Annotated in this window: 214 protein-coding genes, 1 tRNA gene, 3 rRNA genes and 2 pseudogenes (2 of these 220 cut by a window edge); 82 read left to right on the top strand and 138 right to left on the bottom strand. The window is 65.4% G+C overall.

Translation table 11 applies throughout. The features are described 5' to 3' along the window. The 3 genes in view from KXD98_RS17280 to KXD98_RS17290 are tightly spaced (at most 32 nt apart) and all read right to left on the bottom strand, a layout consistent with a single transcriptional unit that may run on beyond the window. Positions 1–1,226: the 5' portion of a FadD3 family acyl-CoA ligase gene (locus KXD98_RS17280; RefSeq protein WP_260759583.1), read on the bottom strand. The gene continues 226 nt to the left of window position 1, outside the view; 1,226 of the gene's 1,452 nt are visible here — the first part of the coding sequence; the start codon lies at positions 1,224–1,226; its stop codon lies off the left edge, out of view. Positions 1,227–1,258: 32 nt separating this feature from the next. Then, positions 1,259–2,449, bottom strand: coding sequence for an amidohydrolase family protein (locus KXD98_RS17285; RefSeq protein WP_260759584.1), 1,191 nt, complete (start codon positions 2,447–2,449; stop codon positions 1,259–1,261). A 10-nt stretch (positions 2,450–2,459) separates the two neighbouring features. Beyond that, positions 2,460–4,073, bottom strand: a complete 1,614-nt coding sequence (locus KXD98_RS17290) for an AMP-binding protein (protein ID WP_260759586.1) — start codon at positions 4,071–4,073, stop codon at positions 2,460–2,462. A gap of 95 nt (positions 4,074–4,168) precedes the next feature. On the opposite strand from KXD98_RS17290, the gene KXD98_RS17295 reads away from it, so the two are divergent. The 3 genes from KXD98_RS17295 (at position 4,169) to KXD98_RS17305 (ending at position 6,453) form a co-directional block, all read left to right on the top strand. Continuing rightward, entirely contained in the window at positions 4,169–4,885 is a 717-nt protein-coding gene (locus tag KXD98_RS17295; protein WP_260759588.1) for an enoyl-CoA hydratase/isomerase family protein, read from the top strand. Between the two features lie 294 nt (positions 4,886–5,179). Further along, positions 5,180–5,605, top strand: a complete 426-nt coding sequence (locus KXD98_RS17300) for a helix-turn-helix domain-containing protein (protein ID WP_260759589.1) — start codon at positions 5,180–5,182, stop codon at positions 5,603–5,605. Continuing rightward, a complete protein-coding gene (locus KXD98_RS17305; RefSeq protein WP_260759590.1) occupies positions 5,602–6,453 on the top strand; it encodes an alpha/beta fold hydrolase in 852 nt (283 codons plus the stop codon). Before KXD98_RS17300 ends, KXD98_RS17305 begins: the two co-directional genes overlap by 4 nt. A 584-nt stretch (positions 6,454–7,037) precedes the next feature. On the opposite strand, the gene KXD98_RS17310 is transcribed toward KXD98_RS17305, so the two are convergent. The 13 genes from KXD98_RS17310 to KXD98_RS17370 form a co-directional block, all read right to left on the bottom strand. Next, positions 7,038–8,480: an MCE family protein gene (locus KXD98_RS17310; RefSeq protein ID WP_260759592.1), complete on the bottom strand. Its 1,443-nt coding sequence runs from the start codon at positions 8,478–8,480 to the stop codon at positions 7,038–7,040. A 1-nt stretch (position 8,481) separates the two neighbouring features. After that, positions 8,482–9,612: an MCE family protein gene (locus KXD98_RS17315; RefSeq protein WP_313901235.1), complete on the bottom strand. Its 1,131-nt coding sequence runs from the start codon at positions 9,610–9,612 to the stop codon at positions 8,482–8,484. Then, positions 9,609–10,856 carry an MCE family protein gene (locus KXD98_RS17320; RefSeq protein WP_396883227.1) on the bottom strand — a complete coding sequence of 416 codons (1,248 nt, stop codon included), beginning with the start codon at positions 10,854–10,856 and terminating at the stop codon, positions 9,609–9,611. The genes KXD98_RS17315 and KXD98_RS17320 overlap by 4 nt, the downstream gene beginning before the upstream one ends. A gap of 47 nt (positions 10,857–10,903) precedes the next feature. Next, positions 10,904–12,214 (bottom strand): MCE family protein, encoded by a 1,311-nt coding sequence (locus KXD98_RS17325; RefSeq protein WP_260759593.1) that lies wholly within the window; start codon positions 12,212–12,214, stop codon positions 10,904–10,906. Continuing rightward, positions 12,211–13,239, bottom strand: a complete 1,029-nt coding sequence (locus KXD98_RS17330) for an MCE family protein (protein WP_260759594.1) — start codon at positions 13,237–13,239, stop codon at positions 12,211–12,213. Before KXD98_RS17330 ends, KXD98_RS17325 begins: the two co-directional genes overlap by 4 nt. Positions 13,240–13,257: 18 nt before the next feature. Next, the gene (locus KXD98_RS17335) at positions 13,258–14,667 is read right to left on the bottom strand and encodes an MCE family protein (protein ID WP_260759595.1); all 1,410 of its coding nucleotides are present in this window, start codon (positions 14,665–14,667) and stop codon (positions 13,258–13,260) included. Positions 14,668–14,670: 3 nt separating this feature from the next. Beyond that, complete coding sequence (locus KXD98_RS17340) at positions 14,671–15,519, bottom strand: ABC transporter permease (RefSeq protein ID WP_260759596.1); 849 nt, start codon at positions 15,517–15,519, stop codon at positions 14,671–14,673. Further along, positions 15,516–16,286, bottom strand: a complete 771-nt coding sequence (locus KXD98_RS17345) for an ABC transporter permease (protein WP_260759597.1) — start codon at positions 16,284–16,286, stop codon at positions 15,516–15,518. The genes KXD98_RS17340 and KXD98_RS17345 overlap by 4 nt, the downstream gene beginning before the upstream one ends. A 219-nt stretch (positions 16,287–16,505) precedes the next feature. Then, positions 16,506–17,288, bottom strand: coding sequence for an SDR family oxidoreductase (locus tag KXD98_RS17350; RefSeq protein WP_260759598.1), 783 nt, complete (start codon positions 17,286–17,288; stop codon positions 16,506–16,508). Further along, on the bottom strand, positions 17,285–18,112 hold the full coding sequence (locus tag KXD98_RS17355) for an SDR family NAD(P)-dependent oxidoreductase (protein WP_260759599.1): 828 nt from the start codon (positions 18,110–18,112) through the stop codon (positions 17,285–17,287). The genes KXD98_RS17350 and KXD98_RS17355 overlap by 4 nt, the downstream gene beginning before the upstream one ends. A gap of 2 nt (positions 18,113–18,114) precedes the next feature. Next, a complete protein-coding gene (locus KXD98_RS17360; RefSeq protein WP_260759600.1) occupies positions 18,115–18,894 on the bottom strand; it encodes a crotonase/enoyl-CoA hydratase family protein in 780 nt (259 codons plus the stop codon). Beyond that, complete coding sequence (locus tag KXD98_RS17365) at positions 18,894–20,099, bottom strand: thiolase C-terminal domain-containing protein (RefSeq protein ID WP_260759601.1); 1,206 nt, start codon at positions 20,097–20,099, stop codon at positions 18,894–18,896. The genes KXD98_RS17360 and KXD98_RS17365 overlap by 1 nt, the downstream gene beginning before the upstream one ends. Positions 20,100–20,106: 7 nt before the next feature. After that, on the bottom strand, positions 20,107–21,696 hold the full coding sequence (locus KXD98_RS17370) for a class I adenylate-forming enzyme family protein (RefSeq protein ID WP_260759602.1): 1,590 nt from the start codon (positions 21,694–21,696) through the stop codon (positions 20,107–20,109). A 211-nt stretch (positions 21,697–21,907) separates the two neighbouring features. Here KXD98_RS17370 and KXD98_RS17375 point away from each other — a divergent pair, with 211 nt between their 5' ends. Beyond that, the gene (locus KXD98_RS17375) at positions 21,908–22,900 is read left to right on the top strand and encodes a helix-turn-helix domain-containing protein (RefSeq protein ID WP_260759603.1); all 993 of its coding nucleotides are present in this window, start codon (positions 21,908–21,910) and stop codon (positions 22,898–22,900) included. Here the strand turns inward: KXD98_RS17375 and KXD98_RS17380 are convergent. The 5 genes from KXD98_RS17380 to KXD98_RS17400 are packed head-to-tail and all read right to left on the bottom strand — an operon-like array spanning position 22,866 to position 30,109. Next, on the bottom strand, positions 22,866–23,681 hold the full coding sequence (locus KXD98_RS17380; protein ID WP_260759604.1) for a hypothetical protein: 816 nt from the start codon (positions 23,679–23,681) through the stop codon (positions 22,866–22,868). The genes KXD98_RS17375 and KXD98_RS17380 overlap by 35 nt on opposite strands. Continuing rightward, on the bottom strand, positions 23,648–25,774 hold the full coding sequence (locus KXD98_RS17385) for a hydantoinase B/oxoprolinase family protein (protein WP_260759605.1): 2,127 nt from the start codon (positions 25,772–25,774) through the stop codon (positions 23,648–23,650). The genes KXD98_RS17380 and KXD98_RS17385 overlap by 34 nt, the downstream gene beginning before the upstream one ends. After that, positions 25,771–27,900, bottom strand: coding sequence for a hydantoinase/oxoprolinase family protein (locus tag KXD98_RS17390; protein ID WP_260759606.1), 2,130 nt, complete (start codon positions 27,898–27,900; stop codon positions 25,771–25,773). Before KXD98_RS17390 ends, KXD98_RS17385 begins: the two co-directional genes overlap by 4 nt. An 8-nt stretch (positions 27,901–27,908) precedes the next feature. Further along, the gene (locus KXD98_RS17395) at positions 27,909–28,253 is read right to left on the bottom strand and encodes an acetone carboxylase subunit gamma (protein WP_260759607.1); all 345 of its coding nucleotides are present in this window, start codon (positions 28,251–28,253) and stop codon (positions 27,909–27,911) included. Then, a complete protein-coding gene (locus KXD98_RS17400; RefSeq protein WP_260759608.1) occupies positions 28,250–30,109 on the bottom strand; it encodes a hydantoinase/oxoprolinase family protein in 1,860 nt (619 codons plus the stop codon). Before KXD98_RS17400 ends, KXD98_RS17395 begins: the two co-directional genes overlap by 4 nt. 215 nt (positions 30,110–30,324) lie before the next feature. On the opposite strand from KXD98_RS17400, the gene KXD98_RS17405 reads away from it, so the two are divergent. Continuing rightward, positions 30,325–31,581, top strand: a complete 1,257-nt coding sequence (locus KXD98_RS17405) for a CdaR family transcriptional regulator (RefSeq protein WP_260759609.1) — start codon at positions 30,325–30,327, stop codon at positions 31,579–31,581. On the opposite strand, the gene KXD98_RS17410 is transcribed toward KXD98_RS17405, so the two are convergent. Genes KXD98_RS17410 through KXD98_RS17445 form a run of 8 tightly spaced genes read right to left on the bottom strand, consistent with a single transcriptional unit; the run spans position 31,582 to position 40,722 of the window. Further along, on the bottom strand, positions 31,582–32,847 hold the full coding sequence (locus KXD98_RS17410) for a thiolase family protein (RefSeq protein WP_260759610.1): 1,266 nt from the start codon (positions 32,845–32,847) through the stop codon (positions 31,582–31,584). After that, positions 32,844–33,629, bottom strand: coding sequence for an enoyl-CoA hydratase/isomerase family protein (locus KXD98_RS17415; protein ID WP_260759611.1), 786 nt, complete (start codon positions 33,627–33,629; stop codon positions 32,844–32,846). The genes KXD98_RS17410 and KXD98_RS17415 overlap by 4 nt, the downstream gene beginning before the upstream one ends. A gap of 13 nt (positions 33,630–33,642) precedes the next feature. Beyond that, on the bottom strand, positions 33,643–34,410 hold the full coding sequence (locus KXD98_RS17420; protein ID WP_260759612.1) for an SDR family NAD(P)-dependent oxidoreductase: 768 nt from the start codon (positions 34,408–34,410) through the stop codon (positions 33,643–33,645). Continuing rightward, a complete protein-coding gene (locus KXD98_RS17425; RefSeq protein WP_260759613.1) occupies positions 34,407–36,005 on the bottom strand; it encodes an AMP-binding protein in 1,599 nt (532 codons plus the stop codon). Before KXD98_RS17425 ends, KXD98_RS17420 begins: the two co-directional genes overlap by 4 nt. Then, a complete protein-coding gene (locus KXD98_RS17430) occupies positions 36,005–36,211 on the bottom strand; it encodes a hypothetical protein (protein ID WP_260759614.1) in 207 nt (68 codons plus the stop codon). The genes KXD98_RS17425 and KXD98_RS17430 overlap by 1 nt, the downstream gene beginning before the upstream one ends. 28 nt (positions 36,212–36,239) lie before the next feature. Beyond that, positions 36,240–38,066 carry a hydantoinase B/oxoprolinase family protein gene (locus tag KXD98_RS17435; RefSeq protein WP_260759615.1) on the bottom strand — a complete coding sequence of 609 codons (1,827 nt, stop codon included), beginning with the start codon at positions 38,064–38,066 and terminating at the stop codon, positions 36,240–36,242. Continuing rightward, complete coding sequence (locus tag KXD98_RS17440) at positions 38,063–40,105, bottom strand: hydantoinase/oxoprolinase family protein (RefSeq protein ID WP_260759616.1); 2,043 nt, start codon at positions 40,103–40,105, stop codon at positions 38,063–38,065. The genes KXD98_RS17435 and KXD98_RS17440 overlap by 4 nt, the downstream gene beginning before the upstream one ends. Beyond that, entirely contained in the window at positions 40,102–40,722 is a 621-nt protein-coding gene (locus KXD98_RS17445) for a TetR/AcrR family transcriptional regulator (protein ID WP_260759617.1), read from the bottom strand. Before KXD98_RS17445 ends, KXD98_RS17440 begins: the two co-directional genes overlap by 4 nt. Positions 40,723–41,286: 564 nt before the next feature. On the opposite strand from KXD98_RS17445, the gene KXD98_RS17455 reads away from it, so the two are divergent. Next, positions 41,287–41,721, top strand: a complete 435-nt coding sequence (locus KXD98_RS17455) for a Zn-ribbon domain-containing OB-fold protein (RefSeq protein ID WP_260765266.1) — start codon at positions 41,287–41,289, stop codon at positions 41,719–41,721. A gap of 13 nt (positions 41,722–41,734) precedes the next feature. Continuing rightward, positions 41,735–42,889 (top strand): thiolase family protein, encoded by a 1,155-nt coding sequence (locus KXD98_RS17460; RefSeq protein WP_260759618.1) that lies wholly within the window; start codon positions 41,735–41,737, stop codon positions 42,887–42,889. A gap of 40 nt (positions 42,890–42,929) precedes the next feature. On the opposite strand, the gene KXD98_RS17465 is transcribed toward KXD98_RS17460, so the two are convergent. Beyond that, positions 42,930–43,529 (bottom strand): TetR/AcrR family transcriptional regulator, encoded by a 600-nt coding sequence (locus KXD98_RS17465; protein WP_260759619.1) that lies wholly within the window; start codon positions 43,527–43,529, stop codon positions 42,930–42,932. A 178-nt stretch (positions 43,530–43,707) separates the two neighbouring features. Between KXD98_RS17465 and KXD98_RS17470 the strand changes: the two genes are divergently transcribed. Together KXD98_RS17470 and KXD98_RS17475 are read left to right on the top strand one after the other, a co-directional pair. After that, positions 43,708–44,997, top strand: a complete 1,290-nt coding sequence (locus KXD98_RS17470) for a cytochrome P450 (protein ID WP_260759620.1) — start codon at positions 43,708–43,710, stop codon at positions 44,995–44,997. 53 nt (positions 44,998–45,050) lie between these two features. Continuing rightward, complete coding sequence (locus KXD98_RS17475) at positions 45,051–45,491, top strand: hypothetical protein (protein ID WP_260759621.1); 441 nt, start codon at positions 45,051–45,053, stop codon at positions 45,489–45,491. Positions 45,492–45,503: 12 nt separating this feature from the next. Here KXD98_RS17475 and KXD98_RS17480 read toward each other — a convergent pair whose 3' ends face one another. Then, positions 45,504–45,851: a hypothetical protein gene (locus KXD98_RS17480; RefSeq protein ID WP_260765267.1), complete on the bottom strand. Its 348-nt coding sequence runs from the start codon at positions 45,849–45,851 to the stop codon at positions 45,504–45,506. Positions 45,852–45,981: 130 nt separating this feature from the next. On the opposite strand from KXD98_RS17480, the gene KXD98_RS17485 reads away from it, so the two are divergent. Further along, on the top strand, positions 45,982–46,500 hold the full coding sequence (locus tag KXD98_RS17485) for a hypothetical protein (protein WP_260759622.1): 519 nt from the start codon (positions 45,982–45,984) through the stop codon (positions 46,498–46,500). 22 nt (positions 46,501–46,522) lie between these two features. Here the strand turns inward: KXD98_RS17485 and KXD98_RS17490 are convergent, their stop codons facing one another. From KXD98_RS17490 to KXD98_RS17545, 12 genes are read right to left on the bottom strand one after another with little or no spacing between them, the layout of a single operon-like run. Beyond that, on the bottom strand, positions 46,523–48,115 hold the full coding sequence (locus KXD98_RS17490) for an MCE family protein (RefSeq protein ID WP_260759623.1): 1,593 nt from the start codon (positions 48,113–48,115) through the stop codon (positions 46,523–46,525). Then, a complete protein-coding gene (locus KXD98_RS17495) occupies positions 48,115–49,467 on the bottom strand; it encodes an MCE family protein (protein ID WP_396881532.1) in 1,353 nt (450 codons plus the stop codon). Before KXD98_RS17495 ends, KXD98_RS17490 begins: the two co-directional genes overlap by 1 nt. Beyond that, a complete protein-coding gene (locus KXD98_RS17500) occupies positions 49,464–50,942 on the bottom strand; it encodes an MCE family protein (RefSeq protein WP_260759624.1) in 1,479 nt (492 codons plus the stop codon). The genes KXD98_RS17495 and KXD98_RS17500 overlap by 4 nt, the downstream gene beginning before the upstream one ends. After that, positions 50,926–52,029, bottom strand: a complete 1,104-nt coding sequence (locus KXD98_RS17505; protein ID WP_260759625.1) for an MCE family protein — start codon at positions 52,027–52,029, stop codon at positions 50,926–50,928. The genes KXD98_RS17500 and KXD98_RS17505 overlap by 17 nt, the downstream gene beginning before the upstream one ends. Next, complete coding sequence (locus KXD98_RS17510; protein ID WP_260759626.1) at positions 52,030–53,055, bottom strand: MCE family protein; 1,026 nt, start codon at positions 53,053–53,055, stop codon at positions 52,030–52,032. Then, entirely contained in the window at positions 53,052–54,248 is a 1,197-nt protein-coding gene (locus tag KXD98_RS17515; protein ID WP_260759627.1) for an MCE family protein, read from the bottom strand. The genes KXD98_RS17510 and KXD98_RS17515 overlap by 4 nt, the downstream gene beginning before the upstream one ends. Before the next feature lie 9 nt (positions 54,249–54,257). Continuing rightward, positions 54,258–55,115, bottom strand: a complete 858-nt coding sequence (locus tag KXD98_RS17520; RefSeq protein WP_260759628.1) for an ABC transporter permease — start codon at positions 55,113–55,115, stop codon at positions 54,258–54,260. 10 nt (positions 55,116–55,125) lie between these two features. Next, positions 55,126–55,935: an ABC transporter permease gene (locus KXD98_RS17525; protein WP_260759629.1), complete on the bottom strand. Its 810-nt coding sequence runs from the start codon at positions 55,933–55,935 to the stop codon at positions 55,126–55,128. Then, positions 55,925–57,094, bottom strand: coding sequence for a thiolase C-terminal domain-containing protein (locus KXD98_RS17530; protein ID WP_260759630.1), 1,170 nt, complete (start codon positions 57,092–57,094; stop codon positions 55,925–55,927). The genes KXD98_RS17525 and KXD98_RS17530 overlap by 11 nt, the downstream gene beginning before the upstream one ends. Further along, entirely contained in the window at positions 57,091–58,266 is a 1,176-nt protein-coding gene (locus KXD98_RS17535) for an OB-fold domain-containing protein (RefSeq protein WP_260759631.1), read from the bottom strand. The genes KXD98_RS17530 and KXD98_RS17535 overlap by 4 nt, the downstream gene beginning before the upstream one ends. Before the next feature lie 36 nt (positions 58,267–58,302). Next, positions 58,303–59,511 (bottom strand): CaiB/BaiF CoA-transferase family protein, encoded by a 1,209-nt coding sequence (locus KXD98_RS17540; protein ID WP_260759632.1) that lies wholly within the window; start codon positions 59,509–59,511, stop codon positions 58,303–58,305. Beyond that, positions 59,508–61,007 carry an aldehyde dehydrogenase family protein gene (locus KXD98_RS17545; protein ID WP_260759633.1) on the bottom strand — a complete coding sequence of 500 codons (1,500 nt, stop codon included), beginning with the start codon at positions 61,005–61,007 and terminating at the stop codon, positions 59,508–59,510. The genes KXD98_RS17540 and KXD98_RS17545 overlap by 4 nt, the downstream gene beginning before the upstream one ends. A 293-nt stretch (positions 61,008–61,300) precedes the next feature. Here KXD98_RS17545 and KXD98_RS17550 point away from each other — a divergent pair, with 293 nt between their 5' ends. The 5 genes from KXD98_RS17550 to KXD98_RS17570 all read left to right on the top strand — a co-directional run bounded on the left by KXD98_RS17550 (position 61,301) and on the right by KXD98_RS17570 (position 65,105). After that, positions 61,301–62,002: an SDR family NAD(P)-dependent oxidoreductase gene (locus KXD98_RS17550; RefSeq protein WP_260759634.1), complete on the top strand. Its 702-nt coding sequence runs from the start codon at positions 61,301–61,303 to the stop codon at positions 62,000–62,002. A gap of 59 nt (positions 62,003–62,061) precedes the next feature. After that, on the top strand, positions 62,062–62,922 hold the full coding sequence (locus tag KXD98_RS17555) for a mycofactocin-coupled SDR family oxidoreductase (RefSeq protein ID WP_260759635.1): 861 nt from the start codon (positions 62,062–62,064) through the stop codon (positions 62,920–62,922). A 31-nt stretch (positions 62,923–62,953) separates the two neighbouring features. Then, on the top strand, positions 62,954–63,148 hold the full coding sequence (locus tag KXD98_RS17560; protein WP_260759636.1) for a ferredoxin: 195 nt from the start codon (positions 62,954–62,956) through the stop codon (positions 63,146–63,148). 67 nt (positions 63,149–63,215) lie between these two features. After that, the gene (locus tag KXD98_RS17565; protein ID WP_260759637.1) at positions 63,216–64,586 is read left to right on the top strand and encodes a cytochrome P450; all 1,371 of its coding nucleotides are present in this window, start codon (positions 63,216–63,218) and stop codon (positions 64,584–64,586) included. Positions 64,587–64,667: 81 nt separating this feature from the next. Next, on the top strand, positions 64,668–65,105 hold the full coding sequence (locus tag KXD98_RS17570) for a hypothetical protein (protein WP_260759638.1): 438 nt from the start codon (positions 64,668–64,670) through the stop codon (positions 65,103–65,105). 7 nt (positions 65,106–65,112) lie between these two features. Here KXD98_RS17570 and KXD98_RS17575 read toward each other — a convergent pair whose 3' ends face one another. The 6 genes from KXD98_RS17575 to KXD98_RS17600 are packed head-to-tail and all read right to left on the bottom strand — an operon-like array spanning position 65,113 to position 71,572. After that, entirely contained in the window at positions 65,113–66,324 is a 1,212-nt protein-coding gene (locus KXD98_RS17575) for a DUF1214 domain-containing protein (RefSeq protein WP_260759639.1), read from the bottom strand. Next, positions 66,311–67,099 carry a sugar phosphate isomerase/epimerase gene (locus KXD98_RS17580; protein ID WP_260759640.1) on the bottom strand — a complete coding sequence of 263 codons (789 nt, stop codon included), beginning with the start codon at positions 67,097–67,099 and terminating at the stop codon, positions 66,311–66,313. The genes KXD98_RS17575 and KXD98_RS17580 overlap by 14 nt, the downstream gene beginning before the upstream one ends. 1 nt (position 67,100) lies before the next feature. Continuing rightward, positions 67,101–68,267 carry a sulfotransferase gene (locus KXD98_RS17585; protein WP_260759641.1) on the bottom strand — a complete coding sequence of 389 codons (1,167 nt, stop codon included), beginning with the start codon at positions 68,265–68,267 and terminating at the stop codon, positions 67,101–67,103. Continuing rightward, positions 68,264–69,391 carry an LLM class flavin-dependent oxidoreductase gene (locus KXD98_RS17590; RefSeq protein WP_260759642.1) on the bottom strand — a complete coding sequence of 376 codons (1,128 nt, stop codon included), beginning with the start codon at positions 69,389–69,391 and terminating at the stop codon, positions 68,264–68,266. The genes KXD98_RS17585 and KXD98_RS17590 overlap by 4 nt, the downstream gene beginning before the upstream one ends. A 23-nt stretch (positions 69,392–69,414) precedes the next feature. Beyond that, positions 69,415–70,590, bottom strand: a complete 1,176-nt coding sequence (locus KXD98_RS17595) for an acyl-CoA dehydrogenase family protein (protein WP_260759643.1) — start codon at positions 70,588–70,590, stop codon at positions 69,415–69,417. Next, on the bottom strand, positions 70,574–71,572 hold the full coding sequence (locus KXD98_RS17600; RefSeq protein WP_260759644.1) for an acyl-CoA dehydrogenase family protein: 999 nt from the start codon (positions 71,570–71,572) through the stop codon (positions 70,574–70,576). Before KXD98_RS17600 ends, KXD98_RS17595 begins: the two co-directional genes overlap by 17 nt. 247 nt (positions 71,573–71,819) lie before the next feature. Here KXD98_RS17600 and KXD98_RS17605 point away from each other — a divergent pair, with 247 nt between their 5' ends. Genes KXD98_RS17605 through KXD98_RS17620 form a run of 4 tightly spaced genes read left to right on the top strand, consistent with a single transcriptional unit; the run spans position 71,820 to position 75,401 of the window. Continuing rightward, entirely contained in the window at positions 71,820–72,944 is a 1,125-nt protein-coding gene (locus tag KXD98_RS17605) for an amidohydrolase family protein (protein ID WP_260759645.1), read from the top strand. Positions 72,945–72,963: 19 nt separating this feature from the next. Beyond that, positions 72,964–74,106, top strand: coding sequence for an amidohydrolase family protein (locus tag KXD98_RS17610; protein WP_260759646.1), 1,143 nt, complete (start codon positions 72,964–72,966; stop codon positions 74,104–74,106). Between the two features lie 2 nt (positions 74,107–74,108). Beyond that, complete coding sequence (locus KXD98_RS17615; RefSeq protein ID WP_260759647.1) at positions 74,109–74,498, top strand: Rieske (2Fe-2S) protein; 390 nt, start codon at positions 74,109–74,111, stop codon at positions 74,496–74,498. Between the two features lie 30 nt (positions 74,499–74,528). Further along, a complete protein-coding gene (locus KXD98_RS17620; protein ID WP_260759648.1) occupies positions 74,529–75,401 on the top strand; it encodes an alpha/beta fold hydrolase in 873 nt (290 codons plus the stop codon). An 11-nt stretch (positions 75,402–75,412) separates the two neighbouring features. Here KXD98_RS17620 and KXD98_RS17625 read toward each other — a convergent pair whose 3' ends face one another. After that, a complete protein-coding gene (locus KXD98_RS17625; protein WP_260759649.1) occupies positions 75,413–75,895 on the bottom strand; it encodes a hypothetical protein in 483 nt (160 codons plus the stop codon). Positions 75,896–75,964: 69 nt separating this feature from the next. Here KXD98_RS17625 and KXD98_RS17630 point away from each other — a divergent pair, with 69 nt between their 5' ends. The 9 genes from KXD98_RS17630 to KXD98_RS17670 all read left to right on the top strand — a co-directional run bounded on the left by KXD98_RS17630 (position 75,965) and on the right by KXD98_RS17670 (position 84,413). Next, positions 75,965–77,263, top strand: coding sequence for an NADH-ubiquinone oxidoreductase-F iron-sulfur binding region domain-containing protein (locus tag KXD98_RS17630; RefSeq protein ID WP_260759650.1), 1,299 nt, complete (start codon positions 75,965–75,967; stop codon positions 77,261–77,263). A gap of 8 nt (positions 77,264–77,271) precedes the next feature. Continuing rightward, positions 77,272–77,490, top strand: coding sequence for a ferredoxin (locus KXD98_RS17635; RefSeq protein WP_260765271.1), 219 nt, complete (start codon positions 77,272–77,274; stop codon positions 77,488–77,490). Position 77,491: 1 nt separating this feature from the next. Then, the gene (locus tag KXD98_RS17640; RefSeq protein ID WP_260759651.1) at positions 77,492–79,147 is read left to right on the top strand and encodes a thiolase C-terminal domain-containing protein; all 1,656 of its coding nucleotides are present in this window, start codon (positions 77,492–77,494) and stop codon (positions 79,145–79,147) included. After that, complete coding sequence (locus KXD98_RS17645) at positions 79,144–80,037, top strand: alpha/beta hydrolase (protein ID WP_313901236.1); 894 nt, start codon at positions 79,144–79,146, stop codon at positions 80,035–80,037. The genes KXD98_RS17640 and KXD98_RS17645 overlap by 4 nt, the downstream gene beginning before the upstream one ends. After that, positions 80,037–80,855 carry an NAD(P)-dependent oxidoreductase gene (locus KXD98_RS17650; protein WP_260759652.1) on the top strand — a complete coding sequence of 273 codons (819 nt, stop codon included), beginning with the start codon at positions 80,037–80,039 and terminating at the stop codon, positions 80,853–80,855. The genes KXD98_RS17645 and KXD98_RS17650 overlap by 1 nt, the downstream gene beginning before the upstream one ends. Beyond that, positions 80,852–81,664 carry an NAD(P)-dependent oxidoreductase gene (locus KXD98_RS17655; RefSeq protein WP_260759653.1) on the top strand — a complete coding sequence of 271 codons (813 nt, stop codon included), beginning with the start codon at positions 80,852–80,854 and terminating at the stop codon, positions 81,662–81,664. Before KXD98_RS17650 ends, KXD98_RS17655 begins: the two co-directional genes overlap by 4 nt. 115 nt (positions 81,665–81,779) lie before the next feature. Then, positions 81,780–82,982 (top strand): cytochrome P450, encoded by a 1,203-nt coding sequence (locus KXD98_RS17660; protein WP_260759654.1) that lies wholly within the window; start codon positions 81,780–81,782, stop codon positions 82,980–82,982. 28 nt (positions 82,983–83,010) lie between these two features. Next, positions 83,011–83,211 (top strand): ferredoxin, encoded by a 201-nt coding sequence (locus tag KXD98_RS17665; RefSeq protein WP_260759655.1) that lies wholly within the window; start codon positions 83,011–83,013, stop codon positions 83,209–83,211. Then, a complete protein-coding gene (locus KXD98_RS17670; RefSeq protein WP_260759656.1) occupies positions 83,208–84,413 on the top strand; it encodes a cytochrome P450 in 1,206 nt (401 codons plus the stop codon). Before KXD98_RS17665 ends, KXD98_RS17670 begins: the two co-directional genes overlap by 4 nt. Before the next feature lie 8 nt (positions 84,414–84,421). Here the strand turns inward: KXD98_RS17670 and KXD98_RS17675 are convergent, their stop codons facing one another. The 7 genes from KXD98_RS17675 to KXD98_RS17710 form a co-directional block, all read right to left on the bottom strand. Next, complete coding sequence (locus KXD98_RS17675) at positions 84,422–84,706, bottom strand: DUF1330 domain-containing protein (RefSeq protein ID WP_260759657.1); 285 nt, start codon at positions 84,704–84,706, stop codon at positions 84,422–84,424. Positions 84,707–84,723: 17 nt separating this feature from the next. Then, positions 84,724–84,915: a ferredoxin gene (locus tag KXD98_RS17680; protein ID WP_260759658.1), complete on the bottom strand. Its 192-nt coding sequence runs from the start codon at positions 84,913–84,915 to the stop codon at positions 84,724–84,726. Next, the gene (locus KXD98_RS17685; RefSeq protein WP_260759659.1) at positions 84,912–86,195 is read right to left on the bottom strand and encodes a cytochrome P450; all 1,284 of its coding nucleotides are present in this window, start codon (positions 86,193–86,195) and stop codon (positions 84,912–84,914) included. The genes KXD98_RS17680 and KXD98_RS17685 overlap by 4 nt, the downstream gene beginning before the upstream one ends. A 525-nt stretch (positions 86,196–86,720) precedes the next feature. Beyond that, a complete protein-coding gene (locus KXD98_RS17695) occupies positions 86,721–87,245 on the bottom strand; it encodes a carboxymuconolactone decarboxylase family protein (protein WP_260759660.1) in 525 nt (174 codons plus the stop codon). After that, positions 87,242–88,078 carry a mycofactocin-coupled SDR family oxidoreductase gene (locus KXD98_RS17700; RefSeq protein WP_260759661.1) on the bottom strand — a complete coding sequence of 279 codons (837 nt, stop codon included), beginning with the start codon at positions 88,076–88,078 and terminating at the stop codon, positions 87,242–87,244. Before KXD98_RS17700 ends, KXD98_RS17695 begins: the two co-directional genes overlap by 4 nt. Continuing rightward, positions 88,075–89,283, bottom strand: a complete 1,209-nt coding sequence (locus tag KXD98_RS17705; protein ID WP_260759662.1) for a cytochrome P450 — start codon at positions 89,281–89,283, stop codon at positions 88,075–88,077. Before KXD98_RS17705 ends, KXD98_RS17700 begins: the two co-directional genes overlap by 4 nt. A 25-nt stretch (positions 89,284–89,308) precedes the next feature. Next, a complete protein-coding gene (locus KXD98_RS17710; RefSeq protein ID WP_260759663.1) occupies positions 89,309–89,833 on the bottom strand; it encodes a hypothetical protein in 525 nt (174 codons plus the stop codon). A gap of 174 nt (positions 89,834–90,007) precedes the next feature. Here KXD98_RS17710 and KXD98_RS17715 point away from each other — a divergent pair, with 174 nt between their 5' ends. Continuing rightward, entirely contained in the window at positions 90,008–90,610 is a 603-nt protein-coding gene (locus KXD98_RS17715) for a TetR/AcrR family transcriptional regulator (RefSeq protein WP_260759664.1), read from the top strand. On the opposite strand, the gene KXD98_RS17720 is transcribed toward KXD98_RS17715, so the two are convergent. Together KXD98_RS17720 and KXD98_RS17725 are read right to left on the bottom strand one after the other, a co-directional pair. Then, complete coding sequence (locus tag KXD98_RS17720; RefSeq protein ID WP_260759665.1) at positions 90,607–91,071, bottom strand: hypothetical protein; 465 nt, start codon at positions 91,069–91,071, stop codon at positions 90,607–90,609. The genes KXD98_RS17715 and KXD98_RS17720 overlap by 4 nt on opposite strands. After that, complete coding sequence (locus KXD98_RS17725) at positions 91,068–92,447, bottom strand: aromatic ring-hydroxylating dioxygenase subunit alpha (protein WP_260759666.1); 1,380 nt, start codon at positions 92,445–92,447, stop codon at positions 91,068–91,070. The genes KXD98_RS17720 and KXD98_RS17725 overlap by 4 nt, the downstream gene beginning before the upstream one ends. Positions 92,448–92,848: 401 nt before the next feature. Here KXD98_RS17725 and KXD98_RS17730 point away from each other — a divergent pair, with 401 nt between their 5' ends. From KXD98_RS17730 to KXD98_RS17745, 4 genes are read left to right on the top strand one after another with little or no spacing between them, the layout of a single operon-like run. Continuing rightward, on the top strand, positions 92,849–93,505 hold the full coding sequence (locus KXD98_RS17730) for a TetR/AcrR family transcriptional regulator (protein WP_260759667.1): 657 nt from the start codon (positions 92,849–92,851) through the stop codon (positions 93,503–93,505). Positions 93,506–93,547: 42 nt separating this feature from the next. After that, on the top strand, positions 93,548–94,849 hold the full coding sequence (locus KXD98_RS17735) for an acyl-CoA dehydrogenase family protein (protein ID WP_260759668.1): 1,302 nt from the start codon (positions 93,548–93,550) through the stop codon (positions 94,847–94,849). Positions 94,850–94,908: 59 nt separating this feature from the next. Further along, on the top strand, positions 94,909–95,898 hold the full coding sequence (locus KXD98_RS17740) for a phosphotransferase family protein (protein ID WP_260765273.1): 990 nt from the start codon (positions 94,909–94,911) through the stop codon (positions 95,896–95,898). After that, a complete protein-coding gene (locus tag KXD98_RS17745) occupies positions 95,898–96,866 on the top strand; it encodes an NADPH:quinone oxidoreductase family protein (protein ID WP_260759669.1) in 969 nt (322 codons plus the stop codon). The genes KXD98_RS17740 and KXD98_RS17745 overlap by 1 nt, the downstream gene beginning before the upstream one ends. A gap of 19 nt (positions 96,867–96,885) precedes the next feature. Here the strand turns inward: KXD98_RS17745 and KXD98_RS17750 are convergent, their stop codons facing one another. The 8 genes from KXD98_RS17750 to KXD98_RS17785 all read right to left on the bottom strand — a co-directional run bounded on the left by KXD98_RS17750 (position 96,886) and on the right by KXD98_RS17785 (position 105,133). Next, positions 96,886–97,389 (bottom strand): hypothetical protein, encoded by a 504-nt coding sequence (locus KXD98_RS17750; protein ID WP_260759670.1) that lies wholly within the window; start codon positions 97,387–97,389, stop codon positions 96,886–96,888. After that, positions 97,386–98,009 carry a TetR/AcrR family transcriptional regulator gene (locus KXD98_RS17755; RefSeq protein ID WP_260759671.1) on the bottom strand — a complete coding sequence of 208 codons (624 nt, stop codon included), beginning with the start codon at positions 98,007–98,009 and terminating at the stop codon, positions 97,386–97,388. The genes KXD98_RS17750 and KXD98_RS17755 overlap by 4 nt, the downstream gene beginning before the upstream one ends. A gap of 154 nt (positions 98,010–98,163) precedes the next feature. Next, positions 98,164–99,312, bottom strand: a complete 1,149-nt coding sequence (locus tag KXD98_RS17760) for an acyl-CoA dehydrogenase family protein (RefSeq protein WP_260759672.1) — start codon at positions 99,310–99,312, stop codon at positions 98,164–98,166. A gap of 13 nt (positions 99,313–99,325) precedes the next feature. Further along, positions 99,326–100,471 carry a thiolase family protein gene (locus KXD98_RS17765; protein WP_260759673.1) on the bottom strand — a complete coding sequence of 382 codons (1,146 nt, stop codon included), beginning with the start codon at positions 100,469–100,471 and terminating at the stop codon, positions 99,326–99,328. A 5-nt stretch (positions 100,472–100,476) separates the two neighbouring features. Next, positions 100,477–101,262, bottom strand: a complete 786-nt coding sequence (locus tag KXD98_RS17770) for an enoyl-CoA hydratase/isomerase family protein (RefSeq protein WP_260765274.1) — start codon at positions 101,260–101,262, stop codon at positions 100,477–100,479. 4 nt (positions 101,263–101,266) lie between these two features. Further along, positions 101,267–102,448 carry a CaiB/BaiF CoA transferase family protein gene (locus KXD98_RS17775; RefSeq protein WP_396883230.1) on the bottom strand — a complete coding sequence of 394 codons (1,182 nt, stop codon included), beginning with the start codon at positions 102,446–102,448 and terminating at the stop codon, positions 101,267–101,269. A 109-nt stretch (positions 102,449–102,557) separates the two neighbouring features. Beyond that, positions 102,558–103,736, bottom strand: coding sequence for an acyl-CoA dehydrogenase family protein (locus tag KXD98_RS17780; RefSeq protein WP_260759675.1), 1,179 nt, complete (start codon positions 103,734–103,736; stop codon positions 102,558–102,560). Between the two features lie 101 nt (positions 103,737–103,837). Continuing rightward, the gene (locus tag KXD98_RS17785; RefSeq protein ID WP_260759676.1) at positions 103,838–105,133 is read right to left on the bottom strand and encodes an amidohydrolase family protein; all 1,296 of its coding nucleotides are present in this window, start codon (positions 105,131–105,133) and stop codon (positions 103,838–103,840) included. Positions 105,134–105,395: 262 nt separating this feature from the next. On the opposite strand from KXD98_RS17785, the gene KXD98_RS17790 reads away from it, so the two are divergent. Genes KXD98_RS17790 through KXD98_RS17820 form a run of 7 tightly spaced genes read left to right on the top strand, consistent with a single transcriptional unit; the run spans position 105,396 to position 111,180 of the window. Continuing rightward, a complete protein-coding gene (locus tag KXD98_RS17790) occupies positions 105,396–105,938 on the top strand; it encodes a carboxymuconolactone decarboxylase family protein (protein ID WP_260765275.1) in 543 nt (180 codons plus the stop codon). 8 nt (positions 105,939–105,946) lie between these two features. Then, complete coding sequence (locus KXD98_RS17795) at positions 105,947–107,284, top strand: aromatic ring-hydroxylating dioxygenase subunit alpha (RefSeq protein ID WP_260759677.1); 1,338 nt, start codon at positions 105,947–105,949, stop codon at positions 107,282–107,284. Next, positions 107,277–107,606: a hypothetical protein gene (locus KXD98_RS17800; RefSeq protein WP_260759678.1), complete on the top strand. Its 330-nt coding sequence runs from the start codon at positions 107,277–107,279 to the stop codon at positions 107,604–107,606. The genes KXD98_RS17795 and KXD98_RS17800 overlap by 8 nt, the downstream gene beginning before the upstream one ends. A 2-nt stretch (positions 107,607–107,608) precedes the next feature. Continuing rightward, on the top strand, positions 107,609–108,841 hold the full coding sequence (locus KXD98_RS17805; RefSeq protein WP_396881551.1) for an amidohydrolase family protein: 1,233 nt from the start codon (positions 107,609–107,611) through the stop codon (positions 108,839–108,841). Then, complete coding sequence (locus KXD98_RS17810; protein ID WP_260759679.1) at positions 108,825–109,256, top strand: nuclear transport factor 2 family protein; 432 nt, start codon at positions 108,825–108,827, stop codon at positions 109,254–109,256. Before KXD98_RS17805 ends, KXD98_RS17810 begins: the two co-directional genes overlap by 17 nt. Further along, positions 109,253–110,374, top strand: coding sequence for an acyl-CoA dehydrogenase family protein (locus KXD98_RS17815; protein ID WP_260759680.1), 1,122 nt, complete (start codon positions 109,253–109,255; stop codon positions 110,372–110,374). Before KXD98_RS17810 ends, KXD98_RS17815 begins: the two co-directional genes overlap by 4 nt. A gap of 14 nt (positions 110,375–110,388) precedes the next feature. Beyond that, positions 110,389–111,180, top strand: coding sequence for an acyl-CoA dehydrogenase family protein (locus KXD98_RS17820; protein ID WP_260765278.1), 792 nt, complete (start codon positions 110,389–110,391; stop codon positions 111,178–111,180). 30 nt (positions 111,181–111,210) lie between these two features. On the opposite strand, the gene KXD98_RS17825 is transcribed toward KXD98_RS17820, so the two are convergent. After that, positions 111,211–111,993 (bottom strand): enoyl-CoA hydratase, encoded by a 783-nt coding sequence (locus KXD98_RS17825; protein WP_260759681.1) that lies wholly within the window; start codon positions 111,991–111,993, stop codon positions 111,211–111,213. 202 nt (positions 111,994–112,195) lie between these two features. Here KXD98_RS17825 and KXD98_RS17830 point away from each other — a divergent pair, with 202 nt between their 5' ends. The 5 genes from KXD98_RS17830 (at position 112,196) to KXD98_RS17850 (ending at position 117,884) form a co-directional block, all read left to right on the top strand. Beyond that, positions 112,196–112,918 carry a TetR/AcrR family transcriptional regulator gene (locus KXD98_RS17830; RefSeq protein WP_260759683.1) on the top strand — a complete coding sequence of 241 codons (723 nt, stop codon included), beginning with the start codon at positions 112,196–112,198 and terminating at the stop codon, positions 112,916–112,918. A 338-nt stretch (positions 112,919–113,256) separates the two neighbouring features. Beyond that, on the top strand, positions 113,257–114,381 hold the full coding sequence (locus KXD98_RS17835; RefSeq protein ID WP_396883233.1) for a cytochrome P450: 1,125 nt from the start codon (positions 113,257–113,259) through the stop codon (positions 114,379–114,381). Between the two features lie 53 nt (positions 114,382–114,434). Continuing rightward, positions 114,435–115,271, top strand: a complete 837-nt coding sequence (locus KXD98_RS17840) for a mycofactocin-coupled SDR family oxidoreductase (RefSeq protein WP_260759685.1) — start codon at positions 114,435–114,437, stop codon at positions 115,269–115,271. A 91-nt stretch (positions 115,272–115,362) separates the two neighbouring features. Further along, on the top strand, positions 115,363–116,394 hold the full coding sequence (locus KXD98_RS17845) for a phosphotransferase (RefSeq protein ID WP_260765279.1): 1,032 nt from the start codon (positions 115,363–115,365) through the stop codon (positions 116,392–116,394). Positions 116,395–116,447: 53 nt separating this feature from the next. After that, a complete protein-coding gene (locus KXD98_RS17850; RefSeq protein WP_260759686.1) occupies positions 116,448–117,884 on the top strand; it encodes a wax ester/triacylglycerol synthase family O-acyltransferase in 1,437 nt (478 codons plus the stop codon). Here KXD98_RS17850 and fadD12 read toward each other — a convergent pair. Both fadD12 and KXD98_RS17860 read right to left on the bottom strand, forming a co-directional pair. Further along, positions 117,881–119,428, bottom strand: coding sequence for an acyl-CoA ligase FadD12 (gene fadD12, locus KXD98_RS17855; protein WP_260765280.1), 1,548 nt, complete (start codon positions 119,426–119,428; stop codon positions 117,881–117,883). The genes KXD98_RS17850 and fadD12 overlap by 4 nt on opposite strands. A gap of 61 nt (positions 119,429–119,489) precedes the next feature. Beyond that, complete coding sequence (locus KXD98_RS17860; protein ID WP_260759687.1) at positions 119,490–120,287, bottom strand: lysophospholipid acyltransferase family protein; 798 nt, start codon at positions 120,285–120,287, stop codon at positions 119,490–119,492. A 60-nt stretch (positions 120,288–120,347) separates the two neighbouring features. Between KXD98_RS17860 and KXD98_RS17865 the strand changes: the two genes are divergently transcribed. Further along, on the top strand, positions 120,348–121,409 hold the full coding sequence (locus KXD98_RS17865; RefSeq protein ID WP_260759688.1) for an NAD(P)-dependent oxidoreductase: 1,062 nt from the start codon (positions 120,348–120,350) through the stop codon (positions 121,407–121,409). Here KXD98_RS17865 and KXD98_RS17870 read toward each other — a convergent pair. Genes KXD98_RS17870 through KXD98_RS17960 form a run of 19 tightly spaced genes read right to left on the bottom strand, consistent with a single transcriptional unit; the run spans position 121,406 to position 141,993 of the window. Next, entirely contained in the window at positions 121,406–122,206 is an 801-nt protein-coding gene (locus KXD98_RS17870) for an SDR family NAD(P)-dependent oxidoreductase (protein WP_260759689.1), read from the bottom strand. The genes KXD98_RS17865 and KXD98_RS17870 overlap by 4 nt on opposite strands. A 9-nt stretch (positions 122,207–122,215) precedes the next feature. Beyond that, positions 122,216–124,639, bottom strand: coding sequence for a CoA transferase (locus tag KXD98_RS17875; RefSeq protein ID WP_260759690.1), 2,424 nt, complete (start codon positions 124,637–124,639; stop codon positions 122,216–122,218). Positions 124,640–124,646: 7 nt separating this feature from the next. Further along, positions 124,647–125,627, bottom strand: coding sequence for an enoyl-CoA hydratase/isomerase family protein (locus tag KXD98_RS17880; RefSeq protein ID WP_260759691.1), 981 nt, complete (start codon positions 125,625–125,627; stop codon positions 124,647–124,649). Beyond that, positions 125,620–126,753 carry a Xaa-Pro peptidase family protein gene (locus KXD98_RS17885; RefSeq protein ID WP_260759692.1) on the bottom strand — a complete coding sequence of 378 codons (1,134 nt, stop codon included), beginning with the start codon at positions 126,751–126,753 and terminating at the stop codon, positions 125,620–125,622. Before KXD98_RS17885 ends, KXD98_RS17880 begins: the two co-directional genes overlap by 8 nt. Continuing rightward, a complete protein-coding gene (locus KXD98_RS17890) occupies positions 126,743–128,011 on the bottom strand; it encodes a Xaa-Pro peptidase family protein (RefSeq protein WP_260759693.1) in 1,269 nt (422 codons plus the stop codon). Before KXD98_RS17890 ends, KXD98_RS17885 begins: the two co-directional genes overlap by 11 nt. Beyond that, positions 128,008–129,180 carry an amidohydrolase family protein gene (locus KXD98_RS17895; protein WP_260759694.1) on the bottom strand — a complete coding sequence of 391 codons (1,173 nt, stop codon included), beginning with the start codon at positions 129,178–129,180 and terminating at the stop codon, positions 128,008–128,010. Before KXD98_RS17895 ends, KXD98_RS17890 begins: the two co-directional genes overlap by 4 nt. Before the next feature lie 34 nt (positions 129,181–129,214). Continuing rightward, a complete protein-coding gene (locus tag KXD98_RS17900) occupies positions 129,215–130,444 on the bottom strand; it encodes a cytochrome P450 (RefSeq protein ID WP_260759695.1) in 1,230 nt (409 codons plus the stop codon). Continuing rightward, positions 130,441–130,641 (bottom strand): ferredoxin, encoded by a 201-nt coding sequence (locus tag KXD98_RS17905; RefSeq protein ID WP_260759696.1) that lies wholly within the window; start codon positions 130,639–130,641, stop codon positions 130,441–130,443. The genes KXD98_RS17900 and KXD98_RS17905 overlap by 4 nt, the downstream gene beginning before the upstream one ends. A gap of 1 nt (position 130,642) precedes the next feature. Further along, the gene (locus KXD98_RS17910) at positions 130,643–131,296 is read right to left on the bottom strand and encodes a TetR/AcrR family transcriptional regulator (RefSeq protein ID WP_260759697.1); all 654 of its coding nucleotides are present in this window, start codon (positions 131,294–131,296) and stop codon (positions 130,643–130,645) included. 52 nt (positions 131,297–131,348) lie between these two features. After that, the gene (locus KXD98_RS17915) at positions 131,349–132,191 is read right to left on the bottom strand and encodes an SDR family NAD(P)-dependent oxidoreductase (RefSeq protein ID WP_260759698.1); all 843 of its coding nucleotides are present in this window, start codon (positions 132,189–132,191) and stop codon (positions 131,349–131,351) included. Beyond that, positions 132,188–133,012 (bottom strand): alpha/beta fold hydrolase, encoded by an 825-nt coding sequence (locus tag KXD98_RS17920; RefSeq protein ID WP_260759699.1) that lies wholly within the window; start codon positions 133,010–133,012, stop codon positions 132,188–132,190. Before KXD98_RS17920 ends, KXD98_RS17915 begins: the two co-directional genes overlap by 4 nt. Continuing rightward, positions 133,009–133,599 carry an NADPH-dependent FMN reductase gene (locus KXD98_RS17925; RefSeq protein ID WP_260759700.1) on the bottom strand — a complete coding sequence of 197 codons (591 nt, stop codon included), beginning with the start codon at positions 133,597–133,599 and terminating at the stop codon, positions 133,009–133,011. Before KXD98_RS17925 ends, KXD98_RS17920 begins: the two co-directional genes overlap by 4 nt. Positions 133,600–133,607: 8 nt before the next feature. Then, positions 133,608–134,606 (bottom strand): cyclase family protein, encoded by a 999-nt coding sequence (locus KXD98_RS17930; RefSeq protein WP_260759701.1) that lies wholly within the window; start codon positions 134,604–134,606, stop codon positions 133,608–133,610. 1 nt (position 134,607) lies between these two features. Continuing rightward, complete coding sequence (locus tag KXD98_RS17935) at positions 134,608–135,444, bottom strand: coniferyl-alcohol dehydrogenase (protein WP_260759702.1); 837 nt, start codon at positions 135,442–135,444, stop codon at positions 134,608–134,610. Between the two features lies 1 nt (position 135,445). Next, positions 135,446–136,765, bottom strand: coding sequence for an LLM class flavin-dependent oxidoreductase (locus KXD98_RS17940; protein ID WP_260759703.1), 1,320 nt, complete (start codon positions 136,763–136,765; stop codon positions 135,446–135,448). 6 nt (positions 136,766–136,771) lie between these two features. Then, the gene (locus KXD98_RS17945) at positions 136,772–138,562 is read right to left on the bottom strand and encodes an FAD-binding protein (protein WP_260759704.1); all 1,791 of its coding nucleotides are present in this window, start codon (positions 138,560–138,562) and stop codon (positions 136,772–136,774) included. Further along, positions 138,559–139,479, bottom strand: coding sequence for a 3-carboxyethylcatechol 2,3-dioxygenase (locus KXD98_RS17950; RefSeq protein ID WP_260759705.1), 921 nt, complete (start codon positions 139,477–139,479; stop codon positions 138,559–138,561). Before KXD98_RS17950 ends, KXD98_RS17945 begins: the two co-directional genes overlap by 4 nt. Further along, on the bottom strand, positions 139,427–141,130 hold the full coding sequence (locus KXD98_RS17955) for a bifunctional 3-(3-hydroxy-phenyl)propionate/3-hydroxycinnamic acid hydroxylase (protein WP_260759706.1): 1,704 nt from the start codon (positions 141,128–141,130) through the stop codon (positions 139,427–139,429). Before KXD98_RS17955 ends, KXD98_RS17950 begins: the two co-directional genes overlap by 53 nt. Beyond that, complete coding sequence (locus tag KXD98_RS17960) at positions 141,127–141,993, bottom strand: alpha/beta fold hydrolase (RefSeq protein WP_260759707.1); 867 nt, start codon at positions 141,991–141,993, stop codon at positions 141,127–141,129. Before KXD98_RS17960 ends, KXD98_RS17955 begins: the two co-directional genes overlap by 4 nt. Before the next feature lie 144 nt (positions 141,994–142,137). Between KXD98_RS17960 and KXD98_RS17965 the strand changes: the two genes are divergently transcribed. Both KXD98_RS17965 and KXD98_RS17970 read left to right on the top strand, forming a co-directional pair. Further along, positions 142,138–142,845: an IclR family transcriptional regulator gene (locus KXD98_RS17965; RefSeq protein ID WP_260759708.1), complete on the top strand. Its 708-nt coding sequence runs from the start codon at positions 142,138–142,140 to the stop codon at positions 142,843–142,845. A gap of 28 nt (positions 142,846–142,873) precedes the next feature. Continuing rightward, on the top strand, positions 142,874–144,490 hold the full coding sequence (locus KXD98_RS17970; RefSeq protein ID WP_260759709.1) for an FAD-dependent oxidoreductase: 1,617 nt from the start codon (positions 142,874–142,876) through the stop codon (positions 144,488–144,490). 38 nt (positions 144,491–144,528) lie between these two features. Here the strand turns inward: KXD98_RS17970 and KXD98_RS17975 are convergent, their stop codons facing one another. Further along, entirely contained in the window at positions 144,529–145,398 is an 870-nt protein-coding gene (locus tag KXD98_RS17975) for an ArgK/MeaB family GTPase (RefSeq protein WP_260759711.1), read from the bottom strand. A 108-nt stretch (positions 145,399–145,506) separates the two neighbouring features. Between KXD98_RS17975 and KXD98_RS17980 the strand changes: the two genes are divergently transcribed. Together KXD98_RS17980 and KXD98_RS17985 are read left to right on the top strand one after the other, a co-directional pair. After that, on the top strand, positions 145,507–146,271 hold the full coding sequence (locus KXD98_RS17980; protein ID WP_260759712.1) for an SDR family NAD(P)-dependent oxidoreductase: 765 nt from the start codon (positions 145,507–145,509) through the stop codon (positions 146,269–146,271). After that, the gene (locus KXD98_RS17985; RefSeq protein ID WP_260759713.1) at positions 146,268–147,029 is read left to right on the top strand and encodes an SDR family NAD(P)-dependent oxidoreductase; all 762 of its coding nucleotides are present in this window, start codon (positions 146,268–146,270) and stop codon (positions 147,027–147,029) included. The genes KXD98_RS17980 and KXD98_RS17985 overlap by 4 nt, the downstream gene beginning before the upstream one ends. Positions 147,030–147,046: 17 nt before the next feature. Here KXD98_RS17985 and KXD98_RS17990 read toward each other — a convergent pair whose 3' ends face one another. Genes KXD98_RS17990 through KXD98_RS18005 form a run of 4 tightly spaced genes read right to left on the bottom strand, consistent with a single transcriptional unit; the run spans position 147,047 to position 151,121 of the window. After that, the gene (locus KXD98_RS17990) at positions 147,047–147,811 is read right to left on the bottom strand and encodes an enoyl-CoA hydratase/isomerase family protein (protein ID WP_260765281.1); all 765 of its coding nucleotides are present in this window, start codon (positions 147,809–147,811) and stop codon (positions 147,047–147,049) included. An 8-nt stretch (positions 147,812–147,819) separates the two neighbouring features. Beyond that, positions 147,820–148,902 carry an acyl-CoA dehydrogenase family protein gene (locus tag KXD98_RS17995; RefSeq protein WP_260759714.1) on the bottom strand — a complete coding sequence of 361 codons (1,083 nt, stop codon included), beginning with the start codon at positions 148,900–148,902 and terminating at the stop codon, positions 147,820–147,822. Continuing rightward, positions 148,889–149,704 (bottom strand): acyl-CoA dehydrogenase family protein, encoded by an 816-nt coding sequence (locus KXD98_RS18000; RefSeq protein ID WP_260759715.1) that lies wholly within the window; start codon positions 149,702–149,704, stop codon positions 148,889–148,891. The genes KXD98_RS17995 and KXD98_RS18000 overlap by 14 nt, the downstream gene beginning before the upstream one ends. Further along, complete coding sequence (locus KXD98_RS18005; RefSeq protein ID WP_260759716.1) at positions 149,682–151,121, bottom strand: class I adenylate-forming enzyme family protein; 1,440 nt, start codon at positions 151,119–151,121, stop codon at positions 149,682–149,684. Before KXD98_RS18005 ends, KXD98_RS18000 begins: the two co-directional genes overlap by 23 nt. 116 nt (positions 151,122–151,237) lie before the next feature. On the opposite strand from KXD98_RS18005, the gene KXD98_RS18010 reads away from it, so the two are divergent. Next, positions 151,238–151,570: a 2Fe-2S iron-sulfur cluster-binding protein gene (locus KXD98_RS18010; protein WP_260759717.1), complete on the top strand. Its 333-nt coding sequence runs from the start codon at positions 151,238–151,240 to the stop codon at positions 151,568–151,570. Here KXD98_RS18010 and KXD98_RS18015 read toward each other — a convergent pair. The 4 genes from KXD98_RS18015 to KXD98_RS18030 form a co-directional block, all read right to left on the bottom strand. Further along, positions 151,558–152,622, bottom strand: coding sequence for a CaiB/BaiF CoA-transferase family protein (locus KXD98_RS18015; RefSeq protein WP_260759718.1), 1,065 nt, complete (start codon positions 152,620–152,622; stop codon positions 151,558–151,560). The genes KXD98_RS18010 and KXD98_RS18015 overlap by 13 nt on opposite strands. Before the next feature lie 156 nt (positions 152,623–152,778). Further along, positions 152,779–153,735: an LLM class F420-dependent oxidoreductase gene (locus KXD98_RS18020; RefSeq protein WP_260759719.1), complete on the bottom strand. Its 957-nt coding sequence runs from the start codon at positions 153,733–153,735 to the stop codon at positions 152,779–152,781. A gap of 82 nt (positions 153,736–153,817) precedes the next feature. Further along, complete coding sequence (locus KXD98_RS18025; protein WP_260759720.1) at positions 153,818–154,240, bottom strand: cobalamin B12-binding domain-containing protein; 423 nt, start codon at positions 154,238–154,240, stop codon at positions 153,818–153,820. Between the two features lie 2 nt (positions 154,241–154,242). Beyond that, positions 154,243–155,832 (bottom strand): methylmalonyl-CoA mutase family protein, encoded by a 1,590-nt coding sequence (locus tag KXD98_RS18030; RefSeq protein ID WP_260759721.1) that lies wholly within the window; start codon positions 155,830–155,832, stop codon positions 154,243–154,245. A 171-nt stretch (positions 155,833–156,003) separates the two neighbouring features. Between KXD98_RS18030 and KXD98_RS18035 the strand changes: the two genes are divergently transcribed. From KXD98_RS18035 to KXD98_RS18050, 4 genes are all read left to right on the top strand, one after another. Next, positions 156,004–156,867: an NAD(P)-dependent oxidoreductase gene (locus KXD98_RS18035; RefSeq protein WP_260759722.1), complete on the top strand. Its 864-nt coding sequence runs from the start codon at positions 156,004–156,006 to the stop codon at positions 156,865–156,867. Further along, entirely contained in the window at positions 156,864–158,372 is a 1,509-nt protein-coding gene (locus tag KXD98_RS18040; RefSeq protein WP_260759723.1) for a class I adenylate-forming enzyme family protein, read from the top strand. Before KXD98_RS18035 ends, KXD98_RS18040 begins: the two co-directional genes overlap by 4 nt. Before the next feature lie 40 nt (positions 158,373–158,412). Next, positions 158,413–158,715, top strand: a complete 303-nt coding sequence (locus tag KXD98_RS18045) for a hypothetical protein (RefSeq protein ID WP_260759724.1) — start codon at positions 158,413–158,415, stop codon at positions 158,713–158,715. Between the two features lie 64 nt (positions 158,716–158,779). Further along, entirely contained in the window at positions 158,780–160,252 is a 1,473-nt protein-coding gene (locus tag KXD98_RS18050) for an adenylate/guanylate cyclase domain-containing protein (RefSeq protein WP_260759725.1), read from the top strand. A gap of 37 nt (positions 160,253–160,289) precedes the next feature. Here KXD98_RS18050 and KXD98_RS18055 read toward each other — a convergent pair whose 3' ends face one another. From KXD98_RS18055 to KXD98_RS18070, 4 genes are read right to left on the bottom strand one after another with little or no spacing between them, the layout of a single operon-like run. Continuing rightward, positions 160,290–160,685, bottom strand: coding sequence for a Zn-ribbon domain-containing OB-fold protein (locus tag KXD98_RS18055; protein ID WP_260765282.1), 396 nt, complete (start codon positions 160,683–160,685; stop codon positions 160,290–160,292). Positions 160,686–160,714: 29 nt separating this feature from the next. Continuing rightward, positions 160,715–161,923: a thiolase family protein gene (locus tag KXD98_RS18060; protein ID WP_260765283.1), complete on the bottom strand. Its 1,209-nt coding sequence runs from the start codon at positions 161,921–161,923 to the stop codon at positions 160,715–160,717. Positions 161,924–161,979: 56 nt separating this feature from the next. Next, positions 161,980–164,202, bottom strand: coding sequence for an acyl-CoA dehydrogenase (locus tag KXD98_RS18065; RefSeq protein WP_260759726.1), 2,223 nt, complete (start codon positions 164,200–164,202; stop codon positions 161,980–161,982). Then, a complete protein-coding gene (locus KXD98_RS18070) occupies positions 164,199–165,212 on the bottom strand; it encodes an NAD-dependent epimerase/dehydratase family protein (RefSeq protein ID WP_260759727.1) in 1,014 nt (337 codons plus the stop codon). The genes KXD98_RS18065 and KXD98_RS18070 overlap by 4 nt, the downstream gene beginning before the upstream one ends. Before the next feature lie 101 nt (positions 165,213–165,313). Between KXD98_RS18070 and KXD98_RS18075 the strand changes: the two genes are divergently transcribed. Both KXD98_RS18075 and KXD98_RS18080 read left to right on the top strand, forming a co-directional pair. Beyond that, positions 165,314–165,895 (top strand): TetR/AcrR family transcriptional regulator, encoded by a 582-nt coding sequence (locus tag KXD98_RS18075; RefSeq protein WP_260759728.1) that lies wholly within the window; start codon positions 165,314–165,316, stop codon positions 165,893–165,895. Continuing rightward, complete coding sequence (locus KXD98_RS18080) at positions 165,892–167,727, top strand: sulfatase-like hydrolase/transferase (protein WP_260759729.1); 1,836 nt, start codon at positions 165,892–165,894, stop codon at positions 167,725–167,727. The genes KXD98_RS18075 and KXD98_RS18080 overlap by 4 nt, the downstream gene beginning before the upstream one ends. A 15-nt stretch (positions 167,728–167,742) precedes the next feature. Here KXD98_RS18080 and KXD98_RS18085 read toward each other — a convergent pair whose 3' ends face one another. After that, entirely contained in the window at positions 167,743–169,005 is a 1,263-nt protein-coding gene (locus KXD98_RS18085) for an amidohydrolase family protein (protein ID WP_260765284.1), read from the bottom strand. A 36-nt stretch (positions 169,006–169,041) separates the two neighbouring features. Here KXD98_RS18085 and KXD98_RS18090 point away from each other — a divergent pair, with 36 nt between their 5' ends. After that, positions 169,042–169,893 (top strand): helix-turn-helix transcriptional regulator, encoded by an 852-nt coding sequence (locus tag KXD98_RS18090; protein ID WP_260759730.1) that lies wholly within the window; start codon positions 169,042–169,044, stop codon positions 169,891–169,893. A gap of 46 nt (positions 169,894–169,939) precedes the next feature. After that, on the top strand, positions 169,940–170,176 hold the full coding sequence (locus KXD98_RS18095; protein ID WP_260759731.1) for a hypothetical protein: 237 nt from the start codon (positions 169,940–169,942) through the stop codon (positions 170,174–170,176). A 3-nt stretch (positions 170,177–170,179) separates the two neighbouring features. On the opposite strand, the gene KXD98_RS18100 is transcribed toward KXD98_RS18095, so the two are convergent. Next, positions 170,180–170,788, bottom strand: coding sequence for a TetR/AcrR family transcriptional regulator (locus KXD98_RS18100; RefSeq protein ID WP_260759732.1), 609 nt, complete (start codon positions 170,786–170,788; stop codon positions 170,180–170,182). Between the two features lie 215 nt (positions 170,789–171,003). On the opposite strand from KXD98_RS18100, the gene KXD98_RS18105 reads away from it, so the two are divergent. From KXD98_RS18105 to KXD98_RS18120, 4 genes are all read left to right on the top strand, one after another. After that, the gene (locus KXD98_RS18105) at positions 171,004–171,774 is read left to right on the top strand and encodes a hypothetical protein (protein ID WP_260759733.1); all 771 of its coding nucleotides are present in this window, start codon (positions 171,004–171,006) and stop codon (positions 171,772–171,774) included. After that, positions 171,771–172,520, top strand: a complete 750-nt coding sequence (locus tag KXD98_RS18110) for a hypothetical protein (RefSeq protein ID WP_260759734.1) — start codon at positions 171,771–171,773, stop codon at positions 172,518–172,520. The genes KXD98_RS18105 and KXD98_RS18110 overlap by 4 nt, the downstream gene beginning before the upstream one ends. Positions 172,521–172,628: 108 nt before the next feature. Beyond that, entirely contained in the window at positions 172,629–173,147 is a 519-nt protein-coding gene (locus KXD98_RS18115) for a cytochrome c oxidase subunit 3 (RefSeq protein ID WP_260759735.1), read from the top strand. Between the two features lie 2 nt (positions 173,148–173,149). Further along, positions 173,150–173,449 carry a cytochrome C oxidase subunit IV family protein gene (locus KXD98_RS18120; RefSeq protein ID WP_260759736.1) on the top strand — a complete coding sequence of 100 codons (300 nt, stop codon included), beginning with the start codon at positions 173,150–173,152 and terminating at the stop codon, positions 173,447–173,449. Positions 173,450–173,572: 123 nt separating this feature from the next. Here KXD98_RS18120 and KXD98_RS18125 read toward each other — a convergent pair. Further along, positions 173,573–173,656: transfer RNA gene (locus KXD98_RS18125), tRNA-Leu, on the bottom strand. Between the two features lie 137 nt (positions 173,657–173,793). Between KXD98_RS18125 and KXD98_RS18130 the strand changes: the two genes are divergently transcribed. From KXD98_RS18130 to KXD98_RS18140, 3 genes and pseudogenes are all read left to right on the top strand, one after another. Continuing rightward, positions 173,794–174,165, top strand: a complete 372-nt coding sequence (locus KXD98_RS18130) for a hypothetical protein (protein ID WP_260759737.1) — start codon at positions 173,794–173,796, stop codon at positions 174,163–174,165. A gap of 57 nt (positions 174,166–174,222) precedes the next feature. Further along, entirely contained in the window at positions 174,223–174,603 is a 381-nt protein-coding gene (locus KXD98_RS18135) for a DUF3817 domain-containing protein (protein WP_260759738.1), read from the top strand. Beyond that, positions 174,593–175,588, top strand: a pseudogene (locus tag KXD98_RS18140) (acyltransferase family protein); the annotation flags it as partial. The gene KXD98_RS18135 and the pseudogene KXD98_RS18140, both read left to right, overlap by 11 nt. A 74-nt stretch (positions 175,589–175,662) precedes the next feature. Here the strand turns inward: KXD98_RS18140 and rdgB are convergent. The 11 genes from rdgB to clpS form a co-directional block, all read right to left on the bottom strand. Further along, positions 175,663–176,271, bottom strand: coding sequence for an RdgB/HAM1 family non-canonical purine NTP pyrophosphatase (gene rdgB, locus KXD98_RS18145; protein ID WP_396881574.1), 609 nt, complete (start codon positions 176,269–176,271; stop codon positions 175,663–175,665). 14 nt (positions 176,272–176,285) lie between these two features. Then, positions 176,286–177,068 carry a ribonuclease PH gene (gene rph, locus KXD98_RS18150; protein WP_260759739.1) on the bottom strand — a complete coding sequence of 261 codons (783 nt, stop codon included), beginning with the start codon at positions 177,066–177,068 and terminating at the stop codon, positions 176,286–176,288. Between the two features lie 9 nt (positions 177,069–177,077). Beyond that, positions 177,078–177,872, bottom strand: a complete 795-nt coding sequence (locus tag KXD98_RS18155) for a cyclic nucleotide-degrading phosphodiesterase (protein WP_260759740.1) — start codon at positions 177,870–177,872, stop codon at positions 177,078–177,080. Between the two features lie 61 nt (positions 177,873–177,933). Beyond that, positions 177,934–178,764 carry a glutamate racemase gene (gene murI / locus KXD98_RS18160; RefSeq protein WP_260759741.1) on the bottom strand — a complete coding sequence of 277 codons (831 nt, stop codon included), beginning with the start codon at positions 178,762–178,764 and terminating at the stop codon, positions 177,934–177,936. Beyond that, the gene (locus tag KXD98_RS18165) at positions 178,761–179,438 is read right to left on the bottom strand and encodes a rhomboid family intramembrane serine protease (protein WP_260759742.1); all 678 of its coding nucleotides are present in this window, start codon (positions 179,436–179,438) and stop codon (positions 178,761–178,763) included. The genes murI and KXD98_RS18165 overlap by 4 nt, the downstream gene beginning before the upstream one ends. Continuing rightward, positions 179,435–180,397: a cysteine synthase gene (locus KXD98_RS18170; protein ID WP_260759743.1), complete on the bottom strand. Its 963-nt coding sequence runs from the start codon at positions 180,395–180,397 to the stop codon at positions 179,435–179,437. Before KXD98_RS18170 ends, KXD98_RS18165 begins: the two co-directional genes overlap by 4 nt. 9 nt (positions 180,398–180,406) lie before the next feature. Beyond that, the gene (locus KXD98_RS18175; protein ID WP_260759744.1) at positions 180,407–180,679 is read right to left on the bottom strand and encodes a MoaD/ThiS family protein; all 273 of its coding nucleotides are present in this window, start codon (positions 180,677–180,679) and stop codon (positions 180,407–180,409) included. Positions 180,680–180,701: 22 nt separating this feature from the next. Then, positions 180,702–181,082 carry a M67 family metallopeptidase gene (locus KXD98_RS18180; protein WP_260765286.1) on the bottom strand — a complete coding sequence of 127 codons (381 nt, stop codon included), beginning with the start codon at positions 181,080–181,082 and terminating at the stop codon, positions 180,702–180,704. A gap of 86 nt (positions 181,083–181,168) precedes the next feature. Then, complete coding sequence (locus KXD98_RS18185; protein WP_260759745.1) at positions 181,169–182,191, bottom strand: P1 family peptidase; 1,023 nt, start codon at positions 182,189–182,191, stop codon at positions 181,169–181,171. A gap of 13 nt (positions 182,192–182,204) precedes the next feature. Continuing rightward, a complete protein-coding gene (locus KXD98_RS18190) occupies positions 182,205–182,786 on the bottom strand; it encodes a DUF2017 domain-containing protein (RefSeq protein ID WP_260759746.1) in 582 nt (193 codons plus the stop codon). A 6-nt stretch (positions 182,787–182,792) separates the two neighbouring features. Then, positions 182,793–183,107, bottom strand: coding sequence for an ATP-dependent Clp protease adapter ClpS (clpS, locus tag KXD98_RS18195; protein ID WP_260759747.1), 315 nt, complete (start codon positions 183,105–183,107; stop codon positions 182,793–182,795). A gap of 101 nt (positions 183,108–183,208) precedes the next feature. Between clpS and KXD98_RS18200 the strand changes: the two genes are divergently transcribed. Genes KXD98_RS18200 through KXD98_RS18210 form a run of 3 tightly spaced genes read left to right on the top strand, consistent with a single transcriptional unit; the run spans position 183,209 to position 187,940 of the window. Beyond that, entirely contained in the window at positions 183,209–184,486 is a 1,278-nt protein-coding gene (locus tag KXD98_RS18200; protein ID WP_260765287.1) for a nicotinate phosphoribosyltransferase, read from the top strand. A 5-nt stretch (positions 184,487–184,491) separates the two neighbouring features. Continuing rightward, the gene (locus tag KXD98_RS18205) at positions 184,492–186,507 is read left to right on the top strand and encodes an ATP-dependent DNA helicase (protein WP_260759748.1); all 2,016 of its coding nucleotides are present in this window, start codon (positions 184,492–184,494) and stop codon (positions 186,505–186,507) included. A gap of 23 nt (positions 186,508–186,530) precedes the next feature. Next, the gene (locus KXD98_RS18210) at positions 186,531–187,940 is read left to right on the top strand and encodes a peptidase (RefSeq protein ID WP_313901237.1); all 1,410 of its coding nucleotides are present in this window, start codon (positions 186,531–186,533) and stop codon (positions 187,938–187,940) included. Here the strand turns inward: KXD98_RS18210 and KXD98_RS18215 are convergent, their stop codons facing one another. From KXD98_RS18215 to glgP, 3 genes are all read right to left on the bottom strand, one after another. Continuing rightward, positions 187,941–188,681 carry an MspA family porin gene (locus tag KXD98_RS18215; RefSeq protein ID WP_396883238.1) on the bottom strand — a complete coding sequence of 247 codons (741 nt, stop codon included), beginning with the start codon at positions 188,679–188,681 and terminating at the stop codon, positions 187,941–187,943. It abuts the gene before it with no gap. Positions 188,682–188,773: 92 nt separating this feature from the next. Then, positions 188,774–189,622, bottom strand: a complete 849-nt coding sequence (locus KXD98_RS18220; protein WP_260759751.1) for a virginiamycin B lyase — start codon at positions 189,620–189,622, stop codon at positions 188,774–188,776. After that, positions 189,619–192,258 carry an alpha-glucan family phosphorylase gene (glgP, locus tag KXD98_RS18225; protein WP_260759752.1) on the bottom strand — a complete coding sequence of 880 codons (2,640 nt, stop codon included), beginning with the start codon at positions 192,256–192,258 and terminating at the stop codon, positions 189,619–189,621. The genes KXD98_RS18220 and glgP overlap by 4 nt, the downstream gene beginning before the upstream one ends. A 221-nt stretch (positions 192,259–192,479) precedes the next feature. Between glgP and KXD98_RS18230 the strand changes: the two genes are divergently transcribed. Together KXD98_RS18230 and glgB are read left to right on the top strand one after the other, a co-directional pair. Further along, on the top strand, positions 192,480–194,570 hold the full coding sequence (locus KXD98_RS18230) for an alpha-1,4-glucan--maltose-1-phosphate maltosyltransferase (RefSeq protein WP_260759753.1): 2,091 nt from the start codon (positions 192,480–192,482) through the stop codon (positions 194,568–194,570). A gap of 3 nt (positions 194,571–194,573) precedes the next feature. Continuing rightward, on the top strand, positions 194,574–196,793 hold the full coding sequence (gene glgB / locus KXD98_RS18235) for a 1,4-alpha-glucan branching protein GlgB (RefSeq protein WP_260759754.1): 2,220 nt from the start codon (positions 194,574–194,576) through the stop codon (positions 196,791–196,793). 18 nt (positions 196,794–196,811) lie between these two features. Here glgB and KXD98_RS18240 read toward each other — a convergent pair whose 3' ends face one another. From KXD98_RS18240 to KXD98_RS18250, 3 genes are read right to left on the bottom strand one after another with little or no spacing between them, the layout of a single operon-like run. Next, positions 196,812–197,705, bottom strand: coding sequence for a tetratricopeptide repeat protein (locus tag KXD98_RS18240; protein WP_260759755.1), 894 nt, complete (start codon positions 197,703–197,705; stop codon positions 196,812–196,814). Positions 197,706–197,718: 13 nt separating this feature from the next. Beyond that, entirely contained in the window at positions 197,719–198,126 is a 408-nt protein-coding gene (locus KXD98_RS18245; RefSeq protein WP_260759756.1) for a DUF3817 domain-containing protein, read from the bottom strand. Between the two features lie 45 nt (positions 198,127–198,171). Continuing rightward, positions 198,172–199,365, bottom strand: a complete 1,194-nt coding sequence (locus tag KXD98_RS18250; RefSeq protein ID WP_260759757.1) for an acetyl-CoA C-acetyltransferase — start codon at positions 199,363–199,365, stop codon at positions 198,172–198,174. A gap of 92 nt (positions 199,366–199,457) precedes the next feature. On the opposite strand from KXD98_RS18250, the gene mce reads away from it, so the two are divergent. Continuing rightward, positions 199,458–199,934: a methylmalonyl-CoA epimerase gene (mce, locus tag KXD98_RS18255; RefSeq protein ID WP_260759758.1), complete on the top strand. Its 477-nt coding sequence runs from the start codon at positions 199,458–199,460 to the stop codon at positions 199,932–199,934. Positions 199,935–199,943: 9 nt separating this feature from the next. Here the strand turns inward: mce and KXD98_RS18260 are convergent, their stop codons facing one another. Together KXD98_RS18260 and nucS are read right to left on the bottom strand one after the other, a co-directional pair. After that, complete coding sequence (locus KXD98_RS18260; protein WP_260759759.1) at positions 199,944–200,237, bottom strand: hypothetical protein; 294 nt, start codon at positions 200,235–200,237, stop codon at positions 199,944–199,946. Then, a complete protein-coding gene (gene nucS, locus KXD98_RS18265; RefSeq protein ID WP_260759760.1) occupies positions 200,237–200,908 on the bottom strand; it encodes an endonuclease NucS in 672 nt (223 codons plus the stop codon). Before nucS ends, KXD98_RS18260 begins: the two co-directional genes overlap by 1 nt. A 47-nt stretch (positions 200,909–200,955) precedes the next feature. Between nucS and KXD98_RS18270 the strand changes: the two genes are divergently transcribed. Beyond that, on the top strand, positions 200,956–202,566 hold the full coding sequence (locus KXD98_RS18270; protein WP_260759761.1) for an adenylate/guanylate cyclase domain-containing protein: 1,611 nt from the start codon (positions 200,956–200,958) through the stop codon (positions 202,564–202,566). 100 nt (positions 202,567–202,666) lie between these two features. Next, positions 202,667–203,638 carry an IS481 family transposase gene (locus KXD98_RS18275; protein ID WP_064898557.1) on the top strand — a complete coding sequence of 324 codons (972 nt, stop codon included), beginning with the start codon at positions 202,667–202,669 and terminating at the stop codon, positions 203,636–203,638. 24 nt (positions 203,639–203,662) lie between these two features. On the opposite strand, the gene KXD98_RS18280 is transcribed toward KXD98_RS18275, so the two are convergent. Continuing rightward, entirely contained in the window at positions 203,663–204,580 is a 918-nt protein-coding gene (locus KXD98_RS18280; protein WP_260759762.1) for an acyl-ACP desaturase, read from the bottom strand. Between the two features lie 209 nt (positions 204,581–204,789). Between KXD98_RS18280 and KXD98_RS18285 the strand changes: the two genes are divergently transcribed. The 4 genes from KXD98_RS18285 to KXD98_RS18300 all read left to right on the top strand — a co-directional run bounded on the left by KXD98_RS18285 (position 204,790) and on the right by KXD98_RS18300 (position 210,442). Further along, positions 204,790–205,884, top strand: a complete 1,095-nt coding sequence (locus tag KXD98_RS18285) for an acyl-CoA dehydrogenase family protein (RefSeq protein ID WP_260759763.1) — start codon at positions 204,790–204,792, stop codon at positions 205,882–205,884. A 1-nt stretch (position 205,885) separates the two neighbouring features. Further along, positions 205,886–207,079 carry an acyl-CoA dehydrogenase family protein gene (locus KXD98_RS18290; protein WP_260759764.1) on the top strand — a complete coding sequence of 398 codons (1,194 nt, stop codon included), beginning with the start codon at positions 205,886–205,888 and terminating at the stop codon, positions 207,077–207,079. Positions 207,080–207,082: 3 nt separating this feature from the next. Continuing rightward, a complete protein-coding gene (locus KXD98_RS18295; protein ID WP_260759765.1) occupies positions 207,083–209,443 on the top strand; it encodes a CoA transferase in 2,361 nt (786 codons plus the stop codon). 66 nt (positions 209,444–209,509) lie between these two features. After that, positions 209,510–210,442 (top strand): LysR family transcriptional regulator, encoded by a 933-nt coding sequence (locus KXD98_RS18300; RefSeq protein ID WP_260765288.1) that lies wholly within the window; start codon positions 209,510–209,512, stop codon positions 210,440–210,442. A gap of 24 nt (positions 210,443–210,466) precedes the next feature. Here the strand turns inward: KXD98_RS18300 and glsA are convergent, their stop codons facing one another. Further along, the gene (gene glsA, locus KXD98_RS18305; protein WP_260759766.1) at positions 210,467–211,750 is read right to left on the bottom strand and encodes a glutaminase A; all 1,284 of its coding nucleotides are present in this window, start codon (positions 211,748–211,750) and stop codon (positions 210,467–210,469) included. A 137-nt stretch (positions 211,751–211,887) separates the two neighbouring features. Here glsA and KXD98_RS28430 point away from each other — a divergent pair. The 3 genes and pseudogenes from KXD98_RS28430 to KXD98_RS18315 form a co-directional block, all read left to right on the top strand. Continuing rightward, positions 211,888–211,974, top strand: a pseudogene (locus KXD98_RS28430) (TetR/AcrR family transcriptional regulator); the annotation flags it as partial. Positions 211,975–212,038: 64 nt separating this feature from the next. Further along, positions 212,039–213,661, top strand: a complete 1,623-nt coding sequence (locus KXD98_RS18310) for a DNA-3-methyladenine glycosylase 2 family protein (RefSeq protein ID WP_313901238.1) — start codon at positions 212,039–212,041, stop codon at positions 213,659–213,661. Further along, positions 213,552–214,034, top strand: coding sequence for a methylated-DNA--[protein]-cysteine S-methyltransferase (locus tag KXD98_RS18315; RefSeq protein ID WP_313901239.1), 483 nt, complete (start codon positions 213,552–213,554; stop codon positions 214,032–214,034). The genes KXD98_RS18310 and KXD98_RS18315 overlap by 110 nt, the downstream gene beginning before the upstream one ends. Positions 214,035–214,100: 66 nt before the next feature. Here the strand turns inward: KXD98_RS18315 and rrf are convergent. The 4 genes from rrf to murA all read right to left on the bottom strand — a co-directional run bounded on the left by rrf (position 214,101) and on the right by murA (position 220,956). Beyond that, positions 214,101–214,213, bottom strand: a 5S ribosomal RNA gene (gene rrf / locus KXD98_RS18320). Positions 214,214–214,307: 94 nt separating this feature from the next. Next, positions 214,308–217,432, bottom strand: a 23S ribosomal RNA gene (locus KXD98_RS18325). A gap of 438 nt (positions 217,433–217,870) precedes the next feature. Next, positions 217,871–219,392: ribosomal RNA gene (locus KXD98_RS18330) — 16S ribosomal RNA — on the bottom strand. Together the 16S, 23S and 5S rRNA genes form the textbook arrangement of a ribosomal RNA operon. A 310-nt stretch (positions 219,393–219,702) precedes the next feature. Further along, on the bottom strand, positions 219,703–220,956 hold the full coding sequence (murA, locus tag KXD98_RS18335) for a UDP-N-acetylglucosamine 1-carboxyvinyltransferase (RefSeq protein ID WP_260765290.1): 1,254 nt from the start codon (positions 220,954–220,956) through the stop codon (positions 219,703–219,705). A gap of 81 nt (positions 220,957–221,037) precedes the next feature. Here murA and KXD98_RS18340 point away from each other — a divergent pair, with 81 nt between their 5' ends. After that, positions 221,038–221,613 (top strand): cob(I)yrinic acid a,c-diamide adenosyltransferase, encoded by a 576-nt coding sequence (locus KXD98_RS18340; protein ID WP_260759767.1) that lies wholly within the window; start codon positions 221,038–221,040, stop codon positions 221,611–221,613. On the opposite strand, the gene KXD98_RS18345 is transcribed toward KXD98_RS18340, so the two are convergent. The 8 genes in view from KXD98_RS18345 to KXD98_RS18380 are tightly spaced (at most 54 nt apart) and all read right to left on the bottom strand, a layout consistent with a single transcriptional unit that may run on beyond the window. Further along, a complete protein-coding gene (locus tag KXD98_RS18345; RefSeq protein WP_260759768.1) occupies positions 221,607–222,053 on the bottom strand; it encodes a DUF2550 domain-containing protein in 447 nt (148 codons plus the stop codon). The two genes, KXD98_RS18340 and KXD98_RS18345, sit on opposite strands and share 7 nt — an antisense overlap. A 6-nt stretch (positions 222,054–222,059) precedes the next feature. Next, entirely contained in the window at positions 222,060–222,425 is a 366-nt protein-coding gene (locus tag KXD98_RS18350) for a F0F1 ATP synthase subunit epsilon (protein WP_260759769.1), read from the bottom strand. A gap of 39 nt (positions 222,426–222,464) precedes the next feature. After that, complete coding sequence (gene atpD, locus KXD98_RS18355) at positions 222,465–223,898, bottom strand: F0F1 ATP synthase subunit beta (protein ID WP_260759770.1); 1,434 nt, start codon at positions 223,896–223,898, stop codon at positions 222,465–222,467. Between the two features lie 39 nt (positions 223,899–223,937). Further along, positions 223,938–224,867, bottom strand: a complete 930-nt coding sequence (locus KXD98_RS18360; RefSeq protein ID WP_260759771.1) for a F0F1 ATP synthase subunit gamma — start codon at positions 224,865–224,867, stop codon at positions 223,938–223,940. 25 nt (positions 224,868–224,892) lie between these two features. Beyond that, the gene (gene atpA, locus KXD98_RS18365; protein ID WP_260759773.1) at positions 224,893–226,536 is read right to left on the bottom strand and encodes a F0F1 ATP synthase subunit alpha; all 1,644 of its coding nucleotides are present in this window, start codon (positions 226,534–226,536) and stop codon (positions 224,893–224,895) included. Positions 226,537–226,590: 54 nt separating this feature from the next. Continuing rightward, complete coding sequence (locus KXD98_RS18370) at positions 226,591–227,928, bottom strand: F0F1 ATP synthase subunit B/delta (RefSeq protein WP_260759774.1); 1,338 nt, start codon at positions 227,926–227,928, stop codon at positions 226,591–226,593. After that, positions 227,928–228,443 (bottom strand): F0F1 ATP synthase subunit B, encoded by a 516-nt coding sequence (locus tag KXD98_RS18375; RefSeq protein WP_260759775.1) that lies wholly within the window; start codon positions 228,441–228,443, stop codon positions 227,928–227,930. The genes KXD98_RS18370 and KXD98_RS18375 overlap by 1 nt, the downstream gene beginning before the upstream one ends. Positions 228,444–228,452: 9 nt before the next feature. Then, on the bottom strand, positions 228,453–228,633 hold the 3' portion of the coding sequence (locus tag KXD98_RS18380) for a F0F1 ATP synthase subunit C (RefSeq protein ID WP_126332965.1). 65 nt of this gene lie beyond the right edge of the window; 181 of the gene's 246 nt are visible here — the last part of the coding sequence; its start codon lies off the right edge, out of view; the stop codon is at positions 228,453–228,455.

The following is a 228,633-nucleotide window of genomic DNA, read 5'->3' on the forward strand; positions in this document are numbered from 1 at the left end:
TCGTCCGGCACGCCGATGACGGCGACCTGGGCGACCGCGGGGTGCTCCAGCAGAAAACCCTCGATCTCGGCGGGATAGGCGTTGAACCCACCCACGATGAACATGTCCTTCTTGCGCCCGACGATCCGGAGTCGTCCGGCGTCGTCGAGCGTCCCGAGGTCACCGGTGTGCAGCCACCCCTCGGCGTCGACAGCCTCAGCGGTGGCGGCCGGGTCGTCGAGGTAGCCCTGCATCACGGTGTAACCACGGATCAGCACCTCGCCGTCATCGGCGATGCGCAACTCGACCCCGTCACAGGCCACGCCAGCCGTCGTGGCGATGTCTTCGAAAGAGTCACCCGGCCTGGACAACGTTGCGGTGCCCGCCTCGGTCAGGCCGTAGCCGGTGGCCAGCGTCTGGAACGGCAATTCCTCGTGCACCCGGCGCACGAGTTCGACCGGAATGTCGGCCGCTCCGGTCACCCCGGCGCGCAGGGTTGCGAGTTTGGACTTGTCAGCCACGCCGAGCAACGCGTGGTACAGCGTCGGCGGACCGGGCAGCATGGTGACGCGCTCGGCGGCGATGAGGTCGACGACGCGGTCGACATCGAAGACCGCCACCGGCAGCATCGTCGCACCCCGGATGAACGATGCGATCAGACCGGCCTTGTAGCCGAAGGTGTGGAAGTACGGGTTGACCATCAGGTACCGGTCACCCGCGCGGAGATCAGCCAGGTCGCACCACTCTTCGTACAACCGCAGATTCTGCGCGTGGTGCATCATCACACCTTTGGGACGTCCGGTGGTCCCCGAGGTGAAGATGATGTCCGAGATGTCCTCGGCCGCCACGTCCGCGCTGAACGGCTGACCGCTGCCCAGAAAATCGGATTTGATGTCGATCACCGGCACACCGGTCGGCGCCTGATAGTCGACGTCAAGAAAACCTTGTTGCACGAGAACAGCTTTGGCGCCGCTGCGGGTAATGATATCGGCAGCCTCCCCGGACTTGAATCGGGTGTTGACCGGAACCAACACGGCTCCAGCGGTCAGCAGACCGAATGCCGCGACGATCCACTCGGCGCTGTTGGGCGCCCAGACCGCGGCGCGGTCACCCTTCTTCAGACCCAGCTCGGCGAAAGCCCCGGCAGCGCAGCGGATCCGCTGGACCACCTCGGCGAAGGACAAGCGCAGCGGACCGTCGACGACTGCTTCCGCGTCGCCGAAGCGGTCCGCCGCGCTGGCGACCATCTCGGGGATGGTCGCCCATCGTGGTTGATAACTCACACCGTGACGAGCCGGCTCAGATTGCCGCCCATGATCTTCGCCTGGTCTTCCACCGAAAGATGTTCCAGCGCAGTCACATAGTGCGTGGGCTCGGCCAGCCCTTCAGGATGCGGCCAGTCCGAACCGTAGAGCACCTGGTCCACGCCGATCAGGTTGATCAGATCGTCGATGCCCTCTTCGTAGAACGGGCTGACGAAGATGCGGTTCTTGATCTCCTCGATCGGGTTGCCCATGAAGGCTTCCGGCGCCTTCTTGTAGACCTCGGCCATCGAGTCCAGCAGCGGGAACATCCACTTGGAGCCGGCCTCGACGATGCCGACCTTGAGCTTCGGATGCCGGAACAGTGCACCATGGATCACCCACGAAGCCACCGCGTCCTGGATCGGGCGCCATTCGTTGAGGATCGACATCGCGTTGGTCTGGAACGGCAGCATCTCCTGCGCCTCACCGTCCCACTCCGAGGTGTAGCGCGAGTAGCCGCTGTCCGACGAGTGCATCCCGACGAACACGTCGTACTCGACGCACTTCTGCCAGAACGGATCGAACTCGGGCAGCGCGAAAGACCGCGGACCGCGGAAGCCGGGCACCGGCGCCGGCCGGACCAGGATCGCGCGGGCGCCGCGCTTGACCGCCCAGTCGAGCTCCTCGATGGCCTTCTCGACGATCGGCAGCGTGATGACCGGGGTGACGAAAATGCGGTTCTGGTAGTTGAACCCCCACACCTCGTCGAGCCACTGGTTCAACGAGTGGATGATGACGTGGATGGCGACCGGGTCGTCGCGCAGACGCTCCTCGATGAGGCTGGCCAGCGTCGGGAACATCAACGACCGGTCGACGCCGAGCTCGTTCATCAGCTCGAGGCGGGGACCGGGCTCGAAGAATGCCGGGATGGAGCGCATCGGCTCGCCGAAGAGTTCACGCTTGCTCTTGCCGTCAGGGTTGCCGAACTTGAAATACTCCTCCCACGCACCCGGTTTCGCGACGTGGGAGAACGTGGGGTTCGGGATGTAGTTGCTGATCTGGCCCTTGATGGCGATCTTGGTGCGTCCGTTGACCTCGACGTACTGGACGACGTCCTTGTACTCCTTGGGCAGGTACTTGGTCATCGCCTCCGGCGGCTCGTAGAGATGGTTGTCGGCGTCGAACAGCGGGAAGGGTATGTCGACCCGGTGAGAAAGTTGCCCCATGGAACACTCCTTATCGTCTCGGGAGAATCGTATTCTCATTTTCGGCGAGCTGCAACGGGTCCCTTGCCGGCTCAGCGCGCAGATTCTGCCGGACAAGGAATTTCTGGACCTTGCCGCTGGCCGTCCGGGGGAAGTCGTCGACCTGGTGCAGTTCCTCGGGCCACTTCTGGGTCGCGACCCCACACGCGGCGAAGTGGGCTCGCACGTCGTCCAGCGACGGCATCGAGTGCCCGTCGCGGACCCGCAGCACCGCCGCGGTGTGCTCTCCTAGTCGCGGATCGGGCGCCGCGACCACTACCGCCTCGGCGACGGCCGCCATCCCCAGCAGCACCTCCTCGACTTCGAGCGCGCTGATGTTCTCGCCGCCGCGGATGATCACGTCGGATTTGCGGTCGGTGATGGTCAGATAGCCGTCGGCATCGAGAACGCCGACATCGCCGGTGCGGTACCAACCGTCGTCGTCGAAAGCCGCCTCGGTCAGCTCGTCGTCGGTGTAGCCCAGGCACAGATCAGGGCCCCGACTGAAGATCTCTCCGTCGGGCCCGAGGCGAATCTCAACGCCGGGACGCGCATCGCCATCGGTGAACAACCGCTTCTCGGCGGGGGCTGTGGGCCGCGACCCCGTGATGGACGGATGCTCGGTACTGCCGTAGGACCGGAACACGAACATGCCCAGGTCATGCAGCCGTTGGGTGACAGCCGACGGCACCGTCGAGCCGCCCAGTCCGACGGTGCTGAACCGACGCAGGTGCTCGGGGCGGCAGTCGGGGTGGTCGAGCAGGCTGGTCACGAAGTACGGCGGACCTCCCCCGATCGAGAGCCCGTCGGACTCGATGAGCCGCAGAACCCGACCTGGATCCCATACGTCGCACAGGTCGATGGGCGCACCTTCGAGCACCGGGATCAGAAACGCGCCCAGCATGCCGATGAAGTGCCCGACAGGGGTGGCCGTCAGTTGCCGCCCGCGGTCGGGCGGGTAGTTCTCCAACAGCTGGCGCGTCTCGCAACTGAGCGTCTGGTGGCTGTGGATCACCCCCTTGGGGTCACGGGTGGTCCCCGAGGTGAACGCGATCAGCGCCGGCGCCGCGGGATCGGCAGCCACGGTCCCGACCAGCGGCTCGTCGGCCAGCAGGTCCTCGAAGCGGTGTTCCCGACAGGCGATCTCCTGCGCGCCGACCAGTCCGACGATCGGGATGTCTTCACACAGGTCGGGCAGGTAGCGCATCCGCCCGAACTCGCGGGTGGTGACGAACGCGCGCGGCGCGGCCGAGCCCAGGATGTGGGTCAGTTCCTTACGACCGTAGAAATGCACGATGGGCACGGTCACCGCACCGAGAAAAGCAGACGCCCAGAAGGTGACGGCGGCTTCGCGCCAGTTGGGCAGCTGCAGTGCCACCACATCGCCGGCTCCCACCCCCCGCGCCTTCAGCCCCGCGGCGAGCCGGCGGGCGTCGCGCTCGACGTCGGAAAAAGTGCCGTGGTACGGGCGGATGTCGGAGTGGACGCAGAAGCCGGTGCCGGGACTGTCCTTCAGCCCGCGAGCAAGCAGTTCACCGAGCGTCTCTTGGGTCCACCAGCCTTCCTGCTCATACCGCTTGACCAGCTCCGCAGGAATTGTCCGCATAGGTCGCCTACCCCGTCCTCCCGTAGCAGGTGAATGCCTTCGTGATGCTATTCTCCGCAAACGAGAATGCCAATACCGCAGAGGGAGAATCGTTGATGGTCGACCTCGAAATCGACAACGGTCTGGCGATCATCACCATCGACCGCCCGCACGCGCGCAACGCGATCTCACTGGAGACGATGGATCAGCTCGACCGGGCGCTCGACGAGGCCCAGGGAGCTGCTGCGCTGGCGCTGACCGGGGCCGGCGACCGGGCCTTCGTCTCGGGCGGTGACCTCAAAGAGCTCAGCGCGCTGCGCACGGTCGAGCAGGCCGCAGCGATGTCCTTCCGGATGAGGTCGATCTGCGATCGGGTGGCCCGTTTCCCCGGTCCGACCGTCGCCGCGCTCAATGGCCACGCCCTCGGTGGCGGAGCGGAGTTCGCGGTGGCCGCCGACATCCGGTTGGCTGCTGATGACATCAAGATCGGCTTCAATCAGGTCGCACTGGCGATCATGCCGGCTTGGGGCGGCGCCGAACGGCTGGTCGAACTGGTCGGATACAGCAAAGCGCTGTTGCTGGCCGGCACCGGACGGATTCTGGCCGCCGCCGAGGCCGAACGTGTCGGTCTCGTCGACCAGGTGATCCCGCGGGCTTCGTTCGACGAGCAGTGGCGCCTGATCGCGCGCTCGCTGGCGACCGAGCCGGCACGGCAGGTCAAACGCGTGATGGGTGGCGTTCCGACCACCGAGGCGGTGGCCGCCTTCGCCGAGCTGTGGGTCTCTGACGAGCACTGGGCCGCAGCCGACAAGGTGATGCAGCGCGGCAGATAGGTAGCGCACACAGGGGGCGCTCGAACAGCCCGATTTTCTCGACTCCCAGGTTTGTCGCCCGGCGCACACGCCGGTGAGCTCACGCCGAGGCAGCGTGGGAATACGCAGCGGCCACCAGCGCGACGTCCACGCCGACCTTCGCGAATCCGACGACGTGGGATCACTCGACATGGTGGCTGACGGCCCCGTGATCTGTGCCCACACAACGTGGACGTGGACGGCTGTAGCTTACGGATACATCCTTGTCCTTCCTTAGTATCGGAATGATAGGGATGAATACGATAGATTGCAGATATGCCCATCGCTGTCTACTCGGCTGAGCAGGTGGCCGACATGCTCGGACTGCACGTGCGAACCGTGCGCGGATACGTCCGTGACGGACGCCTACCGGCCGTGCGCATGGGCAAGCAATACCGAATCACCGAACAGGACTTGCAGGCCTTCGCCGGCGTGGCCACCGACGAGCCGGCGAGTAGGCCACACGCTCACGTCTCTACCGTCGTGCACATCGACAATGCCGACCGCCTCACGATGGATCGCATCACCCCACATCTCACTGCTGCAGCGATCAGCAACTCAGACCGACCAGGACAGCTCGACGTTCACTCGACGTATGACGAATCTGCCTGCCGTCTCACCGTCTTCGTTGTCGGAGACCCAGAATCCACGACAGCCGTCATCGGACTGATCGGCGCCTTGACACGCCAGGACGACAGGTGAAGGCCGGCATCTACCGTTCCTCGTCTGGCCAGCACGCCGTCGAGCGCAGTTACCGCGAGCACCTTCAACGCTGGGCAGTGCCGCTGCGGCAGCACACGGTCGCCACGCGCGAGGGCGGCACCTTCGTCCTGGACTGCGGACCCACCGATGCTCCACCGGTCGTACTGCTGCACGGCGCCGGGAGCAACAGCGCGATCTGGCAGGCCGACGCGTCGCGGTGGTCACTGACCCATCGGCTGTACATGGTCGACCTTGTCGGCGAGCCCGGACTGAGCGCACCATCGCGGCCGCCCCTTGACTCCGACGCATATGCGTTATGGCTCGACGACGTCCTCGACAAGCTGGGCGTCGACGCCGCTGACTTCGTGGGGGTGTCATTGGGCGGCTGGCTGGCCACCGATTACGCGATCCGCCGGCCCAGCCGCGTCACACGACTGGCGCTGCGGGCCCCGGGCGGTATCGGCCGTCAACGCTACGGAGCCGTCCTCGCAGCACTGGCCCTTATGCCATTCGGCGAACCCGGTACACGTCGTGCTCTGCGGATCGCGCTTGGGCCCGGCCGCATTCCCGACCCTGTCATCGACTACATGCTGCTGATCCACCGCAACTATCGACCCCGCCGCGAGACCCTGCCGGTCTTTTCCGACGAAGACTTGAGAGCCATCACCGCGCCACTTTTCGTCGTGCTGGGTGCGCGCGACCGCATGCTCAACTCGCACGACACCGCCGCACGGCTGACACGCCTGCAGCCTGCAGCATCGATCAATCTGCTTGCCGACGCTGGTCACGGTCTGTTCGACGATGGCGCTGACCTCCATAGCTTCCTGAACCAAGGCGCGAGACCGTGAGTCACACGCAGGATCCCTGGGTCTTCCGCGAAGAAGTACGCCGTGACCTTCGCGCCGCGCTCAAATCACGTCAGCCGGAGGTAATCTCAGTCCTACGAGCAATGATCGCCGCGATCGACAACGCCGAAGCCGTCCAACCAGAAGCACAGTCCTCGCGATCTACCGACGGTACCGTCGCCCACTCGTCTCCCGGAGTCGGGTCAACCGAGGTGCCCAGACGCGAACTGGCCATACATGACGTCCACGCGATCATTCGAGACCTCCTCCGCGAGTGCGAGACACAGGCACAGCATTACTACTCAATGCACCAACACAAGGCAGCCGACCGTCTTCGACGCCAAGCCAACGTCTTGCACTCCTACCTCCATCCATCCGGCAGGCCGACTTCTTGCTGACGCAAGCTTCGCAATAACACCGTCCGGAGGCGGTGCCGCCCTCAAAACCAGCCCGTACGAAGACGGGGACCGTATGACCCAAAGAAACGCGCCCCTGTCCGTACCGGACCCATGTGCATCGAAGTGGGTCAACAGGTTCCGTCGATACGGTGAACGACGCGGACGGAGTCCCATCGAATGCCGCGCACGTCAGCCGCCGGGTATCAACATCGACTGCCAGGTACGCTCGTCGCCACCGGCAACTGCCAGATCACTTTGCGAATAGGTCCGTCCGTCCGGCCCGACGTAACTACCGGTTGCCGGGTCGTATTCGGCGACGGCTATCGGCAACGGTGCAGGGGCGCGCGCCTCAGGGGTGGGCGGCGGCAACTGCGGAATGTCTTGTCCGGACAACGTCGCGTTCGGATCGCCCTTCCAGTTGTAGCCGTCGTTGAGCGGAACGTAGAATTCGTCGCTCTCACACATCTGCCAGGTCGGCGCCCGTTTCCCGGGCCGGGTCGCACACGGGGCGTTGCGCGCGCCGCGCACGTTCAACTCCGATTCCTGCGGCACCCGGCAATAGAGGTCCCCCGCCGGACGATCGGGCGCATCCTCGAACGTCGCCGCCCGCTGCTGACGAGCCGGCAGAAAACCAGTTGTGCAGGGTGGTGGCAGGTTCACGTTGAGATTGAAGCTCAGGAAAGCGCCCTTGTAATCCTGTTTCGTATTCCGGTTGGCCACCCCTATCGCCTGCATCGACGCCGCACCCTGCGGCAGCAATACCAACAGTTGTTCCAGACCGTCGTCGTAGGTGACCGCAACCTCGCCGACACTGACGAGGTTGGCCAGCAGCACCGGAAGTGTCGGAGATATTCGTTGGATCAGTTGCCGCGCTTCATCGGCGGCGGCCCCGCCGCGCTGCAGAACTCCACGCACGTCGCCATCGGTCTCGCGCAGCTGCTCGGTGATCGTCGCCAGATTCGCCGCCCACGCCCGCACCGAGTCCGCGGTCTCAGTCTGGGTGTCGAGCACCGGGGCGGCGTTGTCGAGCAGCGCTGTCCAGGCATCGAGCCGTTCTCGGGCGTCGATAGCGACAGCAGCGGACCCCCTTACCAGTCGCGATAATTCGGGTCCCAGTCCACCGACGGCGAGGTAGGACTCGTCGACCACCGTTTGCAGGTCGTCTTGCGGGATCGCCTGCAGCCCTTCGTTGGTCGCGTCAAGCAGGGCATTGATGTCGGGCGGTACCGATGTCCGCTCCGCCGCGATGACGGCACCGTCGGCAAGCGACGGACCCTCACCGCTGCGCGGCAGCAGTGCCACGTACTGCTCACCGACCGCGGTCTGGCTGTGCACCTCGGCGTCGACGTCGGCGGGGATCGGTGTTTTGGTGTCCATCGACAGGACGGCTTGGGCTCCGGTGTCGGTGAGGTTGACCGCCGCAACCCGCCCGACCTGGGTCCCACGGTAGGTGACGTTGGCCCGCTCGTAGAGTCCTGCGGCTTCGGGCAGGTCGACGATGACGGTGTAGCGGCCGGCGCCGAACAACAGACCGGGCAGTTTGATGTAGACCAGCATCAGCGAGCTGAAGGCCAGCGCCGACACCGCCGCGAAGATGAGTAACTGGATGCCGATCCTGCGCGTTATCCGCATGTCATCGCCCCTGATCCAGCCGGTACGGAACGACCAGCGGATTGACTGCGGTGTACGGACTGGGCATCTGCCCGATGGTGCGACCCCACTGCATCTCCAGTTCGGTGAGACCTCCCTCCCACCGGGTACCGGTGAGGAAGGAGGCATCGAGCCGACTCAAGGTCAGGTCGATGACCGCACTGAGGTTTGCGTAATCACCACGTTGCCATTTGGTGATCGTCTCCTTCGGCCACGGGAACGTGGAGTAGAAACTCAGTGACCGAGTCAGCGACGGGCCGGCATCAGCCAGCGACTGCAGCACCGGCCCCAGATCTTTGAGCTCCTTGACCAGGTTCTCCTTGGTGAGATTGACCGAATCAGCTGCCAGCGCACTGAATTCACCCAACTGGTGCACAGCTTCGGTAAGGATCTCGCGCTTTTCAGAGAGCACCGCCAGCGCGTCGGGTACCGTTTCGAGCGCGTTGTCGACAACCGCCTTCTGCTCGGCAACCTGGCCCACCAGTCCGTTGAGGCTCTCGGTAGCGGCGATGATGTCGTCCGTCTGATCGTCGAGGACACCGACGAACCGGTCCAGCTGGTTCAACAGGCTGCGCAGATCGTCTGCCCTGCCCGCGAACGCGATGCTCAACGCCTGCGTGATGTCGTAGACGTTGCCGATTCCGCCCTGATTGAGCAGCATCGACACTGCCGCCAAAGCCTGTTCGGTGGACGGGTAGCGGCCGCCCGCCGACAGCGGTATCAGCGACCCTTCCTGCAGCCGACCTGCCGGTGCTTGATCCGTCGGCGCAGCGAGTTCGATGTGCACGGAGCCAAGCAGGCTGGTCTGTCCGACTGTCGCCGTGGCGTTGGCCGGAAGGTGGACGTCGCCGTTGAGTCGCATGGTGACCAGTGCATGCCAACCCTGCAGCTCGATATTGCTGACATTGCCGACAGTGACATCGCCTACCCTTACCCGCGAGTTGCGCTCGATGTTGTCGACATCTGGCAACTGTGCCTGCACGGAGTAGGCTCCCGACCCACGGCCCTGTGTTCCCGGCAGCGGCAATGTGTTGGCTCCCTGCCAGTCGGCGCAGCCGGCCAGGGCAAGACTCAGCACTATCAACGGTACGAGGATGCTGTTGCGGTGCATCATGATCCGCTCCCGCGAGGCACCATCAACGCTTCCAGTCCGCCGTCTGGTCCCACGTGCTGCACTTCCGCGGGCAACGCGGGAGCATCCGCGCCCGGCGGGTGATCAGCTGGGCCGTTCGGCGGGATGTAGTCCGGCCGCATCCAATCCTCACTGTAAGTGACCTCGTTGGGCCGGGCGGTGGCGCCGACGAACGCGTTCTGCCCGATCGGCAGGAAGTTGTACTGGCGATTCTTCACGATCGGCGCGAGGTACTGCACGCACAGCTTTGCCGACTCCTCGGCACCCAACCTGGATGCGGCCTGGACTGCGCCGCAGAGGAATCCGATCGGGTCAGCAAAGTTGGTCACCGCCAGCGCGCTGGTCATCGTGGCTTGTGCGGGCTGATAGATGTTGACAAAGTTCTGAAACGCGTTAGGCGCCAGATGCAGTGTTTGCTTGATGTCGTCCAAGCTGTCGTCCAGCGCTTGGGTCACCGACGACAACTTGTCTGTGGTGGTGCCCAGGGTTTCGGTGTTCTCGGCGACGAACATGCGGACGTCGTCGACCACGGAGTTGACATCGCGAACCGCGTCGGCGACCTCTTGGGGATCATTGGCCAGCAGATTGGTCACCGAAGCCAGATTCTGATTCAGGTACCGCATCAGATCCGTGCTGTTGTGAAGTGCGGTGACCAGCATTGAGAGGCCTTCGACGGTCGAGAATATGTCGTCGCTGTGATCACCGAGCGCCGAGAACGTCTCCGCCAATTGAACAACGGCCTCGCGGATGTTGTCCCCTTCGCCACGCAGGTTGTCTGCGGCAGTGTTGACGAAAGAGCCCAACGTGCTGACTCCGCCCGCTTCGGTCGGTTGCAGCGACTCCGTCAGTCGCTCGAGTTGTTCGCGAAAGTCGTCCCACTCCACGGGAACCGCCGTACGATCCGCACCGATGACCGCCCCGTTCTGCAGCACCGGACCGCTGGTATAGGCGGGGGTCAGTTGAATGGTGCGGGCACTCACCAGTGACGGTGACAGGATCACCGCCTTGGCATCGGCGGGAACGTCATACCGACCGTCGTAGGAGAACCCGATCTTCACCCGGGTCGCTTCCGGCTCGATCGTGTCGATCTTGCCTACTGGAACACCCAGAATACGCACCTCGTCACCGACAAAGATGCCGTTACTGTTGGCGAAGTAGGCCACCGCGTTGACGCGGCGCGGCTGGTCTGGGGAGCGCAGCACGACGACGAGGCCCGCCACCATCATTGCAGCGAGCGCGATCGTCACACCCAACTTGATCGGCCTTGCCTTGGTCACGGTGCCGCCTCCACATCGGGCCGGACGTCATTCGGCGCCGGCACGTACACCGGGCGTGGTGTCGGTTCCGGGACCGACGCCAGTTCCGGGGCAGGTTCGGCAGGCGGACCGGGTGGTGGACCACCCGGCGGGGGGGCCGGTGGTGGCTCCCGGTAGGGATATCGCGGATCGCCGGGGTTCCCGGTGATCGCGTCGGGCAGCGTCAATCGTGGCTCGCCGCCCTGGCCGGTCCGTGGATACGGTGCCGGCAGTGCCGGGCTGGCTTGTTGGCCCACCGGAGGGTCTGACAGTTCGGACGGCAGCAGCACATTCGGGTCCAAGCCGAGGTCGGAGAACGCCGCGTCGATGAACGGCTGCAGGAACTGCCCGGGTAGCAGGTTGGCGATGTAGGCCTTGAAGAACGGACCCGACGAGACGGACTCACCGAGCGACATTGCGTACGAATTCAGCCGTTTGATCGACTCCTGCACCTCGGTTCTGCGGTTGTCCACCAGCGTGAGCACCCCGTTGAGCTTCTCCAGCGCGGGCTGCAGCGTCTCGCGGTTCTCCGAGATGAACCCCTTGATCTGCTGGGCCACTGCCGAAACGCTTCGACCCACCTGGTCCAGCGCCGCGCGCTGGGTCTGCAATTCGACCAGCAGGGCATTGCTATCGGCGATCAGATCGACTACCTGACCCGTGCGGTCGGCCAGCACAGCAGTCGCCTTGTTGGCGTTGCTCAGCAGGTTGCGGAGTTCGTCGTCCCGCTTGTTCAAGGTTGCCGTGAACCTCTCGACGCCATCGACCGCGACTCTCAGATCCGGTGGGGTATCGGAGAAAGTCTCTGCCAACACACGCAACGAGTCCGACACTTGGTTGGTGTCGAGCCCGCTGATGGCTGTGGTGAGGTCACCGAGCGCCTCGGGCAGCTGGTAGGGCGCCCGAGTGCGTTCCAGTGGGATCGGACCTTGCTGGAGGTCCTCGCCCCGCGGAGTCAGTTCCACTACCTTGGCACCAAGGATCGTTTGCGTCTTGATCGCTGCTTCGCTGCGGTCACCGAGGTGGACATCTGGCGCGAGCCGGAAGTTCACCATCACCTGCGGACCGGTCAATTCCACGCTAGTCACCCGTCCGACATGGAGGCCGGACACCTGAACATCGGAACCTGAGGTGATGCCACCGGCTTCGGCGAAGTATGCGGCGTAGTTGTTGCCCTTGTTGAGAACCGGAAGCTTGTCATACTGCAGCGCGGCTAACGTGGCCCCCGCCATCACCGCAATTCCCAACACGCCGACGGCGAGGGGGTGTCGTCGTGCCCGAGAGATCATTTCGGCGCGCACCTGCCGGTAGACTGACCCGCCATCTTGACATACACCGGTTGACCACCTTTGCCGTTGAGCTTGAGCACGATGTCGCACAGGTAAAAGCTGAAGAAGTCGCCGTACAAACCTTGCCGCCCGAGCGCCCGGTACGCGTCCGGCAGGGTCGCCAACAGTTCGTCCACGTACTCGTGGTCGGCCACGACCAGGCCCGCCGTCCGATCCGTCTCGGCCACCACCTTCGTCAACGGCGGACGTGCCGCATCCAGAAGCTCGGCGATCGATCTTGCCGCTGAATCAGCGTGTCCTACCGCCGAACTCAGGTCGTTCTTGCGCACCTGGAGGGTGCTGACGAGCTCAGCCAGGGCATCTACTCCCTTGTCCAACTGGCTACTCTGGTCGCCGAACGATCCCAAGACCGTGTTCAAGTTGGTGACGACCTGGCCGATCAACTCGTCGCGGTCGGCCAACGTGTTGGTCAGCGCGGCAGTGTGCGTCAGCAGCGAACCGATGGTCGCACCCTGTCCTTGGAATGCACGGATCAACTGCCCACTCAAGGCATTGACTTGATCGGGATCCAATGCACGGAACAGTGGGCGGAATCCGCCGATCAGCGCGTCGAGATCCAGAGCGGGCGCTGTTTGGTCCACACCGATGGTGTCCCAGGGTTCGAGGGTCTGGGTGCCGCCCGGCCCCTCCTCCAGACCGAGGTAGCGACCGCCGATCAGATCGTCATAGCGGATGGCTGCGCGACTGCCGTCGGTCAGCACCACCGAATCGTCGGCGGTGAACTCCACCACCAGGGTGGCGTCCGGTTGCAGCGAAATCGCCTTTACCTTACCGACTTCCACCCCGGCCACCCGGACGAAGTTCCCGCTTTGCAAGCCACTGACGTTGCTGAACACGGCACGGTAGGTCACCTCACGCTGGAAACGCAGTTCGGCGAAGACCGCAAACATCGCAAACAGTCCGGTAATGCACACCGCCAGGAATGCGCCCAGACGCCAGAGCACGTGGCGCAGGTCAGCTCTCATTGCAGCGCTCTTCTTTCACTAGGACGTCCCGACCGCTGGCGGCGGGGCGTGCGGTTCACTGCCGGGTGGCGGCGGACCCGGCTCCCGGGGCTGTCCGGGTGGCGGCGCGGGGGGCAGACCCGGCCACAGCGGGGTGCCATCCGGTGCGTACAGCTGCGCCCCGTACGCCGGCGCGCCCGGATACGGAACCGGGCCGGGCGCGGGCGGCCCGAGGTTGCGAATGCTCGGCGGCTCAGGCACCGCGCGTGTAGCCGGCAGATAGTTGGCGTAACCGGGGAAGCCGATACCGGGGTTGGGACGGATGTCCAGGCCGGTGCCCCACCCGGTGTTGGTGATGAGCTGCCGTTGCGGGAAGTTGTCATCGACGATGGGCAGCGACCCGCAGCCGGGCTGTCCACCAGGTCCGCCCTTGGCGCCGACGATCGGCAGATTCTGCGGGTATCGGTACTGGTCGTCGCCGAGCAGCAGTGCAACGTCGGTGGTGACCGACCTACCGTTGATGCCTCCGGTCACGTCGTAGCCACCGTTTTCCAGGAACCAGTGGCCGCCGACCAGCATGCAGGTCAGCTGCGGGTTGTACTTCATCACCAATCCCGTCGTCGGCTCCAGCACATTGACGGCGTCGACCAAGTTGTCCTTGTTCGGACCAATGAGATCGATTCCGGATCGGGCCATTCCGGTGACGCTGACCAGGAGGTCATCAAGGTGAGCGGAGTTCTCGGTAACCGTGACGGCGGTGGTAGCAGCGGCGTCGAGCACGGCGAGAATGTCTTGTGCAGCGGCACTGTAGGTGTCGCTGAAGCCCTCGATGGCGCGCCAGTCATCCCGGATGATCTCGCTACGACTGTTCAGCGCGGCGAGCACCGTGTCGGCGTCGGAGGTAGCGCGACCGATGGTCTCGCCTTCGCCGCGGACACCCTCTGCGACCGCAGACAGCACCCCGTTGAGTTTGACCGGATCGATCCGCTTGAGTACCTCGGTGAGGTTTTGGAACACCGTATTCACCTCGGTGCTGACGTTCTGTGCCGGGATCACCGCGCCAGCAGTGAGCCGCGGTTGTACCGGGGTGTCCGGCGCGATCAAGTCGACGTACTTGGCACCGAATACGGTGGTCGCCTTGATTTGTGCGGCCACATTGGCCGGGATGTACCGCACCTGCTTTGGATCGATCTCCAGATCGAGCCGTGCCGACTCTACCCCGCCCTCCACGGCGCTGACTCGGCCGATCTCCACGCCCCGCATCTTCACTTTGGCGCCGGATTCCATCACCAACCCGGACCTTTCCGAGGTAACGGTCACCCGCACGACCGGAGTGAACGACCGGGTGAACAATGCCCACGTCAGCGCAACCATGGCAGCGATGACGGCAAAGAGCACGAAAGTCCACCACCGTGGCGCCAATCTCTTGTCCTGGCGCAGCGAATCCATGTGTCACCCCGAGAGATTGAAGTTTCCGGATTGGCCGTAGATGGCCAGCGAGACGAACAACGTCACGATCGACGCGACCACCAGCGAGGCCCGCACCGCACGGCCGACGGCTTCGCCCACGCCGGCCGGACCGCCCGAGGCGGTGAACCCGTAGTAGGTGTGCACCAGCATCACCACCACGGCCATCGAAATCGCTTGCAGGAAAGACCATAAGACATCGACCGGATTGAGGAAGGTGGTGAAGTAGTGGTCGTAGACACCAGTGGACTGACCATAGAAGAACGTGGTGCCCAAGCGCGCGGCCACAAAGGCCACCTGCACCGAGATGCAGTACAGCGGAATCACCACCAGTACACCGGCCAGTACTCGAGTGGAAGCCAGGTAGGCGATGGAACGGATACCCATCACCTCCAATGCGTCGATCTCCTCGTTGATCCGCATCGCCCCTAGTTGCGCCGTGGTGCCCGCGCCGACGGTCGCCGCCAACCCGATACCGGCCACCAGCGGCGAGGTGATGCGGACGTTGAGGAATGCCGAACTGAAGCCGGCTAGTGCCTCGACCCCCACGTCGGCCAGCTGGTTGTAGACCTGGACCGCGATCCACGACCCGGCGGACAGCGTCAGGAATGCGACGATGACGAGGGTTCCGCCGATGATGGCCAACGCCCCGAGACCGAGGCTCATTTGCGCAATCAATCGTAGTAGTTCGACGTTGTATCTGGTCAGGGCATCGCCCATGCCTTTGAGCGTGTGCCCGTAGAATTGAGTCTGGCGGCCCAGCCGATCCCAGCCCTCCAGCCATCCGGTCAGTGTCCGCCGGATACGCGGCAACGTCGGCGTGCTGGGAGTCATAGCGTCACCTTGACCGCGACGGCCGTGGCGATCACGTTGATCACGAACAACGCCATGAATGAGAAGACCACCGTCTCGTTGACGGCGGTGCCGACCCCGGCCGGCCCACCCCCAACCGACAATCCCTTGTAGCAGGCGATCATTGCCGCGGCCAGACCGAAGATCGATGCCTTGACCAGGCACACGATCACCTCCGGCACCCCGATCAAAAGTGTCAGACCGGCCACGAAGGCCCCCGGCGTCACATGTTGGACGTAGACCGAAAAGAAGAACCCGCCGACTATGCCGACGATGGTCACCACAGACGCCAGCAGTAGCGAAACCACCGTTGCAGCAAGCACTCTGGGTACTACCAGCGCCTGGATCGGGTCGATACCCAGTACCCGCATTGCGTCAATTTCCTCACGGATGGTGCGAGATCCGAGGTCTGCACACATTGCGGTGGCTCCCGCGCCTGCGATCACCAGCACGGTCACAATCGGCCCGATCTGCGTGACCGCACCAAGGGCGGCACCGGTACCGGAAAAGTCGGCAGCGCCGATCTCGACGAACAAGATGTTGAGGGTGAAGACCGTCAGCACGGTGAACGGAATTGCCAACATGATGGTCGGCACGATCGACACCCGGGCCACAAACCAGGTCTGCACCAGGAACTCCCGCCAGGCGAACGGAGGCTTGAACGTCGCCGTCAGGGTGTCGAACGCCATCAGGAAGAAGTCACCGAGTGCACGCACCGGCTTGGTCGCCGCGGCATAGGCGATGGTCATTGGCGCACCGCCGACCGGATGACCACCGAGATCGTGGCCCCGAACTCACTTTCGGTGTCTCGCCGCAGCTCATCCATCCTGCATCCACCCTCCACCAGACTTTACCGGCCAGCCGGTAAAGTAGCTCGAACGTAGGCCGCGCCGGCAAAGGCTGTCAAGGGTCATCTGCCGTCTGACCGATGAGTCTGGATGTGATCCGCCGCGAGAACCGCGGCTTCATCAGGCCGCACTCGCCGCTCCGCCGTCCACCTCGAGAACGCTCCCAGTGAGGTACGCCCCGGCCCGTGACGCGAGGAACTGCACTGCGCCGACGATGTCGTCTGCCCGCCCGGTCCGCCCTAGCGGCACCGTCGAGAGCAACTCAGCCCGCGTCGTCGCGTCGTCGAGGGCGAAAGCGCTCATCCGGCTCGGAAAATAGCCAGGAGCGATGGCATTGACCGTGATGTGCTCCTTGGCGAGTCGCCCGGCAAGATGGCGGGTCAGCATGTGCACGGCGGCCTTTGTCGCGCTGTACGGGTAGTTCTCCACCGCGGTGACCCGATGGCCGGCCAGCGAACCCACGTTGACCACGCGGGCGGGGTCGTCCGCCGAGGCCGCCCGCCGCAGCGGCACCAAAAGTGTTGTCGTCAAACGGAACAGTCCGATCAGGTTCACATTGGTGAGTTTGTGCCATGCGTCGTCAGGAAAATCATCCAGCGGCGCGCCCCACGTCGCGCCGGCATTGTTGACCAGTAGGTCGAGTCGGCCGTCGAACTCGGTGGCCACCGCCTTGGCGATGGCTGCACTGCCCTCGGGCACGCCCACGTCGGCGACAATCGACACACACTGTCCGCGCGAGGACAGCTGCGCGGCCACCGCCTCCCCCGCTGCGGCGCGACGTGAGGCGATGACCACCCGCGCCCCCGCGTCGACCAGCCCGGTGGCGATCATCTCGCCGAGACCCGCCGATCCCCCGGTGACGACGGCGGTCTTACCCGTGATGGAGAAGATCCCGGCGTTCACAGCGTCACCGAGAACCCGCCGTTGACGCCGACCGTCTGCCCGGTGATCCACCCGGCGGCCTCGGACGCCAGGAAACAGATCATCGCCGATCCGTCGGCAGGCTCACCGATACGCCGGATCATGTAGTGCTCGAGCACCTTTCGGTGCACTCGCTCGTCGGCGAGCATATCGGCGGTCGCCGGTGTGTACGTCGCGCCAAGAGCCACGGAGTTCGCAGTGATCAGATGGCGCCCGCCGATCCGGGCCAGTGCCCGGGTCAGCCCGGCTGCGCCGGCCTTGGCGCCCGAGTATGCTTCCAAACCGTTGCCCTCGCCCATTCGCCCGGCATCGGAGATGACGGTGACGATGCGCCCTCCCCGGCCCGCACGCACCATCTGTTCGACGGCATGGCGCCCGCAGTTGAGGACACCGCCGAGGTTGACCCGCACTGACCGGTCCCACTGCTCAGGAGTTTGCTCCCAGAACGGCACCGACGGCGGGTGGGTGCCGCCGCCGCCCTGATTGCCGGCGTTGTTCACCAGGATCCCGACCGGGCCGAGTTCGCGTTCGACGCTCGCGAACATGGCGCCGACTTCGTCGAAGTCACCGACGTCGGCCGGTGCGGCGATAGCTGGCACCCCTGATTCGCGAATCTCCTTGGCAACGCGCGCGGCCCGGTCGGCATCGATGTCGTTGACGGCTACCCCTCCGGCACCCAGCCGGGCAAGGTCGTGCACGATTCGATATCCGACGCCTTGCCCGGCGCCGGTAACCACGGCAACTCGGCCGGCCATATCCATGCCGATGACGGCCTCCTCCGCCTGGACTGCGGCTTCCTCACTCATCCTCAGCGGCCCTTCCATATCGGTGCTCTCTTCTCGGCGAACGCCGCCAAGCCCTCCTTGAAGTCCTCGGACACCAAGACTGGTTCGATCAACGGGGTTTGCAGTTCCCAACTCTCCCGGTCGCCCCATTCCTGGGAGCGACGCACCACCGCGGCACTGGCTTGAACCGCCACCGGCCCGTTGGCCGCGACCTCCTCGGCCAGTTCGAGGGCAACCGCACGGGCCTGGCCGGGTTCGGTCAGCCGATTGACCAGGCCCAGGGTGTGGAATTGCTCAGCGCTCAAAGGTTTTCCGGTGATCGCCAGTTCCATGGCACGGTGATACGGAATGCGCCGCGGCAGGCGGAACAGGCCGCCTCCCATCGCGGGCACCGCCCGGGACGCCTCGGGTAGCCCCATTGTCGCGTCTCTGGCGGCCACGATCAGATCGCAGGCCAGACACAGTTCCAGGCCGCCGCCGAGGGCGTGTCCTTCCACCGCGGCGATCACCGGTTTCGTCGGGGGTTCGAGCATGATGCCGCATCCGCCGCGCCGTTCGGTGCGCGCGATCTCGCCGCGCGCGGCGGCCTTCAGATCCTGGCCTGCCGAGAAGGTTCCGCCCGCCCCGGTCAGAACGGCAACCCGCAAGGCGGGGTCCGCCTCGAAACTGTCGACCGCAGCTTCCATCGCACGTGCGGTTGCCAGGTCGAAGGCGTTGCGGTGGTGCGGGCGGTTGATGGTCAGCACCGCGACATGGCCGACGCGCTCGAGGAGGATCAGCTCATCGGGGCTCTGCTCGGCCATCACGCTGCTCCCCCGGCGCGTGGGCCCTGATACAGCGTCACCACGCAGGCGCTACCCAGACCGTGGTTGTGTGACAAGGCAGTACGCGCCCCGGCAACCTGACGGTCACCTGCCTCTCCGCGCAGCTGCCACACCAACTCGGCGCACTGTGCCAGCCCGGTCGCCCCGAGCGGATGCCCTTTGGAGATCAATCCGCCTGACGGGTTGACCACCCAGCGTCCGCCGTAGGTGGTGGCACCATCATCGGCGAGACGACCACCCTCGCCTTCAGCGCACAATCCCAACGCCTCGTAGAGCAACAGCTCGTTGATCGAGAAGCAGTCGTGCAGCTCGATCACATCAAGATCCACCGGGCCCAGGCCGGTTCGTTCGTAGACCTCGTTAGCAGCTCGGCGGGAGGCGTCGCGCCCCACGACGTCGAAAGCGCTTTCCGATTCAAACGTCTCCGCGGTATCGGTGGTCAGCGCCTGCCCCGCGATATGGACCGCCCGGTTCTCCATGCCGTACTTGGCGACGAAGTCCTCGGAGGCCACGATCGCGGCGGCCGAACCATCCGAGGTGGGCGAGCACTGCAGTTTGGTCAGCATGTCGCAGACCTGGGTCGAACCCATGATCTCGTCGAGCGAGTACACCGTGCGGAACTGTGCGCGTGGGTTTTTCGCCGAGTGGCGGTGGTTCTTCTCGGCCACCTTGCCGAATTGCTCGGCGGTGGTTCCGAACCTCTCCTGATGCTCCAGACCGGCGTTTCGAAACAGCTCCAACATGGGCGGTGCGCCGCTGGCCGGCCGGTGCCGGGCGGCCACCTCCAGGAAGGGCTGCACGGGACTGGCGATATCCGGATAAGCCATGTTCCCAAGTGATCCCGGCTTCATCTTCTCGAAACCCACCGCCAGCACGCAATCGGCGGCCCCGCCTTCGACGAGTTGTCGAGCGGCGAACAACGCCGAGGATCCACTGGCGCAGTTGTTGTTGACGTTGAGCACCGGGATGCCCGTCCGGCCGAGGCCGTAGAGAGCCCGCTGGCCGGCCGTCGAGTCCGCGTGCACATAGCCCACCAGAGCTTGCTCGATATGCGGGTATTCGATCCCTGCGTCTTGGAGTGCCTCACTGATCGCGGCGCCGGCCAATTCAGGGTAATCGGCGGACGACTCGCCGGGTTTGGTGAACGGCGTCATGCCGACGCCGATGACGTGAGCGGTTCTCATCGGTTCGTTATTCCTGCCCTTCGGGTGCAGTGGAGGTGGAAAACCAAGTGCCGGTGGGGTCTTCGATGTGAGCGTTGCGTATCTCGGTGCGCAGCACCTTGCCCATCGGAGAGCGAGGCAGCTGCGATCCGACCCGGAGTGCACCAAGCTTCTTGACCGGCCCGAGCTTGTCGCGGGTCCAGGCCACCAGCTGCGCACCCGAGACGGTCTTGCCCGGAGTGGGCACGATCAGTGCCAGCGGCGTCTCTCCCCACCGGTCGTGCGGGATCCCGACTACCGCGGCTTCTGCCACCGCCGGGTGCGCAGCGAGAGCCTGTTCGAGTTCGGCGGGCCAGATGTTGAATCCACCCGAGATGATCAAGTCTTCCTTGCGTCCGGTCAGAAACAGAAAGCCGGCTTCGTCGAGGTAGCCCATGTCGCGGGTGAGCACCGCACCGTCGGGCAGGAACCGCGCCTTGGTCGCTTCCCCATCACCCCACACGCCGGCGAATGCGGTGGTGGTACGCGATGCGATCTCGCCTACCTCACCACACGGCAGTTCGTTGCCATCCTGATCCACGATCAGCAGTTGCGACCCGGGAACGGCTTTGCCCGCCGACGCCAGCCAGCGGCCGTCCTCGGCGACGTGGTCGGCCGGACTGAGGAAGGACAGGGGCGCTCCCTCACTCTGCCCGTAGATCTGCATCAATACGTCACCGAACGCCGCCCGCGCGAGCCGCAAAGTCTCTGCGGTGATCGGCGATCCGCCGTAGGCGATGCAACGCACACTGCTCAGGTCGGTGGTCGCCACCGTCGGATGGGTCGCCGCGGCATGGATCATGGTGGGAACGCCGAAGCTGAACGTGCACCGTAACTCGCTGAGTTTCGTCAGATAGGCACCGGCGTCGAAGCTACGCATCAACGCAATCGATCCGCCGGTGCTGACGAACGCGGGCATCGGCATCACGCTCGCGTGGGAAAGTGGGCCCGCGGCCAGGTAGCGGTCCTGCGGGGTGAATGCGGGCAAGATTCTGGCCGTTTCGGTGCCGACGGCCGTCCATCCCGCCACGTCGTGGAAGATCGCTTTGGGCCGCCCGGTAGTGCCGGCCGAGAATCGGATGGTCTGCGGCCGGTGGGGTGCAGTGTCGACCTGCGGATCGTGTGTCGACGCGGCGCCGAGAACGTCTTCGTAATTCGATGCGCCTCCGGAGGGGCGATGCTCTGCTGGGCCGTCACAGATCAACACGTGCGACAACCCCGCGACCCGGTCCAGATGCGGTGCGATCGTCGCGTGGTGCGGTTGGCCGACGATGAGAGCCGATGCGCCGATCGCGGTCAACAACTCTGCATTGATCTCGGGCGTGTTGTGGGTGTAGAGGGAGGCGCGGACGAAACCGCCCAGTGCGATGCCGAAGATCAACTCGAGCGCCTCGGGCGAATTGTCGGTGAGCGTCGCCACCCTGTCGCCGGGCTTCAGCCCGAGGTCTGCCAGCGCCTGCGAGAGCCGACAGGCTCGCTGATAGCAGTCAGAGTATGTCTGTACGCGATCGTCACAGATGAGCAGCGGATTGTCGGCGAACCGCTCTGCTCCCCGGCGGATCAGCGTCGTCAGATCCATCACCGGCTCCTCTCGTGAGTGTTGCCGACTCGCATCTCGCGGTCGGTTTCGACGCTATGAGCAGGCGACGGGAGCGCCAATGGGATGAGAGGCCACCAGCTGGTGGGCACCGGCCACATATGTGACGGGCGTCATACCTTCGGGTCGGGGGCAGTTACCATGAGCACCGTCCCGCAGAGCCGCGGCGCTACAGGATGTGAGGTACCGGTCAATGGTCTTGAACACCGTCGAGGTCGAACGGGTGACCACCTGCGGCCTGAATCCGGCCGAGGGCCGCGAGTTGTGGACCGAGCTGCTGGTGTCGTACGAATCCGACTTCGACTGCAGCTTCGCACCGACATGGGTGACCGGATCGGCACTACGAGCACGCACCAACCGTTTTCAGTACGTGTCGTGGCGATGTGACGGTACCGGCTATCGGCGGACGTCACGCCATATCCGCAACGACGGAGACCGGAGCGCGCGTCTGCTGGTGGCCCGCAGCGGGTGCCTGACGGTCTGCTACGACGACAAGACCGTGCTGGTTCGGGCCGGTCAGGCCTATCCCGTGTCGATGGCCCGTCCCATGTCACTGAGCAACGACCCGGGATCGGAGATCCTGGTGCTGGGCCTTGATTCGGAGACGGTTGCGCGCCGGTTGTACGACCTCGGTGGGCCGGCCCAGCCCATCGACCTGCGCACCGGTCTGGGCAGTTCGGTACACGCGTTGCTGACCAGCCTGGTCCGGGAGTCCGAGGTATTGGCCGCACACGAGTTCGACGCCGTCGCCGACCGCCTGATCGATCTGTTCACACTCACCCAGGAGCGCATCACCGCCGATACCGCTCCGGGCCGGCTCGGCGAAGTGGCGCGGGCCGCCCGCCGCTACGTCCAGCAGCATCTGGGCGAGCGCAACCTTTCGGCCACCCACATCGCGACGGCCCTCGGCTGGTCGCCGCGGCAGGTGCAGCTTGCCCTCAAGCACGCCGGCACGACCACGAACAAGATGATCAAGGACGAACGGCTCAGCGCAGCGTACGCCGTTGTGGTGGCCCCGGGCGCCCACCGATCCCTCACCGAGTTGGCCGCCGAACTGGGCTTTGCGACACCGAGTGCGTTCAGCACGGCGTTTCGCCAGCGTTACGGACTCAGCCCGCGGCAGTTGCGCGACCAAACCCGGCGCGCAGCACTCAACGACGGTGAGCCGCGGCTGCCAGCAGGCTGAGATCAGCGTCGCCGGGAATCGGCCCGTCGGACAAGATCGGTCCACCGTGACCGACGGTGAGCGTCGGCCACAGCCGGTCGAACGGCACCGTCGCGAAGTCCGCGGCGGCCGCCAGCCCCCGCCCTGGGCTGGCGTGCTGGGGGTATCCGAGCCCGGCGAAATTCTCGGCACCGCACAACACCGCCGGCACGCCCGCCGTCTCGAGTCTGCGCAACATCGGGCTGTGCGCGTCGGATAGCTCTTCGACGCGCTCTTCGCAGACCCCCGGTTCGGAAGACTCCCACACCAGGATGCGGTCGGCACCGGCGGCCACATAATGACCGACCAGCACGCCGAGCAGATCGCCGACGTCGGCGAGCAGGTCCGGCAACTCCGACTTCGGCGTCGAAAATGCCTGTGCCAGAGCCTTAGTCAGAACTCCCGGGCCGCTGAGAGAGGCAGCCACCGGCTGAGCCGGATACAACCTGGCGAGCACGGTGGTCAACTCCAAGGCCGCGGAGAGAATCGGGGTCAGGGCCAAGTCGACGTCGATGACCTGTGCGGCCGAGGTCACCGAACCGGTCACCGCATCGGCCTCGGCCCGCGGATCGAAGTGGGTGACCACCCAGTCCGGTCGCACCAACGCGACCGCTTCCCGCAGGCAGTACGCCCAGCGTGTCGGGTCGGTTCGCCAGCACGGCTCGGTACCGCTGATACGCGCCGCGACTTGGTCGAGGACCGGCGCGAACGCCGGCGTGCCGTGGGCGGTCATGTGCCGGCGACCGGCTCCGACCAGTCCCACGAGCCCAGGTAGCCGAGCGGGGCCGGGGGTTGCTCGCGACGCCAGGTGGCGACGAAGTCATCGTAACTGGCACCCCGGGCGAGTCGGTCCCGGCGGGCTTGCGCCCGGGCCGCAGCGGTGCCATCGGCATCGAGTTCCCCGCGATCATCCCAGGCGGTGTGGTAGACGTCGCGAGCAACCACCTCGCTGATCAGTCCGCGGCGCAGATCCTTCATCACCTCGACCGGGTCACGCTCCAACGGGTCACCGTAGCCCGCCCCGCCACCGACTCGCTGAATCCAGATGTCTCCCTCGGCAATCGGGTCGGCAGCCTGCACCGGGTTGCTGACCTCATAGGTTCCCGGCAGCGGCTGATCGCGCAGCAGATCGCGGGCGTCGTAAGTCAATCCCGGTGCCCCACCGGCCATCCACTCGAGCACCGCGTCCACCCCGCCCTCGGGTCGCACCCGAAGCAGCGGAATGCACGGGCCGGCGTATCCGCCGAACAACCCGCCGGTCACCGGGAATTTCCCGCCCATACTGGTGATCCCGAAGCCGAACAGCTGGCTGCCGTACAGCATGTACGCCCATTCCACCGACGCCCCGCCGCGGTACTTGCCGAAGCCGTGGTTGTCCGGCGGAATGCGGCGCCACAGGCACAGCACCGGAATCTCGTTCTCCCGCCACTCGATCTCCCCCCAATCCGACACCGGCGCGAACACCGGACCGGCCGCGTGCTCACCGTCCTCATCACACCGGGCGCCGCCGCCGGCCGCATTCATCTCGGTCGACACATTCGCCGTCAGCTGCCCATGCTGGGTCAGCCCGCCGTATTGCAGCGTCGGGATCATCGCGTACCAGGGCGCCATCGGTCGAACACTGCCCGGATTCGCGAACAACGCCTTGGTGACCGCCGAATGCAGTGCGGCGTTGAAACAGAACATCGTCATCAGCGACAGCGACGTCGGCTGTTCGGCATCGGCGGTCACGATGGAACCCGGTTCCAACTCGAAGTCCAGCGCGGAAATGAACCCTGCCGTGCGGGGCAGATCGGCGAACAGGAAGTTCATGAACAGGTTACCGACCATCGCCCGAGTGAAGTGGGCCTGCGCGTTGAGTGCCCGGTCGATCGACGGCGCGGAGCCTCGGGTGCGGACGGTGAGCCGATCGCCGCGTTTTTCCAGCTCGACGCTGATTTTGAACAACCGTTCTTCCAGCAGTGTGGTGTCAGCGAACTGGATACCGCGGTAGACACCATCGGGCCATTCCGAGATACGCCGTCGCACTTCGGTTTCCGTAGATTCCAAGACTGTCCGCAAAGTAGCGATCAGCAGGTTTGCCGACCGCTCTGCCATGAAGTCGTGCATGCGCTGCTCGACCATCCGAACGGTCGCCAGCTTGGAGCGGAAGTCTGTGAGCCACAACAACGGATCACGGACCTGGTTCTGGAACAGGTTGATCAGGTCACGGCGGAACGTGTAGTTCTCGCCGACCTTCATCGGCGGGATCCGAACCCCTTCACCGTACTTGGTGGTCGCACGCAACGCGAAACCCCCGGGGTCGACCGCGGCACCGTTTTCACCCTCGTGCACGATGGCGCTGATCCACGCAATGTGTTCACCCTGCCAGTACAACGGGATCAGCAGCGTGTGGTCCGGGTTGTGGGTGCCGCCGTAGTTGGCGTCGTTGTGGTAGAAGATGTCACCCTCGGTAACGCCGACGGTGGGTTCCTCGGCCCAGTACCGGTTGATGAACTTCGGCACCGGCGATGTGGTCGCCGAGAACATGTTGACACCGCCGGAACTGGCCACCGCGAACTCGCCTTCACGGGTGTATATCCCCACGATCAGATCGCCGTATTTGGCTGCCGGCGAGGCGCAGATCTGCTCCAGCATTTCCATCGCCGACTCGAGTACCGCCTCGATCCGACTCAGCGCCACAGTGATATCGGTCGGGTCGGTGATCGACCGCATCGCCTCGTCCTCGCGCGCGGTACGCAACCGCAGCCGGTGTTCGGCGGTGATAGCACTATCAGGACCGTACATCACCGGCTGGTTGTTGATCAGGTCGGTGAGAAACTCGCGCGCGGCCGCGGCGGAATCGATCGCTGTCATCGAACGTTCTCCTGTCGCATCCGAAAGAAGCCATAAGGATCCATCTCGCCGGACCAACCGGGTTCGACGACGATGGTGGTGTCGGCGGATTCGATGACCGCCGGACCGTTGATCCGCTGGCCGGCCTCAAGCGCGGCGTAGGCGTACAGATCGGTATCCGCCGGTCCGTCACGCCACACGCACCGCCGTGATCCGGTCCAGGCCGACCCATCGGCCCCCGCAGTGCCCACTCGCTGCACCGGCTGCGCCGCCGGACGGGGAATCCACGCGCGCAACCTGATCGCATCGATCGAGATGCCCACCTCCCGGGTGAGTGCCAGATCGCCGAACCGGTCGCCGTACTCGGCGAAGTACGCCCGGATCACGGCCGCGACATCGGTCTCGCTGTTCAACCGTTTCACCGGGCTGGCGATGGTGATCACGAACAGTTGGCCGGTGGAACGCATGTCCAGTTCGACGGCGATCTCGACATCGTCGGCACCGAAGCCCTGGCCGGCGAAATCCTGGTAGGCCCTGGTCTCGAACTCCTCGACCACCGAGTTGAACACCGAGTAGTCCGACAGCACCTGCTTGATCAACGGGTTGAACAACACCTGCCAGACCGACTGCTCGTAGATGTGCAGGCGCTCGAGGCCGGCGGCACCGGTCGCGGAAAACACCTCGCTGTGCGGGGGAACCACGACCTCGCTGGCATTGAGGGAGCCCGCGTAGCCGCAGGCGTGTAGCGGTCCGCCACCGCCGAAGGAGAACACGGTGAACTCGCGGGGGTCGTAGCCCTTGACGGTGATCGATTTGAACAGCTCCGAGCCCATCGCCTCGTCGACGACGCGGCGGATCCGCAACGCTGCCTCGGAGACCGAAATACCGAGGGGCTTGGCGATCCGTCGTTCGATGGCGCGCTCGGCTCGACGCAGGTCGAGCGGCAACTCACCGCCGTGGTACCGCTTGGGATCGAGGTAACCCAGTACCAGGTCGGCATCGGTGACCGTGGGCTCGGTGCCGCCCTGCCCGTAGCAGGCCGGACCGGGGTCTGAACCCGCGGACTCGGGACCGACCACCACGCCGGCCACCGGGTCCAGACGTGCGATGGACCCGCCGCCCGCGCCGATGGCCGAGATGTCCATCATCGGCACCTGAACGCGCCAGCGGTCGATGACCGGATTGAAATCGTAGAACCGCACCGATCCGGCAACCACCATGCCGACGTCGAAGGACGTGCCACCCATGTCGGTGGTCACCACTCGGTCGAAGCCATGTGCGGCGGCGACATGGCGCGACCCGTACAGGCCGGACACCGGGCCGGCGTGCACGGTATGGATCGGGGTGGTGGCGGCCAGCGTGCCCATGCCGCCACTGTTGTGCACCAACAGCAATTCACCGCGGTAGCCGCGCCGCCGCAACTCGTCACGAAGACGGGACAACCGGTCTGCGGTGAACCGGTGCAAGTAGGCATTGATGGTCGCGGTCATGGCACGGGCGTACTCACCAGACCGCCGCGAAATCTCGTGCGTCAAGATCACCGGAAAACGGCCAAGATACGTAGTCGGATACTCACTTTCGATGACTTCGCGCACCCGCAACTCGTGTTCGGGATTGACATGCGAATTCAGCAGGGACACCACGAAGCCACGTACCCCCTGGTCCACGAGGTCCTGTACGCGGTCTGCGACTTCGTCGTCGCGCAACGGGATGAGGATCCGTCCGTATGCGTCGACGCGCTCGGTCAACACCGCGATGTGCTCCGGCTCGATCAGCGGTTCAGGTCGGCGGGCCCGCGGTAGGTCACGGGTGACCTGCGCGGGAAGACCGTCAGCCCACTGCCGGCAGCGCCCGATCGGCACGGTGTCCTCGTGACCTGCCGTCGTCAGTAGGCCCAGTCGGGGGCCGTTGCGTTCGATCAACGCATTGGTGCCCAATGTGGTTGCATACCTGATGGTCTCCGTCTCAGCCAGCAGCCCATCGGTGTCGCGGCCGACGGTCGCGGCAATGGCCTCGATCGCCCGGAAGAACCCGAGTGAGAGATCGTGATGGGTGGTGAGCGCCTTGGCGGTCCGGGGGCCTGTCGGCCAGTCGCCGGTCGCCACACAATCGGTGAAGGTGCCGCCGATGTCGACGTTGATCTCCATGTGCTCTCCTATGCCTCGGCTGCCGCGCCATGCTTGGCGACCAGCGCATCGACGTCGACGTCCATATCGCGGGTGAGGGGATGGCCCGGCGGAAGATACTCGGTTTCCACCTGGGTGGCGCAGCCCGGGCAGTAGAACTCGACGATGCGGCACCACTGTGGATCTGGACAGTAGCCCCGCTCACCGGGCAGGCCTGCCGGATAGATATCGCCGGGATCGCGGTCGTACAGCAGCAGGCCTCGCTTGTAGTCGCCGTCGGCCGAGCCCAGATCCTGCCCGCACCGCAGGCACACCCAGCGCCGAGCGCCTACATCGATGCCCAGGTACTCGGTCATCGTGACGATTCCGCTCATAGCCCGTCCTTCCCGGATCCTTCGCGGCGCAACCGGGATGCTCCGCGCTCATCGATGGTCAGGCTCCACCCCGGCGGGACGACACAGGTAGAAGCGCCACCGTCCACCAGTGCGGGTCCGACCTGCTTGAAACCCGTCGGCGCGTGCCGCTGTTCGATTATCGGGGTGGGCAGCAAACCGTAGTTCTCCCAAAAGACTTCGGTGCTTTCGGGGGCAGCTGCCGGATTGCGCCCGGTCATGCCCGCCGGGGTGGCCCGGGGCAGCTGATAGCGTCCCTCGACCGCGACGTAGCAGCGCCCATCTCGGGTGGTGAGCGACGTTCGGACCTGCACCGACTCAGCGCTGTACCCCTCGCCCCGCATGTCGCGCAGGACGGCTTCGCGCAGCACCGGCCGAGGGTCGGGTTCACCGGGTTCTGCCATCGGCGCCTCGCGACGGTGCACGATGTCGACGGTCGAGGCGCCGTAGGCGGAGAACACCGGTGCATAAGGCATCACCAGAACGTCCCGGATGCCGGCGGCTTGAGCGATCGCCGCGCAATGTGTCGGTCCGTTTCCACCGAAGGCCAGTACGGTGACTTCGGTGGGGTCGATGCCCCACGCCTGCAACTGTTCGGCCAGTTGTCGGCCTGTTTCGCGGTGCAGGGTGGCGCGCACCCGCGCGGCGGTCTGCACGACATCGAGGCCCATCGATGCGGCGAGATGCTCATATGCGCGGCGTGCCGCAGCCACATCGAGTGGCATCGACCCACCCATGAATGCCTCCGGTCGCAGGATGCCCAGCACGGTGTCGGCATCGGTGACCGTGGGCTCAGTCCCGCCCAGGCCGAAACAGGCCGGTCCGGGATAGGCGCCGGCACTGCGCGGACCGACGCGCAGGTCACCGGCGTCCATCCAGGCGATCGAACCTCCGCCCGCCCCAAACGGTTCCAGCTGTGGCAGTGGCAAGGATACTTCGACACCGGCAACCACACCGTGGTCGAGCATCCGCACCGCGCCATCGGCGACGACGCCGACGTCCAAGCTCGTTCCACCCATGTCGAGCGTCACCAGGATCTTGACGCCGTAGCTGCCGGCGATTTCACGGGCACCCAGCAGGCCCGCCATCGGACCCGAGTTGTAGGTCTTGGCCGCGATCGTGCGGGCCACGCGGGCCGCACCGCCGTCGTTGTGCACGATCAGCAGTGGCCGACGGTATCCCAGCGAACGCAGGTGATCCTCAGCGCGGTAGAGAAAGTCGGCCGCGGACGGATGGACGTAGGCGTTGAAAAGTGCGGTGGCGATACGTCGGTGCCCGTCGGAATCCGGGGCCACTGCGCCGGCGGCCAGCAGTGGGACCGCGTCGAGGCAGTGCCGGGGATAATTTTCCAGGAACACCTCGGCGATCCGGTCGGCTGAGTGATCTTCGGTGCCGGTGTCTCCGGCGGCCACCACCAGGCCACGGGCCCCACGGTGCAGCAGATCCCTGATGGGCCCCAGCACAGTGGCTGCGGTGTCGGCGGCCCTGGCTCCCGGCGGGAGGTCCAACTCGGCGACCATGTCCGGGTCGACGAAAACACCTACACCCGAGGCACTTCCGGCCGCCTGCGCGCTCAGCAGACCGAGTCGGGGCCCGGTCCGTTCGATCACCTGGTTGGTCCCGACGGTGGTGGCGTACCGCACAACCTCGGTCGTTCGCAGCAATTCCTCGGTACTTACACCGACTGCATCGGCGGCCGCCTGCAGGATCGCACGGAAACACACCAGCAGATCATGGGGAGTGGTCAGTGTCTTCACGGTGTGGACCTGGCCATCGTGGATCACGAAACCGTCGGTGAAAGTCCCGCCGGTATCGATACTTATCGTCGTCACTGTCATAGCGACCCTTTCGCCGGATCGTCGCGAAGTCTCGTCGGGATCAACCTTCGTGACGGACACAGCCAGGAACAATGTCGTACCCGGCCACAGTCCAGTGGTGTCATCGAACAACGGCCCGATATTGGCCCCGAGGTTCCGAACTCCGTGCGCCCGGGAGGCAGTTTCGTGCGCTCAGCGGGAAGCCGCGGTCCGTCGTTCTTCCTAGCATCGGCGCCATGAGCACCCCCACCCTCACCCCGGACGCGTGTCGCGACGACGCCGAGTCGCAGCCGTGGCGGTGGCTGTCCACCTGGATCGCCGGTGAACACGACACCATCCTCGACCAGCTCACCGCAGAGGTGCTGGGTGAGCTGCCCGAGCTCGCCTTCGCCCCACACCGGCCGGAAGTCCACGTGCGCGCGGCCATCGGCGCCCATGTGGGCGCCCTTCAGCAGGTGCTGGGCCAGGCCGGTGAACCAACTCAGGTGGTGATGCCTGCGGTCTTCGATGACTACACGCGTCGGCTTGCCCGGGACGAGACGCCGGCGCTGGCGGTCCTGTTGCGATCGTTCGAGAAAATGCACGGAAACCTCTGGGGTCAGTTGTTGACGGCGCTGCGCAGCCCGCTCCACCGGGTAGAACCGGAGCATCGCGCCGAGCTCCTCGAATTCGCCTCGGCGCGTTTGTTCGCCTACTTCCATTCCGTCGGAACCCAGACAGCACGGGCCTACCAGGCCGCGCGATCGCTGCATCAGATGCGCAATGCGGCCGCGCGCCATGAACTGGTCACCCGGGTGCTGGCCGGCGAACTCGAGCAGGGTGAGGCCGAACTCCTGTTGCACCACGAGTTCAACTGCACCCAGATCGCCTACGTGGCAACGTTCAACGGGCACGACCCGGCGGACCGCTTGAGCACCACGATCGCACGCCTCGTCGGACGACTCGGCGCCCGAGCGCACCTGGCGGTGCGCTCGGCGGAAGGATGTTACGGCTGGTTCAGCCCGCTGCGGGACAACTGGCGTGAAGCAGTGTGCGACCTGTCGGCGCCTGATCGGGTGCTGCTGTGCCTGGGCGCTCCGCACGAAGGATTGGCCGGTTTTCGGCAGACCCGGGCAGAGGCGCTGGAGGGTCACCGCGTCGCGGCTGCCACGTCGCGCACGGGGGTGGTGCTGTTCGAGGATGTCGCCCACCTCGCACTGGCCACCCGCGACCTCGCGGCGGCCCGAGCCCTGGTCGAGCGGGAACTGGGCCGACTCTGCGCCACGGACGAAACCACCGCGCGACTGTTGGACACCTTGCGGGTGTACCTCGACGAACTGGCCAGCCCGACCCGGACCGCGCGCCGAATGTTCGTCCACCCCAACACCGTGATCAAGCGGTTGGAGCGGATCGAGGAACAACTCGGCGGGCCGATCTGTCCGAACAGCCTCCACTTGCGCATGGCAGTCGAACTCGCGCCGCTGGTTCGGGCCCTCGCCGCCCCAGCCGGGTGACTACCGGTCCGGCCCCTCCAGGATCGTCACCGAGCACACCGCACTGTCGTTGCCGATCACCCCACCACCGTTTTCGGCCAGCCCGATCCTGGCGTTGGCGACGGCGTTGCCGCCTGCTTCCCCGCGTAGCTGAATCGCTATCTCGTTGAGCATCATCAGCCCCGTTGCGCCGATCGGATGCCCGCGCGAGACAAGGCCACCGGAGGCGTTGACCGGGAGCTCACCATCGATGGCGGTGGCACCAGCGGCGGTGTACTCACCGGCCTTGCCGCGGTCACAAAAGCCCAGATCCTCCAGCAGGTGGATCTCGGCGAACGAACTCGCGTCGTGCAACTCCACCAGGTCGATATCGCGCGGGGCAAGGCCGGCGGCCCGATAGGCGCGGCGGGCGGCCAGCACCGGCGCTCGATCGTCATCCCACGAGACATCGAAAACGCCGCAGGCTATTTCGTTGGCCCGGATACGCACTGCCCGCTCACGCACCTCGGCCGGACAACGGTCGAGGTGCTTTCGCGAACACACCAATACCGCGGCGGCCCCGTCGCCGATCGGAGCGCACATCGCCCGGGTCAACGGTTCGGAGACCACTCGGTCCTCGAGCACCTGTTGCACCGACATCGGAAACCGGTACTGGGCGCGCGGGTTGTGCACCGAGTTGGTGTGATTCTTTGCGGCCGCCATAGCGAGATGCTCGGCTGTGGTGCCGTATGCGCGCATGTGCGAATGCGCCCACAGCCCATACAGATCCATCGCCACCCCGCGTTCCGGTCCGGTATCGAACGTCGTCCCGTTCGCCGCGGCGGTGCGCCTATAGAGGTTCTGCCAGGACTCCGGATCCAGCCAGTCCAGCGCACCCTCCATGCCGCGCAGCGCCGCCCGCGGATTGTCCGGGTCGAACATCTTCTCCACTCCGATGGCCAACGCCACGTCGCTGTGCCCGGACTGCACCTCGCGCAACGCGTTGCTGAACGCCTGCGAGCCAGTGGCGCAACCACCCTCGACGTTGGTGACGGGCGCTCCCCTGGGAAACAGGCCGTCGTTGACCAACGGCACGAAGCACAGCTGGCCCTTGAGATAGGGCTGGCGCCAGTGGTCCATCAGCATGTTCGCGAACCAGGCTCCACCGATCACGTCGGGATCATCGACGAGGGCGTCGGCGAGCACCCCAAGGTAGGCATCTCGAGTCAACGCCTTCGGGTCCTTGTCGGGGAACTTGCCGACAGCCGTGGCGAAGGTGCCGAGAATGTAAGCGTCGATCGTTCTCACCGTCCCTCGAAAGTGGGCCGGCGCTTCTCGTTGAAGCTGGTGAGCCCTTCCCGGAAGTCGTGGCTGCTCATGTGGTTGCGCAGTACCAGCATTTCGTGGCGCAGCGCTGTTGCCTGATCGTTGTGCATCGCCGCATTCGCGACTTCCTTCATCGCCGACAGCACCAGCGGACTGTGCTCGGCGAGCTTCGTGGCGTATTCGGCGACCGTGGCACGCAATTGGTCATCCGGCACCACCTCACAGACCATTCCCCAGTCCCGCAACGTGGCCGCGGGCAGTGAATCACCGCTGAAAAGAAGGGATTTAGCGCGGTTCAACCCCACCCGGCGCGGCAGCACCGCAGCACCGCCGCCCCCGGGCAGCAGGCCGTACTTGGCGTGCCCGTCGCCGAAGCGCGCGCTGTCCGCAGCGAAGATCACGTCGCAGAAAAGGAGTACCTCAAAGCCGCCGGCGATGGCCGCGCCGTTGACCGCGGCGATCACGGGCTTGTGGCAGTTTCGCACTGCGGCGAATGTGTCGACGCTGGTGGCCACCCCGTCGGGCCCGTCACCGCCGTCCCCGTTCAGCTCTGAGAGCACGAATTTCAGGTCACCGCCGGCGCTGAAGGCTCGGCCGTTGCCGGTCAGCACCACCACCCGAACCTGAGGGTCGGCCGTCGCCTGCTGAAATGCGACGCGCAGTTCGTTGAGCAGGTCGCTGTTGAACGCATTTAGCACATCGGGTCGGTTGAGGCACAGCCATTGCACACGGCCATTGCGATAGCTTTCCAGGATATGTGACATGTTCGGTTGACTCCTAGTGGCGGGCCCGCAGCCCGGCGTCGAGACAGACGGTGGTGGCGTTGAAGTAGGAGTTGGTGATGATGTGCTCGACCAGGCTGCCGATCTCGGGTGGATCGCCCATCCGCTTGGGATATAGCACCGATTCTCGCAAGGACGTCAGCACGGTTTCACTCACCTCATCGGCCATCCCGGTATGGAATACACCGGGAACTATTGCAACACAACGTATTCCATCCCCAGCCAGATCACGGGCGATCGGCATCGACATGCCGATCACACCAGCCTTGCTGGCGGCATAGGCGACCGTGCCGCGGGTGCCGTCCCAGGCCGCCCCGGAGGCGATGTTGACGAGGACACCTCGCTCGGTGGTCTCCGGGTCGGGTTCATTGGTGACCATCTGCGCGGCCGTGATACGCACCACGTTAAACACCCCGGTGAGGTTGACATCTATGGTGCGCTGCCAGACCGCAAGGCTGTGTGGGACGCCTTTGGACACCGTCTTCATCATGGACGGGACTCCGGCGCAGTTCACCGCGGCATGCACGGTCCCGAACCGGTCAACGGCCAACCGGACGGCGGCCTGGACCTGGTCCGCGTCACTGACATCGGTGCGACACGCCACCGCTCCGTCCCCGAGTTCGGCGGCGGCCTTCTCCAACGGCTCCTCGGCGACGTCGAGCATGACCACGTTGGCGCCCGCCTGGTGCAGGGTTCGCGCAGTGGCCCGGCCCATGCCGGAGGCGGCGCCGGTCACGATGGCGCAGCGGCCGTCCAATTTCATCGTTGCGTTCCTTGTGGGGTGAGTTGTGGCAATTCGACCGCGTTGGTCAGGCCCTGTTGCTTGAGTTTGAACTTCTGCACCTTGGCGGTTTCGGTCTTGGGCAGCGCCTCGACGAAGCGCACATAGCGCGGCACCGCGAAACGAGGCAATGCGTCGGCACACGCCGCGGCGATGTCGTCGGCGGTGAGCGCGCGGTTGGTGACGACCGCCACGGCGATCTCGTCCTCGCCGAACTCCGACGGCACCGGGTAGGCGCCGCTTTCCACCACACCATTGACGGTGTTGATGACGTCCTCGATGATGCGTGGCGAGATGTTCTCTCCACGCCGGCGAATCATGTCCTTGAACCGATCGACGTAGTAAACGTACCCCTCTGCATCTACCCGGCCCGCATCGCCGGTGTGGAACCAGAAGTTGCGCAACACCTTCAGAGTCTCCTCGGGCTGATTCCAGTATCCGGTGGACATCGCCCAGGGTTCATCGCAGCTGATGCAGATCTCTCCGACCTCGCCCGCCGGCAACTCGCGGTCATGTTCGTCGACGATGCGGAGACGATATGGTTCGAATGGCCGGCCACATGAGCCGCGTGGCGCGGTGCCGTCGGAGGAATTCAGGATCGGGATGCTGATCTCGGTGCTGCCGTACATCTCGAAGATCGGAATCCCGAACCGCTGCGCAAACGCATCGGTCATCTCCTGCGGCGCCGGCACGATCAGCGCACGGGTGATGCCGTGGGTCCGGTCTGCGGGCGACTCTGGTTGGGCCAGAAGGAAATGCGCCATGGACACCACCATGTGAGCCACCGTCACCCGATGCTGACGCGCTTGCTCCCAGAACTTGCTGGCGCTGAACTTGCGGACCAGCGCGATCCGGGCACCGACCATCAGACAAGCACCGACGTTCATATACTTGCCGCCGCCGTGGAACAACGGCAGCACGGTGATCAGCGTGTCGTCCTCGGTCAATCGCAGCGCGCGCACGGTGCGTTCGCCGATGCGCACCGTAGCGCGATGCGGCAGCACCGCACCCTTGGGCAGGCCGGTGGTGCCGGAGGTGTACATGATCGCCGCACTGTCCGAGCCCAGCGCCGAGGTTTCGACCGACACAACGGTATTCGCGATGATGTTGTCGAGGGTGTCTAGACCCTCGGCCGGAGTACCGTGCTCGGTCATCACGTCGACGAACACCGGGCGGGCGCTATCGGGCAACGCCTCCTCAATCGCGGCTCGGCGCCCGGCTTCGATGACGGCGGCCGCCGGCGCAGCGTCGTGCAGAACGTGCCGCAGGCTGGCGCCCACCAGTCCCGGGTTGATCGGCACCTCGACAGCGCCGATCTTGTTCAACCCGAGCATCAGATAGATGGCGCGAACATCGTTGGGAACCAGCGTGATAACCCGATCTCCAGCCCGCACCCCACGGTCGCGCAACGCGGCGGCGATAGCCGACGCGCGTTGGTCGAGGTCGCGGTAACTGACATTGATGCCGTCGTCCTGCACGATGCACACCCGGTCGGGGTCATGTGCCACCCATTGTTCGACGACGGAGCTCAAGACCGAGTCAATTATGTCGAGGTCATTCTTCAGCGCAGTCTTCACTACACCTCCCCAGACAGTACCGGTGAGGTGATCCGCTGTGCCTCAACGGTGTAAAGGCACGACCGGCACTTCAGCACCCGAAGCCAGCCGCGGTAGTCGACCACCCGGTACCGGGCCAGCCGCGCGGCGCCGCAGCGCTCGCAACTGATCTCGACGTCCTCGGTCACCTCGCTGATGAACAGCTCCGTCGGCTGAGGAAATATCATTGGTCACTCCTTGCAGAGGGGTCGCGGCTCAGGACCCGGCGGATACGATCTCGTTGCGGACGTCGCGGGCTATGGCGTCGGGGTCGCGGAGGGCGGGGTCTCCGCAACCGCCCGCACCCGGCCCCTGATGGACCACGACATCACGCGCGGCAATCCGCACTCCCGCCTGCTTGCTGGACCGGAACTCGGTGCGGCCTGGCACGTCGCCGTCGACCAGCCGCCCGGACTCATCGACGATGCCGGCGAGCACGTCAGGGTCGCTGAGGCCGGTGCCGTCGGCCCAGGCATCGAGCCCACCGCGATAGATGGTGATGAAACCGCGGGTACCGCTGCTGCCGCCCAGCGCGCCCTGCGGTGCGATTCGGCACTGGTCGAGCTGGAACGAGCTCTCACAGTCGGCCAACGGCACGATCACGGTGCGGGTGGCCGGCCCACCGCGGTGCTGCCCGGGTCCTGCGGTGTCGGCGACGAACTCGCGTTCCAACAGCAATACCGGAAAGGTCTCTTCCTCGAGTTCGACCGAGGTCACCATGCAGTTGCCGCCCTCCATGAAGGTGTAGCAGCTGCCGTCACCCTGCGCGGTGCCACCGAAGGGCCCCTGGAACACGTTGATGAAAATGAACGGTGTCGGAATGCCGCCACGGGTGTCCGACCCGACGAAGCTCATGAACGGCACGTCGTCATAGTTCTCGGCCAGCGCCAAAGCCGGGTCAGCCTGTGACAACGCTCTTTTCACCAGGTTGATCGCCTTGGCGATGAACATGGTATGACCTGCGTTGGTGGACATCGGCGGCAGAGCGTGCAGACAGCAGCCGGGTGGGACCACTACGTGCACGGGACGGTAAGCGCCGGCGTTGGGGCTGATGGAGTCCGGCAACGCCACCTGCAGTCCCAAATGGGCACCCGACACTGCGTCGGACCAAGTGCACGCGAAACCACCCCACTCGTTTCGGGATGAACCGGAGAAGTCGACCTCCACCTGGTCGCCGCGTTTGCGCACTGCGCAACGGATCAACATGGGGTCGCCATCCATGTTGTTGTCCATGTAGTCCTCGGCGGTGTATTCACCGTCGGGGATCTGGTTCAGCGCCGCCCGCATCGCACGTTCGGTGTGGTCGAGGGTGTACTGGACGGCGCCGGCGTAGGCGTCGCGTCCGTAGCGGCGGATGTAGCGCAACACCATCTCGGCACCCAACGAGAGTGCCGAATGAATGACCTGCAGGTCGTTGATGCTGATCTCGGGGATACGGGTCTGCTCGGTGAACAGCTCGACGGTCTCCCGGACCAACTGCCCCTCGCGGTACAGGTGTCGTGGCGAGATGCGGATCCCCTCGGCGTACATGTCGCGCTGCAACCCCGGCCCGAACCCGGTGGGAATCGGACCGCCGATGTCCAGCCAGTGGGTGATCGCCGCCGCGAAACCGATCAGCTCACCGTCGTCGAGGAAGATCGGCATCAAGGTGCCCACGTCGTTGATGTGGCTGCCGCCGCGGTACGGGTCATTGAAGATGATCACGTCACCGGGCTTGAAGTTCTCCACGCCCCAGTGCTCGATGGCCATCCGGGCGTAGTACTGGTTGATCACGTAGTGCCCGGGGGCAGCCGTTCCCATCGCGATCGCGTCGAAGTCGAGGTCGCGCTCCGCGTCCCGCGGCGCCAACAAGCCGATACCGAAGTCGTTCACCTCACTGAGCAGCGGGCTCAGCGCGGCTGTGTTGATCTTGATCTGCATCTGCAGGCCGATGTGCTCAAGCGCATGCCGAATGACCTCGGCGGTGGTGAGATCCACGCCGTAGCGCGCTTGCACGTCGTGTGCGCCGAGAACCGACACGGGCTGCGGGGCCAGAGTTGTCACAGGCTGTCCTCCTCGATCTCGATGACCACATCGCCGAATTCGTTGACTGTCGCCACGTCCCCGGCGACGAGCACTCCGGTGTAGGTCTGTGCTTCGATCACTGCCGGGCCGTGCACCACCTGGCCCGGGGCGAAGTCGTCCGCCGTATAGATCGGCACGTCGTGATTGAGCTGACCCATCAGCGTGATGTCGCGGCGGCGCCTGGGTTGGGACGGTTGAGTGGCGGTCAGCCGGGGTGGCGACAGTCGCCGCTGGTCGGTCGAAACCGCGCGGGTACGCAGTGTCTGGACGTATATCGGGGCCGGCAGGCTGTAGCCGAATTGGCGCTGGTGCGCCGCCGCGAAAGCCTCGGTCAGATGCTCCATCGGCTGCGGATGTTGCGGGTCGATGATAGCGGCCAGTTCCCAGCGCTGTCCGAGATAGGTGGCGTCGACCCAGGCTTCGACCACGACACCTGAATTGCCGCGGCCACGTAGTTGCCCGGCGAGTGTGTCCAGACTCTGCCTGGCCCGAGCGCATATGTCCTCGGCTACCCCCGCCGAGACCGGCGCCATGATCGGGGTGACTTCCTCCTCGAAGGCCTGGGCGGTCAGCAATCCGAAAGCGGAGAACACACCCGACAGTGCAGGGGTGACCACCCGCTCCATCTGCAGCGCGCGGGCGATCTGGCTGGCCACCAGCGGACCGGCCGCGCCATAGCTCACCAGGCCGAACTCGCGCGGGTCGGCGCCGCGATACACCGTCAAGCGGCGCACAGCCTCGGCCATGTTGTGAATGGCAACTTCTACCGCGGTGCGGGCGACATCGGCGACACTCAGATTCAGGGCCGCCGCCAGTGGCGCGAACGCGGCCTCGGCGGCCGCCACGTCGGGATAGATCTCGCCACCAAGCGCCACCTCTGAATCCAGCACGCCCAGTAGCAGGAACGCATCGGTGACGGTTGGTTGGCTGCCGCCGTGGCCGTAACAGGCCGGGCCCGGATCGCTGCCCGCACTCTCCGGCCCTACCTTGAGCCCACCGCCCTCGTCGAGGGTAATCAGGCTGCCCCCGCCCGCGCCGATGCTGTGGATTTCCACCACCGGTAGGCTCACCAGCAGGTCGTGCTCGATCTCGAGTTCGCGCTTGACTGAGGCGCGGCCGTCCACCACCACGGCGACCTCGGTGCTGGTGCCGCCCATGTCGAAGCCGACCAGGTTGGGCATGGCCAATCGCTCGGCGTAGGCCTGTACACCCATCACCCCGCCGACCGGCCCACTGTTCAACGTCGCCACAGGCCGCGAGGTAACCTGCTCGGCCGTGCTCAGGCCGCCGTCGTTGGTCATGAACATCAGTGGCGCGCTGATGCCGGCCTCGCGCAGCCGCCCTTCGACTCTCGACGTGTAGCTTTCCATCAGCGGTTGTACGTAGGCGTTGAGCACACACGTGCAGAATCGGTTGTACTCACGCGGGAACGGCGCCACCTCCGCCGAGGTACTCACGCTGACGTCAGGGAAGTGCTCACGGATGAGCTCGGCGGCCCGCTGCTCGTGTTGCGGATGCTTGTACGCGTGCAGGAAACATACGGCGATCCCCCGGCAGCCCTCCGCAACCAGCCGTTCGACTTCGTCCAGCAGCTTCTGCTCGTCGAGGCATACCAGCACTTCGCCGTCGGCCATGGTCCGTTCACTGACAGTGCGGCGGCGGTACCGCTCCACGATCGGTCGCAATTCATGCGGTCGCCGCCAGCGGGGATCAACCATCGCATGCGATGGCCGCCACCCGCGCGCCATGTCGAGCAGATCGCGGTAGCCGTGGGTGGTCACCATGCCGATCTCGGCCCCACCTCGGGTCAGGATCGCGTTGAGCGCCACCGTGGTGCCGTGCACGATCTGATCGACGGCTTTGTCGCCGGGCGCAGCCTTCTCCAGCGTACGAAGCAACCCATTCGCAAGGTCGTCATAGGTCGTCAGGGCTTTCGTGCCGATGCGCACTTCATCTCCGTCGGCGAGTACCAGGTCGGTGAAGGTCCCACCGGTGTCGATGCCTATCCGCAGCGTCATGCTGGGCCTCCGTTGTCGGTCTGTGTTGTGCTCATGCCGTAGATGAGGCGGCCAGCGAACGCCTCGGCAATTTCTTCCGGGCTCAGCGGCCCGTCCGGCTGGTACCAAAAGGCCGTGAAGTTGCACGCGCCGAGGATCGCAAGCGCATCCACATATGGTGTGCCAGAACGAAACTCACCGGTTGTTACACCGTCTGCGATCACCGCTTCGAAGATCGCGCGGAATCGGTCGCGTTCGGCGGAGAGCATCGCGGCCATCTCACCGGTGAGATGGCCGTACTCGCGCAGGAAGACGATGCCCTCGGAGTGGTAGGTGGCCGCTGTCTGGACAGTTTGGCTGATCAACTGACGCAGCTTTTCGGTCGCAGTCAGGTCGGCGGCCGCAACACGTTCGGAGTAATCGCGCAACCGGCTGGCGAACCGCTCGTGCAGAGCGAACAGCAGTGCTTCCTTGCTGGCCACGTGGTAGTACAAGCCCGCCTTAGTCATGCCGGCCTCTTCGGCGATCTGACGCAACGACGCGTTGGCGAATCCCTCGCGTTCCATCACGCGAGCAGCTGCCACGAGGATACGTTCGGGTATCTGCGGCTTTTCGAATACGGTGTCGGTTTCCGCCATGGGTTCGCCCTTCGATCAACTTTACCGGCCGGCCGGTCAAGTTGACGCTAGCGCGGCCTCTCGCTGACTGTCAAGGAGCCTGTCGCCTGCTCGAACATCCCCGCTCTGGCCCGGAGAAAGCACGAGTGCCCAAGCCGCCGACGTGGAGACTTCCGGTTCGCGTGGCAACGATGTCAGGTACTTAGCAGGCCTTCATACCCGCGTGCGGTCGCGATCAGCCCTCCGGCGACGTGGGCTTATTCCTCGTGACTGCGCAGGTCCACTCGGCGGATCCTGCCGGGTATCCCTTGGGCAGGGGATAGAGCTCGACCCGACCCACTTCAGACAAGGCGCCAGGTGATCGCGTGCGTATTCCAATATCCCCCTTGCCGTTTCGGCATTCTTCTGCCAACCCCCGGCGAGTGTGACGTACCCGTCGGGCACCGCCAGACGGGTGGCGCCGGGCTGTGGCACCACTACGGCATCGACGAGCACACCGCGCTCGGGTCACAGCGCGCTCGCCACCACACCGCGGCCCTGGTATCGCACAGAGATTCTCCCTAGACGAGAACGCCATTTCCAATTATTGTCAATCCCGTGTCGACCTCTCAGCGGGCGCTGGCGCCCGAAATCTCGACCTGGCCAGCCGAGAACCCACAGCTGATCGGGAGCCGGTGCGCCAGTTGTGGCGCGACCACCTTTCCGGTGCAGGCGCGCTGCCCGCGATGCAGCTCTGCCGACATGTCGGCGGTGCTACTGCCTCGCCGGGGCACCCTGGTCGCCTGGACCACCCAAGGCTTCCCGCCCGGCCCGCCGTACAAAGGCCCGACCGGCAACGACTTCATCCCGTTCGGCGTCGGGTTGGTGCAGCTTGACGACGTGATCCGGGTCGAGGGCCGCCTCACCGAGAACGACCCGGCCAAGCTTGAGTTCGGCCAGCAGGTCGAGCTGACGATGATTCCGTTCACCACCGATGAGGACGGCAGCGAGGTCGTCACCTTCGCGTTCAGGCCGGTCTAGGGAGGCCACGAGCATGACCACCGCAGACAATTCGGTCGCGATCATCGGGGTGGGGCTGCACCCCTTCGGCCGGTTCGACAAGACCGCCATGGAGATGGGTGCCGAGGCGATCCAGGCCGCGCTCACCGACGCCAAACTGGACTGGAAGGATATTCAGTTCGGGTTCGGCGGTAGCTATGAGGTGTCCAACCCCGACGCGGTGACCCGTTTGGTCGGACTGACCGGAATCACGTTCACCAACGTCTTCAATGCGTGTGCAACCGCTGCATCGGCTATCCAGCAGACCGCCGACACCATCCGATTGGGCAAGTACGACATCGGTATCGCCATTGGACTGGACAAACACCCGCGCGGGGCATTCACCGACGACCCGGCGAAGTTGGCACTGCCGCAGTGGTACGCCAACAACGGGCAGTTCGTCACCACCAAGTTCTTCGGCATGAAAGCCAACCGCTACATCCACCAGCACGGCATCTCCGAGGAGACGCTCGCACGGGTGGCCAACAAGAACTTCCGCAACGGAGTGCTGAATCCGAATGCATTCCGACGCAAGGAAATCTCCGTCGAAGAGATCATGGCTTCGCCGGTGTTGAACTACCCGCTGCGGCAGTACATGTTCTGCGCGCCCGACGAAGGCGCGGCCGCGGTGGTGATGTGTCGTGCCGAGATCGCCCACAAGTACACCGACAAGCCGGTTTACGTGCGCGCCAGCGAGATCCGCACGCGAACCTACGGCGCCTACGAGGTGCACGCGACCTCAGCGCCGTTGGACGAGGATCCCTCGCCGACGGTGTTCGCTGCCCGGGCTGCCTACGAAGCCGCCGGCATCGGGCCCGAAGACGTCGACATCGCGCAGCTGCAGGACACCGATGCCGGAGCTGAGGTCATCCACATGGCCGAGACCGGCCTGTGCGCCGACGGCGAGCAAGAGAAGCTGCTGGCAGACGGTGCCACCGAGATCGGGGGCAGCCTCCCGGTCAATACCGACGGCGGACTGATCGCCAATGGTGAGCCGATCGGCGCGTCGGGACTGCGCCAGATGCACGAGTTGGTACGCCAGCTGCGCGGACAAGCCGGTGACCGCCAGGTACCCGGCGCACCGCGAGTGGGTCTGGCTCAGGTGTACGGCGCACCAGGAACCGCGTCGGCAACGATCCTGTCGTTGTAAACCCCGGCCCGAAATCCGTTCCGCTACAGCGTGTCGTGTGTCACGGATCCGCCGGCAGCGGTTCACCCTCGAGCCGGCGCAACCACTCCTCGCAGAAGGCGAAGGCCTCGTCGTGTCCGGTGCTGATACCCAGTGCCCGCTCCATCACGATCGCCTGGGACACCGCGGTGGCGAAGATGGTCCACACCACCGGTGGCACGCCGTCGGCGACGGCACCGTGCCGGTGCAGAGCGTCGGCGATCGCCTGGTTCTGCACCTGCCGGAATTGCTCGGCGTGGTAGACGATCTCGGCGCGCAGCGCCTTGCGATGGTTGGCCAGTCCCATGAACTCCATGGTCAGTCGAGTGGCTTCCGGAGCGGTGCTGAACCTCCACAACGCCCACAGCGGTTGTGCAGAACGCAGCGCGGACTGCAACGCGGTCATTCCTTCTTCGGCACGGCGGCGGAACACCGCCAGGAACAGGTCTTCCATCGTGCGGAAGTAGTAATGCACCAGTTGGGGTTTGAGACCCGCCCGGTCGGCGACGCGTCGCGACGTCACCGCGGCGTACCCCTCTTCGAGAAGCATCTGCTCGGCGGCGTCGAGCAGCACCACACGGTTCTTCGCGTCCGGCGCCCCGATACGTCGCGACGACGTCATGCTCAACTCCCCTCTCCGGCGGGTGGCACACACAATCCCCAGCGCCGAGGCCGGCCCGGCACCCGGATCGATCTTGACCCTAACTCTCCGGTCATGCTAAGCAGGTGCTCAGCATTTGCCAAACCCCACGCCGTTTCTGTCATCGGCTCCACAACCCGCAGCCCGGGAGGCACTGGACATGAGCAACTTCGACACGATCGACTACTTCACCGACCCGTCCCTGGTGCCTGACCCCCATCCGTACTTCGATCACCTGCGTAGCAAGTGTCCAGTAGTGAAAGAACCGCACTACGGCGTACTGGCGGTGACCGGCTACGACGAGGCAGCAACGGTCCTGAAGGACACCGACACCTTCTCGTCGTGCATCGCGGTCGCCGGCCCCTTCCCGCCCTTGCCGTTCACCCCCGAGGGCGATGACATCACCGATCAGATCACCGCGCACCGGCCCCAGATGCCGATGTTCGAGCACATGGTCACGATGGACCCGCCCGACCACACCAACGCCCGCTCGCTGCTCAACCGGCTGCTGACGCCCAGCCGGCTCAAAGAGAACGAGGATTTCATGTGGCGGCTGGCCGACGAGGTCCTCGACGACATCATCGGCGACGGGACGGTGCGCCGTTGCGAGTTCCTCACCGCTTACGCAAAGCCGTTCTCGCTGTTGGTGATCGCTGATCTTCTCGGAGTACCCGAAGCAGACCACGAGGAGTTCCGCGCCGTGCTCGGCGCCCCGCGCCCAGGCGCGAACGTGGGATCGCTGGACCATACCGACCTGGTCTCGACCAACCCCCTGGAATGGCTCGACGAAAAGTTCCTCGGCTACATCGAGGACCGCCGCGAGAACCCCCGTGACGACGTGCTCACTGCTCTCGCGACGTCGAAGTACCCGGACGGGTCGACACCGCCGGCCATCGAGGTGGTGCGCTCGGCAACCTTCCTGTTCGCTGCCGGCCAGGAGACCACTACCAAGCTGCTGTCGGCGTCGCTGCGCGTGCTCGGCGACCACCCCGACATCCAGGAGACTCTGCGTCACGACCGCAGCCGGATTCCGGTGTTCGTCGAAGAGGCGTTGCGGATGGACGCCCCGGTCAAGAGCCAGTTCCGGTTGGCCAAGAAGCCGACACGAGTGGGCGATGTCGACGTACCGGCGGGCACCACGCTGATGGTGTGTCCCGGCGCGGTCAACCGCGACCCCAGCAGGTTCGAGCACCCGCACGAGTTCGACCTGAACCGCAAGAACGTGCGCGAGCACATCGCGTTCGGTCGGGGGGTCCATTCGTGCCCGGGCGGGCCGCTAGCGCGGGTCGAAGGACGTGTCTCGATCGAACGGATATTGGACCGGATGGGTGACATCGCCATCGACGAGGAACACCACGGACGGCCCGGCGACCGACGCTACACCTACGAGCCGACCTTCATCCTGCGCGGCCTGACCGAACTCAACATCACCTTCACACCAATTCGGTGAGCGCATAAGCCGTTTCACCCACATGGAATGATTTTGCGTTCTAGTATTCGGCAATGGTGTTGACGAAAGCGCTGCCGATGGCTGCTGCCGGAATAGCCGGGCTGTGCACTGCGACCACGGTGTTCGCTGCCGGCGTGGCCGACGCACAGCCACCGTTGCGCCACGTCCGCTACACGGTGGGCGCCAGCCAGGACATCACCAACGCCGAGATCTACTACCGCGAGGTCGACCCGCCCAACTGGGCCGAATACAGCCACAATCCGTACCAGTTCACCCCGAACGTCGAGGCCGACCTGGGTCCCGGTAAGGCCTGGGTGTTCGAAACCATGCTGGCGAACCCCGACGCATGGGCCATGGTGGTCGTCGGGCTGCCCGGCCCCTCGACTCAGCCGCTACAGGAGCCGGGTTTCGTGTGTGAGTTGCGCGTCGACGACGTCGTGGTCGCCACGGATTCGGGGAGCAAGGGCGCGCTCTGCTCGTTGCGCCCCTGGTGAACCCAGCCCAGCTCAGAGGTCCCCGCGTTCCCACGCGCTCCTGTTGTCCCTGGCGACACACGTCAGGAACAATCCGTCGGGCGCCTGAGCCACATCACCGTCCAACGACGGGCACAGGTCGCCCTCGTTCTTGATGCCGTGCATCTCCGGGGAGCGGAACCACCTGGGTTCGTAGCGTCGCGGCGAGCCGCAGAACACCAGCCGACCCCAGTCGGTCACCCCGAACACGTAGTAGGTGGTGTTGTTGCAGTAAGAGCCCAACACCACATTGGGTCGGATGCCGGGCGTGCAGTTCGGGTAGTTGCATTCGGCGCCCGGTGGAGGAGGCGGCGGCTGGGCGGCCACCGGCGGTGCGGCCATCAGCCACACCGGAGCGGTCAAGGCGGCAAGTCCCGCGAAAACAAAGCGCACCAGGCCATTTTCACATAACTGAATAACGAAATTCTCCTTTTCGAAGAGCCGCGCTCGAGCCACCATTAGGCTCTGGGTCATGGGTATTGCACGGACATTCGGCGTCATGGCCGCAACGGCGGTGACCGCGGTGGCAGGCCTCGCCATAGCGCCCACCGCCACCGCCTACGACTGGGGTGTCGACATCAGCGGCACGTGGAGCGTCTTCTCCAACGGGCAATGGGCCAGAACCAACGGCGTGCTCATCAAGCAGCAGTCGGTGCAGGAGACCTGGACCGTCGACGTCAACTGTGTCAGCCCGATCGAGTGCACCGGCGAGGTCAACAGCAGCCTGGGGTGGACGGCCTCGGCCCGTCTCGACGACCTGTGGTTCATCGAACACGAGGTGCCGAATTGGTTGCCGTGTCCGGACGGAACATTCGCCACGGGACACCAGAGATTCGTCATGTGGGGTATGGATCCCACGATCGAACGTCGAGTCAACCGGTTCGCGACCACCATGGGCGGCCGGAACCTGACCAGCAGCGACAGCGGGGCCTGCGGGGTCAACATGCCCAAGGTGATCGAGCTGCCGGTGCGGGCCGAGAAACTGTCTTAGCTCGCCCACTCCACCGGCACCATCACGTCGGCAGCAGGTCTTTCCAGGATTTCGGTGTGCCGTTCTCCAGCTTCTGCAGCGAGCCGTCCGGCGAGACGAACAGGCCCGTGTTCGGGTCGTACTGCGCCGTCGCCACCGACGGACCGGCAGAGCCGTTGCCGGCGTGGGCACTTGGTGCAACAGGAATCGCTCCACCGTCAGGGTCCATGGCGTCAGCCGGCCCCCGCGGGGGGTCCGGGACCGGCGTGACACCGGGCGGCGGCGGCGCCGGACCGGGTTGCAGACCCGACGGCTCGCCTCCTAGCGGCAGCGGAGTGCCCTCGATCGGCGCATGGATCCGCTCCTCGAAGTCCACCCGGTCATCGAGCGGGATGCCTTGCTTGACCAGGTTGGGGTCGAACGGGTACGGGCCGAGGATGTGCTGACGGATGGCCTGCGGAACGAATCCTCGCGGGTCGTTGCACAACTCGACGGTGGGCGCACGCTTGCCGGGATGCGCCATGCACGGATAGTTGCGGGCGCCGCGCACGTTCAGCGGCGAATCCTGTGGCAATTTGCAGTACAGGCCGTCCGGGGTGTCGATCACCGTTTCGTCTTCGGGATTGCGCCACTGGGACGGTGGCAGGAATCCTACGGTGCACGGATTCGGGTCACTGATGGTCAGCGCGAAGTCACCGCTGGGTAGACCGGTCGGATTGTTGTGAGGTAGACCGAAGGACTGCTGCGCCGCGATGATGCTGGGGAACACCACCAACAACTGCTCGATGGACGGGTTGTAGGTCAACACGACCTGGCCGACCGTGGTGAGGTTGGCGAGCAGGACCGGCAGAGTCGGCTTGACCTGCTCGAGCAACGCGCTGACTTCCTGGGCGAATCCCGGCCCCTGCTGCAGAATTGACCGTAGCTGCGGATCGTTTTGCACCACCTGGGAGGTGATCCCGCTGAGGCTGCGTGCCCACGTGCGGATCGCCTGGGTGGTCTCGGCCTGAGAATCCAGCAGCGGCCTGATGTCGTCGACCAGGGTGCGGGTCTGGTCGGAGACGTCGTTGACCTCCTCGGTCACCTTGGCTGCAGAGTCCAGCAACGACCCGAACTCTGGGCCTGCACCGCTGAACGCCGCGTACGTCTCGTCGAGCAAGTCGGGGATGCGATCCTTCGGCAGACTCTCCACCATGGCGCTGAGTTGATCGAGCATCGGGCCGACCTGCTGCGGAATCGACGTGTTCTGCACCGGAATTCGCGATCCGTTCTCCAGATAGGGCCCGGAGTCGGTGCGAGGACGCAGATCGACGTACTGTTCGCCGACCGCGGAGACACTGCGGACCTCGGCCTGCAGATCGGCCGGTACCTGCGGCGACGTATCGAGCGACAGCGTGGCTTCCGCGCCGTTCTCGGTCAGCTCGATCGAGGTCACTTTGCCGATCTGCACTCCTCGATAGGTCACGTTGCTGAACCGGTAGAGCCCGCCGGATGCCGGCAACTCCAACTTCACCGTCAACCGGCCGACTCCGAGCAGAGTCGGCACCTGCATGTAGGTGAAAACCATCACGGCCACGCCGACGATCGACGCGATCGTGAAGATGATCAGCTGATTGCGAACGAAGCGGGTCAGCATCAGCGACCACCTTCCGGTGCCGGGACGGCGGGTACTGCCGGCTCGGGCGCCGCCTCAGCGCCGTAGGGGCCGGCGAAGATCTGCTCACCGGTGATGGGTTGAGACTGAGGCAACCACGGTGCAGCCGGGGGCGGCGGGGTCACCGGCAACATCGGCTGCGTCATCGGCGGTAAGGCTTGCGCCACCGAGGCTTCCGGTGGCGGCGGCAACGCTTGGCCAGGTGGAGGTGCGACGCCGAGCTTGAGCGGGTCGTAGGAATAATTCAAGTAGTACGGATCACCCGGGGCGGGAATCAGTTTCGCGTTCTCGTCACCCCAGCGGGTTCCGAGCAGAAGGGTCTTCTTCAACCTCGGATAGGTCAAGTCGAAGCTCGCCCAGAGGTTGATGTAGTCCCCGCGGGTGATCCGGTCGGCGAACGTCGGGCCATACGGGAAGGCCGTCGCCCACAGCAGCGCCAGACTGAGGTCGGGTCCGATGTCGGCCAACGCCCCGAGGATCGGACCCAGGTTGTCCAGGTTCTGGACCAGGTCGTCGCCGGCATCGTTGATCAACCGGGCCGTGGTGTCGCTGAACTGGCCGAGCCGGTCCAGCGCAGTGGTGAACTGCGGACGCTGCTCGATCAGGACGTCGATGGCCGGCGGAATCTCTGTCAGCGCTCGGTCGATGACCTCACGCTGCCCGGCGAAGGTTCCGGCGACCCGGCGCAGTTGCTGCATCGAGGCGACGATGTTGCCGCGCTGCTGTTCCAGCACCCCGACGAAGTCATCGAGGCGGATGAGCAGTTCCCGGATCTCGTTCTCTCGACCGGAGATCCCGGTGTTCATGCTGTGGATGATGTCGCCGATCTGTCCGAGCCCACCACCGTTGGCGACGGTGGACAGGGAGGACAGCGTCTGTTCGGTGGTCGGGTACACCGACGACTCATTGAGCGCCAGGGTGGACCCGGGTTGCAGGCGACCTCTGGGCTGCTCATCCAGCGGGGGGTTCAAGGCGAGATGCATCGAGCCAAGCAGGCTGGTCTGACCGATGGTGGCCACCGCATTGGCGGGCACCGTCACGTCCGGCTTGACCGAGATCTCGATATTGGCGTGCCAGCCGTCGACGGTCATCTTGCCCACGCTGCCGACGACGACGTCATCGATCATCACCGGGGAATTGGATTCCAGCGTGGCCACATTGGGCATCTGCACGGTATAGGTCACTGCATCGGGTCCGCGGCCCGTGGCGCCGGGCAGCGGCAGCGAGTTCACCCCTTGGAACGCGCAGCCGGTCATCGACAGCGCCACCCCCATTCCGAGGGCGCCCAGTCGTTTCGCACCGGAGATGCTCTGTCGCTTCGCTCCGAAGATCATGAGGGCGGCATCCCTTCGGCCGGCAACAGCGGCGCATCCGGCGCCGGCGTCGGCGGCAGCAGCAAACCGTCGACGGTCTGGGGCTGGGGCGGCAAATCGGACAGGACGCGCGGCGGGCCGGGGATCGGTGCGCCCGGGAACAGCGGCGGCGACGGAATGGCGGCACCGTCGTTTCCGGTCGTGTACAGCCCCGGCGGGCCGGGAGGCGCACCCCACCCCGGCGGCGGCGGAATATCACCGGCGCCGGTGTAGGCCGACACCGTCGGCGGAGGCTCGGGAGGGTCATTGGGTCCACTGCCCCCCGGAGCGATCTTGGGGTCGGTGTAGATCAATCGGTCCGGATTCACAGCGGGGCGAAGGTAGGCGTTGATCGGGAACGGCAGGTTCCCGAAGTTCAGCAGGCGCAGGGCCGGCCCCAGGTACTGAGCGCACAACTTGGCGGTCTCCGGCGCCGTGGTATTGGCGACTCCGCCGATCAGGCCGCAGAAAAACCACACCGGGTTGGAGAAGTTCGACAGCGCGAATGCCCCGGTCACCGAACCGCCGTTGGGATAAAAGATGTTGTTGAAGTTGCCAATCGCGTTGGGCATGATGTGCAGCACGTTCTCGAACGCCAGCCGATTGTCGACCAGAACTTGGGTCACGTTCGCCAACCGCTGAACCTGCTCGGTGGTCTGGTTTCTGCTGCCCGCCACGAACCGCTGAACATCACCGATGGCCAACGACAACTCGGTCAACGCAGAGTCCAGGTCGGATCTGCTGTCGTTGATCACGCTGGTCAGACTGGCCAATCGGTTCTGGAACAGCACGATCTGCTGCTTGCTGTCGCGCAGCGCGGTGACGAAAACCTGCAGGTTCGTGATGATGTCGGCAATGTTGCCGCTGCCTTCGGCGAAGATCCGTGCGGCACCGGACAGTTGGCGTAGCGTTTCGCGCAGTTTTTCGCCGTTGCCGTCACCCATGGCGTCGGCTGCGCTGTCGACGAACCGCGAGATGGATGTCCCGTCGGCACCGGCCTGCGGACCCAGTTCGGTGGCCAGGCGGGTCAGCTGCGTCTTGACTTCGTCCCACTCCACCGGCACGGCGGTGCGTTCACTGGGAATCACACCGCCGTCACCCATCGTCGGGCCGCTCCCCTCGCGGTAGGCAGGGGTGAGTTGGACATAGCGGGCGGCCACCAGATTCTGCGCCACGATCACGGCCCTGGCCTCGGCGGGCACGCCGACGCCGCGGTCGACCTTGAGGGTCATCCTGGTCTGGGTACCTTCGGGCTCGATCCGGTCGATCGAGCCGACCTTGACACCCGACACCCGTACCTCGTCACCGGGATAGATCGCGGTGGCCGTCGGAAAGTACGCCGTGATGGTGTACGGCCCGAAGAACACCTGGCGCACCAGAAATGCCGCACCGGCGACAAGCAAAGTGGCAAGCAGGATCGCCGTACCTGCCACCAACGGCTTACGGGTTGCCGTCATGGGGAAGATCTCCTGGCTGCGGGAGGCTGTTGACGGGGAACGGGAGCTCGGCCCGCGGGCCGGCATTGTCGGGCGGCTGGCCGGCGTCGACGCCGCGGCGGAATCCGAACGCGTACTCCAGGAACGGCTGCAGAAGCTGGGCGGGCTGCACGTTGGGCACCAGCGCGTTGTAATACGCGCCGTTGGAGACGATCTCACCCTGGGTCAGATAGTACTTCGCGCCACCCGGCAGCATCTTGGCCAGGTTGTCCCGGTTCTTCTCCAGCACGGCGAGCACCGTGTTGAGTTTCTCCAGCGCCGGAGCGAGCTCGGCCTCGTTGTCGGCGACCACCCCGCGAAGCTCCTGTGCCACCGCCGCGATGTTGGCCAGCAGACTGGTGATCGCATGGCGGCGGTCGTTGAGCACCGCGAGCAGATCATTGGCGTTGAGAATCAACCGGTTGACCTGCGCGCTGCGCTCGGAAAAAATTCCGGTCACCTCGCCGGCGGTGCGCAACAGTTCGGCCAGGCTCTCATTGCGGTTGTTCAACGATCTGGACAGCCGCGACAACCCGTCGAAGGTCGGACCGAGCTGCGGAGCCACCTGGTCAAGCGTCTGAGCCAGGGTGTCCAGCGACTGATTCAGCGAGGCAGTGTCGGTGTCGGCGGTGTTGGCGGTCAGCTCACTGACCGCGTCGGTCAGCGAGTAGGGTGACGAGGTCCGTGACGTCGGGATCACCTCCCGACGATCGAGGGTTCCACTGCCCGCCGACTCCAGCGCCAGCACACGCTCACCGAGCAGCGTTCCGGTGCGGATATGGGCCGTGGTGTCGGACCCGAGCGCGTACCTGCCATCGATGGAGAAACCGACCAACGCATCACCATTGTCGAGTTCGATCGACGACACCGACCCGACCTTGATTCCCGACACTGTCACATCATTGCCGACGGACAGGCCGCCGGCCTCGACGAACAGCGCCTGATACCGAAGAGCAGTGGCCCACTGCAGAATACGCTCCGGTTGCAGTCCGACAGCGATGATCAGGATCATCAGCGTGACGCCGATGAAACCAGCTCGGGCGAGGTGAGAACCGCGGTACTTGAGCATTTACTCGTGCACGCACCTTCCCGTTTCTTGGGTGATCCAGGGGAAGACCACTGTCCGTCCCTCCAGATCGCTGGCACGGAAGGTGATACCGCAGATGTAGTACGGGAACCAGGCGCCGTAGGAACCCACCCGAGCCAACTTGCGGTAGATCTCCGGGAGCCGCTGCAGCGTGGCGTCGAGCCGGTCCAGGTCGTTGCTCACCAGCGGAGCGAGTCTGTGCAATTCGTCGACCGCACCTGCCAGCGGTGCCCGGCCGCGGCTGAGGAGATCGGCCATCGACGCGGTGCCGTTGTCCAATGCCTCGATGGCGGTACCGATCGGGTCCCGGTCCGCGGACAGCCCGCTCACCAGTTGCTCGAACCTGTCGATGGCGCCGGAGAACTCCTCGCCGTCCTCGGACAGCGTGTCGAGCACGATGCGCAGATCCTCGATCACACCCTCGATCACCGCATTGTTGTCGGCCAGCGTATTGGTGAACGACGAGGACCTCGAGAACAGTGATTCCAGCGTTCCGCCCTGCCCCTGCAGGATCTGCACCAGCGACGAGGTCAGTGCGTTGACGTCCTGCGGATTGAGGCCCTGGATCACCGGTTTGAGTCCGCCCAGCAACAGGTCCAGGTCCAGCGCAGGCGCCGTGCGCGTCTGCGGGATCTGACTACCCGCCGGCAGGATGTGGGTGGAATCGGGGGTGTCGACCAGTTCGAGGTAACGATCTCCGACCAGGTTCAGGTAGCGGATCACGGCCTGGGTGCCGGTAGTCAGCACGGTGTCACGGTCGGCGTCGAATCTGACCAGTACGGATCGATCCGGCTGCAGCGAAACGCCCTTGACGGTGCCGACCCGGATGCCCGCGATGCGCACGGTGTCGCCGGTCTCCAGGCGGGACGCATCCTTGAACACCGCCGAATACTCGTTGGTGGCACCGGTTCTGGTGTCGCTGAAGACCAGGAACAGGAAGGCTGTCAGCACCACCATGACCAACCCGAAGATGCTGAACTTGATGAGGGTTCCGACAGAGCGCGTCATCCGGGCATCCCGATCTGCGCGGTGTTACGCGGCGGTCCGTCCAGCGGTCCGAACAGCCAGTTCTTCAGACCCTCGGAGTTGAGCAGAATCCCGGCGTTTCCGTACCGTGAGGGATTGGACCCGACGTCACCCATGATCTGCGGCGGCACGAACCCGGCCGGCAACTCCGGTAGACCCAGCTCGGCGCAGTAGTCGCGACCACCGCTGGTGGCCGCCACTTTCGGCAGGTCACCGGGGTAGCGGTAGCGCTCGACACCCAGGGTCAGGCCGGCATTGACGAAGACACCGGAGTACTGCGGAGCCGACTTGGCGAACGGCACCAGACCGCCGATGCCGCACCAGAGTGACTTGCGGTAGAGCCGAAGCAGATCGGTGGTGGGCACCAACACGTCGAGCACATCGGTCAGCGCCTGACGGTTAGCGCCCACGACCTCGTTGCCCAGGTCGGCCAACCCGATGGCGCTGACCAGAAAGGCATCCAGATTGGACTGCTCGTCGACGATCGAGTTGCTCAGCCGGGTGGCGCTGTCCACCGCCGACATCAGGTCGGGGCTGGCATCGGCATACGCCTGGAGCACAGGCACCGAAACCTCGATGTCGTGGGCGAGATTCGGCAGGCTCGGCTCCAGCGTGGCCAGCAACGCGTTGAAGTCACTCAAGGTCTGCCCGAACTTCTCGCCGCGCCCACTGAACGCCTGCGAGATCGCGCCCAGGGTCTGGTTCAGCTTCATCGGTTCCACCGCGTCGAGCACATTGACCAGGCGCTGGAACACGGTGTTGACCTCGACGGTGACGTGTTGGCCCTGCAGCACCTGCCCGCTCTGCAGGTGTTCGGCGTCGGGATCGGCCGGCGCCTCGAGCTGGACGAACTTGGCGCCGAACACCGTCGTGGACGCAATGTCGACGTCGACATTGCGCGGAATCAGGTGCATCTGCGACGGATCCATGTCCAGGCGCAGCTCCGCGGTGCCGTCGGGTCGGTAGTCGATGGACTTGACGGTGCCGACCTGCACACCGCGCATCTTGACCTTGGCGTCTGGATTCATCACCAGACCCGCGCGGTCGGAGATCACGGTCACCGGAACGGTTCTGGTGAACGTGCCGGCGAACAACCCGACGGAGACCAGCAGGATCGCCACCAAGGCAAGCACCAGCGCGAGTCCCGCCAGGGGTCGTGCGTAGCCGTTGTTCAACTCGCCTCCCTAACCTGCCAGGTTGAAGTTGCCGTTGGAACCGTAGATCGACAGCGACACCAGCAGGGTCACCGAGACCACGACCACCAAAGAGGTGCGTACCGCGTTGCCGACCGCAGCGCCCACCCCGGAGGGGCCGCCGGAGGCGAAGTAGCCGAAGTAGGTGTGCACCAGCAGGATCGCGATGGCCATCAGCACCGCCTGCAGGAACGACCACAACAGGTCGATCGGGTTGAGGAACGTGTCGAAGTAGTGGTTGTACAGCCCACCGGACTGCCCGAACAACACCACCGTGGTGAACTGCGACGCCAGAAACGACAGGATGACCGCGATCGAGTACAGCGGCGTGATCGCGATCATGCCGGCCACGATGCGCGTCGACACCAGATACTCGACCGGTCGGATACCCATGGATTCCAACGCGTCGATCTCTTCGTTGATCCGCATGGCACCCAGTTGCGCGGTCACCCCGGCGCCGAACGTGGCAGCCAGCCCGATCCCGGCCACCACCGGGGCCGCGATGCGCACATTGATGAATGCCGCCAGAAAGCCGGTCAGCGCCTCGATTCCGATGTCACCCAAGGAGCTGTATCCCTGGATCGCCAACGTGCCGCCGGCCGCCAGGGTCAAGAACCCGACGATCACCACGGTGCCGCCGATCATCGCCAAGGTGCCCGCGCCCATGGAGATCTCGGCGATCAGCCGGATGATCTCCTTGCGGAAGTGCACCGCTGCATGGGGCATCCCCGCCAACGCGCGACCGTAGAACAACGTGTGGTCGCCCAGGCGTGACAACCACTGCACCGGGCGGTTGGCATTTCGGACCAGTCGCGGAAACCGCGACCGCAATATCGTTGAGGTACCCATCGACGCTGTCCTACCCTGCCGTCATCCGGATGCCGATGGCTGTGACCACGACGTTGATGACGAACAACGCCATGAACGCATACACCACCGTCTCATTGACCGCGTTACCGACCGCCTTGGCGCCGCCGCCGGTGATCGTCAGGCCGCGGTAGCAGGCCACCAGACCGGCGATCAGACCGAACAACGCGGCCTTGACGCACGAAATGATCACCTCCGGCACACCGGTCAACAGCGTGATGCCCGCGGCGAACGCACCCGGGTTGACGTCCTGGACGAACACCGAGAAGAAGTAGCCGCCCAAGATCCCGATGATCACCACAAGGCTGTTGAGCAACAGCGCCACCAGCCCCGAGGCCAGCATTCTCGGGGTGACCAGGCGCTGGACCGGGTTGATGCCCAGCACCTCCATCGCGTCGATCTCCTCACGGATGGTGCGCGAGCCCAGATCGGCACACATCGCCGTCGCCCCTGCGCCTGCCACGATCAGCACCGTCACCAACGGACCCACCTGGGTGACCGCGCCGAAAGCCGCCCCCGCACCGGACAAGTCGGCCGCGCCCAACTCACGCAGCAGAATGTTCAACGTGAACGACACCAGCACGGTGAACGGGATCGCCACCAACAACGTGGGCGCCATCGCCACCCGGGCCACAAACCACGACTGCTCCAGGAACTCGCGCCACTGAAACGGTCGCACGAAGATGAAACGCACCGCATCCAGCGCCATCGAAAAGAAACCACCGACGGCCTGCATCGCGCCTGAGAGGCCGTTGGGCAGCGCGATACCCGTCGACCAGCGCTCCGGCCCCTTACCTGCCATGACTACCCGGTCCTTCTAAAATCGTCACCGCCGCAACCGCTGTCGGACCGCCGATGTTGTGTGCCAGTCCGATTCGCGCACCGTCCACCTGGTTGACAGCGTCCCCGCGCAGCTGTTCAAACAGTTCGACGCACTGTGCCACACCGGTGGCCCCCGGCGGGTGACCTTTGGCTTTCAGACCGCCACTGGTATTGACCGGCAGGGCCCCACCGACCGTCGTGACCTCGGCTTCGAGCAGTTTGTAGGCGCCGAAGCGTTCGGTGAAGCCCAGGTCTTCATAGCTCATGACTTCGATGCCGGTCAGGAAATCGTGCACCTCGGCGACATCGATGTCGGCCGGTGAGATGCCCGCCATCGCGTAGGCCTGCTTGGCCGCCCGCTCGGTCGCTGCAAAGCTGGTCATATCGGTCTTGTGCTGGTGCATCACCGAGTCCAGGCCCAGGCCCACCCCGCGAATCCACACTGGTCGATCGGTGAACCGGTCGACGACGTCCTCGGCTGCGATGACGACCGCTGCGGCACCGTCACTCTGCGGCGCGCAGTCGTACAAGCGGAACGGGGTCACCACCGTTGGTGCGTTCAGAGCCTGCTCCATCGTGATCTCAAAGCGCAGCCGCGCGTTCGGGTTGTCCACGCCGTGGCGGTGGTTCTTCACCGCCACCATGGCTAAGTGTTCTTCAGTTGCCGGAGATTCGTGGAGATATCGACGAACATGCAACGCAAACCCTGCCGGTGCGACCAATCCGAGGGGATAGTCCCAGGCCATGTCGCGCACCATGGCCTCCCATTCCCACAGCATCCCGGCCGAAGTGGTGTCACGTAGCTTGTCCGCCCCCATCACCAGCGCGACGTCATACGCGCCGGAGGCGACCGCGAACACAGCGTTGCGAATCGCGTCGTGTCCGGTGGCACAGGAATTCTCCACGCGGCTCACCGGCAACTCGGCCAGACCGAGGGTATCGGCGAGGATGCCCGACGGAAAACCGTCGGCCGTACCCATGGCACCGATCCAGGCCGCGTCCAGATCCGATTTCGTCAGACCTTTGTCGACTGTCCCGGAGCACGCTGAATAAGCCATCGGCAACAGATCTTTGATGCCGAGTGCGAAGTGCTCGCCGAACGGCGTCATCCCGGCACCCACGATCGCTGCCCGTCTCATGCCGCGGCCCGTTCGGGCTCGAACGCGTATCCGTAGTCGGGCACCCCGGATCGCACCGCAACCCGCCGCAGCACCAAGCGGCCGCGATCACCGATGTCCACTGTGCCCGGTGGCGCCCCGGTCACCTTCACCAGAGCCCGGACCGCGGCGTCGTCGAGTTCGACGAGGACGAGCGAATAGGGCGTGCGCAGACCCGGCACCGCCAGGTGCACCGTGGTCTCGGTGTAGACCGTCCCGGTCCGCGGCAGCGGCACCAGTTCGTAATCGGTGGACAGCACGCCATCGGGGCTCACCCGGTAGCGCGGCGGAAAGTCCAGCTCGCCCGTATCGGCGAATCGACCTGCCTCCCAACGCACCTTGGCCTCGAAAGCTCGCTCGTAGGCAGCCAGCGAAATGGGAATGTCGCCCTCGGCGACGAACCCGCACTCAGGGGCAGGGTGCGGCGCGAACTCGCGGCGCTGGATCTGGGCGACACCTCCGGTAACCGAGATACCGGACAGAATGGCCTGCTCCACCGCCACCAACGGCCCGCAGACACCGCGTTCGGCCAAACCGGCGAGCGCGAACAGACTGGCACTGGCACCCGAGGTCGGCAACACCGGCGGATCACCCAGGCACAACTCGGCGGCCCGCTGGTGGTCCACCCCGGCGACGGCCACTGGCGTATCCAGCCACGCCGCGGCCAGCGAGGCGATCAGGCCCCGTTCATGCAACAGTCGCGGGTCACCGTAGTCGTGGATGTCACCGGTGGCGTCGCGGGTGCGAACCGGCAGGCTGCGCGCGATGCGCGCTGCGGTGCGAACCTGCAGCCCGCGCTCAGCCGTGATGATCGCCGCGGCCCCGGCCGGCCGCAGATCGGCGCCGATGATCATGGTGCGCGGACGCGCCGAACTGACCGCGTCGACCGTCGCAGGCGCGCCGCCCAGTCTCTCGTCGACCTCCAGTTCGGGATCCAACCCGAGACCGGCAAGCAGCACCGCTGCATTGCTGCTCTCCAGCAGCGGCAGGTCCCGGCTGACCAACACCACGCGCTCGATGGCGGCCCCGCCCGTCAAGGCCGCCCGACCGGCCTCGACGGCCATCGTGACCACGTCTTCGTCGTCGCCGGCCACCCGGCGCCAGGGCGCACCCCAGCACGGCAGGTAGGTGCCGATGGACGTGACGAAGGGCATGCAGTCTTCTCCCAGCGAAGCTGTTGTGCGGTCGGGTCAGGTGACGGCGCCGGCGGTCTTGAGCTCGATGATCCGATCCCAGTCCAGTCCGAGTTCGACGAGGATGTCGTCGGTCTGCTCGGCGAAACCCGGGGCGGGCCCACAGGTGGGCGCAGTGACGTCGAACTGCACCGGGTTGGCGACCAATTCGAGCTCGCCGGCCTGGACCAGGTACTCGTTGGCGCGGATCTGGGTGTCCTCGACGGCCTGCAGCGTGTCCTGCACGGGCGCCCATGGGCCCGCCAGCGTCGCGAAGCGTTCGCTCCACTCGGCCAACGGACGTTTGCGCATCGTCTCGGTGAGGATCTCCGCGGCGGCGGCAGTATGTTCGGCAAAGGACTCGGCGGTGGCGAACCGTGGATCGTCGACCAGATCCTCGAGGTCCATGTGCTGACACACATCAGCCCAGAATTTGGTGGGCTGCATCATGACGAAGGAGATGTAGCGGTCGTCGGCGGTCGGGTACAGACCGACCAGCGGATTGATCGGCGAGCCGTGCACCCCCGGCGGGAACGCCTCCATCCGCTCGTTGAGGTGGTGAGTGAGCGCGACCGTGTGGCCGAGCGCCCACAGCCCGCTGCCCAGCAGCGACACGTCGACCGTCGAGGGCTCTCCGGTGCGTTCCCGTTTCAGCAGTGCCGCGGCGATACCACCGGCGAGGTTGGTGCCGGAGATGGTGTCGCCGTAGGCCGGCCCGGGTGGACCGACCATGCCCGGGGTCCCGGGTGGGGTGATGGTCGCGGCCGTGCCGGCGCGGCACCAGAAGGCGGTCATGTCGTAGCCGCCCTTGACCGACTCCTCGCCGCGCGGTCCCAGCGCACTTCCGCGGGCGTAGATGATGTTCGGATTGACCGCGCGGATGTTCTCGACGTCGATACCGAACTTCTGGCGGTGGCCGGGTAGGAAGCTGGTCAGAAAGACGTCGGATCGACGGGCCAGTTCCAGCAACACCTCTTTGCCCTCGGGGACCGACATGTCCAGGCCGATGCTGCGCTTGAGGCGGTTGGCGTGTTCGATGTTCGGGTTCGGATCACCCTCGACCCGCAACAGCCCAGTTTGGCGCAACCCACGCTGAGGATCGCCGGTGACGGCGTGTTCGACCTTGACGACGTCAGCTCCCCACTCCGCCAGCACTGCGCCGGCAGACGGCACGAACCCGTACATGGCGACTTCGAGAACGCGAATTCCCTCCAGCGGCTTACTCATCCCGGTACCACCGTCGCGTAGGTCTTGGACTCCAGGAATTCCTCGAGGCCGGCTCTGCCCATCTCCCGACCGATTCCGGACTGCTTGAATCCGCCGAAGGGACTGTCGGGGCTGAAGTAGTTGCCTCCGTTGATGGAGAAGGTGCCGGTCCGAACCCGGCGGGCTACTGCCAGGGCCCGTTCCTGGCTTCCGAACACTGCACCCGAGAGCCCGTAGATGGAGTTGTTGGCGATGCGAACCGCGTCGTCGTCGTCCTCATAGTCGATGACCACCAGGACCGGGCCGAACACCTCTTCCTGGGCTATCTCGCTGTCGGGATCGACGTCGGTGAGCAGTGTGGGCGTGTAGAAGAACCCGGGGTCGACCTTCTCGCCGCCGGTGACCAGTGTGGCGCCGGCGGCCACCGCGCGCTGCACCATGGCGTCGACCTTGTCGCGCTGCTTCGCGCTGATCAGCGGACCCATGTAAACGGACGGATCCGCTGGATTTCCCAGGCGCACCAGACCGAAGTTGTTCTTGATCAGCTCGACGATCTCGTCCTTGTGCTGCCGGGGTACCAACAGCCGCGAGGTCAGAGCGCAACCTTGACCAGCATGGGTGACCATGCTGAACGCCGAGAACAGCGCTGCGGTACCGAAGTCCGCGTCATCGAGCACGATCGCTGCCGACTTGCCGCCCAGCTCGAGGAACACCTTCTTGAGGGTGTCGCTCGCAGCGGCCATGATCGCCCGGCCGGTCGGGGTCGACCCGGTGAACGTGACCATATCGACGTCTGGGTTGGTGGTCAGCGCGGCGCCGACGGCCGGGTCGGCACCGGAGAGCACGTTGACCACACCGGCCGGGATATCGGTGTGCTCGGCGATCAGCTCGCCGAGCGCCAGCGTGATCAGCGGTGTGTCCGGCGCGGACTTGAGTACCAGGGTGCAGCCGGCTGCCAACGCCGGCGCCAGCTTGGCCAGCGCCAGCTGGTTCGGATAGTTGTAGGCGATGATGGCCGCGACCACGCCCGCAGCTTCCTTCTCCACCCATCGGTGGTGCTGCATGCCGCGGCTTTCGATGTTGCCGAGATCCTCGGTCATCGGGAAGCTCTGCAGTAGGTCGGCGTAGTAGCGCACGATGTCGATCGGGCTGTCGAGCTGGGCGCCCTGACACAGCGCCTCGGTCGCGCCGACCTCGGCGATGGTCAGCGCGGCCAGTTCGTCGCGATGTTCGCGCAGCGCTGCGTGCAACTGGTGCAGGCAGCGCACCCGCAGATCGATGTCCGTCGACCAGTCGGTCGTATCGAACGCCTGCCGGGCCGCGCTGACAGCAGCTCCGGCATCGGCGACGGTGGCGTCCGGCGCATCCCCGATCGGCTGACCGGTAGCGGGATTCAATGAGGGAAACGTCCGGCCGGTCGCCACCAACTCGCCGCCGATCAACAACCGACGAGAAGTTCCGACACCGGCGCTGCCGGTATCCCCACCGGTGGTCTGAACCGTAGCTGCTTCCGACATTTTCCTCCTCGCAGAGTTACGTCAACGTCCGCGTAATCTGGGCTTATGTGATGGAAACTGCATTCTCATCCACGGCGAATCATACATTCGCCCGATGAGAACTCAAGGAAGTGTCAGAGAACCGGCTCTGCCAGCAGAAAACGGTGCGACAATGGTGGCCCGAACGTCTCATCGGTGACAACATCAGGCCGGCCATGTCTTGCTATGGCACAGTATGCGAGAGTACGGTTCTCATAATCGGAAGGAAGATTCTTGATGCTCGTGCAGTGCGACGACTCTGACGGACGCCTCGCGTGAGAACCGCCGTGGTCACAGGAGGCGCCTCCGGGATCGGTGCCGCGATCGCCGAGCGGCTGCGTGCCGACGGCCTGCAGGTGGCAACGATCGACCTCAACCCTGGCGACGAGAAGTTTGCCTACGCCGCCGACGTCACCGATCGCCGCGCGATCGACACCGCGCTCGACGAGGTCCGCGCCGAGCTCGGCCCGGTCACGGTGCTGGTCAACGCGGCGGGGCTGGACAAGTTCAAGAAGTTCACCGACCTGACCTTCGAGGAGTGGCAGAAGGTCATCGACGTCAACCTCAATGGCGTGTTCCACTGCGTCCAGGCCGCGCTACCCGACATGATCGAGGCCGGCTGGGGGCGCATCGTGAACATCTCGTCGTCGAGTACACATTCCGGTCAGCCGTTCCTGGCGTCCTACGTCGCGGCAAAGTCCGGCGTCAACGGCCTGACGAAATCCCTGGCGTTGGAGTACGGTCCGCACGGCATCACCGTCAACGCGGTGCCGCCGGGCTTCATCGACACCCCGATGCTGCGCAAGGCCGAGAAGCGGGGATTCCTCGGCGACTCCGCCAAACAGATCGAGGCCACGCCGGTACGCCGGATGGGACGTCCCGAGGACATCGCCGCTGCGTGCGCGTTCTTCATTTCCGAGGAGGCCGGATACGTGACCGGCCAGATCCTCGGCGTCAACGGCGGCCGCAACACCTGAGTCGAACGGTAAACCGAAGCACTCGATCACCCCGCGGACATCGAAAGGAACACCACACTATGGGACGGGTTCAGGGCAAGGTCGCCTTCATCACCGGCGCCGCGCGCGGGCAAGGCCGCAGTCACGCGGTGCGGCTCGCCGAAGAGGGCGCCGACATCATCGCGGTGGACTTCTGCCAAGACATCGAAACCGTTGGCTATTCGATGGCCACCCCCGAGGATCTGGATGAGACGGCGGCCTTCGTCGAGAAGACGGGCCAGCGCATCGTCACCGCCAAAGCCGATGTCCGGGACGCGGCTCAACTACGGGCCGCCTTGGAGTCGGGCCTGGCCGAGTTCGGCAAGCTCGACATCGTGGTGGCCCAGGCGGGTATTGCCGCGATGAAGGGTCAACCGCCGATGCAGGCGTGGACCGACGGCATCAACACCAACTTCGTCGGCACCATCAACGCCATCCAGGAGGCGTTACCGCATCTGCAGGAGGGTGCGTCGATCATCGCGACCGCGTCGGCCGCCGCGCTGATGGACGCACACAACAAGCCCAACCCGGGCAACGACCCGGGTGGCATGGGGTACATGGTGTCCAAACGGCTGATCTCAGAGTACGTGCACTACCTCGCCACCGAACTGGCCGTGCGCGGCATCCGCGCCAACGTCATTCACCCGACCAACTGCAACACCGACATGCTGCAGAGCGAACCGATGTACCGCTCGTTCCGCCCGGATCTGGAGAAGCCCACCCGTGCCGACGCCGAGCCGGTCTTCGGCGTGCAGCAGGCCATGAGGGTCAACTACATCGAGCCCGAGGACATCAGCAACGCGGTGCTGTGGCTGGCCTCCGAGGAGGCCCGTTATGTCACCGGCATGCAGTTACGTGTCGACGCCGGTGGATATCTGAAGTGGTACGACTACCACGTGTGACGACGACAGTCGGGGTGAAGGAGGAGAGGCCGTGAAGGTTTGGGTTGACTCGGAGCGCTGCCAAGGGCACACGCTGTGCTCGATGATCGCACCGGATTCATTCGAGCTCAGCGACATCGACGGCACAGCATCACCGGTCAATGAGATCGTCCCCCACGACCAAGAGGACGCGGTTCGCGAAGCTGTGCAGTCCTGCCCGGAACAGGCCATCACGATCGAGGAGTGACCAGCCCGGAGGGTCGGCAGAGTCGGCCCGCCACAACGGACACGCGACAGTACAGGAGACAGCAGCTTTGAGTGTCGACGACGTCGTGAACGGCACCGCCGGCGACAACCGCAAGAAGAACGCGTATTACTTCGACAGGCACACCCCGGAATATCGTCTGCAGTTCGACAAGATCACCGAGGAGATGCACACCAGGTGTCCGATCGCATGGTCGGAGACTTACGGTGGTCACTGGGTGGCCGCAGGCAGCAAGGAAGTATTCGAACTGGCGCGCTGCCCGGCGGTGTCGAATCATCACGACATCTCCGGCGAGACGCCGTACCAGGGCATCACGATCCCGAAAGCCAGTCGTGCCACCGTGGTTCGCGGTGGAATTCTGGAAATGGACGAGCCGGAGCACAGTGCCTACCGCAGCGCACTGAATCCTTATCTGTCTCCAGCGGCGATCAAGCGCTGGGAGCCGTTCATCGACGAGATCACCCGGGCCGCACTCGACGAGCACATCGAGTCGGGCCGCATCGACTTCGTCGATCACCTGGCCAATGTCGTTCCGGCGGTGTTGACGTTGGCGATGATGGGCATCGAACTGACAAAGTGGAACGTCTACAGCGAGCCGACACATGCCTCGGTGTACACGCCCGAGCACGCACCCGAGCGCGAGAAGATCAACGAACAGCACCGTGAGATGGGCATCGATCTCATCAACAACATGATGCAGATCCGGGAGAACCCCCGCCCGGGTCTGGTGAATGCGCTGCTGCAGTTGCGCATCGACGGTGAGCCCGCTCCGGACATGGAGATACTGGGCAACCTCGGCCTGATCATCGGCGGAGGATTCGACACCACGACCGCGCTGACGGCCCATGCGCTGGAATGGCTCGGCGAGAATCCCGAGGAGCGCCAACGGTTGAGTCGGGAACGTGACGCCCTGCTCAACCCCGCCACCGAGGAGTTTCTGCGGTACTTCACCCCGGCCCCCGGCGATGGCCGGACGTTCCACGAAGATGTCGAGGTCGCGGGCCAACAGTTCAAGCAGTTCGAGCGGTTATGGCTGTCGTGGGCGATGGCCAACCGCGACCCCTCGGTGTTCGACCAGCCCGATAGGGTCGTCCTCGACCGGAAGGGTAACCGGCACTTCAGTTTCGGTATCGGCGTGCACCGTTGTGTGGGATCGAACGTGGCACGCACCGTCTTCAAGTCGATGCTGACCGCGGTGCTCGACCGGATGCCGGACTACGTCTGCGATCCCGAGGGGACCGTGCACTACGACAGTATCGGTGTGATCCAGGGCATGCGTAACCTGCCGGCGACATTCACCCCGGGTACGCAACTGGGTCCGGGATTGGACGAGACCCTGGACAAGCTGCAGCGCATCTGTGACGAGCAGGAGCTGGCCCGGCCGATCACCGAACGCAAGGAACGTGCGGTCATCGACTAACTGCCCCGATCCGGCCCGCGGCGACCGTGGGAAGTGGTTCGATGGGATCGGTCGGCGACTGGCAGGAAGGCAACACAGGGCATGAGGCTCCACAGGATGGCGCTGCTGATGGCCGCACTGATCGCGATGGCGACGGTGCTCGCGCCACCGTCGGCGGCGCGGATGCAGTTCGCCAACTACGACCTGTTGACCAATCGCTATGACCGCGCTTCCTGGTTCTGGTTCGTTTCCCTGTGCGTCCCGGAGCAGACGCTGGACTGCGTCAATGTCAGCGGGGCGCCCCGATTGGCGTTCTATGCGCCCTACGAAAGCAAGGCCTACCTGGTCGACGGCCGGTACTCGTTCACCGTGGACGTGCCCGACGGTCTGCGCTGCCCTGGCTACAACCTGCCGACTAGGGAGACTTACTCATGGGATGCGGTGACGCTGGCCGGCACCATCGACTCGCAATACGACGTCGGCTGCTTCAACGGCCCACCGGGAAGCCAGTTCTGGACGTTCGCGCTGCAACGCCTCTAGACCGGCATCACAGCTGCGCGTAACGTCGTCGAATCCCGTTGAACCGCAGCCACATCTGGGCAATGCGCTCATCAGGCGTGACGATCTTGCTGCCCGCGGGCATCGACTCGGTCAACTCGGCACGCTTGACCACTCGGGTCCGCAGCAGCGCGGGCTCGCCGTCGAGCATGTGCCGGTAGGTGAGGTTACCCCGCTCGAACCCCTGCGTGTCGATCCAGTTGTGGTAACCGGGGTCATCGTGGGCCAGCACCAGACGCACCGTGCCGTCGGCGTCGACGGCGGTACGACTCGGGGTGTAACTCACCGGCCGGTACAGGAAGTCCATGCTGGTGAAGAACACGCCCATGTTGGTCAGCATCCACAGCCCGTCGTGCGCGTCGAACTCGATGATCAGCGCTTCGTCGGGGGCAAGCTGCCAGTGCATGTTGACCGCCGCGCGGCCACGGTGGTCATCCTCGGCGCTCGACCCGACCGCTGGGAATCTGTTCGGGCTTGCGGCGTCGACTCCTCCATGGGTGAAGGGAAACTCGGGCCAATCGCCCATCATCCCGGTCAGAAAGTCTCCCGCCCACGTGATCGCGTCGATGACCTCGGCGACGGTGGGTAACGGCCGTGGCGTCACCATGTCGACTCGTTCGATGTGCATCTGCGCCGGCACCTCGTCCCACGCGTCGAAGCCCTGGCGAATGAACAGTTTTCGTGATGATGCAGTCGTCGGTAACCAGTTGGGTCCGCGCTGCGCACCACCGATGTAGACCTCGAACGTTGCGTCGTCTGCCGTCTCCAGACGGTCGCCGGACAGATGGGCCTGCGGGCGGTCGCCGAACGGTTCGTGCAACACTGCCGGCCCATCGGGCCGTGATCCCTGCACGGTGATGTTGAGGAAGCGCGCCGTTCCGCGCGTGCCGACCATCCGGTAGACCGAGGAACCGTCGATCCAGGCCTGCTGATAGGTGAAGTCGGCGCAATCCCCACCGAGTTTGCGTGTCGGGCCACAGAAGGCGTGCAAGCTCGGATAGCGGGTGTCCCGGGTCTCCAGCGCGAGGTCGAAGGCCTGACCGAGGTTCTGGGTGAGAAACCGCACACCGTCGACCCGATGCAGGTCAGAGCTCGCGTTGTGGTCCTTGAAGACCTGCTCCCCCGCCGTTTTGAGGCGCTCGCAGAACGCCACCCACGCGCAGTGCAGCTCCGCGTCGGCCGCGCCGTCACCGAGTGACATCGTCGCTTTCCGATATCCGTTGCAGCATTGCCGATGCCACATCGCATGCGCGTCGGGCCGCGGCCAGGCGCCCCTCCGCCTCGATGCGCGGCCCGATCAGTTCGAGGTCGAATCCGTGGGCATAGCCCTGCGCCAAGACCTGCGCGACGAGGGGTTCGATCGGGATGGCGCCGTCGCCGGGGACAGCCCGGGCCGGCAAGCAGCGGTCGCCGAGCACGTAATCGCTGAGCTGGATCATCTCCAGACGCGGCATGGCGCGCTCCAGCAGGCCGGCAAGGTCCGCCTCGACCCAGCAGTGGAAGAGGTCGATGCAGACTCCGATTCCGGCCCGCTCTGCCAGCTCGACGGTGTCGGCCAGCGTATGGGCGATGTGGATGTCGGCATACAGGCTCGAGGCGTTCTCGATGGCCAGGGCGACGCCGGCCGCTCTGGCGTGATCGATGCACGGCCTGACGGCGTCGCAGAATCGGTCCGCGGCCTGCTCCCAGGTCAGGTCACTGCGTCCGCCGGTCAGCATGTACACCACGCGCGTCCCGATGCCTGCCGCGGCGTCGATGACCCGAAACAGTCCATCCGACGAGCCGAACAGGTGGTAGACGGTCTCCACCGAGAACTGCCCGGCGTGAATCGCTCTCGCCAGCGCCGGATCGGACAGTTCGGTGTCGATGAGACTGAGCCGGCTGACGCCGAGACTCTCCCAGCATGCCGCCAGCTCAGCAGGTCCGTCCCCCAGGAACGTGACGTCGTGCACGGACAACCGCGCGTCGATGCTCATATCAACGCTTTTCGATCGGCACACCGAAACGTTCACGGAAGGGCCGGAACTCCTCGTGCAGGTCATCGAGGTCCTCACCGATGTCGGTGAGCACGCTCGTCGAGTACTCGAACTTCCCGTGCCGGTCGCCCTTGTTGTTTGCCAGGTAGTCACGCATGTGCGTTTCGGCCGCGCTGGTCAGTGTGCGCCCGCAGAATTCGTAGTAGGCGCGAACGGTCTGCACCGGGTCGGCCACGAAGTCGGTGTAGCGCACGTGCATGATCCGCGGATCGTCGACCATCGGGTTAGACATGGTGTTGGCGATGCTGGCTCGAGTCAGGTCCAGATGCAGTCGCGCCGCAGTGTTCACATCCACAGCTCCGACCATGCCTACGGCGATGTCAACCATCATCATCGTGCGTGATGCGGCGACCTGTACCGGGTCGCGGTGCAACCAGACAAGGGACGCATCAGGATAGGCGGCAAAGAACTCTCGTAGCCGAGAGCCATGAAAACCTTTGAGCACCCAGCGTTTCGGTGGACTTCGGTACTGCAACTGGGCGAGCATCGCTCGATGAATGCGGTACTGGGCATGGGCGTCAGTCGGTAGCCCGCCGACCACCGTCGGCATCGGCACCCGCCACCACGCGGTCGGCGTCATCACCCGGAAGTCGAACGCCCAGGTGCGCTCGTCCTCGGGGAGGCCGTCGCCGAGCATGTCGTTGTACGGGTGGCTGTGCAACCATTTCGGCAGTGCGGCATTGATCTCCCGCCAGTCGGCGTCGGCGCGCGCCCGACGCGCATCGGCGGGACCGGCGACGCCCGGCGGCGGGGAGGGATACATCACCTCCCAGAACCGGAGTGCCCGGTTGTCCGGGTCGACCGACATCAGCGCATGCATCAGTGTGGTGCCCGACCGCGGTTCCCCGGTGACGAACATCGGCGCCTCGATCACCTCGTCGGCGAGGGGATATCGGCTACGGTCGGCAAAGAACTCCAGCCTTGTAGTCAGCAACCATCGGCACACTTCGGCGGCGCGGTGCAGTCCGGAGTCGTCCAGGTCGAGACTGTTGAGCAGGTCGACGGCCATCGCGAACCGGCGCTCAAACGTCGGATCCGCGAAGTCGGACAGGCCGGTCGAAGCTCGGGCACCGGACAGCAACTCCGCGGCGTCGAGGTCGGCGGTCACCGCACGTCTCCGCACAGCGACAGCAGTTCGTCCTCTGCTTTGCGCACGTTCTCGGCCGACGCGGCGGCGTGGTCGAGGCCGGCCATCGCGCCGTAGTCGAGGATCTTCGGCACCCGCAGGCCCGCGTCAACGTAGTCCTTGATGGTGCGCGCCACTTGCTGCGGGGTGCCGTGAGGCGCGACCGCGAGGATCATCTCGGGTTCCACCCGGTCGAGGAAGTCGAGGATGCGTTCCCTCGTCAGTGTCGCCGGGTCGATATCGTGGAATCCCTGCCAGTCCTCCCCTATCGGGTGCTGGAAGCCCAAGGTCTGCAACATCGGTGCCGACACCTGCAACAAGAACGACTTCACCAGGGGGGCTTCGAGGATCTCGGCGAGGGCAGCCTCGTCGCGTCCCATGAAGCACACCTGGATGTAGCACGGCGTGATCGCCATCGGGTCGCGGCCCGCACGATCGGCAGAATCCCGAACCACGGCCAGCTTGTCGGCATAGTCCTGGGGCGTCCACGCGCCGGTGGGCCACCATCCGTCGGCGTAGCGGCCGGTGATCTCAAGAGACCGGGGACCGCTGGCGCCGATCCATATCGGCGGCTGCTTCCCCCCGTACGGCTCGGTATCGAGGCGAGCATGCCGGAGCGTGAAGAAGCGCCCCTCGAAGTCGACGGGACCCTCGCTGTCCCACAGCAGCCGGATCACCTGGAGCGCTTCCTCGAGGCGACTGACCGGACGACCGAAGTCGAAGCCGTACGGCTCGATATTCTCCTTCTCGCCGCTGCCCAGGCCGAGGACGAAGCGTCCTTCAGACAGGTGGTCGATGGTCAGTGCGCTTTGCGCGAGCAGCGCCGGGTGCCGGCGTACGGTGTCCACCACGCTGGTTACCAGCGGCACGTTCTGCGTGCGCACCGCCGCAGCCGCCGCCACCGCCATGGCGTCCAGATGGCGGTGCGGCGAAGGCGACGCGGCCGCCAGGTCGGTGAATTCCGGGGTCCAGATCGAGTCCGGCCAGAAGCTGACCATGTGGTCAGGCAGCCAGATCGAGTGATATCGACCGCTGTCCAGGCGATCGAGCCCAGACAGGTCCAGCGGCAGCGTGGTACGCAAGAAAGCTGCCGGCTGGACCTTCACCTGCTTGTGCTCCTGACCCGTCGTCAGCGCCGCGGCAACCCGAGTACCTGCTGGGCGACGATGTTGCGCTGGATCTCCGAAGTGCCGCCGGCGATGGTGCCGCCGAAGCTTCGGCAGTAGCGCTCGAACCAACTGGCGAAGTAGTGGTCGAGGTTCATGTGCGCGTAGGGACCCGATGTCGTCGGGTGCACCAGGCCGTCGGGTCCGGCGGCGTCGAGCGCAAGTCCCTCGATGCGCTGTTCGGCCTCGGCGCCCAGCAACTTCGGAATCGACACCGCGGCCACATCGACCTGTCCTCGCGCAGCCTGCGCGATCCCCACCGAGCCGAGCAGCCGCAGCGCGTGGTAATCGATGATCGAGGTGGCCAGTGCATCGCGCTCCAACGCATCCTTGGGCCGGAAGTCGGCGATGCAGTTGGCGATTCGATCCGCGAAACCCAGCCACATCATGGTCCGCTCATGGCCCAGTGAGCCATTGGCCACTCCCCATCCGCCGTTGAGCGGGCCGACCAGATTCTCTGCCGGGACCCGGACATCGGTGAAGAACACCTCGTTGAAGTCCAAGTTCTCGATGCCGGTCATGTCGGCGAACGGCCGGCATACCACCCCGTCGAGGTCGGTCGGGATCAGCAGCACGCTGATGCCCTTGTGCTTGGGGGCTTCCGGGTCGGTGCGCACGAACGTCAGCAGGAAATCCGCGTCGTGGGCGCCGGAGGTCCACACCTTCTGACCGTTGACCACGAAGTGATCGCCGTCGAGAACCGCTTTGGTGCGCAACGACGCCAGGTCGGACCCGGCGCTGGGTTCACTCATACCCAGGGACGCGGTGCGCTCCCCTTTGAGCACCGGAACGGCCCACTCTTGCTTCTGCTCTTCGGTGCCGAAGGTCAGCAGGGAGGCCGCGACGATGTTGACGCCCTGCGGGTTGAAGCTGTGGTAGATGCGTCGACGGCACAGTTCTTCGGCGTGCACGAAGGTTTGCAACACCGATGCGTTGCGGCCGCCGAACTCGGGCGGCTGGGCCGGCAGCAGCCAGCCGTTGTCGAACAGCAACCGCTGCCAGTCCCGGGCCCACTGCGGCATGTGCGACACCGAGCGCGGCCGCTCCAGCGTCTCGGCTGCCGACGGGGTGTGCTCGTCGAGAAACGCCGAGAACTCGGCGCGGAACTCCTCGACGTCGGCATCAAAGGTCAGCTGCATGAAATTCCTCCGCGATCGTGGCGCGATGTTCGGCAGCGCCACCCAGCATCAGTTCCCCGGCTTTGGCTCGCTTGAGCGCGAACTGCAGGTCGTTCTCCCACGTGAAACCCATGGCTCCGAAGGTCTGCAACCCGTGCTTGAACACCAGCGCCTGGCACTCGCCGGCCGCCGCTTTTGCCATGGCCGCCGCCAGCCGACGCCGGGAGTCGTCGCCGGCGATGGTCAGCGCCGAGAAATACGCCAGGGCCCGGGCCCGCTCGATCGCGATGAACATGTCGGTGGCCTTGTGCTGAATGGCCTGGAACGTTCCGATCGCCACGCCGAATTGCTGGCGGCTCTTGGCGTGCTCGACGGCCAGGTCGAGGATGCGCTGGCACGCTCCCACCATGGTGATCGACATCCCCATCAGCGCCACGTGGTGTGCCCGTTCGGTGTCGGCGGAAAGCCGTTCGGCGTCGGCCACCCGCACCCCTCCGAAGGACACCTCGGCGACATGGAGTGCCGGATCGAACGTGTCGACCCGCCGCGTGACGACCTGGTCGGCGGTGACGAGGAAAACCCCGGCTGCCGTGACCACGGCCAGCCGCTGCGCCCGATCGCCGTCGAGGACGAAGCGGTCGGTGCCGGTGAGTATCCATCCGTGCGCATCTCGCACCGCCGTGACACCGCTGTATACCGTCGCTCCGGCGCTCCGCGGATCGAATCGGTCGCCCACCAGCGGCGCGAACTGGCTGAGCGTGGCCAGAAAAGGCGTCGGGTCGGTCGCACGACCGAGTTCTTCGAGCACGATCGCCAACTCGACCGCATTTTCAGGATCCGTGAGCTCGGTCCACCCCGCATCGAGGTAGCTCTGCCACAACGGAGTCGAGTCGACGCCGTTCTCGGCGATGTCGCGAATCAACGAGGCTGGGCATTGTTTGGACACCGCGTCGCGCACGGTCTCCTGCCACAGCCGCTGATCAGCATCGAATTCGAGTAACACCCGTGCGCCTCCTCGGACCGGCAGTTCGCTGAGAATACCATTCTCGCTGACGGTGTCTGCGTTCTCCTGAGCAGCATATCCATTATCGCCAGACAGGCGCTGTGCGGCCGACCAGCACCGAGCTCTAGCAGCACAAATGTTAAGCGCTGCGCTTGAGAACAGAATTCTTGATTATGAAGAACAACGATCTACACTGGAGCTCATCGACGGTCGCGCCCTCGGCCGGGAGAAGTGAGGATCAAGCCGCGTGAAGGAATTCAGTGACGGGTCACTGGACGCGTCCGTCAGCGTCCCGGTCATCGACGCCAGCGTGCACATCTTCTGCGAGTCCAACAAGGACCTCCGGCAGAACTTCCTCCGCGAACCGTTCCGCAGCCGCGGATTCCCCGACTACGAAATGGACTGGTACGGCGCACCGGGCGGCGAATACGCCGACCGGACCGAGGGACCCGACGGTCAATACCCCGGATCCGACCCGGCTGTCGTCGCCAAGCACCTGTTCACCGACCGCGGCGTCGACATCGCCATCGTGCACCCGATGACCCGAGGGATCATGCCGGACCGGCACCTGGGCACCGCGCTGGCATCGGCGCACAACGACATGATGGTGACGCGGTGGCTGGATCACCCTGAGTTCGGTGAGAAGTTCCGCGGCACCCTGCGGGTGAACCCGGACGACGTCGCGGGCGCGCTCCGAGAGATCGAGCGCTACCGGAATCACCCGAAAATCGTCCAACTCGGCGTTCCGCTGCAATCGCGCGAACTCTACGGCAAACCCCAGTACTGGCCGTTGTGGGAAGCCGCCGTCGACGCCGGCCTGCCGGTGGCGGTGCACTTCGAGGTCGGCTCCGGGGTGATGCTTCCGCCGACCCCGAATGGCGTGACACGCACCTACGAGCAATTCGTCGGGTTCACCGCGCTGAACTTCCTCTATCACCTGATGAACATGATCGCCGAAGGGGTATTCGAAAGGATGCCCGCGCTGAAGTTCGTGTGGGCCGATGGAGCGGCCGACATGCTGACGCCGTTCATCTGGCGGATGGACTGCTTCGGCCGGCCGCACCTCGAGCAGACGCCGTGGGCACCGAGGATGCCCAGTGACTATCTGCCCGGCCACGTCTTCTTCGTGCAGGGCAGCCTGGATGGGCCGGGCGACGTCGACTTCGCCGGCGAGTGGGCCGGCTTCACCGGCAAGGACGACATGGTGATGTTCGGCTCGAGTTATCCGCACTGGCAGCTCAACGAGCTGGTGGTGCCCACGACCTACACCGACGAACAACGTGACAAGTTGTGCTGGCGCAACGCCGCACAGCTTTACGGCATCGAAGTTCCCGCAAGTCCGTCCGTGTCATCTGCGGCTGCGGCACAGTAGAGGTAACCAGGAGGCCCTCATGACCGTTACAGCCAATCCCCGGGTACCAGCCACCGAACGCATCGCCGTGCGGTGCGTGGACTCCGACGTGCATCCGACGCCCCGCCGCGGAGAGCTGACCCAGTACATCCCCGAGCCGTGGCGCAGCAAGTACTTTCTGACCCGCAAGGTCGGCGACCAGATCTACTACGACGCCCCCGACTACGCCCACTCCTACGCGATGCGGGTGGACACTTTCCCGCCGGACGGCGAGTTTGCCTGCAGCGATCCCGATCTGGCTTTCAAACAGCTGATCATGGAGGCCGGTGCGGACATCGCGATCCTCGAGCCCGCGGCCTACCCGGCCCGCATTCCCGAGGCTGAGCACGCGATGGCGTATGCGCTCAACGAGTGGCAGGCCAACCACTGGCTCGACAGCCACAACAACTGGCACGAGCGCTGGCGCGGCTCCATCTGCGTGGCCATCCAGGAACCCGAGAACGGCGTCGCCGAGATCGAGCGCTGGGCCGGCCATCCGCACATGGCGCAGATCCTGATCAAGGCCGAACCTCGCCCGTCGTGGGGCAATCCGAAGTACGACCAGATCTGGGCCGCGGCCACCAAGCACGACATCCCGGTCAGCTGTCACCTCTCGCGTAGCCATTACGACGAGCTGCCGATGCCCCCGGTGGGACTGCCGAGCTACAACCACGACTTCATGGTCACGTACTCGCTGCTGGCGGCCAACCAGGTCATGAGCCTGATTTTCGACGGGACGTTCGACCGGCACCCGAACCTGCGGATCGTGTTCGTCGAGCACGCCTTCACCTGGATCCTGCCGCTGATGTGGCGCATGGACGCGCTCTACGAGGCCCGCAAATCGTGGGTTGAGATCAAACGCAAGCCCAGCGAATACGTCAAGGACCACATCAAGTTCACTACCCAGCCGCTGGACTACCCGGAGGACAAGACCGAGTTGTCACGGGCTTTCGAGTGGATGGAGTGCGAGAAGATCCTGCTCTTCTCCAGCGACTATCCGCACTGGACCTTCGACGATCCGCGCTGGCTGGTCAAACACCTGCCCGAGCACGCGCGCGAAGCGGTGATGTTCCGAAACGGTATCCAGACCTACAAGTTGCCGGACACTGTCCCGGCGCTCGAAGGTCAGGTCCGGGTCTTCTAGGAATGGAAAAGGACAAGACGCCCCGGCTGGCGCAGGGGCGCGAACACGTTGTCGCCACCATCGACGAGATCCCGCCCGGCACACACAAACTGGTACCTATCGGACGCCACGGCGTCGGCGTGTACAACGTCAACGGAACGTTCTATGCGATCGCCAACTACTGCCCGCACGAGGGTGGTCCGCTGTGCGCGGGTCGGACCCGCGGTCTGAACATCGTCGACGACAACGTGCCGGGTGACGCGGTGATGGTGCGCGACAACGAGTACATCTTCTGCCCCTGGCATCAGTGGGGTTTCGAACTGGCCACCGGCACCACTGCGGTCAAGCCGGAATGGAGCATCCGCACCTACCCTGTGCGGGTCGTCGGCAACGACGTACTCGTGCAGGCCTAGCGTCCCGAACGCCGCAACATTGGAGAACAGTTGCCCAACAACACGATCGAGATCAACGGTGGCAAAGTTGTCTACGAGATCCTCGGCGAGGCAGGCGATTTCATCGTCCTGACCCCCGGAGGTCGGTTCAGCAAGGACATTCCAGGGCTGCGACCGCTGGCTGAGGCGCTGGTCGACGGTGGCTACCGAGTTCTGTTGTGGGACCGGCCCAACTGTGGCGCATCCGATGTGCAGTTCTACGGCCAAAGCGAATCGCACATGCGTGCCGAGACCCTTCACCAAGTGCTCACGGGTCTCGACATCGGCCCGTGCATCATTGCCGGCGGCTCGGGCGGCGCACGCGATTCGATGCTGTTCACCATGCTGTACCCCGATCTGGTCACCAAACTGGTGGTGTGGAACATCGTCGGCGGCGTGTACGGCAGCTTCGTCCTCGGCGGCCACTATGTGGTGCCCAGCATCCTCGCGGTGCGTGGCCTGGGTATCAAGGGTCTCCTCAGTGTGCCGGAGTGGCGGGATCGTATTGCGCAGAATCCCGGTAACGAACAGCGCATGCTCGACCTTGATGCCGACGAGTTTCTGAAGGTCATGCGACGCTGGCTCAACGCATTCGTCCCGAAACCCGGGCAGACAATTCCCGGCGTCGCCGACGAGATGTTCGACGACATCAGGGTGCCGACGCTGATCATCCGCGGCGGTGAGAACGACTGGGACCATCCCAAGCGCACGTCCTACGAAGTGCACTGCCTGATCAAGGGCTCCAGATTGATCGACCCGCCGTGGCCCGAGGACGCCTGGGAGCGTGCCGGCGAGAAGATGGCCGAGAGCGGCGGAAAGGACTTCTGCCTGTTCGACACCTGGGTGCAGGCCGCGCCGCCGATTCTCGACTTCCTCCGGAAATGACCGGCGTGGACTCAAATCGTGATGATCTGCACCTCGCAGTTGAGCGAGGCCTCCAGCGCGGTGTGCACCCGACTCTCCGGTACGCGCCGCAGATCGTCTTTGCTCAGCGTGACTTTGACGATGTCCCATCCGTCGTCGGTCGCGATGCGCTCGATCTTCCCCTGCAGCCCGAGACCCGCCAGGACGCCGTGGGCGTCATCGTCGGTTCCGCGGCTGACGTAGGTCAGCACACCCGGCACGGGCTCCACACCCAGGGCACCGAAAGCGCTGCGACACATCCGCATCGCCGCGGCGGTGAGCCGGTCGGGCTCGTCGCCGTCGATCAGGATCTCGACCTGGCGACGGTTGCCCGGCATCGCGGCCAGGTCGGCATCGACCACATCTGCCCCAACCGCCCGGGCCAGTTCGGAAAGCATTGCCATGCCGTCGCGTAACTGGTCGGCGGTCAGCACCGCCGTCGGGTCGACGTCGACACGCACCACCGCAGTCCTCATGAGCGCCACCTTATCGGCCGGCAGGAAGGCACCAAACATGATCGTCTCCGAGCCCGCGGGCGGTCCGCGATGAGCACCGACAACGGGCTGGCGACCCGGCTGACGGTGTCGGCGTGGCCCGGCCTGACGCCCCGCCTGCTGACCCCGTCTGAAACCGTTGTTGCCGAAGACCTTTCGACCTACACCGCGGGGGGTGGCTATCAGCAGCTCAGCGACCCCGGCGCGCTGCTCGACGACGTCGACCGCAGCGGTCTACTCGGACGCGGAGGCGCCGCCTTCCCGCTCGCGGTGAAACTGCGCACCGTCGGCGGCGCGGCACGGGCGGGCAGCGATACGGTCGTGCTGGCCAACGGCGAAGAGGGCGAACCGGCCTCGATCAAGGACCGCTGGCTGATGCGCAACCGGCCGCACCTGGTTCTCGACGGGGTCCGGCTGGCCGCCCGGATGGTCGACGCGCAGCGCGCGTACGTCTACGTGTCGGACGCCGATTCCGCGCTGGCGCTGACCTCCGCAGTGCAGGACGCACCGCTGGACGGCCTGGCCGTCGACGTCGTGACTGTCGATCCGGGCTACGTCGCCGGGGAGGAGACCGCCGCGGTGCGGGCCGTCAACGGCGGCCCGGCCAAACCCACCGACAAGCCCCCGCGGCCGTTCGAGGAAGGTATCGCGGGCCTGCCGACGCTGGTCAGCAATGTCGAGACGCTGGCGAACCTGCCCTTCATCCTGCGTGAGGGCAGCGACACTTACCGTAGCGCGGGCACGTCGGCCTCCCCCGGCACATTCCTGGCCACTGTGACCGGGGCGGGACAGCCCGCCGCCCTGTATGAACTTCCGCACGGTGTCGCGGTGAGCGCACTTCTCGAGCATCACCAGGTCGCCCTCACCGACGTCACGGGCGTGCTGATGGGCGGTTATTTCGCCGGTTTGCTGAATCGGGAGGTTCTCGACGTCACCCTCGACCACGAGTCGCTGCGCAGGCTGGGTAGCGGACTCGGCTGTGGGGCGATCGCAGTTCTCACCGGTGAGTCCCCGGTGGCGGTAGCAGCTGCGGTGATGGCCTATTTCGACCGGGAGAATGCCGGTCAGTGTGGCTCCTGTTTCAACGGCACCGCAGCAATGTCGGCGGTCACCGATGCGCTGCGCCGAGGGGTCGCCACCGAGGACGACCTCGCCCGGCTGCAACGGTGGTCGGTGGTACTGCGGGGCCGTGGCGCATGCGCCACGCTGGACGCGGCGACCAATGTCGCTGCCAGTCTGCTTCGGGCGTTCCCGGCCGACGTGGCCCGCCATCTCGCCGGCGAGTGTGACAGCAGCGGCGCTGAGCCCTTCTCGGCGTTGCGCCCCTTCGAGGTGGAGGCGAGACCATGAGCGAGCCGATGAAGATCAAACTGGACCGCACGGTGTGCGACGGATTCGGTATCTGCGCCAAACACGCGCCGGCGTACTTCTCGCTCGACGACTGGGATTACGCGTCATTGATCGGAGACGGAACGGTCGCCGAGGCCGACCGCGACGCGGTGACGCGAGCGCTGTGGGACTGCCCGGTGCACGCGATCACCGAGCTGCACGCCGCAAAGAAGCCGAGCAAGAGCTGATATGGACATCCCCGGCCGCCCCCTGCCGCAGTTGACCGCGCAGAACGAGTTCTTCTGGACCTCAGGATCCGACGGACAACTGCGTATCCAGAAGTGCAACAGCTGCGACTCGCTGATCCACCCCCCGGCGCCGGTGTGTCGGTACTGCCGCAAAACCAATCTCGGCGTGGCCGTGGTGTCGGGCAAGGCGACGCTCGCCGGCCTCAGCATCAACCACCGGTTCGGCTTTCCCGATCTTCCACCCCCGTACGTCGTGGCTGAGGTGGCGCTGATCGAAGACCCTCGAGTACGCCTGACCACCAACATCATCGAGGCTGACCCGGCCAGTCTGGCGATCGGCCAGCCCGTCGAGGTGCAGTTCCAGCAGGCCGACGACGTCTGGCTGCCGTTGTTCCGGCCGGCCACCGATCCCGATGCGCCGACGGCGCTGCCCCCCGATGCGATCCCGCCCGACCAGTTCTCGCGGCACGTCCGGCCGATGCTGACCACACAGAAGTTCGAGGACCATTCGGCGATCACCGGTATCGGCATGTCGACGATCGGGAGGCGGCAGATGGTGCCGCCGCTGGCGTTGACCATCGCCGCCTGCGAACAGGCAGTGGCTGACGCCGGACTGACCTACGACGACATCGACGGCCTGTCAACCTATCCGGGTCTGGATGTGGCGGGCATGGGTGAAGGTGGGGTCAGCGCACTCGAAGGTGCGCTCGGCTTGCGCCCCACCTGGATCAACGGTGGCATGGACACCTTCGGGCCGGGCGGCTCGGTGATCGCGGCGATGATGGCGGTCGCCACGGGGATGGCCCGCCACGTGCTGTGTTTCCGCACGTTGTGGGAAGCCACCTTCGGTCAGCTGATGAAGGAGGGCAAGATGTCACCTCCGATGGGTCGGCGTACGTCCAGTTGGCAGCACCCGTTCGGCGCCACCTCCGCGGCGCATGTGCTGGCACAGAACGCCAGTCGCCACTTCCACCGGTACGGCACCACCCGCGAGACACTCGGCTGGATCGCGCTCAATCAGCGCGCCAACGCCGCGCTGAACCCGACGGCCATCTACCGCGACCCGATGACCATGGACGACTATCTGTCGGCACGGATGATCACCACGCCGTTCGGCCTCTACGACTGCGACGTGCCCTGCGACGGGGCGGTCGCAGTCGTGGTATCGGCGATCGACGCCGCGCAGGACCTCCCCCACCGGCCCATCCGTTTCGAGGCGGTGGGCACCCAGATCATCGAGCGTCTCGACTGGGACCAGACCACACTGACCCATGAACCTCAGGTGCTCGGCCAGTCAGCGCACCTGTGGTCACGAACATCGTTGCGGGCCAAGGATGTCGACGTTGCCGAACTCTACGACGGGTTCACCTTCAACTGCCTGTCCTGGCTGGAGGGTCTCGGGTTCTGCGGAATCGGGGAAGCGAAGGAATTCCTCGACGGTGGCGCGGCGATCGCACGCGACGGAATCATCCCGGTCAACACGCACGGCGGCCAACTGTCACACGGACGCACCCACGGCATGGGGCTGGTGCACGAGGCCGTCACGCAGTTGCGCGGCGACGCCGGCGAGCGCCAGGTACCCGACGCCAAGGTTGCCGTGGTCAGCAGCGGCGGCTTGACTCCCAGCGGCGTGATGCTGCTGCGGTCCGACGCGTGAACGCCGCCGGCCCGCGCCCCCGCGTGGTCCTCGTCGACGGCGTGCCGATGTCGGGATTGGTTGCCGCTGTTCCCAATCCGCGCGCCATACTGGTCGCCGTACACGGCGGTGCGACGGCGTCGGTCTACTTCGACTGCCCGGGTCATCCCCGGTTGTCGCTGCTGCGCGCCGCCGCCGCACACGGTGTCACCGCGATCGCGCTGGATCGGCCCGGTTATGGCGCCTCGGCTCTGCACCAACAGCAGTTCGACGACCCCGATCGGCGGGTGGCATTCGCGTTCGGCGCGGTGGACATGATGCTCGCCGGCGTCGAGCGCGGGGCCGGCACGTTCCTGGTCGGCCATTCGGCCGGGTGTGAACTCGCGATCCGGATGGCTGTCGGAGAGCGCCGCGACGAGGTTCTCGGCCTCTCGATCGCCGGCACCGGGCTGCGGTACTGCGCCGAAGCGTTGGCCATCATCAAGGACGCCACTGTGACGTCGCGCCCCGCCGGCCTTCGCGACCTGCTATGGCAACCGACCGAGCTCTATCCGCCCGAGGTACTCACCGGCGCCCTGTCGGCGCCGGGGGTGCCCTACGAAGCGAAGGTCACCGCGAATTGGGCCCGGCGCGACTTCCCCGAACTGGCTGCCCGGGTCACCGCGCCGGTCCAGTTCAGCGTCGCCGAACACGAGAAAGTGTGGGAGTCCACGCCGCAGGCCAGTGCCGACATCCTTGCGCTGTTCACCGGCGCGCCGCGGGTCGACCTCAACGAAATGCCGGACAGCGGACACAATCTCAGCGTCGGACTGTCCGCCGAAACCTACCACCGGCAAGTGTTGGCACACCTCGACGAGTGCCTGAGTACTTCAGGCAGCGGGATCGACAAAAAAGAAGTGGAGGCCGGTTGATGCGGGTCGGATTCATCGGATTGGGGAGCCAGGGCGGTCCCATGGCGCGGCGGATCGCCGAGGGCGGGTTCGAGACCACGTTGTGGGCGCGACGTGCTGCCAGCCTGGAACCGTACGCCGACACCGCAGCGAAGTCGGCGTCGACTCCGGCCGAGCTCGGCGCGGCCAGCGACCTGGTCTGCCTGTGCGTGGTCGGTGACGACGACGTCCGCGAAGTTCTCTACGGCGACACCGGGGTACTGGCCGGTATGGCCGAGGGCGGGATCGTCGCCATTCACAGCACCGTCCATCCTGAAACCTGCCGTGAGATCGCCGACAAGGCGGCCGCGCAGGGAATTTCGGTCATCGATGCCCCGGTCAGCGGTGGCGGACCCGCGGTCGAGCAGGGGACGTTGCTGGTCATGGTCGGCGGAGACGAAGATGTCGCCGAGCGGTGTCGGCCGGTGTTCGCCACATACGCCGACCCGATCGTGCACCTCGGCCCGCTGGGTAGCGGACAGAACACCAAGATCCTCAACAACCTGTTGTTCAGCGCCAACCTGGGCAGCGCTGTCAGCACCCTGGAACTGGGCGAGTCCCTGGGGATCCCCCGCGACAAGCTCGTCGAAGTCCTCAACCGCGGTTCGGCCACCAGCAAGGCCGTCGGCAGCATCTCGATATTCGGCGGCACCCTCGACGGTCTTGCTCCGATAGCCGGTGCGCTGCTGCAGAAGGACGTCCGGCACGCGGCCAGTCTGGCAGCCGCGGCGGCAGCCCCGGAAGGGGCGGTGTTCACCGCCGCCGACGCCGCGCTGATCGCGATGGACCACGAGCGGTGAGCCGAGTCGGCTTCGTCGGTGCGGGCCGGATGGGCACGCCGATGGTCAGCCGCCTGGTTCACGCCGGCCACGATGTCCGCGTGCTCGGACGGAGCCAGGAAAAGCGCTCTGCCGTCGAGGAACTGGGGGCGACCGTGGTTGCCGACGTGGCCGCGGTCGCCGAGGGCGCCGATGTCGTCGTCGTCTGCGTGTTCACCGACGAGCAGGTCCGGGAAGTCTGCCTCGTTGACGGTCTGCTTGCGGCGATGTCGGCCGGTTCGGTGTTGGTGGTGCACACCACCGGTAGTCCGCGAACCGCTGAACTGCTCGCGTCAGAGGCGTCGGGAGTCGTTGTGGTGGACGCCCCGGTCAGCGGCGGACCGCATGACATCGAAGCCGGACGTATCACGCTGTTCGTCGGGGGCGACCACGACGCCGTGCAGCGCGTCCGGCCGGTGCTGGCGGCCTACGGAGAGCCGATCCTGCACACCGGCCAACTGGGCTCCGGCCAGTGGGTGAAGCTGCTCAACAACACGTTGCTGGTCGCGCAACTGGGGTTGTTGCGCGAAGCTGCCTCGTTCGGGGCGCGCGTCGGCGTCGACGAGGCCGCATTGATCAGCGCGGTCCGTCAGGGTAGCGGCGCCAGCATTGCCGCCGACCTGGTCGCGTCGCGGGAGTCGGTTCAGGACTTCATCGACTCCGTCGGCGAGTTCCTCGGCAAGGATGTCGCGGTCATCCGGGTCGTGGCCGCAGAGACGGGCAATGACCTGGGCATCCTGGAAAATCTGCTGGCGAAGGCCCTGCCTGCCGACTCTTCGGCGACCGGATGAATCGGCCAGATCACCGACCCGAATGTCGCTGTGCTGGCCCACCGAAACTGATAGCGTTACAGTTCATTCACTTCTCGTAAAGCACCGGCTGCAGCCCGCCGTGACGGAGGACATCATGACCGCGCCTGAACTCCGCTTCGATCCCGTTTCCCAGGATTACTTCGACAATCCCTACGACATCTACCGTCGGATGCGGGACGAGGCTCCCCTCTACTACGACGCGGAAGGGGACTTTTATGCGTTGACCCGGCACGCCGACGTCGCCGCGGCGCTCAAGGATCATGACGCCTTCTCGTCGTCGCGCGGCTGCGACCTGGCGATGGTGCGCTCCGAGGAAGGGCCGCAGAAGTCGATCATCTTCATGGACCCGCCCGAGCACCGACACATGCGCAGCCTGCTCAACAAGGCGTTCACACCGCGCGCCATCCAGTCGCAGCGCGAAACCGTCATCGAGCTCGTCGAGCACTACCTGTCGAAAGTGGATCCGGACAACTTCGACGTGGTGCAGGATTTTTCGGGACCGTTCCCGGTCGAGGTGATCACTCGGATGGCCGGGGTACCTGAAGAGTTCCGCCAGCAGGTGCGGCACTGGATCGACAAGGGCCTGGAACGAAAGCCCGGCCAGCTCGAGTGGTCCGAAGAGAACATGCAAGCCAACATCGACTCGGGTGTCTACTACTACGGCCTGGTGCAGGAACGGCGGCGCAACCCGCAGGACGACATGATCAGCCGGTTGATCGCCGCAGAGATCCCGACCGAGAACGGCGAGACGCGCCGACTCGATGACATCGAGATCACCGGGTTCACCTCGCTGCTGGGCGGGGCAGGCGCCGAAACCGTCACCAAACTGGTCGGCAGCGCGGTCGTGGAGTTCGCCCGCCACCCCGAGCAGTGGCAACTGCTGCTCGATGACCGCAGCCTGGTTCCCGCCGCCGTCGAGGAACTGCTGCGCTACGTCGGTCCGGTGCAGTACAACGTGCGCTACACCCTCAAAGAGGCGCACGTGCCCAGCGGCACCATCCCCGCAGGCAAACCGGTTTTCCTGCTCCAGGCGGCCGCCAACCGCGACCCGCGGGCCTTCGACGACGCCGAGACCTTCGACATCACCCGCGACCGTACACAGGCGCAGAATCTCGGACTCGGCTACGGCATTCACAGCTGTCTCGGCGCGGCACTGGCCCGGCTGGAAACCCAGATCGCGCTCGAGCACCTGCTCGACTTCATGCCCCGCTACGAGGTCGATTTCGACGGTTTGGAGAAGGTGCACATGCAGAACGTGGCGGGCTACCACCATGTGCCGGTGAAGGTGTTGCGATGATCATTCCCGTGAACGAGGAGCAGCTGCAGTGACTCAGAAGATCGTTGTCGATTTCGGGCTTTGCGAGGCCAACGGGGTGTGCATGGGCATCATCCCCGAGGTTTTCGACCTCGACGACGACGATTACCTGCACGTGCTTCAGGAGGACGTGACGCCGGAGAACGAGCAGCAGGTCCAGGAAGCTGTGCGCCAGTGCCCGCGTCAGGCGATCACGATCGAAGACGCGTGACATCAACTGAGCTCGTCTTCGACCCGTTCTCGGAAGAATTCTTCAACGGTGCGTGGGAGATCTACCGGCGGATGCGGGCAGAGGCACCGGTGTACTACAACGCCGAATACGACTTCTACGCGCTGTCGCGGCACGAGGATGTCGCGGCGGCCTACAAGGACTTCGAGACTTATTCCTCGGCTTACGGTCTTGACCTTTCCACGGTCCGGTCCGACGAGCCGGTGCCGGCGAAGATGATCATCATGATGGACCCGCCTGAGCATCGACAGATGCGCAGCCTGGTCAACAAGGTCTTTACTCCGCGAGCCATCGAGGCGTTGCGCCCCATGGTCACCGAAACCATCGACCGTTACCTTTCCCGGGTCGACCCCGACGGGTTCGACGTCGTACAGGACTTCTCCGCTCTGTTCCCGGTTCAGGTGATCACCCAGATGCTGGGCGTGCCGGAGGAGCACCGCCAACAGGTCGGTGAATGGGTGGACATCTCGCTGCGCCGCGAACCCGGTCAGATCGACATGTCCGAAGAAGGCATGCAGGCCGTCGGGGAGCTGATGGGGCTCTACTACAGCCTCATCCAGCAGCGTCGGGCCGAACCCCGCGACGACATGTTCAGTCGGCTGATCGCCGCCGAGATCACCCGGGAGGACGGCGAGAAGGAGTCACTGGACGATTTCGAGATCGCCGGCTTCGCCACCCTTCTCGGTGGCGCCGGAGCCGAGACCGTGACCAAGCTGATCGGCAACGCGGCGGTGACTTTCGCCCGCCACCCGCAGCAGTGGCAGAAGCTGCTTGATGACCGCACCAAGGTTCCCGCCGCAGTCGAGGAGTTGCTGCGTTACGAAGCGCCGAACCAGTACAACGTGCGGCGGTCGATGAAAGACGTGGAACTGCACGGGGTCACGATTCCCGCGGGCAAGCCGGTGTTCCTGCTCGCCGGTTCGGCGAACCGGGATCCCGACGCCTTCACCGATGCCGACACCTTCGACATCGAGCGCGACCGGACCCAAGCGCAGAATCTCGGATTCGGTTACGGCGTGCACAGCTGCCTGGGCGCGGCATTGGCGCGTATGGAGAGCGCGATCGCGCTCGAGCGATTGCTCGATTTCATGCCGCGCTACGAAGTGCAGTGGGACCAATGCCGGCGGGTCGCGGCGCAGAACGTCGCGGGCTGGTCACACGTCCCGGTCCGGGTACTCGGCTAGCCGGACCGTCAGAGGCCGGCGACGATGACTCCGTGGCAGTCGGCCGCAGCCTGGCGCAGCTTCGCGGCGGCCTGGTACTCGTCGGAGTAATACCACTCTTTGGCGGCTTCCACGCTCTCGAACTCGAGCAGTACCGTCTGGGTACCGTGCCACTGCCCCTCCAGGGTTTCGGCCGGCGGGCCGAACGCGAGGATCGTGGCGTTGCCCATCGTCTGGCCGGCCAGTTTGGCGTACTCGCCCATTCCGGCCGGGTCCTTGATGTCCTCGGTGATGATCACATAGCCCTTGGCCACTGGTATCTCTCCTACTCTCAATCGATTTCGCGGATCGCCCGTTCCGGACAGTTGTCGATGGCCTCACGGGCGGCATCCTCTAGTCCCGGCGGCACCGTCTCCGGGTCGGCGACGGCCCAGCCGTCGTCGGTCATCTGGAAGACCTCCGGGCACAGCGTCAGGCACATTCCGTGGCCGGCACAACGATCTTCGTCGACCAGGACCTTCATCGGATGTCGAACTCCAGATGCAGTTCGGTCAGACCGCGCAAGATGTAGGTCGGAATATACTGATACTTCCGGTTTCCCGCGGGACCATGTGCGCTCTCCGAGATGCGGATGTCGGTGGTGCGGTCCAGCAGCCGCTCGAGGCCGACGCGTGTCTCGGCGCGGGCCAGCGGCGCCCCCGGGCAGCTGTGGATGCCGCGACCGAAGGCGAGGTGCTGACGCGCATTCTTCCGTTCCGGATCGAAGGTGTCGGGATCCTCGAAACGCCGCGGATCACGGTTGGCCGCCCCGTTGATGACCATGACGGTGCAACCGGCCGGCAGCTGTTGGTCACCGACGGTGGTGGGCACCCGCGACAGCCGGAAGTCACCCTTGACCGGGCTCTCGATACGCAGGCACTCCTCGATGAAATTCGGTAGCAGACTGCGGTCTTCGCGCAGTCTGGCCTGAACCTCGGGCTGATCGCCGATGACCTTCAGCGCGGTCGAGAGCAGACGCACGGTGGTTTCCTGGCCGGCGGAGAACACGTTGGTGGCCACCCGGACGACGTCGCCCACCTCCGGCATGGTCCCGTCGGGGAACGTCGCCGTCGCCAGACCGGTCAACACGTCGTCGCGGGGTTGCGCGCGGCGCTCCTCGACGTACTCGGCGAACACGTCGTAGAGGTACTCCAGCGGCGTCTTGGTCAAGGTCTTGTCGGCATTGCCCAGACCACTGCCGTGCGTCCCGCGCGCCAGCCGATCGAGCAGGTCAGCGCGGTCTTCGTCCGGCACGCCGAGCAGATCGGCGATCACCCGCAGCGTGAACGGACCCGCAAACCCTTTGATGAACTCCCCTTTGCCCGGCGCCAGGAAGTCATCGAGGATCTCGTCGGCGAGGCCCCACATCGCGTCCTCGTTTTCTTTGAGGCGCTTGGGCGTGATCAGCCGCATCAGCAGAGCACGGTGGTTGGTATGAGTCGGCGGGTCCAGCGTGGGCAACTGGTCGCTGAACGGGATTTCATCACGGTGCTGGGTGATCAGTTCGGTGATGTCGTCGCCCTCGCGCCCCTCCAGGGAGACCGGGAAGCCCGGGAACGGACCGGTGACCGAGATGCACGACGAGAACGAGTCAGCGTCGTTGTAGACGTCGACGGCCTCTTGCCAACCGGTCACCATCGTGACGCCGTAATGGTTTTCCCGAGCAACCGGGCACTTGTCGCGTAATGCCTGGTAGAACGTGTACGGGTCATCCGTCAGGCGACTGTCCCGGAAGAAGTCGACCGTGGTGAGGTCTTCAGCCATGCGCGCTCCGTTTCACCGGTCTCTTTCAATGAGAACGTTATTCTCATCTTTGCGTATCAGGTTTTCATACTGGTCGCGTGCCGTCAACGAGGACCACGGTCAGTCGTGCTCGGGTTGCACGCGCAGCGCATCGACCGCGACAGGCGAGCGACTGGTAACACCCGACGGTGAACAGCAGGTCGAGCAGCTGCCGCCTCCGGCGCGGATGTGGTCGCGATGCGCGGCATTGAGGCCCGCGCGCTCAGCGATCGGGATGTGGTGCTCTTACAGGTAGCACAGTCGCGCAGGTGCACCCAGCGGCGGCGCGTGGCCGGCTCTCTGGAACAGGGAGTGCATGCGGGTGCGCGCATCGTGGCCTGCAACTGGCAGCCGCGATCCGCACCGGCACCTTCGACGTCCACCAGGACTACCCGATGGGTCCGTTCGCGCCGCTCGGCGGCGTCAGGCCGGCGGCTACGGCCGTGAACTGGGCGCCGAAAGCATCGATGGCTACATCGAGACGACATCGGTGGCGATAGCCGCGCATCAAGCCTCGTCTTCGATGCCGAACGTCTCGATCGCCATCGCGAGTGTCGCGTAACCCCCAGCCGTGAACACCAGATCCATCAGCTGCTGCTCGTCGAGGTATTCAGAAAGCCTGAGCCATGTGTCGTCGGTGACAACCGTGCCGGAGTGTAGTTCGTCAACGACGACGAGCACTGTCGAGTCGAGCTCGCCTGGCAGTACACCGGACCTGATGCCGCCCAACTCGTCGTCGGACAGGCCGGCCCGTTTGGCCAGTGGCACGTGGTGATTCCACAAATACTCCGAGCCGCGGCACACCGCCGTGCGCAGAACAACAGTCTCGGTGATCCGCTTCGGCAGGGTCGTCGTCATTAGCAGGTGCATGTTGAAGGTCAGGTACGCCTTCGTCAGCCGGGGATGGCGCGCGAACGTGGCGAGCATGTTGCCGACCTTGCCCGGCTGCGCCCGCTCCGGCGGCATCATCACCGAGAGCGCCCGAATCACGTCGTCATTCCACCGGTCGGCAGGCAGCGGCGTCAGCCTCATTTCAGACAGCTGCCCAGATCGATCGGCATCGAGACCCCGGTGACATACCGGGAGTCGTCGGACGCGAAGAACATCACCGCGTTGGTGATGTCCTCGACTTCGACCCACGGCCGGGGCATGCTGTGGAACATCTGGCAGATCGGCGCGATGTCGTCTGGACCCGGGTGTTCCAGATCGGGACGGAAGAGCCGGAATGTCTCATCGTTCATCACCATGGGTGAGTTGACGTGCGTCGGATGCACGCTGTTGACCCGGATCATGTGTGGTGCAAGTTCGACCGCACACGATCGCATCAGCCCTACGACGCCGTGCTTGGCCGAAACATACTGGCTCATCTGGGGATACGCCTTCATTCCTGCCACCGAGCTCGTCAGCACGATCGATCCGCCGCGCCCCCCTGCGACGATGTGCGGGATGCCGGCCTTCACCGTCTTCCACACTCCAGTGAGATTGATGTCCATCATCGTCTGCCACACGGCCTCGTCCAATGTCTCGACGGTCTGTCCGCCGTTGCCGATGCCGGCGTTGGCCAGGATGATGTCGAGCCGGCCCAGTTCGGCGACACCGCGGTCGACGACCGCCTTCATCGCGTCGAAGTCGCGGACGTCGACCTCCTCGGCGACGATGCGCCTGCCTAAGGCTTCCACGCGGTCCTTGGTCTCCAGCAGATCACCCGGCGTCGCCATCTCGAGCTGCACGTGGTCGACGTTCTTGCAGACGTCGATGGCGATGATGTCGGCGCCTTCCTCGGCGAGCCTGATTGCGTGACTCCGCCCCTGCCCCCGGGCGGCGCCCGTGACGAAAGCGACCTTGCCTTCAACCCGTCCAGTCATCTGTACACCTCCGCAGGCATGCTGTCCCATCCACGAACCGCTGACGACGACGAAAAGACCGCCGCGTCGAGGTCGACCTCCCAATCGGGGAATCGGTTCAAAATTTCCTCCAGTGCGATACGGCCTTCGAGCCGCGCCAGTGCATTGCCCAGGCAGTAGTGGGCGCCTACGCCGAAGGTCAGATGCTGTCGCGGAGATCGAGTGATGTCGAATTCTTCTGCATCGTTGCCGAATCGGCGTTCGTCGCGGTTGGCGGCACCGATCAGTGTGAGGATCGCGCTGCCCTCCGGCACCGTGGTTCCGTAGAAGTCGACATCGCGGGTCACGTAGCGCGCGGCCTGCAGTGCGGGCGGCTCATAGCGCAGGATCTCCTCGATCGCCCCCGGCAACAGTGACCTGTCGGCGGCGAGGTTGCGCCGCTGGTCGGCGTGCTCGGATAGCAGCTTGCCCGACCAGCCGATGAGCCGCGTCGTCGTCTCCGCGCCGGCCACTGCGACGACGTTCATGAACATCAGCAGCTCGTCGCGCCGTAGCCTGCGTGTCGCGCCGGTCTCGTCTTCGAATTCGGCGTTGAGCAGTTCGGTGGTCAGGTCGTCGGCGGGATGGTCGATGCGCCAGTCGATGAAGTCGGCGAACACCTGGCCGTCGGTGAGCCCGCCGTCCGGATTGTCGGTCATCTGTCCACCGCGTTCGGTGCGCACATGCCGGTCGCCGTCTTCCTGCACCCGGCGCTGATAGTCCTCCGGTATCCCGAACAGCATGCCGACCACACGCAAGGGCATCACCGCGCCGAGATCTCTCACGAAGTCGAAGCGGTTGCCGCCGGCCACCGGATCCAGACATTTCTGGGTGAACTCGCGGATCTTCGGCTCCAGCGCGTTGATCTTGCGCGGGGTGAAGGCGCGCGCCAGCAATCCGCGATGGATGTCGTGAATCGGCGGATCTTCGAAGAGGAGCAGTCCGGGCGGAATCTCCATGCCGGACTTGATGATCTCCAGAACGACCCCGCGGGCGGAGCTGAAGCCACGGTGGTCGACCAGCGTGCGGTTCACGTCGTCGAACCGGCTCAGCGCATAAAAGTCATGGGTCTCGTTGTAGTACAACGGCGCTTCGTCACGTAACCGCTTGAACATCGGATACGGATCGGAGTTGAGATCCGCGTGCCACGGGTCGTAATACAGCTCGCCGGTCGTGCTGGCCGTCATCGTTTGACCCCTCTCTCGACTGTGGTCAGAACGTGATGCTGTGCTTCTCGAAATGCCGGGCCAGCGCCTGCATGTACCCGTCGCCGTGGAACGGTCCCCTGGCACCGATCGCGGCCTCCAGGAAGGGGCCGTACTCCTCGTCGTTGACATAGGTGGACCAGTGCACGATCTGGCATTCCTCGTTGGTCTCGACGAAACTGATGGAGTAGAAGCCCATCGTCTCGCCCGTGTTCACGTTGGTGCCCTCCCAGCGGTAGCGCTGGACGAACCCGTTCTCCGCAGGCCACACCTTGAAGTCGACGGGCTTCCAGTCGGGGAACGTCACACCGTAGGCCTTCGCCTCGATCGTCGCGGCGGTGTCCCAGTGGGTTGCGACGTCCTTGAGCACCAGTTCCTGCTCGGCGACGAAGTAGGGCGAGGTGTAGACGGCGTCGTCGGTGAATTCCCATTCGTCGTAGCTCTCGCCTTCCTGCACTTTTTGCAGGACGTACTTGTCGCGGTAACTCTCGGCCATCCGGCGGTGTTTGGCGATCCGATCCACTAAATCCATTGACAGTCAATTCCTTTCACGATCAATTGGGGACCGATTGAGCGAAAAGCGATGACGGCGCCCCTACGCGCCTGCCACTTGAATATACAGTGTTGTATTCCAGATGCAATAATGAATGTTTTTCGGAGGCGGGGTGGGACACCGACCGCCGACCGGTGTTGGGAGAATGGCGAGATGGCGGAACGCTGGACGAGACAGCGACGGGTCGAGCACACCCGTTCGCTGCTGCTGGACGCCGCCGAGGAAGTCGTCGCACGGCAAGGCTTCGGCGCCGCGGCGCTGGAGGTGATCGCCGACGCGGCCGGGTACACGCGCGGCGCCATCTATTCGCATTTCGGCACCAAAGAGGAGCTGTTCCTCGCGGTGATGGAGCGCCAACTGCAGAGATTCCTGGACGGTTTCACCGACATCGTCGAGTCGTTCCAATCACTCGACGAGATGGATGTCGACAAACTCGCCGAGCGGTGGCGGGAGTTGACGATCGGGAATCCGGACCGCGCCGCGCTGGGGTACGAATTCACACTGTTTCTGGTGCGCAACCCCGAGGCGCGGGCCAGGGTCGCCGAGCAACGGCGCCAGACCGCCGATTCCCTGGCCGAGTACATCACCAGCCACGTCGAGAAGATCGGTGGCCGGATGCGCATTCCCGCATCCACCCTCGCCCGAGTTCTCATCGCGACCAACGAGGGCGTCACACTGGGCAGCTACGTCGACGGCCAGGATCTGTCCCGGCCGTTCCTGGAAATGATCCTCGCCAACGTCGAGCCGGCCGGCTAGTCCTGTGAGATGTCGACGCCCTCATAGCCTTTGAGCAGGTCTGGAGACGGAAGTTCCATCTGCAGGTAGACGTCGATGCGACGCACTTTGCCCTCCGCGGTGAACTCGTACACCGACAGCGAGTTGACCACACTGTGAAAGTCACCGACCGAGCTGCGCTCTTCGAGTTCCAGGAAGACGACGCCGTCTTTTTCGGTCACCCGCTTGAAGGTGCAGTCCCAGTCGGCGTTGGGCGCCCAGTTGGTCAGGAACGCGGCATAGCCGTCCCAGTCCATGACTTCCTTGAAGTTTCCGACACGGACGAACTCCTCCACAGCGATCAGCTCTCGCAGGGGGTTCCAGCTCTCGACGGAGAATCCCGGCCCCTTGGCGCTGTCGACGATCCGCTTGGTCGCGATCGCATACTCCAACACCGTTCTGGCGTTTCCGAGATGCTGTTCAGCGATTTCCTGCAAGCTCACGGCTCCACGCCCTGCGCGGCACCGAGGTAGCGGTCGACGACGGAGTGATAGTGGGCGATCACCACCTCTTCTTTCACCAACGACATGTGCTCGAGTTGTTTGTTCCGCAGCCCCAACTGCTGTCGCGGCATCTGCTCGTAATCCTGTTTCAGCGCGGTGAAGTACTTGTATTCGCCTGGCTCCGTCACGTCGATGCGTGGGGCGCGCAGCGCTGCTTTGTACTCCTCGGGCAGCCACATCACGCTGATGATGTGCCAGTAGCACTTATTGGGGTCGCCACTCTCGTGCGGTTGGGCGAGGATGACCGTTGCCTCGCCGGCCCGCACGGTCATGAAGAAGTTCGGGAACAGCACCCACCCGTGGTTGTCGCTCATCTGGGCATCGGTCAGCGCACTGACATCGAAGCCCATGCCGGTCAGCGTCTCCCGGGTCGCCCTCTGCAACAACGTTCTGGGGGTCACACCGTCGGGCAGCTTCAATTCGCCATCGTCATCGCGGTATTCGGCCACCAGCTCCTGGAAACGGGGCAGCACGGCCGTCACCGACGGGAACGTTTCGGGCAGACTCATGATGCCTTCGAGCTGCTCCTCCAACCCGTACGCCTTGCCCGCCACCTCGAACGGTGCGCACGAGACGCTGTGCTTGTCGAAGAACTTATAGCGGGTGGTACTCGGATCGATCATGATCACCTGCAGCAGCTGCGGGTGGATTCCGGAAATGTGGTAGCCCTCCTCAAAGGCGTCCATCACCACCTTCCAGTTGCAGTTCAGCGCTTCCCGTACATCGAGGACTGTGTCCATCTCCTCAAGGTGATACGGGGTGAGGAGGTCGACGACCTCCTGTCCCAGAAACTCCGCCAATGGCGCAGCCTGCGGGTCCGGGTTGACAAAGATGAAGCCGGCGAAGCATTCGACCGAGATCGGGAAGAGACCGAGCCCCTCCTTGTCAAGTGCGGTCAGGACGTTCTCTTTTTCCCGCAGCACACCTTTGAGGCGACCCTCGTGGTCGTAGGACCACAAGTGGTATTGGCAGAGCAAGCCGCGCTTGGCATTGCCCCTGCCGATGCACAGCTTGTTACCGCGGTGCCTGCAGGCGTTGACGAATCCGCGGATCTGACCGTCCTTGCCACGCACCAGGAGGAAGGACTGGTCAAGCAACTGATACTCCATCCAGTCGCCGACCTCCGGCAGTTCGGATGCCCGCCCCGCGACCTGCCATACGCGTAGCCAGATGCTCTCGTGCTCACGCTGGACGTAGTCCGGATCGGTGTACCGGTCCGTGGTGATGTCCATGCGGAACCGGCTGAGGTCGATGTCCTCAAGACCCATGCCGGTGTCGAACCACTCCCCGGGGCGTACTGGCTGTGTCGTGGTCATGACGCGATCACTCCCGTGTGTTTGGTGATGCCGACTACGACTATACATAGTCGTATCTCATATACAACGATGTATTTTGATGCGAGTAGGCACCCGCGAGGATGAACGTGGTTGACAACGCGCGATTTTGCGCCTGCTCGTCGGATGCGGGGGGCGATAATGAGCTGGCGCCAGCGTTCGGCGATCTCATCGGGCTCCGGCCGTCATACACGAATAAGACCGAGCCGAGCATCGCGACCTGTGCACCGTCAGAGGGCAGCCAGTCCTGGATCTGCTTGAGAACCTCGCCGCGATCGCACATCTGAAACTGGACCGGCGCGCCGACCACCTCGCCGAGGAAAGAGATAGTTAGACAAACGTCAACGATGTACTTCCTGGTATACCGTTGTTACAGTCTGACTATGGGAAAAGCCGGGCTGCATGAGCGAGTTGACAGTAGTCAGCGCCGGGCTTCATACCAGCGCGCCCGCTCGCACGAGACCAAGCGCGGTCTCGTGCAGGCAGCCATGGCCCTGTGGCGCACCAACGGCTACGCGAGGACCACAGTGGCCGACATCTGTCGGGCGGCCGGAGTCTCGCGGGCACTGTTCTACTTCTACTTCCCGGCCAAGGAGGACATCCTCTTCGAGGTGGGTTTGCTGTCGACCCGTGCGGCACGCCAGAAGGTGCACTCCCTGCTGCGCGCCGACTACGACGTCGAATCCGTCATCGGCGAGGCGCTGCGCAGCCTCGAACGGTCGATGGCACGTAATCCACCCGAGCTGGTCGTGGAGACGATCCTGCAGGGTTACCGGCACGAGCACCGAATTCTCGCCGGCGAGGCAGCGCAGAACCCCGATGCGGACATGTTCGGTGAGCTCTTCGAACAAGCCTGCCGTGACGGCAAGTTGAGCGCAAAGGTGGATGTCGCTCGATTGTCCCGGCTGGCCGGCACGCTTGTCAGCGAGGGCGTTCGGCACTGGGCCGGCGGCAGTTTCGGACGCCGATCGTTCGCCGATGTCGTCACCGCCGACATCGGCGCGCTGATCGCCGGGTTCGACAGCAGATCTCGATCATGACCGCACCAGCGCCTGTCCACTGCATCCGAGAGGAGACCCACGATGGCGTGGGATTTCGACACCGATCCCGAATACCAGCAGCTGCTCGACTGGGCTGACGAGTTCGTCCGAGAAGAAGTCGAACCACTCGACCTCGCGTTCCCGCACCAGCAGTTCGTCCCGCTGGATGCCCACCGCCGCAAAGTGATCGATCCACTCAAGGAGGCGGTCCGCCAACGCGGCCTGTGGGCCACCCATCTGAGCCCCGAGTTGGGCGGACAGGGCTACGGACAGCTCAAGTTGGCTCTGCTCAACGAGATTCTCGGCCGTTCGCAGTGGGCGCCGATCATTTTCGGGTGCCAGGCCCCCGACACGGGCAACGCCGAGATCATCGCGCACTACGGCACCGAAGATCAGCAGCAGCGTTACCTGCGCCCGCTGCTCGACGGCGAGATGTTCTCGTGTTACTCGATGACTGAGCCGCACGCCGGGGCGGATCCCACGCTGTTCACCACCACTGCCGTGCGTGAGGGCGACGAGTGGGTGATCAACGGGTGGAAGTTCTTCTCCTCCAACGCCAGAACGGCATCATTCCTGATCGTCATGGTGGTGACCAATACAGAGGTCAGTGCTTATCAGGGCATGTCGATGTTCCTGGTGCCCACGGACACACCCGGGGTCAACATCGTGCGCAACGTCGGGCTGTACGGTGAGCGCGACGACGAGGGATCTCATGCGCTGATCCACTACGACAATGTGCGAGTGCCGGCTGACGCGCTGCTCGGCGGCGAGGGTCAGGCGTTCGTGATCGCGCAGACCCGGCTCGGCGGCGGGCGTATCCACCACGCGATGCGCACCATCGGGCTCTCGAAGAGGGCGCTCGACATGATGTGTGAGCGGGCGTTGAGCCGGCAAACCCAGGGCAGCCGACTCTCTGACAAACAGTTTGTCCAGGGTTACATTGCCGACTCCTACGCCCAGCTGCTGCAGTTCCGTCTCATGGTGCTCTACACCGCGTGGGAGATCGACAAGTACAACGACTACAAGAAGGTCCGCAAGGACATCGCCGCGGTCAAGGTGGTGATGCCCACCGTGCTGCACGACATCGCGTGGCGCGCCATGCAGGTGCACGGCGCGTTGGGCGTATCCAACGAGATGCCGTTCCTCGGCATGGTCACCGGGGCGGCCGTGATGGGGTTGGCCGATGGGCCGACCGAGGTGCACAAGGCCACGGTGGCCAAACAAGTGTTGCGCGATTATGAGCCCAATCCCGACACCTGGCCCAGCGAGTGGATACCGGCCAAGCGGGACGAAGCTCGGGCCAAGTTCGCTGCGTACCTGGAAAACGAACTGGGGAATCTGTGACGCGATCACATTCTGCTCATCACGAGCGCCCCCTGGACACCGCCCGGCTGTCGGCCTGGATGGATGACGCGGGGCTGCCCGGCCGGGGTGCACCACTGCACACCCGGTACCTGTCCGGTGGAACGCAGAACGTCATCTACGAACTGCGCCGGGGTGAGCACCGGTGCGTGCTGCGGATGCCGCCACCGGAGGCTCCGCCGGATCGCGACAAGGGCATCCTGCGAGAGTGGCGCATCATCGAAGCCCTCGAGGGCACCGAGGTGCCGCACACCGAGGCCGTCGGAGTGTGCCCGGACGGGTCGGTGCTCGGCCGGCCCTTCTATCTGATGGGCTTCGTCGACGGGTGGTCGCCGATGGACACTCACGCCCGATGGCCCGAACCGTTTGACAGTGATCTGTCCGCGCGACCGGAGCTCAGTTATCAACTCGCCGAGGGCATTGCCTTGCTGTCGAGAGTCGACTGGAAAGCCCGGGGATTGCACGATCTCGGCCGACCCGAGGGATTCCACGAACGCCAGGTCGACCGGTGGACCGCGTTCTTCGAACGCATCAAAGGCCGCGAGATCGACGGTCTCCACACCGCCACCGCGTGGCTGCGCTCGCATCGTCCCTTGGACTTCGTCCCGGGTCTGATGCACGGCGACTATCAGTTCGCCAATGTGATGTACCAGCACGGCGCCCCGGCCCGGCTCGCGGCGATCGTCGACTGGGAGATGGGAACCGTCGGCGACCCGAAACTCGATCTGGGCTGGATGGTGCAGAGCTGGCCCGACGACACGGCTGCGCCGACGGAGTCGGAGATGAGCTACGTGGACATGCGGGGGATGCCATCCCGCGACGAGGTCGTCGCGCACTATGCGACGGTGTCGGGCCGTCAGGTCGACGATCTGGACTATTACCTGGTGCTGGCCAAGTGGAAGTTGGCGATCGTGCTCGAGCAGGGTTTTCAGCGCGCGGGTGACGATCAGAAACTGCTGGCGTACGGCCCGGTCATCGTCGAGTTGATGCGCTCGGCGGCCGATCTCGCCGAGTCCAGCGACTACCACTGATGCGCGCGGCCATCTGCCCTGCCTACGGGCCGCCCGAGGTGGTCGAAGTGGGGCAACTGCCGGCACCGCGCCTCGAAGACGATCAGGTCCGGGTCCGAGTAGGGGCCGCCGCGGTGAACTTTCCCGACGTGCTCCTGATCGCCGACAGATACCAGATCAGTGTGCCGCCTCCGTTTGTTCCGGGCAGCGAGTTCTCCGGCACAGTCATCGAAATCGGGTGTCGGGCAGCCGGATTCGCACTCGGTGACCGTGTCACCGGAATCGGGCTGCACGGCGCCTTCGCCGAAGAAGTTGTCCAACCGGTCACCGGACTGACCCTCGTTCCCGCCGGTATCGACGATCGCAGCGCTGCGGCCTTCGGGGTGGCCTACCGCACGGCCTATCACGCACTACGATCAGTCGTCCGGGTGCGCGCCGGCGACGACATTGTGGTGCTCGGCGCCGGCGGCGGGGTGGGGTTGGCGACAGTCGCACTCGGCTCCCTGCTTGGTGCGGCGGTCACCGCAGTGGCCTCCTCAACCGAAAAGTTGGACATGGCTTGTCGTAACGGCGCACAGCAGGTGATCAACCATCGCGACGGTGACCTTCGCCAAGCTCTCAAGCTCGCGCTACCCGACGGCGCACACGCGGTCATCGACCCGGTTGGTGGCGCACTGGCCGAACCGGCCCTACGGTCTCTGCGGCGCGGCGGCAAGTTCGTCACCGTCGGGTTCGCCTCGGGTGACATCCCGGCCATCCCGCTGAACCTGGTGCTGGTCAAGGGCGTCCAGGTGCTCGGGTTTCACATGGCCGATATTGCCCCCGACGAGTTCTCACGCAACGAGGGCGAACTTCGCGAGCTGCTGGCGAGCGGGCGCGTTCGGCCGCACATCGGTGCGGTGTACCCGCTGGAGCAGACGGCTGCCGCACTCACCCACGTCGCTGAGGGCCGGGCGATCGGCAAAGTCGTCATCGATCTACGTCGGTAGCGACAACCCGACGGCCGCCTCAGCTGGCCGGAACCAGATCGGCCGCCACCGATGCCAGCATCCCGCAACGGAAGGTCTCGGTGCGAGCCACCGAGTCGACCACAGCGCCCTGTGCCGCGGCCAGGGCGCTGGATTTGAAGGCCCGGGCCGCAGCGCTGAGGTGGTGCTGCGCCGAATCGACGCTGGGACCGATCTCTTCGGGTACGTCCTCACCCCACACGGTCACCTCGGTCGCACCCTGGTCCAGCGCCTTGCGCACATGCGCCAACACGCGGGGGTCCCGGTCGAACACGTCGGCAGCGACGGCGACGGTCTGCGGGTGGGGCCGCTCCTCCCACGCGGCGAGCACCGACTCGAGGTCGAGGGTATGGGCACCCAGAATGTGCAGCGGCCGCACATCTTCGTCGCTGCCGAGCAATACGGTGACGTCCCATCCAGCCATCACCCGGTCATAGATCCAGCCACCGGCGTACCGCACCGCGTCCAGAACTGTCGGGGCGACAACATCCAGCCGGTACCTCATGTCTGGGTCTGCGGCGCCAGTTCGCGCCCCAGCGACTCCGCGTACTCCTTGAACACCTCGGCCAACTGAATCGAGGGATCGAGTAACCATAGGGTCTCCATTCCATAGGTGAAGGCCAGTATCTCCACTGCCTTGCTGGCACCGTCGACATCGGAGCGGTACTTGCCACTGTGTTGTCCGCGCTCGATGATCGAGGTGATGATTTCGACCGCTGCCCGGTAGCGGTTGCGCAGTCGGTTGTGCAGCGGCGCGTCGGGGGCGATGTTCTCGACCAGCAGCACGGTGAACGTGCCGACCAACTCGGGAGCTCGCTCGAACCGCTCGGGGACCCGGCTCAGTTCGGTCACGAGGTCGCCGGACCGGTAATCGGCGTGCAACGCGTCGTCCGCGTCACGCGCGTCGAGAACCGCGTTGAGCAATTGTTCTTTGGACTCGAAGTGATGAAGCAGTCCGGCCGGTGTCACTCCGGCTTCTTTGGCTATCTGCGCAAGCGAGGTGTTTCGCCAGCCATTGCGGGCCAACAATCGCTCGGCCACGCCCAGGATGCGCTGTCGGCGGTCCTCTCCCTTGGCGAGGAGAGATTCGTACCGCCGGGCGACCGCCGGCTCCGGAACTGACACGTCGCTCCCTTTTCGACAGCTGAGACAACCAACCTTCTGAACACACAGTAGGTAGGTTGCTCCGGTGTGACAAGGGTCTCAGTGAGGTTTGTTTTTGACAGGCGTCTCACCTGGGCGTTCGCGGACAACCGGAACCGATCGGTTGGTGTTGCCGCTACAGCCCGAGAGACTTGGCGATGATCACTTTCATCACTTCGCTGGTGCCGGCATAGATCCGCGCCACCCGCGCATCGGTGTACAACCGGGCGATCGGATACTCCATCATGTAGCCGTAGCCGCCGAAGAGCTGCAGACAACGGTCGACAACGCGTTGCTGCATCTCGGTGCAGAACAGCTTGACCCTGGCCGCGTCTGCGCCGGAGAGTTCTTCGTCGACGTGTAGCGCGACCGCTCGGTCGAGCATCGCCTGAGCCGCCTCGACTTCGGTCGAGCAGGCGGCGAGTTCGAACTTGGTGTTCTGGAACGAGGCCACCGGCGTACCGAAAGCTTTTCGGCTTTGTGTGTAATCGATCGCGGCAGCGATGGCCGAGCGGGCCTGCGCGACCGAGCCGACCGCCACGGTCAGCCGTTCCTGCGGCAGATTGTGACCCAGATAGGCGAATGCGTCATCGACCTCACCGAGCACATTGGCGGCCGGCACCCGCACGTCGACGAACGACAACTCGGCGGTGTCCTGGACCTTGCAGCCCATCTTCTCCAGCTCCCGGCCCCGGGTGAATCCCGCCATTCCGTCTTCGACCACCAGCAGGGTCAAGCCCTTGCGGCGGTTGCCTGAATCGGTCGACGTGCGGGCGACGACGATGATGAGATCGGCCTGCATCCCCCCGGTGATGAACGTCTTCGCGCCGTTGACGATGTAATCGTCGCCGTCGCGGACCGCGGTGGTCCGCATGCCGGCCAGATCTGATCCGGTGCCTGGCTCGGTCATCGCCACGGCCGTGAGCAGCGTGCCTGCCGCAAGGCCGGGAAACCAGCGCTCGCGCTGTTCCTCGTTGGCGTAGTGCAGGAAGTAGGGCAGGATCACCTCGAGCTGGGTGCGCACCGTCGACAGCGTCACCAAGGCGCGTGCCGCCTCCTCCTGCAACACCACGTTGTAGCGGTAATCGGGCTGTCCCGCCCCGCCGTACTCCTCCGGGATGGCCATGCCGAGCATCCCGAGCTCGCCCATCCGCGCGAACACCTCGCGTGGCATCCGCCCGCCCTTCTCCCATTGCGGGTAGTGCGGCACGACCTCCTTGTCGACGAAGTCGCGGGCCAGCTCGCGGAACGCCTCGTGGTCCTCGGTGAACAGATCTCTACGCACGACTACCGCCCTTTCAGCCGACGAGCTCGACCACCGTGGCATTGGCGGTACCGCCGCCTTCGCACATGGTCTGCAGGCCGTATCGAATTCCGTTGTCGCGCATGTGATGAATCATCCGCGTCATCAGCACCGCCCCCGAAGCTCCGAGCGGGTGGCCCAGCGCGATCGCCCCGCCGAGCGGATTGAGTTTGGCTTCGTCGGCGCCGGTGTCGGCCAACCAGGCCAGCGGTACCGGCGCGAAGGCCTCGTTCACCTCGAACACGCCGACGTCGTCGAGTGTCACGCCGGCCTTGTGCAGGACCTTTTCGGTTGCCGGGATCGGGCCGGTGAGCATCAATCTGGGATCGGCACCGGTGACAGCACCGGCGCGATAGCGCACCAGCGGGGTCAGACCGAGGTTGACGGCGTTCTCGGCGGTGGTCACCAGAAGCGCCGCGGCGCCGTCAGAGATCTGCGACGAGTTGCCGGCGTGGATCACACCGTCGTCGGTGAATGCCGGCTTGAGCCCGGCCAGCTTCTCCGTTGTGGTGCCGCGCCGGATCCCCTCGTCATCGGTGACGACGCCCCCGGCGGTGAAGACCGGCGCGATCTGGTCCTGGAACGCCCCCGAATCCTGTGCGGCCGCGGCGCGTTCGTGGGACCGTGCCGAGTACTCGTCGAGCCGGGTTCGGGAGAAGCCCCACTGCTGCGAGATCATCTCCGCCGAGATGCCCTGGTTGAACGAGAAGTCGTCATAGCGGGCAAGCACTTTGGGTCCGTACGGCATACCGGTGGACCGGGCGGCACCCAGCGGGACGCGACTCATCACCTCAACACCGCCGGCCACGACCATATCCTGTTGTCCGGACATGACCGCCTGCACGGCGAAATCGAGGGCCTGTTGGCTGGACCCGCAGGCCCGGTTCACCGTGGTGCCGGGGATGTGTTCGGGCCAGCCCGCGGCCAGCACCGAGTAGCGTCCGATATTGCTCGACTGGTCCCCCACCTGGGACACACATCCCCAGACCACGTCGTCGATCACGTCGGGTTCCACCCCGGCACGCTCCACAAGTTCGTTGAGCACCAGAGCCGACAGATCTGCTGCGTGTTGGTCGGACAATCCGCCGTTGCGCTTGCCCACCGGTGTACGCACCGCCCCGACGATGACGGTCTCCCGCATGATTCTCACTCCTGATCGGTCTTGTAGGGGGCCCACGCCCCGGTGAATTCGGGATCGCGCTTGGCGGCGAACGCGGCGTAGGCCTCACCAGAGTCCGCGGTCGCGAAGTTTCCCGGCTGGGCACGGGCCTCGCCGGCCAGTGCCTCACGCAGCGTCGAGTTGGCGCCGTCGTTGAGCAACGCCTTACTCTGTGCCAGCGCGAATGGCGGGCCGGCAGCCAACCGCGCGGCGATCTCGTCGACGTACGCGTCGATCTCGTCGGCGGGCTTCACCCAGGTCACCAGTCCCAGCCGGTGGGCCTCCTCGGCGTCGATCATGTCGGCGAGCAGGACCAGCCGTTTGGCCTGCTGCAGTCCGACGATCTTGGGCAGCAGCCAGGAGCCGCCCAGGTCCACCGACAGACCGCGCTTCGAGAAGATCTGGCAGAAACGCGAGTCCGGTGTGGCGACCACCAGGTCGCACCCCAGCGCCAGATTCCATCCAGCACCCACCGCGATACCGGTGACCTTCGCGATGGTCGGTACCGCGAGCTCGTGCAGCGCCAGCGCGACGTCTGTCAGCCGGTCGAGTTTGTAGCGCGGGTGAATCTGTTCGCCGGTCCCGATGTCGGCTCCGGAGCAGAACGCGCCACCGGCTCCGGTGAGCACCAGTGCCCGGATGTCGGGCTCGCGCCTGATTGCCCGCAGCGCGTCGGCGAGTTCGACCCACAGCCGGGCATCGAGCGCGTTGCGCCGTTCGGGACGGTTCAGCGTCAGCGTACGGACACCGTCGTGGTCCGCGCTCAACAGCACCTGGTCAGTCACGGTAGGCCGGTCCGATCACGCCGTCGGCTCGCAGTTGTGCCAATTCGGCTGCGGTGACACCCAATTCGTTGAGCACCGAGTCCGTATGCTCCCCCAGCCCGGGAATCGCACCCATCGGCTGCTCGAAGCCGCTGATCACCGGGGGCGGACGCAGAGCGCGGATGTCGCCTTTCGGGGTGGACACAGTGCGCCAGCGGTCGCGTGCACTCAGCTGGGGGTGCACGACGACCTCGGAGGGTTTGTTGTACCGGGAATTGCCGATACCCGCCTCGTCGGCCGTACGCTGGATGTCGGCCAGGTCGTGCTGGGCACACCATCTGCCGATGGCGTCCTCCAGGATCGCTCGGTGCGCGCAGCGGTCGGAGTTGGTCGCGAACCGGGGGTCCTCGGCGAGGTCGGGCCGGTCGATGATCTCGCGCGCGACTCGCTGCCATTCCCGGTCGTTGGTCGTACCGAGCACCACCGTCTGCCCGTCGCGGGTCGGGAACGCTCCGTACGGGGCCACCGCCGGGGAACCGACGCCAAGCGGTTCCTGGTCTATACCCGAATGCTGGGTGTAGGTCAGGGCGTATCCCATGACGTCGGTCATCACGTCGAACAGACTCAGTTCCACAGACGGCGCGGCTGCAGTCCCGGGTCGGTGGGCCCGACCGTACAGCAGGGCCAGGATCGAGATGGCCGCGTACAGTCCGGTGCTGAAGTCGGCCATCGCCGGCCCGGGCTTGGCCGGCATCCCGGGGTAGCCGGTGATCGCGCAGGATCCCGATTCCGCCTGCACCAGAAGGTCATATGCGCGCTTGTGGGAAATCGGCCCGCCGGGACCGTAGCCGTCGATCTCGACCGGGATCACGTCGGGATGCCGCACCGCGAGGTCACCCGGCGTCAGCCCGAGCCGGGCGGTCGCGCCCGGGGCCAGGTTGGACACGAAGGCGTCGGCGCGGTCGAGCAGGCGGTGCAGCAGGTCCATCCCCGCCGGGGACTTGGTGTTCAGCGTCACCGATTCCTTGCCCCGGTTGCACCACACGAAGTGTGCGGCCAGTCCACCGGGTCCGTTGACCACATCGTCGTAGTCGCGGGCGAAGTCGCCACGATTGGGGTTCTCCACCTTGATGATTCGGGCGCCGAAGTCGGCGAGCACACGGGTGCACATGGGCGCAGCCACCGCCTGCTCCATCGCGACGACGGTGACGCCGGCCAAAGGTGCGCCGTCGGCCTGAGGAATGCTCACGTGTTCAGACAACCATGCCGCCGCCCGGCGGCGGCTGCCAGGTCGGTGCGCCCACCTAGTAGCTCCTGGGCAGCCCGAGCACGTGCTCGCCGAGGAAGTTCAGAATCATCTCCTGGCTGACCGGGGCGATCTTCATCAGCCGCGACTCCCGGAAGTAGCGAGACACGTGGTACTCCTCGGAGTAGCCCATTCCGCCGTGCAACTGCAGTGCGCGATCGGCGGCGCCGAACCCGGCGTCGGCGCACAAATACTTGGCGGTGTTCGCCTCCCGCCCGCAGGGTTTGCCGTTGTCGTAGAGCCAGGTGGCCTTGCGCAGCACCAGTTCTGCGGCATCGAGCCGTGCAAGGGAGTCCGCGAGCGGGAACTGCAGGCCCTGGTTCATCCCGATGGGCCGGTTGAACACATGGCGTTCGTTTCCGTATTTGACGGCCTTCTCCAGCGCGACCCTGCCGATACCCAGCGCCTCGGCGGCGATCAGCATGCGTTCCGGGTTCAAGCCGTCGAGAATGTATTTGAAACCCTGTCCCTCCTCACCCACGCGATCCTCGACCGGCACCATCAGGTCGTCGATGAACAACTCGTTGGAGCTGACCGCATTGCGGCCCATCTTGTTGATCGGACGAATGTCGACGCGGTCGCGGTCCAGGTCGGTGAGGAACAGCGTCATGCCGTCGGTCTTCTTGGTGACCTGGTCATAGGGGGTGGTTCTGGTCAACAACAGGATCTTCTCCGACTCCAGCGCCTTGGAGATCCAGACCTTGCGGCCATTGACCCGGTAGTGCTCACCCTCGCGCTTGGCCGAGGTGGTGATGCGCGACGTGTCCAGACCCGCCCCGGGTTCGGTGACACCGAAACACACGTGCAGCTCACCGTTGACGATCCGGGGCAACGTGCGGGCCTTGAGTTCGTCGGAGCCATGCTTGACGACAGGCTGCATGCCGAAGATCGACAGGTGGATAGCGCTGGCGCCGTTCATCGCCGCTCCTGATCGGGACACCTCTTCGAGCAGCAAGGTGGCCTCGGTGATGCCCAGACCGTGCCCGCCGTACTCCTCGGGGATGGTCATCCCGAGCCAACCTCCCTGGGCGATGGCGTCGTAGAACTCCTGCGGGAATTCGTGAGCCTGGTCCTTCTGCATCCAGTAGTGGTCGTCGAATCTGCTCGCCAACTCGGCGACCGATTTACGAATCAGCTCCTGATCCTCGGTCAGCTCGAAACTCATACCGCCGGGCATCGTCGTCTCCTCGGGATAAGCGCCGAAATCGCATTCCACACCGGCTACTGACGCCGTGGCGAGTGGAATGCGATCTCGGCTAGGGGTTGTTCAGCGGCCGCTCAGTCGGTGTTCTGGGTGACTTTTGCCATTCGGGCCTGCCAGTCTGAGGCTCCGCCGCCGCCGTGGTCGTGCTTGGAGAGGGCTTGGATGGTGACGTCGTGTCCTTCGGCGGCTTTGCGGAGGGCGCCGACGGTGGCCTTGTCTTTGGGGATGTGGGTGAACGGGTCCCAGTGATACCAGCGCATGGCGTTCTGGTAGGTCATCTTGTCGATCTCGTCATCGGGGACGTTGTTGGCGGTGAGGACTTCGTCGAGTTGTTCGGGGGCCCCGGGCCACATCGAGTCGCTGTGGGGGTAATCAGCCTCCCAGCAGATGTTGTCGACCCCGATCTGATGCCGAGTAGTGACCCCGACCGGATCAGCGATGAAACAGGTCAGGAAATGCTCCCGGAACACCTCGCTGGGCAGTTTGCCGCCGAAGTCCTGACCGGTCCAGGTCGAATGCATCTCATAGGTGCGGTCCACCCGCTCCAGGAAATACGGAATCCAACCCGTCCCACCCTCACTCAACGCGATCTTCAGATCCGGATACTCCTTGATCGGCCGCGACCACAACAAGTCCGCGGCCGCCTGCACGATATTCATCGGCTGCAACGTGATCATCACATCCATCGGCGCATCCGGGGCGGTGATCGCCAACCGCCCCGAGGACCCGATATGCACATTGAGCACCGTGTCGGTATCGACCAGCGCATCCCACATCGGCTTCCAATGCTCAAAATCGTGGAAACTGGGATAGCCCATCGCCGCCGGATTCTCGGTGAACGTCAACGAATGCACCCCACGATCGGCGTTACGCCGAATCTCGGCCGCACAGGCTTGGGGATCCCAGATCACCGGCAACGTCATCGGAATGAACCGCCCCGGATAGGCCCCGCACCACTCCTCGACATGCCAATCGTTGTAGGCCTGCACCAACGCCAACGAAAACTCCGCGTCCTCGGTGGCGAACAACCGCCCCGCGAAACCCGGAAACGACGGGAAACACATCGACCCCAAAATCCCGCCGGCATTCATATCCTTGACCCGCTCATCAACCTGCCAACACCCCGGCCGGATCTCATCGAGCCCCTGCGGCTCCAGCCCGTACTCCTCCTTCGGACGACCCGCCACCGCATTCAACGCCACATTCGGAATCACCACATCCCGAAACTGCCACGTATCCGACCCATCCGGGTTATGCACCAACCGCGGCGCCTCATCCAAATACTTCTTCGACAAATGGTTCTTGAACATATCCGGCGGCTCAACAATGTGATCATCCACACTGATCAAAATCATGTCGTCCTTATGCACGATGGCTCTCCTTCCGCCGCCGGGCTACCGCCCGCGGGTCTGGTCACATCCGACTGTTCTCCTACCAAGCAAACTAGCTTCTCCAACAGTGAGAATCAACGTATGCCCGCGTTATCCGCCCTGGCAGAGGGTACGCCGGGGCCGCCGTGAACAGTGGGCTGACCGGCAGTTTTGCGGCCTTGCGTTGACGGCGCAGCAGAAAGGTGGAAATCTACTGGCGAAATATGAGAATCTAATTCTCATGAACGAGAGGAGGCCGCCGGTGAGACTAACCCCGTTGCCCGCCGACCAGTGGGACAAGAACGTCACCAAGGCGCTCAACGGGCTGATTCCTCCGGAACGGCACAACCCGCAGGCGGCGGGAAATCTGGTCGCAACGCTGCTGCGCCACCCCAAGCTCACCAGGGCGTTCCTGCATTTCAACTTTCACCTGCTGTACGGGTCGAGCGTGCCCGCCCGCACCCGCGAACTCGCGGTTTTGCGCGTCGCACACCTGACCAAATGCGAGTACGAATGGCGCCACCACGTCGACATGGGCCGCGAGGCCGGATTGTCCGACGATGTCATCGACGCGATCACACGTGGAGAGCTCTCTGACGACTGCGACCGCGCCGTACTCACCGCGGTGGACGAACTGCACCGGGATTCGGTCGTCTCAGACGAAACATGGTCGTCACTGTCGGCGCACTTAGACGAGCAGCAGCTGATGGATCTCGTCTTCACGATCGGCTGCTATAGCTCACTGGCCATGGCCATCAACACCTTTGGCGTAGAACCCGACTCCAACATGGAAGCAGAGAGGTAGTAGCCACCGTGGCATTTTTCAAGAAGCCTGACGTCGGCAGCTGGACGGAGAACTGGCCCGAACTCGGCACGGGACCGGTCAACTACGAGGATTCGATCGACCCCGAGCACTGGAAACTGGAGCAGCAGGCTATCTTCCGCAAGACGTGGCTGCACATGGGGCGGATCGAACTCGTCCCCAAGAAGGGCCGCTACATCACCCGTGAGCTGCCGTCAGTCGGCCCCGGTGTTTCGATCATCATCGTCAACGACGGCGAGCAGATCCGCGCGTTCTACAACCTGTGCCGTCACCGCGGCAACAAGCTGGTGTGGAATGACTACCCCGGCGAGGAGACGTCGGGCACCTGCCGCCAGTTCGTCTGCAAGTACCACGCCTGGCGTTACGACCTCAAGGGTGACCTGACGTTCGTGCAGCAGGAGGATGAGTTCTTCGACCTCGACAAGGCGGACTACCCGCTCAAACCGGTGCGCTGCGAGGTGTGGGAGGGCTTCATCTTCGTCAACTTCGATGACAACGCTGTGTCCTTGGAAGAATACCTGGGTGAATTCGGCCAAGGCCTCAAGGGTTACCCCTTCCACGAGATGACCGAGCACTACAGATATCGCGCGGAAGTCAAGGCCAACTGGAAGCTGTTCATCGACGCGTTTATCGAGTTCTACCACGCTCCGATCCTGCACATGAAGCAGGCAGAGAAGGAGGAAGCCGAGAAGCTCGCCAAGTTCGGGTTCGAAGCGCTGCATTACGACATCAAGGGCGACCACTCGATGATCTCGTCCTGGGGCGGCATGAGCCCGCCGAAGGACCTCAACATGGTCAAGCCCATCGAGCGCGTCCTGCACAGCGGCCTGTTCGGGCCGTGGGATCGCCCCGACATCAAGGGCATCCTGCCCGACGAGTTGCCGCCGGCGATCAATCCGGGCCGACACAAGACCTGGGGCCAGGACTCGTTCGAATTCTTCCCGAACTTCACCATCCTCTTCTGGGTGCCAGGCTGGTACCTCACCTACAACTACTGGCCCACTGGCGTCGACAGCCACATCTTCGAGGCCGACCTGTACTTCGTGCCGCCGAAGAATTTGCGCGAGCGGTTGTCCCAGGAGTTGGCCGCGGTGACGTTCAAGGAGTACGCGTTCCAAGACGCCAACACCCTGGAGGCCACCCAGACCCAAATCGGCACCCGCGCCGTCCTCGACTTTCCGCTGTGCGACCAGGAGATCCTGCTGCGCCATCTGCATCACACCGCACACAAGTACGTCGACCGGTACAAAAAGAGCCTGGCGAACGGCAGCGGTCCGTCGAATGGCGCCGGAGCCACCGTTACCGAAGAGGATGCCGCAAATGTCTAAGCTGCCTGAAGAGTTCGCCGATTTGGAGCGGTTCAGCGACTGGTGCCTGCCCACCGAGGAGGAGCGCTACCAGAAGCGGTTGAACTCCACGATGGAGGAGATGCAGGAACTGTACGACGCCGGCCTGGCGCGGCTCGAGGACATCATGGTCTACGTCGACGCCCGATTCCCGCTCAAGAGCATGCCCGACGACGCGAAAGCGCTTGTACATCTGGGGCAATCGATCGTGATGGTCAGCTTCCCGATTGAGGTGTGGAAGCAGCCGCGAGTGCTCGACAGCGGTGCCGCCTACATCAACCTGATCAAGGAGCCGGTGGTCTGACGGTGACCCTGACCCTCAGAGCCGCGGGCCTGCTCGACGTCGATGCCGGGGAGATCGTGCGCCCCGGCATGGTCACCGTCGACGGGGACCGGATCGTCGCGTTGGGCGGCACTCCCCCGGCCGACGCAGACGTGATCGACCTCGGCGACTCGATCCTGCTGCCCGGCCTGATGGACATGGAAGTCAACCTGCTGATGGGTGGACGCGGGGAGAACCCGGGCCTGTCCCAGGTCCAGGACGATCCGCCGACCCGGGTGCTCCGCGCGGTGGGTAACGCGCGCCGCACGCTGCGGGCCGGATTCACCACCGTGCGCAACCTCGGGTTGTTCGTCAAGACAGGCGGATACCTGCTCGATGTCGCCTTGGGCAAGGCCATCGACGCCGGCTGGATCGAGGGTCCGCGGGTCATCCCGGCGGGTCATGCCATCACCCCGACCGGCGGCCACCTCGACCCGACGATGTTTGCGGCGTTCATGCCCGGCGTGCTGGAGCTGACCATCGAAGAGGGCATCGCCAACGGGGTCGACGAGATCCGCAAGGCGGTGCGTTACCAGATCAAGCACGGCGCGCAGTTGATCAAGGTCTGCTGCTCGGGGGGCGTCATGTCGCTGACCGGAGAGGCCGGCGCGCAACACTATTCCGATGAGGAACTGCGGGTGATCGTCGACGAGGCGCATCGCCGAGGCCTTCGCGTCGCTGCACATACCCACGGCGCGGAAGCGGTCAAGCACGCGGTCGACTGCGGGATCGACTGTATCGAGCACGGTTTCCTGATGGACGACGAAGCCATCCAGATGCTGGTCGACAACGACCGGTTCCTGGTCAGCACTCGCCGGCTGGCCGAGTACATGGACGTCTCGAAAGCCCCACCGGAGTTGCAGGCCAAGGCCGCCGAGATGTTCCCCAAGGCCCGAACGTCGATCAAGGCCGCATACAAGGCCGGCGTGAAGATCGCCGTCGGCACCGACGCCCCGGCCATCCCACACGGGCGCAACGCCGACGAACTGGTCACCCTGGTCGACTGGGGCATGCCGCCGGCAGCAGTGCTGCGCGCAGCCACGGTCGTGGCCGCCGATCTGATCAACCGTGCCGACTCCCTCGGTCGCCTCGCCGAGGGCTACCTCGCCGACATCATTGCGGTGCCGAGCGATCCGCTGGCGGATATCGGCGTTACACGCAATGTCAACTTTGTAATGAAGGGCGGTAAGGTCTACCGACATGAGCAACCGAACTGAGGATCTCGTCGAGATCCAGCAGCTCCTCGCGAAGTACGCGGTCACCATCACCCAAGGTGACGTCGACGGACTGATCTCGGTGTTCACCCCCGACGGTACCTACAGCGCATTCGGCTCGACCTACACCCTGGCCCGGTTTCCCGAGCTCGTCGACGCCGCGCCCAAAGGGCTTTTCATGACCGGCACCTCGCTGGTGACCCTCGACCCCGACGAGCCCGACAAGGCCAGTGGTACCCAGCCGCTGTGCTTCATCGAGCACTCCAAGCACGACATGCGCATCGGCTACTACAACGACACCTATGTGCGCACTGACGACGGCTGGCGACTGAAAACCCGTGCCATGACGTTTATTCGGCGCAATGGCGACCACGATTCCGGACGGCCGCACGCCATCGGACGGCCGGAGGCCGGATGACCTCGACCGAGACCGCGCAGTTCCGGACTGAATTGCGCGCTTGGCTAGACCAGAACGACCTGACCCCGCCGCCGGGCGAGCATTCCCTGCCGGGACACATCCGCCAGTTCGCCCGAGTGCAGCGCGCGCTCTACGACGCCGGGTGGAATCGCTACGGATGGCCCGAGCACGCCGGTGGGCTCGGCGGTCCGGCCATCCTGCGTGCCGTCGTCGGTGAGGAAGTGGTGGGGCGGCGACTGGCCGAGCCAGGGCCGTACTCGATGCTCGAGGTGCTGGCCCCTACGCTGATCGACTACGCGCCCGCGGAACTGGCCGCCGAGATGGTGCCAAAGCTGCTCAGCGGCGAAGAGCTCTGGTGCCAAGGGTTTTCGGAACCGGGCTCGGGCAGTGACCTGGCATCGCTGACCACGCGCGCCACCCCCCGTGGCGATCAGTGGGTGATCAACGGCCAGAAGGTGTGGACCAGTTTCGCCCAGTTCGCTCGACGGTGCGTGCTGCTGACCCGCACCGGGGACGCCGACACCCCCAACCACCAGGCAATCACCGCGTTCTTCGTCGACATCGACACCCCTGGCATCACCGTGCGTCCGCTACGCACCATGCACGGCGTCGACGAGTTCTGTGAGGTGTACTTCGACGACGTCGTCGTCGACGCGAGCAGGATGCTCGGCAAGCCTGGCGATGGCTGGCAACTCGCGATGGACCTGCTGCCCTATGAACGCTCCAGCTGCTTCTGGCAACGCATTGCCTATCTGTACTCACGGTTCGACGACCTGGTCGGCATCGTCAAGGGTCTCGGCACGGCATCGGACGCTGATCTGGGCGAGGTCTACCTGGCGCTGCACACTCTGCGCTGCCGGTCCCGGGCAACCCAGCACCGACTCGCCGAAGGCCAGCGCCTCGGCCCGGACACCTCGATCGACAAGGTACTGCTGGCCGGTGCCGAGCAGTTGTTCTACGACACCGCGCGCGATCTGCTGCCCAGCGTCGTCGAACTTGAGGACTCCGAATGGCGCACCGAGTTTCTGTACTCCCGGGCAGCCAGCATCTACGGCGGTACCGCCGAGGTGCAACGCAACATCATCGCCCGTCGTCTGCTCGATCTCGGGAAGGAGTGAACGTGGACCAGGACATGGACGCCAAGTCACTCGAGATGCTCGAAGACACCCTGCGCAAGACCATGCTGTCGTCGTCGGGGGCTCAACTGGACTCGGCGTTGGCCGATCTCGGATGGGCCGAGATGCTCTCCGACATGCCTGATCTCGCGATTCCGCTGGTGTTTCGGTTGCTTGGAGAAACCGGTTCGCACGCGTCGGTTCTCAACGACGTGATGCTGGAGACGATCGGTGGCCTGCCGGGCGGGACGCCACCGATGCCCTACACCGGGGGTGGCTGGGTGGTGTGGGAACGCGAGGCCGGTGACGACAACCCGACGCTGGGCGGTCTGCCGTTGCGCCGGGTGCCCGACGGTGAGCTGATGCGCATGGGCGAGGCTCGCCGTGCTGTGGGCTGGTGGCTGGTGGGTTCGGCACGGGCGATGCTCACCCTGGCCCGCCGGCACGCCCGCGACCGGGTCCAGTTCGGCCGCCCGATCTCCGGCTTCCAGGCTGTCCGTCACCGCCTTGCCGAGGCCCTGGTGGCCATCGAAGGCGCCGAGGCCACGCTCGGCCTGCCGGGTACCGAGAGCGCCGACCTGACCGCGATGCTGGCCAAGGCCGCCGCGGGCAAGGCTGCGCTGACCGCTGCGCGACACTGCCAGCAGGTGCTTGCCGGTATCGGCTTCACCGCCGAGCACGAGCTGCACGTGCACGTCGAACGCGCCCTGGTACTGGACGGATTACTGGGCAACTCAAAGGAGTTGACCCGCAAGGCCGGCGCAGGACTGCGGGCTCGCGGCTCGGTCCCCCGACTCGCCCAGCTCTGAGTTCGACCGGACGGGCACTGCCGCAGCAGGCTACTTGATGTTGGCCTTCATCTGGTCCAGATCGACCAGCACGGGCCAGCCGCCCACGCTCAACGCGTTGCCGTGCCCGGTCTGGTGCACATCGAAGACCGACTGGATCGCCGCGTAGAAGCCCTGCACGTCGAGGGTCTGATTGACCGCCCGCTTGGCCTGCCGCAGCGCAAACGGCGGCATCGTCGCGATCTGCTCGGCCAGCGCCCGCGTCTGGGCGTCCAACTCGTCGCGAGGCACGACCTTGTTCACCATCCCGGTCTGGAACACCTCTTCGGCAGTCATGGCGCGGCCGGTGAAGAGAATCTCCTTGGCTTTACGCGGCCCGAGTTCCCAGGTGTGTCCGTGGTATTCGACCCCGCCGATACCCATCAGCACCACCGGATCGGAAAACCGCGCGTCGTCGGCGGCGACGATGAGATCACACGGCCAGCACAGCAGCAGACCACCGGAAATGCACCGGCCCTGCACCGCGGCGATCGACGGCTTGGGCACATTGCGCCACCGCAGCGTGTACTCCAGATAGCGTCTGGCTTCGTGCTCGATGATGAACTCGAGAGTGATCTTGTCCGGCACCGGACCGCCGCCGCGCAGGTCATGACCGGCGGAGAAATGTTTCCCGTTGGCCCTCAGCACGATCACCGCCACCTCGGAATCCGCAGCCGCCCGGGTCCACGCTGCGTCGAGTTCGTCCAGCAGCTCCGGGTTCTGCGCGTTGGCGGCCTCGGGCCGATTGAGCGTGATCGTCGCGATCTTGTCGGCAACGTCATAGTCGATGTACATGCGGTGCGTCCTCGGGTTTCTGCGCGGCCGGCGGGGGTACTGCACAACGGTGCTGGACGACGGTGCTGGGTGACCCAGTAATCACCGGTCACCACAGCCCCGCTACCAAGACCTTCTCTTATCTCGGAAATGAGAATACTATTCTCATGATGAGGAAGTTACAATCTCTGACACGTTGGCCGAGAGGGGGTCGAGGACCGCTATGGCAAGGCGTTCTCCGGTACAGTCAGTGCATGTTCTCCCCACTCGGTCTGCTGGCGACGGGCCGCCGGTGACCACACCGAGCGAGGAGCCGGCCTGGAAACAGCGCGCTGTCGAGCGGTCCATCAAAACCGCCAAGCTGCGCGCTGCGCAACGCGTCCAGCGGTTTCTCGATGCCGCCCAGGCGATCATCATCGAGAAGGGCAGCACCGATTTCACCGTGCAAGAAGTGGTGGATCGCTCGCGCCAGTCACTTCGCAGCTTCTACCTCCAGTTCGACGGTAAGCACGAGTTGTTGCTGGCACTGTTCGAAGATGCCCTCAGCCGATCGGCTGACCAGATCCGCGCCGCGACCGCCGGCCAGCAGGATCCCCTCGAGCGGCTCAAGGTCGCCATCCAGCTCTTGTTCGAGACCTCACGCCCGGACCCGGCCGCCAAGCGACCGTTGTTCACCGACTTCGCCCCGCGCTTGCTGGTTTCCCACCCCTCAGAAGTCAAGATCGCGCATGCGCCGCTGTTGGCGCTGCTCACCGAACTGATGGAAGAGGCCGGAGCAGCCGGCAAGCTGCGCGACGGTATCAATCCAAAGCGCATGGCGGCGATGACGATGCAGACGGTGATGTTCGTCGCCCAGTCCAGTGGTGACGCCGGCGACGGGACCGCCAACCCGATCTCGGCAGACGAGGTGTGGGACTTCTGCGCGCACGGTTTTGCCGCGCGCTGAGACCAAAGAACGACACTCTTCGTTTCCCAGAGTCAGCCTCGCAGTGGCGATAACGTCATGCCCGCGTGGTGTCCGCACAGCGTCACCACAGTTCTCGGAGAGGCGTGTTCTCCTGTGGAGAGAGCATGAACTGCCGATATTGAGTCTGCCATTGACACCCTGCAGCAGCAGGTGCCACAGTTGTGAGACAGATAGCAGCCCGCTGTCTTACGACTTCTGACTTGCGAACCCGGTCCGGCGAGAGGGACACCGTGACGATCAGCGCTGAGAACTCCGACGTACAGAGCACCGCAGGGGCGGACGAGCTGCACTACGACCCCTACAGCGTCGACCTGAACATGGCTCCGTATGCACTCTTTGCCCGACTCCGCGAAGAAGCGCCTCTGTACTACAACGCCGAACACGACTTCTACGCGCTCAGCCGATTCGACGACGTCCAGAAGGGCCTGATCGACCACGAGACATTCATCTCGGGCCGCGGCGCATTGCTTGAGATCATCAAGTCGGGTATGGAGATCCCGCCCGGCACATTGATTTTCGAGGATCCACCGATCCACAACATCCACCGCAACCTGTTGTCGCGGATGTTCACCCCACGCAAGGTGCTTGCCCTGGAACCTCAGATTCGCGAGTTCACCGCCCGCTGTCTGGATCCGCTGGTGGGCAGCGGCCGATTCGACTTCGTCAATGACCTGGGCGAGCAGATGCCCATGCGGGTGATCGGAATGTTGCTCGGTATCCCCGAGGACCATCAGCGCCGGGTCACCGAACACGGCGAGGCCACCCTGCACAACGAGAGTGCCGACTTGATGGCGACCGGCGAAGTGTTCGCCGAGTTCATCGACTACCGCACCGAGCATCCGTCCGACGACATCATGACCGACCTGCTCAACGTCGAGTTCGAAGACGAGACCGGCACCGTTCGCCGGCTGCGCCGTGACGAGTTGCTGATGTACCTGACCGTGGTCGCGACCGCGGGAGCAGAGACGACGACCCGTCTGATCGGCTGGGCCGGCAAGACGCTGGCCGACTACCCCGACCAGCGCAGTGCCTTGGTGGCCGACCCCACGCTGATTCCGCAAGCCATCGAGGAAATCCTGCGTTGGGAACCGCCGGCCCTGCACGTGGGCCGCTACGTCGCCCGCGACACCGAGTACTACGGCCAGAAGGTGCCCGAGGGCAGCGCAATGCTGCTGCTGATGGGTGCCGCCAACCGCGACCGCAGGCGCTTCGCCCCCGACGGTGATGTCTTCGACATCTATCGGGAGCAGAGATCGCACTTGACCTTCGGCGCCGGGACCCACTTCTGTATGGGTAACGCGCTGGCCCGGCTGGAGGGCCGGATCGCCCTGGAGGAGATCCTCAAGCGCTTCCCCGAGTGGGAGGTCGACTGGCCCAACACGCGGCCCTCGCAGACGACGGCGGTGCGCGGCTGGGAAGCCATGCCCACGTTCATTGGCTGAACCCACAACGCAACGACGCCCACCCCACTACTGACAGAAGGATCCGAACAATCATGGCAGGACGCGTAGAAGGCAAGGTCGCTTTCGTCACCGGTGCGGCACGCGGGCAGGGACGGGCGCACGCGGTGCGGCTGGCCGAAGAGGGTGCCGATATCATCGCCGTCGACATCTGCAAGCAGATCGACAGCGTGTTGATCCCGTTGTCCAACCCCGAGGACCTGGCCGAGACCGCGGATCTGGTCAAGAACGCCGGCGGCCGGATCCACACCGCCGAGGTCGACGTACGCGACTTCGACGCACTCAAAGCCGCCGTGGACGCCGGTGTCGAGGAGTTCGGCCGCCTCGACATCATCGTCGCCAATGCCGGCATCGGCAATGGCGGTCAATTGCTGCACGACACCGGGGAACCCGACTGGGATGACATGATCGGGGTCAACCTGTCCGGGGTGTGGAAGACCGTCAAAGCCGGAGTCCCGCACATTCTCGCCGGCGAGCGTGGTGGGTCGATCATCCTGACCAGCTCGGTCGGCGGACTGAAGGCCTACCCGCACACCGGCCACTATGTGGCCGCCAAACACGGCGTGGTCGGTTTGATGCGGACCTTCGCCGTCGAGCTCGGCGCCCAGAACATCCGGGTGAACTCGGTGCATCCGACCAACGTGAACACGCCGCTGTTCATGAACGAGCCGACGATGAAGCTGTTCCGTCCGGACCTGGAGAATCCCGGCCCGGACGATATGAAGGTCGTCGGGCAACTGATGCACACGCTGCCCATCGGCTGGGTCGAGCCCGAGGACATCGCCAATGCGGTGCTGTTCCTGGCTTCCGATGAAGCGCGGTTCATCACCGGTGTCACCTTGCCGGTCGATGGCGGCAGCTGTCTGAAGTAGCCGAACCAGCGTGACGACCGCGGCCGGCCGCGAAGGGTCCTCGACAGAACTGGCGATCCCGCAGAGTTGGGACGAGATCACCCCGCAATGGATGACTTCCGTGCTTGCCCAACATTTTCCGGGAGCGGAAGTCGGTGACGTGCGGGTCGTGCTACGCGACGACGGAACCAACCGTCGAGCCCGCCTCGGCCTGAGCTACTCGGCCGGCACTGGACCGGCGACGGTATTCGCGAAGGCTGTTGATCCCGCGCACGCCGACCTCGTGGAATTGACCAGTGGGCTGTACCACGAGCCGAGGCTGTTCACCTCGGGCGCGGTGCTGCCGCTGGATCATCCCGCGGTCTACGCCGCGATCATCGACGAAGACCGTCGTGACTTCCTGATGGTCATGGAAGACGTGGTGGGACGAGGCGCCGACCCACGCGACTCCACCCGTCCCCTCACCGTCGAGCAGGCCGCCACCGGCGTGCGGGGACTGGCCCGGGTGCACGCCCGGTACTGGGGCGACCGGCTGACCGGCGACCCCGCGCTGTCCTGGGTGGAGCCGTTTGTCGCGTTCGAGGGCCTGGAGTACGCCCCGCTGCACATCGCCCACGAACGCCTCGGCGACACCGTCGCGCGCGAGGTGCTGGCATTGAGCGGTACCGAACTGTTCGTCGACATCTGGGCCCGTTACATCGGTACGCTGACCGAGTCGGCCGCCACCCTGCTGCACGGCGACCCACACATCGGCAACACGTATGTGGCGCCGGATGATTCACCGGCAGGCGAAACGGTCGGATTCCTGGACTGGCAAATGGTCCGTCGGGGCAACTTCTCGTTGGATCTCGGTTATTTCCTACAAGGCGCGTTGACCATCGAGGATCGCCGGCGCAGCGAACGCGACCTGCTCGACGCGTACCACGACGCGTTGGAGCTGCCCGCCGCCGAGATGCCCGGACGGGAGGAGATCTGGCTGCGCTACCGCGCCTCGGTGGCGCACGGCCTGGCGATCTGGATGGCAACTCTCTCCGGCGGTGATGCGTGGCAAGGCGCCGACATCTGTCTGGCTCTGGCGCAGCGCTACGGCGCGGCGTTCGTCGACTTGAAGACCGTTGAGGCTCTGAACGAGATCTGTAGCTGAACCCGTTCGCTGAAACGGTAATGATCATGGTGCCGGAGTGGTTGCATGGTGCCATGAAGCGGCTCAACGGCATGGACGCGATGCTGTTGTACAGCGAGACACCCAATGTGCACACCCATACGCTCAAAGTCGCGGTCATCGACGCCACCGGGTACGACGGCGAATACGGGTTCGACGCGTTCCGCCGCACCATCGCGCGTCGTCTGCATCTGCTCGACCCGCTGCGCTACCGGCTCATCGACATCCCCTGGCGGATGCACCACCCGATGTGGTTACCCGACTGCCCGGTGGACCTCGACTACCACCTGCGGCGCGTCGCGGTACCAGCCCCGGGCGGGCGCCGCGAACTCGACCAGGTCATCGGGGAAGTTGCCAGCACCCCGCTGGATCGCAGTAAACCGTTGTGGGAGTTCCATTTCGCAGAGGGTATGGCCGACAACCGTTTCGCGCTGATCGGCAAGGTGCACCATACTCTGGCCGATGGTGTGGCCTCGGCGAACCTGTTGGCGCGGCTGATGGACCTGGCCGGGCCGGTCCAGGACGAGCGCGAGGAAGCACCCGAGTCGTGTGAACCACCGAGCCGAGGGCAACTGCTCAGAGAGGCCCAGCTCGACCACGTCAAGAACGTCGCCGAGTTGCCGGGACTGATGGTCGACACCGTGCGCGGACTGTCTCGACTGCGGCGGCGCGCCAAAGAGCGTCGCGCCAATCCAGATCTGGCCAAACCCTTCAACGCGCCACCCACTTTCCTCAACCACGTGGTGTCTCCGGTACGCACCTTCGCCACGGCGACGCTGTCGTTGGCCGAGGTGAAGGAGACCGCCAAACACTTGGGCGTCACCTTCAACGACATCGTGCTGGCGATGGCGGCCGGTGGCCTGCGCGAACTGTTGCTTCGTTACGACGGCCGCGCTGACCGGCCGTTGTTGGCCACCGTCCCGATCAGCACGGACAGGTCCGCCGACCGGGTCACCGGCAACGAGATCGGCGGCCTGATGGTCTCGGTGCCGGTGCACGTCGACGATCCGGCGCAGCGGGTTCGGCTCACGGCGGAGGCCACCAGCCGAGCCAAGGAGAACAACGAGCTTCTCGGACCGACGCTGCAGGCCAGGTTCCTGGAGTATCTGCCACCCCCGCTGGCACCGTCGCTGTTCCGGGTTCAGGCCAAGCGCGCCGACCACAACCGCTTGATGAATGTGGCGATCTCCAACGTTCCCGGTCCACGCCAACGGGGCCATATCGGTGGCGCGCCGGTCAGCGAAATCTATTCCGTCGGTGTTCTTTCGGCCGGAAGCGCGTTCAACATGACGGTGTGGAGCTATGTCGACCAAGTCGACATAGCGGTGCTCTCCGACGACCGCACCTTCGCCGACACGCACGAGGCCACCGACGCGATGGTGCACGCCTTCGACGAACTGCGCAGCGCCTGCGGACTACCACGTGCGGCGACGGTGGCCTCCGCGATGGCACCGGCAGCCTGCCGCAGCTAGGACAGCTCGCGCAGTTCGTTGCGAAGGATCTTACCGGTGCTTCCCCGCGGCAGTTCCGGCAGAATCGTGATGTCCCGCGGCACTTTGTAATTGGCCAGGTTGTCCCGGACATGCTGTTTGAGATCATCGACAGAGGGCTGCGCGGTTTGCGATCCGGCCAGCACCACGAAAGCCGCCAGTCGTTGACCGTACTGATCGTCGTCGACACCCAGCACAGTCGCCTCGGACACGCCTGGATGGTCGATCAGGGTGTTCTCCACTTCGATCGGGTACACATTCTCGCCACCGGAGACAATCATCTCGTCATCACGCCCCACCACGAACAGGCGACCGGTCTGGTCGAGGTAACCCATGTCGCCCGACGCCATGAACCCGTCGTGGAAATCCTTGGTTTTTCCGGAGGTGTAGCCGTCGAACAGCGTGCCGCTGCGGACGAAGATCTGCCCCGTTTGCCCGGCGGGAACCTCGTTGAAGTCCGCATCGAGGATGCGGATCTCGGTGCCGTCGGCGGGCCGACCAGCAGTGTCGGGCGCCGCCCGCAGATCCTCCGGCGTAGCAGTGGCGATCATGCCGGCCTCGGTCGCGTTGTAATTGTTGTAGATGACGTCGCCGAACTGATTCATGAACGAGATGACAACGTCTGGCCGCATCCGGGAACCCGATGCCGTGGCGAATCGCAAAGACTTTCCGCTGTAACGGTTTCGGACGCTCGCGGGGAGGTCCATGATGCGGTCGAACATCACCGGGACGACGGCCAGGCCGGTGGCCCGATGCCGGTCGACCATTTCCAGCGTGGCTTCCGGATCGAATCTGCGCCGGGTGATGATCGGGCAGGCCAGCAGTGCGGCGAACAGCAGCTGCGAGAACCCCCAGGCATGGAACATCGGAGCCGCGATCACGATGGGCTCCTCCGCGCGCCATGGAACCCGGTCGAGAACGGCTTTGAGGTCACCGGCCCCACCGCTGCCCGTCGAGCGTTTGGCACCTTTGGGGGTACCGGTGGTGCCGGAGGTCAACAGGATGATGTCGCTGTTCCGGCCGCTGCGCTGCGGCCGCTGTCCGAGGTGAGCCTCGATCAGTGCGTCCACGGTGGGCGTCGCGCCACCGGGGGTGTCCACCCACGCCAGCACCCGGGTGGCGCCGGTGACATCGCGCAGCGCCCGGTCGACGGTCTCGGTGAACTCCTCGTCGTAGATGACCACGTCGGCGCCTTCGCGCTCGATCACCTCGGCCATTGCCGGACCGGCAAACGACGTGTTGAGCAACAGTACGTCGGCGCCGGTGCGGTTGGCCGCGACCAGCGCCTCGACAAAGCCGCGGTGATTGCGGCACATCACGGCCACCGTCGTGGGTTCGGACTGTTGCAGCGCCACCGCCAACGCGTCACAGCGGTCATCGAGCTGCTTCCAGGTCAAGGTGCCCCGCTCGTCGATGATGCCCGGACGATCAGGACAGCGCTGTGCGGCCGTGGCAAATCCCACCGTCGCCGTCAGACCCGCACGTCGCACCGCCAAGCCCATGCGCAGATAGCGGTCGGGCCGCATCGGAGCGATCAGCCGAGCGCGCCACAGCGTGTTCAGCAGCCCTACCTGGTCAGCCACGGCTTCACCCCACAATCGGGAATCGGCGCTGTTCCGCCAACTCGTCGAGTGCAGTTTGCATGACCGAGCGCACGTGGCGGTCCACTTCGTCGATGTCGGGGTCCTGACCGAACTCGGCGTGGACGTCGATCGGCTCGAGAACCTGGGTGACGATCTTGGCCGGCAGCGGCACGTTGGGCGGGAAGAACACCGACACCCCGAACGGGAATCCGACGCTCACCGGCAGGATCTCCGCCCGAAACAGCTTCGTCAGTCCGATCCGGCGCGCCAACGAATCGCCGCGCGTCAGGAAAATCTGCGTCTCCTGGGCACCGATCGACACCATCGGCACGATCGGCACCCCCGACTCCATCGCTGTTCGGACGTATCCGGTGCGTCCGGCGAAGTCGATTGTGTTGGCGGTCATCGTCGGCCGGTAGGAGTCGTAATCACCGCCAGGGAACACCAGCACGACCGCGCCACCGCGCAGCGCGTGCGCCGCGTTTTCTCGGCTGGCTTCGATGACCCCGGCACGGCGCAACAGGTCGCCGACGGGGCCCACGAAAATCGCTTGGTGCCCGAGCGTGTACAGCGGCCGGTCGAAACCGAAATAGCCGTAGAACTCGGGCGCGAAGATCAGCACATCGGGGGTCAGCATTCCGCCCGAATGGTTCGACACGACCAGAGCGCCGCCCGCGCCGGGCAGCGATTCGATCCCGCGCACTTCGGCGCGGAAGTATCGCCTGATCACCGGCCCCACCCAGTTGGTGATCTGCCGGGTGAAGCCGGGGTCCCACTTGGCCATCTCGGCGCGCTCGGACATGGTGAACGGATATGCTACTCTCCCCTGAAGAGAATGTCATATCCGCAGGTAGGAGACGTGATGGCGGGAACGGTGCTGGTCACCGGCGGCTTCGGCCTGGTCGGTTCCGCGACCGTGCGGCGGCTGACCGAACGCGGTCGTCGGGTTATCGTGGCCGACCTCGGCACCGAGCCCAACCGCAAGGCTGCCCAGCGGTTGCCCGCGGGAGTCACCGTGAAGTGGGTTGACCTCACCGACGCTTCCCAAACCGCGCGACTGGTGGCAGATGCCGCGCCCGAGGCGATCATCCACCTCGCGGCCATCATCCCGCCGGCGATCTACAAGAACCGAGCACTGGCCCGCCGGGTCAACGTCGAAGCCACCGCCACCCTCGTCGACGTCGCCCAAGCCCAACCCAGTCCCCCGCGATTCGTGCACGCATCCAGCAACGCCGTGTACGGCTCGCGCAATCCGCACCGGGGCATGGGGCCGGTGACCGCCGACACGCCGATGAAGCACTCCGATCTCTACAGCGCGCACAAAGCCGAGGCCGAAACGATCGTGCGGAACTCGTCGCTGGAATGGGTGGTCCTTCGCCTCGGCGGCGTACTGACCGTCGACCCGAAGGCTATGGCCCTCAACCTCGACGCGTTGTACTTCGAGAGCACCCTGCCTACAGACGGGCGGTTGCACACCGTCGACGTCCGCGATGTCGCCTGGGCCTTCGCGGCGGCGACCACGGCGGACGTGGCGCGGGAGATCCTGTTGATCGCCGGTGACGATTCGCATCGCGTGCTGCAGGGTGACGTCGGACCGGCCCTGGCAGGCTCCAGGGGCCTCAAGGGCGGGCTGCCGACCGGACGCAAGGGTGACCCCCACAGCGACGACGACTGGTTCGTCACCGACTGGATGGACACCACCCGAGCGCAGGAAGCGCTGGGTTTTCAGCACTATTCGTGGCCGGACATGCTGGCCGAGGCACACCGGCAGGCCGGGCCCTCAAGGTATGTGTTACGCCTTGCGGCTCCGCTGGTCCGGGCGATCCTGACGCGGCGTTCGGCGTACCGGAACCAGCCCGGTCAATACGCCGACCCGTGGGCCGCGATCCGCCGTGGTCTGGGTGATCCTTCGCCGGATTCCTAGGCAGGCCCCAACGTCGGCGCCCCGCTGTCGGGGTGGAAGTACCAGCCGCCGGCAGCCTCGGTGCCACCGTCGACGTGCAACGTCTGGCCGGTGATGTAGCCGGCCATGTCCGAGGCCAGGAAGACTGCGGCCGAGGCAATTTCGTCGACATGGCCGGCCCGGCCCAGCGGGATCGCAGCCCCGGCGTCGACGTCCCCGGTAGCCATGGACTGCAATCCCTCGGTCATGGTCAGATCGGGGGCCAATGCATTGACCCTGATCCGGTGCGGAGCAAGTTCGAACGATGCCGTCTTCGTGTAGTTGATCACGCCGGCTTTCGCGGCGGCGTACGCCGCGTACCCGGGTGCAGCTCGCACACCCTCGATGGAGGTGACATTGATGACGCTGCCCGGCGCATCGGCGGCCACCAGCCGCCGCGCCACCCGCTGGGTGCACAGTAGGACATGGCGAAGGTTGCTGCGGTACAGCGCATCCCAGCCGTTCTCGGTGGTTTCGAGCAGTGTGGAGCCGAAGGTACCACCGGCGTTGTTGACCAGAATGGAGACGGTGCCCAGCTCTGATTCGGTGCGCTGCAGAGCGGCGTCGACGGCAGCACTGTCGCGAACGTCGAGCACCACGCCCAGACCGCCGACCGCATCGGCGGCTGCCGCACATGTGTCGGGGTCACGTTCCCACACCGCAACCGTGGCCCCGAACGCTGCGAGCCCCTCGGCGACTCCACGGCCGATCCCCGCGCCTGCCCCGGTGACAACGGCGACGCGTCCGGTCAACAGGATGTCGGATGCAGTGATGGCCATATCGGGAGGCTATCTGACGGGCGTGGTCCCGATGACACCGTCGGCTTCAAGCCGCGCGATGTCATGTGCACTGAGCCCCAATTCACCCAACACCTCGCGGTTATGCTGGCCGAGAAGCGGAGCCGCCGCGGTGTGAATCCGATCCGGACCGCGCGAGCAGGTGAACGGTAGTGTGCTGTGGCGGGTCGCCGGGTTGACCGGATGCTGTACGGATTCGAAGAATCCCCGTGCCTGCAGTTGATCCAGTTCGGCCTGTCGATGTGGCTGCAACACTTTGGCGACCGGAACTCCGTTGCGCCAGAGCGTCTCGACGATCTCGTCGGCGCTTCGCAGGCCGCACCACCGACCGAGGTGCTCGTCGATCTGGTCGTGCTGCACCCGTCGTCCCTGTGCGTCGTCCAACTCTTGGGCCATGGCCCAGGACGGGTTGCCCAACGCGTCGCGCAGCCCGGCCCATTGGGCGTCGGTTGCGACGGCGATCGCGACCCAGCTGTCGAGGCGACCGAACTCGTCGACGTCCTTACTGAGGTAAAGGTTCTGCGGCGCCGCAGCCGGTCCGCGGTTGCCGGTTCGTTCCAGCAGCGCGCCGTAAGCCGAGAATTCGATCACCTGCTCAGCGGCGATGCTGAGCGCCGCGTCGACCATCGCCGCCTCGACCATGGCTCCTTGCCCGCTCCGTCGCCGGTGCTCCAGCGCGACCAGAATCGCGTGACACGCGTGAATTCCTGCGTTGGGGTCACCGACCGAGTACGGCTCGAACGGGTTGCGGTCGGGATACCCGGTCAGCCAGCTGATCCCGGCGGCAGCCTCGATGACGTAGGCGAATGCCGGGTTGTCGCGCCACGGGCCGTCCAGTCCGAATCCCGGCATGCGCACCATGATCACATCGGGCTTGATCGCTTGGACCGCCTCGTAGGTCAGCCCCATACTCTCCAACACGCGGGGCGTGAAGTTTTCCACGACGATGTCAGCGGTCGCGATCAGCTGCTTCAACAGCTGCCGGCCGATGTCACTCTGCAGGTCAAGCGTGATGCCCCGCTTGTTGGTGTTCAGTCCGGAGAAAATCGGTGAGCGTTCCCACCACTGTTCTTCGGTGACGGGAATCCCGGCAATGAGACGGGTGCCGTCAGGATGGCGGGTCGACTCCACGTGAATCACGTCGGCACCCAGCATGGCCAACAGATGAGTGCAACTCGGTCCGGCCCAGAACGTCGTCATGTCGACGACGCGCAGGCCCTCGAACGGCAGCCCGTCTCTCCGCGAGGGTGCGCTCACGGTAGCCGCAGTACGTGCCCGGCTACCGTCACTGCACCTTCGCGAGCGATAGTGCTCGGTGTGCTCGCCCAGGCGCGGCGCGGGCAGCGGCGGCGCCAGCATCGGCGGCGTGGTGCGGTAGGGAGGGCCGGGCTGGGTGAAACCGTCCCGCGCGTTGACGACGAAGGAGCGGCGCGCCACGAAGTGGTCAAGCCCTTCGACGTTGGCGCCGTTGGCCACCGGGGCATTGGGAATGCGGAACGCGGTGGCCAGATCGCGGATCTCGTCGACGGTCTGGTCGGCGACCCACGCGTAGAGCTCCTCGGCCTTCTCGTTGGCCTGTTCGGTGATCGACAGCGGCGACTCCTCGTCGATCCATTCGACGTGGCCGGTCATCGCGCACAGATCGAACCACTGCTGCGCGGTGCCGCAACCGATGTCGACGAGACCGTCCTTGGCTCGGGCAATACCCGGCACCGTCAGCCGCCGCGCGTCCCGCCACGGCCGGCCCAGCATCTCGAAATAGCTCACCGGGTAGTAGGTCAGACCCAGAATGGATGTTTCCAACATCGCCAGATCGACCAGCTCCCCACCGCCACGCAGCCGCGAGGCCAGGGTCGCCATGCTGGCGTAGGCGCCGGCCAGGTACTCCCCTACCTGACCGCCGACGTAGACCGGCGCCCGGTCCGGGGCGCCGCGGCCCAGCCCGACAATCCCGCCGGACCAGGCTTGCAGGGTGAACTCCGTTGCGGCACGGTTGCTCCACGGCCCGTCGAGGCCAAACGCGGTGATCGCGGTGACGGTCAGATGCGGGTGACGCTGCAGGATCGCCGCCGGCGCAAATCGGGGATCCGCAGCGATGCCGGGCCCGCGCGACCAGATCAGCGCGTCCGCATCGGCGAGCAACGCGTCGACGAAATCCCCGTCGGTACCCGGCTCGGCGACCACGCTGTGTTTCGAGCACGCCAGATACGAGAACAGTGCGCCGTCGGCGCCGTCGCTGATCGGCGCGCCCGAGGCCGACCACTGCCGCAGCGGATCACCCTGTGCAGGCTCTACTTTGACGACAGTGGCACCGGCATCGGCCAACATCTTGGTGCAGTAGTTGCCGGCGATCCCGCTGGACAGGTCGACGACGACGTAGCCGGTAATCGGGGGCTCGAGCCCGGAGTCAGACAACGCGGGGCTACTCCTTGGCCCGGTTGCGCTTGCTCAGCCGGAACTCCGGCGGGAACTTGCTGTCGTTGTCGTTGACCGCGGCCGACAGTCCGCTGTCGATGGACTCGAACATGTCGAGGTCGTCGTCGCTGTCGTTGGCCACCCCGTTGCCCATCGACTCGAAGAACGCCGATAACAGGCTGCCCATGTACTCGCCCTGCTGCTGCTTGAAGATCTCGAAGAACATCTTTTGCTGGAACACGGTGTCCACCGGTCTGTTTCGAGCGCAGGCCAGCGCGTACTTTTGGGTCTCGGCTTCCAGCCGGTCGCGGGCGACCACCTTGTTCAGAAAGTTGCAGTCGTACATCTCGGCAGCGGTGAAAGGCCGGCCGGTGAACACCATCTCCTGGAACTTGCGCAACCCCATCATCTGCACCCAGGTCCACATCCGGGGGCCCCAGCCGTGATACCGGAACGACGGGTGCCCGAACAACGCGTCGTCGGACGAAATCACCAGATCGGCGTCGGCGCACTGGTAGAAGTGCCAACCGTAGCAATAGCCCTTGGCCTCGACGATGCTGATCTTCTTGAAGTCCTGCAGGGCGCGGTTGCCGGCCTGAGAGTTGGCGTACCAGGCGCTGATGGTGGCGCCGTTGCGGAACGTCCCCTTCGGCGGATAGGTGACCTCACCGACGCCGTCATCCTCCAACCGCAGTTCGGCCAACCGGGCCGCCGGATTGTCGTTGCCCTCCATGAACTCCGGGAGGTCGGCACCGCTACCCAGGTTGTCCCCGGCGCCGCGGATGATCACGACCTTGACGTCGTTGTCGGCGTTGGCTGCGCGCAGCACGTCGGCGTAGCGCAGCCGCGCCAGCGACGTCGGTGCGTTGAGGAACTCCGGCCGGTTGAACGTGATGGTGGCGATCTTGGTCTTCGGGTCCTTCTCGTAGAGGATGATCTCCTCAGGCGTGGGGCGCTCAGCGGCCGTAGGCGCGGGCCGCTCAGCCATGGACGGCCTCACCGTAGGCCGGGGCCGCCGACATCACGTCGGCGCCATCGGCAGTGATCAACACGGCGTCGCGGGTGAACACCGCACCGACTCCTTGTTCCCACACATAGGCGCTCAATGCCAACACCATGCCTTCCTCGAGTATGTCTGCTTCGGCGGTCGCCCGCAGGGTCGGTGTCACGACCGGCGGGTCGAAACCGAGCCCGAGACCGTGCGCCACCGGCATCGCCGGCAGTCGCTCGCCGGCCCGCACGTAGGCGTCCAGCAGACCGCTCGTCGGCAAGCCAGGTCGGCAGGCCTCAAGCAGTCCGTCCCAGAGGTCATCTCGACGCCGGTACAACGCACGCACGGCGTCGGTGGGCTGGCCGACGAGCAGCGTGCGGGCCACCTCGGCAACATATCCGTCGGCCAACACCCCGGCCGACAGCGCCACCAGGTCCCCGTCGCGCAGCGCACCGTCTCCATCCACGCGCCGCCACGGGTGTTCCTTCGACGTCACCCATGCGGCGTCCTGGGTCGCCGGGGTACTCACACCACCGGCCGCCTCGGCCTCCAGGATGGTGCCGGCCAGTGCCCCCTCGGTGGCGCCAGGACCGAGTGCGGCGGCGCCCGCGGCCAAGGCCTGGTCGGCCACCACAAGTGCGCGCCGCAGCGCTTGCACTTCCTCGGGCGTCTTGACGCGGCGGGCAGCCTGCATCGCTGGTTCGGCGTCGAGAAGTTCTGCATTCGGGAACGCCATCGACAGCAGCTGGGCGAACATCGGTGTCAGCGCGTCGGTTCCGACCCGACGCATGGTGTCGGCACCCTTGATGTTCTGCAGAATCCCGACCAGTGTCATGGGGTTCCACGCGTATCCGTACAGGTTCTCGTGTGGGATCTCTTCCGGGATGCCCTCGTCCCACGTGCTGTTGAGGTGGATCTCACCGGTGGCACGCACGAACTCGCAGATCGGCCCGAACGGACGCGTGCCCACCACCCACAGTTGCGGCGCACCGGAGATGTAGCGGACGTTGGCTTGCCGGCCCAGCACCAGCATGTCGAGGTCGTGCGCTGCCATCTCAGCGAGGGCGCGCTCCCGACGGCTCACACGCAGTGCACGACCATCGGCTTCGATCTCAGTTCCCACGGGGCACCTCGTAGGGGTCGTAGGGATACTCGGTCAGCGGCATCCAGCCGTCCTCGGTGACCACCACGATCTCCTCGCCGCGATAGCCGCCGGTGCCGTCTTCCCAGACCAACGGTTCGAGCACCAGCAACATGCCGGCCGGAAAGACGAATTTGTCGTCCCAGTCCTGACCGAGATCTGTTCCGATCATCGGCATTTCAGCTGCGCTGGTACCGATCCCGTGACCCAGATAGAAGTGTGGCAGCCACGGCTTCTCACCTCCGGCAGCGGCGGTGGCGGCGCGTCCGAGGTCACCGCACGTAGCGCCGGCCTTGGTCACCGAGAGTACCGCGTCGACGATCGCGCTCCACCTCTGGAACTGCTGCTGCTGCGCGGGTGTGGGCTCCTCGCCGACGATCCAGGTGCGGCCGTGGTCGGAGCAGTATCCGTGGTAGGCGATCGACACGTCGGTCCAAAGCACATCGCCGGCAGCCAGTTCCCGTTCGGTCGTCAGCAACGGCAGAGCCAGGTCGCCGGTGGTTGTCCAGGTGCCCTCGGCCTTCGACGCCGGCATCACCTGCCAGATCGAGTCGAACATGTTGGTGGTGGCACCCAATTCGAAAGCGCGACGCACGAACTGCGCGGACAGGTCGATCTGGCGCGCTCCGGGAGCCAGTGCCTGAGCAATCTCGGCGACAGCCTCCTCGGTGATCTGACAGGCACGCCGAACGCATGCGATCTGGTCGATCGTCTTGACCAGTTTGGCTGCGCCGACCACCGGCGCCGCGTCCACCGGCGCATCAGGAAACAATGCAGTTCCGGACCGCCGCATCGCCCCGGTCAACTCGTCGGTCGCAACCTTTGCCCCGGCCGGAATCAGGCGGGCCAGGATCTCCGCGAAATCGGCGACCCCTTCGTCGAATTCGAGATAGACCGGCCCATGCAGGTGATCATCGGGCAGGTCCGTCTCCATCGCCGCTCCCTCACGGAAGGGCAGGAAAAGATGCGGGTGTGCGTCATCGGCAAGCACAACGGCCACCGGCCGCTCCACGTGCGAGAGTCCCGCATCGGCCAGCGGCCAGCTGATGCCGGTGGCGTACATGACGTTGCCGTTGCCCAGCAGCACCAGCACATCCACGCCCTGCTCGGCCATCGCGGCGCGCAGACGCGCACCGGCCTCTCGGCGCATCCGGGGTAAGTCCGGTTCAGCGGGGATGTCCAGCCATGTGTAGCCGGTCCGGGCGATCTGGGTCACGCCGGAGCGAGTGGATGTCGTCATGAGATTCCGAGGAAATTTTGCACGTTCGTGCTGACGATCTTCACCGCGGCCTCGGGACCGACGGCGTCGACGACGGTGGCCAATGACTTCTCCGAGTAGCCGAACGTGCTCTCGTTGTGCGGGTAGTCGCTCGACCACATCACGTTGTCGACGCCGATACGGTCGATGAGCTGCAGCCCGAGGGGGTCGACCATGAACGACGCACTCATGTGATGGTCCCAGTAGTACCGGATGTCCTGCTGCAGCTCGTGGTTGAACATGTGCCGGTAGGAGGCCAGCATGTGCTCGGCATCCTGCAACGCGGTGGGCACCCAGGCGATCCCACCCTCGAACCACCCGACCTTGAGCTGCGGGTGGCGGTCGAGGATGCCGGAGAACAGATACTTGGCGAACTGCTCCCGGAAAGAGTCGACGTTGACCATCATGCCGACCACGACACTGTTGTGCTGACACGGCGTCTTTGGTGGGGTCTCCCCGATGTGGTGACTGACGGGCAGGCCCGCGGCTTCGATTTCGTCCCACACCGCATCCATGTCGGTGCTGCCGTAATCGTAGATGTTGCCGTCATCGTCCTTGCCGGGGTTCAACGGCAGCAGGAACGTCTTGATGCCGTAGGACTTGAGCTCCTCAAGTGTGCTACGGGTGCCTTTCGGATCCCACCAATTGATCAGACCGACACCGTAGAAGTGCCCGCCGGACTGCTCCTGCAGACCGGCAATGTGCTCGTTGTAGATGCGGAACACGCGCTCCCGCAGGGCTTTATCGGGGTAGTGGAACAGGGCGAGCACGGCGTTGGGGAACGCGAGCTCCTTGTCGATGCCGTCCTGCTTGAGTTCCTTGATGCGGGCTGCGATGTTGTTAGACGCCGCGCCGGCCAGATCGTCGTACTGCATGAGGACCCGGCCGAAGTCACCGCCGGTCCAGGCTTTGCCCTTCATCCCGACCATGTAGGCACCGTCCTCGTACCAGATACGCGGGGCTGCGCCTTTGAGTTCCTCGGGAAAACGGTTGTAGAAGATGTCGTCGGCGACCGAGATGTGGTTGTCGGCGGAGAAGATCTCGGTGCCTTTGGGGAGGCTGGCCAGCCCGTCCTGGCTGGCATGGCCCTGTCGATACTTGGGGGCGCCGAAACCTTCGGGGGGATACAGCGAAACTGTCGGGCTGGCCATCGAGGTACTCCAATCGGGCTGTGAAAGAGGGCTGTTACCAGGTGACTGGTAGTTCGTAGACGCCGTAGGCGAGCCGGTCGTGTTTGAACGGCACGTCGTCGAACGGGATCGCCAGATTCATGGTGGGAATACGGCGCAGCAGTGTCTGGAACACGATCTGCAGTTCGGCGCGGGCAAGCTGCTGTCCGACACACTGATGACGGCCGTAACCGAACCCCAGTTGCGCACTGGCATCGCGGCTCAGATCGAGCTTCTCGGGCTCCGGATAGACCGACGCGTCCCAGTTCGCCGGGGCGAGGTCCAGGATTATGCCCTCCCCCGCCCGGATGGTTTCACCGGCGATCTCAATGTCCTCAAGAGCGACACGGCGCTGACCGTTCTGGATGATCGACAGGTAGCGCATCAGCTCTTCGACCGCATTGGCGACGAACTTCGGGTCCCCCGAATCACGCAGCGCAGCAGCCTGTTCAGGGTTCTCCAGCAACGCCAGGATGCCGATACCGATCATGTTGGCCGTCGTCTCGTGTCCGGCGATGAGCAGGCCGGTACCCAGCTGCGCGGCCTCCTTGACGCTGATCTCCCCGGCGTTGACCCGCTCGGCCAGGTCCGACACCGCGTCCTCGGCCGGCTCCTCCATCTTCTTTTTCACCAGATCGATCAGGTACTGGTGCAGGCTCATCGCGCCCTTTTGGCCGTCCTCGGCGCTGGCGTAGCGGGCCAGCCCGACATTGGCGTGATGCTGGAAGAACTCGTGGTCCTCGTAGGGCACGCCCAGCATGTCGCTGATCACCCGGGTAGGTACCGGCAGCGCCAGTTTCGCGACCATGTCGGCCGGCTGCGGTCCGGCCAGGATCGCATCGATGCACTCGTTGGTGACATCCTGGATGACCGGGCGGAGGGCTTCGACACGACGGAAGGTGAACGGCTTGCTCAACATGCGCCGGAACCGGGTGTGCTCCTCGGCATCGGAGGTGAAGACCGAGCGGGGCCGCTTGTTCACCGTGGAGAGCATGTGCTCGTTCCAATGCGGGAACCCTTCGTTGCGGTCGTCGACGCTGACCCGGGAATCGGCGAACAGCGTGCGGGCCGCTTCGTGACCGGTGACCAGCCACGGGGTGGTCCCGTTCCAGATCCGCACCCGCGATAGCGGCGCACGTTCGGTCATCTCCAGCATCTGCTGCGGAGGTGCGAAGGGGCAGCGGGGCGAACGCTCCATCGGGTACTCAGGTACCGACACCGCTTCCTGCGTCAGCGTATCTGTCATATCGTCTCCTCGATGTGGATGGCCAGGGCGGGGCAGGCGGCGGCGGCGGCGCGGACCTGTTGGGCGTGTTCGGGACCGGGTTGGGCGATCAGAAGTTCGACCACGCCGTCGTCGTCCCGCTGGTCGAAGACCTCGCCGGCGTTGAGGACGCATTGTCCCGACGAAACGCACTTGGCCTGATCGATCGTGACCACCATGTCAGGGCGTCTCCGTCACTGGGGCGTGCCAGAGGCCGATGATCGCGTCGATCAGTCCAGTCGCCGCGTCCTGCCACGACGCTCGGGCCACCGGTGAACCCTGGGCCAGCAGCCGCTCGCGATCGGCACAACTGTGCATCAACAGGTTACGGCCCATGATGTTGCGCTCGACTCGGACGTCGACAGGCAGGTCGGGCAGGCATCCGTTGATCCCGTCGAGCACCCGGACCAGAGACGACGAGGACAACGCATCCTTGACGATCATGTTGTGGTAGGCCGGGTCGGTCATCACCTGCGCGGCAAATCGCGCATACCAGGTGGGATTGCCCAGCGCAGCAAGGTGATCGGTCAGTGGGCAGACCAGCGCAGCCACCCAGTCCCGCATATCGGTGGAATCCCCGATCGCGGCCACCCGTTGCTCGCGCAACTGCTCGATCGGGCCGCGGTGCTTGTGCTCGATGGCCCGCACCAGGTCGGTCTTGGTGCCGAAGTGGTAGCCGACCGCGGCATTGTTGCCCTGTCCGGCGGCCTCACTGACCTGTCGGTTGGACACCGCGAACACCCCGTGTTCGGCGTAGAGCCGTTCGGCGGCCTGCAGGATCGCTTCCTGGGTACTGGAGGCGCGGTCGGCGCGGAGACTCCGGGCAGTGGTCACCCTGTCAGTGAACCCCGTCACACTGCATAAGTCAAGCGACTGATTTAACAGTTCACGAACCCCCGTCCGAGACCGATTTGCGAGCGATCACCTTGCCGGCAACCGTGCCGCCGTCGACCGGAAGTACGGTGCCGGTCACGTATCGCGACCGGTCGGTGGCGAAGTACAGTGCCGCTTCGGCGACGTCCTCGGCAGTACCCTCGCGTTTGAGCGGACGGTCGTCGCGCATCTGCTGTCGAATTCTGGTCTCGAACTTCTCCAGCCGTGCCCGGTCCTCGTCGGTGGCCGAGGATGCGAGAATCGGAGTCGGAATGTTGCCGGGCGCAATGCAATTCACCCGCACCTCGTAGTGTGCGAGCTCGATCGCGGCACACTTGGAGAAATGGATGATCGCCGCCTTGGACGCCCGGTAACTCGACACCCCCCCGCCGGCCTGGATGCCGCCGATCGAGCCGAGGTTGATGATCGACCCACCTCCCTGATCGGCCATGTGTCGGGCCGCGTCGCGCGTGCCGGCCATCACACCGAGCAGGTTGACCCGCATGACCCGGTCGAACTCCTCGAGGTCTTCGTGGAACAGGCCCTTCTTCAACGGGCTGGAAATCCCGGCGTTGTTGACCATGACGTGCAGACCACCGAACTCTGCGACCGCAGCGTCCACCAGCGCACCAACCTCGGCTTGCTCACCGACATCGGTGTGCCGGTATACCGTGCGGCCCCCCGCGGCGTTGAGCTCGTCGGCCAGGGCCCGGCCGAGGTCGTCACGGACGTCGGCGATCAGCACCCCGGCGCCTTCGGCCGCGAACCGCGCGGCGATGCCGCGTCCGATGCCGGACGCACCACCGGTGACGATCGCGGTTTTCCCCGACAGTTCTGCGCCCGCCGTTCCCGTCATCGTTCGATCCCTTCGAAAAAGTTCAACAACAGCGCGTTGAGTGCCTCGGGCTGCTCGATCTGTGGACAGTGACCGGCCGCGGAGACGACGGCCGAACTGGCGCCGGTGATCTGCCCGGCGATCTCGGCGGCCCATCCGGGCGGGAGCAGCTTGTCGGCGCCACCCTCGACGATCAAGGTGGGCACGCTGATGCGGTGATAGGCCCGGGCACTGCTGGGGCTGGCCGGCGGCTCCAGGCCGGGACGGCGGAACCGCGCTGCCGCCAACGACTCCCAAGCACCGGGGGCGACGCTGGACTCGTAGCGTCGCTGCACGTAGTCCTCGTCGGCCGGATAGGACGGGTCGGCGAACAACGCGGCGACGATCTTGCGCATGCCCTCGACAGTGGCGTCATAGTCGTAGAGCGCGCTGACGTGCTCGTTGCGCTGGATCTCGCCGCCACCGCAGATCGCCACCAGACTGCGGGCCGGCAGCAGGGGATTCTCGGAGGTGGCGTCGACGAGCAGGTTGATCGCACCCATCGAGTTGCCGACGAAATGCGCGTTGTCCACTCCCAACACGTCGCAGAAGCGGGCGATGTGACGGATGCGCAGGCCGCGCCCGTCGGTGAAGTCGACGACCTTGGCCGACCCGCCGAAACCGAGCATGTCCGGCGCGAGCACGTGGTAGCGCCGGGCCAGCACATCGATCGTGTGTTCCCAACCGATCTGCGCGCTGGCGCCGAACTCCCCACCATGGAGCAGCACCACCGAGTCCCCGCTACCGGCCTCCAGATAGCTGGTGGACAAACCGTCCACCGATACGCTGCGCTGGGCGCTCACGCGGAGCCCCGCGCGGTCTGCGCGAATGCCAGCAGTTGGCTTGCCAGCAGCTCCAACTGGTTGGCCACGGCTTTGCCCTGTTCGGTGTCGGCCAGCTCGCCAGAGGGGTCCCAGATCGGGTCGGCCGAGTTGATCGCCACGCCCAGCGGAGTCGGCCAAGCACGCAGCGCGTGGCCGATGCTGCGCAGCTGGGTCAGCGTGCCGACGGCGGCCTGCCAGCCGTAGGCGCAGCTGATGCAGCCCCACGGTGTGTTGTCCAGGTACACCCGCGGGTCTTCGCGAAGGTCCTCGATGTAGTCCAGCGCGTTCTTGACCAGACCCGACACCGCGCCGTGGTAGCCCGGTGATCCGACCACGACCGCGTCAGCGTCGCGCAGCGTCTTGACCAGTTCGAGCGCGCGCGGGGTGCGCTCGAGCTCATGGGGCGCGTACATCGGCAGGTCGAGGTCCTCGGCGCTGAACAGCCGGGTCCGTCCGCCGAGCCGTTGCACGGCGTCCAGGCAATAACGCAACGCCCGCTCGGTCGACGAATTGGCACGCAGCGTGCCGCCGAGGCCGACGATGAAGGGTTGGTTGCTTTCGGTCACGGACACCCTCACTTGATCGCAATGGGACTGACAGGCGCTCCGACCGCACCGACAACCTTCAACGGCGGTGCGACGAGCTGAAATTCGTAGACGCCGTCGGCCGCACAGTCCGCAGCCAGCGGTCCGAGATCCCAGTATTCGCCGAGCATCAACCCCATGTCGCGCAGACACAACATGTGCATCGGCAGGAAGGTACCGTCGACGCCGTTGGCGGGATTCGGGTCTTCGACCATCAGGTTGTCGGCAGCCACGGCGGCGACGTCGTGGTCGTGCAGCCACGCCGCGCACGTCCAGTCCAGACCGGCGCCGGGCTCGCCGCCTTCCCCGGTCGACAGGAAGCGGGTCCACCACCCGGTGTGCACGACCACGATGTCACCCGAGCGGATCTCGACGCCCTGTCGGGCGACGATCTCGTCGAGTTCGTCGGGCGTGATGGTCGTTCCGGGCTCGCAGAACACCTCGGCGCCGCGGTGGGCCACCACATCGAGGAGCACCCCGCGTGAGGTGATTCCCTTGGCGTCGACCTTCTCGATGCCGAGGTGGAAGGCGCCGAAGCTGGTCACCGAATCCGCCGGGAAGCCGTTGTAGAGCTTGTCCTCGTAGTACACGTGCGAGAGCGCGTCCCATTGCGTCGCGGCCTGCAGCGGCATCACGATCATGTCGTCGTTGAAGCGGAACGGGTTCTCGGCGAAGAACGCGCTGACGTCGGCCGCCACGGCGTTGCGCAGCCACTGCGGACCGTACTTCACCAGGGTGGCCGCGTCGCCGCCGTCGACGGTCATCGTGTGGACGGGGTTCTGCCGGAACTTGAACGCGCCCTGGGGTCCGCCGGAGCCGAAGTCCCCGCCCAGCGAGATGACCTTGCCCTTCCTCACCGTCGCAGCCGCTTCGGCGACCTTCTGCGCGGTGATGAGGTTCAGTGTGCCCAGTTCGTCGTCGTCTCCCCACCGCCCCCAGTTACGGACCCGGTCCGCCGTCCGCCGAAAATCGCTCATGCTGCCGGCCACGTCAACTCCTCTGTGTCACTTCGGGTTCACCGAGGGAGAGGGCGAACCGCTCTGCTGAGATGCCACCATCGGTCCACACCACCTGACCGGTGATATAGCCGGCCGCGCGCCCGCCGAGGAACACCAGCATCGCGGCCTGCTCCTCGGCGGTCGACACCCGGCCCAGCGGCGCGGTGAACGAATCGAGATACTGCTGGCCGTAGCGCGACCGCAGCTGATCGAGGATCGGGGTCTCGGTGACCCCCGGCGCTGTGCAGTTGATCCGGATGCCTTGGGCACCCAAGGCAGCGGCGCGGCGTATCCCGTAGAGGATGATCGCCTCTTTGGACTGCCGGTAGCCGCCGTCGGCCAACGCGCCGGGGTGGTCCGCACACCATTGCAGTCCCTCCTCCACCGAGCCGGTGTCGAGAAGACCGGCGGTGGTGCGCGCGTGGTCGCGGTACCCCGAAGCGGCCAACGAGGACACGTTGGTGATGGCCGATCCCGGCGGCATACGGTCGATCAGGCTCTCGGTGAACTGCCGCATTCCCAGGAAGTTGATCCGCATGACCAGCAGCGGATCCCCGATCCCCGAAGACACCCCGGCGACGTTAAACAGTGCGTCGACCTCACCGTCGATCGCGGCGACCGCTGCATCCACCGACATCGGATCGGCCAGATCAACGGAGACGAAATCATCTGCCCTGGTGCCGTTTTCCGGCGCTCGCCGGTCCAGACCCGTCACCCGTGCACCCAGTTGGGCGAGTTGATGGGCTACCGCGGCGCCGATGCCCGACGCACACCCGGTGACGACCGCGTGCCTGCCGTCGTAGCGGACCAGCTCATCGAGCGCGTCCACGTTAGCCCGAGGCCTCCTTGACTGCCTTGGCCTGCTTCTCCTGTTCGGCGGCCTTGACGCGGCCCTCATTGATCTCGGCCATCGCCTCGGGGATCTCGCCGGCGGTGAACTTGCCGCCCCGGCCGGTCGGCAGCCCGCCGAACGCGTAGGTCTCGTCGAACAGCGGTGCATCAGACGGCCGGCGCCGCGACTCCACTTTCTCGATCACCGGCTCGAGACGCTTGGCCTTGTCCTTGACCGCCTTCTCGTCGCGCTCGATGAACTCGGGCAGGATCTCCTTGCCCATGATCTCCAACGATTCCATGGTGCCTTCATGGCTGCGCGGGTTGAGCAGCAGGATGATCTCGTCGACACCGCTGGCCTCGTAGCCGCGCAGGAACTCCCGCACCGTGTCCGGCGAGCCGATGGCGCCGCGGCCCGGGCCGTAGGCCAGCGTCGGGTCCTCCTTCACGGCGTTCTCGTACAACTCCCACACGCCTGTGCGCCCGGGGGTATGCATACCGTTGATGTAGTAGTGCATGATGCCGAACGAGAAGAACCCGCCGCCGATACCGAGCCGCTGTAGGGCTTCCTCGTCGGTCTTGGCGACCATCATCGACAGGTCGCCGCCGATCGCCAGGATGTTGGGGTTGATGGCCGGAGTGACCGGTGCACCCTGCTCCTCGAACTCCTTGTAGTACCCGTTCACCCGGTCCCTCAGCGCTTCGGGGCCGGTGTAGGCGAAACTCAGAGCACCGATGGCCTTCTGGGCCGCCATCTGTACCGACGACGGGCGGGTGCAGGCCACCCACACCGGCGGGTGCGGGTTCTGAAGCGGCTTGGGGATGACGTTTCGGGCCGCCATCTCGACATGCTCACCTTTGAATCCGCTGAACGGTGCCTCCGTCATGCAGCGGATCGAGACTTCCAGCGCCTCTTCCCACATCGTGCGCTTGTCGGCCGGATCGATGTTGAACCCGCCGAGCTCGGCGACTGAGGAGCCCTCACCGGTGCCGAACTCGACACGTCCGTTGGACAGGTGGTCCAGCGTCGCGACACGCTCGGCGATACGTGCCGGATGGTTGATCGGCGGCGGTAGATGCATGACGCCGAAACCGAGCCGGATGTTCTCGGTGCGCTGGCTGGCCGCGGCCAGGAACATCTCCGGCGCCGTGGAGTGGCAGTACTCCTCGAGGAAGTGGTGCTCGGTGAGCCACACCGTGGAGAACCCGGCTTTGTCGGCGAGTTCGACCTCGTCGAGCCCGTGCTGAAACAGCTGGTGCTCGTCGTCCTCGGTCCAGGGCCGCGGCAGCGGGAATTCGTAGAACAGGGATATCTTCACTTTCGGTTACCTCCTTGAAGATTCAGGGCTGTCGATGACGGACGGTGGTCTGTGGTCTGGCTCGGTAGCCGCGATGTGCTGTGCGGCGATGTAGCCGAACGTCATCGCCGGCCCGATCGTGGCTCCGGCGCCGGCATAGCTGCGGCCCATCACCGCCGCCGAGGCATTGCCGACGGCGTACAGTCCGCGGATCGGGGTCTCGTCGGACCGCAGCACCCGGGCGTGTTCGTCGGTGCGCAAGCCGCCCGACGTCCCGAGGTCGCCGAGGATGATCTGGAAGGCGTAGTACGGCGGTTTGCCGAGGGGGTGCAGATTCGGGTTGGGCAAGGTCGGATCGCCGTAGTAGTTGTCGTAGGCACTGTCGCCGCGGCCGAAGTCATCGTCATGACCGCGCCGCGCGAGATCGTTGAACCGCTCTGCGGTCGCCCGCAACTGGGCCGGCGGCACCCCGATCTTGGCGGCGAGTTCCTCCCAGGTGTGCCCTTCGTGCACCACACCGGAGTCCAGCCACGCCGAGGGGATCTTCCAGCCCGTCGGCACCGGGGCAAACGGGATCTTCGGCAGCGGCAGGTGTCCGGCGACGACGTAGCGGTGAAACGATCGGATGTCGGTAATCAGCCAGCACGGGATGTGGGTGACACCGGCACGCTCGCCGTCGATCATCGCGTGGGCGAAGTCCATGTACGGGGCGGCCTCGTTGATAAAACGCTTGCCCTCGCCATTGACCACGAACTGTGACGGCATCATGCGTTCGTTGAGCATGAACTGCAGACGACCATCCGGCCAGCAGATCGCCGGGAACCACCAGGCTTCGTCGAGCAACTCGGTGGCGCCACCGACCTTCTCCCCCGCGCGTATCCCGTCGCCGGTGGCCACCGGGTTGCCGAAACTCCAGTCCGTGTCCGCACCGGCCAGGTCGGTGACTCTGCTCAGTTCAGGCAGGTGCTGGGTGCGCCACGCCATGTCGTGGTCGAACCCGCCGCTGGCCAGGATCACGCCTCGGCGCGCCGCGATGCGTTGCGCCACCCCGTCGCGCTCCACCACCGCGCCGATCACAGCGCCGTCGACATCGGTGATCAGTTCCGTCATCGGAGCCTTGAGCCACAACGGGATGTCCTGCTGGGTCATTGCCAACCGCAGCCGCGCCGCCAGCGATTGTCCGATCGCGGCCATCCGGTCGCCGAACACCCGCGCCCTGACCATTCGCCAGATCAACTTCAGCAGCACCGCCTTGCCGCGCCACGACTGTCGGACCTGGTAGAACAACCGCAAATCCTTGGGAGCGAACCAGATCCCCTTGGGGGCCAGAGCCAGCGGGGCCAGCAGATTCTCTTCCTCGTCGCCTAGGACGCGCAGGTCGATCTCCGGGACGTTGATGGTGCTGCCCAACGCCGAACCGCCGGGCAGTTCCGGGTAGTAGTCGGCATAGCCGGGCTTCCAGACGAATTCCAGCCAGGAGCTGAGGTTCTCGAGGAACTCCATCATCACTGGTGCGGTCTCGACGTAGGCACGCAGCCTGGCATCGCTGACCAGACCACCGGTGATGTGCTTGAGGTAGACGAACACGTCGTCGGGGTCGGGGACGTGCCCTTCGCGGCGCTGCGACGGCGCGCCGGGCACCCAGATGCCGCCCCCGGACAACGCGGTGGATCCGCCGAAGCGGTCCGCCTTCTCGACCACCAGCGTCTGAAGGCCCGAGTTCCGTGCAGCCAACGCCGCGGTCATGCCACCGCCTCCGGATCCGATCACCAGCACGTCGGTGACGTGATCGAAGGGCTGTGTGACTGGCGAATTCATGTTGCGGACACCGCCGTTCGGACCGCGAATCCCGCGATCAGGTCGGGAGCAGCGCGATAGTAGCGACTGCTGGTCTGGTAGGGCCCTTGTGCGCTCATCGCGGCGAAGGCCGCGACCCACGTCCGGACCTCGTGGGCGGAGTTGCCCGCCTGTCGGGCGATCCAGGTGTTGTCCCAGCCATCGACCTCAGACAGCCTGCCGGTGTCGACGAGATCCAGGAACGACTTGTCCCATTCCGGGTTCAGCGGCGCCAGCGAGCCCTCGCCGGCGGCGAACTGCCGGGCCGCTTCCATCACCGCGCTCTGGCGACTCTGGCGCTGCTCGGCGGTCATCGGCACGCCGCGCACGATCCGATCCAGGGCCGCGGGCGGAGCAGTGGCCAGTGTGGGTACCGGCGGATCATGGGACAACCCGCCCGAGCCGATCACCAGAACGCGCTTGCCGAGGGTGGCCAGATACCCACCCACGGCGGCGCCGAGCGCACGGACCCGTCGCATCGGGCCCAGCGGGGTGGCGACCGAGTTGACGAATACGGGCACGACCGGCTTGGCGGTGGCATCTCCGAACAACTTCTGCAGCGGCTGGACGGTGCCGTGGTCGACGTCCATCTCTGCCGAGATGGCCACGTCGACATCGGCATCCAGTACCGCACGGGCACAGTCGGTGGCCAGGTCGGCGGGAACATTCAGCGGCCCGGAATAGGTCCCGTAGTCCCCGACACCACGTGCCGCGGTGCCGATGCAAAATGGCGGCATAGCGCGGTAGAAGAAGCCGTTGTAGTGGTCCGGCGAGAAAATCACCACCAGTTCAGGGTCGAACGCCGCCACGACATCACGGGCTACACCGATCGCCGATTCGATGTCGTCAAGGAGTTCGGCCGACGGACCCGGAAGGTTGAGCAGAGGGCTGTGCGACATGGCGCACAGCGCGATCTGGCTTTTCATCAGAATGCGGGCCTCCTTCCTCGGTGAGATGCAGAACGCCGAACAAGGCCTGCGACACCTCAGGAGCGCGCTGGGCGATGCAGGCGCCGGCGATGCAGCGGTCCGGGCGCAGGAACAGCACCGAATCGGTGTAGCCGTCGAACCATTTCTTCAATGCGCCGGTGCGGTCGCCGATCACGACAACGTCGGTATCGTCGTGTCCCGGCCAGTGCAGCTGGGTCATCGGGCGAGCCTCGATGAATCTGGCACCCAAGGCCTTCCAGCGCGCGAATGCGCTGTCCCCGAGCACCGCCCGCAAATTGTTGCTCCAGCACAGCACCGCGAACCCGCTGCCGGCCACGTCGTCGAGCAGGACGTCCCGCCGGTCGCGGGTGTCCACCCGCGGCTGGATGAACAACGTGCCGGTCGGTGAGTCCGCACCGGGCGGCCGCTGATGATGCACCGCGCCCTGCAGATAACGGGGCATCGGCTTGAACCGCATCTCCAGCACGTAGCGCTTCAGCGTGGGCACCGCCGAGGCCGCGTGGATCACACGGTCACGCAGCGCCGCGATGCGGCGATTCGTCGGTGAGATGACCCGACCGACCATCGTGGACAAATCGATCATCGCCCGCGCGTGCTTACGACGCTCGACGTCGTAGCTGTCGAGCAACGCGTCGTGCGCCTGCCCGGTGACCACCACCGCGAGCTTCCACCCGAGGTTGGCCGCATCCCTGATGCCACTGTTGTAGCCCTGGCCCTGCCACACCGGCATCAGGTGGGCGGCGTCGCCGGCCAACAACAGCCGGCCCTGCCGGAAAGACCCGGCGATGCGCGAGTGATGGGTGTAGACCCGATGCCGGATCATGTCGACCCGATCTGGGTAGGGGACCAATCGAGCCAGCATCTGTCGGACGAATGCGGGGTCATCGGCCTGCTCGTCGGTCTCGTGGGGGTGGATCAGGAACTCGAAGCGTCGGATGCCATGGGCGATCGCGATCGACACATATGGGCGGCGGGGGTCGGCGCCCACCTCACTGTTGGGATGGCCGAGTGGGTCGTTGGCGCAGTCGACGACCAGCCATCGTGTCGATGAGGTGGTGCCGTCGAACGACACCCCCATCAGCCGCCGGGTGGCGCTGCGACCGCCGTCGCAGCCGACCACGTAGCGCGCGGTGACCGGCGGCTGGCCACCGGCGAATTCGACGGTGACGCTTTCGCCGTCGTCGGTGCAGTTCTGCATCTGGTGCGCGAACCGCACCTCGACGCACTCGAAGCGGTCGAGACCGGCGAACAACTCGGCGTCGACCATCGGCTGGACGAAACCGTTGCGTTTGGGCCAGCCGAATCGTGCGTCCGGCGGAGCCATTTCGGCCAAGAGTCTGCGGTCGGCATCGAAGAACCGCAGGATCTGGTTGGGCACGGTGTGCGGCAGTACCCGGTCGACGAGGCCGATCGACTGGAACGTGCGCAGCGCCTCGTCATCCAGACCTACCCCGCGCGGGTAATCGATGAGAGTGTCGCGCTCGTCGACAACCAGGGTGCGGACCCCGTGCAGCCCAAGAATGTTCGCCAACGTCAGACCAGACGGTCCGGCACCGACGATGAGGACGTCGACGTCGGGGTGTTGTGTGGTGGGCTTCATGCGCGCCCCAACAGAAAGTCCAGGTGCAGCCGGTCGAAGGTCTTGGCGTCCTCGTACTGGGGCCAGTGACCGCAGCCCGGCATCACCTCGAACCGGGCACCAGGGATCATGGAGGCGATACGGCGTCCCTCATCGACGTCGGCGGTGGGATCGTCACTGGTCCAGACCACTAGAGTCGGCGCAGTAATCGAGCCGTACTCGTTAGGGCCGAGAAGGTTTCGCGCCCGGATCGCTGGATCCTGCAGGGCCATGATGTTGCGCATCGCTTCGGCGAACCCGGGCTGCCGGTACACCCGCTGCCGGCTGGCCACGACGTCGTCGTAATCCTTGGTCTTGTCGGCCATCAACCACTTGATGCGCGCCTGCACGGTCTCCCACGTCGGGTTCTCCGCGGCTGCCATCGACAGTGTGATGATGCGCTGCATCACGTCGGGGTCGGCTTGGGAACCACCGGCGGTGTTGAGCACCAAGCGATCGACTCGGCCGGGGTGGTCGATCGCCATCCGTGCAGCCACCCAACCGCCCAGCGATTCCCCGCTGATGTGCGCGTGGTCGGTGCCGATGGCGTCCAGAACAGCGACGAGATGGTCGATATAGTGCGGGATCTCGAGCGGATGGCCGGGCTTGTCGGTGTAGCCGTGGCCAAGCATGTCGATCGACCAGGTGGAGAAATGCTCGGCGTGGGCTTCCAGGTTGCGCACGTAGGCCTCGGCGTGCCCGCCGGAGCCGTGCAGGAAAACCAGCGCCGGTTTGGCGGTGTCGCCGGCGTGCAGATAGCGCGTGCGCACGCCACCGGCGTCGAGATAGCCCTGGGAGAACGCGACGCCCTGCAGGTCGCTCCAGACACTCTCGAACTCCGTCACCGCACTCCACCTTCCGACGAGAACCCTTGACGGCGAGAATTGAATTCTCGTACTTTGTAAGCGTTCTGCTCATTTATCGCACGTACATGTGCACTATAGTTAGAGCATCACTCTCGTGACAGGTTTCTGTCAAGGAAGGTCCGCATGACTCGACCGCCCGCCGAATCGGTTCCCGCCGGCACCGCAGTGCCCGGATCGCAGACGTTGGCTCGCGGACTGAGTGCGCTGCAATTGGTCGCGAGCTCCCCCACCGGGCTGACCGTCGCCCAGGTGGCCGACGACATCGGCGTCCATCGCACGATCGCGTACCGATTGCTCAGCACGCTGGCGCAGTTTCGCTTCGTCGCCAAGGGCGAGGACGGCCGTTACCGGTCGGCGGCGGCGCTGGCGGTGCTGGGTGCGTCCTTCGACAACAACATCCGGCAACTCTGCGTGCCCACGTTGCGCGGCCTGGCCGACGAGTTGGGCACGACAGTGTCGCTGCTGGTGGCCGAAGGTGACCAGCAGGTCGCCGTCGCGGTCATGGTGCCGTCCAACGTCTACTACCAACTCTCGTTCCACGAGGGCAGCCGCTACCCGCTGGACCGCGGTGCAGCCGGGATCGCGCTGCTGGCGAGCATGCCGCCCCGCCCAGCGGAGCGAGACCTGGTCGGACAGGCCCGCCAGCAGGGATGGGTGATCACCCACGGCGAGATCGAACCCAATACCTATGGATTGGCCGTTCCGGTGCGCCGCCGGCCGCCGTCTCCGCCCACCTGCATCAACCTGATCTCACACCGCGAGGACGTCGTCGAACATGGCCGAGATGCGGTGATCCGGGCCGCCGCCGAGTTGTCGGCGGTGCTGTCTTGACCACCGCCCCGTCAGGAAGGAGACACCGGTGACCGACTGGGACCACGAGGTCGATGTCGTCGTGCTCGGCAGCGGGGCCGCGGGCTTGACCGCCGCGCTCACCGCCGTGGTGCACGGGGCGTCGGTAGAGGTTTACGAGAAGGCAGCCACGGTGGGCGGCACCAGCGCGGTATCGGGCGGTATCGTGTGGATCCCGGCGCACAACCGTTGCGCCGACGGCGAATTGAGCGTCGAAGACGCGATGGCCTATCTGCACGCGCAGTCGCTCGGTGTCATGGACGACCACCTGGTGGCGACGTTCGTGCGCACTGGCGCGCCGATGCTGGACTTTGTCGAAGCCCACAGCGAGCTTCAGTTCGAGGTTGCCGAGGGCTTTCCCGACTACAAGCCCGAACTGCCCGGTGGACGGCCAACCGGGGGACGGTCTCTGAACACCAAGCCGTTCGACCTGACGAAGCTCGGCGAGTGGCGGGACCGGATCACCTCGTTCCCCGCCGATTTCAGCAATGTCGGGATCGACGCCGAGACCCGCGCCCGGATCCACGCCTCCGTCGACGACGATTCCGGTGATTACTGCGTCGCCGGCACCTCGCTGATTGCGGGGCTGCTGCACGCTGTCCGTACTGCCGGGGTGACCCCGCACACCGAAGCCCGCGCAGTAGACCTCGTCGCCGATGCTCTCGGGATCACCGGGGTACGGATCGACAAGGACGGCAGGGAAATTCGTGTGCGGGCACGGCGCGCGGTGATCCTCGGCACCGGTGGCTTCGAGTGGGATGCACGGCTGGTCGAGGCATACCTGCGAGGCCCGATGCGCGGCGCGGTGTCACCGCCGAACAACACCGGCGATGGCCTGCGGATGGCGATGGCCCACGGTGCCGACCTGGCGAACATGGGCGAGGCCTGGTGGGTACCGATCGTGCAGATCCCCGGCGACACCTTCGCCGGGCACCCACGCAGTCGCAGTGTCCGGTTGGAACGCACCCGCCCCCGCAGCATCATCGTCAATAGGGCCGGCCGGCGTTTTGTCAATGAGGCCGGCGAATACAACTCGATGGCCGGCCCCTTCCACTACCTTGACCCCAGATTGGGCTACGCCAACGACCCGGCGTGGATCGTCTTCGACTCGCTGCACCTGAAGCACTACGGCTTCCTTGGCGTCGATCCCGACGGTCCGGTGCCGGAATGGTTCTGCCAGTCAAGCGATCTCGACGAGCTCGGCGAGAAGACCGGCATCGACTCCGACGGGCTGGCCCGCACGCTGGAGGCGTGGAACGCCCATGTCGCGGCTGAGCATGATCCGGACTTCGGGCGCGGATCGAGCGCCTACGACGGCTACTGGGGTGACGCCAACGCCGCCAGCACCGCCGGCAAGACGCTCGGTCCGATCGACACGGCGCCGTATTACGCGGTCCCGGTGTCGGTCGGGGCAATGGGCACGAAGGGCGGCCCCCGCACCGATGCGGACGGCCGGGTGCTGCACGTTTCGGGGACCGCGATCACCGGTCTTTTTGCTGCCGGTAACGCGATGGCCGGTGCAACCGGCAAGGCCTACGGCGGTGCCGGCGGAACGCTGGGACCCGCGATGGTCTTCGGCTACCGCGCCGGCTTCACCGCCGCGACCGGCCGGTCGGTCGAGAGCTGAACTGCCCACCGTCGGCGACCATGGCGTCGCGGCAGGGGTCAGGTCCCCCGGGCGATCAACCGGGCCGCAGCCGTGTACGGATCCGAACGCCCTTCGGCGACCGACGCGGCGACGTCGTCGAGGTCGGCGTGCTGACGTAAGAGGGTCTGGGCCAGTGACAGGATCTGCGAGCGGGCCCGCGCGGCACGGCGCTGGGGGTCATCGGACCGATGGGTGGCCTCGATGGCGTCCATCAGCTCGGTGATGCCCTCCCCCTGCGCGGCAATCAGTTTCACGATCGGCGCGGCGGTCTCTGCCCGGAGGTCACGCACCGTCTGGTCGGCGCCCTCGCGGTCGGCCTTGTTGACCGCGACGATGTCGGCGACCTCCAATAGGCCCGCCTTCGCCGCCTGAACCGCATCACCGGCGCCGGGATTGAGGATCACGACGGTGGGATCGGCGACCGCGGCAATCTCGATCTCCGACTGTCCCACGCCGACGGTCTCGAGGATGACCAGGTCGAAGCACAGAGCCGACAGCAGCGTGATCGACGCCGGGACGGCCGCCGCCAGCCCTCCGAGATGACCCCTGCTGGCCACCGACCGGATCAACACGTCCGGGTCGTTGATATGCGCGGCCATCCGGATCCGGTCGCCGAGCAGCGCCCCACCGCTGTAGGGCGAGGACGGATCGACGGCCAGCACAGCGACCCGCTTGCCGCCTGCGCGGTAGGCCCCTACCAGCGCACCCACCGTGGTCGACTTGCCGGCACCCGGCGGTCCGGTGATTCCCACGACGCGGGCCGGCACCACCTCGCCCAGCGCCTCGAGCACCGCGTCGCGCTGTCCGCCCTCCATGTAGCTGAGCAGCCGTCCGGCGGCCCGGGGCGAGCCGGCGCGGGCGGCGGCGACGAGCTCGTCGATGGTCACGCCTGGAACAGTACGCAGCCCGCTCACCTCTCTTCACCCGTTCCGCCAGTCAGCCGAGAATGATATTCTCTCCTACCGAGAGTCAGCATTTCAAGAAGGGTCGTTCACATGCAGATCGCCGGCAGTTCGGCAGTGGTGGTGGGAGGCGCGGGCGGTCTGGGTGAGGCGACCGTGCGCCGACTCAACGATGCGGGCGCCAAGGTCGTCGTCGCCGACCTGGCCGATGAAAAGGGCAAGGAACTCGAGCAGGAACTCGGGGTGCGATATGTCCGCACCGACGCCACCTCCGAGGAGTCGGTCAACGAGGCCATTGCTGCAGCACAGTCCCTTGCGCCGCTGCGCATCTCGATCGATACGCACGGCGGCCCGGCCAGCGGTGGCCGACTGATCGGCAAGGACGGGTCGCCGCTGGACCTGGAAGGTTTCCGCACCACCATCGAGTTCTACCTGACCGCGGTCTTCAACGTCATGCGACTGTCCGCAGCGGCCATCGCCACCACCGACCCGCTCGAGGAGGGCGCACGCGGCGTCATCGTCACCACCGCGTCGATCGCCGGCGTCGAAGGCCAGATCGGCCAGCTGCCGTACTCGGCGGCCAAGGGCGGGGTGTTGGGCATGACCCTTGTCGCCGCGCGCGACCTGTCGCCGCTGGGAATCCGAGTGGTGACCATTGCGCCGGGGACCATCAACACCCCGGCCTACGGGAAGGCCGCCGACCAGCTCGAGCAGTACTGGGGCCCGCAAGTGCCGTTCCCGAAGCGGATGGGCCGCTCGTCGGAGTATGCGCGCCTCGCGCAGAGCATCATCGAAAATGACTACCTCAACGGCGAGGTGATCCGGCTCGACGGGGGGCTGCGATTCCCGCCGAAGTGAGCAGGGAGGCGACCCGTCCGCTGGAGGGCCGCGTGGCATTCGTCGCCGGCGCCAGCCGCGGCATTGGTGCGACCATCGCCGTGGCACTTGCCGAGGCCGGTGCAGCGGTCGCGGTGGCCGCCCGCTCGGAGACCGAGGGCAAGCTGCCTGGCACAATCGGCGCGGTGGCACAGACGATTTCGACCGTCGGCGGTCGCGCGCTACCGGTGCGCTGCGACGTCACCAGCGAGGATTCGGTAGCGGACGCAGTCAGCGCCACCGTCGCCGAATTCGGCGGCATCGACATACTGGTGGCCAACGCCGGCGTGCTGTGGATGGATTCCATCGAGGCAACACCGCTACGGCGGTGGCAGCTGTGCCTCGACGTCAACACCACCGGCGTCTTCCTGGTCACCAAAGCCGTCATCCCGCATGTGCGCGCCCGCGGTGCCGGATCGCTGATCGCGGTGACCACCACCGGTGTCACGATGACCGACCGTGGCGCGAATGCCTACTGGGTGTCCAAGGCCGCGACCGAGCGGCTCTATCTCGGGCTGGCCAGCGACCTGCAGCCCGACAACATCGCCGTCAACTGCCTGAGTCCCTCTCGGGTGGTACTGACCGAAGGTTGGCGGGCCGCCGGCGGCGGGATCGAGATCCCGCCGGAGATGGTCGAACCGCCCGAGGCGATGGGCAGGGCCGCGGTGTGGCTCGCTCAGCAAGACGCCAGCGGCGTAACCGGAACTATCCAGCGCTCCGAATCCCATACCGCGGAATAGCATTCCGCGACGAGTGGCTACTTCTTGGAGATCAGCCCATCGACGATCTTGTTGAAGTCGGCGGTGCCGAAAGATACGTACTCGGCCAAATTCGCGTAATCCAGCGATGCCATGACCGATTTCTCCAATTGGATGTTCATCAACCGCTTGGTCGCCTCGACTGCCTGCTGGGGTAGTTCGATCATCTTCTTCGCGCAGGCCACGGCCTCACCGAGAGGATCCGCCACCACATGGTTGGCCAATCCGAGTTCTACGGCGCGCTGCGCCTTGATCCGCACGCCGGTGAGCGCGAACTCCTTGGCCTGCAACAGACTGATCTGGGAACCCCACACCAGCGGTCCACCGTCGGCGGCGACCAGACCGATCGACACGTGTGGGTCGGCGAAGAAGGCGTCCTCGGCGATGTAGACGACGTCGGACAGCGCAGCCAGGCTGCAGCCCAGACCGACGGCCGGACCGTTGACGGCAGCGATCACCGGGATGCGGCAGCGCACCATGCCGATCACCAGGTCGCGGCCGTGCTTGATCGTCTTCTGTCGCAGGGCCTCGTCGTTGCGCAGCTCGTCGAGGTAGTTGAAGTCACCGCCGGCCGAAAACGCCCGGCCCGCACCGGTGATGACGGCGGCCCGCGCACCGGTGTCCTCGTTGAGTTCCTCCCAGATCTTGGCCAGCCCGACGTGCAAATTGTCGTTGACCGCGTTGAGGTCGTCGGGCCGGTTCAGCGTGATGATGCGCAGTGCATTGTCGGCCTGAACATCGATTTCTTCTGGCATGCCGTACATCTGAAGTCTCACAATCCTAGGATTCGTTGCGCGATGATGTTCTTCTGGATCTGTGACGTGCCGCCCATGACACTCTGGGCGCGGCTGTACATATAGGCACCGAACATCTCGTCGTCTCCGGTGCCCACGGTCGTCAGGGCCGCATGCCCGACCGACTGCTCAGTCCACGTCATCAGCAGCTTGTCGAGTGACCCTCCCGGGCCGTGGGTGATGCCGTCGAGCTGCTCGGAGAGCCTGCGCCGCACGTGCAGTCGCAGCATCTCGGTCTGCACCCAGGCCCACGAGAGCTCCTCCGGCGGCGCTCCCTGCACCTGGGACGCCAACTGCCGCACGGTCTTTCCGTATCGCGCGGAGAAGCCGAGAGTAGACGGCTCGCGTTCATGGCTGACCACTGTCATCGCCAGTTTCCAACCTTCTCCCGGGGCGCCGACCATGTTCTCGGCGGGCACCCGCGCACCGTCGAAACTGACCTGGCCGAACTCCTTGGTCACGCCGCTGATCATCTTCAGCGGGCGCTGCTCGATACCGGGCTGATGCATGTTGACGATGAACGCCGAGATGCCTTTGTGTTTCGGCAAGTTCTTGTCGGTGCGCGCCAACACCAGACACCAGTCGGCGACATCGGAGTAACTGGTCCAGATCTTGTGTCCGGTGATCAGGTACTCGTCACCCTCTTGGACCGCGGTGGTGGTCAGCGACGCCAGGTCCGATCCCGCTCCAGGCTCGGAGAAGCCCTGACACCAGCGCTCAGTGCCGTTGATCATCCCGGGCAGGAACCGCTGTCGGAGCTCTTCACTGCCATGGTGGCTCAGGCCGACGACGAGATAGCCCAAGCTCGGCCGAGCGGGTGCACCGGCTTTCGCGATTTCCTCGTCGACGATGACGTCGTACACCGGGGGGAGATCCTGCCCGCCGTACGCCTTCGGCCACGAGGTGCCGAAGAAGCCGGCCTCGAACAAGGCCTGGTGCCACTCGCCGGCCTTGGCCCAGTACGCATCGCCGGAAGTCGGGAATTTACCCTTCTGCTCGGTCAGCCAGCCGCGCAACCGTTCCCGAAAAGCAGCCTCGTCGGGCGAATCACGAAAGTCCAATGGTCAGCTCCTCCAGCTTCACGGGCCAGGCCTCGGTGGCGGTCAGTACACGTCGCAGATAGACGTGGGCCAGACATTCCCAGGTGTTGCCGATACCGCCGTGCACCTGGATCGACGTTTCGCACACGGTCAACGCGGCGCGTGTGGTGTAGATCTTGGCGACCCGGCCGGCCTCGATCGCCTCGGCGACCGGCAGTTCGTCGACCGCCCATGCAGCGTGGCGCGTCACGCTGATCGCGCCCTCGATCAGGGCCAGGCTTTCGGCGAGCAGATGCGCGACAGCCTGGTAGGACCCGATGGTGGCGCCGTACTGGGCACGCACCTTCGCGTACTCGGTGGCCAGTGCGTGCGTGCCCCGGGCGGCGCCAAGGATGTCGGCGGTGGTCGCCGTCAGCGCGAGCGCATACCAGCGTCCGGCCTCCTCGTCCGCGAGTTCAGAGAGCTCAGCCGGTGATTCCGTCACGCCTTCCAAACTGTTGGTCAGATCAACGGTCGCGGTCCTGGCGGGCTGGTCGGATACCGCGCGCCCCAGGCGGGCGGCCAGGTCGTCGAGCAGCACCGGCCCCAGGAACGGCACATCGACCAGGCCCCGCCCGAACTCCTCGGCCACCAGGGCGACCTCGACCGCCGATGCGCCATCAGAACGTAGGGTGCGAAATCCGGTGGCGTCGACCGCCTTTTCCAGCCGCCCGAACCGGCTCTGGTCCTCCAGCTCGGCCACCGAGCCCGGCCCCAGATCGGCGGCCAGTTCTGCGGCGGCGTCGCGCAATTGTCTTTGTTCACTGGTCAATCGGACGTCCATTGTTTCCTCCGCTCTTCGCGCAATCGCTCATCGCCCGCTCCCGTAACACTCGGCGAAGCACCTTTCCTGACGGCAGGCGCGGGATGTCGTCGACGAGGATGACGCGGCCGGGTTTCTTGTACGAGGCCAACCGCTCGGCCACCAGGCCGGCAAGGTCGTCGGGGTCCACTGCAGTAGCAACCTTGACCGCGGCCACGATGGCCTCCCCGTCGGCGGACGGCACGCCGAACACCGCGCAGTCCTCGACGGCGGGGTGTCCGTGCAGCACGGCCTCGATTTCGGCGGGCGCGACCTGGAAGCCACGCACCTTGATCATCTCCTTGGCGCGGTCGGTGATGCGCAACCAGCCGCCGCCGTCGAGGGTTCCGACATCACCGGTGCGGTACCAGGGACCCGAAAATGCCTCGACGGTCGCTGATTCCGGCAGGTAGCCGGCCATTACCGCCGCCGACCGGACCTGGATTTCACCCTCGGTGTCCGACCCGACCGGCTCTCCCGTCTTCAGCGACGCGATGCGCACCTGCACCGTGTCGACTGCGCGCCCGACGGTGTCCAGCCGCGCGTCGTCGAGGTCATTGCAGGAGATCACCGGCAGCTCACTGGCGCCGTAGGCCGTCACCCACTTCACGCCGGTACGTGCGGTGACCGTTTCGGCCACGCTCTCGGTGACCGGCGTTGCGCACCACATGATGTAGCGCAGCGAGCTCAGGTCGTAACGTTCCAGATCCGGATGCGCCGAGAGCGCCAACGCGATGGGCGCCACGGCCATTTCGATGGTGAGGCGGTCGGACTCGATGTGCCGCAGCATCATCTCGATGTCGAAGCGTCGGTGCAGCCGAATCCAGGCGCCGGTGTCCAGCGCCATCACGATGTTGAGCAAACCCAGAATGTGTGACGGCGGCGTCATGATCTGCAACCGGTCCGCCGAGGTCAATTGCAGTGCGCCCCGCCAGTGCCGGACCGCAGCGGCCAGCGACGTGTGGGTGTGCCGGACGGCTTTCGGCATGCCGGTGGTGCCCGAACTGAACACCAACACCGCGTCGGTGTCGGGGTCGGGATCGACCCGATGTGGTGACGATTCCACTGCGGGAACCGGCTCGTCGAGGTGGCGCATCGGCATCGTGTCGGCGAGTACCGGATGGTCCCCCACCGCGTGGGTGGGTTGGGTCAGCGAGATCGCGTGGTTGACCTCGTCGTGTTTCCACGCCGGGCTCAACAACACTGCGGCTGCTCCGAGTCGCCAGATTGCTCGTAGGGCGACGACGAACTCGGGACGGTTCGACGACATCACAGCGACACGGGAACCGTTGGCCACTCCCTGCCGCTGCAACACTTCAGCCATCCCTGCCGTCAAGGCGTCGAGATCGGCCAGGCTGTACTGCCGATCCTCGAAGGCGAGCGCCATTGGCTCACTCACGTCGCGCGGGCCCCTTCCGCAGGTAGCGATGTTTTGACAAGGGTGAGAGGGGTACCGCTTGTCGGGGAGAATAGTATTCTCCTATTATCAGAATGACAATGTCGAGAGAGGGTCCGATGACCGACCCGCAGGCACCGGGAGCAGGGGCTGCAGTGACAGAGCCGGGCGATGCCCAGGGCACCATCACCATCAAGTTGGACGGCAGCACCGCGTCGGTCCCCACCCGTCCGGGCGAGACACTCTTGGAGAGCGCGCGCCGAGCCGGAATGGGCCCGCCGTTCTCCTGCGAAGCGGGCAACTGCGGCACCTGTATGGCACTGGTGACCGACGGGGCCGCGACGATGCGGGTCAACGATGCGCTGACCGAGGACGAGGTGGCCGACGGGTACGTTCTCACGTGCCAGGCCGTACCCGACTCCCCGTCGGTGTCGGTCACTTACGACGATTGAGCCGAGGGAGATGACCCCTCGCGCCGCTCATCGAGTGCGGGCGCCGGACGGTAGACCGGGGTGTAACCCTCGATCCGGATCGGGCTGCCTACCAGTCGGAAGTCGCCGGCGCTGACCAGGACGTCCGGAGTGGCGGCTAGCGCTTCGGGCAACGTACGAACCGCGGCGACCGGGATGTTGAGCGGCCGTAAACGGGCTTCCCAGCGAGCCGCGGTGTCAGCGGACAGCGCTGCGCCGACAACGGAGAGCACCTCGTCACGCCGTGCGGCACGTTCAGCCATCGTGGGAAAGCCCTCGATCCCGGCTTCGGCGGCGAAGGCAGCCCAGAAAGCGTCGTGGGTGATGAACAGCGCCAGGTAACCGTCGGCAGTCGGAAACAATTGCGCTGGAACATAGTACGAATGCGCACCGTACGGATGACGCTGAGGCGCAACGCCGTCGTTGAGGAATGCCGCGGCGCGATAGTTCAGTTGCGAGAGCATCACATCCTGCAGGGACACGTCGACTTGGCCGCCACGACCCGACACGATCTGGGCCAGCAGACCCAGCGCCGCGGTCAGGCCGGTGGAGTTGTCCGCCGACGAATAGCCCGGCAACGTCGGTGGACCGTCGGGATCACCCGTCATGGCAGCGACGCCGGTCGCGGCCTGGATCACGTAGTCGAACGCCGGGTCGTCACCCCCGTCGAGGCCGAAGCCGGTCATGGCTACGCACACGATGCGCTCGTTGTACCGCTTGAGCGTTTCGTAGGTCAGCCCCAGCCGACGGATCGCCGACGGCTTCATGTTGACCAGAAGGGCATGGGAATCCGCGACCAGCTCACCGAGACGGGCACGCCCCTCGGCCGACCTCAAGTCGAGTATCAGGCTCTGTTTGTTGCGATTGAGGCTGGCGAAATAGCTGTCGCTGACCTGGCGGGAGATCTCACCGCCAGGCGGTTCGATCTTGATGACCTCGGCTCCGAGGTCGGCCAGCATCATGGTGGCGTACGGCCCGGCCAGCATCACCCCGACCTCGAGAATGCGAATTCCGGCCAGCGGCCCCGTGCTCACCGCGGTCCTCGGCTCTTCGCGCAAGCGCTCACCGCGGTCCTCGGCTCTTCGCGCAAGCGCTCACCGCGGTCCTCGGCTCTTCGCGCAAGCGCTCATCGCGGTCCTCGGCTCTTCGCGCAAGCGCTCATCGCGGTCCTCGGCTCTTCGCGCAAGCGCTCATCGCACCACCTTCGCGAGCTCCCCGATCACCTCGCGCGTCCGGTACTTCGATGCCACCAGCTCGTCACGCGTCTCACCGATCGGCAGCAGGCGCACCGACAGGTCGGTCACGCCCGCATCGGCGAACTGCTGGAACCGACGAAGGATCGACTCTTCGTCGCCGGCGGCACACAGATCTCCGACGTTGCGCGCGTCACCGCGGTCGAGCAGCTTCTGGTAGTTCGGCGACGTCTCGGCCTCGGCCAGGATCCGATTGGCTCGCTCTTTTGCCGCGTCGATCTCGGAGTTGGCGCACAAGCACACCGGGATCCCCGCCACGATGCGGGGCGCGGGTCGGCCCGCCGCTGCCGCCGCCTGAGTGATCTTCGGTGCGATGTGCTGGCCGATCGCCTTCTCGTCGGCCATCCACAGCACGGTTCCGTCGGCGCGCTCACCGGCGATCTGCAGCATCACCGGTCCGAGCGCCGCGACGAGCACCGGAAGCGGTTGTTCGGCACCCAGAACCGTCGGGTTGTGCACAGTGAACGTGTTGTTCTCGACGTCGACGTCACCCGGTCCGCGGAGAGCGGCGTTGAGCACCTCGAGGTAGTCGCGGGTATAGGCCGCCGGCTTGTCGTAGGGCAAGCCGAGCATGTCGCGCACGATCCAGTGGTGCGACGGGCCGACCCCGAGTGCGAGCCGGCCGGCAGCCATCGCGTGCACCGAAAGCGCCTGGCGTGCAAGCGCGATCGGATGCTGGGCTTGCAACGGCACCACGGCGGTGCCCAGCTCGATACGCGAAGTGTGTGCAGCCATCAGCGCCACCATGGTCAGGCAGTCGAAGTCGTTGGGCACCTGCGGCATCCACGCGGTGTCCAACCCCGCAGATTCCGCCCACTCGATGTCGGCGATCAGCTTGGCGACCTTGCGAGCCATGTCACCGCGCTCGGCCCCGATCATCACGCCTAATCTCATCGCCCTGCCTCCTCCGAGAGTGCGGTCAGATCGCGTTGAAGGCCCCGATGGCGCTCTGAGCGCTCTCTCGCCGAACCCGTTGTCACGACTGGTCCACCTTCTCCGTCAGCGCCCGCACCTCACGCACCAGATCCTCCAACGAGGTGCCGGTCGGAAACACCGCTGCCGCACCGGCATCGAGCAACCTCTGCACGTCCCCCTGAGGGATGGTGCCGCCCACCACGACGGCGATGTCCCCGGCGTCGGCGGCGCGCAGTGCATCCACGGTTCGCGTGGTCAGCGCGATGTGTGCCCCGGACAGGATCGACAGACCCACCAGTGCCACGTCCTCCTGCAGCGCGATCGAGACGATGTCCTCGATGCGCTGCCGGATGCCGGTGTAAATGACCTCGAAGCCGGCGTCACGCAGCGTGCGCGCGACGATCTTGGCCCCGCGGTCATGACCGTCGAGCCCCGGCTTGGCGACAAGGACCCGAACCGGGCGATCCAGAGTGGATTCCGCCATGACTAGAACACCACCGGCTGGGCGAATTCGCCCCATACCGACTTCAGTGTCGAAACCATCTCTCCCACCGTGCAATAGGCGTTGGCACAATCGATCAGGTTGTGCATCAGGTTGGCGTCGCCCTCGGCCGCTCGCGCCAGCGCCGCGAGGCTCTCCTTGACCGCGACACCGTCGCGGTCGGCCTTGACCTTAGCCAGCCGCTTGAGCTGTGTGTCGCGACCCTGCGCGTCGAGCTCGTAGGTGGCCAGGTCCGGCGGCGGCTCGTCGACGACGAACTTGTTCACGCCCACGACGGGCCGGACCCCGGACTCTACCTCCTGATGGATCTTGTACGCCTCGTCGGCGATCAAACCCTGCAGGTACCCGTCCTCGATGCACCGCACCATGCCACCGTGGGTTTCGAGATCGTGCATGATCTCGATGATCTTCTCTTCGGTGGCGTCGGTCAGCGCCTCGACGAAGTAGGAACCGCCGAGCGGATCGGCCACCTTCGTGACGCCGGTCTCGTAGGCCAGAATCTGCTGGGTGCGCAGGGCCAGCGTCGCCGACTCCTCCGACGGCAGCGCGAACGGTTCGTCCCAGGCGGCGGTGAACATCGACTGCACCCCGCCCAGTACTGCGGCCATGGCCTCGTAAGCGACTCGCACCAGGTTGTTCTGCGCCTGCGGCGCGTACAGCGATGCCCCACCGGCGACACAGCCGAACCGGAACATCGACGCCTTGTCCGTGGTGGCGCCGTAGCGCTCCCGCACGATCGTCGCCCACCGGCGCCGGCCCGCGCGATACTTGGCGATCTCCTCGAAGAAATCTCCGTGGGTGTAGAAGAAGAACGAGATCTGCGCAGCGAACTTGTCGATGGTCATCCGACCGCGCTCGACGACAGTGTCGCAGTAGGTCACGCCGTCGGCCAGGGTGAACGCCATCTCCTGCACCGCGTTTGCGCCGGCGTCGCGGAAGTGCGCCCCGGCCACCGAGATCGCGTTGAACCGCGGCACCTCGGCCGCGCAGAACTCGATCGTGTCGGCGATCAGCCGCAGCGACGGCTCCGGCGGCCAGATCCAGGTGCCGCGCGACGCATACTCCTTGAGGATGTCGTTCTGAATGGTGCCGGTGAGCTTCTCCCGCGGCACCCCCTTCTTTTCCGCAGCGGCGACGTAGAACGCCAGCAGGATCGCGGCAGTACCGTTGATCGTGAAGCTGGTACTGATCGCATCCAGCGGGATGCCGTCGAAGAGGATCTCCGCATCGGCGAGCGTGTCGACCGCTACGCCGACCCGTCCGACCTCCTCGCCGTACTCGGGATCGTCGGAGTCATAGCCGCACTGGGTCGGCAGATCCAGCGCTACTGACAGACCGGTGCCACCCTGATCGAGCAGGTAGCGGTAGCGGCGATTGGACTCTTCAGCGGTCCCGAACCCCGAATATTGCCGAAATGTCCAGGTCTTGCCCCGGTACCCGGAGGCGAAATTACCGCGGGTGAAGGGGTAGGCCCCCGGCGCAGGCGGGTCTGCGGACCGATCCTCGGGTCCGTACACAGGCGCCAGCGGAATCCCGGAGGGAGTCTGCACTGGCTCGTCGGCTGGTGGGGTCATCGGTGGATAACGTACTTGCAAAAAATGAGAATGCCAATACCGTCTGAGGCAAAGGTGCACGCTGAAGTGGGTGCACGATCCCCAACGGCGCTGGCGAAGCCCCGGCAGACAGTGATTATGGGATTCGCCTAAAATGAGAACGACACTATCTGGTGCCGTATGAGGAGGCTCATGTCCAGCTTGCCGAGCGCGACCACGTTCGCCAACCGCACCATGATCGTGTCCGGCGGTAGCCGCGGCATCGGTTTGGCGATCGCGCTGGGCGCCGCCCGTCGCGGAGCCAACGTGGTACTGCTGGCCAAAACGGCCGAACCCCACCCGAAACTGCCCGGCACCGTCTTCACCGCGGTCACCGAGGTCGAAGCCGCCGGCGGCAAGGGGGTTGCCGTGGTCGGCGACGTCCGTAAAGAAGACGATGTCGCGCGCGCCGTGCAGGCCGCGGTCGAGCACTTCGGCGGTGTCGACATCGTCGTCAACAATGCCAGCGCGATCGCCACCGAACCGACCGAAACGCTGCCGGTCAAAAAGTTCGACCTCATGATGGACATCAATGTCCGCGGCACCTTCCTGCTCACCCAGGCAGCACTCCCGCATCTACGAGCGTCGGACAACCCGCACGTGCTCACCCTGGCGCCGCCGATGAACATGAACCCATACTGGCTGGGTGCGCACCCGTCTTACACGCTGTCCAAGTACGGCATGACGCTGCTGTCGCTGGGCTGGGCCGAGGAGTACCGCCAGGAGCGAAACGGCGGGGGCATCGGATTCAGCTGCCTGTGGCCCGAGACCTACATCGCCACCTCGGCGGTGACCAACCTCGCCGCCGGGTCCGACCTGGCCAAGGCCTCGCGCAGCCCGCAGATCATGGGAGACGCGGCGGCGGTGATCCTGTCCCGGCCCGCCGCCGCGGTCACCGGCAGGTGTTACATCGATTCCGAGGTCCTCGCCGAAGCGGGCGTCACCGATCTGTCCCGCTACGGCGGCGGGGACGATCCGATCCGTGACATCTTCGTCGATGCCAAGGTAAGCGCATGAGCATCTCCCTACTGCTGGAGATGGCCAGCTCCAGCGACCCCGACCGCACCGCGGTGGTCGACGACGACCTGCGCCTGACCACCGACGAACTCAGCGCGCTCGCCGATGGCGGCGCCGGCGTGATCGCCGCCTCGGGCGCACAGCACGTGGCCTACGTCGGCACCGGTGGCGCCATGCTGCCGCTGCTGTTGTTCGCCTCGGCGCGGGCCGCCGTGCCGGTCACACCGCTGAACTACCGCCTTTCGGCCGACGGTCTGCGCGCACTGCTCGACCGGCTGCCCGACCCACTCGTGGTGGTCGACGACGAGTATCGCGAGGCGGTCGGCGACGGTTACCGGACGATGTCGTCGGAGGCCTACCTCAGTGCCGCCCGCACCGCCGAGCCGGTCGTCGAGTTCGCCGACCCCGACTCCGTGGCGGTGGTGCTGTTCACCTCGGGCACCACTTCCAAGCCCAAAGCTGTTGAGCTGACCCACAACAACCTCACCAGCTACATCACCGGCACGGTTGAGTTCGCGTCGGCCGAACCCGACGACGCGGCGCTGATCTGCGTTCCGCCGTATCACATCGCCGGTGTCGGCGCTGCCTTGTCCAACCCGTACGCCGGACGAAAAATGGTGTACCTGAGGCATTTCGATGCCGAGCGTTGGGTCCAGTTGGTCCGTGCCGAGCACGTCACGTCGGCGACGGTGGTGCCGACCATGCTCGACCGGATCGTCAGTGTCCTGGAGGCTCAGGGCACAACGCTGCCAACGCTGCGCACGCTGGCCTACGGCGGGTCGAAGGTGCCACTTCCCCTGGTCCGCAAGGCGCTCTCGCTGCTACCCCAGGTCGGGTTCGTCAATGCCTACGGGCTGACCGAAACCAGCTCGACGATCGCCGTACTCACCCCTGACGACCACCGCGCCGCTCTGGCCGCCACCGACGACGCTGCCGGCCGCCGGCTGGGATCGGTCGGTCAGCCGGTCCCCGGCATCGAGGTCCAGATCCGCGCCGAGGACGGCACCGTGCTGGGTCCCGACGAGCCCGGCGAATTGTTCGTCCGTGGCGACCAGGTGTCGGGTAGGTACACCGACATCGGCTCGGTCCTCGACGGTCAGGGGTGGTTTCCCACCAAGGATGTCGCCTACCTCGACGCTGAGGGCTACCTGTTCATCGGGGGACGCTCTGATGACACCATCATCCGCGGCGGTGAGAACATCGCTCCTGCCGAAATCGAGGACGTCCTGGTCGAGCACCCGCACGTCCGTGATTGCGCGGTGGTCGGAGCCGACGACCCCCAGTGGGGCCAGATCATCGTCGCGGTGGTGGTGCCGCAGCCCGACGAACAGCCTGACATCGAGGACCTGCGCGCACATGTGCGCGCACAGCTGCGGGGATCCCGCACCCCCGATCGGGTGGTGTTCCGTGCGGAATTGCCCACCAACGCGACCGGCAAGGTGCTGCGCCGCGAACTCGTTGCCGAACTGAATCAGGACCGGTCGTCGGCCCAGCCGGCGACATAACGATCGCCGGCCCAGCCGGCGCGACACAAGGAGCCCCTGCATGATCAAGAACGGCACCCGCCTGCAGTCCCAGGTCTGTGACACCCAGGTCATCGTGGTTCGTAGCGCCGAGAGCCTCGACGACCTGCGGGCCGGCGGCGCACCGATGGTCCCCGTCGGCAGCGACGTCGACTCAAGTCTGTCGCTGGAGGATTCGCTGTCCGAGGGCAACCTGATGGGCAAGCGGTACGTCGACGACAACGGCGCCGAGGTGCTCGTCACCAAGGCCGGCAAAGGCACATTGAGTGTCGGGGCGACGCCGTTGGCGCTCAAGGAAGCCAAGCCGCTTCCGGCCAGTGACTGACGACGCTGCAAATCCGGCCCGGCAGTCGTAGGTCGGACGCCCCCCGGCTGATACCTTCGGCCCGGTGAGGCCGCCACGCCTGTTGCTCCGCTACACCGCGGGCCTGACCTCGGCGTGGCTGTTCACCCTCGGCGAAGTGGTGGCGATCGTCATGTCGCTGGCTGGGCGCAGCGTCGTCACGACCGGCAATGCCGTCGCGCTCGCCGTGATCGCGACAGTCGGCACCGGCACGGTGGCCATCGGCGCTATCGCGATTCTGAGCCCCTCGCTTCGCTGGCTGGATGCCGGGCGTGAGCCCACCGCCTCCGAGGTGCGGACCGCGGCCAAGACCATGCGCCGTCAGGCCTCGATCACCGTCGCCCCATGGGTGCTCACCGCGGCGATCATTGTGCCGCTGAACCTCGACGCCCCCGTCGACGCATTTGTGGTGCTCACCTCGGCGACCCTGTTCGGGGCCATCGCCACCGTCTGTACCGGGTTTCTGTTCACCCTGCGCGCCATCCGCCCGTTGCTGGCCGCGGTACCCACCGACGAGGTACAGCCGGTCGCGCCCGGCGTACGGGCGCGACTGGTCCTCATGTGGGTGGTGTGCACAGGCCTTCCCGGCACCGCGATCGCGGTGCTGCTGGTGTTGCGTGCCAACAACTGGCTGCTCGACCCCGCCACACCGATCGAGCTCGCGGTCTTCGTGTTGGCTTTGGTCGCAGTGGTCCTGGGGTTTCGCGCCATCATGCTGGTATCGATGTCGATCTCCGACCCAGTGGGCGAGGTGGTCGATGCGATGGCCGACGTCGAGAAGGGGAATTTCGACCGGGCCATCGAGGTCTACGAGTGGTCTGAGATCGGGCGTCTGCAAAGTGGGTTCAATCGCATGGTCGCGGGTCTGCGGGAACGCAACCGACTGCGTGACCTTTTCGGACGTCATGTCGGCGAGGAGGTCGTCCGGCGGGCTGTCGAGCAGAATGAGTCCCTGTCCGGTGACGAACGTGACGTGGCTGTCCTGTTCATCGATCTGGTCGGCTCCACTCGTCTGGCGGTCGACCGCGAGCCTCATGAGGTAGCCGACATCCTCAACGACTTCTTTCGCATTGTGGTGGCCGCGGTCGACGACCGCGACGGTCTCATCAACAAGTTCCAGGGTGATGCCGCGCTGGCGGTGTTCGGCGCACCGCTTCGTATCGACGATCCGGTGACCTCCGCTATGGCGACGGCCCGCGCCCTGGCCACCGAGTTGCGCACGCTTCCGGTCGACTTCGGCATCGGGGTGTCAGCGGGCGCGGTCTTCGCCGGCAATATCGGAGCCGAGAACCGCTACGAGTACACCGTGATCGGCGACGCCGTCAACGAAGCCGCCCGTCTGGCCGACTACGCCAAGGAGTTCGACGAACGCGTCCTGTGCGCGGGGGCCGCATTCTCGCGCACGCCGCCCGATGAGGGTCGGCATTGGGCGCCTCGAGGCGAGACCACCCTGCGCGGCAGGACCGAGACGACAGCCGTCTACTCTCCGACCGTCGACGCACAATCACCGGCGCGGTGACCCGTTCGGCGCCTGCGTGACCGCGCAACCCGCACGGTCAGTCATCGGCAGGCGCGTATCGCAGCATCGTCACATCGTGCTCGGGATAGTCACAGAAGACCGGTTTGACCCGCATGCCGATCCTGATATCCCCGGGTTCGACGTCGACCAATTCGGTGGAGAACCGCGGGCCCTCGTCCCATTCGACGATCGCCAGCAACTGCGGTACCGCATCGGCGAAATGCGGGCCGACCGGACGGCGGGCCACCGTATAGGAGTACAGCGTCCCCATTCCGGAGATCTCTCGCCACTCCAGGTCGTCGGCCAAGGTTCTGGGCGCACGCACCCGCGGGTAGAAGACGTAACTCTGCAGAGACGGTGAGTACTGGATCCGCACCCGATGTTCGGACAACGCGTCCCAGAATGGTGCTGTGGTAGGGGTTTTCACCGGCATCGGTCGCTCGAATGACGCAGGGGTCACGGTCAACTTCCTTCCAGCACCAGGGTGGTCTGCTCGCTGAGAATGCCGCCGTTGCCGGACACGAATGCCCGATTGCAGTCGCGCACCTGTGCAGAACCCGCACGCCCCATGATCTGCCGGGTGGCATCACAGACGTGGTGCATGCCACCGGCGTTACCTGCCTGCCCGAACCCAAGCTGTCCACCGGCGGTGTTCAACGGAAAGTCTCCACCAAACGTCAGGTCGTGAGAGGCAAGGAACTCCATGCCCTTTCCCTTCTCGCAGAAACCCGCATCCTCCAAGCTGAGCAACACGGTGATGGTGTAGCAGTCGTAGATGGACACCATGTCCATCTGATCGCGAGTCAGGCCGGACATCGAGAACGCCATGTCCGCTGCGTGCGCGATCGGCGTGTTGAGCAGGTCCTCGGCGTAGGTCGGGGTCTTGAACGGCACCTGTTCCCCGAAACCCCTGATCCACACCGGCCGGTTGGCCGCTCGTGCCGCGAGCTCTGCGCTGGCGACGACCACCGCTGCGCCGCCGACACACGGCATCACGATCTCCAGCATGTGCAGCGGGTCGGCGATGACCGGGCTGGCCAGCACATCCTCGATCGTGACCGGCTGGTGTTGCCAGATCGCGCCTTCGGTGTGCGTGGCGTTGAAGCGCTGATCGACGACCAGCTTGGCCATTGCGCGTTCGTCGTAGCCGTAGACCGAGGCATACCGCTGGGCGACCTGACCGTACGGCCCGTTCTGGCCGAGGTTGCCATAGGGAATCTCGAATTCGGCCTGCGGCGAGCCGAATCTGTTGCTCGATGCCCCGAAGAATACGGCGTCGGACAACGATCGGGGCTTCTTGTCTGAGGTCGGCGTGATGTAGCGGGCCGGAATCGCGCATAAGACAACGTCACAGATACCCAACTCGACTGCAGCCGCAGCCCGCCAGACCATGCCGACGGCGCTGGCGCCGCCCAGGTCGACCAATTCTGCGAAGTTGGCTCTTACACCCAGGTATTCGGTCACCGTGGACGGAACGAAGATCTCACTTTCGTCGAGGTGTGTGGTGACGATTCCGTCGACGCGCTCACCGGGGAGTCCGGCGTCGGCGAGCGCCGCCGATCCGAGTTCTGCCCACTGCTCAAGCATGAACGGCGCCGGAGTCGACTTGTTGAGTCGCTCCGGAGGTAGTTCGACATAGCCGACTATGGCCGCTTCGCCGCGCAATCCCATGGGCACTCGCTTTCCTTCGATGGTCCGCCGATCGCGGGGGTGTCCGGTTCGGTCGATCACCCTCGGGGAAGCCCGAGGATCATCTGGGCGATGATGTTGAGCTGAATCTCCTTGGTACCGCCACCGATCAGTTCGGCCGGAAGGTGAAAATAGGGTTCGACGACCACCGGATCGGAGTCTTCGACCAGCGCTGCCGGGGCCGCGAGGTCGAGGGTGGCTGTGAACGTCCGGCGCAGCATCACGTTCATAGCGACCTTGGCGATACTCGATGTCGGACCGGGCGCTTGCCCGTCGAGCAGACGCATGACCTCGCGCACCGCCAGCACTTTGATGGCATTGGCATAGGCATCGGATTCGCCCAGTGCGACAAGCACCCGCGCGTGGTCGGGGCGGTCCTGCCCGGCCAGGGTGCGCAGAATGTGGGCCCGGTCGAAGTTGACATAGCCGCTGATGGCCACCCGTTCCTGAGCCATCGTCGCGATGGCCAGGCCCCAGCCATCGGTAGGACCACCGAGCAGCAATTCGTCGGGCACGAACACGTCATCGAGAAACACCTCGTTGAAGTGCGCTTCGCCGGTGGCCTGACGGATCGGTCGCAGCTCAACTCCTGCTGAGCCCATGTCGACGATGAAGTAGCCGATGCCCCGGTGTTTGGCGGCATCGGGATCGGTCCGCGCCAACAGCGCCCCGTAATCGGCAACGTGGGCTGAGGAGGTCCAGATCTTGTGACCGTTGATGCGCCATCCGCCCTCGACCCTGGTGGCCCGGGTGGTCAGCGAAGCCAGGTCAGAACCCGCGCCAGGCTCACTGAACAGTTGGCACCAGGTCATATCGCCGCGCTGGGTCGGTGGGATGAAACGCTGCTGCAGATGCTCGGACGCCGAGGTGATCAGCGCGGGCAGTATCCACTCGGCGATGTTGAGGGAGGGCCGCACCAAGTCGGGCCGCTTGGCGAACTCCTCGTCGATGATCAGCAACTGCACTTGAGTGGCACCCACACCCCATGGCTTCGGCCAGTGCGGCGCGATCAGACCGGCCTGCGCCAGCAGCGTCCGTTGTGGGCCGGTGGCAAGATTCGGGTAATCACCCTGGCGGCCTGGCCGGTCATTGCGCAGGGTCGCCGCCTCGTCGAGCACGCCGGCCACCCAGGCACGGAACTCGGCGTCCACGTCACCCAGTTTCACCGACACATCCCGACTGTGACGACGGGTAAGAGACCCGAGCTCCTGGGCGACGTTGCCGACAGGTCCGATCGAGGCAGCCATGCTGGTGGCCTTGCGCCAGTACAGATGCAGGTCGTGCTCCCAGGTGAAACCGATAGCACCGAACATCGTCAACGCATCGAATACCAGATCGGGTGCCGGCGCGATGGCCATCAATGCGCCGGCGCCGGCCGCGATCTGGCTTTGCACCGGCGACTCCGACACCGCGCGCACGGCGTCCCATGCCGCAGCGGTCGCGAGTTCACAATTGACCAGCAACATCGCCGCCTGGTGCTGCAGCGCCTGGAAACTGCCGATCGGCCTGCCGAACTGCTCCCGGGTGCGCAGATGGTCGATGACTGCGTTCAGACACCAGCGCACCGTCCCGGCAGCCGAACACGCTGTCAGAGCCACCGCAATCGATCGGGCGCGCGCCTCGTCGATGTCGTTCAGTACGGCACCGGATCCCACGACGTGTCCATCGAGATGCAGGACACCGACGTCGACCGTCTTGTCGGTGCCCGTCCGCTTTTCGACGCTGACGTGGGCTTGCGCGGGGTCGACCACACACCACACCGTTTGACGCTCCGCAGCGGCTGCTACGACGACAAACTGGGCCGAGCAGATCCCGACCGTCGCACTCGAGACGCCGCGCAACTCCCATCCGCCGTCCACCGGGGTGGCACGAATGGTGTTCTGCACCGGCAGAACCAGAGTCGCGGCCGCGCCTTCGGCAAGCCGGGTCAGCAGCGCCGCAGCGACCGCACCGTCGCCCGCCTGCATCACAACTGCACCTGCGATCACCGTCTGCAACACCGGCCCGGGCAGCAGGGCCGTCGCAGCCGCCTCCAGTGCACAGCCGGCGTCGACCATTGTCCCGCCTTGGCCACCCACCCGCTCCGGCAGGTGCACAGCATGAAAACCATTCTGGATGAACGCATTCCACCATTCAGGGAGTTCACCGGCGGCCAGCGAGTCGAATGCTGCTCGGGTGGCGTCGATCGGCGCGTGCCGAGCGGCGAACGCAGTCACGGCCTCGGCGAGTTGCTGTTGCTCGGGCGTCAGCGCGATGCTCACGGGGCGACCTTCTCAGATGCAGTTCTGCGATGGCGATCGCGGAAGAAACGGGCCGCGGCGGCGATCGCGTCGGGCGTCGGCTGTGGCTGCCAGCCCAGCTCACGCACTGCCTTCGAGTGATCCATCGGCGACATGATGTTCATCAGTCGGATGTTCAGGGGCGTGAACTTGGTATCGGTGCCGCGAACCCGCGACACCGCATCGTTGACATGACTCAACGCCGACATCAGCCGGATCGGGACAGCGCGCTTCGGAGGTGCGACGTCGACGGCCGAACAGCCGATCTGGTAGATCTCCCGAGCGGTCATGAACCGCTCGGAGACGATGTAGCGCTCCCCCGGCCGCCCTCGCTGCCCGGCCAAGAGCAGCGCCCGAGCGGCGTCCTCGATACCGACCACCTCGGACTGGTAGCCGTCGATGTAGAACGGCAGCTTGCCGCGCACCGCGGCAGCCAGCAGGCCGCCGTGCGGTGTCGGGAGCCAGTCACCCGGGCCATAGGTATTGGCCACACACATCGCCACACCCGGTAACCCGCGGCCGGCATAGTCGAACACCAACCGCTCCGCCGCCACCCTCGACGCGATGTAGTCGCCGCCGACATCGCCCCAGTTGTGCGCTGTGGTCTCGTCGGCCAGCCCGTGCGAGCTCAGGCCGATGGTTCCGATGGTGCTGGTGAAGACGAAGCGCGACAGCCGGGCCCGCACAGCGACGTCGAGCACATTGCGCAGGCCGTCGACGTTGGTGCGCCACAGCGGTTGTGGGTTGCGTAGCCACGGTCGCGCATCGACCACACAGTGGTACACGACGTCACAGCCCTGCATTGCCGACTGCAATGCCTCGGTGTCGAAGACATCCCCGTGGTGCACCTCCACGGGTAGTCCGTCGATGCCGCGGGTCGAACTCGTGGAGCGGATCAGGACACGTATGTCGTCTTCCCCACGGACGACCAACTGCTTGGCGACATGTGACCCGAGAAATCCACTGGCGCCGATCACCAGCTTCGTCGCCATCACTCACCTTTCGCCATTGGCGAGACGCACCGTCTCGTTGTGTGGGAGACTACGGGGCGATGTCCTCGCGTGTAAAGCCACCGACGAACAGGACGCAACCGATGACCACCGACGTCACCACGCCGCGGCGCCGCAGCGAGAAGTCCCGGCTCGCGATCGTCGGCGCCACCCGCGAGATGCTGATGGAACGGGGATTCGACAAGCTCAGTATCGAGGCGGTGGCTGCTCGCGCAGGCGTGGGCAAGCAGACGATCTACCGGTGGTGGCCCAGCAGACATGCTCTTGTCGCCGATGTCATCCTCGAATACGCCGACCGCATCCTGCGCCCGATCGCCGATACCGACGACCTCGTCGCCGATTGCTGTGCGTGGGCCGCCGATCTGGCCAAAGCGCTGACCACCGCCCGCGGCAACGCGATGCTGCGCTTGCTGACCACCGCGGGCATGGAGCATCCCGATACCGCCGCGCGTCTGCGTGCGGGTTTCAGCGTTCCGTTGCACGACACCGTGCGCAACCGACTCCAAGCCGCGGGGCTGAGCCCCGATGATGTCCGCGATTGCGCCGATGCCATCGTCGGCGGCGTGGTGTACGCCATCCTCAGCGAGGGGCGGTCATTCGACCCTCGGCGCGCCGAGACGATTACCCGCACGGTGCTGACTGGAATCCGGGGAGGGACCCCATGACCGATACACGTCCCGACCTCGTCATCGTGATGACCGATGAAGAGCGGGCGACACCGCCTTACGAGGGTGCGCAGCTGCAGCGCTGGCGTGGCGAAACCCTTTCGGGCCGTGCATGGTTCGATCAACACGGTGTCAGCTTCACCCGCCACTACACAGGCTCGCTGGCCTGCGTGCCGAGCCGGCCGACGATTTTCACAGGTCACTACCCCGACCTGCACGGTGTCACCCAGACCGACGGAATCGGCAAGGCTCACGACGACTCTCGGCTGCGCTGGCTGCGCCGGGGCGAAGTGCCGACCATGGGTAACTGGTTCCGCGCCGCCGGCTACGACACCTACTACGACGGCAAGTGGCACATCTCCCATGCCGACCTCATCGATCCCGCCACCGGGAGATCCCTCGACACCAACGATGACGACGGGCGTATCAACCCCGCCGCGGTGGCGCGCTACCTCGCAGCCGATCCGCTGGACCCGTACGGCTTCTCGGGATGGGTGGGACCCGAACCCCACGGTGCGAAGATGTCGAACGCCGGCATCCGGCGCGACCCATTGATCGCCGACCGCGTGGTGTCCTGGCTACATGACCGGTATGCGCGCCGGCGCGCCGGTGACCCGGCGGCGCTGCGACCGTTCCTGTTAGTGGCCAGCTTCGTCAACCCGCACGACATCGTGCTGTTTCCGGCATGGTCGCGGCGCAGCCCACTGACACCGTCCCCGCTGGACCCACCCCCCGTCCCAGCCGCCCCTACCGCGGCAGAGGACCTGTCGACCAAGCCCGCGGCACAGCAGGCCTTCCGGGATGCGTACTACTCCGGCTACGGTCCGGCTCGGGCCATCGAGCGAACGTATCGGCGCGGCGCCCAGCGTTACCGCGATCTCTACTACCGCCTGCACGCCGAGGTCGACTCGCCGATCGATCGGGTGCGGCGGGCAGTCACCGAGGGCGGTTCCGGTAGCGGACCCGACGACACCGTACTGGTCCGCACCGCTGACCACGGTGATCTGCTCGGCGCCCACGGCGGTCTGCATCAGAAGTGGTTCAACCTCTACGACGAAGCGACCCGGGTGCCATTCGTCATTGCGCGGATTGGCAACCATCCCACAACGGCGCGCACCGTGAGCGCACCGACATCCCACGTCGACCTCCTGCCGACGCTGCTGGCGGCGGCCCGAGTCGATGTCAGTTCGGTTGCCGGACAGCTGGCAGAGCGTTTCACCGAAGTACACCCGCTGGTGGGACACAACCTGATGCCGGTGGTCGACGGCGCACCGGCCGACGATGACCGCCCGGTGTACCTGATGACGCGCGACAACGTGCTCGAAGGCGACACGGGCGCGTCGGCGGTCGCGCGCGCAATGCGGTTGACAGCGAGAGTTCCACGCGCACTGCGTATCCGGATTCCAGCCAACACCGGAGCCAACTTCGAGGGGTTGGTAAATAGAGTCGACGACGGTTGCGCCGAAGGCGGCCGTGGGCATCTGTGGAAGCTGGTGCGTTCGTTCGATGACCCGTCGACGTGGACCGAACCCGGGGTACGACAACTGGCTGCCGATGGCCCGCAAGGACTGAGCTATCGCAGCACTCCACTTGACGACCAGTGGGAGCTTTACGATCTGACCGAGGATCCCATCGAAGCGCACAACAGATGGACCGACCCGCAACTCCACGAGCTTCGTAGCTTCCTGCGTTCACAGCTGAAATCCTTGCGGACACAATCTATTCCAGAACGGAATCGACCGTGGCCCTACGCCGAGCGCCGATCGGCCCTGGCGCCGAGACGCCGGCCGGTCCGGGACGCGCTGATGGCGTTGCGCCGCCGGCTGCGCTGAGCGGCGAGCCGGCAATCAGGCTCCGGCGAGCTGCTTTTCCCGGTACAGCCGCGCCCATTCGGCGCGCGGCCGGATCGAGGTATCGACATCAGTGGCCTTGGCGCGCAACGCACCCACGGTCGCGTTGGCTTTGGGGGTACGGGCGAACGGGTCCCAGGTGAAGAAATTGCACGCGTTCTGCCAGGTGATCTTGTTGATGTCGGTGGCATCGGCGCCGGCGGCGGTCAACTCCGCGAGCACCTGTTCGGGAGCGTCGGGCCAGAAGCAGTCCGAATGCGGGTAATCGCATTCCCACGCGATGATGTCGATACCGATCTCGTGCCGCAGCTTCAGCGACGTCTTGTCGGTGACGTAGCAGGCCAGCGAATGCTCCCGAAACACGTCGGAGGGCAACTTGTCACCGAAGTCACGGCGCAGCCACTTCTGGTTGGTGTAGTGCCGGTCGGAGCGATCCAGGTAGAACGGTATCCAGCCGATGCCGCCCTCGGAAAACGCGAACTTCAGATCGGGGTAGTTGCGCATCGCCGGGCCCCAGAGCAGGTCCTGGGCGCACATCGCGGACACTTGAGTGGCCAGGATGATCAAGTTGTCGATCGGCGCATCCTTGGCCATCGAGATCGCGCCGAATCCGGTGCCGATGTGCAGGCACATCACCACGTTCTCTTCCGACAGGGTCCGGAAAACCGGGCCCCAGTACTCCTCGTCGAAGTAGCTCGGCAGTCCTTCCAGGTGCGGTAGTTCCGGCATGGTGACCGCACGGCAGCCCTTGGCGGCGACCCGGCGGATCTCCGCGCACATGGCCTCGGGGTTCCAAGTGGGCAGGATCGCGATCGGAATGAAGCGGTCAGGGTAGGACCCGGCCCACTCGTCGATGTGCCAGTCGTTGTACGCCGACACCATGACCAGGGTGCTCTCCTCGCGGTGCATGTTGAGGTGTCGCGCGGAAAAGCCGGTGAAGGTCGGGAAGCACATCGAGGCGAGGATGCCGTTGCGGTTCATGTCGCGCACCCGCTCGTGCACGTCGTAGACACCGGGCCGCATCTCGGCGAACCCGGCCGGATCGCGGCCCCACTCCTCGGCCGGCCAGGAAACCACGGCGTTCAGTCCGCTGACACCCTGTGGGCGGCCCTGGTACATCCACTGATCCACGCCTTTGTCATCGGTGACGACGATCGGTGCCTCCTCTTTGAATTTGGCCGGCACATGGCGCAGGAACATGTCCGGCGGTTCCACGACGTGGTCGTCGATGCTCACCAGGATCAGGTCGTCGGTGCTCAGTTCGGCGCTCATACCTCAGTAGTACCGTCTCCAGACATGACCGCCTCTGCGTTCTCGGACAGAAAGTTGTCCGAGTCGGCCAAACTCGCCGTGCCGGCCGCGCGGCGGGTGATCGACCTACGACGCGGAGGGTGTGCGCTGGGTGGCAGCTACCTCTACGAGGGCGACGCGCTGATCACCGGATGGCACTCACACGACGTACACCAGATCGAATACGCCCTACACGGCGTGGTCGAGGTGGAGACCGATTCGGCGCACTATCTGCTGCCGCCGCAGCAGGCGGCGTGGATCCCTGCCGGCCTCGAACACCAGGCGGTGATGAACCCCGACGTGAAAACAGTGGCCGTGATGTTCGACCGTTCACTCATCGACGATGCCGGTGACCGCGCCCGAATCCTCGCGGTCTCCCCGCTGATCCGGGAGATGATGGTCTACGGTCTGCGCTGGCCCATCGACCGAGCACGCGGCGACGACATCTCCGACGGGTTCTTTCGAACTCTGGCCGCGCTGGTCACCGAGGCCCTCGACTACGAGGCCCCGCTGAGCCTGCCCACCGCCGACCACCCGATCGTCGCTGCGGCGATGGCCTACACCAAAAAGCACCTCGCGACCGCCACGTGCGCGCAGGTGAGCAGGGCGGTGTCGGTATCCGAGCGCACCCTGCGCCGCCTGTTCGCCGACACCCTGGGACTGCCGTGGCGCACCTATCTACTGCACGCCCGTATGCTGCGCGCGATGGCGTTGCTGGCCGCACCGATGCAATCGGTCGGCGACACTGCCGGCGCAGTCGGATTCGACAGCGTCAGCTCCTTTACCCGGGCGTTCACCCAGTTTTGTGGCGAAACGCCGTCGGCGTATCGCCGCCGGGTCACCGAATCGAGCGGGTGAGCTACGGCATGTTTGCCAACCGTCGCGGTGGGGCAATAATTCGGCCATGACAGAAGGCACACCGCATGCGGACGACCCGTTCAACGAGGCGCTCGCCACGACGGGGTTGTTTCTCCTGATGTCTGCTGTCATCGCGCTGGCGGTCGCGCTGGCGAGCTGGGGCATGTCTGAACTGGTGATCGCCGCCCTGGCAGGCTCGGCCGCGGTGATCAGTTTCACGGCCAGCATCTTCTGCTTCAAAACCGAAGCCACCGACCGCGCTGTCGCCGAGGCGCCGATGTAGGGATCAGCTTCCTGCGATCCTCAAGCCGTACCTGTAGGTCGTCAGGTACTCGGTCAACGCGGCCGAACGGGCCGCTTTGTCCTCAGGCATTGTGATCAACAGCGCGTAGAGACCGACGAGGAATGACACACCGCCGTGGACCACGTCGACCTCGGCCGGGATCTCGCCGCGCTCCTGCGCCCGCAGGAGTTCCTCGACCATCGCCGTCACGAACGGGTGTGTCGCCCACTCCTCCGATGGCGGGCGTTTGGTGGTGAAGTGCAGCGCCAGAAAATCCTTGAACAGCCGGACACCGAGTCGACGTTCCAGCTTCACGAGCACCCGAAGAGCCTCGGCGAGCGTGTCACCCACGCCGTGCGGAGCCGCGACGAACCGCGCCAACTCGGCGGCCATCCGCTCCTCTTCCCGCTTCTCCAGTTCGACCAGGATGTGCTCCTTGGTCGGGAAATGAAAGAAGAAGGTGCCGTGGGCCACGCCTGCCGCGGACACGATCGCGCCGACGTCGGCAGCCGCCATTCCGTCACGCTTGAACTCAGCTAGCGCAGCTCCCAGCAACCGCTCCCGTGTCTGCTGTCCTTTTCGAACACGTCGCGGTTTCACGTTGAGAACCATGGTTGTCCCTCTGCGGCCGGTGGGGCCCCAGCCCGCGCACCGACTCTAACCCATGAAACTGACTTCACTCAGAAATACTTTCCTTTTCGGTAGGGAGCAGATACCGTGCGTTCAAGCCCGAAGTGGCTGATTGACAGTCTGATCGACAACATTGAGCAGCTTCAACGATGGTTGCTGCGGCGATTTGATCTGACTCAAGTCAAATGGAGGCGCAGGTGCAGATCCTCGAAGCCGTACAGGACGGACCGAAGGCGGGCAACATCAAAGCCCAGTGGGTCAGCCTGTGGACGGGCCCGGCGGTCGGTTTGGTGCTGTTGATCGCACTGGTGGCCTTCCCGGGTTTCCGGCCGCCGATGTCACCGCTCCTGGGCGCCGACGAGGTGGCGACCTTCTACCAAGCGAACACCGCGTGGATTCGCTTCAGCCAGGTGACGTTCAACCTGTGTGGGATTCTGATTCTGCCGTTCTTCATGGTGATCGTGACGCAAATGAAGCGGATGAGTCAGAGTCATGTGCTGGCATACTGCTACCTGACCGCTGTGGTCAGCGGCGCCACCATCTTCGCCCTGTCCAACATCTTCTTTCTGGTGGCAGCTTTCCGCCCCGAACGCGACCCGAACCTTGTGATGCTGCTCAACGACCTGGCCTGGATCGTGTTCATCGCACCCGTTGGCATGGTGGTTGCCCAGTTCCTGCTGCTGGCGCTGGCCGTCTACCTGGACACCGGGCCCGGCGCGGTCTTTCCGCGGTGGGTCGGGCATTACTCGCTGGCCACTGCTGTGACCATGGTGCCCGCCGCAGGTGCCGCAGTCATGCAGTCCGGACCGCTGGCTTGGGATGGATTGCTGGCCTTCTGGTTACGCAACGTAGCGTTCGCGGCATTTGTGGTGGTGATGTTTTTCGTGCTCCGAAAGGCTGTGCTACAGGAGGCCGCAGCCGACGGAGTCATCGCCAAGGCCGGTGACGACGGGATCGCGGCGGGATGAGCGTCCTGACGCCCGGACGATCCTCGACCACGAATGAGCAGCCGGGCTCGGGCAGGTCCGACGTTCGTCTCGTCACCTGGTTCTTCCCCGCCTGGTACGGCGCCTTCGGCGTGATCATTTGCATCATGGCCCGCGTCACCCCGCCGCCGCGGCCCGACGTGAGCGCCCAGGACAAGGTGTCGTTCTTCGTCAGCAACGGACTGACCATCCAGATCGGCTTCACTGTGCTGCTGATCTTGCTCGGCGGAGCCGCGGTGACCAACGGACTGGTCGCCTACCAGATGAAGCGAATGTCGGTCGGCTCTGCGTTCGCCTACGGTTACCTTGGCGCGATGAGCGTCGGTGCATTGCCAGGCTTCTTGCTCGTCGCGGTGTGTTTTCTGACCGCCACCTTCCGTCCCGAACGCGACCGGGAGATCGTCAGCCTACTCTACGACCTCGGGATGCTCTCGTACAACGGATCTTTGGGTTGCTTTTCGGCGGCCTACCTGGTTTTCGCCATCGCCATCTTGTACGACAAGAACGAGATCTTCCCGAAATGGTTTGCCTACGTGACCATCTGGCAGATCATCACCGAAGTGATCGCAACTCAGATGTTCGTCTTCCAGTCAGGCCCCTTCGCCTGGAACGGTTCCTTGGCCTTCTGGTGGTCGGTGGTGGTGTTCTCCATATGGCTCGGTGCGTTGATCCTGCTGCTGAAGAAGGCCGCCGAGCGTGAACCCAGCGATGCGCCACCGGTGGACTGAGATGCGGAAACTCTGATGACACAACCGACGTCACGGTCTACGGACCCGCGCGACAAACCAAATCCGCCGCCGCGCAGACTGGCCGGACATCTCCCGGGCGACACGGACATGTGGGTCATGGTGCTCGGCGACATGGTGATCTTCGCCGGCTACTTCGTGGTCTACATGATCTACCGGACCATGAACTCCGCGGAGTTCATGGCCGCTCAGCAGCACCTCGACATCAATATCGGCGTGGTCAACACCGTCATCCTGTTGACCAGCTCCTGGTTCATGGCCCGCAGCGTGCTGTCCGCACGAGCAGGGGATCACCGACACGCCATCAAGATGGTTTACGCCGGCGGACTGGGCGGCGTCCTGTTCATCGTGTTCAAGTGCTCCGAGTGGTACGCCAAGATCTCTGCAGGCCACACCAACGCCGATCTGTTCTATTCGTTCTACTACGTCATCACTGGCGTCCATCTGGTTCACGTCCTGCTCGGGTTGATTGTGATGGGCGTGGTCATTCGCGAACTGCGCAATCCCGGTCGCCGCCGCGTGTCGATGGTGGAATCCGGTGCCGTGTACTGGCACATGGTCGATCTGCTCTGGGTCGTCATCTTCGGCCTGCTCTATGTACTGAGGTGAAAATGGCGACAGTTTCCGAATCCCGCCGCGGGCCCGTCACGCAGCGCGCGATCACCTGGGCGTGGGCACTGTTGGTGGCGATCACGCTCGGGACGTGGTGGCTGGCCCCGGCGCACTTCACTGAAACCGTCGAACCCAGCACCGCGATCACCGCGCTGGTATTGGCGTTGACCGCGGTGAAGAGCCGCCTGATCATGCAGTACTTCAAGGAGATCCGCACCGCGCCCCGGTGGCTGCGGCGGGCGACCGACGGGTGGCTGGCCGTGCTGACCGCGGCAGTGTTCGTGATCTACCTGTTCTGAGGCAGCGTCGCACGGCGACGAACTGCTCCCATTGCGGGTCAATGGGTATCACCAGGCCGGTCTCCCCACCGCACCCTGCCACTCGTTCGGTGTGGAGAAACCGAACGGGGCACGGTGATCGAGTGCGGGCGGTGGGACTCGAACCCACACGTTCTTTCGAACACGGGCACCTAAAGCCCGCGCGTATACCAATTTCGCCACGCCCGCAGTGACGGCGATCGTACCAACCTCGACGTGCCGCACTGCGTCCCGAAGGTCGCGCGTGAGTGTCGGCGAGCACGCAGCCACGACCGCCAGGATGGACGAGTTCATCGCATCCAACGATGTCGCGGTACCGTTGAAGGGTGTCCACTACGCGGCGTAGGAGGCCGGCGCTCATCCTGTTGGTGACCGCCGCAGCTGCTGGCTGCCTGGCGTTGGCGTGGTGGCAGTGGGTGCGCTTCGAATCCAGCTCGGGCAGTTTTCAGAACCTGGGCTACGCGTTGCAGTGGCCGCTGTTCGCCGGATTCTGCGTGTACGCCTACTACAAGTTCGTCCGGTATGAAGACGCACCACCGCAGCCGTCGGACCGGCAGGCTGTCACTGAGATCCCCACCGGTCTGTTGCCCGAACGACCCACCGCCGCCCGCGTAGCCGATGACGATGCCACTCTGCGCGAGTACAACGCGTACCTGGCCGCGCTCGCAGAAGCCGACCACCGCAACTCTCGCAACTGACCGAGACGTGAAGACGACCCAGACACCGAGAATTCAGGAAACGACAGGAACCGGTACGTGACCGCACCCAACTCGCCCGCTCCCCTGATCCCCGTCGAAACCATCCGCAAGGCACTGCTCGGCTACCGCGTGCTGGCTTGGGCAACCGGCGTCTGGCTCATCGCGCTCTGCTACGAGATGGTGATGAAGTACGGGTTCGGTGACGACTCGTTGGGCTGGATCGCCGTCGTACACGGATGGGTGTATTTCGTCTACCTGCTGTTCACCGCGAACCTGGCGGTCAAGGTCCGTTGGCCCATCGCCAAGACCGTGGGCGTGCTGCTGGCCGGCACCGTCCCGCTGGTCGGCATAGTCGTCGAGAACATTCAGACCCAGAAGATCAAAGAGCAGTTCGGGCTCGACGGCGCCGCTGCACCGAACCCACACGATGGCCCCTGATACTCGCGACCCTTCCCTGACCGGCCTGCGGGCCGTCGCCGCCCTGCTCGTCGTCGCCACCCACGCGGCGTTTGCCACCGGCTACCTCAACCACGGTTATCTGGGCGCGATCTACGCCCGCCTGGAGGTCGGCGTCGCGATCTTCTTCGCGCTGTCCGGCTTCCTGCTGTTCCGTCCGTGGGTCCGTGCCGCCGTCGAGGAGACGTCGCCGCCACGGACGCGCAGGTATGCACGGCGCCGGGTGCGCAGAATCGTGCCGGCCTATGTGGCGACGATCCTGATCACCTTCACCATCTACCTGTACTTCACCCCCGGCCCCAACCCCGGCCAGAGCTGGCACGGTCTGCTGCGCTATCTCACCTTCACTCACATCTACACCGACAACTACCTCACGTCGCTGCTGCACACCGGCCTGTCACAGATGTGGAGCCTCGCGGTCGAGGTCAGCTTTTATGCGCTGTTACCGGCGTTGGCCTACCTGGTGGTGGGTGCCCGCTGGCGGCCGCGGCGCACGCTGATCCTGCTGATGTCGCTCACCCTGATCACTCCCGCCTGGCTGATGGTGGGGGCCACCACCGAGCTGCTGCCCAACTCGGCCGGGATGTGGTTGCCCGGTCATTTCGCATGCTTCACCGGCGGGATGATGCTGGCGGTGCTGCAACCCCTCGGCGCCCGCTGCCCGGCCGCAATCGCCGTCCCGCTCGCGCTCGCGGCATTCCTCGTGGTTGCCACACCGCTGGGCGGCGCGATATTCGGACCGGATCCGTTCTGGGTTCCGACGGTGAAAGCGATGTTGTTCGCCGTCGTTGCCACCTTTGCCCTGGCACCCCTGGTACTCGGCGGAGACAACATCTTGCGGCGGCTGCTGGGCAGCCGACCTGCGGTGTGGCTGGGCGAGATCTCCTACGAAATCTTCTTGCTGCACGTCGTCATCATGGCGCTGGTGATGGAACTGGTGCTGCAGTGGCCGCTGTTCACCGGCTCGATGCCCGGACTGATCGCCGCGACGCTGGCCGGGACGATCCCGGCGGCGTGGCTGCTGCACCGGCTGACGATGCCTCAGCCCAGCGCCCGCAGCGACGGCAGCAACTCCGCCAGCGCCCGTGCCCGATGGGAAGCCGCGTCCTTCTCGTCCGGTGTCAGTTCGGCGGCGGTCCGGTCCGAGCCGCTCGGCAGGAACACCGGGTCGTAGCCGAACCCGCCCTCGCCGCGCGGTGAACGCGTGATCGTGCCGGCCCACTCCCCGCGGACCACCGCGCAGTCCGCCTCGGCCGGCCCATAGACCAACGCGCACGCTGAGACGAAGGCCGCACCCCGGCGCTCATCGGGCACATCCCCCAGCTGGGCCAGCAACAGCGCAGTATTGGCGGCGTCGTCACCGTGCCGTCCGGCCCACCGGGCGCTGAGCACGCCGGGCATCCCGTTCAGGGCGTCGACCGCCAGGCCGGAATCATCGGCCACAACCGGGATGCCCGTCGCGGCGAACGCATCGCGAGCCTTGGCCAGCGCGTTGTCCTCGAAGGTCGCACCGGTTTCGGGCGCCTCGTCGAACGGCGCCACGTCTTCGAGCGACAGCAATCGCACCCCGACCAGTCCGGCCCCGTCGAGAACCCGCTGAAGTTCGGCCAGCTTCTTGCGGTTACGTGAGGCGACAAGCAATTGCGGCAACGCGCTTGGCCCCGTCAGCTTCCGAATGCCTTCTTCGGCGGCTCTCCGGACTCCGGAAGAACACCCGGGTAGGGCAACTCCAGCGCGGTGCGCTGCACGTCGAACAACTCGTCGCAGGCTGCCATCGCCGCGTCGAGCATCTTGTCGAGCGTGGATCGCGGGAACGTCGCTCCCTCGCCGGTTCCCTGGATCTCGACCAAGGTTCCGGTGTCGGTGGCGACCACATTCATGTCGACCTCGGCGCGCGAATCCTCGGTGTAGGGCAGGTCGACGCGAATGCGTCCGTCCACCACGCCGACACTGACCGCGGCGATCGCGCAGGACAGGGGACGGGGGTCGGACAGCCGGCCCGCCGCAGCGAGGTAGGTCACCGCATCGGCCAGCGCAACATAGGCGCCGGTGATCGCCGCGGTACGGGTGCCACCGTCGGCCTGCAGTACATCGCAGTCGATGGCGATGGTGTTCTCCCCCAGCGCGGCCAGATCGATGCAGGCCCGCAACGACCTGCCGACCAGCCGGCTGATCTCCTGGGTCCGTCCACCGACCCGACCCTTCACCGATTCGCGATCCGAGCGGTCGTGGGTGGCCGCGGGCAGCATCGCATATTCGGCGGTCAACCAGCCCTGACCTGAACCTTTACGCCAGCGCGGCACGCCCTCGGTGACGCTGGCGGTGCACATCACCCGGGTCTCACCGAACTCGACCAGCACCGAGCCGGCAGGATGAGTGGTGAAACCACGGGTGATCGTGACCGGCCGCAGCTCGTCGTCCTGGCGGCCGTCTTCTCGTCTGGACACGGCCCAACCCTAGCGGGTTGTCTCGCGCGCTCCCGCGGCCGCAACCTCGAAAGTCTCGTTGCAGACGACCGCATGAACCGGTCCGTCGAATTCAGCTTTGGCCTCGCTGATGACGTCCTCGCGCGACGTCCACGGCGGGATATGCGTCAGCAGCAGCTCGGAGACTCCGGCGTTGGCGGCCGCGCGACCGGCTTCGGTCCCCGACAGGTGCAACCGCGGCGGCCGGTCCGGTGAGTGTGTCCATGACGCCTCACAGAGGAACACGTCCGCGTCACGAGCCAGGTCGATGAGCGCGTCGCAGTAGCCCGTGTCACCGCTGTAGACGAACGTCGCACCGGACGGGTCGGTGATCCGCATGCCGTAGGACTCGGTGGGATGGCACACCAGGCGTGGGACGATGGTCAACGATCCGATGTCGACGGGTTCGTTGTCCACCCAGTGCCGAATGTCGAAGATGTCGGTGATGTCGTCGACCTCACCGCCCTCCGGGGAGGACGCCGCACCCAGCCGCGCCCAGGTATTGGCCGGGCCGTAGATCATTCCGCGCTGCGGCGCCGGAATCGGGTGGTAACGCCGCCACACAAACAAACCCGGCAAATCCAGACAGTGGTCGGCGTGCAGATGCGACAGCAGCACGTGCACTGCATTCGGGTCGGCGTGGCGTTGCAGCGCACCGAGTACACCCCCGCCGAAGTCCAGGACCAGCGGCGGTGTGTCCGGCGCGGTGACGAGATACCCCGACGCAGGCGAATCTGGGCCGACCACACTGCCGGAGCAACCCAGTACGGTGATTCGCACGCCCACTAGCTTGCCATGCCCGCTGCGTCTCTGGCGAAAACCCCGACGCTTTGGACAACGGAGATCACTACTGCATGCGAACGTGACGCTGGACTGGGCGCACCCCGTCCAGGGTCGGCCCGAGGAATCGCGCCGCCAACGCGGTGAAGGCGGTGGGATCTCCGGTGGCCTCGAACACCCGTTGCGGCCGTGAACCGTCGCCCGGATGGGGTCGGAGCAAATCGCGCTCGGTCAAGACGCGCAGCAGATCCTTGGCCGTCTCCTCGGCGCTGGACACCAGCGTCACGCCGTCTCCCATCACGAGTTGGATCAGCCCCGACAACATCGGATAGTGCGTGCAGCCCAGGACCAGGGTGTCCACCCCGGCGCGCTGCAGCGGCTCCAGGTAACCCTCGGCCAGACCGAGCACCTGCCGGCCGCTGGTCACGCCGCGCTCGACAAAGTCGACGAAGCGCGGACACGCCACACCGAAGACCTCGATGTCACGCGCCGCCGCGAAGGTGTCCTGGTATGCGCCCGACGCGATGGTCGCTTCGGTACCGATGACCCCGATGCGCCCGTTGCGAGTGGTCGCGACGGCGCGGCGAACGGCGGGCAAAATCACCTCGACCACCGGTATCGGCGCATAACGTTCCCGGGCATCGCGCAGGCAGGCCGACGACGCGGAGTTGCAGGCGATCACCAGCGCCTTGATGTCCCGACCGGCCAGGTCGTCACCGATGGACAGTGCATGGGCGCGAATCTCGGGGATGGTCAGCGGACCATAAGGCCCGTTGCCGGTGTCACCGATGTAGACGATGTCCTCGTCGGGAAGCTGGTCGATGACCGCGCGGGCAACCGTCAGTCCACCCACCCCGGAGTCGAAGATCCCGATCGGGCGCAGCGCCTCCACGCTCATGTGTTCAGCGAGGGTGGCTGCACCGGGCGCCGCAACGCGCGGGTCTTGCGCTCGGGTCCGGACAGCAGATACGCCGCGAGCACACCGGCGAGTGCGCCGCTCAGATGCCCTTGCCACGACACACCGAAGGTGCCGGGAAGCACGCCCAGCAGGATGCTGCCGTAGACGAACAACACCACCACACCGGTGACAATCTCCCAGATCTTGCGGGTGAAGAACCCGAACAGGATCAGGAAAGTCAGCCAGCCGAAAATCAGGCCGGACGCGCCGATGTGGTTGGTCTCGATGACCACCCCGTGATAGGTCGGCGCTCCGATGTTTCCGATGAGCCACGTACCGAGGCCGCCCACGACCCAGACGATCGCGGTGGCGTACAGAAACCTGGACAGGCCGGCCAATGTCACCAGGAAGCCGAGCACCAGCGCCGGGCCGGTGTTGGCCATCAGGTGCTCCCAGTTCGAGTGCAGCAGTGGAGCGAACAGAATGCCGGTCAGGCCGTCGGTATCCAACGGTCGAATCCCGTTGCTGTCGAGCTGATGTCCGGTCAGCGAGTCGTAGAGTTCGATCAGCCAGAGCAGGATCACAAAGGACACGATGGTGAGACCACCGACCAACCACGCGGGCCGCTTCTTCGGCTTTGCGGGTAGTGCGGAATATCCACCGGATCCTGTCATGCCCAAAGCTGCCCTTCCAACGCGTCCTCTGCGTCATCCAGGCTACCGGCGTAGGCACCGGTCGACAGATACTTCCATCCGGCGTCACACACGGTGAACGCGATGTCGGCGCGCTCACCTGCCTTGATCGCCTTGGCGGCCATACCCAGCGCCGCATGCAAGATCGCACCGGTCGAGATGCCGGCGAAGATGCCCTCGGTCTGGACGAGTTCACGGGTGCGTCGTACCGCGTCGTAGGACCCGACCGCGAAGCGCGACGTGAGTACATCGGCGTCATAAAGCTCGGGGATGAACCCTTCGTCGATGTTGCGCAGCGCGTAGACACCCTCTCCATAGCGGGGTTCGGCCGCGACGATCTGCACGCCCTGGACATGTTCGCGCAGGAAGCGGCCGGTGCCCATCAATGTCCCAGTGGTACCGAGGCCGGCGACGAAATGGGTGATCTCGGGCAGATCGGCCAACAGCTCAGGCCCGGTCCCGTCGTAATGCGCGGCCGCGTTGGCCGGGTTGCCGTACTGGTACAGCATCACCCACGACGGGTGTTCGGCGGCGAGTTCCTTGGCATGGGCCACCGCGGTGTTGGAGCCGCCCTCGGCAGGTGAGTAGATGATGCGCGCGCCGTAGAGCTCCAGCAGCTGCCGGCGCTCGATCGAGGTGTTTTCCGGCATCACGCAGACCATCTGATAACCCTTCAGCAGGGCCGCCATCGCCAGCGAGATGCCGGTGTTGCCGCTGGTGGGCTCCAGGATCGTGGCACCGGGCTGCAGCCGCCCTTCCCGTTCGGCGTCCTCGATCATGCGCAGAGCCGGTCGGTCCTTGATCGAACCGGTCGGATTGCGGTCCTCCAGCTTGGCCCAGAGCCGGACGTGCGGTGCGCCGTCCCAAGCCGGCGAGAGGCGCTGCAGGCCCACCAGTGGGGTGTTTCCCAGCGCTTCGAGCACAGAGTTGTAGCGCGTCATCGGGCTCGCTCAGCCGCCGGCGACGGCGGGCAGGATCGTCACGGTGTCCCCGTCGGCGACGGCGGTGTCCAAGCCACCCGAGAAGCGCACGTCCTCGTCGTTGACGTAGACGTTGACGAAGCGGTGCAGCTTGCCGTTATCGATCAGGCGCTCCGAGATGCCGGCGTAGTTGGCTTCCAGATCGGCGATCACCGCCTGCAGCGTCTGTCCTGAGGCAGAGACGCGCTTCTCGCCTCCGGTGTGGGTACGCAGGATCGTGGGGATGGACACAGAAACAGCCATGCAACGGTCTCCTTAGAAATCTCTAGTACTGCTCGACGATGGTGACGGGTTCTTCGGTGACGACACCGTCCACGATGCGGTAACTGCGCAGCTCGTGTGTCTCCGGGTCCCTGGTGGAGATCAAGACGTAGTGGGCGTCGGGTTCGGAGGCGTAGGAGATGTCGGTGCGACTCGGATAGGGCTCGGTCGCGGTGTGGGAGTGGTAGATGACCACTGGCGCCTCGCCTGCGTCTTCCATGGCCCGCCACACCTTGAGCTGTTCACCGGAATCGAATCGGTAGAAGGTCGGTGACCGTTCGGCATTGATCATCGCGACGAACCGCTCCGGACGATCCGAGCCTTCCTTGCCGGCGATGATCCCGCACGCCTCGTCGGGATGGTCGGTACGGGCGTGGGCGACCATCGCGTCGACCAGATCGGCACGAATCACCAACACAGCTGCGTCCCCTCTTGTGGTCCTCGCGGGTGTCCGGCGGCGTTGCTCACCGCTCACCCGAACGCTCCGGGCAACATGTCACGGTAGGTGGGTATTCCAGCCGCCGAGTCGGCGGCCAGCACTGCGACCAGTACGGCGCGCGCCAGACAGTCTGCCGCTGCTGCGCCGACGGTGGTCATCAGCGACAGTTCCGGCGACATCGAAGCCGGAGTCGTCGGGTCGGGAATCACCTCGACGGCCCCGGTGGCCAGCGCGAACACGGTGTCACCGTCGAGCGGGGTGTGACACGGCCGGATGGTCCGGGCCAGACCGTCGTGGGCCGCGACCGCGACCCGACGGCACGCTGCCTTGCTCAGTGCGGCGTCGGTGGCGACCACGGCGATCGTGGTGTTCAACGGGCTCAGCTCGCCGCGCCGATCGGCGTAGGCGGCGAGCTGGTCGGACGGGGGTGCCAGCAGTCCGAACTCCTCGATCTGGTCTGCTGACCAGGGCAACCCGGTAGCCGGGTCGACCACGTCGCCGGCGGAGTTGACCACCACCAACGCGCCCACGGTCACACCGGACTCCAGCGTCACCGACGCCGTCCCCACACCGCCTTTGAGCACACCGGCGCGCGCGCCGACCCCGGCGCCGACCGTACCGATCGCCACGTCAGCACCGGCGTTCTGGGCGGCCCGGTAGCCGAACTCCGCGTTCGGACGGCACTGCCAGCCCCCGACCGGCAGGTCGAAGATCACCGCCGACGGCACGATCGGGACCACACCGCCATCCATCGCCACGCCGCGCTGTCGCTCCTCCAGCCAGGTCATCACGCCGTCCGCGGCCGCCAGACCGTAGGCACTGCCGCCGGTGAGAACCACTGCGTCGACGTGTCGCACCGAGTTGCTGGGCTCCAACAGGTCGGTCTCGCGGGTACCCGGCGCACCGCCGCGACCGTCGACCGCGCCGACGGTCCCCGGCGGGGTCAGGACCACCGTCGTGCCGGTCGCCCACCCCGAACCCAGCTGCGCATCGTCGTCGAGGCGGTGATCGTAGCCGACGCTGATGCCGGCAACGTCGGTGAGCGCGCCGCTCATCGCCACCTTCTGCTCATCGTGACCCCATCAGGCAGATCACCAGGTATTCCTGGAGCACCGTCAACCACTGGTAGACGTCGAGGTGGGCAGCCATCGGGTGCTCAGGCGGCAGCCGGTCGGGTCCGTCGGAACCGATATCGAGCATCGTCCCCAGCGCCAGCCGCACGTCGTTGACGGCAGCAGCCCAAGCCTGCGCATCGTCCTCGGACAGTTCGACCTTACCGCCGCCAGCCGGGAGGGTCTGCAAAAGGCGTTGCGCGGCTTGCCGTTTCGCATCGATGATGTCGGGTTCATGCAGGCTGCGCAGGGCCCCGTTGAGACTGTCGGCGGCACCGGAGCCCGCCGGGTGCTCGGTGGCCGGCCGGTAGAAATCGGGCAGGATCCGCCTCATCGTGTCATCCTGCGGCGGAACGGAATTGCCGGTGCGCATACCGGTGATGTCGGAGAGTTCGTCGACCGGCGTCGAGGAAGCCCGATCATCGAGCATGCCGAGCAGCGACGTCACCAGACTGCTCAGCAACTCGGCTTCGTGGGACTCCAGCGCCGACCGGAACCGCGGACCCTGCGCGCCATCGACTCGCTTCCACTTACGCACAGCGGGTTAGCGATCCTGTTGCAGAGTCGCCCACAGCCCCGCGGCGTGCAGCTTGGACACGTCGACTTCCATTGCTTCTCGGCTGCCCGCCGACACCACCGCCTTGCCCTCGTTGTGAACCTGCATCATCAGCTTCGTCGCGTGCGGCTTGCTGTAACCGAAGAGCTTCTGCAGGACATAGGTCACGTAGGTCATCAGATTCACGGGATCGTCCCAGACGATGGTCACCCACGGGGAGTCGGTGGTGGCCTCTTCGTCGACGTCGGTGGCCGCTTCGCTGTCTTCGCGGGTCCCCGGTCGAGCCCTGGCCGGTGTAACCATGGGGCCAAGAATACCGGGGGTGCAATCCGAGGCCGAACCGATACGGTTGGCCGGTGACTTCGTCGCCTCCGGCGCTGCTGACCGACAAATACGAGCTGACCATGCTCGCCGCGGCGCTGCGAGGCGGCACCGCGCAGCGCCGCACCACATTCGAGGTGTTCGCTCGGCGGCTGCCTGCAGGCCGGCGCTACGGGGTCGTCGCGGGAACCGCCCGCTTCGTGGATGCGTTGCCGCAGTTCCGATTCGACAGCGGCATGCTCGATGAGCTGGCCAGCTTCTGCGACCGCGCCACCCTCGACTATCTGGCTGCGTACCAGTTCTCCGGTGACGTCGATGGTTACCCCGAAGGCGAGCTGTACTTTCCGGGTTCTCCGGTGCTGTCGGTGCACGGCACATTCGCCGAATGCGTGGTGCTCGAGACCCTGGCGTTGTCGGTCCTCAACCACGACAGCGCTGTCGCCTCGGCGGCCGCCCGCATGGTCAGCGCCGCCGAGGGGCGCCCGCTGATCGAGATGGGCTCTCGGCGCACCCACGAACAGGCTGCGGTGGCCGCCGCCCGCGCTGCCTACCTCGCGGGATTTGCCGGCTCGTCGAACCTGCAGGCCCAGCGCAGCCACGGGGTGCCCGCGCTGGGCACCAGCGCGCACGCATTCACGCTGCTGCACACCACAGCGGGGCAGGACCAGGCGCAATGGGAGAAGGCCGCGTTTCGTGCCCAGATCGACGCGTTGGGCGTGGACACCACGTTGTTGGTGGATACCTTCGACATCACCTCCGGAGTTGCCCACGCGATCGAGGTCGCCGGCCCACAGCTGGGGGCGGTGCGAATCGACTCCGGCGACCTGGGCGTGCTGGCCCGGCAGGTGCGGCGGCAACTCGATGCCCTCGGGGCCACCCGCACCCGCGTCGTGGTCTCCGGCGACCTCGACGAGTTCGGCATCGCGGCACTGCGCGCCGAACCCGTCGACAGTTATGGGGTGGGCACGTCGGTGGTCACCGGCTCCGGCGCGCCGACCGCCGGCATGGTCTACAAGCTGGTCGAAGTCGACGGGATCCCGGTCGAGAAGCGCAGCACGCACAAGGAGTCCCACGGCGGGCGCAAGGAAGCGTCGAGGCTTGCCAAGGAGTCGGGCACGGTCGTCGAGGAGGTCGTCTACCCGGTGGGCGCACCGCCACCGACGCCCGCCGGACTGGTCGAGCGCCCGCTGACCGTCCCGCTGGTGCGCAACGGTGAGCCGGTCGCCGACTTGCGCCTCGACGCCGCCCGGGCGCGGTTCGCGCGGGGTCTGACCCAACTGCCCTGGGACGGCTTGAGCCTGTCGAAAGGCGATCCGGCGATCCCCACCCGGATGATCCCGGCTGCCTCCAGGCTGCGCTGAGTCCGATGACCGAAGACGTCGTGAGTCTGCTGGCCACCGCGGTGGCGTCGCTTGGCGGGACCGAACGCGCGGGTCAAATCGCGATGGCCCGAGCCGTCGCCCACGCCTTCGACAGCGGTGAGCATCTCGCGGTGCAGGCCGGCACCGGCACCGGGAAGTCGTTGGCCTATCTGGTGCCGGCCGTCGCGCACGCCGTGTCGGCCGAGCAACCTGTGGTGGTGTCGACCGCCACGATCGCGTTGCAGCGCCAGCTCGTCGACCGTGACCTGCCGCGGCTGGCTGACGCGCTGAGCGCTTCGCTGCCCCGCCGCCCGATCTTCGCGCTGCTGAAAGGCCGCCGAAATTACTTGTGTCTGAATAAGATTCACAATGGTAGCCCCGGCCATCAAGACACCGGCGACCGGCCGCAGGAGGAGCTCTTCTCGCCGATGGCGGCCAGCGCCCTGGGCCGCGATGTGGCGCGGCTGACCACCTGGTCGTCGAGCACCGAGACCGGTGATCGCGACGAATTGACTCCGGGGGTGCCCGAGCGCTCGTGGGCACAGGTCAGCGTGTCAGCGCGGGAGTGCATCGGGGTCTCGCGTTGCCCGTTCGGCACAGACTGCTTCTCCGAACGCGCCCGGGACCGCGCCGCCGGCGCCGACGTCGTCGTCACCAACCACGCGCTGCTGGCCATCGACGCCATCGGCGAGGCCCACGTCCTGCCCGAACATGATCTGCTCATCGTCGACGAAGCTCACGACCTCGTCGACAGGGTCACCGCCGCCGCCACAGCCGAACTGTCCGCCACCGCGCTGGGCGTCGCCCAGCGCCGGGCCGCACGCATCGTCGGTCCCGAACTGGCTGAGCGGCTCGATGCCGCGGCCGCCACGTTCACCTCGGCGATCTTCGACGCACGCGCTGGGCGAATCGATGTGCTGGGCGAGGAGCTGGCCACCTACCTGATGCTGGTGCGTGACGCGGCACACGCAGCCCGGACCGCCGTCGACACCGCACCCAACGACCCCAAAACCACTACGGCGCGTGCGGAAGCCTCGACTGCGCTGTCCGAGATCGGTGATACGGCAGCGCGCATTCTCGACTCGTTCGTCCCCGCGATCCCCGACCGCACCGACGTGGTGTGGGTTCAGCACAACGAAGACGCCGCCTCGGGTTCGCGGGCCGTCATGCGCGTCGCGCCGTTGTCCGTGGCGGGCGTGTTGCGAAGCCGGTTGTTCGGGCGCACAACCGCCGTGTTGACCTCGGCCACGCTGACCATCGGGGGTAACTTCGACTCGATGGCCTCGGCCTGGGGACTGGCCGGGGAGGCTGACCCGGCGGTGCGCTGGCGAGGTCTCGACGTCGGGTCACCGTTCGACCATGCCCGCGCCGGAATCCTCTACGTGGCCGCCCATCTGCCGCCGCCCGGCCGGGACGGCACCGGCTCGGCAGAGCAATTCGACGAGATCGCCGAGCTGATCGCCGCCGCAGGGGGTCGATGTCTCGGGTTGTTCTCATCGATGCGCGCCGCCAAGAACGCCGCCGAGGTGATGCGCGAGCGACTCGAGGTCCCGGTGCTGTGCCAGGGCGACGACACCACCGCGGCATTGGTGGCCAGTTTCGCCGCCGACGAATGCACATCGCTGTTCGGGACACTGTCGCTGTGGCAGGGCGTCGACGTCCCGGGCCCCTCGCTGTCACTTGTTCTCATCGACCGGATTCCGTTCCCCCGCCCCGATGATCCGCTGCTGACCGCGCGGCAGCGGGCCGTGGCCGCGCGCGGCGGCAACGGCTTCATGGCGGTGGCCGCCAGCCACGCCGCGCTGCTTCTGGCCCAAGGCGCGGGCCGGTTGCTGCGCCGCATCGATGACCGCGGTGTGGTCGCCATACTCGATTCGCGCATGGCCACCGCCCGCTACGGCGGTTTCCTGCGTGCGTCGCTGCCGCCCTTCTGGGCGACCACCGACGGCACCGCGGTGCGTGCGGCACTTCAACGGCTCCGTGCTGGGACCGCGACGACACCGGAAACAGCCGTCGGATGAGGCTGCGAGCACGTGTGTGCGCGATGACCCTCGTGGCTCTCGCGGCGGTCGGTTGCTCGATGAGTCTGCAGGGGCGCGCCGTTTCGGTGTTCGATGACCCGTTCTCTGTGGCGGGGATGCCGGCCACCGACGGGCCGAGTGGACTGCGCGCAGATCCCGAACCGGCGACCCGCAGCGTCGAGGCCACCGACGGCAGCGACATCGACAAGCTGGCCGCGTTGGCCGTCAGTGACGTCGAGCAGTTCTGGCAGACCGCCTATCCCGACACCTTCGCGGCGGCCCTGGTCCCGGTGACATCGGTAATTTCCTGGGACGCTATCGGTTTCGACGGCGAATTCTGTGGCGAGAACACCTTCGCGCTGATCAACGCGGCTTACTGCTACCCCGACCGCACGCTGGGCTGGGACCGCGGCGCCATGATGCCCGATCTGCAGCGCGTGTACGGCGATATGGGGGTGGTCATGGTGCTCGCCCACGAGTACGGCCACGCGGTCGCCAGCCAGTCCGGCCTGACGACCGATGCGACCGAGACCCTCGTCGCCGAGCAGCAGGCCGACTGTTTTTCCGGCACTTATCTGCGGTGGGTCGCCGAGGGCAGCTCCCCACGCTTCACCCTGAGCACCGGCGACGGTCTGAACGCGGTGCTCGCCGGCGTCATCGCGTTTCGAGATCCCGTGCTGCACGAAGACGACCTCGACGTCGGTGTGAACGAACACGGCTCGGCCTTCGAGAGGTTGTCGGCGTTTCAGTTCGGCTTCACCGACGGTCCGTCGGCGTGCGCCGGGATCGACCTGGACGAAATCGCCCAGCGGCGCGGGCATCTACCCATCCTGCTCAGTGACGACCAGACCGGCGAGATGCCGGTGTCAGAGCAGACGGTGCACGCTGTCGCCGACACCGTCACCACGTTGTTCGGTCTGCGCAATCCGCCCGAACTGCGCTTCGAGACCGGGCGGCCGGTCTGCGGCGACGCCCGGCCCAGTCCGCCGGTCTCGTTCTGCCCGGCAACCAACAGCGTCGTTGTCGACCTCGACGGCCTCAAGGAACTCGGCGGACAGGCTCACCTGCCCGACGGCGACACTCTGGCCGCCGGCGACAACGTCGCCTACTCAGCGCTGGTGTCGCGCTTCATGTTGGCTTTGCAGCACGAAATCGGTGGGGTCACTCTTTCCCGGGCCACCGCGGCACTACGCACCGCATGCCTGACCGGAGTCGCGACAGCCAAGATGAGTAGACCAGTGCCCACAGCCAACGGCCAAACCGTGGTGCTGACTGCCGGTGATGTGGATGAAGCGGTGTCCGGCATCCTGACCAATGGCCTGGCGGCCAGCGACGTCAACGGCGACTCGGTGCCCTCGGGGTTCTCCCGCATCGACGCTTTCCGGGTCGGCGTGCTCGGTGATACCGACCGCTGCTTCGCGCGGTTCGACTGATCAGATCGTTGTGGTGACGCCGTACCAGGCGACGATCGCCTCCGACATGTCAGTGGATCGACTCAGGAACGCATATGACCGGATGAACGATTCACCGACACAGCCGTCGATCCTGACGCGGAAGTTGCTCACCATCACCCACGGGTCGGCCCCGGTGAACTCCTTGCGGGTCACCGTGACCACGTTCACGAAGCCCGGCTTGAGACCCACGGTGACGCCGCCACCGATGTTGGCCCCCACTCCGGGCACGAGACCGTCAGGCAGGGGCGAGATGAAGTCGGTGCCAAACAGACCCAGAGACGAATTGACACCCGCGGTCCCGGTCAGCGACACCCCGTTCGACGTGCTCATGTCGATTCCGCAACCGATCTCGTAGCCGACCTCCAGGGTCCCGCTCGGAGCGTCGCCGGTACCCGGCCCGGTCACCGACCCGGTGTAGGTTCCGCCCACCACGTATTCACGGGTCGACAAGGCCGTGGTCAGCGGCGCCACCGGCGACTGGGTTTCGTTCTCTGCGCCCAGTTCCAGGCGCCACCCGTCGGGGCTTTCGGTCACCGCCGGCGGGGTGGACTCGACGGCACCGTCGGGCGGCGGTGGAACCTCGGGCACACCTTCGGCAGGAGTGGCTGCGTCGACAGGGGCGGGCGCGTCGGCGCCGGGTTGGGCAACCGCGGGCGCAGCAGCCGACGCGAACAGCAGACCACCGAGCGCGAACGCCGTGATGCCGCGTCGCAGCACAATCCCAAATGTCACTGCACTGCCTTCCGATCGTTAGCAACGCTTCGGAACCTACCGCGCCGCTCCCACCCCCAATCGGGTACCGGCAGGATCGCTCAGCCGGGCAGCCGCACCACGAAGCCCGCCTCTAACGCCGCCCAGATCGCACCGTCGGCATCGGCTGCGAGCCCGTGGGGCTCGCAGCCCGGCGGCAGGTCGACGATGGCGATGTCGCCGTCGCCACTGACCCGGGCAAGCTGACTGGAACCCCACAAGCTCACCCACACCCCGTCGTGCGGATCGGCGAGCACCGCCTGCGGTTTGCCCGGCAACTCGATTTCCTGGATCGCGTCATGCATCGGGATCCTGCCCAGTCGGTCGGCGAGGATCTCGGTGAACCACACGGCATCGTCGTGGGTGGCGGCGATCCCGACCGGGCCCGATGCGGGAGTGGGGGTTTCGCGGGTGCTCAACGCGCCCGAGACAGTCAGCCGACCGATGGCACCGGCTCCGTTCAACGTGAACCAGAGCGCGTTGTCGGGGCCGGTGACGATCATCGACGGGCCGCCGCCGACCGGATATCGGTCGCGTAGGTCACCGTCGACCGACATCCGGCCGATGGCGCCGGCGGTGGTCATGGTGAACCAGAGCGCACCGTCGGGACCGGCCGTGATGCCGTAGGGCCGGCTGTCCGCGGCGAGTTCGAATGCGCTCAGTTCACCCTCGGTGGTGATGCGCCCGATGTGGTCGTCGCCGGAGCGGGTGAACCACATCGCACCGTCCGGGCCGGCGGTGATGATCGCGGGGCGGCTGTCGGGCGCGACCGGATACACCGTCACCTCGGCACTGCCGGTGACCCGCGCGATGGCACCTGCGTCCACCAACGTCACCCACAGCGCACCGTCGGCACCGGTCGCGAGTCCGTACGGACCGCCGTCGACGGCAACCTGCAGCGCTTCCGTCACGCGAATGCCACGAGCCCCAACTCGTTGTCGCCGGCCAACAGCCGATGGTGCGGCAGTACCCGGACCGTGTACCCGACCGAGCCGGTCACCGGCAACGGCGCAGTCGCGGTGAAGCTGTGCCGGCCATCGCCTGCGGTACCGGCGTGGGTCATCGGCACCATCACGGGCTCCACCAACGTGTCGCTGGTATCGACGCGCCCGAGCAGCGCCTGAACCGCGACCTCATCGGGCTGCAGACCGTCCAGGTGCACCATCGCGGTCAGCGTCAGCTCCGAACCGAGCAACGGCGTGTCCGGTAGTCCCGAGCTGTCGACGTCTGAGACCCGCACATGTGGCCAGGCTCGTGCGACGCGGCGGCGGTAGTCGGCGAGCTCACGCGCAGCGCCGAAGGGCACGTTGAACTCCGGTGCGGACTGCCCCGGCTCGATCGACATCCGCAACGCGCGTGCCGCGGGCAGGTAGTACTTCTCGGTGTAGTCACGCACCATCCGCGACGCCAGCACCTTCGGACCGAGCACCTCGAGGGTGTGACGGACCATCTCCACCCACCGGATGGGGATACCGTGCTCGTCACGGTCGTAGAACCGGGGCACCACGGCCCGCTCGAGGATGTCGTAGAGTGCCGCGGCCTCCAGGTCGTCGCGCCGACTCTCGTCGATCAGCCCGTCCGCGGTCGGAATCTCCCATCCGTTGTCGCCGTCGAACCACTCGTCCCACCAGCCGTCGCGGATCGACAGGTTCAGCCCACCGTTGAGCGCACTCTTCATTCCCGAGGTACCGCAGGCCTCCAGGGGCCGCAGCGGGTTGTTCAGCCAGACATCGCAGCCGTGGTAGAGCGTGCGCGCCATCGACATGTCGTAATCGGGCAGAAAGACGATCCGGTGACGCAGGTCCTCACGGTCGGCGAAGCGCACGACCTGCTGGATCAACGCCTTACCACCCTCGTCGGCCGGGTGGGACTTGCCCGCGACGATGAGCTGAACGGGGCGCTCGGGGTCGAGCAGGATTTTTGCCAGGCGCTGGGGGTCACGCAACATCAGCGTCAGCCGCTTATAGGTCGGCACCCGTCGAGCGAAACCGATCGTCAGCACGTCGGGATCGAATGCGGTTGCTGTCCAACCCAATTCGGCGGCCGGCGCGCCCCGCTCCAGCCAGGACCGGCGAAGTCGGGCGCGGACGTCGTCGATCAGTTCCGCGCGCAGTTGCGATCTGATCCACCACAGGTGTCCAGGATCGACACGATTTAGCCCCTGCCATCGCTCCGGTTCGCGCAGCATCGTGAGATCGTCGGTTCCGAGCAGCTCACGCCCCAGATCCAGCCACTGGGGGGCCGCCCATGTCGGTGCGTGCACACCGTTGGTGATCGAACCGATGGGGACCTCGGCGGCGTCGAAGCCCGGCCACAGATCGCTGAACATCTTCCGGCTGACCTGGCCATGCAGCAGGGACACCCCGTTGGCGCGTTGCGCCAGGCGCAATCCCATATGCGCCATGTTGAACTTTGTCGGATCGTCCTCGGCGCCGAAGGCCAGGATGCGATCCAGCGGAACTCCGGGCAGCAGGCGTGAGCCCACCGCCCCGGCGTCGTGCCCGAAGTAGTGCTCGACGAGGTCGAGCGGGAAGCGGTCGATCCCGGCGGGTACCGGGGTGTGGGTGGTGAACACCGTCGACGCACGGACCACCGCGAGTGCGGTGTCGAAATCGAGGCCCACCTCGATCAACTCCCGGATCCGCTCGGCACCGAGGAAACCGGCGTGGCCCTCGTTCATGTGGAAGACCTCCGGCGCCGGAAGACCCTCGACCTCGGTGAATGCCCGGATCGCACGCACCCCGCCGATCCCGGCCAGGATCTCCTGTCGCATTCGGTGCTCCTGGTCGCCACCGTAGAGCCGGTCGGTCACCCCGCGCAGGTCGTGGTCATTCTCCGGGATGTTCGAGTCGAGCAGCAGCAGCGGGATCCGGCCGACCTGGGCGACCCAGATCCGCGCGTGCAGTGTGGCGTCACCAGGCAGGGCGAGATCGATCAGGACCGCAGCACCGTCGGAGTGGGTGAGCAGTCGCAGTGGCAGCCCCTGCGGGTCGAGCATCGGATAGTTCTCGTGTTGCCAGCCGTCGGCGGTCAGGGACTGCCGAAAGTACCCCGATCCGTAGTGCAACCCCACCGCAATCAGCGGCAGGCCGAGATCCGAGGCCGACTTGAGATGGTCGCCGGCGAGGATGCCCAGGCCGCCGGAGTAGTTCGGCAGTACCTCGACGACGCCGAATTCCATGGAAAAGTACGCAATGCCGTTGGGGAGAACGACGTCGTGGTCGCCTTCCTGGTCACTGGTGGAGGCCGCCAGCTGCTGATACCAGAGCGGCCTGGTCAGATAGTCGTCCAGGTCGGCGGCCAGGGTGTTGAGCCGGCTGACGAACGACTCGTCGGTGGCCAGTTCGGCCAGCCGCGCCGGACTGACTTGGCCGAGCAGGCCGACGGGGTCGGCTCCGACGGCATCCCAGAGCTGCGGGTCGATGGTCTCGAAGAGATCCTGCGTGGGCTTGTCCCACGACCACCGCAAGTTGACGGAGAGCCGCTCGAGTGCGGTGAGCTGGTCGGGAAGGTGGGCGCGGACAGTGAACCTGCGGAGGGCTTTCACGCGAGTTCACCTTACTGTCGTCAGCCACCGCGATGGGCGGTCGCGGGGATTTCACCGCCGTCTGCAAACCTTCGCAGTGCACTTCGAAGGGTTGAGCGCGACACTACGGTGGGTATAGGCCGCGAAGGAGTTGTCGCGCCGAACACGAACCGTCAGCGACACAGCACAGACATAAGCGGCGGGTGCCGCACGAGGCGAACGAGTGGTAGGGAGTGGTGCCAGTGACCGCCGGTCGGATCGAAATCGACGATGTCGCTCCGGTGGTATCGGGCGGACGGTTTCCCGCCAAAGCCGTCGTCGGCGAGATCGTCCCGGTGAGTGCCACGGTCTGGCGTGAGGGCCACGACGCGGTGGCAGCCACCCTGGTGGTGCGCTATCACGGTGCCGGTTATCCCCCGTTGGCCGACGAACCGCCGGGCCGGGTCCGCTCGCCGGAGGCGGTACCGATTCAGGACGTGGTCAACGCACCGGCGCGGGTGCGCCCGAGTGCGCTGCCGATGACGACAGGCCGTACACCCGACGTTTTCCACGGCCAGTTCTGTCCCGACGCGGTGGGCCTGTGGACCTTCCGGATCGACGGCTGGGGTGATCCGATCGCGACGTGGCGCAAGAACGTCACCGCCAAACTGGAGGCCGGCCAGAGCGAGGGTGAGCTCAACAACGATCTGCTGGTCGGCGCCAAGCTGTTGGAGCGCGCGTCCACCGGCGTTCCCCGCCAGGATCGCTATCCGCTTGCCGAGGCCGCCGCCCGGCTGCGCGAACCCGGTGACCCGTTCTACCGCGCCGGTGCAGCGCTGGCCGACGAGGTGACCGAGCTGGTGGAGCAGTATCCGCTGCGTGAACTTGTGACCCGCGGTCAGCAGTACGGCATCTGGGTGGATCGCCCGCTGGCCCGCTTCAGCTCGTGGTACGAGTTCTTTCCACGCTCGACCGGCGGCTGGGACAGCGCCGGCCATCCCGTCCACGGCACCTTTGCCACCGCGACCAAAGCACTGCCCCGGATCGCCAGAATGGGATTCGACATCGCCTACCTGCCCCCGATCCACCCGATCGGGAAGGTGCACCGCAAGGGACGCAACAACAGCGTCACCGCCGGCCCGCACGACGTCGGCTCTCCGTGGGCGATCGGCAGCGACGAAGGCGGCCACGACGCCGTGCACCCCGATCTGGGCACGATCGACGATTTTGACGAATTCGTCTCCGCGGCCGGTGACGATGGGCTGGAAGTCGCGTTGGATCTCGCGTTGCAGTGCGCACCCGACCACCCGTGGGCCCGAGAGCACCCCGAATGGTTCACCGTGCTGCCCGACGGGACGATCGCCTACGCCGAGAACCCGCCGAAGAAGTACCAGGATATCTATCCACTGAACTTCGACAACGACCCCGCCGGGTTGTACGAGGAGGTGTTGCGGGTCGTCAAGTTCTGGATTACGCACGGCGTCAAGATTTTTCGGGTGGACAACCCGCACACCAAGCCGCCGAACTTCTGGGCTTGGCTGATCGGTGAAGTAAAGAACATCGACCCCGACGTCCTGTTCCTGTCCGAGGCGTTCACTCGTCCGGCCCGCCTGTTCGGCCTGGCCAAGCTGGGTTTCACGCAGTCCTACACCTATTTCACCTGGCGAACCGCGAAATGGGAGATCACCGAATTCGGTGAGCAGCTCGCCGAACACGCCGACTACTCGCGCCAGAGCCTGTGGGTCAACACCCCCGACATCCTGCATGAGAGCCTGCAGCACGGCGGGCCGGGAATGTTCGCCATCCGCGCGGCGCTGGCATCGACGATGAGCCCGACATGGGGAATGTATTCCGGCTACGAACTTTTCGAGCACCGTGCTGTCCGCGAAGGCAGTGAGGAGTACCTCAACTCCGAAAAATACGAACTACGACCACGTGACTTCGACGCCGCACTGGCCGACGGCGAATCTCTGGAACCGTTCATCACCCGGCTCAACGAGATCCGACGCATCCACCCGGCCCTGCAGCAGATGCGCCCCATCACCTTCCACCACATCGACAACGACGCATTGCTGGCCTACAGCAAGTTCGACCCCATCTCCGGGGACCAAGTGCTGGTGGTGATCACCCTCAATCCGTTCGGGCCCGAGGAGGGCACCCTGTGGCTTGACATGGGCGCGCTGGGTATGGAGCAACAAGACCGGTTCTGGGTACGCGATGAGATCACCGGAGAGGAATACCAGTGGGGACAGGGCAATTACGTGCGGCTCGAACCCGCCCGCGCGGTGGCCCACGTGCTCAACATGCCCCAGATCCCCGCCGACCAACGACTCAACCTGCTGCGTAGGGAGTGACCAATGACCAACGCGTCCGGCCTGACCAAGACCATCGACAGCCCGCACCTGCGGCCGCACACCTCCGACCTCAATCGCCTGCTCGCCGGCGAACACCATGACCCGCATTCGGTCCTCGGTGCCCATGAGTATGACGACCACACCGTCATCCGCGTCTACCGGCCACACGCGGTCAAGGTCAATGTCGTCATCGGCGATGCGCGCTACCCCCTCAGCCATATCGAAGCCGGATTGTTCGCCGTGGCGGTTTCCTTCACCGACCTCATCGATTACCGGCTCGAAATCAGTTACTCCGAGGACGAGTCGGCCTTCGTACACACCGTCGCCGATGCCTACCGCTTTCTGCCGACGCTCGGCGAGATGGATCTGCATCTGTTCGCCGAGGGGCGACATGAGCGGCTATGGGAGGTACTCGGAGCCCATCCGCGCAGCTTCACCACGGCCGACGGCGTCGTGCAGGGCGTGTCGTTCGCGGTGTGGGCGCCCAACGCCAAGGGCGTGAGCGTGACCGGTGACTTCAACCACTGGGGTGACGAGGCCCAGATGCGGGTGCTGGGTTCCACCGGTGTGTGGGAACTGTTCTGGCCCGGCTTCCCCGACGGCGGACTGTACAAATTTCGCGTCCACGGGGCCGACGGTGCGGTCACCGATCGCGCCGACCCGATGGCCTTCGCAACCGAGGTGCCCCCGCAGACCGCATCCCGGGTGTTCACCAGCGACTACACCTGGACCGACGAGGAGTGGATGTCGGGGCGGACGCTGCGTAACCCGGTGTTCGAGCCGATGAGCACCTACGAGGTGCACCTGGGTTCATGGCGGCCCGGACTGAGTTATCTGGAGTTGGCCGAGCAGCTCACCGAATACGTTGTGGAGCACGGCTTCACACATGTCGAGATGCTCCCCGTCGCCGAGCATCCGTTCGGCGGATCATGGGGTTATCAGGTCACGTCGTACTACGCCCCCTCGTCGAGATTCGGCAACCCCGACGAGTTCCGGTATCTCGTCGACAGACTGCACCAAGCCGGGATCGGCGTCCTCGTCGACTGGGTGCCGGCGCATTTCCCGAAAGATGCCTGGGCGCTGGGCCGATTCGACGGCACGGCGCTCTACGAGCACGGCGACCCCCGTCGCGGTGAGCAACTGGACTGGGGAACATACGTCTTCGACTTCGGACGGGCCGAAGTTCGCAATTTCCTGGTCGCCAACGCGCTGTACTGGTTGCAGGAGTACCACATCGACGGTCTGCGCGTCGATGCCGTGGCGTCCATGCTCTACCTGGACTACTCGCGGCCAGAGGGCGGCTGGACACCGAACATCCACGGCGGGCGGGAGAACCTCGAGGCGGTGCAATTCCTGCAGGAGATGAACGCCACGGTGCACAAGATCAACCCGGGCATCGTCACGATCGCCGAGGAGTCGACATCGTGGCCGGGCGTGACACGGCCGACCAACCTTGGCGGCCTTGGCTTTTCGATGAAGTGGAACATGGGATGGATGAACGACACGCTTGAGTTCATCAAACGTGACCCGATCCACCGCAGCTACCACCACCACGAGATCACCTTCTCGATGCTCTACGCGTTCAGCGAGAACTACGTGCTACCGATCAGCCACGACGAGGTCGTGCACGGCAAGGGCACCCTGTGGGGCCGCATGCCGGGCAACGACCACATGAAGGCCGCCGGGATCAGGAGTCTGCTGGCCTACCAGTGGGCCCACCCGGGCAAGCAGTTGTTGTTCATGGGCCAGGAATTCGGTCAACGCGCGGAGTGGTCCGAAGAGCGTGGTGTCGACTGGTTCCAGCTCGACGAGCGGGGATTCTCTGACGGCATCCTGCGTATGCTCACCGACGCCAACGACATCTACCGGAGTCGGCGCGCGCTATGGTCCCGCGATACCCAGCCCGAAGGTTACTCGTGGATCGATGCCAACGACTCGGCCAACAACGTGCTGAGCTTCCTGCGCTTCGGCGACGACGGCTCGATGATGGCGTGCGTGTTCAACTTTTCCGGAACCGAGCACACGCGGTACCGGTTGGGGCTGCCGCATGCAGGGATGTGGCGCGAAGTACTCAACACCGACTCCGACGTCTATCACGGTGCAGGCATAGGCAACTACGGTGCGGTCGAGGCGACCGACGAGCCGTGGCATGGGCGGCCGGCATCGGCGGTGATGGTGCTTCCCCCGCTCTCGGCGGTGTGGTTCGAGCCCGAGCGCCCCTGATTCGGCTGGCCGAGGTCGTCAGTACAGGGCGTTGGCCAGGTTGCGCCGACCGGCAATGACCTCGGGGTCGGCAGGATCGAACAGGTCGAACAATTCGACCAGCCGCGAGCGCACTGTAGCCCGGTCATCGCCGGCTGTGCTCTTCACCAAAGCGGTGAGCCGGGCGAATGCGGCAGCGACATTCTGTTGCAGCACCTCGACGTCGGCGGCCGCGAAAGCTGCCTCGATGTCCTGGGGTGCTGCGTCGGCGAGCTCCACGGCATTCTGCGGGTGCGCGGTCGCGCGCTGCAGGAAGCTGATTTGGCGGACCGCGCCCTTGGCCTCGGCATGGTTGGGATCGGCCTCGAGGATTGCCTGGTAGGCCGACCGTGCCGAGTCGAAGTCACCTTGGTCGAGGTACTCACGCGCCTGCGTCACCGCGGGGTCGACCTGCTCGGTGTCGGGTTCGGCGGAACCGCTGAGCTTTCCGGCGGTGGCACCGAGCAACGAGTCGATCCAGCGGCGAAGCTGATCCGGGGGTTGCATGCCCTGGAAGCTCGACAGTGGCTGACCGGCAGCCAAGGCCACGACCGTCGGCACGGCCTGCACCCCGAACATCTGCGCGATGCGCGGTGTGGCGTCGACATTGACGGTCGCCAACACCCACGTGCCGCCGTCGTTGGCCGCCAGGCCCGACAGCACCTCGCCGAGTTGGACACTGGGGTCGCTGCGCGGTGACCACAGCAAGACCACCACGGGGACCTCGTTGGAGCGGGCCAGCACCTCGGCTTCAAGGTTGGCCTCGGTGATCTGCACTCCGCCGGGGGTGACCTCTGCGGCCCCGTCACCAGAGGAGGCGGGGCGTTGTTTGAGTGCCGACAGGTCTACGGCGCCGGCCAAGGCGGGGCCGATCTGGGGTCGAGGACGAGTCACGACTCCAAGTTTGTCACGTCGTTTCCGCAACCGTTCGCCGTGCCTGACCCACGGCGTCCGACCGGTTTCCCACGGCATCGGGTGCACCGGGACGCAGATCCATCCGACCCGTTCGATCAGCCCATATGAGGAAGATCACACTGCCCAGTGGCGCGATACCAGCCAGCAACACCAGCAACCACGTACCGGCCTGCCAACGCAGCGCGAGCCCGGCGAATGCCGCGGCAACCAGGAAAGCCACAAAGATTGCGCCGTGGACGGGGCCGAAGATCTTCACACCGAGTTCGGTGCGCGGCGAACCCAGGTACTTGAAATACATCCCAACCAGCAACCCGACCCAACTGACCGCCTCGGCGAAGGCGACCAGTCGGAACCATGCCGCGGCACTGCGGACATCGAAAGCGCGTGTCATGGGCGCCATTGTGCCCGATCCGGAGACCAGCTACTACAAAGTGTCGTTGATGTCTCAGGGCCGGCGCAGGATGAGGGCATCACCCTGACCGCCGGCGCCGCAGAGCGCCGCAACCGCGTAACCCGTGCCCTTGCGCGCCAGCTCGAGGGCGGCATGCAGCGTGATCCGGGCACCCGACATCCCGATCGGGTGGCCGATCGCGATGGCGCCGCCATTGGTGTTGACCTTGTTCGCATCGACCCCGAGTTCGTTGGTCGAGGCCAGGGCTACCGCAGCGAACGCCTCGTTGATCTCGATGACATCCAGCTGGTCGACCGAGATGCCTTCTTTGGCGACAGCCTTCTTGATGGCATTGGCCGGCTGGCTCTGCAGCGTGGAGTCCGGGCCGGCAACCACGCCGTGCGCGCCGATCTCGCACAGCCAGGTCAGACCCAACTCTTCGGCCTTGGCCTTGTTCATCACCACGACCGCGCATGCGCCGTCGGAGATCTGCGAGGCTGAGCCGGCGGTGATGGTGCCGTCCTTGCGGAACGCCGGGCGCAGGCTTGCCAGCGACTCGGCAGAGGTGTCGGCGCGGATGCCCTCGTCTTCGGTGAACTCGACCGGATCACCTTTACGCTGCGGGATCTTCACCGGTACCACCTCATCGGCGTAGACACCGTCTTTCCACGCCCGGGCGGCCTTCTGGTGCGACCCGGCCGCGTATTCATCCTGCTGGGCACGGGTGAACTCGTCGGTGTCGTTGCGCTGCTCGGTGAGCGCACCCATCGGCTGGTCGGTGAAGACATCGTGCAAACCGTCGTAGGCGAGATGATCGAGCACCGTGACATCGCCGTACTTGTAACCCGACCGGCTGTTCATCAACAGATGCGGGGCCTGGGTCATGGACTCCTGCCCGCCGGCCACCACGACGTCGAATTCACCGGCCCTGATCAACTGATCGGCCAATGCGATCGCATCGATGCCCGACAGGCACATCTTGTTGATGGTCAGAGCCGGCACATCCCACGGGATGCCCGCGGCGACGGCGGCCTGGCGCGCTGGCATCTGCCCGGCGCCGGCGGACAGCACCTGCCCCATGATCACGTACTCGACCAGTCCGGCGGCGTTGTCGACATTCGGAAACGCCTTGGCCAGCGCGCCGGCAATCGCCACGGCGCCCAGGTCACTGCCGGACAAGTCCTTCAGAGATCCCGAGAGCTTTCCCACCGGAGTCCGGGCTCCAGCAACGATCACCGACGTCGTCATCACTACCTCCAAGCTGTTTCAAGCAGTGTGAAAAAGGCTATACGGGCATACCGGCCGTTTCGAAACTGATCTTGTTAGGTTACCTTTACGATATGACCGCCGAGCAGACTGACGCCCGCCCGGTACTGGCTACCGCGCTGGTGACCGCCATCGACCATGTCGGCATCGCCGTTCGCGATCTGGACGAGGCGATCAAGTGGTACCACGACCACCTCGGCATGATCGTGCTGCACGAAGAGGTCAATGAAGAGCAAGGCATCCGTGAGGCGATGCTCTCGGTGCGCGGGGCTCCGGTCGGCAGCACGCAGGTCCAGCTGATGGCCCCGATCGACGACAGCTCCACCATCGCGAAATTCCTGGACAAGCGGGGACCGGGCCTGCAGCAGTTCGCCTATCGGGTCAGCGACATCGACGCCCTGAGCGAGCGTCTGCGCGCGCAGGGCATCCGGTTGATCTATGACCAGCCGCGCCGAGGCACCGCGAACTCGCGGATCAACTTCATCCACCCCAAGGACGGTGGCGGCGTGCTGATCGAGCTGGTCGAGCCGGCCGCCGACACCGCGCACTGACGCGCCGGATCAGGACCACCGTCGGGTCGGGCCCCGAGTAGCTCGGTTGCGCCAGCACGGGGTGTGCCAGTGCCGGCGATCCTCGACACCCACCGGGCCACCCGCCGGCCACACCACGACATGCGCTGTCGCGGGCCGGATCTCGTGGTCACACCCCGGGCACCGGTAGACCTTGGTGGCGCGGGTGGCCGAGACCGGGTGTACCTCGTAGTCGCAGCCGTCGGGCCCGGCTTCGATACGGCGCGGCGCCGGTAACGGCGCCCGAGCTGCCGCACGTTTGCGCGGGGCCCGCCGCTTGACCATCAGAACAGCCGGAACTCGTCGCTGTCCATGCCCCGCATCTTGTCGTAATCCAATGTCACACAACGGATTCCACGATCATTAGCGAGCGTTCTAGCCTGTGGCTTGATCTGCTGCGCGGCGAACACGCCGGCCACCGGCGCCAGCAGCGAGTCACGGTTGAGCAGTTCGAGGTAGCGCGTGAGTTGCTCGACGCCGTCAATCTCCCCGCGGCGCTTGATCTCCACTGCGACCGAGTGACCCTGCTCGTCGCGGCAGAGCAGATCGACCGGACCGATCGGAGTCATGTACTCCCGGCGCACCAAAGTGTATCCGGCGCCGAGGAGTTCGACGTGTTCGGCCAGCAACGCCTGCAGATGAGCCTCGACACCGTCCTTGACCAGTCCGGGGTCCACTCCGAGCTCGTGGCTGGAGTCGTGCTCGATGTCCTCGACGGTGATGCGTAGTTGCTCCCCGGCCTTGTTCTCCACCACCCACAGTTTCGCCTCGCCGGTCAGGTCCTCAGACAGCCAGCACGGCGGGCTCATCCAGTTCAGCGGCTTGTAGGCCCGGTCGTCGGCGTGCACGCTGACCGACCCGTCGGCCTTGAAGAGCAGCAGCCGGCGCGCCGAGGGCAGGTGCGCGGTGAGTCGGCCGACGTAGTCCACGGTGCACTGGGCGATGACAAGACGCACCGAACCACCATAGATGCCGCATGTTGTGTCACTAGGCTGACGTGACGATGACCGCCACCAAGAGCGTGCCGCACCGGCTGGGCCGGGTGCTGGAAAGACTGACCCGGCAGAGCGGGCGGCTTGGAACCCCGGATTACGGTTCTTGGCTGCTGGGCAGGCCTGAGGAGAGTCAAGCCCGCCGGCGCATCCGCATCCAGATCATCCTGACGGTTTTCATCCTCATCACCAACATCCTGGGCATCGGGGTGTCGCTGTTGCTCAACACGGTGGCCATTCCGGTTCCGAGCGTGTTCTCCGACGCGCCGGCATGGCTGACCTTCGGCGTCGTACCCGCCTACATGGCAGTTGCGCTGGTGCTGGGCACGGCGTGGATCACCTCACGTACGGTCGGCACGCTGCGCTGGGCGATCGAGGAACGCAGCCCCACCCGAGCCGATCAGAACAACGTGTTCCGGGCTCCAGCCCGGGTGGCGCAGATGTTGCTGCTGCTGTGGGGAGTCGGAACGGCGCTACTGGCGCTGTTGTATGGCCTGCACGATGCTGCTTTCATCCCCCGGTTCCTGTTCGCCGTGGGATTTCCGGGCATCGTGGTGGCCACGGCGTGCTACATGATCACCGAGTTCGCGCTGCGCCCGGTTGCCGCCCAGGCACTCGAGGCGGGGCGTCCGCCCCGCCGGCTGGCCCACGGTGTGATGGGCCGAACCATGACTGTGTGGTTACTCAGCTCCGGTGTTCCGGTGCTGGGGATCCTGCTGCTCGCAGTGTTCGCGGTATCGATGAAGAACCTGACCGCAACACAGTTCGGCCTGGCCGTGATGATCATCGCCACCGTCTCCTTGATCTTCGGTCTGATCCTGATGTGGCTGTTGTCATGGCTGATCGCCACCCCCGTCCGGGTCGTGCGCACCGCGCTCAAGCACGTCGAGGACGGCGACCTGGACTGCAATCTGGTGGTCTTCGACGGCACCGAGCTCGGTGAGTTGCAGCGCGGGTTCAACTCGATGGTGCACGGTCTGCGCGAGCGCGAACGGGTGCGCGATCTGTTCGGCCGCCACGTCGGTCGCGAGGTTGCGTTGGCCGCCGAACGACAACAGATCGAGCTGGGTGGCGAGGAACGCCACGCCGCGGTCATCTTCGTCGACATCATCGGTTCCACCCAGCTGGTCACGAGCAGGCCGGCGGTCGAGGTCGTCGAGCTGCTCAACCGGTTCTTCGACGTCGTCGTGGACGAGGTCGACAACCATCACGGCCTGGTGAACAAGTTCGAGGGAGACGCGGTCCTGGCGGTGTTCGGCGCACCCGTCGACCTGGAAAACGCCGAAACCGAGGCGCTCGCCGCGGCCCGCGCGATGACGCGCAGACTGGCCGCAGAGGTTCCAGAGTGCCCGGCAGGCATCGGCGTGGCCGCCGGCCAGGTGGTGGCAGGAAACGTCGGCGCCAAGGAACGCTTCGAATACACGGTCATCGGCGAACCGGTCAACGAGGCGGCGAGACTGTGCGAACGCGCGAAGAACGAGGCCCATCTGCTGGTTGCCTCGGCCGACGCGGTCAATGGTGCCAGCGAGGCCGAGCGGGCGCACTGGGTGCTGGGCGAAGCGGTGACGCTGCGCGGGCACGATCAGCCGACGCAATTGGCAACACTGGCCGCTGAGGACTAGGTGTCGTGACCTGAGAGGTTGTTGACGGCGCGCCTGCTTGAAATGGGGAGGACCTCCTGACGGAGTGGATGTGTCTGGCATTCACCCGTAGGAGGTCCTCGTGTCTCACGCTAACGCCCGTACCAACCTGTTCGCACGTCGCTTGATCGTGGAGCGTGTCGCGGCCGGCTGGCCGCCCGCGCAGGTTGCTGAACAACTGGGAATTTCGCGGGCCACGGTCTACAAGTGGCTGCGCCGATACGCCGAAGGTGGTGACGAAGCCCTCGCTGACCGGTCCTCGCGTCCGCACCGGATGCCCCGGCGCACCAGCGACCGAGTCGAGAAGAAGGTGCTCGCCGCGCGGCGACGCCGCAAGCGTGGCGCAGTCATGCTGGCTGCTGAACTTGGGATGCACGCCTCGACGGTGGGACGGATCCTGGCGCGTCACCAGGTACCGCATTTGAGTGCAATCGACCCGATCACCGGTGAGCCGGTGCGCTCGTCGCGGCGCAGCCCCAACCGCTACGAGCACCGCACCCCAGGATCAATGGTCCACGTCGACGTCAAGAAGCTGGGCCGCATCCCCAAAGGCGGCGGGTGGCGCCTGCACGGCCGCGACGCCGCGGTGTCAGTGGCCAACCGGCACAAGAAGACCCGCATCGGCTACGACTACGTGCACACCGCCATCGACGACCACACCCGGCTGGCCTACAGCGAGGTACTCACCGACGAGAAAGACCTGACCTGCGCGGGATTCTTGCACCGAGCGTTGGAATGGTTCGCCAGCCACGGTGTGCGGGTGCGTCGGCTGCTGACCGACAACGCCATGGTCTACCGACACGGCACCAACTGGGGCTGGGTGTGCACGGCCTGGGGACTCAAACGCCGGTTCATCAAACCCGGCTGCCCCTGGACCAACGGCAAAGCCGAACGCTTCAACCGCACCCTGCTCAACGAATGGGCCTACGCCCGCCCCTGGACATCCAACAGCCTACGAAAACGAGGACTTGACCGATTCCTACACCGCTACAACACTCAACGAGGCCACTCCGCCCTCGGCGGACACCCACCCATCAGCCGACTCGCCGCCTGACAACAACGTGTCAGGTCACAACAACTAGGCCGGCGTGCCGACTGTCCGGCGGGCGGCCCTCTCCTCGTAATACCGGGCCCGTTCATCGACCGCGTCCAGGAACTGGGCGAGTTCGGTGCGGGCCTGTTGGCCGGCCGGGCCGAAATCGCTGCGCTCGAAGACTCGCCAGAAGCGCAACACCGGCTGCAGCACGTCGTCGTGGTGGATGCGTAGGTCGTAGATGCCGGCCTTGGCGATGAGGATGGAGTTCTCGCGGAAGTCGGTCATACCTGCACCGGGCATCGTGAACCCGAGGACCTCATCGCGGATGGCGGCCATGGCGGCGTCCGGCGCGATATCGAGTGCGGCCGCCATCAGGTTCCGGTAGAAGACCATGTGTAGGTTCTCGTCGGCCGCGATCCGGGCGAGCAGCTGATCGGCAATCGGGCAGCCGGAGGCCCGTCCCGTGTTGCGGTGCGACACGCGGGTGGCGAGTTCCTGGAATGACACGTAGGCCAGCGCCGCCAGCGGTGTCTTGTCGCCCGAGTCGTAACCGGCAATGGTGTGCTCCATGCGCAGTGCCTCGAGTTTGGCGGGGTCCACACCGCGGGTCACCACCAGATAGTCGCGCAGCGCGATGCTGTGGCGTCCCTCCTCTGCGGTCCACTGACCAACCCAGGCCCCCCAGGCGCCGTCGCGCCCGAACCGAGTGGCGATCTCCCGGTGATATGAAGGCAGGTTGTCCTCGGTCAGCAGGTTGACTGTCAGCGCAGCCTTGGCCACCGGGTCCAGCGGGGAGTCCTCGGGAGCCCAGTCCTCGCCGCCGAGGACGGCGAAGTCGCGTCCCCGGCTCCACGGGACGTAGTCGTGTGGGTTCCACGGCTTGACCGTGCTCAGGTGGCGCTCGAGGTTCTGCTCGACGATCGGTTCCAACTCGTACAAGACGCTGGTCTGATCCATCATGCTGACTCCGTCCCTCCGTACAACAAAACCTACGGTACCGTAACTTACGGTACCGTAGGTCGATGTCGAGGGAGATGGATCACAAGATCTGGTTTTGCTAGTTCACCTGCACGATGTCCCGACCGGAAACGCACCGGTGTCGCAATCGGTGATGTACACCGCGGTGGTCAGCGTCGAACATGGGGGCAGCAACCAGGAAGGCGGTCGAGATGACCATCAGTGTGGCCGAACGAGCCGAGCTGCGCACGGCGGTTGGTGAGTTGCTGAGCGACAAGTGCACCCAAGATGACGTGCGCGAGGCGATGGCCTCCGTTGACGGTTTCGATCGCCGACTGTGGCAGCGCCTTGGGGAGCAGGGCGTGCTCGGCATGCTGGTCGACTCCGCACATGGTGGTCTGGGATTCGGCGCGCAAGAGATGGAGGCCGTTGCCGAAGAAACCGGCGCGGCACTGCTGCCGGCACCGTTCATCTCCAGCGCGGTGCTGGCCGTCACCCTCATCGAGCGGGCCGGCACCGACGACGACAAGCGGCACCTGCTGCCTGCACTGGCTGATGGCACCGCCATCGGCACCGTCGCCGTCACCGGCAGTTCCGGTACCTGGACACCGGAAGGCGTTGCAGTCAGCGCTGATTCAGATCACTCGCTCAGCGGCACAGCTCACTACGTCACCTGGGGACAGGTCGCCGACATCATCCTGGTGGTGGCCCGCACCGGCGACGGACTCGGCGTCTACCAGGTCGCCACGGATGCGGCGAACTTCACCCGCACGGCGGCAACCGTTTTCGACCCCACGGTGCGCCTGTCCACATTCACCTTCACCGGCACGCCGGCGCGCCGACTCGGCAGTGCCGGCTGGGAAGCCGTGCAGGAAGCGCTTGACCACGCCGTCATCGCCACAGCCGGTGAGCAGGTCGGCGGCGCCCGCCGGATCTTCGACATGACCATCGAGTACCTCAAGACGCGGGTGCAATTCGGCCGCCAGATCGGCAGTTTCCAGGCCCTCAAGCACCTGGCCGCCGACCTGCTGCTGGAGATGGAGTCCGCGACGTCTGCGGCCCAGTTCGCGGCCGCGGAGAAGGCGGCACGAAGCCAGCACTCCCCCGGCGCGACTGCGTTGGCCGGGTTCGCGTGCGCCGAGGCCTACGAACACATCGCATTGAACGCCATCCAGATGCACGGAGGTATCGGGTTCACCTGGGAGCACCCCGCGCATCTGTTCCTGCGCCGAGCCCGCACCGGGACTCAGCTGTTCGGCGGCTCACGGCTTCATCGCGAGCGCTACCTCGTCTCGAAAGGCGCCTGACATGACCACCGCTGATCTGCCCAGCCTCGACGACCTACGCGAGGAGGTGCGAAACTGGTTGCGGGACAACTACCAACCGTTGCCGAAGACCAGCGATCCGTGGGTATCCTCACCCGAGCGGATCGCGTGGCTGGAGAAGGTGCTCGACGCCGGATACGCGGTTCCGACCTATCCCCACCAGTGGTTCGGCCGCGGTTATCCGAACAAACTGGCCAACGTCATCGGCGAGGAATTCGCCGCACTCAAAGCGCCGGGATCGCGGCAAGACAAGTACAACATCCCGGCCAATACCGTGCTCGCCCTGGGCACCGAGAAGGTCAAGAGCGACCTGCTGCGCGATTTCCTGGTCGAACGGTCCCGCACCTGCCTGCTCTACAGCGAGCCGGAAGCCGGATCGGACCTGGCCAGTGTGCGCACCACCGCGGTCCGCGACGGCCGGCGGTGGGTGGTCAACGGACAGAAGGTGTGGACCTCCGGAGCCCAGACCGCCGACTTCGCGCTGCTGCTGGCCCGCACCGATTGGGACGTCCCCAAGCACAAAGGGCTGAGCCTGTTCATCATGCCGATGAAGCAGCCCGGAATCGAGGTTCGCCCCCTGGTTCAGATCACTGGTGAGGCGCATTTCAACGAGGTGTTCATCTCCGAGGCGACCGCATCGGACGACTACATCCTCGGCGGTGAGGGCAACGGGTGGCGCGCGCTGCAGATCGCCCTGGCCTACGAACGATCGATCATGGGCGACACTGGTCGTGGGTCGCGTCATCGCAAAGCCGACAGCCTTATCGAACTCGCCCGCGAGCACGGCGTCCTCGACGACCCGGCGGTGCGCCATCCACTGGCTTCGGTACTGGCATTGCGCGAGCTCAACCGACTCAACAACGCTCGTGCCAAAGCATCGACGTCGCAAGGTACTTCGAGCTCTATCATGTCGCTGGGCAAACTGGCAATGTCGAAGATCCTGCACACCGAAGCCGCGATGAAGACCCAGATCATCGGCGCCAAGGCCCTGTTGACCGGTCCCGACAATCCCGAGGCCGACGACGCGAACTTCTTGACCCTCAACGCCTTCTTCACCTCGATCGGTGGCGGTACCGACCAGATTCAGCGCAACATCATCGGTGAACGGGTGCTCGGACTTCCGAAGGAACCCGAAGCCGACCGCGACATCCCGTTCCGCCAGGCACGGCGGAGCTGAATCATGCCCGACACCACGACGTATGATCCGCCCTTGGCCGGCGTCGAGATCCTCGATGCGAGCACGGGTCCGATGACAGCCGTGGGCCGGCTGTTTGCCGACCTTGGCGCGCACGTCACCGCGGTGCGATTGTGCGGGATCACCGAGGAGGCCGTCGTCGGCCCGTTCGTCGACGGGGTGCCGGTCCAGACGGCGATCGACCGCCACGGCATCGCTACCGTGGACATCGAGCTGGCCTCGGAGTCTGACCGGGACCGCTTCACCGAGTTGCTTTCGGGCACCGACATTCTCATCGAGAACAGCAGACCCGGCTCGCCGGCCGAGGCGGCGCTGTCGGTGCGTGGTATCCGCGCCCAGCACCCCGAGCTGGTGGTGCTGTCTATCAGCGACTTCGGCCGGGACAACGACTATCGGAACTGGCAGGCCACCACTCCGGTGTTGCATGCACTGAGTAGTGAGCTGTCCAGGTCCGGGATCCCGGGGCGCGAACCGCTGGTCCCGCCGGCCGAGTTGCCCTACCAGGTGGCCGCGGCCCAAGCGGCGGTGATGACGCTCGCGGTGTATCTGGACCGGTTGCGCAGTGGCGAGGGCGATCTGATCGATTTCTCGGTCCTCGACGGTGCGATGCAAACGCTCGATCCGCCATTCGGCACCGCCGGCAGCGCGTCAGCCGGCGTCGCCGTGAGCGCGCAGCGCCGCGACTGGAACGCCGAGCGGCAACGCTATCCGATCATCGCCTGCAAGGACGGTCATGTCCGGATGTGCATATTGGCCAAACGGCAGTGGCGAGGCATGTTCGAATGGATGGGCAGCCCGGAAGAATTCGCCGATCCGAGCTACGACAAGCTCGGAAAGCGTTTCCACTCACCACATCTGCTGGACGCCATCGAGGCATTCTGCGCCGACAAGACCCGTTCCGAGCTCGAAGCCCAAGGCCAGGCGCACGGCGTACCGACGGCTGCGGTGCTGACACTGCCGGAAGCGCTGAACGCCGACCACTTCGCCGAACGGGGCTTCTTCCACGACGTGGAACTCGCACCGGGGGTGGTCGCACCGATTCCGTTGGGTGTGACCGAAATCGACGGCCACCGCGCCAGCGCCCTGACGGCCGGCGACGTGGCCCACTCCCGGCCGGTAGCGGCGCCGCTGCTGGCGCGGCGGCAGCGCCGCGGTGCGGGTCTGCCGTTGGAGGGAATCCGTGTCCTGGACCTCGGCGTCATCGTCGTCGGAGCCGACACCGCTCGGCTGTTCGGCGATCTGGGAGCCGACGTGGTCAAGATCGAACATTCGGCACACCCGGACGGACTGCGGGTCGGAAAGCTGACCTCGATGACCCAGCCCTTCGCGGCCGGTCACCGCAACAAGCGCTCGATCGGGCTGGATCTGGCCGGCGACGAGGGCAGAGCGCTGGCCCACCGCCTGGTCGCGGTGTCCGATGTCGTGCTCAGTAACTACAAGCCCGGAGTGGCCGAGTCCCTGGGGATGGACTACGCCACGCTGCGCAACATCAATCCTGAGATCGTGGTGGTCGACAGCTCGGCGTTCGGGCCGACCGGCCCGTGGGCCAAACGGCTGGGCTATGGCCCGCTGGTGCGCGCGGCGGTGGGCTTTACCAATCTGTGGGTCTACCCCGGAGAGACCGAGACGTTCTGCGACACCGTTACCGTCTACCCCGACCACGTCGCGGCGCGTATCGGAACCCTGTCAGCGCTGGCGTTACTGTTGCGCCGCGAGCGCACCGGGGCGGGCGGATCGGCCAGCGTCTCACAGGCCGAGGTGATGCTCAGTCACCTCGCCGCCGACATCGCCGCCGGTGCCCTGCAGCGCTCGGGGCACGCCCGGACCGACGCCTCCGACCGCGGGCCGTGGGGGTTGTTTCCGACCGCCGGAACCGACAGCTGGATCGCCATCACCGCGCGCGATGACGCCGACCGTCGTGCACTGGGCAATGTCGTGGGATGCGCACCTCCACCCGATGGTGATCAGTGCGACCTCGAAGGCGCCGTGCGGTCGTGGGTGGGCCGGCATTCAGCCACGGAGGCCACGGCGATACTGCAGGCCGCGGGTGTGCCCGCCGGCGCCGTGCTGCATGCCGACGAGGTCCCGGCCTGGGGTTACTACCAGCAGCGGCGCGCATTCCGCGAGGAGCTGCACCCGCACGGATCCGCGCCGTTCGTGATGGAGAACGTCCAGATTCACTGCGGCCACGTCGCCGACCCACCGCTCGGCCAGGCGCCGTTACTCGGTGAGCAGACGGCCGAGATCGCGCACGAGCTGTTGGGCCTCGATGCCGACGAGATCGCGCGGCTGCATCAGCGCGGTGTATTGGAGACATCTGAGGTGCAAGCCGTGCCGCAGCCGTGACCGGTGCATGAGTCGATCTCGTAGCATTCGGAGGTGGTAGCTCCACCACATCCGAATGCGGCAGGAATGGACATCGACTTCACCAGGCTTCGGTACTTCGTCGCGGTGGCCGACGAACTGCACTTCAAACGTGCCGCCGACAAGTTGATGATCACCCCACCGCCACTGAGCAAGCAGATCAAATTGCTCGAAAAGGAGGTTGGCGGACCGCTGTTCGAGCGTGGGTATCACGACGTGCGGCTCAGTCCGCTCGGCGAACGACTGATCGGACCCGCGCGCGAAATCCTGCGCCAGGTGGAGGACTTCAAGGCAACAGCGCACCGTGGGGCGCGAGAGCAGGCGCCGGTCAGACTCGGCGCCACCGCCTATGCTCCATCGGATCTACTGAGCCAGCTGGAGACGGTGCTGGCCGAGTTGCCGCTGCCGACCGAGTTCAGCGTTCCGGGGTCGGCCGCCGAGGTCACCGCCACGTTGATCGCCGGACAGGCCGAGCTCGGGGTGATCCACCTCCCGGCTTCCGATAAGCGGCTGCGTCACCGGGTCGTAGCCAGCTACCAGGGGGCGATTGCGGTACGTCACGACGATCCGCTGGCTGCCAGGGACTCGGTGGCGATCGACGAGTTGCGTGACCGTGAGGTGGTCATCGACGTGGCCCGACCCAACCCGGTCGTGTTGGCCGGACTGACACGTCGGCTGAACCGAAAAGGGATTCACCGCATCGTCCGCACCACCAATCAGCGCGGCGGAGAGGTCGAGATGGCGACTCAGGTGTTCAACCGCCATCTGGTGGCGGTGGTCAGCTACGCACCCGAGTCGTTCATCGGCAGGATCTTCTCGCCACCGGAGTTCAAACTCATCCCGATCGACGAAAACACTTGGGCGCCGGCCGATATCGCGCTGGCCTGGGCACCCGAACGGCTGCAGACCCGGTTGGCCGAAATCGAGTTGCTGGCCGAACACATCGCCGAGCGGTTGGCACCCGTGCACCGCGGCGCCTGAGGGCCTGAGGCGCCTGCAGCGGTCTCACCGATCGCGGCGACCCAACCATTGCTGCGCCGCGGCCAACGCATCGTCGGCGCTGGAGAAACGAACGGATGCCAGATCGGTGCCGGAGGCGATCACCGCGCCGTCGGGGTCGACGAGCAGACCCTGCTTGCCTTCGTCTTGGAGTTCCGCGGCCATTCCTGCCAACAGTGAGCGGGCCGCATCGTCGATGTCGTCGACACGCGAGACGTCGAGGATCGCCACCTCGAACAGGTCGCGTTCCTCATCGACGACACGCACGACCTGCTCGGCGCCGCTGAACAGCAGATCGCCGTGTGTCTCGTAGATCCGCACCCCGGCGTGAGGTTCGTAGATGTTGCGCAGAGTCGCCAACGAGTCGCGGCGCACCGTCAGGAAGTGCAGGCCGAGCTCCTCGGAAAGGCTGCGGCATACCCGAACTCCGCGCACGCTATTGCCCTTGTCGTCCAGTTTCGGCGAATACACGCCGATTCCGAGTTGGCCGGGCAGCACCGCCACGATGCCGCCGCCTACGCCGCTCTTGGCCGGCATCCCCACCGCACTGACCCAGTCGCCGGCGGCGTCGTACATACCGCACGTGACCATCACCGACAAAGTGCGTTTGACCACCGCTGCGGTGGTGACCCTGCCGAACTCGGGATGTACCCCGCCCCGGGCCAGAGTGGCGCCCATGCTCGCCAGGTCGGTCGATGTGACTCGTAGCGCGCACTGGCGATAGTAGACGTCGAGGACCTCGTCAGGGTCGTCGTCGAGTACCCCGAAGCTCTCCAGCATGTAGCCGATCGCCCGGTTGCGACTGCCGGTGGCCTTCTCTGATTGGTAGACGTCGTCGTCGACCTCGAGATGACGACCGACGAAGGCCGAATAGAACTCCTGAATCAACCCGAACCGGGCGTCGGGGGACGAGGCGGGAATCAATGACACCGCCGCGATCGCGCCGGCGTTGATCATCGGGTTCTTCGGGATCTTGGTGGCGCTGTCGACGCTGATCTCGTTGAATGCATCGCCGGAAGGCTCGACACCGATCTTCGCGTCGACGGCGTCGACACCGATCTGGTCCAGGGCAAGGGCATAGGTGAACGGCTTGGAAATGGACTGGATGGTGAATTCACGGCCCGCATCGCCGGATTCGTAGATGTAGCCGTCCGCCATCGCCAGTGAGAGCGCGAATCCATCCGGGTCGACGCCGGCGAGCTCGGGAATGTAGTCAGCCAGTGCACCGTCATCGACGTCGGCGTGTTCGTCGCGGATGTGGTCCAGGTACCGCTGCACCAACTCGGACATGGCGCGAGTCTAGGCCACCGAACCCGGGAGCCACGGTGGCAGTGTTCGGTGTCTACCCTTCTGCAGCATTTTCGAAGCTGGGCACCGGGACCGAGTCGGGCAGCTGCATCTGCAGATACACCGCGATGTAGGTGATCTTAACCCTGGACAGCCACCTCGACGGCGAGGATCTCTACCGCCCCTATCTGCAATTGGTGATGTCCAGCGTCCGGCCCCCGCAGTAGGCGCCGACGGTCATGTCGTTTTTCCGCTAGTGCCGACCGGTCCGGCCGTGCGATGGTCGTGGGGATGGATATCGACTTCGACCGCTGCTACCGCGCCGTTGCGGCCCGGGATAGCCGTTTTGACGGCTGGTTCGTCACCGCGGTCTTGACCACCAAGATCTACTGCCGCCCCAGTTGTCCGGCGCGTACACCGTTGGCGCACAACGTCAGCTTCTACCCCACCGCAGCGGCCGCTCAGCGAGCCGGCTTTCGGGCGTGCAAGCGGTGCCGGCCGGACGCATCACCTGGGTCGCCGGAATGGAACGTGCGTGGCGACGCGGTCGCCCGAGCAATGCGCTTGATCGCCGACGGCACCGTCGATCGCGAGGGCGTGACCGGTTTGGCGGCGCGGGTCGGTTACACCGTGCGTCAGCTCGAGCGGCTGATGCAAGCCGAGTTGGGTGCCGCACCGTTGGCGCTTGCCCGGGCGCAGCGAACACAGATGGCCCGGGTTCTCATCGAGACCACCGAGATGCCGTTCAGCGATGTCGCTTTCGCTGCGGGATTCGCCAGCATCCGGCAGTTCAACGACACGGTTCGCAGCGTCAGCGATCTGACACCGACCTGCCTACGTGAACGGGCCCGGGCGCGATTCCGGCGGGCCGACAGTCACGGCACCGGGGTTATGACCTTACGGCTGGCGGCCCGGCGACCGTTCGCGCACCAGGGTCTGTTCGGCCATCTTGGAGCCACCGCAGTACCCGGGGTCGAGGAGGTCCGAGGTGGCGCCTACCGTCGTACGCTGCGATTACCGCACGGTGCCGGGGTCGTCAGCCTGACACCACACGTCGACCACGTGGGTTGCCGCCTCGTCGTCGATGATTTCCGCGATCTGTCGGCTGCGATTGCGCGCTGCCGAAGGCTCCTCGACCTCGATGCCGATCCCACGGCAGTCATCGAGGACCTCAGTACGGATCCCGCCCTTGCCCGACTTGTGACGCAGGCGCCGGGCCAACGCATCCCACGCACCGTCGACGAGCATGAGTTGGCAATGCGGGTGGTGCTGGGACAACAGGTCTCCACCGCCGCGGCACGCACACACGCCGCGCGACTCGTCGCCGCCTACGGAAATCCGGTCGACGACCCGGAGGGCGGTTTGACGCACCTCTTCCCGTCGGTCGATCAACTCTCCGACATCGACGTTCGGCACCTTGCGCTGCCCGGCACCCGCAAGCGCACAGTACGGGCGCTGATTCACGCACTGACCGACGGCGACCTCGTGCTCGACAGTGGCTGCGATTGGGACGACGCGCGAAGGCAGCTGTTGGCGTTGCCGGGCATCGGGGTGTGGTCGGCGGAGATGATCGCCATGCGCGGCCTCGGCGACCCGGATGCGTTTCCGGCGACGGATTTGGGCGTCGTCTCGGCGGCCGATCGGCTGGGCCTGGCGTCCGCACCGGGTCCACTGGCGGCCTACAGCAGCCGCTGGCGACCATGGCGATCCTATGCGACGCAACACCTTTGGACGGCACTCGATCACGCCGTCAACTACTGGCCACCGAAGGAGGGGCATGATGGAAAGCGTGCGATATCGGACGATGGACAGCCCGGTCGGCGTGTTGACGCTGGCCGGCGTCGGCACCCGGTTGGCGCATCTGCGAATGGTCGACCAGACCTACGAACCGGATCGGGCCGGATGGGAGCGTGACGACAGCGCATTCCCGGAGGCGATCCACCAGCTGGAGATGTACTTCTGCGGCGAACTGCAGCAGTTCGACCTGGAGTTGAACCTGGCCGGCACCGCTTTTCAACGCCGCGTCTGGGAAGCGCTGTTGACCATCCCGTACGGGCAGACCCGCTCCTACGGCGAGATTGCGCAGCAGATCGGCGCGCCCGGTGCATCCCGTGCCGTGGGCCTGGCCAACGGACACAATCCGATCGGCATCATCGTGCCGTGTCATCGCGTCATCGGCGCCAACGGGAAAATGACCGGATACGGTGGCGGTATCGACCGCAAGCGGCTGCTGCTCGGACTCGAGAAGAGCCATGCCACTTCTGCTGTTCCGACGCTCTTCAATTAATCAGACACACCCCCAGAAATGCCTGTGCCCCCCAATTGAATTGGGGGGCACAGGGCTTCAATGTGTGTTCGGCGGTGTCCTACTTTTCCGCCCGTGTGGGCAGTATCATCGGCGCTGGCAGGCTTAGCTTCCGGGTTCGGGATGGGTCCGGGCGTTTCCCTGCCGCTATTACCGCCGTAACTTTATTCACTTTTTGGGTGAAGTCTTTGTGTGTTTTGGTGGTGGGGTGTGGTCGTTGTGTTTGACCGTGGTGTGGTTGCGAGGTTTTGGGTTTGTTGTAAGTTTTCGGCCGGTTAGTGCCAGTTCCCTGAGCGCATTGCTGCGTGTGTAGGTCTGGTCTATCGATCCCGTGGTCTGCGGGGGGCCTTATCCCTCCTAGAGGGTGAGAAGCCTGGTCTTGGAGAAGGTTTCCCGCTTAGATGCTTTCAGCGGTTATCCTGTCCGAACGTGGCTATCCAGCGGTGCCCCTGGTGGGACAACTGGTGTACCAGAGGTTCGTCCGTCCCGGTCCTCTCGTACTAGGGACAGCTTTCCTCAAGCTTCTGACGCGCGCGGCGGATAGAGACCGAACTGTCTCACGACGTTCTAAACCCAGCTCGCGTGCCGCTTTAATGGGCGAACAGCCCAACCCTTGGGACCTGCTCCAGCCCCAGGATGCGACGAGCCGACATCGAGGTGCCAAACCATCCCGTCGATATGGACTCTTGGGGAAGATCAGCCTGTTATCCCCGGGGTACCTTTTATCCGTTGAGCGACACCCCTTCCACTCAGAGGTGCCGGATCACTAGTCCCGACTTTCGTCCCTGCTTGACATGTCCGTCTCGCAGTCAAGCTCCCTTGTGCACTTACACTCAACACCTGATTGCCGTCCAGGTTGAGGGAACCTTTGGGCGCCTCCGTTACTTTTTAGGAGGCAACCGCCCCAGTTAAACTACCCACCAGGCACTGTCCCTGAACCGGATAGACGGTTCGAGGTTAGAGGCCCAATACGATCAGAGTGGTATTTCAACAACGACTCCACAATCACTGGCGTGACTGCTTCATAGTCTCCCACCTATCCTACACAAACCGTATCGAGCACCAATACCAAGTTGTAGTGAAGGTCCCGGGGTCTTTTCGTCCTGCCGCGCGTAACGAGCATCTTTACTCGTAATGCAATTTCGCCGAGTCTATGGTTGAGACAGCTGAGAAGTCGTTACGCCATTCGTGCAGGTCGGAACTTACCCGACAAGGAATTTCGCTACCTTAGGATGGTTATAGTTACCACCGCCGTTTACTGGGGCTTAAATTCTCCGCTTCACCCCCGAAGGGGTTAACGGGTCCTCTTAACCTTCCAGCACCGGGCAGGCGTCAGTCCGTATACATCGTCTTGCGACTTCGCACGGACCTGTGTTTTTAGTAAACAGTCGCTTCTCACTGGTTTGTGCCACCCCCTCCCGCTTGGGCCGCAAGGGCTTACACGGTGTGGAGGTCCCCCTTCTCCCGAAGTTACGGGGGCATTTTGCCGAGTTCCTTAACCATAGTTCACTCGTACGCCTTGGTATTCTCTACCTGACCACCTGTGTTGGTTTGGGGTACGGGCCGTGTGTGTGCTCGCTAGAGGCTTTTCTCGACAGCTTAGGATCACCGAATTCGCCTCAATCGGCTATGCATCACCTCTCAGGATATGTGAGATCCGGATTTGCCTAGATCTCTCCCTACAGGCTTACCCCAGTATTACCACTGACTGGTACGGCTACCTTCCTGCGTCACCCCATCGCTTGACTACTACCCATCCGGGTCCCGCGCAGCCGGCAGACCCGTCACCCCGAAGGGATCAGTGATCCGCCTTTTGGGCGGTTAGCAGAACAGATTCGTCAGGGACGCTCACACACGGGTACGGGAATATCAACCCGTTGTCCATCGACTACGCCTGTCGGCCTCGCCTTAGGTCCCGACTCACCCTGGGCGGACTGGCCTGGCCCAGGAACCCTTGGTCTTTCGGCGGGCAAGGTTCTCACTTGCCTAATCGCTACTCATGCCTGCATTCTCACTCCCACACCCTCCACCACTCGATCACTCGGTGGCTTCACCGGATGCAGGACGCTCCCCTACCCAGCACACACAAGGTGTGCTGCCGCGGCTTCGGCGGTGTGCTTGAGCCCCGCTACATTATCGGCGCACAATCACTTGACCAGTGAGCTATTACGCACTCTTTCAAGGGTGGCTGCTTCTAAGCCAACCTCCTGGTTGTCTTCGCGACTGCACATCCTTTTCCACTTAGCACACGCTTAGGGGCCTTAGCCGGCGATCTGGGCTGTTTCCCTCTCGACGCACGGAGCTTATCCCCCGCCGTCTCACTGCCGCATTACACCGTGTCGGCATTCGGAGTTTGGCTGACGTCAGTAACCTAGTAGGGCCCATCGGCCATCCAGTAGCTCTACCTCCGACACGAACACTGCGACGCTGCACCTAAATGCATTTCGGGGAGAACCAGCTATCACGGAGTTTGATTGGCCTTTCACCCCTACCCACAACTCATCCCCTCAGTCTTCAACCTAAGTGGGTTCGGGCCTCCACGCGGTCTTACCCGCGCTTCACCCTGGCCATGGGTAGATCACTCCGCTTCGGGTCCAGAACACACCACTACACCAGCCCCTCCGGACTGGATACGCCCTATTCAGACTCGCTTTCGCTACGGCTACCCCACCCGGGTTAACCTCGCGACATGTCCCTGACTCGCAGGCTCATTCTTCAAAAGGCACGCCATCACCCCACACCAAAAGGCGAGAGCTCTGACGGATTGTAAGCGCACGGTTTCAGGTACTCTTTCACTCCCCTCCCGGGGTACTTTTCACCATTCCCTCACGGTACTAATCCGCTATCGGTCACTAGGAAGTATTCAGGCTTACCGGGTGGTCCCGGCAGATTCACAGCAGATTCCACGGGCCCGCTGCTACTCGGGAACATTCCACGAAAGCCGTTGAGTTTTCGTCCACGGGGCTCTCACCCTCTCCGGCAGGCCATCCCAGACCACTTCAACTAACCCAACGGTTTATCACTTTCGCCCTCATCGGCGGATGAGAGAAGAAACGCCCCACAACACCGCACACACAACCCCCGCCGGGTATCACATGCACACGGTTTAGCCATCCTCCGCTTTCGCTCGCCACTACTCACGGAATCACGGTTGTTTTCTCTTCCTACGGGTACTGAGATGTTTCACTTCCCCGCGTTCCCCCCTGCACCCTATATATTCAGATGCAGGTGACACGACATCACTCGTGCCGGGTTTCCCCATTCGGACATCCTCGGATCCACGCTCGGTTGGCAGCTCCCCGAGGCATATCGCAGCCTCCCACGTCCTTCATCGGCTCCTAGTGCCAAGGCATCCACCATGCGCCCTTAAACACTTACAACACAAAACCAAAAAATGAGTCACCTGAACACTCCCGCCGAAACGAAAGCCCCAGGCTCATCAGAAAATTTGCATTACATGAAATGACAACCCACACAAGAACACCCACCCCCACAAGGAAGGCAGGCCCTCATACAAGTCACCATCTCGATGCTCGCAACCACTATCCACAAATCAAACACCACACCCCACCACCAAAGCAGGGCAACAACACGCCTCCCACCACACGCAGTGGCCAGGGAACAACGGGCTTGTTGTCTCAAAGCCCAATAGTGTGTCCGGTGATTCCATCGACACGATGTTTCCCACACCGCATCTCAACGTCTGTCGTGCACCAAACCCCCACCCACTACAGGCGCGGGGCTATCCACTCGAATCGCCTGACAATCGGCTGATCCCGCGATCTACGGGGCCGGCCAGGTCTCGTGGTGCTCCTTAGAAAGGAGGTGATCCAGCCGCACCTTCCGGTACGGCTACCTTGTTACGACTTCGTCCCAATCGCCGATCCCACCTTCGACGGCTCCCTCCCACAAGGGGTTAGGCCACCGGCTTCGGGTGTTACCGACTTTCATGACGTGACGGGCGGTGTGTACAAGGCCCGGGAACGTATTCACCGCAGCGTTGCTGATCTGCGATTACTAGCGACTCCGACTTCACGGGGTCGAGTTGCAGACCCCGATCCGAACTGAGACCGGCTTTGAAAGGATTCGCTCCACCTCACGGCATCGCAGCCCTTTGTACCGGCCATTGTAGCATGTGTGAAGCCCTGGACATAAGGGGCATGATGACTTGACGTCATCCCCACCTTCCTCCGAGTTGACCCCGGCAGTCTCTCACGAGTCCCCACCATAACGTGCTGGCAACATGAGACAAGGGTTGCGCTCGTTGCGGGACTTAACCCAACATCTCACGACACGAGCTGACGACAGCCATGCACCACCTGCACACAGGCCACAAGGGAACCGACATCTCTGCCGGCGTCCTGTGCATGTCAAACCCAGGTAAGGTTCTTCGCGTTGCATCGAATTAATCCACATGCTCCGCCGCTTGTGCGGGCCCCCGTCAATTCCTTTGAGTTTTAGCCTTGCGGCCGTACTCCCCAGGCGGGGTACTTAATGCGTTAGCTACGGCACGGATCCCAAGGAAGGAAACCCACACCTAGTACCCACCGTTTACGGCGTGGACTACCAGGGTATCTAATCCTGTTCGCTCCCCACGCTTTCGCTCCTCAGCGTCAGTTACTGCCCAGAGACCCGCCTTCGCCACCGGTGTTCCTCCTGATATCTGCGCATTCCACCGCTACACCAGGAATTCCAGTCTCCCCTGCAGTACTCCAGTCTGCCCGTATCGCCCGCACGCCCACAGTTAAGCTGTGAGTTTTCACGAACAACGCGACAAACCACCTACGAGCTCTTTACGCCCAGTAATTCCGGACAACGCTCGGACCCTACGTATTACCGCGGCTGCTGGCACGTAGTTGGCCGGTCCTTCTTCTCTCACTACCGTCACTTGCGCTTCGTCGTGAGCGAAAGGGGTTTACAACCCGAAGGCCGTCATCCCCCACGCGGCGTCGCTGCATCAGGCTTGCGCCCATTGTGCAATATTCCCCACTGCTGCCTCCCGTAGGAGTCTGGGCCGTATCTCAGTCCCAGTGTGGCCGGTCACCCTCTCAGGCCGGCTACCCGTCGTCGCCTTGGTAGGCCATCACCCCACCAACAAGCTGATAGGCCGCGGGCCCATCCCACACCGCAAAAGCTTTCCCCCACCAGGCCATGCGACCAGCAGGGTATATCCGGTATTAGACCCAGTTTCCCAGGCTTATCCCAAAGTGCAGGGCAGATCACCCACGTGTTACTCACCCGTTCGCCACTCGAGTACCCCGAAGGGCCTTTCCGTTCGACTTGCATGTGTTAAGCACGCCGCCAGCGTTCGTCCTGAGCCAGGATCAAACTCTCCAAACAAAAAACATTCAGAACAAGCCTGACCAAACAAAAGACACCAAAACTGGCATCAAAAAAACCACACCCCTAAACGGGAAAAAGAAGTGCGGCAAAAAAAACAACAAACAAAAACCACCAAACACACTATTGAGTTCTCAAACAACACACCCGGTTTCAGGCAACCCTGCCACTGTACTGCATGTGATCAGGGAAGTCAAACCCCGTCCGCCGCATCTTTCGACCGGGGCCGTGGGCATCTGAAAGGAAATACTACGCCCTGTCGGCCAGACGCCCAAATGACCAGCGTAGAGCGGGTTTCGGACCCTCGAGTCTACGTGACGCGCTCGATTTCCGCACCCAATCCGACGAGATTCTCGACGAACTTCGGATACCCGCGATCGATATGGAACACATCGTGCACCTCGGTCTCGCCGTCGGCGACGAGCCCAGCGAGCACCAGCCCGGCGCCGGCCCTGATGTCCGATGACCACACCGGTGCGCTCGACAACTGCGGAATGCCGCGCACCACCGCGTGATGCCCATCGGTTCGCGCGTCGGCACCGAGACGAATCATCTCTTCGACAAATCGAAACCGGGCCTCGAAAACGTTTTCGGTGATCATCGACGTCCCGTCGGCCACTGCGGCCAAGCCGATCGCCATCGGTTGCAGGTCCGTCGGGAATCCGGGAAACGGGAGGGTGGCCACATTGACCGCTTTGGGGCGCTCGTACTGCACCACCCGGAATCCGTCGTCACTCTGGGTGACCGTTGCGCCCGCATCGTGCAGTTTGTGCAGGACCAGCTGCAAATGCGCGGGATCGATCCCGGTGACCGAAATGTCTCCGCGGGTCATCGCTGCCGCGATCCCCCAGGTGGCAGCCACGATCCGGTCCCCGATGACCCGGTGCTCGGTCGGATACAGCCGATCAACACCGGTGATCGTCAGCGTCGACGAGCCGGCACCGGAAACTTGCGCCCCCATCTGGTTGAGCATCGTGCACAGGTCGACCACGTCAGGTTCTCGGGCCGCGTTGTGGATGGTCGTCACCCCGTCGGCAAGTACGGCCGCCATCAGGATGTTCTCGGTCGCGCCGACCGACGGGAACTCCAACTGGATCTCGGCGCCATGAAGATGGTCAGCCTCGGCGACCACGCAGCCGTGCTCGATGTTGCACCGCGCACCGAGCTGACGCAGCCCGGACTGATGCATGTCCAACGGCCGGGATCCGATCGCATCGCCGCCCGGAAGGGCCACCTTGGCCTTCTTGCACCGACCGACCAACGGGCCCAGCACGCACACCGACGCGCGAAACTGCCGAACCGCGGCGAAGTCAGCGTCGTACTTGAGCTCGTCAGGTGACGTGATCCGCACGACGTCGCCGTCGAGCTCGACGGTTGCGCCGAGACCGCGCAGCACCTCGGCCATCAGCGGCACATCAAGGATGTCCGGGCAATTGGTGATCGTGCTGGTGCCTTCGGCCAGCAGCGCAGCCGCCATCAGTTTCAGCACACTGTTCTTCGCGCCGCCGACAGCAACTTCGCCCGATAACCGGCAACCGCCGGTCACCACGAAATGGTCGCTCACGACGGCTAGTGTAAACAGCCCGTCATCGCATGTCAGTCTCCCGAGCCGCGAGGGTCCGAGGCCGTCCCGTACGGTTTGGACATGGCTGTTCATCTGACACGGATCTATACCCGTACCGGCGACGATGGCACGACCGGGCTCAGCGATTTCAGCCGCGTGTCGAAGAACGACGCGCGGTTGGCGGCCTACGCCGACTGTGATGAAACCAACGCGGCGATCGGGGTCGCCGTAGCCCTGGGACAGCCCGATGAGCGTCTGGACGCCGTGCTGCGCCAGATCCAGAACGACTTGTTCGACGCCGGCGCCGACCTGTCCACACCGGTCGTGCAAAACCCGGAATACCCACCGCTGCGCATCCAGCAGAGCTATATCGACCGTCTCGAGAAATGGTGCGACGAGTTCAACGAGCCGCTGCCGGCGCTCAACTCGTTCGTGCTGCCGGGCGGTACGCCACTGTCGGCGCTGTTGCACGTGGCCAGGACAGTGGCCCGTCGTGCCGAGCGTTCGGCCTGGCACGCCGTGGACACCCATGGCGACACGATCAGCGTGCTGCCCGCGAAATACCTGAACCGGCTCTCAGACCTGCTGTTCATCCTGTCCCGCGTGGCCAACCCCGATGGAGATGTGCTGTGGCGGCCGGGTGGCGGAACTCAGTAGGACCGACGCCGCGTTCGCGGTGAGGGTCGGGACTCCAGCCAGGACGTGAACGCGGTCAATGCCCCCCGGTCGAGCGCGATCTCATAGCCGCGGCCACGCTCCGGGCTGATGTCACGAAGTTCCAGGATGACGATCTCGTCGGTCATGATGTCGAACTCGTCACCGCGCGGTGAGCGCCGCGACACGATCTCCAGGCCACGCCGACTCAAGGTCCGGTCAGGCCACCAGCGCAGACTCGACAACCGGTAGAAACCGGCTTCCCCACCGCGGTATCGCATCACGCCGTGCCGCCAACCTTGTCCGCCGACCGCGGGGATGTCTCGCAAGATCGCGGCGGTTCCGCCGAACTGGCGCAGCTTCCACAACCGGTAGCCCAAGACCGCGACCAGGACAGCCAGGACACCGACGAGCGCGACCATGAACAGCATGGACGCGCTCATCGGCGGTCAGTCCAGTTGACCGAGGGCACGCAGACGTGCGCGACCCCACGCAGCAGTCCGCTCGTCGTCAGACTCCGAGTCCTGCTTGGCCTCGTCGGCGTTGATCTCCGATTCGAACTGCGCGTTCTCGACGAGGATCCGCACGGCCTCGTCGGTCACCGACAGGAATCCGCCGTCGACCGCGATACGCAGGTCGTCCTCTCCCTCACGCTCGACCCGCACCATCGCGTCGTCGACGAGCTGGGCGACCAGCGGGATATGCCGCGGCAGGATTCCGATCTCGCCGGAAGTGGTGCGGGTGAACACGAATGTGGCTTCGCCCTTCCACAGTTCGCGCTCCACGGCGACGATCTCCACGTTCATGTCCGCCATGTCACACCACCTCCCTGAACCCGATGCCCAACTCGACGATCACAGCTTCGCGCCGAGGCTTTCGGCCTTCTTGGCCAGATCGTCGAGTCCGCCGATCAGGAAGAACGCCTGCTCCGGCAAGTGGTCGAAGTCGCCCTTGGTCAGCTTGTCGAACGCCTCGATGGTCTCCTTCAGCGGCACCGTCGAGCCCGGCTGGCCGGTGAACTGCTCGGCGGCCATCATGTTCTGGCTCAGGAAGCGCTCGATCCGGCGTGCCCGGTTCACCAGCTGCTTGTCCTCTTCGGCGAGTTCGTCGATACCGAGGATCGCGATGATGTCCTGCAGGTCCTTGTACCGCTGCAGGATACGAATCACTTCCTGGGCGACCCGGTAATGCTCGTCGCCCACCACCGCGGGGTCGAGGATGGTCGAGCTCGAGGCCAGCGGATCCACCGCCGGGAAGATGCCCTTCGAGAACACCGAACGCGACAGCTCAGTGGTGGCGTCCAGGTGGGCGAACGTGGTTGCCGGGGCCGGGTCGGTGTAGTCGTCGGCGGGCACGTACACGGCCTGCATCGAGGTGATCGACTTTCCGCGCGTCGAGGTGATGCGCTCCTGCAGCTCACCCATTTCGTCGGCCAGCGTCGGCTGGTAACCCACCGCCGACGGCATACGACCTAGCAGCGTGGACACCTCGGAACCGGCCTGGGTGAACCGGAAGATGTTGTCGATGAACAGCAGCACGTCCTGGCCCTGCTCGTCGCGGAAGTACTCCGCCATCGTCAGCGCCGACAACGCCACGCGCATGCGGGTGCCCGGCGGCTCGTCCATCTGACCGAACACCAGCGCGGTGTCCTTGAGCACGTTGGCGTCCTCAAGCTCGACCCACAAGTCGTTGCCCTCGCGGGTGCGTTCACCGACGCCGGCGAACACCGAGGTACCGCCGAAGTTGCGCGCGATGCGGTTGATCATCTCCTGGATCAGCACCGTCTTGCCCACCCCGGCACCACCGAACAGGGCGATCTTGCCGCCGCGGACATAGGGGGTCAGCAGGTCGACGACCTTCAGACCGGTTTCCAGCATCTCGGTGCGGGGCTCCAGATCGGAGAACGCCGGCGGCTTACGGTGGATCGACCAGTGATCGAAATCCTTGCCGTAGCCGGGCTCGTCGAGGCAGTCGCCGAGAGCGTTGAACACGTGGCCCTTGACGCCGTCACCGACCGGCACCGAGATGGAACGGCCGGTGTCGGTGACCTCGACACCACGCACCAGACCGTCGGTGGGCTGCATCGAGATGGTCCGGACCAGGTTGTCGCCGAGGTGCTGCGCGACCTCCAGGGTCAGGGTCTTGGACAGCTCCTTGTAAGAGATGTCGGCGTGCAGCGCGTTGAACAGCTCCGGCACGGAGCCCCGGGGGAACTCCACGTCGACGACCGGGCCGGTGATGCGGACCACGCGACCGGTGGTCTCCTTGGCTTCTGCTGGTGCACTCATGTTGTTTCTTCGCTTCCTAACGGGGCGTACTGCTGAAGGTCACTTGGCGTCGGCCAGCGCGTTGGCGCCGCCGACGATTTCGCTGATTTCCTGGGTGATCTGCGCCTGACGTTCGCGGTTTGCCGCCAAGGTCAAGGACTTGATCAGATCGTCGGCGTTGTCGGTGGCCGACTTCATCGCCCGCCGCCGCGAGGCGGACTCCGACGCCGCGGCCTCCAGCAGCGCCGCGTACACGCGGGTTGCGACGTAGCGCGGCAGCAACTTGTCGAACAGCGTTTCGGCATCCGGCTCGAACGAGAACAGGGTCTGCGGGCCCTCGCTGGGCGCGTCGTCCTCGACGTACTCGACTTCCATCGGTGCGATCCGCCGCGCCGCCACCGTCTGCGAGAGCATCGACCGGAACTCGGTGAAGACAATGTGCAGTTCGTCGACACCGAGAACACCGTCGGCACCCGCTTCGTCACCGTCGTCGTCGGCACCCGACATGAACGTCGTCACCAGGGTCTCGGCGATCTCTCGGGCGTCCTCGTAGGTGGGCCGCTCGGAAAACCCGGTCCACGACTCGACGACCTCGCGCTGACGGAAGCTGAAGTAACCCAGCGCTTTACGGCCGACGACGTAGAGGACCGGCTCCTTGCCCTCCTCCCGCAGCAGCGAGAAGAGCTCCTCGGACTGCCGCAACACGTTGGCGTTGTAGGCGCCGCAGAGCCCGCGGTCGGACGACACCACCAGCACACCGGCCCGCCGCGCATTCTCCCGCTGCACCAGCAGCGGGTGATCAAGTGCGCTCGCGCTGGCCAGCTCGGTGAGCATGCTGGTGATCTCGGTGCTGTAAGGCCGAGCCGCCTCGACTCGGGCCTGCGCCTTGGAGATCCGCGACGTGGCGATCAGTTCCTGCGCCTTGGTGATCTTCTTGATCGACCCGGCGGAACGGATGCGCCCACGAAGCTCGCGCAGTGTTGCAGCCATCTAGCTCTCCAGACCCTTCAGGTGTCTACTTCTTGGGGGCCGGCTTGCGGACCTTGACGGACTCCTTCTCGACGTCCTCCTCGTCCATGGCCTCGGCCTTGGGGTCGACTGCCACCGAGCTGCCGTCAGACGCAGAGAAGCCCTTCTTGAAGTCGTTGATGACCTTGACCAACTTCTCCTCGTTCTCCTCGGAGAACTTCTTGCTCTCCCGGATGTCCTTGAGGATCTCGCCGTGCGAGCCCCGCACGTGCTCGAGCAGATCGGTCTCGAAACGCGAGACGTCTTCCACCGGAACCGAATCGAGGTGACCGCCGGTACCCAGGAAGATCGACACGACCTGCTCCTCCACCGGGAACGGGGTGTACTGCGGCTGCTTGAGCAGCTCGACCAGACGGGCACCGCGATCCAGCTGCGCCTTGGAGGCCGCGTCCAGGTCGGAGGCGAAGGCAGCGAACGACTCGAGCTCGCGATACTGCGAGAGCTCCAGGCGCAGACTTCCCGCAACCTCTTTCATGGCCTTGATCTGGGCGGCGCCGCCGACGCGGGACACCGACACACCGACGTTGATGGCCGGTCGCACACCCTGGTTGAACAGGTCGGACTCCAGGAAGCACTGACCGTCGGTGATCGAGATGACGTTGGTCGGGATGAACGCCGAGATGTCGTTGGCCTTCGTCTCGATGATCGGCAAGCCGGTCATCGAACCACCGCCGAGCTCATCGGAGAGCTTCGCGCAACGCTCGAGCAGACGCGAATGCAGGTAGAAGACGTCACCGGGAAAAGCCTCGCGGCCCGGCGGGCGGCGCAGCAGCAGCGAGATGGCGCGGTAGGCGTCGGCCTGCTTGGTCAGGTCGTCGAACACGATCAGCACGTGCTTGCCGTCGTACATCCAGTGCTGACCGATTGCCGATCCGGTGTAGGGCGCCAGCCACTTGAACCCGGCTGCGTCCGACGCCGGCGCCGCGACGATGGTGGTGTACTCCATCGCGCCACCCTCTTCGAGAGCGCGCTTCACCGACGCGATCGTGGTGCCCTTCTGGCCGATCGCGACGTAGACGCAGCGCACCTGCTGCTTCGGGTCACCGGTCTCCCACGCTTCACGCTGGTTGAGGATGGTGTCGACAGCGACCGCGGTCTTGCCGGTCTTGCGGTCACCGATGATCAGCTGACGCTGTCCACGACCGATCGGCGTCTGGCTGTCGATGGCCTTGATACCGGTCTGCAGCGGCTCGGACACGCCCTGGCGCTGAACCACCGAAGGCGCCTGCAATTCCAGCGCGCGGCGGGTGTCGGACTCGATGTCGCCCTGGCCGTCGATCGGCTGACCGAGCGGGTTGATCACGCGGCCGAGGAACGCGTCACCGACCGGTACCGAGAGCACCTCACCGGTGCGCTTGACCTGCTGGCCCTCTTCGATCTTCTCGAAGTCGCCGAGGATCACCGCGCCGACTTCGTGCTCGTCGAGGTTCAGCGCGACACCGAGCACGCCGCCGGGGAACTCGAGCAGTTCCTGGGTCATCACCGAGGGCAAACCCTCGACGTGGGCGATGCCGTCACCGGCGTCGATGACGACACCGACTTCTTCCCGGTCGGACTCCGCGGAGAAGGAGGAGACGTAGTCCTCGATCGCCCCTTCGATGTCAGAAGCCGAGATTGTCAACTCTGCCATGGCTTTTCGTCTTCCTGCCTGTTGTTACTTGAGTGCTTTGGGTGCTCGGGCCGGTCAGTCCGGCAGTCCCGAGCGGGCTGCCGCCAGCCGGGAGGAGATGGAACCGTCGATGACCTCGTCGCCGACGGTGATGAGGAGTCCACCGAGCAGCTCGGGATCGATGTCCAGTTGGACCGAGACCTCGGTGCCGTAGATGCGGCTGAGCACCTCGGTCAGACGCGTGCGCTGATCGTCGGACAGTTCGGCTGCCGCAGTGACCTGAGCGACGGCTTCGCCCCGCCGCGCCACCGCCAGCTCGGCCAGGTCGTTGACGGCGGCATCGGCGGACCCGCCGCGCAGCAGCTCGATCGTCTGGGTCAACAACGCCATGGTGGTGGCGTTCACTCCCCCACCGGACTCGAGGACCTTGTTGAGCAACCCGACCCGCTTGTCGGCATCCGCCGTCGGATCCGACAGTAACCGGTTCAGCTGGGGTTCATTGTCGAGAACCCGACCGAACCGGAACAGCTGTTCTTCGACCTCTTCGCCGTGTCCGTCCCGTTCGGCGCCGACCAGCAGCGCCAACCGCGCCGCGTGCTCCAGCGCATCGACGAGGTTGCCCTCGGTCGACCACCGTTGCGCCACTGCATTTTTGAGCAGTTCGAGGGCGGCCGAGTCGACCTTGCCGCTGAAGAGCTGCTCGACCATCCGCACCTTGGCAGACGAGTCGGCGGCGGGTTCGGCGAGGTGCTTGTTGAGCGCCGGCTCCGAGAGCAGCAGCTTGCTGATCGCAGCGAGGCTGTCGGCCGACGCCACGAGCGAGTCGGCGTCGGCGCCCTCTGCTTCGGCCTCGAACCGCTTGACGACCTCGGCCAGCGACTCCCTACTGGCGGCACGCAGATTCAGAGCAGCGCCGGATTCAAGAACCGCCGGCGACGGCGCCATCTCGCTGAGGCCGTCGAGGAAGCGATCCACCGTCGAGGACTGTGCGGCCGGGTCCGAGACGTAATTGCGGACGATCTCCTCGGCCTTCTGCACCGACTCCAGGCCGAGGTGTTGCCGTAGACCTCGGACGGTCTGCTGACGCAACAACTCCACCTGCTGCTGCCCTTGCGACTTGATGCGCTCGGCCTCGACGGCAGCTTGCGCACGAAGTTGCTCGGTGATGCGTTCCGAGTCCGACTGCGCCTCATCTTTGACCTGGTTCGCCTCAGATTCGGCGTCCTGCAGAGCTTTCTGGTGCATCTGATCGGCGTTGGCAAGCTTGTCGGCAGCAGACTTGCTCTCCTCCAGCGCCGCCCGCACCGCTTCCTGCTGGTTGTGCATCATCCGCCGCACGAGCGGAACCACGAACCGCCATACCACGTAGGCGACGATGGAGAACCCGATGAGGTTTCCGATGAACGTCGACATCAGCGCCTCTCGCTCGTGATGTCGTTGACGTCGACACCCAGGATGCGGCTTGCCAGCGTCTTGGACAGATCGTCCACCGAGGACTCCAGCTGAGTCGTGGTGGTGGCCGCGGTCTGTTCGAGAGTCGCGCTGGCGGACTGCAGTTGTTCGGACACTTCGCCTCCGGCTTCGGCTCTCGCCTGGTCGATGACCTGACGGCCCTCGGCGCGGGCCTGGTCGCGGATCGCGGCAGCCTCGCCGCGCGCACCCGTCATCGCCTTGTTGTAGTCGTCCTGAGCAGCCTCGAGCTGCTTGGCCGCCTCCCGGTTGTCAGCAGCCGTCTTGGCGAGCATGGCCTCGCGTTCGGCCAAAACCTTGCTGATCGGCGGCACAACCCACTTGGCGATCACGGCGAGAACGACCAGGAAGATCAACAGCACCACGAAAAAGGTGCCGTTGGGCAGCAAGAAGTTGCTGGTCGCCTCGCTTTCGTCGGCAGCCGGGGCTGCCAGGACGGCTGCGGTCAGATCACCCATGTCGCTGAATTAGCCGACCGGGGTGGCGAAGACGAACAGCGCCATGAACGCCAGGTTGATGAAGTAGGCCGCCTCGACCAGACCGACGGTGATGAAGAACGGGGTGAACAGTCGACCCTGCGCCTCCGGCTGGCGAGCGATGCCCGAGATCAGCGCATTACCGGCGACACCGTTACCGATACCGGCACCG

The organism is Mycobacterium sp. SMC-4 (assembly GCF_025263265.1).
Taxonomy (GTDB): domain Bacteria; phylum Actinomycetota; class Actinomycetes; order Mycobacteriales; family Mycobacteriaceae; genus Mycobacterium.

What these genes read in the sequence shown, in the direction of transcription:
- KXD98_RS17705 (WP_260759662.1), bottom strand. Translation starts at nt 89,283, where the DNA reads ATGACGGCCAGCACGACCGGCGAGCTGTATTACGACCCGTGGCACGCG.
- KXD98_RS17570 (WP_260759638.1), top strand. Translation starts at nt 64,668, where the DNA reads ATGAGGCTCCACAGGATGGCGCTGCTGATGGCCGCACTGATCGCGATG.
- KXD98_RS17895 (WP_260759694.1), bottom strand. Translation starts at nt 129,180, where the DNA reads ATGGCCAGCCCGACAGTTTCGCTGTATCCCCCCGAAGGTTTCGGCGCC.
- KXD98_RS18295 (WP_260759765.1), top strand. Translation starts at nt 207,083, where the DNA reads ATGCCCGACACCACGACGTATGATCCGCCCTTGGCCGGCGTCGAGATC.
- KXD98_RS17495 (WP_396881532.1), bottom strand. Translation starts at nt 49,467, where the DNA reads ATGATCTTCGGAGCGAAGCGACAGAGCATCTCCGGTGCGAAACGACTG.
- KXD98_RS18090 (WP_260759730.1), top strand. Translation starts at nt 169,042, where the DNA reads ATGACCGCCTCTGCGTTCTCGGACAGAAAGTTGTCCGAGTCGGCCAAA.
- KXD98_RS17430 (WP_260759614.1), bottom strand. Translation starts at nt 36,211, where the DNA reads ATGATATTTCCTCAGCCGACGGAGCTGTTCATCAGCGAGGTGACCGAG.
- KXD98_RS18290 (WP_260759764.1), top strand. Translation starts at nt 205,886, where the DNA reads ATGACCACCGCTGATCTGCCCAGCCTCGACGACCTACGCGAGGAGGTG.
- KXD98_RS17750 (WP_260759670.1), bottom strand. Translation starts at nt 97,389, where the DNA reads ATGAGGTACCGGCTGGATGTTGTCGCCCCGACAGTTCTGGACGCGGTG.
- KXD98_RS18350 (WP_260759769.1), bottom strand. Translation starts at nt 222,425, where the DNA reads ATGGCGGACATGAACGTGGAGATCGTCGCCGTGGAGCGCGAACTGTGG.
- fadD12 (WP_260765280.1), bottom strand. Translation starts at nt 119,428, where the DNA reads ATGCGGCCCGACCGCTATCTGCGCATGGGCTTGGCGGTGCGACGTGCG.
- KXD98_RS17370 (WP_260759602.1), bottom strand. Translation starts at nt 21,696, where the DNA reads ATGGATCTGACGACGCTGATCCGCCGGGGAGCAGAGCGGTTCGCCGAC.
- KXD98_RS18205 (WP_260759748.1), top strand. Translation starts at nt 184,492, where the DNA reads ATGACCGAAGACGTCGTGAGTCTGCTGGCCACCGCGGTGGCGTCGCTT.
- KXD98_RS17725 (WP_260759666.1), bottom strand. Translation starts at nt 92,447, where the DNA reads ATGACCACGACACAGCCAGTACGCCCCGGGGAGTGGTTCGACACCGGC.
- KXD98_RS17870 (WP_260759689.1), bottom strand. Translation starts at nt 122,206, where the DNA reads ATGGCCATCACTGCATCCGACATCCTGTTGACCGGACGCGTCGCCGTT.
- KXD98_RS17485 (WP_260759622.1), top strand. Translation starts at nt 45,982, where the DNA reads ATGGGTATTGCACGGACATTCGGCGTCATGGCCGCAACGGCGGTGACC.
- KXD98_RS17525 (WP_260759629.1), bottom strand. Translation starts at nt 55,935, where the DNA reads ATGGCAGGTAAGGGGCCGGAGCGCTGGTCGACGGGTATCGCGCTGCCC.
- KXD98_RS17520 (WP_260759628.1), bottom strand. Translation starts at nt 55,115, where the DNA reads ATGGGTACCTCAACGATATTGCGGTCGCGGTTTCCGCGACTGGTCCGA.
- murI (WP_260759741.1), bottom strand. Translation starts at nt 178,764, where the DNA reads ATGAGCGTGGAGGCGCTGCGCCCGATCGGGATCTTCGACTCCGGGGTG.
- KXD98_RS17730 (WP_260759667.1), top strand. Translation starts at nt 92,849, where the DNA reads ATGGGAAAAGCCGGGCTGCATGAGCGAGTTGACAGTAGTCAGCGCCGG.
- KXD98_RS17710 (WP_260759663.1), bottom strand. Translation starts at nt 89,833, where the DNA reads ATGGATTTAGTGGATCGGATCGCCAAACACCGCCGGATGGCCGAGAGT.
- KXD98_RS17545 (WP_260759633.1), bottom strand. Translation starts at nt 61,007, where the DNA reads ATGTCGGAAGCAGCTACGGTTCAGACCACCGGTGGGGATACCGGCAGC.
- KXD98_RS17850 (WP_260759686.1), top strand. Translation starts at nt 116,448, where the DNA reads ATGAAGCGGCTCAACGGCATGGACGCGATGCTGTTGTACAGCGAGACA.
- KXD98_RS18060 (WP_260765283.1), bottom strand. Translation starts at nt 161,923, where the DNA reads ATGGGATTGCGCGGCGAAGCGGCCATAGTCGGCTATGTCGAACTACCT.
- KXD98_RS17320 (WP_396883227.1), bottom strand. Translation starts at nt 10,856, where the DNA reads ATGATGGTGGCGGGCCTCGTCGTCGTGCTGCGCTCCCCAGACCAGCCG.
- KXD98_RS18020 (WP_260759719.1), bottom strand. Translation starts at nt 153,735, where the DNA reads ATGAGATTAGGCGTGATGATCGGGGCCGAGCGCGGTGACATGGCTCGC.
- KXD98_RS17530 (WP_260759630.1), bottom strand. Translation starts at nt 57,094, where the DNA reads ATGAGACGGGCAGCGATCGTGGGTGCCGGGATGACGCCGTTCGGCGAG.
- KXD98_RS18360 (WP_260759771.1), bottom strand. Translation starts at nt 224,867, where the DNA reads ATGGCTGCAACACTGCGCGAGCTTCGTGGGCGCATCCGTTCCGCCGGG.
- KXD98_RS17290 (WP_260759586.1), bottom strand. Translation starts at nt 4,073, where the DNA reads ATGCGGACAATTCCTGCGGAGCTGGTCAAGCGGTATGAGCAGGAAGGC.
- KXD98_RS18115 (WP_260759735.1), top strand. Translation starts at nt 172,629, where the DNA reads ATGTGGGTCATGGTGCTCGGCGACATGGTGATCTTCGCCGGCTACTTC.
- KXD98_RS18075 (WP_260759728.1), top strand. Translation starts at nt 165,314, where the DNA reads ATGACCACCGACGTCACCACGCCGCGGCGCCGCAGCGAGAAGTCCCGG.
- KXD98_RS18340 (WP_260759767.1), top strand. Translation starts at nt 221,038, where the DNA reads ATGGCTGTTCATCTGACACGGATCTATACCCGTACCGGCGACGATGGC.
- KXD98_RS18035 (WP_260759722.1), top strand. Translation starts at nt 156,004, where the DNA reads ATGTCCAGCTTGCCGAGCGCGACCACGTTCGCCAACCGCACCATGATC.
- KXD98_RS17615 (WP_260759647.1), top strand. Translation starts at nt 74,109, where the DNA reads ATGGAAAAGGACAAGACGCCCCGGCTGGCGCAGGGGCGCGAACACGTT.
- KXD98_RS17990 (WP_260765281.1), bottom strand. Translation starts at nt 147,811, where the DNA reads ATGTACGGCATGCCAGAAGAAATCGATGTTCAGGCCGACAATGCACTG.
- KXD98_RS18375 (WP_260759775.1), bottom strand. Translation starts at nt 228,443, where the DNA reads ATGGGTGATCTGACCGCAGCCGTCCTGGCAGCCCCGGCTGCCGACGAA.
- KXD98_RS17535 (WP_260759631.1), bottom strand. Translation starts at nt 58,266, where the DNA reads ATGCCCTTCGTCACGTCCATCGGCACCTACCTGCCGTGCTGGGGTGCG.
- KXD98_RS18120 (WP_260759736.1), top strand. Translation starts at nt 173,150, where the DNA reads ATGGCGACAGTTTCCGAATCCCGCCGCGGGCCCGTCACGCAGCGCGCG.
- KXD98_RS18180 (WP_260765286.1), bottom strand. Translation starts at nt 181,082, where the DNA reads ATGGTCGCCCACGCCCGTACCGACCATCCCGACGAGGCGTGCGGGATC.
- KXD98_RS17540 (WP_260759632.1), bottom strand. Translation starts at nt 59,511, where the DNA reads ATGAGTAAGCCGCTGGAGGGAATTCGCGTTCTCGAAGTCGCCATGTAC.
- KXD98_RS17820 (WP_260765278.1), top strand. Translation starts at nt 110,389, where the DNA reads ATGGACGCCAAGTCACTCGAGATGCTCGAAGACACCCTGCGCAAGACC.
- KXD98_RS17475 (WP_260759621.1), top strand. Translation starts at nt 45,051, where the DNA reads ATGGTGTTGACGAAAGCGCTGCCGATGGCTGCTGCCGGAATAGCCGGG.
- glsA (WP_260759766.1), bottom strand. Translation starts at nt 211,750, where the DNA reads ATGTCCGAGTTGGTGCAGCGGTACCTGGACCACATCCGCGACGAACAC.
- KXD98_RS18100 (WP_260759732.1), bottom strand. Translation starts at nt 170,788, where the DNA reads ATGGTTCTCAACGTGAAACCGCGACGTGTTCGAAAAGGACAGCAGACA.
- KXD98_RS17420 (WP_260759612.1), bottom strand. Translation starts at nt 34,410, where the DNA reads ATGAAATTGGACGGCCGCTGCGCCATCGTGACCGGCGCCGCCTCCGGC.
- KXD98_RS17765 (WP_260759673.1), bottom strand. Translation starts at nt 100,471, where the DNA reads ATGCGGGAGACCGTCATCGTCGGGGCGGTGCGTACACCGGTGGGCAAG.
- KXD98_RS17390 (WP_260759606.1), bottom strand. Translation starts at nt 27,900, where the DNA reads ATGGAGATCAACGTCGACATCGGCGGCACCTTCACCGATTGTGTGGCG.
- KXD98_RS17315 (WP_313901235.1), bottom strand. Translation starts at nt 9,612, where the DNA reads ATGATGCACCGCAACAGCATCCTCGTACCGTTGATAGTGCTGAGTCTT.
- KXD98_RS17625 (WP_260759649.1), bottom strand. Translation starts at nt 75,895, where the DNA reads ATGAGGACTGCGGTGGTGCGTGTCGACGTCGACCCGACGGCGGTGCTG.
- mce (WP_260759758.1), top strand. Translation starts at nt 199,458, where the DNA reads ATGACCGCCGAGCAGACTGACGCCCGCCCGGTACTGGCTACCGCGCTG.
- KXD98_RS17310 (WP_260759592.1), bottom strand. Translation starts at nt 8,480, where the DNA reads ATGCGGATAACGCGCAGGATCGGCATCCAGTTACTCATCTTCGCGGCG.
- KXD98_RS17800 (WP_260759678.1), top strand. Translation starts at nt 107,277, where the DNA reads ATGTCTAAGCTGCCTGAAGAGTTCGCCGATTTGGAGCGGTTCAGCGAC.
- KXD98_RS18300 (WP_260765288.1), top strand. Translation starts at nt 209,510, where the DNA reads ATGGACATCGACTTCACCAGGCTTCGGTACTTCGTCGCGGTGGCCGAC.
- KXD98_RS18370 (WP_260759774.1), bottom strand. Translation starts at nt 227,928, where the DNA reads ATGTCGACGTTCATCGGAAACCTCATCGGGTTCTCCATCGTCGCCTAC.
- KXD98_RS17510 (WP_260759626.1), bottom strand. Translation starts at nt 53,055, where the DNA reads ATGACGCGCTCTGTCGGAACCCTCATCAAGTTCAGCATCTTCGGGTTG.
- KXD98_RS17395 (WP_260759607.1), bottom strand. Translation starts at nt 28,253, where the DNA reads ATGAGCGGAATCGTCACGATGACCGAGTACCTGGGCATCGATGTAGGC.
- KXD98_RS18260 (WP_260759759.1), bottom strand. Translation starts at nt 200,237, where the DNA reads ATGGTCAAGCGGCGGGCCCCGCGCAAACGTGCGGCAGCTCGGGCGCCG.
- KXD98_RS17825 (WP_260759681.1), bottom strand. Translation starts at nt 111,993, where the DNA reads ATGTACATCGACTATGACGTTGCCGACAAGATCGCGACGATCACGCTC.
- KXD98_RS17880 (WP_260759691.1), bottom strand. Translation starts at nt 125,627, where the DNA reads ATGGCTGAGCGGCCCGCGCCTACGGCCGCTGAGCGCCCCACGCCTGAG.
- KXD98_RS17680 (WP_260759658.1), bottom strand. Translation starts at nt 84,915, where the DNA reads ATGAAGGTCCTGGTCGACGAAGATCGTTGTGCCGGCCACGGAATGTGC.
- KXD98_RS17505 (WP_260759625.1), bottom strand. Translation starts at nt 52,029, where the DNA reads ATGCTCAAGTACCGCGGTTCTCACCTCGCCCGAGCTGGTTTCATCGGC.
- KXD98_RS18270 (WP_260759761.1), top strand. Translation starts at nt 200,956, where the DNA reads ATGACCGCCACCAAGAGCGTGCCGCACCGGCTGGGCCGGGTGCTGGAA.
- KXD98_RS17890 (WP_260759693.1), bottom strand. Translation starts at nt 128,011, where the DNA reads ATGACGACATCCACTCGCTCCGGCGTGACCCAGATCGCCCGGACCGGC.
- clpS (WP_260759747.1), bottom strand. Translation starts at nt 183,107, where the DNA reads ATGGTTACACCGGCCAGGGCTCGACCGGGGACCCGCGAAGACAGCGAA.
- KXD98_RS17945 (WP_260759704.1), bottom strand. Translation starts at nt 138,562, where the DNA reads ATGAATTCGCCAGTCACACAGCCCTTCGATCACGTCACCGACGTGCTG.
- KXD98_RS17285 (WP_260759584.1), bottom strand. Translation starts at nt 2,449, where the DNA reads ATGGGGCAACTTTCTCACCGGGTCGACATACCCTTCCCGCTGTTCGAC.
- KXD98_RS18245 (WP_260759756.1), bottom strand. Translation starts at nt 198,126, where the DNA reads ATGGCGCCCATGACACGCGCTTTCGATGTCCGCAGTGCCGCGGCATGG.
- atpD (WP_260759770.1), bottom strand. Translation starts at nt 223,898, where the DNA reads ATGAGTGCACCAGCAGAAGCCAAGGAGACCACCGGTCGCGTGGTCCGC.
- KXD98_RS17950 (WP_260759705.1), bottom strand. Translation starts at nt 139,479, where the DNA reads ATGTCGCACAGCCCTCTGCTCAACCTTCCGGGTCCGTCGGCCGAACTC.
- KXD98_RS18250 (WP_260759757.1), bottom strand. Translation starts at nt 199,365, where the DNA reads ATGACGACGTCGGTGATCGTTGCTGGAGCCCGGACTCCGGTGGGAAAG.
- KXD98_RS17500 (WP_260759624.1), bottom strand. Translation starts at nt 50,942, where the DNA reads ATGACGGCAACCCGTAAGCCGTTGGTGGCAGGTACGGCGATCCTGCTT.
- KXD98_RS18165 (WP_260759742.1), bottom strand. Translation starts at nt 179,438, where the DNA reads ATGACAGGATCCGGTGGATATTCCGCACTACCCGCAAAGCCGAAGAAG.
- KXD98_RS17810 (WP_260759679.1), top strand. Translation starts at nt 108,825, where the DNA reads ATGAGCAACCGAACTGAGGATCTCGTCGAGATCCAGCAGCTCCTCGCG.
- KXD98_RS18000 (WP_260759715.1), bottom strand. Translation starts at nt 149,704, where the DNA reads ATGGACGTCCGATTGACCAGTGAACAAAGACAATTGCGCGACGCCGCC.
- KXD98_RS18315 (WP_313901239.1), top strand. Translation starts at nt 213,552, where the DNA reads ATGGACAGCCCGGTCGGCGTGTTGACGCTGGCCGGCGTCGGCACCCGG.
- KXD98_RS17400 (WP_260759608.1), bottom strand. Translation starts at nt 30,109, where the DNA reads ATGACAGTGACGACGATAAGTATCGATACCGGCGGGACTTTCACCGAC.
- KXD98_RS18080 (WP_260759729.1), top strand. Translation starts at nt 165,892, where the DNA reads ATGACCGATACACGTCCCGACCTCGTCATCGTGATGACCGATGAAGAG.
- KXD98_RS17445 (WP_260759617.1), bottom strand. Translation starts at nt 40,722, where the DNA reads ATGGCGGAAACCGACACCGTATTCGAAAAGCCGCAGATACCCGAACGT.
- KXD98_RS17375 (WP_260759603.1), top strand. Translation starts at nt 21,908, where the DNA reads ATGGTCTTGAACACCGTCGAGGTCGAACGGGTGACCACCTGCGGCCTG.
- KXD98_RS17845 (WP_260765279.1), top strand. Translation starts at nt 115,363, where the DNA reads ATGACTTCCGTGCTTGCCCAACATTTTCCGGGAGCGGAAGTCGGTGAC.
- KXD98_RS17630 (WP_260759650.1), top strand. Translation starts at nt 75,965, where the DNA reads ATGAGCACCGACAACGGGCTGGCGACCCGGCTGACGGTGTCGGCGTGG.
- KXD98_RS18055 (WP_260765282.1), bottom strand. Translation starts at nt 160,685, where the DNA reads ATGCCGGTGAAAACCCCTACCACAGCACCATTCTGGGACGCGTTGTCC.
- KXD98_RS17835 (WP_396883233.1), top strand. Translation starts at nt 113,257, where the DNA reads ATGGCTCCGTATGCACTCTTTGCCCGACTCCGCGAAGAAGCGCCTCTG.
- KXD98_RS17915 (WP_260759698.1), bottom strand. Translation starts at nt 132,191, where the DNA reads ATGACGGGAACGGCGGGCGCAGAACTGTCGGGGAAAACCGCGATCGTC.
- KXD98_RS17740 (WP_260765273.1), top strand. Translation starts at nt 94,909, where the DNA reads ATGGATGACGCGGGGCTGCCCGGCCGGGGTGCACCACTGCACACCCGG.
- KXD98_RS17330 (WP_260759594.1), bottom strand. Translation starts at nt 13,239, where the DNA reads ATGAGAGCTGACCTGCGCCACGTGCTCTGGCGTCTGGGCGCATTCCTG.
- KXD98_RS17640 (WP_260759651.1), top strand. Translation starts at nt 77,492, where the DNA reads ATGGACATCCCCGGCCGCCCCCTGCCGCAGTTGACCGCGCAGAACGAG.
- KXD98_RS17775 (WP_396883230.1), bottom strand. Translation starts at nt 102,448, where the DNA reads ATGGAGCAGGCGGTGGCTGCGCCCATGTGCACCCGTGTGCTCGCCGAC.
- KXD98_RS17700 (WP_260759661.1), bottom strand. Translation starts at nt 88,078, where the DNA reads ATGACTGGACGGGTTGAAGGCAAGGTCGCTTTCGTCACGGGCGCCGCC.
- KXD98_RS18010 (WP_260759717.1), top strand. Translation starts at nt 151,238, where the DNA reads ATGACCGACCCGCAGGCACCGGGAGCAGGGGCTGCAGTGACAGAGCCG.
- KXD98_RS17575 (WP_260759639.1), bottom strand. Translation starts at nt 66,324, where the DNA reads ATGTCACTCGGTGACGGCGCGGCCGACGCGGAGCTGCACTGCGCGTGG.
- KXD98_RS17965 (WP_260759708.1), top strand. Translation starts at nt 142,138, where the DNA reads ATGACTCGACCGCCCGCCGAATCGGTTCCCGCCGGCACCGCAGTGCCC.
- KXD98_RS17650 (WP_260759652.1), top strand. Translation starts at nt 80,037, where the DNA reads ATGCGGGTCGGATTCATCGGATTGGGGAGCCAGGGCGGTCCCATGGCG.
- KXD98_RS17405 (WP_260759609.1), top strand. Translation starts at nt 30,325, where the DNA reads ATGAGCACCCCCACCCTCACCCCGGACGCGTGTCGCGACGACGCCGAG.
- KXD98_RS18200 (WP_260765287.1), top strand. Translation starts at nt 183,209, where the DNA reads ATGCTCGCCGCGGCGCTGCGAGGCGGCACCGCGCAGCGCCGCACCACA.
- KXD98_RS17980 (WP_260759712.1), top strand. Translation starts at nt 145,507, where the DNA reads ATGCAGATCGCCGGCAGTTCGGCAGTGGTGGTGGGAGGCGCGGGCGGT.
- KXD98_RS17745 (WP_260759669.1), top strand. Translation starts at nt 95,898, where the DNA reads ATGCGCGCGGCCATCTGCCCTGCCTACGGGCCGCCCGAGGTGGTCGAA.
- KXD98_RS17465 (WP_260759619.1), bottom strand. Translation starts at nt 43,529, where the DNA reads ATGACGTCGTCGCGACGTATCGGGGCGCCGGACGCGAAGAACCGTGTG.
- KXD98_RS17295 (WP_260759588.1), top strand. Translation starts at nt 4,169, where the DNA reads ATGGTCGACCTCGAAATCGACAACGGTCTGGCGATCATCACCATCGAC.
- KXD98_RS18170 (WP_260759743.1), bottom strand. Translation starts at nt 180,397, where the DNA reads ATGACGCGCTACAACTCTGTGCTCGAAGCGCTGGGAAACACCCCACTG.
- KXD98_RS18025 (WP_260759720.1), bottom strand. Translation starts at nt 154,240, where the DNA reads ATGGCGGAATCCACTCTGGATCGCCCGGTTCGGGTCCTTGTCGCCAAG.
- KXD98_RS17900 (WP_260759695.1), bottom strand. Translation starts at nt 130,444, where the DNA reads ATGACAGATACGCTGACGCAGGAAGCGGTGTCGGTACCTGAGTACCCG.
- KXD98_RS17595 (WP_260759643.1), bottom strand. Translation starts at nt 70,590, where the DNA reads ATGCAGCTGACCTTTGATGCCGACGTCGAGGAGTTCCGCGCCGAGTTC.
- KXD98_RS17440 (WP_260759616.1), bottom strand. Translation starts at nt 40,105, where the DNA reads ATGACGCTGCGGATAGGCATCGACACCGGTGGGACCTTCACCGACCTG.
- KXD98_RS17470 (WP_260759620.1), top strand. Translation starts at nt 43,708, where the DNA reads ATGAGCAACTTCGACACGATCGACTACTTCACCGACCCGTCCCTGGTG.
- KXD98_RS17780 (WP_260759675.1), bottom strand. Translation starts at nt 103,736, where the DNA reads ATGCCCGGCGGTATGAGTTTCGAGCTGACCGAGGATCAGGAGCTGATT.
- KXD98_RS17830 (WP_260759683.1), top strand. Translation starts at nt 112,196, where the DNA reads ATGGCAAGGCGTTCTCCGGTACAGTCAGTGCATGTTCTCCCCACTCGG.
- KXD98_RS17685 (WP_260759659.1), bottom strand. Translation starts at nt 86,195, where the DNA reads ATGGCTGAAGACCTCACCACGGTCGACTTCTTCCGGGACAGTCGCCTG.
- KXD98_RS17610 (WP_260759646.1), top strand. Translation starts at nt 72,964, where the DNA reads ATGACCGTTACAGCCAATCCCCGGGTACCAGCCACCGAACGCATCGCC.
- KXD98_RS17715 (WP_260759664.1), top strand. Translation starts at nt 90,008, where the DNA reads ATGGCGGAACGCTGGACGAGACAGCGACGGGTCGAGCACACCCGTTCG.
- KXD98_RS18285 (WP_260759763.1), top strand. Translation starts at nt 204,790, where the DNA reads ATGACCATCAGTGTGGCCGAACGAGCCGAGCTGCGCACGGCGGTTGGT.
- KXD98_RS17460 (WP_260759618.1), top strand. Translation starts at nt 41,735, where the DNA reads ATGACCACCGCAGACAATTCGGTCGCGATCATCGGGGTGGGGCTGCAC.
- KXD98_RS17325 (WP_260759593.1), bottom strand. Translation starts at nt 12,214, where the DNA reads ATGATCTCTCGGGCACGACGACACCCCCTCGCCGTCGGCGTGTTGGGA.
- KXD98_RS18110 (WP_260759734.1), top strand. Translation starts at nt 171,771, where the DNA reads ATGAGCGTCCTGACGCCCGGACGATCCTCGACCACGAATGAGCAGCCG.
- KXD98_RS17735 (WP_260759668.1), top strand. Translation starts at nt 93,548, where the DNA reads ATGGCGTGGGATTTCGACACCGATCCCGAATACCAGCAGCTGCTCGAC.
- KXD98_RS17660 (WP_260759654.1), top strand. Translation starts at nt 81,780, where the DNA reads ATGACCGCGCCTGAACTCCGCTTCGATCCCGTTTCCCAGGATTACTTC.
- KXD98_RS18345 (WP_260759768.1), bottom strand. Translation starts at nt 222,053, where the DNA reads ATGAGCGCGTCCATGCTGTTCATGGTCGCGCTCGTCGGTGTCCTGGCT.
- KXD98_RS17300 (WP_260759589.1), top strand. Translation starts at nt 5,180, where the DNA reads ATGCCCATCGCTGTCTACTCGGCTGAGCAGGTGGCCGACATGCTCGGA.
- KXD98_RS18280 (WP_260759762.1), bottom strand. Translation starts at nt 204,580, where the DNA reads ATGATGGATCAGACCAGCGTCTTGTACGAGTTGGAACCGATCGTCGAG.
- KXD98_RS18185 (WP_260759745.1), bottom strand. Translation starts at nt 182,191, where the DNA reads ATGAGCGGCGCGCTCACCGACGTTGCCGGCATCAGCGTCGGCTACGAT.
- KXD98_RS17480 (WP_260765267.1), bottom strand. Translation starts at nt 45,851, where the DNA reads ATGGCCGCACCGCCGGTGGCCGCCCAGCCGCCGCCTCCTCCACCGGGC.
- KXD98_RS18040 (WP_260759723.1), top strand. Translation starts at nt 156,864, where the DNA reads ATGAGCATCTCCCTACTGCTGGAGATGGCCAGCTCCAGCGACCCCGAC.
- KXD98_RS18310 (WP_313901238.1), top strand. Translation starts at nt 212,039, where the DNA reads ATGGATATCGACTTCGACCGCTGCTACCGCGCCGTTGCGGCCCGGGAT.
- KXD98_RS18070 (WP_260759727.1), bottom strand. Translation starts at nt 165,212, where the DNA reads ATGGCGACGAAGCTGGTGATCGGCGCCAGTGGATTTCTCGGGTCACAT.
- KXD98_RS17815 (WP_260759680.1), top strand. Translation starts at nt 109,253, where the DNA reads ATGACCTCGACCGAGACCGCGCAGTTCCGGACTGAATTGCGCGCTTGG.
- KXD98_RS17955 (WP_260759706.1), bottom strand. Translation starts at nt 141,130, where the DNA reads ATGAAGCCCACCACACAACACCCCGACGTCGACGTCCTCATCGTCGGT.
- KXD98_RS17360 (WP_260759600.1), bottom strand. Translation starts at nt 18,894, where the DNA reads ATGGCCGAGCAGAGCCCCGATGAGCTGATCCTCCTCGAGCGCGTCGGC.
- KXD98_RS17490 (WP_260759623.1), bottom strand. Translation starts at nt 48,115, where the DNA reads ATGCTGACCCGCTTCGTTCGCAATCAGCTGATCATCTTCACGATCGCG.
- KXD98_RS18045 (WP_260759724.1), top strand. Translation starts at nt 158,413, where the DNA reads ATGATCAAGAACGGCACCCGCCTGCAGTCCCAGGTCTGTGACACCCAG.
- KXD98_RS17335 (WP_260759595.1), bottom strand. Translation starts at nt 14,667, where the DNA reads ATGGATTCGCTGCGCCAGGACAAGAGATTGGCGCCACGGTGGTGGACT.
- KXD98_RS17865 (WP_260759688.1), top strand. Translation starts at nt 120,348, where the DNA reads ATGGCGGGAACGGTGCTGGTCACCGGCGGCTTCGGCCTGGTCGGTTCC.
- KXD98_RS17415 (WP_260759611.1), bottom strand. Translation starts at nt 33,629, where the DNA reads ATGTCACATATCCTGGAAAGCTATCGCAATGGCCGTGTGCAATGGCTG.
- KXD98_RS17385 (WP_260759605.1), bottom strand. Translation starts at nt 25,774, where the DNA reads ATGACAGCGATCGATTCCGCCGCGGCCGCGCGCGAGTTTCTCACCGAC.
- KXD98_RS17580 (WP_260759640.1), bottom strand. Translation starts at nt 67,099, where the DNA reads ATGAGCATCGACGCGCGGTTGTCCGTGCACGACGTCACGTTCCTGGGG.
- KXD98_RS17860 (WP_260759687.1), bottom strand. Translation starts at nt 120,287, where the DNA reads ATGTCCGAGCGCGCCGAGATGGCCAAGTGGGACCCCGGCTTCACCCGG.
- KXD98_RS18030 (WP_260759721.1), bottom strand. Translation starts at nt 155,832, where the DNA reads ATGACCCCACCAGCCGACGAGCCAGTGCAGACTCCCTCCGGGATTCCG.
- KXD98_RS17555 (WP_260759635.1), top strand. Translation starts at nt 62,062, where the DNA reads ATGGGACGGGTTCAGGGCAAGGTCGCCTTCATCACCGGCGCCGCGCGC.
- KXD98_RS18095 (WP_260759731.1), top strand. Translation starts at nt 169,940, where the DNA reads ATGACAGAAGGCACACCGCATGCGGACGACCCGTTCAACGAGGCGCTC.
- KXD98_RS17905 (WP_260759696.1), bottom strand. Translation starts at nt 130,641, where the DNA reads ATGGTGGTCACGATCGATCAGGCCAAGTGCGTTTCGTCGGGACAATGC.
- KXD98_RS18175 (WP_260759744.1), bottom strand. Translation starts at nt 180,679, where the DNA reads ATGGCTGTTTCTGTGTCCATCCCCACGATCCTGCGTACCCACACCGGA.
- KXD98_RS18210 (WP_313901237.1), top strand. Translation starts at nt 186,531, where the DNA reads ATGACCCTCGTGGCTCTCGCGGCGGTCGGTTGCTCGATGAGTCTGCAG.
- KXD98_RS17355 (WP_260759599.1), bottom strand. Translation starts at nt 18,112, where the DNA reads ATGAGTGAGGAAGCCGCAGTCCAGGCGGAGGAGGCCGTCATCGGCATG.
- KXD98_RS17635 (WP_260765271.1), top strand. Translation starts at nt 77,272, where the DNA reads ATGAAGATCAAACTGGACCGCACGGTGTGCGACGGATTCGGTATCTGC.
- KXD98_RS17695 (WP_260759660.1), bottom strand. Translation starts at nt 87,245, where the DNA reads ATGAGGCTGACGCCGCTGCCTGCCGACCGGTGGAATGACGACGTGATT.
- KXD98_RS17345 (WP_260759597.1), bottom strand. Translation starts at nt 16,286, where the DNA reads ATGACCATCGCCTATGCCGCGGCGACCAAGCCGGTGCGTGCACTCGGT.
- KXD98_RS17840 (WP_260759685.1), top strand. Translation starts at nt 114,435, where the DNA reads ATGGCAGGACGCGTAGAAGGCAAGGTCGCTTTCGTCACCGGTGCGGCA.
- KXD98_RS17365 (WP_260759601.1), bottom strand. Translation starts at nt 20,099, where the DNA reads ATGAGAACCGCTCACGTCATCGGCGTCGGCATGACGCCGTTCACCAAA.
- KXD98_RS17340 (WP_260759596.1), bottom strand. Translation starts at nt 15,519, where the DNA reads ATGACTCCCAGCACGCCGACGTTGCCGCGTATCCGGCGGACACTGACC.
- glgB (WP_260759754.1), top strand. Translation starts at nt 194,574, where the DNA reads ATGACCAACGCGTCCGGCCTGACCAAGACCATCGACAGCCCGCACCTG.
- atpA (WP_260759773.1), bottom strand. Translation starts at nt 226,536, where the DNA reads ATGGCAGAGTTGACAATCTCGGCTTCTGACATCGAAGGGGCGATCGAG.